The sequence below is a fragment of the Streptomyces sp. ATCC 21386 genome (assembly GCF_018728545.1).
Taxonomy (GTDB): Bacteria; Actinomycetota; Actinomycetes; order Streptomycetales; family Streptomycetaceae; genus Streptomyces.
On the sequence record NZ_JAAVVL010000001.1, the window covers coordinates 1369620 to 1597776 of the forward strand.

Annotated in this window: 205 protein-coding genes, 2 tRNA genes, 3 pseudogenes and 1 riboswitch (2 of these 211 only partly in view); of the genes and pseudogenes, 117 read left to right on the forward strand and 93 right to left on the reverse strand. The window is 70.4% G+C overall.

The window, feature by feature from the left end; genetic code table 11:
- The 3 genes in view from GWK25_RS06010 to GWK25_RS06020 are tightly spaced (at most 50 nt apart) and all read right to left on the reverse strand, a layout consistent with a single transcriptional unit that may run on beyond the window.
- Nucleotides 1–504 carry the start of a fumarate reductase/succinate dehydrogenase flavoprotein subunit gene (locus tag GWK25_RS06010; RefSeq protein ID WP_215448821.1) on the reverse strand. The gene continues 1446 nt to the left of window position 1, outside the view, so the window shows 504 of its 1950 coding nt (coding positions 1–504); it begins with the start codon at nt 502–504; its stop codon lies beyond the left edge, outside the window.
- Nucleotides 504–1340 carry a hypothetical protein gene (locus GWK25_RS06015; protein ID WP_215448822.1) on the reverse strand — a complete coding sequence of 279 codons (837 nt, stop codon included), beginning with the start codon at nt 1338–1340 and terminating at the stop codon, nt 504–506. Before GWK25_RS06015 ends, GWK25_RS06010 begins: the two co-directional genes overlap by 1 nt.
- A 50-nt stretch (nt 1341–1390) precedes the next feature.
- Nucleotides 1391–1681, reverse strand: coding sequence for a hypothetical protein (locus tag GWK25_RS06020; protein ID WP_215448823.1), 291 nt, complete (start codon nt 1679–1681; stop codon nt 1391–1393).
- Nucleotides 1682–2169: 488 nt separating this feature from the next.
- Between GWK25_RS06020 and GWK25_RS06025 the strand changes: the two genes are divergently transcribed.
- The 7 genes from GWK25_RS06025 (at nt 2170) to GWK25_RS06055 (ending at nt 13553) form a co-directional block, all read left to right on the forward strand.
- On the forward strand, nt 2170–4539 hold the full coding sequence (locus GWK25_RS06025) for an ABC transporter family substrate-binding protein (RefSeq protein WP_215448824.1): 2370 nt from the start codon (nt 2170–2172) through the stop codon (nt 4537–4539).
- A 255-nt stretch (nt 4540–4794) separates the two neighbouring features.
- Complete coding sequence (gene typA, locus GWK25_RS06030; protein WP_215448825.1) at nt 4795–6702, forward strand: translational GTPase TypA; 1908 nt, start codon at nt 4795–4797, stop codon at nt 6700–6702.
- A gap of 588 nt (nt 6703–7290) precedes the next feature.
- Entirely contained in the window at nt 7291–8331 is a 1041-nt protein-coding gene (locus tag GWK25_RS06035; RefSeq protein WP_215448826.1) for an ABC transporter permease, read from the forward strand.
- Between the two features lie 103 nt (nt 8332–8434).
- Nucleotides 8435–10237, forward strand: coding sequence for an ABC transporter substrate-binding protein (locus tag GWK25_RS06040; RefSeq protein WP_215448827.1), 1803 nt, complete (start codon nt 8435–8437; stop codon nt 10235–10237).
- Between the two features lie 109 nt (nt 10238–10346).
- Nucleotides 10347–11324 (forward strand): ABC transporter permease, encoded by a 978-nt coding sequence (locus GWK25_RS06045; protein ID WP_215448828.1) that lies wholly within the window; start codon nt 10347–10349, stop codon nt 11322–11324.
- 10 nt (nt 11325–11334) lie between these two features.
- Entirely contained in the window at nt 11335–12396 is a 1062-nt protein-coding gene (locus tag GWK25_RS06050) for an ABC transporter ATP-binding protein (RefSeq protein ID WP_215448829.1), read from the forward strand.
- A gap of 14 nt (nt 12397–12410) precedes the next feature.
- The gene (locus GWK25_RS06055) at nt 12411–13553 is read left to right on the forward strand and encodes an ABC transporter ATP-binding protein (RefSeq protein ID WP_215448830.1); all 1143 of its coding nucleotides are present in this window, start codon (nt 12411–12413) and stop codon (nt 13551–13553) included.
- A 178-nt stretch (nt 13554–13731) separates the two neighbouring features.
- On the opposite strand, the gene GWK25_RS06060 is transcribed toward GWK25_RS06055, so the two are convergent.
- Nucleotides 13732–14289, reverse strand: coding sequence for a hypothetical protein (locus GWK25_RS06060; RefSeq protein ID WP_215448831.1), 558 nt, complete (start codon nt 14287–14289; stop codon nt 13732–13734).
- 571 nt (nt 14290–14860) lie between these two features.
- On the reverse strand, nt 14861–14989 hold the full coding sequence (locus GWK25_RS44210; protein WP_286014513.1) for a hypothetical protein: 129 nt from the start codon (nt 14987–14989) through the stop codon (nt 14861–14863).
- A 160-nt stretch (nt 14990–15149) separates the two neighbouring features.
- Between GWK25_RS44210 and GWK25_RS06065 the strand changes: the two genes are divergently transcribed.
- Entirely contained in the window at nt 15150–15287 is a 138-nt protein-coding gene (locus GWK25_RS06065) for a hypothetical protein (protein WP_215448832.1), read from the forward strand.
- 349 nt (nt 15288–15636) lie between these two features.
- Nucleotides 15637–15999: a VOC family protein gene (locus tag GWK25_RS06070; RefSeq protein ID WP_215457230.1), complete on the forward strand. Its 363-nt coding sequence runs from the start codon at nt 15637–15639 to the stop codon at nt 15997–15999.
- 26 nt (nt 16000–16025) lie between these two features.
- On the opposite strand, the gene GWK25_RS06075 is transcribed toward GWK25_RS06070, so the two are convergent.
- Together GWK25_RS06075 and GWK25_RS06080 are read right to left on the reverse strand one after the other, a co-directional pair.
- Nucleotides 16026–16610, reverse strand: coding sequence for a Uma2 family endonuclease (locus tag GWK25_RS06075; RefSeq protein ID WP_215448833.1), 585 nt, complete (start codon nt 16608–16610; stop codon nt 16026–16028).
- Nucleotides 16611–16672: 62 nt separating this feature from the next.
- Nucleotides 16673–17098, reverse strand: coding sequence for an ATP-binding protein (locus tag GWK25_RS06080; protein WP_215448834.1), 426 nt, complete (start codon nt 17096–17098; stop codon nt 16673–16675).
- Between the two features lie 131 nt (nt 17099–17229).
- Between GWK25_RS06080 and GWK25_RS06085 the strand changes: the two genes are divergently transcribed.
- The 7 genes from GWK25_RS06085 to GWK25_RS06115 all read left to right on the forward strand — a co-directional run bounded on the left by GWK25_RS06085 (nt 17230) and on the right by GWK25_RS06115 (nt 24415).
- Nucleotides 17230–18114, forward strand: coding sequence for a helix-turn-helix transcriptional regulator (locus GWK25_RS06085; RefSeq protein ID WP_215448835.1), 885 nt, complete (start codon nt 17230–17232; stop codon nt 18112–18114).
- 27 nt (nt 18115–18141) lie between these two features.
- Complete coding sequence (locus tag GWK25_RS06090) at nt 18142–18351, forward strand: DUF397 domain-containing protein (RefSeq protein WP_215448836.1); 210 nt, start codon at nt 18142–18144, stop codon at nt 18349–18351.
- 419 nt (nt 18352–18770) lie between these two features.
- Entirely contained in the window at nt 18771–20417 is a 1647-nt protein-coding gene (locus tag GWK25_RS06095; protein WP_215448837.1) for an ABC transporter substrate-binding protein, read from the forward strand.
- 6 nt (nt 20418–20423) lie between these two features.
- Nucleotides 20424–21347, forward strand: a complete 924-nt coding sequence (locus tag GWK25_RS06100; RefSeq protein WP_184899092.1) for an ABC transporter permease — start codon at nt 20424–20426, stop codon at nt 21345–21347.
- Nucleotides 21340–22353, forward strand: coding sequence for an ABC transporter permease (locus GWK25_RS06105; protein WP_215448838.1), 1014 nt, complete (start codon nt 21340–21342; stop codon nt 22351–22353). The genes GWK25_RS06100 and GWK25_RS06105 overlap by 8 nt, the downstream gene beginning before the upstream one ends.
- A 9-nt stretch (nt 22354–22362) precedes the next feature.
- Nucleotides 22363–23373, forward strand: a complete 1011-nt coding sequence (locus tag GWK25_RS06110; protein ID WP_215448839.1) for an ABC transporter ATP-binding protein — start codon at nt 22363–22365, stop codon at nt 23371–23373.
- The gene (locus tag GWK25_RS06115) at nt 23339–24415 is read left to right on the forward strand and encodes an ABC transporter ATP-binding protein (RefSeq protein ID WP_215448840.1); all 1077 of its coding nucleotides are present in this window, start codon (nt 23339–23341) and stop codon (nt 24413–24415) included. Before GWK25_RS06110 ends, GWK25_RS06115 begins: the two co-directional genes overlap by 35 nt.
- 166 nt (nt 24416–24581) lie before the next feature.
- Here GWK25_RS06115 and GWK25_RS06120 read toward each other — a convergent pair whose 3' ends face one another.
- Nucleotides 24582–26699 carry a S9 family peptidase gene (locus GWK25_RS06120; RefSeq protein ID WP_215448841.1) on the reverse strand — a complete coding sequence of 706 codons (2118 nt, stop codon included), beginning with the start codon at nt 26697–26699 and terminating at the stop codon, nt 24582–24584.
- 224 nt (nt 26700–26923) lie between these two features.
- Between GWK25_RS06120 and GWK25_RS06125 the strand changes: the two genes are divergently transcribed.
- From GWK25_RS06125 to GWK25_RS06160, 8 genes are all read left to right on the forward strand, one after another.
- A complete protein-coding gene (locus GWK25_RS06125; protein ID WP_005480627.1) occupies nt 26924–27118 on the forward strand; it encodes a hypothetical protein in 195 nt (64 codons plus the stop codon).
- A gap of 125 nt (nt 27119–27243) precedes the next feature.
- Entirely contained in the window at nt 27244–28251 is a 1008-nt protein-coding gene (mshB, locus tag GWK25_RS06130; protein WP_215448842.1) for an N-acetyl-1-D-myo-inositol-2-amino-2-deoxy-alpha-D-glucopyranoside deacetylase, read from the forward strand.
- 64 nt (nt 28252–28315) lie between these two features.
- Nucleotides 28316–28747 carry a DUF6113 family protein gene (locus tag GWK25_RS06135; RefSeq protein ID WP_215448843.1) on the forward strand — a complete coding sequence of 144 codons (432 nt, stop codon included), beginning with the start codon at nt 28316–28318 and terminating at the stop codon, nt 28745–28747.
- 250 nt (nt 28748–28997) lie between these two features.
- Nucleotides 28998–31046 (forward strand): hypothetical protein, encoded by a 2049-nt coding sequence (locus GWK25_RS06140; protein ID WP_251828737.1) that lies wholly within the window; start codon nt 28998–29000, stop codon nt 31044–31046.
- Nucleotides 31047–31210: 164 nt separating this feature from the next.
- Nucleotides 31211–32164, forward strand: coding sequence for an ABC transporter ATP-binding protein (locus tag GWK25_RS06145; protein WP_251828738.1), 954 nt, complete (start codon nt 31211–31213; stop codon nt 32162–32164).
- Nucleotides 32161–32901: an ABC transporter permease gene (locus tag GWK25_RS06150; RefSeq protein WP_215448846.1), complete on the forward strand. Its 741-nt coding sequence runs from the start codon at nt 32161–32163 to the stop codon at nt 32899–32901. The genes GWK25_RS06145 and GWK25_RS06150 overlap by 4 nt, the downstream gene beginning before the upstream one ends.
- A complete protein-coding gene (locus tag GWK25_RS06155) occupies nt 32898–34073 on the forward strand; it encodes a histidine kinase (RefSeq protein WP_215448847.1) in 1176 nt (391 codons plus the stop codon). The genes GWK25_RS06150 and GWK25_RS06155 overlap by 4 nt, the downstream gene beginning before the upstream one ends.
- The gene (locus GWK25_RS06160) at nt 34070–34684 is read left to right on the forward strand and encodes a response regulator transcription factor (RefSeq protein WP_215448848.1); all 615 of its coding nucleotides are present in this window, start codon (nt 34070–34072) and stop codon (nt 34682–34684) included. Before GWK25_RS06155 ends, GWK25_RS06160 begins: the two co-directional genes overlap by 4 nt.
- A gap of 132 nt (nt 34685–34816) precedes the next feature.
- Here the strand turns inward: GWK25_RS06160 and GWK25_RS06165 are convergent, their stop codons facing one another.
- Complete coding sequence (locus GWK25_RS06165; RefSeq protein ID WP_374105850.1) at nt 34817–35668, reverse strand: transglutaminase-like domain-containing protein; 852 nt, start codon at nt 35666–35668, stop codon at nt 34817–34819.
- 17 nt (nt 35669–35685) lie between these two features.
- Entirely contained in the window at nt 35686–36750 is a 1065-nt protein-coding gene (locus tag GWK25_RS06170; protein ID WP_215448850.1) for a GNAT family N-acetyltransferase, read from the reverse strand.
- 140 nt (nt 36751–36890) lie between these two features.
- Here GWK25_RS06170 and fdxA point away from each other — a divergent pair, with 140 nt between their 5' ends.
- Complete coding sequence (gene fdxA, locus GWK25_RS06175) at nt 36891–37208, forward strand: ferredoxin (RefSeq protein ID WP_005480604.1); 318 nt, start codon at nt 36891–36893, stop codon at nt 37206–37208.
- A 131-nt stretch (nt 37209–37339) separates the two neighbouring features.
- Nucleotides 37340–38440, forward strand: a complete 1101-nt coding sequence (locus GWK25_RS06180) for a bifunctional succinyldiaminopimelate transaminase/glutamate-prephenate aminotransferase (protein ID WP_215448851.1) — start codon at nt 37340–37342, stop codon at nt 38438–38440.
- A 59-nt stretch (nt 38441–38499) separates the two neighbouring features.
- On the opposite strand, the gene GWK25_RS06185 is transcribed toward GWK25_RS06180, so the two are convergent.
- Complete coding sequence (locus GWK25_RS06185) at nt 38500–38913, reverse strand: hypothetical protein (RefSeq protein WP_045559111.1); 414 nt, start codon at nt 38911–38913, stop codon at nt 38500–38502.
- 312 nt (nt 38914–39225) lie between these two features.
- A complete protein-coding gene (locus tag GWK25_RS06190) occupies nt 39226–40185 on the reverse strand; it encodes a heavy metal transporter (RefSeq protein WP_251828740.1) in 960 nt (319 codons plus the stop codon).
- A 220-nt stretch (nt 40186–40405) separates the two neighbouring features.
- Here GWK25_RS06190 and dapE point away from each other — a divergent pair, with 220 nt between their 5' ends.
- Nucleotides 40406–41485, forward strand: a complete 1080-nt coding sequence (gene dapE / locus GWK25_RS06195) for a succinyl-diaminopimelate desuccinylase (RefSeq protein ID WP_215448853.1) — start codon at nt 40406–40408, stop codon at nt 41483–41485.
- A gap of 106 nt (nt 41486–41591) precedes the next feature.
- Nucleotides 41592–42353 carry a TIGR00730 family Rossman fold protein gene (locus GWK25_RS06200; RefSeq protein WP_184899116.1) on the forward strand — a complete coding sequence of 254 codons (762 nt, stop codon included), beginning with the start codon at nt 41592–41594 and terminating at the stop codon, nt 42351–42353.
- Nucleotides 42354–42500: 147 nt separating this feature from the next.
- Here GWK25_RS06200 and folP read toward each other — a convergent pair whose 3' ends face one another.
- Nucleotides 42501–43361 carry a dihydropteroate synthase gene (folP, locus tag GWK25_RS06205; RefSeq protein ID WP_215448854.1) on the reverse strand — a complete coding sequence of 287 codons (861 nt, stop codon included), beginning with the start codon at nt 43359–43361 and terminating at the stop codon, nt 42501–42503.
- Nucleotides 43362–43480: 119 nt separating this feature from the next.
- Between folP and GWK25_RS06210 the strand changes: the two genes are divergently transcribed.
- Together GWK25_RS06210 and GWK25_RS06215 are read left to right on the forward strand one after the other, a co-directional pair.
- Nucleotides 43481–43831, forward strand: a complete 351-nt coding sequence (locus GWK25_RS06210) for a DivIVA domain-containing protein (RefSeq protein ID WP_184899120.1) — start codon at nt 43481–43483, stop codon at nt 43829–43831.
- Nucleotides 43828–44433, forward strand: coding sequence for a DNA-3-methyladenine glycosylase I (locus GWK25_RS06215; RefSeq protein ID WP_308404182.1), 606 nt, complete (start codon nt 43828–43830; stop codon nt 44431–44433). Before GWK25_RS06210 ends, GWK25_RS06215 begins: the two co-directional genes overlap by 4 nt.
- A 42-nt stretch (nt 44434–44475) precedes the next feature.
- On the opposite strand, the gene GWK25_RS06220 is transcribed toward GWK25_RS06215, so the two are convergent.
- A complete protein-coding gene (locus GWK25_RS06220) occupies nt 44476–45267 on the reverse strand; it encodes an enoyl-CoA hydratase/isomerase family protein (protein WP_215448855.1) in 792 nt (263 codons plus the stop codon).
- A 375-nt stretch (nt 45268–45642) separates the two neighbouring features.
- Between GWK25_RS06220 and GWK25_RS06225 the strand changes: the two genes are divergently transcribed.
- Complete coding sequence (locus GWK25_RS06225; protein ID WP_003966491.1) at nt 45643–45810, forward strand: DUF3117 domain-containing protein; 168 nt, start codon at nt 45643–45645, stop codon at nt 45808–45810.
- A gap of 111 nt (nt 45811–45921) precedes the next feature.
- On the opposite strand, the gene GWK25_RS06230 is transcribed toward GWK25_RS06225, so the two are convergent.
- Nucleotides 45922–46623 (reverse strand): O-methyltransferase, encoded by a 702-nt coding sequence (locus tag GWK25_RS06230; protein WP_308010964.1) that lies wholly within the window; start codon nt 46621–46623, stop codon nt 45922–45924.
- Nucleotides 46624–46892: 269 nt separating this feature from the next.
- Here GWK25_RS06230 and sigE point away from each other — a divergent pair, with 269 nt between their 5' ends.
- The 5 genes from sigE (at nt 46893) to GWK25_RS06255 (ending at nt 52967) form a co-directional block, all read left to right on the forward strand.
- A complete protein-coding gene (gene sigE, locus GWK25_RS06235) occupies nt 46893–47609 on the forward strand; it encodes an RNA polymerase sigma factor SigE (RefSeq protein WP_215457232.1) in 717 nt (238 codons plus the stop codon).
- Nucleotides 47606–48826: an anti-sigma factor gene (locus GWK25_RS06240; RefSeq protein ID WP_215448856.1), complete on the forward strand. Its 1221-nt coding sequence runs from the start codon at nt 47606–47608 to the stop codon at nt 48824–48826. The genes sigE and GWK25_RS06240 overlap by 4 nt, the downstream gene beginning before the upstream one ends.
- A gap of 691 nt (nt 48827–49517) precedes the next feature.
- A complete protein-coding gene (locus GWK25_RS06245; RefSeq protein ID WP_374200688.1) occupies nt 49518–51356 on the forward strand; it encodes a trypsin-like peptidase domain-containing protein in 1839 nt (612 codons plus the stop codon).
- A 243-nt stretch (nt 51357–51599) separates the two neighbouring features.
- Nucleotides 51600–52058, forward strand: coding sequence for a sec-independent translocase (locus tag GWK25_RS06250; protein ID WP_215448857.1), 459 nt, complete (start codon nt 51600–51602; stop codon nt 52056–52058).
- 237 nt (nt 52059–52295) lie between these two features.
- A complete protein-coding gene (locus GWK25_RS06255; protein WP_215448858.1) occupies nt 52296–52967 on the forward strand; it encodes a hypothetical protein in 672 nt (223 codons plus the stop codon).
- A 164-nt stretch (nt 52968–53131) separates the two neighbouring features.
- On the opposite strand, the gene GWK25_RS06260 is transcribed toward GWK25_RS06255, so the two are convergent.
- From GWK25_RS06260 to GWK25_RS06270, 3 genes are read right to left on the reverse strand one after another with little or no spacing between them, the layout of a single operon-like run.
- Entirely contained in the window at nt 53132–54265 is a 1134-nt protein-coding gene (locus GWK25_RS06260) for an Mrp/NBP35 family ATP-binding protein (RefSeq protein WP_215448859.1), read from the reverse strand.
- Between the two features lie 43 nt (nt 54266–54308).
- Nucleotides 54309–55040, reverse strand: coding sequence for a DUF1003 domain-containing protein (locus GWK25_RS06265; RefSeq protein ID WP_251828743.1), 732 nt, complete (start codon nt 55038–55040; stop codon nt 54309–54311).
- Nucleotides 55030–56331 (reverse strand): magnesium transporter MgtE N-terminal domain-containing protein, encoded by a 1302-nt coding sequence (locus GWK25_RS06270; protein ID WP_215448860.1) that lies wholly within the window; start codon nt 56329–56331, stop codon nt 55030–55032. Before GWK25_RS06270 ends, GWK25_RS06265 begins: the two co-directional genes overlap by 11 nt.
- Nucleotides 56332–56507: 176 nt before the next feature.
- Here GWK25_RS06270 and GWK25_RS06275 point away from each other — a divergent pair, with 176 nt between their 5' ends.
- Nucleotides 56508–57263 carry a hypothetical protein gene (locus GWK25_RS06275; RefSeq protein WP_215448861.1) on the forward strand — a complete coding sequence of 252 codons (756 nt, stop codon included), beginning with the start codon at nt 56508–56510 and terminating at the stop codon, nt 57261–57263.
- A 267-nt stretch (nt 57264–57530) separates the two neighbouring features.
- Here the strand turns inward: GWK25_RS06275 and GWK25_RS06280 are convergent, their stop codons facing one another.
- A complete protein-coding gene (locus tag GWK25_RS06280; protein WP_215448862.1) occupies nt 57531–58076 on the reverse strand; it encodes a hypothetical protein in 546 nt (181 codons plus the stop codon).
- Nucleotides 58077–58096: 20 nt separating this feature from the next.
- Nucleotides 58097–59221, reverse strand: a complete 1125-nt coding sequence (locus GWK25_RS06285) for a magnesium and cobalt transport protein CorA (protein WP_215448863.1) — start codon at nt 59219–59221, stop codon at nt 58097–58099.
- 534 nt (nt 59222–59755) lie between these two features.
- Here GWK25_RS06285 and GWK25_RS06290 point away from each other — a divergent pair.
- The 4 genes from GWK25_RS06290 to GWK25_RS06305 all read left to right on the forward strand — a co-directional run bounded on the left by GWK25_RS06290 (nt 59756) and on the right by GWK25_RS06305 (nt 63010).
- The gene (locus tag GWK25_RS06290; RefSeq protein WP_215448864.1) at nt 59756–60340 is read left to right on the forward strand and encodes a suppressor of fused domain protein; all 585 of its coding nucleotides are present in this window, start codon (nt 59756–59758) and stop codon (nt 60338–60340) included.
- 252 nt (nt 60341–60592) lie between these two features.
- A complete protein-coding gene (locus GWK25_RS06295; RefSeq protein WP_033525501.1) occupies nt 60593–61234 on the forward strand; it encodes a DUF6758 family protein in 642 nt (213 codons plus the stop codon).
- A 156-nt stretch (nt 61235–61390) separates the two neighbouring features.
- The gene (locus tag GWK25_RS06300; protein ID WP_215448865.1) at nt 61391–62248 is read left to right on the forward strand and encodes a PHP domain-containing protein; all 858 of its coding nucleotides are present in this window, start codon (nt 61391–61393) and stop codon (nt 62246–62248) included.
- A 156-nt stretch (nt 62249–62404) separates the two neighbouring features.
- Nucleotides 62405–63010, forward strand: coding sequence for a MarC family protein (locus GWK25_RS06305; RefSeq protein ID WP_215448866.1), 606 nt, complete (start codon nt 62405–62407; stop codon nt 63008–63010).
- 71 nt (nt 63011–63081) lie between these two features.
- On the opposite strand, the gene GWK25_RS06310 is transcribed toward GWK25_RS06305, so the two are convergent.
- Complete coding sequence (locus GWK25_RS06310; RefSeq protein ID WP_215448867.1) at nt 63082–63234, reverse strand: hypothetical protein; 153 nt, start codon at nt 63232–63234, stop codon at nt 63082–63084.
- A 236-nt stretch (nt 63235–63470) separates the two neighbouring features.
- Between GWK25_RS06310 and GWK25_RS06315 the strand changes: the two genes are divergently transcribed.
- Nucleotides 63471–64376: an NYN domain-containing protein gene (locus tag GWK25_RS06315; protein ID WP_215457235.1), complete on the forward strand. Its 906-nt coding sequence runs from the start codon at nt 63471–63473 to the stop codon at nt 64374–64376.
- 46 nt (nt 64377–64422) lie between these two features.
- On the opposite strand, the gene GWK25_RS06320 is transcribed toward GWK25_RS06315, so the two are convergent.
- Together GWK25_RS06320 and GWK25_RS06325 are read right to left on the reverse strand one after the other, a co-directional pair.
- Nucleotides 64423–65298 carry an alpha/beta fold hydrolase gene (locus GWK25_RS06320; RefSeq protein WP_215448868.1) on the reverse strand — a complete coding sequence of 292 codons (876 nt, stop codon included), beginning with the start codon at nt 65296–65298 and terminating at the stop codon, nt 64423–64425.
- A gap of 317 nt (nt 65299–65615) precedes the next feature.
- On the reverse strand, nt 65616–68099 hold the full coding sequence (locus GWK25_RS06325) for a DEAD/DEAH box helicase (RefSeq protein ID WP_251828746.1): 2484 nt from the start codon (nt 68097–68099) through the stop codon (nt 65616–65618).
- A gap of 505 nt (nt 68100–68604) precedes the next feature.
- On the opposite strand from GWK25_RS06325, the gene GWK25_RS06330 reads away from it, so the two are divergent.
- Nucleotides 68605–69381 carry a ferritin-like fold-containing protein gene (locus tag GWK25_RS06330; RefSeq protein WP_184899153.1) on the forward strand — a complete coding sequence of 259 codons (777 nt, stop codon included), beginning with the start codon at nt 68605–68607 and terminating at the stop codon, nt 69379–69381.
- 125 nt (nt 69382–69506) lie between these two features.
- On the opposite strand, the gene GWK25_RS06335 is transcribed toward GWK25_RS06330, so the two are convergent.
- The 4 genes from GWK25_RS06335 to GWK25_RS06350 form a co-directional block, all read right to left on the reverse strand.
- Nucleotides 69507–69779, reverse strand: a complete 273-nt coding sequence (locus GWK25_RS06335; protein WP_215448870.1) for a hypothetical protein — start codon at nt 69777–69779, stop codon at nt 69507–69509.
- A 206-nt stretch (nt 69780–69985) separates the two neighbouring features.
- Entirely contained in the window at nt 69986–70213 is a 228-nt protein-coding gene (locus GWK25_RS06340) for a DUF3107 domain-containing protein (RefSeq protein ID WP_009293559.1), read from the reverse strand.
- A 171-nt stretch (nt 70214–70384) separates the two neighbouring features.
- On the reverse strand, nt 70385–71026 hold the full coding sequence (locus tag GWK25_RS06345; RefSeq protein ID WP_152171547.1) for a TetR/AcrR family transcriptional regulator: 642 nt from the start codon (nt 71024–71026) through the stop codon (nt 70385–70387).
- A 200-nt stretch (nt 71027–71226) separates the two neighbouring features.
- Nucleotides 71227–71445: a hypothetical protein gene (locus tag GWK25_RS06350; RefSeq protein ID WP_215448871.1), complete on the reverse strand. Its 219-nt coding sequence runs from the start codon at nt 71443–71445 to the stop codon at nt 71227–71229.
- A gap of 481 nt (nt 71446–71926) precedes the next feature.
- Between GWK25_RS06350 and GWK25_RS06355 the strand changes: the two genes are divergently transcribed.
- From GWK25_RS06355 to moeZ, 7 genes are all read left to right on the forward strand, one after another.
- Complete coding sequence (locus tag GWK25_RS06355; RefSeq protein ID WP_215448872.1) at nt 71927–73147, forward strand: alpha/beta fold hydrolase; 1221 nt, start codon at nt 71927–71929, stop codon at nt 73145–73147.
- A gap of 8 nt (nt 73148–73155) precedes the next feature.
- Nucleotides 73156–74895 (forward strand): DUF3152 domain-containing protein, encoded by a 1740-nt coding sequence (locus GWK25_RS44690; RefSeq protein WP_215448873.1) that lies wholly within the window; start codon nt 73156–73158, stop codon nt 74893–74895.
- Between the two features lie 213 nt (nt 74896–75108).
- Nucleotides 75109–77394 carry a DUF3492 domain-containing protein gene (locus GWK25_RS06365; RefSeq protein WP_215448874.1) on the forward strand — a complete coding sequence of 762 codons (2286 nt, stop codon included), beginning with the start codon at nt 75109–75111 and terminating at the stop codon, nt 77392–77394.
- Nucleotides 77391–78647: a hypothetical protein gene (locus GWK25_RS06370; protein ID WP_251828747.1), complete on the forward strand. Its 1257-nt coding sequence runs from the start codon at nt 77391–77393 to the stop codon at nt 78645–78647. Before GWK25_RS06365 ends, GWK25_RS06370 begins: the two co-directional genes overlap by 4 nt.
- Before the next feature lie 197 nt (nt 78648–78844).
- Entirely contained in the window at nt 78845–79804 is a 960-nt protein-coding gene (locus tag GWK25_RS06375) for an NAD(P)-dependent oxidoreductase (RefSeq protein WP_215448875.1), read from the forward strand.
- The gene (locus GWK25_RS06380) at nt 79792–80541 is read left to right on the forward strand and encodes a spherulation-specific family 4 protein (RefSeq protein ID WP_215448876.1); all 750 of its coding nucleotides are present in this window, start codon (nt 79792–79794) and stop codon (nt 80539–80541) included. Before GWK25_RS06375 ends, GWK25_RS06380 begins: the two co-directional genes overlap by 13 nt.
- A 63-nt stretch (nt 80542–80604) precedes the next feature.
- On the forward strand, nt 80605–81783 hold the full coding sequence (gene moeZ / locus GWK25_RS06385) for an adenylyltransferase/sulfurtransferase MoeZ (RefSeq protein ID WP_215448877.1): 1179 nt from the start codon (nt 80605–80607) through the stop codon (nt 81781–81783).
- Between the two features lie 113 nt (nt 81784–81896).
- Here moeZ and GWK25_RS06390 read toward each other — a convergent pair whose 3' ends face one another.
- The 3 genes from GWK25_RS06390 to GWK25_RS06400 form a co-directional block, all read right to left on the reverse strand.
- Nucleotides 81897–83429 carry an alpha/beta hydrolase gene (locus GWK25_RS06390; protein ID WP_215448878.1) on the reverse strand — a complete coding sequence of 511 codons (1533 nt, stop codon included), beginning with the start codon at nt 83427–83429 and terminating at the stop codon, nt 81897–81899.
- Between the two features lie 119 nt (nt 83430–83548).
- A complete protein-coding gene (locus tag GWK25_RS06395) occupies nt 83549–85099 on the reverse strand; it encodes an alpha/beta hydrolase (protein ID WP_215448879.1) in 1551 nt (516 codons plus the stop codon).
- 129 nt (nt 85100–85228) lie between these two features.
- Complete coding sequence (locus GWK25_RS06400; protein WP_215448880.1) at nt 85229–88051, reverse strand: lysylphosphatidylglycerol synthase transmembrane domain-containing protein; 2823 nt, start codon at nt 88049–88051, stop codon at nt 85229–85231.
- A 185-nt stretch (nt 88052–88236) separates the two neighbouring features.
- On the opposite strand from GWK25_RS06400, the gene GWK25_RS06405 reads away from it, so the two are divergent.
- The 5 genes from GWK25_RS06405 to nudC all read left to right on the forward strand — a co-directional run bounded on the left by GWK25_RS06405 (nt 88237) and on the right by nudC (nt 98430).
- Nucleotides 88237–88602 (forward strand): MGMT family protein, encoded by a 366-nt coding sequence (locus tag GWK25_RS06405; protein ID WP_286014514.1) that lies wholly within the window; start codon nt 88237–88239, stop codon nt 88600–88602.
- Between the two features lie 311 nt (nt 88603–88913).
- Complete coding sequence (locus tag GWK25_RS06410) at nt 88914–92300, forward strand: ATP-dependent DNA helicase (RefSeq protein WP_215448882.1); 3387 nt, start codon at nt 88914–88916, stop codon at nt 92298–92300.
- A gap of 58 nt (nt 92301–92358) precedes the next feature.
- Complete coding sequence (locus GWK25_RS06415) at nt 92359–95964, forward strand: ATP-dependent DNA helicase (RefSeq protein ID WP_215448883.1); 3606 nt, start codon at nt 92359–92361, stop codon at nt 95962–95964.
- A gap of 10 nt (nt 95965–95974) precedes the next feature.
- Nucleotides 95975–97387, forward strand: coding sequence for a dipeptidase (locus GWK25_RS06420; protein WP_215448884.1), 1413 nt, complete (start codon nt 95975–95977; stop codon nt 97385–97387).
- A 95-nt stretch (nt 97388–97482) separates the two neighbouring features.
- Complete coding sequence (gene nudC / locus GWK25_RS06425) at nt 97483–98430, forward strand: NAD(+) diphosphatase (protein WP_215448885.1); 948 nt, start codon at nt 97483–97485, stop codon at nt 98428–98430.
- Nucleotides 98431–98443: 13 nt separating this feature from the next.
- Here nudC and GWK25_RS06430 read toward each other — a convergent pair whose 3' ends face one another.
- A complete protein-coding gene (locus tag GWK25_RS06430) occupies nt 98444–98686 on the reverse strand; it encodes a mycoredoxin (protein ID WP_215448886.1) in 243 nt (80 codons plus the stop codon).
- A 217-nt stretch (nt 98687–98903) separates the two neighbouring features.
- Here GWK25_RS06430 and GWK25_RS06435 point away from each other — a divergent pair, with 217 nt between their 5' ends.
- The 5 genes from GWK25_RS06435 to GWK25_RS06455 all read left to right on the forward strand — a co-directional run bounded on the left by GWK25_RS06435 (nt 98904) and on the right by GWK25_RS06455 (nt 102833).
- Nucleotides 98904–101129, forward strand: coding sequence for an ATP-dependent DNA helicase UvrD2 (locus GWK25_RS06435; protein ID WP_215448887.1), 2226 nt, complete (start codon nt 98904–98906; stop codon nt 101127–101129).
- 164 nt (nt 101130–101293) lie between these two features.
- Nucleotides 101294–101617 carry a hypothetical protein gene (locus GWK25_RS06440; RefSeq protein ID WP_045559069.1) on the forward strand — a complete coding sequence of 108 codons (324 nt, stop codon included), beginning with the start codon at nt 101294–101296 and terminating at the stop codon, nt 101615–101617.
- Between the two features lie 173 nt (nt 101618–101790).
- Nucleotides 101791–102159: a WhiB family transcriptional regulator gene (locus GWK25_RS06445; protein ID WP_005480495.1), complete on the forward strand. Its 369-nt coding sequence runs from the start codon at nt 101791–101793 to the stop codon at nt 102157–102159.
- A complete protein-coding gene (locus GWK25_RS06450; protein ID WP_045559068.1) occupies nt 102156–102479 on the forward strand; it encodes a hypothetical protein in 324 nt (107 codons plus the stop codon). Before GWK25_RS06445 ends, GWK25_RS06450 begins: the two co-directional genes overlap by 4 nt.
- 144 nt (nt 102480–102623) lie before the next feature.
- Nucleotides 102624–102833, forward strand: a complete 210-nt coding sequence (locus GWK25_RS06455; protein WP_184899189.1) for a hypothetical protein — start codon at nt 102624–102626, stop codon at nt 102831–102833.
- A 21-nt stretch (nt 102834–102854) separates the two neighbouring features.
- Here GWK25_RS06455 and GWK25_RS06460 read toward each other — a convergent pair whose 3' ends face one another.
- The gene (locus GWK25_RS06460; RefSeq protein WP_215448888.1) at nt 102855–104213 is read right to left on the reverse strand and encodes an AarF/ABC1/UbiB kinase family protein; all 1359 of its coding nucleotides are present in this window, start codon (nt 104211–104213) and stop codon (nt 102855–102857) included.
- Nucleotides 104206–105474, reverse strand: a complete 1269-nt coding sequence (locus GWK25_RS06465) for a TOMM precursor leader peptide-binding protein (protein ID WP_215448889.1) — start codon at nt 105472–105474, stop codon at nt 104206–104208. Before GWK25_RS06465 ends, GWK25_RS06460 begins: the two co-directional genes overlap by 8 nt.
- A gap of 217 nt (nt 105475–105691) precedes the next feature.
- Here GWK25_RS06465 and GWK25_RS06470 point away from each other — a divergent pair, with 217 nt between their 5' ends.
- From GWK25_RS06470 to GWK25_RS06485, 4 genes are all read left to right on the forward strand, one after another.
- A complete protein-coding gene (locus GWK25_RS06470) occupies nt 105692–106288 on the forward strand; it encodes a M48 family metallopeptidase (RefSeq protein WP_215448890.1) in 597 nt (198 codons plus the stop codon).
- A 253-nt stretch (nt 106289–106541) separates the two neighbouring features.
- On the forward strand, nt 106542–108146 hold the full coding sequence (locus GWK25_RS06475) for a TerD family protein (RefSeq protein ID WP_215448891.1): 1605 nt from the start codon (nt 106542–106544) through the stop codon (nt 108144–108146).
- 8 nt (nt 108147–108154) lie between these two features.
- Nucleotides 108155–108832 carry an AIM24 family protein gene (locus tag GWK25_RS06480; protein WP_215448892.1) on the forward strand — a complete coding sequence of 226 codons (678 nt, stop codon included), beginning with the start codon at nt 108155–108157 and terminating at the stop codon, nt 108830–108832.
- A 27-nt stretch (nt 108833–108859) separates the two neighbouring features.
- Nucleotides 108860–109612: an AIM24 family protein gene (locus GWK25_RS06485; protein WP_215448893.1), complete on the forward strand. Its 753-nt coding sequence runs from the start codon at nt 108860–108862 to the stop codon at nt 109610–109612.
- A 186-nt stretch (nt 109613–109798) separates the two neighbouring features.
- Here GWK25_RS06485 and GWK25_RS06490 read toward each other — a convergent pair whose 3' ends face one another.
- Nucleotides 109799–110314 carry an NUDIX hydrolase gene (locus tag GWK25_RS06490; protein ID WP_215448894.1) on the reverse strand — a complete coding sequence of 172 codons (516 nt, stop codon included), beginning with the start codon at nt 110312–110314 and terminating at the stop codon, nt 109799–109801.
- Entirely contained in the window at nt 110311–111729 is a 1419-nt protein-coding gene (locus GWK25_RS06495) for a zinc-dependent metalloprotease (RefSeq protein ID WP_215448895.1), read from the reverse strand. Before GWK25_RS06495 ends, GWK25_RS06490 begins: the two co-directional genes overlap by 4 nt.
- A 190-nt stretch (nt 111730–111919) precedes the next feature.
- On the opposite strand from GWK25_RS06495, the gene GWK25_RS06500 reads away from it, so the two are divergent.
- The 4 genes from GWK25_RS06500 (at nt 111920) to GWK25_RS06515 (ending at nt 115004) form a co-directional block, all read left to right on the forward strand.
- Complete coding sequence (locus GWK25_RS06500; protein WP_215448896.1) at nt 111920–113032, forward strand: SDR family oxidoreductase; 1113 nt, start codon at nt 111920–111922, stop codon at nt 113030–113032.
- A 46-nt stretch (nt 113033–113078) separates the two neighbouring features.
- Complete coding sequence (locus GWK25_RS06505) at nt 113079–113540, forward strand: molybdenum cofactor biosynthesis protein MoaE (RefSeq protein WP_215448897.1); 462 nt, start codon at nt 113079–113081, stop codon at nt 113538–113540.
- 103 nt (nt 113541–113643) lie between these two features.
- On the forward strand, nt 113644–113835 hold the full coding sequence (locus GWK25_RS06510) for a hypothetical protein (protein WP_215457968.1): 192 nt from the start codon (nt 113644–113646) through the stop codon (nt 113833–113835).
- Nucleotides 113836–113906: 71 nt separating this feature from the next.
- Nucleotides 113907–115004 (forward strand): PDZ domain-containing protein, encoded by a 1098-nt coding sequence (locus GWK25_RS06515; RefSeq protein WP_215448898.1) that lies wholly within the window; start codon nt 113907–113909, stop codon nt 115002–115004.
- 170 nt (nt 115005–115174) lie between these two features.
- Here the strand turns inward: GWK25_RS06515 and GWK25_RS06520 are convergent, their stop codons facing one another.
- Entirely contained in the window at nt 115175–115717 is a 543-nt protein-coding gene (locus GWK25_RS06520) for a PPA1309 family protein (RefSeq protein WP_251828751.1), read from the reverse strand.
- A gap of 163 nt (nt 115718–115880) precedes the next feature.
- Between GWK25_RS06520 and GWK25_RS06525 the strand changes: the two genes are divergently transcribed.
- The 5 genes from GWK25_RS06525 to GWK25_RS06545 all read left to right on the forward strand — a co-directional run bounded on the left by GWK25_RS06525 (nt 115881) and on the right by GWK25_RS06545 (nt 123315).
- The gene (locus tag GWK25_RS06525) at nt 115881–118814 is read left to right on the forward strand and encodes a UPF0182 family protein (protein ID WP_215457237.1); all 2934 of its coding nucleotides are present in this window, start codon (nt 115881–115883) and stop codon (nt 118812–118814) included.
- Nucleotides 118815–118858: 44 nt separating this feature from the next.
- Nucleotides 118859–118932: transfer RNA gene (locus GWK25_RS06530), tRNA-Met, on the forward strand.
- 171 nt (nt 118933–119103) lie between these two features.
- Complete coding sequence (locus GWK25_RS06535) at nt 119104–121098, forward strand: SEL1-like repeat protein (RefSeq protein WP_215448900.1); 1995 nt, start codon at nt 119104–119106, stop codon at nt 121096–121098.
- A gap of 303 nt (nt 121099–121401) precedes the next feature.
- A tRNA-Met gene (locus tag GWK25_RS06540) sits at nt 121402–121475 on the forward strand.
- 193 nt (nt 121476–121668) lie between these two features.
- The gene (locus GWK25_RS06545) at nt 121669–123315 is read left to right on the forward strand and encodes an IS1182 family transposase (RefSeq protein WP_215448706.1); all 1647 of its coding nucleotides are present in this window, start codon (nt 121669–121671) and stop codon (nt 123313–123315) included.
- A 68-nt stretch (nt 123316–123383) separates the two neighbouring features.
- Here GWK25_RS06545 and GWK25_RS06550 read toward each other — a convergent pair whose 3' ends face one another.
- The 3 genes from GWK25_RS06550 to hisN all read right to left on the reverse strand — a co-directional run bounded on the left by GWK25_RS06550 (nt 123384) and on the right by hisN (nt 125379).
- Nucleotides 123384–123800 (reverse strand): Fur family transcriptional regulator, encoded by a 417-nt coding sequence (locus GWK25_RS06550; protein ID WP_184899217.1) that lies wholly within the window; start codon nt 123798–123800, stop codon nt 123384–123386.
- A 234-nt stretch (nt 123801–124034) separates the two neighbouring features.
- Nucleotides 124035–124427 (reverse strand): cyclic nucleotide-binding/CBS domain-containing protein, encoded by a 393-nt coding sequence (locus GWK25_RS06555; RefSeq protein ID WP_215448901.1) that lies wholly within the window; start codon nt 124425–124427, stop codon nt 124035–124037.
- 151 nt (nt 124428–124578) lie between these two features.
- Nucleotides 124579–125379, reverse strand: coding sequence for a histidinol-phosphatase (hisN, locus tag GWK25_RS06560; protein ID WP_215448902.1), 801 nt, complete (start codon nt 125377–125379; stop codon nt 124579–124581).
- 249 nt (nt 125380–125628) lie between these two features.
- Here hisN and GWK25_RS06565 point away from each other — a divergent pair, with 249 nt between their 5' ends.
- Nucleotides 125629–126246, forward strand: coding sequence for a TetR/AcrR family transcriptional regulator (locus GWK25_RS06565; protein WP_215448903.1), 618 nt, complete (start codon nt 125629–125631; stop codon nt 126244–126246).
- A 54-nt stretch (nt 126247–126300) separates the two neighbouring features.
- Here GWK25_RS06565 and GWK25_RS06570 read toward each other — a convergent pair whose 3' ends face one another.
- The 4 genes from GWK25_RS06570 to GWK25_RS06585 form a co-directional block, all read right to left on the reverse strand.
- Entirely contained in the window at nt 126301–126624 is a 324-nt protein-coding gene (locus GWK25_RS06570; RefSeq protein WP_045559048.1) for a multidrug efflux SMR transporter, read from the reverse strand.
- A 141-nt stretch (nt 126625–126765) separates the two neighbouring features.
- Complete coding sequence (gene rsgA / locus GWK25_RS06575; RefSeq protein ID WP_215448904.1) at nt 126766–127779, reverse strand: ribosome small subunit-dependent GTPase A; 1014 nt, start codon at nt 127777–127779, stop codon at nt 126766–126768.
- Nucleotides 127780–127795: 16 nt separating this feature from the next.
- The gene (gene aroA / locus GWK25_RS06580; RefSeq protein ID WP_215448905.1) at nt 127796–129127 is read right to left on the reverse strand and encodes a 3-phosphoshikimate 1-carboxyvinyltransferase; all 1332 of its coding nucleotides are present in this window, start codon (nt 129125–129127) and stop codon (nt 127796–127798) included.
- Between the two features lie 159 nt (nt 129128–129286).
- Entirely contained in the window at nt 129287–130009 is a 723-nt protein-coding gene (locus tag GWK25_RS06585) for a M50 family metallopeptidase (protein ID WP_215448906.1), read from the reverse strand.
- Between the two features lie 105 nt (nt 130010–130114).
- On the opposite strand from GWK25_RS06585, the gene GWK25_RS06590 reads away from it, so the two are divergent.
- The 4 genes from GWK25_RS06590 to rsrA all read left to right on the forward strand — a co-directional run bounded on the left by GWK25_RS06590 (nt 130115) and on the right by rsrA (nt 132827).
- Nucleotides 130115–130930: an SOS response-associated peptidase gene (locus GWK25_RS06590; protein ID WP_215448907.1), complete on the forward strand. Its 816-nt coding sequence runs from the start codon at nt 130115–130117 to the stop codon at nt 130928–130930.
- Nucleotide 130931: 1 nt separating this feature from the next.
- Complete coding sequence (locus GWK25_RS06595) at nt 130932–131579, forward strand: alpha/beta family hydrolase (protein WP_215448908.1); 648 nt, start codon at nt 130932–130934, stop codon at nt 131577–131579.
- 268 nt (nt 131580–131847) lie between these two features.
- Complete coding sequence (gene sigR, locus GWK25_RS06600) at nt 131848–132519, forward strand: RNA polymerase sigma factor SigR (RefSeq protein ID WP_045559042.1); 672 nt, start codon at nt 131848–131850, stop codon at nt 132517–132519.
- Nucleotides 132516–132827: a mycothiol system anti-sigma-R factor gene (gene rsrA, locus GWK25_RS06605; RefSeq protein WP_215448909.1), complete on the forward strand. Its 312-nt coding sequence runs from the start codon at nt 132516–132518 to the stop codon at nt 132825–132827. Before sigR ends, rsrA begins: the two co-directional genes overlap by 4 nt.
- Nucleotides 132828–132914: 87 nt before the next feature.
- On the opposite strand, the gene GWK25_RS06610 is transcribed toward rsrA, so the two are convergent.
- Nucleotides 132915–133280 carry a hypothetical protein gene (locus GWK25_RS06610; protein ID WP_215448910.1) on the reverse strand — a complete coding sequence of 122 codons (366 nt, stop codon included), beginning with the start codon at nt 133278–133280 and terminating at the stop codon, nt 132915–132917.
- Nucleotides 133281–133475: 195 nt separating this feature from the next.
- Between GWK25_RS06610 and GWK25_RS06615 the strand changes: the two genes are divergently transcribed.
- The 7 genes and pseudogenes from GWK25_RS06615 (at nt 133476) to def (ending at nt 140472) form a co-directional block, all read left to right on the forward strand.
- The gene (locus GWK25_RS06615; protein WP_215457238.1) at nt 133476–133823 is read left to right on the forward strand and encodes a hypothetical protein; all 348 of its coding nucleotides are present in this window, start codon (nt 133476–133478) and stop codon (nt 133821–133823) included.
- Nucleotides 133820–134656, forward strand: coding sequence for a hypothetical protein (locus GWK25_RS06620; RefSeq protein ID WP_215448911.1), 837 nt, complete (start codon nt 133820–133822; stop codon nt 134654–134656). The genes GWK25_RS06615 and GWK25_RS06620 overlap by 4 nt, the downstream gene beginning before the upstream one ends.
- 635 nt (nt 134657–135291) lie before the next feature.
- Nucleotides 135292–135681: a roadblock/LC7 domain-containing protein gene (locus tag GWK25_RS06630; protein WP_215448913.1), complete on the forward strand. Its 390-nt coding sequence runs from the start codon at nt 135292–135294 to the stop codon at nt 135679–135681.
- Between the two features lie 203 nt (nt 135682–135884).
- Nucleotides 135885–137294 (forward strand): HD-GYP domain-containing protein, encoded by a 1410-nt coding sequence (locus tag GWK25_RS06635; RefSeq protein ID WP_215448914.1) that lies wholly within the window; start codon nt 135885–135887, stop codon nt 137292–137294.
- Nucleotides 137295–137308: 14 nt separating this feature from the next.
- Nucleotides 137309–138521, forward strand: a pseudogene (locus GWK25_RS06640) (HD-GYP domain-containing protein).
- A 127-nt stretch (nt 138522–138648) separates the two neighbouring features.
- Nucleotides 138649–139656 carry a hypothetical protein gene (locus GWK25_RS06645; RefSeq protein WP_184899242.1) on the forward strand — a complete coding sequence of 336 codons (1008 nt, stop codon included), beginning with the start codon at nt 138649–138651 and terminating at the stop codon, nt 139654–139656.
- A gap of 165 nt (nt 139657–139821) precedes the next feature.
- Nucleotides 139822–140472 (forward strand): peptide deformylase, encoded by a 651-nt coding sequence (gene def, locus GWK25_RS06650; protein WP_215448915.1) that lies wholly within the window; start codon nt 139822–139824, stop codon nt 140470–140472.
- A gap of 33 nt (nt 140473–140505) precedes the next feature.
- Here def and GWK25_RS06655 read toward each other — a convergent pair whose 3' ends face one another.
- On the reverse strand, nt 140506–141468 hold the full coding sequence (locus tag GWK25_RS06655) for a GlxA family transcriptional regulator (RefSeq protein WP_215448916.1): 963 nt from the start codon (nt 141466–141468) through the stop codon (nt 140506–140508).
- Nucleotides 141469–141561: 93 nt separating this feature from the next.
- Between GWK25_RS06655 and GWK25_RS06660 the strand changes: the two genes are divergently transcribed.
- Complete coding sequence (locus GWK25_RS06660) at nt 141562–141777, forward strand: hypothetical protein (protein ID WP_215457969.1); 216 nt, start codon at nt 141562–141564, stop codon at nt 141775–141777.
- A 139-nt stretch (nt 141778–141916) separates the two neighbouring features.
- Here the strand turns inward: GWK25_RS06660 and GWK25_RS06665 are convergent, their stop codons facing one another.
- The 7 genes from GWK25_RS06665 to GWK25_RS06695 all read right to left on the reverse strand — a co-directional run bounded on the left by GWK25_RS06665 (nt 141917) and on the right by GWK25_RS06695 (nt 150504).
- Nucleotides 141917–142927: a ribonucleotide-diphosphate reductase subunit beta gene (locus tag GWK25_RS06665; RefSeq protein ID WP_215448917.1), complete on the reverse strand. Its 1011-nt coding sequence runs from the start codon at nt 142925–142927 to the stop codon at nt 141917–141919.
- On the reverse strand, nt 142927–145392 hold the full coding sequence (locus GWK25_RS06670; RefSeq protein WP_215448918.1) for a ribonucleoside-diphosphate reductase subunit alpha: 2466 nt from the start codon (nt 145390–145392) through the stop codon (nt 142927–142929). Before GWK25_RS06670 ends, GWK25_RS06665 begins: the two co-directional genes overlap by 1 nt.
- 145 nt (nt 145393–145537) lie before the next feature.
- Nucleotides 145538–145627: riboswitch (cobalamin riboswitch) on the reverse strand.
- 88 nt (nt 145628–145715) lie between these two features.
- On the reverse strand, nt 145716–146222 hold the full coding sequence (locus tag GWK25_RS06675; protein WP_215448919.1) for a GNAT family N-acetyltransferase: 507 nt from the start codon (nt 146220–146222) through the stop codon (nt 145716–145718).
- 199 nt (nt 146223–146421) lie between these two features.
- On the reverse strand, nt 146422–147411 hold the full coding sequence (locus GWK25_RS06680) for a nucleoside hydrolase (protein ID WP_215448920.1): 990 nt from the start codon (nt 147409–147411) through the stop codon (nt 146422–146424).
- A gap of 174 nt (nt 147412–147585) precedes the next feature.
- The gene (gene mctP, locus GWK25_RS06685; protein WP_215448921.1) at nt 147586–149214 is read right to left on the reverse strand and encodes a monocarboxylate uptake permease MctP; all 1629 of its coding nucleotides are present in this window, start codon (nt 149212–149214) and stop codon (nt 147586–147588) included.
- Entirely contained in the window at nt 149211–149540 is a 330-nt protein-coding gene (locus GWK25_RS06690) for a DUF3311 domain-containing protein (RefSeq protein ID WP_215448922.1), read from the reverse strand. Before GWK25_RS06690 ends, mctP begins: the two co-directional genes overlap by 4 nt.
- A 199-nt stretch (nt 149541–149739) precedes the next feature.
- Nucleotides 149740–150504, reverse strand: coding sequence for a GntR family transcriptional regulator (locus GWK25_RS06695; protein ID WP_184899259.1), 765 nt, complete (start codon nt 150502–150504; stop codon nt 149740–149742).
- 368 nt (nt 150505–150872) lie between these two features.
- Here GWK25_RS06695 and GWK25_RS06700 point away from each other — a divergent pair, with 368 nt between their 5' ends.
- The 4 genes from GWK25_RS06700 (at nt 150873) to GWK25_RS06715 (ending at nt 155895) form a co-directional block, all read left to right on the forward strand.
- Nucleotides 150873–152153 carry an extracellular solute-binding protein gene (locus tag GWK25_RS06700; RefSeq protein WP_215448923.1) on the forward strand — a complete coding sequence of 427 codons (1281 nt, stop codon included), beginning with the start codon at nt 150873–150875 and terminating at the stop codon, nt 152151–152153.
- 293 nt (nt 152154–152446) lie between these two features.
- Nucleotides 152447–153439, forward strand: coding sequence for a carbohydrate ABC transporter permease (locus tag GWK25_RS06705; RefSeq protein WP_215448924.1), 993 nt, complete (start codon nt 152447–152449; stop codon nt 153437–153439).
- Entirely contained in the window at nt 153436–154308 is an 873-nt protein-coding gene (locus GWK25_RS06710; RefSeq protein WP_215448925.1) for a carbohydrate ABC transporter permease, read from the forward strand. Before GWK25_RS06705 ends, GWK25_RS06710 begins: the two co-directional genes overlap by 4 nt.
- Nucleotides 154309–154317: 9 nt before the next feature.
- On the forward strand, nt 154318–155895 hold the full coding sequence (locus GWK25_RS06715) for a glycoside hydrolase family 3 protein (RefSeq protein ID WP_215448926.1): 1578 nt from the start codon (nt 154318–154320) through the stop codon (nt 155893–155895).
- A gap of 199 nt (nt 155896–156094) precedes the next feature.
- On the opposite strand, the gene nagB is transcribed toward GWK25_RS06715, so the two are convergent.
- On the reverse strand, nt 156095–156880 hold the full coding sequence (nagB, locus tag GWK25_RS06720; protein ID WP_215448927.1) for a glucosamine-6-phosphate deaminase: 786 nt from the start codon (nt 156878–156880) through the stop codon (nt 156095–156097).
- A 592-nt stretch (nt 156881–157472) separates the two neighbouring features.
- Here nagB and GWK25_RS06725 point away from each other — a divergent pair.
- Nucleotides 157473–158939 carry a sensor histidine kinase gene (locus tag GWK25_RS06725; protein ID WP_184903667.1) on the forward strand — a complete coding sequence of 489 codons (1467 nt, stop codon included), beginning with the start codon at nt 157473–157475 and terminating at the stop codon, nt 158937–158939.
- Between the two features lie 259 nt (nt 158940–159198).
- Here the strand turns inward: GWK25_RS06725 and GWK25_RS06730 are convergent, their stop codons facing one another.
- Nucleotides 159199–159456 carry a WhiB family transcriptional regulator gene (locus GWK25_RS06730; protein WP_003992873.1) on the reverse strand — a complete coding sequence of 86 codons (258 nt, stop codon included), beginning with the start codon at nt 159454–159456 and terminating at the stop codon, nt 159199–159201.
- Between the two features lie 319 nt (nt 159457–159775).
- Entirely contained in the window at nt 159776–160747 is a 972-nt protein-coding gene (locus GWK25_RS06735) for a diacylglycerol kinase family protein (protein ID WP_215448928.1), read from the reverse strand.
- A 194-nt stretch (nt 160748–160941) separates the two neighbouring features.
- On the opposite strand from GWK25_RS06735, the gene GWK25_RS06740 reads away from it, so the two are divergent.
- The gene (locus GWK25_RS06740; protein WP_215448929.1) at nt 160942–161394 is read left to right on the forward strand and encodes a hypothetical protein; all 453 of its coding nucleotides are present in this window, start codon (nt 160942–160944) and stop codon (nt 161392–161394) included.
- Between the two features lie 458 nt (nt 161395–161852).
- Here GWK25_RS06740 and GWK25_RS06745 read toward each other — a convergent pair whose 3' ends face one another.
- The 3 genes from GWK25_RS06745 to GWK25_RS06755 form a co-directional block, all read right to left on the reverse strand.
- The gene (locus GWK25_RS06745; protein ID WP_215448930.1) at nt 161853–162998 is read right to left on the reverse strand and encodes a SigB/SigF/SigG family RNA polymerase sigma factor; all 1146 of its coding nucleotides are present in this window, start codon (nt 162996–162998) and stop codon (nt 161853–161855) included.
- Nucleotides 162995–163408, reverse strand: a complete 414-nt coding sequence (locus GWK25_RS06750; protein ID WP_033525425.1) for an anti-sigma regulatory factor — start codon at nt 163406–163408, stop codon at nt 162995–162997. Before GWK25_RS06750 ends, GWK25_RS06745 begins: the two co-directional genes overlap by 4 nt.
- Before the next feature lie 316 nt (nt 163409–163724).
- Nucleotides 163725–163985, reverse strand: a complete 261-nt coding sequence (locus GWK25_RS06755; protein ID WP_215448931.1) for a UBP-type zinc finger domain-containing protein — start codon at nt 163983–163985, stop codon at nt 163725–163727.
- A gap of 59 nt (nt 163986–164044) precedes the next feature.
- Between GWK25_RS06755 and GWK25_RS06760 the strand changes: the two genes are divergently transcribed.
- Complete coding sequence (locus GWK25_RS06760) at nt 164045–165640, forward strand: Na+/H+ antiporter (protein ID WP_215448932.1); 1596 nt, start codon at nt 164045–164047, stop codon at nt 165638–165640.
- On the opposite strand, the gene GWK25_RS06765 is transcribed toward GWK25_RS06760, so the two are convergent.
- Nucleotides 165637–166566 (reverse strand): 1-aminocyclopropane-1-carboxylate deaminase/D-cysteine desulfhydrase, encoded by a 930-nt coding sequence (locus GWK25_RS06765; protein ID WP_215448933.1) that lies wholly within the window; start codon nt 166564–166566, stop codon nt 165637–165639. The two genes, GWK25_RS06760 and GWK25_RS06765, sit on opposite strands and share 4 nt — an antisense overlap.
- A gap of 60 nt (nt 166567–166626) precedes the next feature.
- Complete coding sequence (locus GWK25_RS06770; protein WP_215448934.1) at nt 166627–167229, reverse strand: N-acetylmuramoyl-L-alanine amidase; 603 nt, start codon at nt 167227–167229, stop codon at nt 166627–166629.
- A gap of 300 nt (nt 167230–167529) precedes the next feature.
- Here GWK25_RS06770 and GWK25_RS06775 point away from each other — a divergent pair, with 300 nt between their 5' ends.
- The 5 genes and pseudogenes from GWK25_RS06775 (at nt 167530) to GWK25_RS06795 (ending at nt 171521) form a co-directional block, all read left to right on the forward strand.
- On the forward strand, nt 167530–168936 hold the full coding sequence (locus GWK25_RS06775) for a family 2B encapsulin nanocompartment shell protein (RefSeq protein WP_215448935.1): 1407 nt from the start codon (nt 167530–167532) through the stop codon (nt 168934–168936).
- Between the two features lie 111 nt (nt 168937–169047).
- Nucleotides 169048–170148 carry a family 2 encapsulin nanocompartment cargo protein polyprenyl transferase gene (locus GWK25_RS06780; RefSeq protein WP_215448936.1) on the forward strand — a complete coding sequence of 367 codons (1101 nt, stop codon included), beginning with the start codon at nt 169048–169050 and terminating at the stop codon, nt 170146–170148.
- Between the two features lie 251 nt (nt 170149–170399).
- Nucleotides 170400–170590, forward strand: a pseudogene (locus tag GWK25_RS06785) (dihydrofolate reductase); the annotation flags it as partial.
- A gap of 75 nt (nt 170591–170665) precedes the next feature.
- Nucleotides 170666–171016 (forward strand): hypothetical protein, encoded by a 351-nt coding sequence (locus GWK25_RS44215; RefSeq protein ID WP_215448937.1) that lies wholly within the window; start codon nt 170666–170668, stop codon nt 171014–171016.
- Between the two features lie 91 nt (nt 171017–171107).
- On the forward strand, nt 171108–171521 hold the full coding sequence (locus tag GWK25_RS06795; protein WP_215448938.1) for a YciI family protein: 414 nt from the start codon (nt 171108–171110) through the stop codon (nt 171519–171521).
- A gap of 14 nt (nt 171522–171535) precedes the next feature.
- On the opposite strand, the gene GWK25_RS06800 is transcribed toward GWK25_RS06795, so the two are convergent.
- The 3 genes from GWK25_RS06800 to GWK25_RS06810 all read right to left on the reverse strand — a co-directional run bounded on the left by GWK25_RS06800 (nt 171536) and on the right by GWK25_RS06810 (nt 174604).
- Nucleotides 171536–172273: a VOC family protein gene (locus GWK25_RS06800; protein ID WP_215457239.1), complete on the reverse strand. Its 738-nt coding sequence runs from the start codon at nt 172271–172273 to the stop codon at nt 171536–171538.
- A gap of 244 nt (nt 172274–172517) precedes the next feature.
- A complete protein-coding gene (locus GWK25_RS06805) occupies nt 172518–172970 on the reverse strand; it encodes a VOC family protein (protein ID WP_215448939.1) in 453 nt (150 codons plus the stop codon).
- A gap of 203 nt (nt 172971–173173) precedes the next feature.
- Entirely contained in the window at nt 173174–174604 is a 1431-nt protein-coding gene (locus tag GWK25_RS06810; protein WP_215448940.1) for a non-reducing end alpha-L-arabinofuranosidase family hydrolase, read from the reverse strand.
- A gap of 184 nt (nt 174605–174788) precedes the next feature.
- Here GWK25_RS06810 and GWK25_RS06815 point away from each other — a divergent pair.
- Nucleotides 174789–175031: pseudogene (locus GWK25_RS06815) on the forward strand (transposase); the annotation flags it as partial.
- 152 nt (nt 175032–175183) lie between these two features.
- On the opposite strand, the gene GWK25_RS06820 reads toward GWK25_RS06815, so the two are convergent.
- The 5 genes from GWK25_RS06820 to GWK25_RS06840 all read right to left on the reverse strand — a co-directional run bounded on the left by GWK25_RS06820 (nt 175184) and on the right by GWK25_RS06840 (nt 180177).
- Nucleotides 175184–175609 (reverse strand): helix-turn-helix transcriptional regulator, encoded by a 426-nt coding sequence (locus GWK25_RS06820; RefSeq protein WP_215448941.1) that lies wholly within the window; start codon nt 175607–175609, stop codon nt 175184–175186.
- A 79-nt stretch (nt 175610–175688) separates the two neighbouring features.
- Complete coding sequence (locus GWK25_RS06825) at nt 175689–176597, reverse strand: carbohydrate ABC transporter permease (RefSeq protein WP_215448942.1); 909 nt, start codon at nt 176595–176597, stop codon at nt 175689–175691.
- Between the two features lie 4 nt (nt 176598–176601).
- The gene (locus tag GWK25_RS06830; protein WP_215448943.1) at nt 176602–177588 is read right to left on the reverse strand and encodes a carbohydrate ABC transporter permease; all 987 of its coding nucleotides are present in this window, start codon (nt 177586–177588) and stop codon (nt 176602–176604) included.
- A gap of 107 nt (nt 177589–177695) precedes the next feature.
- The gene (locus tag GWK25_RS06835) at nt 177696–179051 is read right to left on the reverse strand and encodes a sugar ABC transporter substrate-binding protein (protein ID WP_215448944.1); all 1356 of its coding nucleotides are present in this window, start codon (nt 179049–179051) and stop codon (nt 177696–177698) included.
- A gap of 103 nt (nt 179052–179154) precedes the next feature.
- Complete coding sequence (locus GWK25_RS06840; protein ID WP_215448945.1) at nt 179155–180177, reverse strand: LacI family DNA-binding transcriptional regulator; 1023 nt, start codon at nt 180175–180177, stop codon at nt 179155–179157.
- A 184-nt stretch (nt 180178–180361) separates the two neighbouring features.
- Here GWK25_RS06840 and GWK25_RS06845 point away from each other — a divergent pair, with 184 nt between their 5' ends.
- From GWK25_RS06845 to GWK25_RS06860, 4 genes are all read left to right on the forward strand, one after another.
- Nucleotides 180362–181717, forward strand: coding sequence for a mucin-1 (locus GWK25_RS06845; RefSeq protein ID WP_215448946.1), 1356 nt, complete (start codon nt 180362–180364; stop codon nt 181715–181717).
- 285 nt (nt 181718–182002) lie between these two features.
- Nucleotides 182003–183124, forward strand: a complete 1122-nt coding sequence (locus GWK25_RS06850; protein ID WP_215448947.1) for a hypothetical protein — start codon at nt 182003–182005, stop codon at nt 183122–183124.
- Between the two features lie 517 nt (nt 183125–183641).
- Nucleotides 183642–188462 carry an ATP-binding protein gene (locus tag GWK25_RS06855; RefSeq protein WP_215448948.1) on the forward strand — a complete coding sequence of 1607 codons (4821 nt, stop codon included), beginning with the start codon at nt 183642–183644 and terminating at the stop codon, nt 188460–188462.
- Nucleotides 188463–188685: 223 nt separating this feature from the next.
- A complete protein-coding gene (locus GWK25_RS06860) occupies nt 188686–189066 on the forward strand; it encodes a hypothetical protein (protein WP_215448949.1) in 381 nt (126 codons plus the stop codon).
- Nucleotides 189067–189069: 3 nt separating this feature from the next.
- On the opposite strand, the gene GWK25_RS06865 is transcribed toward GWK25_RS06860, so the two are convergent.
- The 5 genes from GWK25_RS06865 to GWK25_RS06885 form a co-directional block, all read right to left on the reverse strand.
- Complete coding sequence (locus GWK25_RS06865) at nt 189070–189420, reverse strand: hypothetical protein (protein ID WP_215448950.1); 351 nt, start codon at nt 189418–189420, stop codon at nt 189070–189072.
- A gap of 112 nt (nt 189421–189532) precedes the next feature.
- On the reverse strand, nt 189533–189892 hold the full coding sequence (locus GWK25_RS06870) for an ASCH domain-containing protein (protein WP_215448951.1): 360 nt from the start codon (nt 189890–189892) through the stop codon (nt 189533–189535).
- Entirely contained in the window at nt 189889–191004 is a 1116-nt protein-coding gene (locus GWK25_RS06875) for a hypothetical protein (RefSeq protein ID WP_215448952.1), read from the reverse strand. The genes GWK25_RS06870 and GWK25_RS06875 overlap by 4 nt, the downstream gene beginning before the upstream one ends.
- Nucleotides 191005–191032: 28 nt before the next feature.
- A complete protein-coding gene (locus GWK25_RS06880) occupies nt 191033–191509 on the reverse strand; it encodes a hypothetical protein (protein WP_215448953.1) in 477 nt (158 codons plus the stop codon).
- Nucleotides 191503–191964, reverse strand: a complete 462-nt coding sequence (locus GWK25_RS06885; protein WP_215448954.1) for an ATP-binding protein — start codon at nt 191962–191964, stop codon at nt 191503–191505. The genes GWK25_RS06880 and GWK25_RS06885 overlap by 7 nt, the downstream gene beginning before the upstream one ends.
- A 104-nt stretch (nt 191965–192068) precedes the next feature.
- On the opposite strand from GWK25_RS06885, the gene GWK25_RS06890 reads away from it, so the two are divergent.
- Entirely contained in the window at nt 192069–193394 is a 1326-nt protein-coding gene (locus GWK25_RS06890; protein WP_215448955.1) for a helix-turn-helix transcriptional regulator, read from the forward strand.
- Nucleotides 193391–194209: a class I SAM-dependent methyltransferase gene (locus GWK25_RS06895; RefSeq protein ID WP_215448956.1), complete on the forward strand. Its 819-nt coding sequence runs from the start codon at nt 193391–193393 to the stop codon at nt 194207–194209. Before GWK25_RS06890 ends, GWK25_RS06895 begins: the two co-directional genes overlap by 4 nt.
- A gap of 12 nt (nt 194210–194221) precedes the next feature.
- Here the strand turns inward: GWK25_RS06895 and GWK25_RS06900 are convergent, their stop codons facing one another.
- The 4 genes from GWK25_RS06900 to GWK25_RS06915 form a co-directional block, all read right to left on the reverse strand.
- A complete protein-coding gene (locus tag GWK25_RS06900; RefSeq protein ID WP_215448957.1) occupies nt 194222–195913 on the reverse strand; it encodes a relaxase/mobilization nuclease domain-containing protein in 1692 nt (563 codons plus the stop codon).
- A complete protein-coding gene (locus tag GWK25_RS06905) occupies nt 195903–196643 on the reverse strand; it encodes a hypothetical protein (RefSeq protein ID WP_251828752.1) in 741 nt (246 codons plus the stop codon). Before GWK25_RS06905 ends, GWK25_RS06900 begins: the two co-directional genes overlap by 11 nt.
- A 183-nt stretch (nt 196644–196826) precedes the next feature.
- A complete protein-coding gene (locus tag GWK25_RS06910) occupies nt 196827–197999 on the reverse strand; it encodes a DUF3631 domain-containing protein (protein ID WP_215457240.1) in 1173 nt (390 codons plus the stop codon).
- A 574-nt stretch (nt 198000–198573) separates the two neighbouring features.
- Nucleotides 198574–198768: an AlpA family transcriptional regulator gene (locus GWK25_RS06915; RefSeq protein WP_215448959.1), complete on the reverse strand. Its 195-nt coding sequence runs from the start codon at nt 198766–198768 to the stop codon at nt 198574–198576.
- Between the two features lie 120 nt (nt 198769–198888).
- Here GWK25_RS06915 and GWK25_RS06920 point away from each other — a divergent pair, with 120 nt between their 5' ends.
- Complete coding sequence (locus GWK25_RS06920) at nt 198889–199392, forward strand: helix-turn-helix transcriptional regulator (RefSeq protein WP_215448960.1); 504 nt, start codon at nt 198889–198891, stop codon at nt 199390–199392.
- Nucleotides 199393–199413: 21 nt separating this feature from the next.
- Nucleotides 199414–200568, forward strand: a complete 1155-nt coding sequence (locus GWK25_RS06925; RefSeq protein ID WP_215448961.1) for a site-specific integrase — start codon at nt 199414–199416, stop codon at nt 200566–200568.
- 7 nt (nt 200569–200575) lie between these two features.
- On the opposite strand, the gene sodN is transcribed toward GWK25_RS06925, so the two are convergent.
- A complete protein-coding gene (gene sodN / locus GWK25_RS06930) occupies nt 200576–200971 on the reverse strand; it encodes a superoxide dismutase, Ni (protein ID WP_031140564.1) in 396 nt (131 codons plus the stop codon).
- 156 nt (nt 200972–201127) lie between these two features.
- On the opposite strand from sodN, the gene sodX reads away from it, so the two are divergent.
- A complete protein-coding gene (gene sodX / locus GWK25_RS06935; RefSeq protein ID WP_215448962.1) occupies nt 201128–201574 on the forward strand; it encodes a nickel-type superoxide dismutase maturation protease in 447 nt (148 codons plus the stop codon).
- Here the strand turns inward: sodX and GWK25_RS06940 are convergent.
- The gene (locus GWK25_RS06940) at nt 201478–202107 is read right to left on the reverse strand and encodes an ABATE domain-containing protein (RefSeq protein ID WP_215448963.1); all 630 of its coding nucleotides are present in this window, start codon (nt 202105–202107) and stop codon (nt 201478–201480) included. The two genes, sodX and GWK25_RS06940, sit on opposite strands and share 97 nt — an antisense overlap.
- A 134-nt stretch (nt 202108–202241) precedes the next feature.
- Here GWK25_RS06940 and GWK25_RS06945 point away from each other — a divergent pair, with 134 nt between their 5' ends.
- The gene (locus GWK25_RS06945) at nt 202242–203000 is read left to right on the forward strand and encodes a trans-aconitate 2-methyltransferase (protein WP_215448964.1); all 759 of its coding nucleotides are present in this window, start codon (nt 202242–202244) and stop codon (nt 202998–203000) included.
- 104 nt (nt 203001–203104) lie between these two features.
- On the opposite strand, the gene GWK25_RS06950 is transcribed toward GWK25_RS06945, so the two are convergent.
- The 5 genes from GWK25_RS06950 to GWK25_RS06970 form a co-directional block, all read right to left on the reverse strand.
- A complete protein-coding gene (locus tag GWK25_RS06950) occupies nt 203105–204853 on the reverse strand; it encodes a BTAD domain-containing putative transcriptional regulator (RefSeq protein ID WP_308404184.1) in 1749 nt (582 codons plus the stop codon).
- 276 nt (nt 204854–205129) lie between these two features.
- Entirely contained in the window at nt 205130–205786 is a 657-nt protein-coding gene (locus GWK25_RS06955; protein WP_215448966.1) for a hypothetical protein, read from the reverse strand.
- Nucleotides 205787–205911: 125 nt separating this feature from the next.
- On the reverse strand, nt 205912–206718 hold the full coding sequence (locus GWK25_RS06960; RefSeq protein WP_286014517.1) for an amino acid ABC transporter ATP-binding protein: 807 nt from the start codon (nt 206716–206718) through the stop codon (nt 205912–205914).
- Complete coding sequence (locus GWK25_RS06965) at nt 206715–207644, reverse strand: amino acid ABC transporter permease (protein WP_215448967.1); 930 nt, start codon at nt 207642–207644, stop codon at nt 206715–206717. Before GWK25_RS06965 ends, GWK25_RS06960 begins: the two co-directional genes overlap by 4 nt.
- Before the next feature lie 29 nt (nt 207645–207673).
- Nucleotides 207674–208633 (reverse strand): ABC transporter substrate-binding protein, encoded by a 960-nt coding sequence (locus GWK25_RS06970; RefSeq protein ID WP_215448968.1) that lies wholly within the window; start codon nt 208631–208633, stop codon nt 207674–207676.
- Nucleotides 208634–209244: 611 nt separating this feature from the next.
- Here GWK25_RS06970 and GWK25_RS06975 point away from each other — a divergent pair.
- From GWK25_RS06975 to GWK25_RS06990, 4 genes are all read left to right on the forward strand, one after another.
- A complete protein-coding gene (locus GWK25_RS06975; protein WP_184899317.1) occupies nt 209245–210486 on the forward strand; it encodes an NADP-dependent malic enzyme in 1242 nt (413 codons plus the stop codon).
- Between the two features lie 230 nt (nt 210487–210716).
- Entirely contained in the window at nt 210717–211682 is a 966-nt protein-coding gene (locus tag GWK25_RS06980; RefSeq protein ID WP_215448969.1) for a zinc-binding dehydrogenase, read from the forward strand.
- 99 nt (nt 211683–211781) lie between these two features.
- The gene (locus GWK25_RS06985) at nt 211782–211991 is read left to right on the forward strand and encodes a helix-turn-helix domain-containing protein (protein ID WP_013000766.1); all 210 of its coding nucleotides are present in this window, start codon (nt 211782–211784) and stop codon (nt 211989–211991) included.
- Nucleotides 211991–212602 (forward strand): Clp protease N-terminal domain-containing protein, encoded by a 612-nt coding sequence (locus GWK25_RS06990; RefSeq protein ID WP_215448970.1) that lies wholly within the window; start codon nt 211991–211993, stop codon nt 212600–212602. Before GWK25_RS06985 ends, GWK25_RS06990 begins: the two co-directional genes overlap by 1 nt.
- Before the next feature lie 43 nt (nt 212603–212645).
- On the opposite strand, the gene GWK25_RS06995 is transcribed toward GWK25_RS06990, so the two are convergent.
- Both GWK25_RS06995 and GWK25_RS07000 read right to left on the reverse strand, forming a co-directional pair.
- The gene (locus GWK25_RS06995; RefSeq protein WP_215448971.1) at nt 212646–213767 is read right to left on the reverse strand and encodes a PadR family transcriptional regulator; all 1122 of its coding nucleotides are present in this window, start codon (nt 213765–213767) and stop codon (nt 212646–212648) included.
- A gap of 1 nt (nt 213768) precedes the next feature.
- A complete protein-coding gene (locus GWK25_RS07000) occupies nt 213769–214680 on the reverse strand; it encodes a DUF4097 family beta strand repeat-containing protein (protein WP_215448972.1) in 912 nt (303 codons plus the stop codon).
- Between the two features lie 169 nt (nt 214681–214849).
- On the opposite strand from GWK25_RS07000, the gene GWK25_RS07005 reads away from it, so the two are divergent.
- Nucleotides 214850–215701 (forward strand): hypothetical protein, encoded by an 852-nt coding sequence (locus GWK25_RS07005; RefSeq protein WP_215448973.1) that lies wholly within the window; start codon nt 214850–214852, stop codon nt 215699–215701.
- Nucleotides 215702–215758: 57 nt separating this feature from the next.
- On the opposite strand, the gene GWK25_RS07010 is transcribed toward GWK25_RS07005, so the two are convergent.
- The 6 genes from GWK25_RS07010 to GWK25_RS07035 form a co-directional block, all read right to left on the reverse strand.
- Nucleotides 215759–215941 carry a DUF6104 family protein gene (locus tag GWK25_RS07010; protein WP_003961784.1) on the reverse strand — a complete coding sequence of 61 codons (183 nt, stop codon included), beginning with the start codon at nt 215939–215941 and terminating at the stop codon, nt 215759–215761.
- Between the two features lie 85 nt (nt 215942–216026).
- Entirely contained in the window at nt 216027–219821 is a 3795-nt protein-coding gene (locus GWK25_RS07015; protein WP_215448974.1) for a multifunctional oxoglutarate decarboxylase/oxoglutarate dehydrogenase thiamine pyrophosphate-binding subunit/dihydrolipoyllysine-residue succinyltransferase subunit, read from the reverse strand.
- 717 nt (nt 219822–220538) lie between these two features.
- Nucleotides 220539–221693, reverse strand: coding sequence for a cell wall metabolism sensor histidine kinase WalK (locus GWK25_RS07020; RefSeq protein WP_215448975.1), 1155 nt, complete (start codon nt 221691–221693; stop codon nt 220539–220541).
- Between the two features lie 75 nt (nt 221694–221768).
- Nucleotides 221769–222506 (reverse strand): response regulator transcription factor, encoded by a 738-nt coding sequence (locus GWK25_RS07025; RefSeq protein WP_184899333.1) that lies wholly within the window; start codon nt 222504–222506, stop codon nt 221769–221771.
- Nucleotides 222507–222637: 131 nt separating this feature from the next.
- Complete coding sequence (locus GWK25_RS07030) at nt 222638–223312, reverse strand: spermidine synthase (RefSeq protein ID WP_215448976.1); 675 nt, start codon at nt 223310–223312, stop codon at nt 222638–222640.
- A gap of 75 nt (nt 223313–223387) precedes the next feature.
- Entirely contained in the window at nt 223388–225160 is a 1773-nt protein-coding gene (locus GWK25_RS07035) for a glycoside hydrolase family 3 protein (RefSeq protein WP_215448977.1), read from the reverse strand.
- 336 nt (nt 225161–225496) lie between these two features.
- Between GWK25_RS07035 and GWK25_RS07040 the strand changes: the two genes are divergently transcribed.
- A complete protein-coding gene (locus GWK25_RS07040) occupies nt 225497–226423 on the forward strand; it encodes a rhomboid-like protein (protein ID WP_251828755.1) in 927 nt (308 codons plus the stop codon).
- Here the strand turns inward: GWK25_RS07040 and GWK25_RS07045 are convergent.
- A complete protein-coding gene (locus GWK25_RS07045; RefSeq protein WP_215448978.1) occupies nt 226364–227041 on the reverse strand; it encodes a GNAT family N-acetyltransferase in 678 nt (225 codons plus the stop codon). The two genes, GWK25_RS07040 and GWK25_RS07045, sit on opposite strands and share 60 nt — an antisense overlap.
- Nucleotides 227042–227169: 128 nt before the next feature.
- Here GWK25_RS07045 and GWK25_RS07050 point away from each other — a divergent pair, with 128 nt between their 5' ends.
- Together GWK25_RS07050 and lon are read left to right on the forward strand one after the other, a co-directional pair.
- Nucleotides 227170–227703, forward strand: a complete 534-nt coding sequence (locus GWK25_RS07050; RefSeq protein ID WP_215448979.1) for a GNAT family N-acetyltransferase — start codon at nt 227170–227172, stop codon at nt 227701–227703.
- A gap of 106 nt (nt 227704–227809) precedes the next feature.
- Nucleotides 227810–228157: the 5' portion of an endopeptidase La gene (lon, locus tag GWK25_RS07055; protein WP_215448980.1), read on the forward strand. 2055 nt of this gene lie beyond the right edge of the window; only the first 348 of its 2403 coding nucleotides appear in the window; the start codon lies at nt 227810–227812; the stop codon falls past the right edge of the window.

Below are 228157 nucleotides of genomic sequence, written 5' to 3' on the forward strand. Positions count from 1 at the left end.
GACCTTCAGCCGGGACTCGTAGTCGCCCGTCTCCCGGTGGTCCTCCTGCTGGAGGGCGACGATCTTCTGCTGGAGAGTGCGGATCAGCTCCAGGCCCGTACGGTCGCCGACGTGGGCGAGGCGCGGGTACTCGTGGCCGCCGAAGTTGCGCTGCGAGATCCGGCCGTCCTTCGTACGGTCGAAGAGGGCGCCCCAGGTCTCCAGCTCCCAGACCCGGTCGGGGGCCTCCATGGCATGCAGCTCGGCCATCCGCCACTGGTTGAGGAACTTGCCGCCGCGCATGGTGTCGCGGAAGTGGACCTGCCAGTTGTCACCGGAGTTGACGTTGCCCATGGCGGCGGCGATTCCGCCCTCGGCCATCACCGTGTGGGCCTTGCCGAACAGGGACTTGCAGATCACGGCCGTACGGGCGCCCCGCTCGCGGGCCTCGATCGCGGCGCGCAGTCCGGCGCCGCCGGCGCCGATCACGACGACGTCCCACTCCTGTCGCTCGACCACGGACATCAGAACAACCTCGGATCGTCGAAGGCGCCGGACGCGACCAGGTACACATAGAAGTCGGCGAGCGCCACGCTCACCAACGAGGCCCAGGCGAGCAGCATGTGACGGGCGTTCAGTCGGCCGACCCACTGCCACATCCGGTAGCGCACGGGATGCTTGGAGAAGTGCTTGAGCTTGCCGCCGACGATGTGCCGGCACGAGTGGCAGGAGAGGGTGTACGCCCAGATCAGCACGATGTTGACGAGGAACACGAGGGTGCCGAGGCCCATGTGGCCCCACTCGTAGTTCTCGTCACGGAAGGCCAGGACCGTGTCGTAGGTGAGGATGCCGGCGACCAGCAGGGCGGCGTAGAAGAAGTACCGGTGCAGGTTCTGCAGGATCAGCGGGAAGCGGGTCTCGCCCGAATACTTCTTGTGCGGCTCGGCCACGGCGCAGGCGGGCGGGGACGCCCAGAAGCCCCGGTAGTAGGCCTTGCGGTAATAGTAGCAGGTCAGGCGGAAGCCGAGCGGGAAGATCAGGATGATGATCGCCGGTGAGATGCCCCACCAGCCGCCGAAGATCTCCCAGTTGGGGCCGCCGTGCATGGGCTCGCAGCGTTCCGCCAGACAGGGTGAGTAGAACGGCGAGACGTACGGGGCCGCGTAGTAGTGCTCGTCCGCGAAGGCCCGCCAGGTCGAGTACACGATGAAGGCGAGCAGTCCGGCGGCCGTGGCGGCGGGGGCCAGCCACCAGCGGTCGGTGCGCAGGTGCGGGGCGGAGATCGCGGCGCGCGTACGGGTCCGCACGCCGCCGCGCTGTGGAAGGGGTTCTGTTTCCGGTGGTTCCGTACCAGTGGCCAACGGGGGACTCCCGGTCGGGTTGGTTGTCGGGGGTGGGCGGACGACGGCGGTCAGGGGGCGCGGCGGTCGCGGGAGCCGAGGCCCTCGTCGTCCGAGTCCGTCCACAGGGAGCTGTCGTACGGGGTGTCGGGGATGGTGACGAGGTCGGGGCGGCGCGGCTTCGCCAGGGAGGCGGCGGCGTCGCCGAGCAGCGCGATGCTCTCGCGCAGATGGTCGGCGTCGGTGCGGACGCGGCGTATCTCCAGGCCGCTGCCGCCGAGTTGCTGTTCCAGGCGGCGTACGGACCGGGTCAGTTCGTCCAGGCAGCGCCGGACCGACGTCAAGTCGTCGTGCACGGACATGACTTGCCCTCGCTTTCAGGGGGTGTGGGCCCCAAGGCGGCAACGTTCATGCGCCTGCGAGTGTCGCGCGTCACACCTGCCGGTGGGAAGCGGTTTGCGGTTTTCTTTTGCGCGGGTGGGGGTTGGCCGGGTGGGTGCGTTGTCGGGTGCGGGTGCGTTGGGCTTCTCGCGCAGTTCCCCGCGCCCCTGGAAACCCAGGCCCTGCGGGCCTGAGAAGCAAGGGGCGCAGCCACAGCTTTTCAGGGGCGCGGGGAACTGCGCGAGAAGCCCCACCGGGCCGCACCCGACCACGCACCCGTCCGGCCGCACCCCCGGAGGGCGACGCGGCCAAACGGGTGGGTTCCGGCACCCCCTCGTCGTGTCGGCGGCCCCGCGCCCGCGTCGTCCTCTTCAGTGGGCCGCATCCGTCTGATCAGCTCCATATACCGCCGAACGTGATCAGAGCCACCCCCGTCCCCGTACTCCCACCGCGGAGCGAGGAGGTCGCCATGACGCCGATTCCCCACGACCGCGTTCGACCGCGCGCCCCGCGCCGCTCCCTGGTGTTCCTCGCCGCCGGCGTGCTCACGATGCCCGTGCTGAGCGGATGCGGTGAGGAGGACCCGGCGGGCAGGCCGGTCGCCGAGCAGGACATCGCGCCCGCCGCACGGAACCTGGTCGCCGACGGCGGCACCCTGCGCTGGGCCGTGGACGCCGTACCGGAGACGTTGAACACGTTCCAGGCGGACGCCGACCCGGCCACCGCGCGGATCGCAGGCGCCGTACTGCCGTCGATGTACCGCCTGGACGCCAGCGGGCGCCCCGAGCTCAACTCCGACTACGTCGAGTCCGCCAAGGTCGTCGAACGCGAGCCCCGGCAGGTCGTCCTCTACAAACTGAACCAGCAGGCCGTGTGGAGCGACGGCCGGGAGATCGGCGCCGCCGACTTCGCCGCGCAGTGGCGTGCCCTGTCCGGCAAGGACTCCGCGTACTGGACGGCCCGGAACGCCGGGTACGAACGCATCGAGAAGATCGAACGCGGCGAGAACGACCTGGAGGTCCGGGTCACCTTCGCCCGTCCGTACGCCGACTGGAAGTCGCTGTTCTCCCCGCTGTACCCGAAGCAGGTGATGGGCACCCCGGACTCCTTCAACGACGGCGCCCGCAAGAAGCTCAAGGTCACCGCCGGTCCGTTCGTCCTGAAGGACATCGACCGCAAGGGCGGCGAGGTCACCCTCACCCGCAACCCCCGCTGGTGGGGCCGCACCGCCAAGCTCTCGACCCTGGTGCTGCGGGCCGTGCCGCGCGACGAGCGGGTCGAGGCGCTCGCCGGTGACAAGGTCGACATCGCCGAGGTCGACTCGGTCCAGGCCGAGCGGATCACGCTCGCCCACCGCGACAAGAAGGACACCGGGGCGGCCGGGCCGCTCGCGCAGCGCGCATCCGCGAAGGCGCTGCGCTCCTGGGCCATCGCGCACGGCTCGGACGAGAAGGCCGCCGAGGACGAGATCGGCGCCCGGAAGAAGCGGCGCCAGGCCCTCGCCGAGTACACCGCCCAGCAGTCCGCCCTGCGCGGCATCACCGTGCGCCGCTCCCTGGAACCCGCCTACACCCAGCTCGCCCTGAACGGTTCCGACGGCCCTCTCGCCGACGAGCGGGTCCGCCGCGCCGTGGCCCGCGCGATCGACCGGGAGAAGCTCGCCGAGCTCGTCCTGAAGCCGCTCGGGCTGCCCGCCGTCCCTGTCGGCAGCCACCTCGCCCTCGCCGGCCAGGCCGCCTACGCGGACAACAGCGGCGCTCTCGGCGGCCAGGACACCGACGAGGCGCGCGCCCTCCTCGCCGACGCCGGCTGGGAACAGGGCGGCCCCCTCGCGCCCGGCAAGAAGGCGGCCGGAGCGGAGGGCGAGCAGGAGCGCGGCTCCAAGGACTCCAAGCCCTCCAAGGACTCCGAGGACAGGGACGCCAAGGACACCAAGGACAAGGAGAGCAAGGACTCCCGGGACTCCAAGGGCTCCCAGGACTCGAAGGGCTCCCGGGACTCCGCGGACGAGAGCACCTACACCCTCGGCCAGGACGACAAGCCCTCCGACGCCGGCCTCGACGCCGACGTCGACGAGAAGGAGGGCGAGCGGGGCGCGAACCTCGCACAGGACGGCAAGCAGTTCAGGCCGGGCGGGGTGCCCGGCGCGTACGCGCCGCGCGGGACGCGTGCGCCCGCCGACGCCGCCCAGGGGCCCCTCGCCAAGAACGGCAAGCTGCTGACCCTGCGGTTCGTGCTGCCGTCGGGGCCGGGCACCGAGTCGCTGCGGGCCGTCGGCGAGCGGATCGCGGCGATGCTGGACCGCGTCGGGATCCGCACGGAGATCTCCAAGGTCGCCGACGAGAGCTACTTCAAGGACCACATCGCGAACGGGCAGTACGACCTCGCGCTGTACTCCTGGCCGACCTCCGCCTACCCCGCCACCGACGCCCGGCCGATCTACGCCAAGCCGGTGCCCGCCGCCGACGGCTCGCTGAACGTCGAGCAGAACTACACGCGCGTCGGCACCGACCGGGTCGACCAGCTCTTCGACCAGGCCGTGGCCAGCCTCGACGAGGCGAAGACGCGCTCCCTGATCCGCAAGGCGGACGCCCGCATCTGGGCCGCCGCCGGGTCCATCCCCCTCTACCAGCGGCCCCAGCTGGTCGCCGTCCGCACCGGACTCGCGAACGCGGGTGCCTTCGGCTTCCAGACTCCGTACTACGAGGACATGGGCTTCCTGAAGAAGGGCGCGAAGGGACCGGAGCGGCCCACGGACAAGCGGTCCGCCGGGCAGCAGTCCACCGGGCAGCAGTCCACCGAGCAGCAGTCCGCCGGGCAGCGGTCGGCGGACAGGTAGCGGATCGTCCCCGACGGGACCCGGCCGCCGCCCCGTACCGTACGGGGCGGCGGCCGACGTACGCGTGCCGGGCGGCCCGGGACCCGTCTGAGCTGCGGCTGAGCCGGTCCGAGCTGGGCCGGAGCGGCCCGGGGAGCCTCGGTGCCCGCGGCCCCGTACCATGGGGTGAGGCCGTGGCGTGTCCAGCCCGGCAGGGTCCGCGCGACACAGATGTCAGCGCAGGCCGTCCTCACACTCCGGGAGAAGCGCCTCACTATGGCCACGCGCCACGACATCCGCAACGTTGCCATCGTCGCCCACGTCGACCATGGCAAGACCACTCTGGTCGACGCCATGCTCAAGCAGGCCGGTGCCTTCGCCGCGCACGCCGCCGAGTCGCTCGACGACCGCATGATGGACTCGAACGACCTGGAGCGTGAGAAGGGCATCACGATCCTCGCCAAGAACACGGCGGTCAAGTACCACCCGAAGGATGGCGGCGACGTCATCACCATCAACATCATCGACACCCCCGGCCACGCCGACTTCGGCGGCGAGGTCGAGCGCGGTCTGTCGATGGTCGACGCGGTGGTCCTGCTCGTCGACGCCTCCGAGGGGCCGCTGCCGCAGACCCGCTTCGTGCTCCGCAAGGCGCTCCAGCAGCGCCTGCCCGTCATCCTGTGCATCAACAAGACGGACCGCGCGGACTCGCGCATCGACGAGGTCGTCAACGAGACCTACGACCTCTTCCTCGACCTCGACGCCGACGAGGACCAGATCGAGTTCCCCATCGTCTACGCGTGTGCGCGTGACGGTATCGCCTCGCTGACCAAGCCGGAGGACGGCACCGTCCCGGCCGACAGCAACAGCCTGGAGCCGTTCTTCTCCACGATCCTGTCGCACGTCCCGGCCCCGTCGTACGACGAGGAGGCCCCGCTCCAGGCGCACGTCACCAACCTGGACGCCGACAACTTCCTCGGCCGTATCGCGCTGCTCCGCGTCGAGCAGGGCGAGCTGCGCAAGGGCCAGACCGTCACGTGGATCAAGCGTGACGGCACGATGTCCAACGTGCGCATCACCGAGCTGCTGATGACCGAGGCGCTCACCCGCAAGCCCGCCGAGGTGGCCGGCCCGGGTGACATCTGCGCCGTCGCCGGTATCTCGGACATCATGATCGGCGAGACCCTCGCCGACCCCGAGAACCCGATCGCGCTGCCGCTGATCACGGTCGACGAGCCGGCGATCTCGATGACCATCGGCACGAACACCTCGCCGCTGGTCGGCCGTGGCGGCACGGGCAAGGGCGCGGACAACAAGGCCGCGGTCAAGGACCGCAAGGTGACCGCCCGTCAGGTCAAGGACCGCCTGGACCGCGAGCTGGTCGGTAACGTCTCCCTCCGTGTGCTCGACACCGAGCGCCCGGACGCCTGGGAGGTCCAGGGCCGTGGTGAGCTGGCGCTGGCCATCCTGGTGGAGCAGATGCGCCGTGAGGGCTTCGAGCTGACCATCGGCAAGCCCCAGGTCGTCACCAAGGAGGTCGACGGCAAGATCTACGAGCCCGTCGAGCGCATGACGATCGACGTGCCCGAGGAGCACATGGGCGCGGTCACGCAGCTCATGGGTGTCCGCAAGGGCCGGATGGACAACATGTCGAACCACGGCTCCGGCTGGGTGCGCATGGAGTTCGTCGTGCCGTCCCGCGGCCTCATCGGCTTCCGGACCGAGTTCCTGACGCAGACCCGCGGCACGGGCATCGGGCACTCCATCCACGAGGGCCACGAGCCCTGGTTCGGCGCGCTCCAGACCCGTAACAACGGCTCGCTGGTCGCCGACCGCGCCGGCGCCGTCACCGCGTTCGCGATGACGAATCTCCAGGAGCGCGGTGTGCTCTTCACGGAGCCCGGCACCGAGGTGTACGAGGGCATGATCGTCGGTGAGAACTCGCGCTCCGACGACATGGACGTGAACATCACCAAGGAGAAGAAGCTCACGAACATGCGGTCCTCCTCGGCCGACTCGTTCGAGGCGATCGTCCCGCCGCGCAAGCTCTCTCTGGAGCAGTCCCTGGAGTTCTGCCGCGACGACGAGTGTGTCGAGGTGACCCCGGAGGCCGTGCGCATTCGCAAGGTCAACCTGGACGCCCGCGAGCGCGCGCGTGCCGCGAGCCGCGCCAAGCACGGCTGACGGAGCACGGACCTGGTCCGGTCCCCGCTTCTGCGGGGACCGGACCAGCACGTGGGTTCCCAGGGCTCCTCCGAGAGACGCTACGCGTGTAGACTGACTCGACCGCACTGCACGCCCGCGCGCCGTCGAGCCATCTGTCGAAGCGTCAAGTCCCGGTTCCCCGACCTGTGATGGGTCGGGCTTCAGGTGTATCCGCATACAGGGGAGGTCCCATGGGGATGCTGGGGATTCCGGGGAGATTGCGAAGAGCGCGCAAGGGAGGCTGGACTTCCGGCCGGGATGCTTCGGTTGACTGGCTGTCGACTGTGCGGCGCTGTTCGGATATCGGTGTTCCAGCGATCAAGTTTCGGACATGTAAACAAAAATCGTTCCGCGTATGCCCGATTCACCGGGTTCTCGTCTCACCTGTCAAGCGCGACCAGGTGTCAATCTTTGCAATTTTTGCTCAAAATATGGACGGTAGGGAGATCCCTATGCCTTCCGCCCTTGACGCGCGTTGACCCGTTTGGCGAAAGTTCCCCCAAACCACAGAACCTGCCGGTATCTGTGCTGCGCTCAACTCTCCAACCCCCCGGGGGAAGAACAGACATGACCAGTCCAACCAAGGCCGAGGGCTCCGGGTCCGCGGTCGCCTTGGACCCCGAGCTCGAGATGGCCGCCGAGGTCGCCAAGGGTGAGAAGAAGCTTGAGGGTCGTTCCCCCGGGCAGTTGATGTGGCAACGGTTCAAGCGGGACCGTACTGGAGTCATCTCCGCGTGCGTAGTGATTTTCTTCTTCGTCATCGCCGCGCTCGCGCCGGTCATCTCGAGCCTGTACGGCAAGAACCCCTACACGCTGTACGCGCAGGAGCCCGACTACCCGTTCCTGCTGGACGACTTCGCCATGCCCACCGGTTCCTTCGGTGGCATGTCGGGTGACTTCTGGTTCGGCGTCGAGCCGAAGCTGGGCCGCGACGTGTTCACGATGCTGCTGTACGGCATGCGGACGTCGCTGTACATGGCCGTCATCGTCACCCTGTTCAGTGTGACGACCGGAGTCCTCATCGGCATGATCGGCGGCTACTTCGGTGGTCGTGTCGACTACTGGGTGGGCCGGATCACCGACTTCTTCCTCGGCTTCCCGTCGCAGCTCTTCTTCATCGCCTTCATGCCCGTCGTCACCGCGCTGTTCGTCGACCCGCGTGACGAGACGCCGACCTACCTGCGGGCCGTGGCCATCGTTCTGGTGATGTGGTTCCTCGGCTGGATGGGTCTCGCCCGTCTGGTGCGCAGCTCCGTTCTCTCCCTGCGCGAGCGCGAGTTCGTGGAGGCGGCGAAGGTGTCCGGGGCCTCGCCCTGGCGTATCGTCCGCAAGGAGATCCTGCCGAACATCGTCACCCCGATCCTGGTGCAGGGCACGTACATCCTGCCCAGCACGATCCTCTCCATCGCCTTCCTCTCGTTCGTAGGTGTCGGCTTCCCCGAGCCCACCCCCGACTGGGGCCGGATGTTCGCCGTCGGCGCCGACGTCTACGAGCAGGACCCGATGTTCATGTTCTTCCCAGGCGTGGCACTGGTCGTATTCGTGCTCTGCTTCAACCTTCTCGGCGACTCCGTCCGGGACGCATTCGACCCCAAGACCGGACGGTAATCGTCCATTGGTGGGTGGGGGGACTGCCGCCCCCGACCCGGGTTCTCCCGGGCCGTCAGGCAGTACTCGTGGACAACTATCGACAGGTAGGTGCATACGCATCATGAAGCCCATCAGAAACCGCACCGCGCGCGCCGCGGCCGTGGCGCTCGTGGCCGGCTCGCTGGCGCTCGCCGGCTGTTCGGACAACGGCAAGAGCAACGCGAAGGACAACTCCAAGTCCCAGGAAGACGCCGCCGAGCAGTCGAAGCCTGTCGCCTACGGCGACGCCGCCGCCTCCACCGGTCCGGCCGAAGAGGTCAAGGGCGCCAAGTCCGGCGGTGTCATCAATGTGTACGCGCAGTCCGACATGACCCACCTGGACCCGGGGCAGATCTACGTCTCCGACGCCGGTCAGATCGCCAACCTGCTCCACCGCGGTCTGACGAACTACCAGGAGGACGACAAGGGCAACCTGACGGTCGTCGGTGACATCGCCACCGACTCCGGCAAGTCCTCCGACGGCGGCAAGACCTGGACGTACACGCTCAAGGACGGCATCAAGGACGAGGACGGCAACGCCATCACCTCGGCCGATGTCCGTCACACCATCGAGCGCCAGTACTCCAAGGTCATCTTCGACGGCCCGACGTACATCCAGAGCTGGCTCTCGGGCTCCGACTACCGCAAGGCGCTGCCGGACGGCCCGTACAAGGGCAAGCACCTGCCGGACTCCGTCCTGGAGACCCCGGACGACAAGACGGTCGTCTTCCACTTCGACAAGCCGCGCCCGGACCTCCCGCAGGCCCTCGCCATGGCCGGCTACGCCATCGTGCCCGAGAAGCAGGACACGAAGGAGAAGTACGACAAGGCCCCGGCCGCGCTGGGCCCGTACAAGATCTCCGACTACAAGGCGGGCAAGTCGCTGACCCTGGTCAAGAACGACCAGTGGGACCCGAAGACGGACTCGGTGCGCCACCAGTACGTCGACGGCTACAACTTCACCACCACTATCAAGCAGGCCAGCCAGACCAAGCGCCTGATCGCCGACCAGGGCGACGCCAAGAACGCCATCCAGTTCACGGACTCCGTGGACCCGGCGCAGATGGCGACGGTCATCGGCAACGCGGAGACCAAGAAGCGCACCATCCAGGGCTACCAGCCCTACGTGTGGCAGCTGACCTTCAACCTCTCCAGCGACGCGGTGAAGGACAAGAAGATCCGCGACGCGATCACCTACGCGATCCCGTCCCAGGCCATGGTCCAGGCCGACGGTGGCCGCTACGGCGGTGAGATCGCCGGTGGTCTGATGGCGCCGACCCTGCCCGGTTACGACAAGGCGTACGACCCGTTCGGCAAGCTGAAGAAGCCCAACGGTGACCTGGACAAGGCCAAGGAGCTGCTGAAGGAGGCGGGCGTCAAGGAGGGCACCAAGCTCAGCTACGCCTACTCCAACACCCCGCGCGGCCAGGCCCAGCAGGTGATCATCAAGGACGCGCTGGCCAAGATCGGCTTCGACGTCCAGGCCAAGGAGATCGACCGGGCCAGCTTCTACGAGCAGATCGGCAAGCTGAAGAACCCGTACGACATCTACATGACTGGCTGGGGCCAGGACTGGTCCTCCCCGTCCACGGTCATCACCCCGGTCTACGACGGCAGCCTGATCGCCGACGGCGGTTCGAACTACTCGCACATCAAGGACGCCAAGGTCGACGCGCTGATCCAGAAGGCTCTGACCGAGGAGCCCGAGGCCGCGGCCAAGACGTGGGAAGAGGCTCACCACCGCATCGTGGAGGAGATCAACCCGGCCGCTCCGGTCTACTACTCGAAGCAGATCCAGCTCTTCGGATCGAACATCGGTGGTGCCCGGTACAGCACGGAGTCGAGCTACATCGACATCAACGACCTGTTCCTGAAGCAGCCGTAATCCGTCAGCCCGGCTGATCCGCGGGGGTGTGCGCCAGGCGGAGCGCACCCCCGCGGTCGGTTCCCCCTCCTCCGACCGCCGCGTTTTTCGAAGAGAGCATCCACCCGCCATGCTTCAGTTCCTCATCCGCAGGCTGATCGGCGCCGTCGTCATCATGTTCCTGATCGGCGCCTTCACGTTCTTCCTGTTCTATACGATCCCCCAAGACTTCGCGCAGCTGTCCTGTGGCAAGAACTGCTCCCCCGAGAACATCGCGGTCATCAGAGAGAATCTCGGCCTCGACAAGCCCATCACCACGCAGTTCTGGAACTTCATGGTGGGCATCGTGGCCGGCCGGGACTTCCCGATCGGGCACTGCTCCGCTCCCTGCCTGGGAGTCTCTTTCGACAGTGGTGAGTTCGTCTGGGACTCCATCGTCGACCGCTTCCCGCTGACGCTGTCGCTGACGCTCGGCGGCCTGGTGATCTTCCTTGTCTTCGGTCTCGGCACCGGTCTTATCGCGGCATGGAAGCGCGGCACCGCGCTGGACAAAGCCGTCAGCGGCGCGTCCATGCTGCTGAGCTCCTTCCAGATCTACTTCCTCGGCCCGATCGTGCTCGGCATCCTCGTCTACAGCACCGGCCTGATGGAGAGCCCTCAGTACGTCCCGATCACCGAGGACCCGGTCGGCTGGTTCGTCGGCTTGCTGATCCCCTGGGCGGTCATGGCCACGATCTTCACCGCTCAGTACACGCGTATGGCCCGCTCGACCATGATCGAGCAGCTCTCGGAGGAACACGTCCGCACGGCCCGGGCGAAGGGCATGAAGCAGCGGTACGTATTCTTCCGTTATGCCTGGCGTGGTTCACTCATTCCGATCGTCACCATCATCGGCATGGACCTGAGCGCACTGCTGTCGGGTGCTGTGGTCACGGAAATCACCTTCGACCTGGCAGGCGTCGGCCGTCTCGCGGTCAATTCCTCGCTGGACAAGGATCTGCCGCTCACGATGGGCGTCATGCTGGTCGGGGCGTTCTTCATCCTGATCCTCAACATCATCGTGGACGTCGCCTACGCCTACATCGACCCGCGCGTGCGCCTCAGCTAGGAGAAATACCGTGACCACTCTGACCAAGACCGAAGGCGAGAAGGCCCCGACCGGGCCGGAGGCCTTCCTCTCGGTCCGCGACCTGCGGGTGCGGTTCTCCACCGAGGACGGCATAGTCAAGGCCGTCGACGGGCTCTCCTTCGACGTCGAGCGCGGCAAGACGCTGGGCATCGTGGGTGAGTCGGGCTCCGGCAAGTCCGTGACCAACCTGACCGTCCTCGGTCTGCACAACCCCAAGAACACCACCGTCGAGGGCGAGATCATCCTCGACGGGAAGGAACTCGTCACTGCCAAGGAGAAGGAGCTGGAGCAGCTCCGCGGCAACAAGGTGGCGATGATCTTCCAGGACCCGCTGACGGCGCTCTCGCCGTATTACACAGTGGGCCGGCAGATCGCCGAGCCGTTCATGAAGCACACCGGCGCCTCCAAGAAGGAGGCCCGGCAGCGTGCGATCGAGATGCTGGCCAAGGTCGGCATCCCGCACCCGCAGACGCGCGTGGACGACTACCCGCACCAGTTCTCCGGCGGTATGCGCCAGCGCGCCATGATTGCCATGGCCCTGGTCTGCGACCCCGACCTGCTGATCGCGGACGAGCCGACCACCGCGCTCGACGTGACCGTCCAGGCGCAGATCCTCGACCTGCTCAAGGACCTGCAGCAGGAGTTCGGTTCCGCGATCATCTTCATCACCCACGACCTCGGCGTCATCTCCGACATGGCCGACGACCTGCTGGTGATGTACTCGGGCCGGGCCGTGGAGCGCGGCAGTGTCCGTGAGGTGCTGCGCAACCCCAAGCACCCTTACACCTGGGGTCTGCTCAGCTCGATGCCCCGCCTCGGCGGCGACACCGGGCGGGCACTCACTCCGATCCCGGGCTCCCCGCCCAGCCTGCTCAACCCGCCCACCGGCTGCCCGTTCCACCCGCGCTGCGCGTTCACCGGTGAGGTCACCGGCAACCGCTGCAGCACGGAGCGGCCGCCGCTCGGCGAGGGGCGTGCCTCTGCCTGCCACCTGACGGCGGACCAGAAGCAGTCCATCTTCATCGACAAGATCCAGCCCCGGCTGCGCTAGGGAGAACCGAGATCATGAGCGACAACCTCACCCTCCCCGCACAGCAGGGCTCCCAGGACACCGCGGCCGAGACGCTGCTCCGGGTCGAGGGGCTGACGAAGCACTTCCCCATCTACGGCGGCTTCCCGATCAAACGCAAGGTCGGTGCGGTCCAGGCCGTGGACGGCATCGACCTGACCGTCGGGGTCGGCGAGAGCGTCGGTCTGGTCGGTGAGTCCGGCTGTGGCAAGTCCACGACCGGACGGCTGATCACCCGGCTCCTGGAGCCCACCGGCGGGAAGATCACCTATAAGGACCAGGACATCACCCACGCCTCGCGCAGGCAGCTGGCGCCGGTGCGGTCCGAGATCCAGATGATCTTCCAGGACCCGTACTCCTCCCTCAACCCGCGGCAGACGGTCGGCACGATCATCAAGTCGCCGATGGAGGTCAACGGGATCAACCCCGAGGGCGGCCGGGAGAACAAGGTCCGTGAGCTCCTCGAACTGGTCGGTCTCAACCCCGAGCACTACAACCGCTTCCCGCACGAGTTCTCCGGCGGTCAGCGCCAGCGCATCGGCGTGGCTCGCGCGCTCGCGCTGAACCCGAAACTGATCGTCGCGGACGAGCCGGTCTCGGCGCTGGACGTGTCGATCCAGGCGCAGGTCGTCAACCTGCTGCAGAAGGTCCAGGACGAGCTGGGCATCGCGTTCCTGTTCATCGCGCACGACCTCGCCATCGTCCGGCACTTCTCGAAGCGCGTCGCGGTCATGTACCTCGGCAAGATCGTCGAGGTCGCGGACCGGGACTCGCTCTACAACCGGCCCCGCCACCCGTACACCCACGCGCTGCTCTCGGCGGTGCCCGAGGTCGCTATCGACGACGAGGTCGAGGTGAAGGAGCGGATCCGGCTCGCCGGTGACGTGCCCTCGCCGATCGCGCCGCCGTCCGGCTGCCGCTTCCGCACGCGCTGCTGGAAGGCCCAGGACAAGTGCGCCTCCGAGGAGCCGCCGCTGGTCCAGCTCTCCGGCAACCTGCCCGGCCATCTGACGGCCTGCCACTTCCCGGAGGACCCGACGACCGAGGCCCGCGCCGAGGACGTCGTGCTGGACCCGGGGTTGAAGGCGCTGGAGGACAGTGCGGCGGTCGAGTCCGAACCGGAGGTCACGAAGGACTGACCGACACCGAGAGACATGTGGGCCCGTCGCCGGGCGACCCCGAACTGTTGATTCGGGGGCTCGGCGGACGGGCCCACCTCATTCCTGGTCCGCTCAGGTGCCCTCGGTGAAGGTCCCGTGATCCCGCCGACTGAAGCGGCTCGCCAGGGTCCCCTCGAGGTCGCCTCTTCGCGGTCTGCTACACCTTCCTGTACTCAAGGCGCCAGAAGTCGTTGCTGCTGCGCTTGGTCGGCGCGATGATGGTCTTGTTCCACACGTGCTTGGTGGTCTTGCCCTTGCAGTTGGGCTTGTTGGTGGTGATGCTCTTGCCGACCCTGAACTTCTTGGCCTCGTGGTAGAGCCTCATACGGACCTGGTTCTTGCCCTTGACCTTCTTGGCCTTCATTTCGTAGTTCCAGCTCTTCGAACTGGACCACTCGCCGCCCACGGTCACACTGAACGACGTACTCGCCTTGGCGAAGATCACGCCGGCTTCGGCCTCGATACCGGCGGTACCGCTGACGCTCGCGGTCGCCGTGCTGCTCTTGTTGTAGCTGACCGTGACCTCTGAAGCGCTGCGCATGTCCATCCACGTGCTCTTCAGGTTCGTTCCCCTGTACACCGTGGACTTCTTGGAGATGGCGTACTTCCGCACCGGGTCCGGGGCGCACGCGGCGGAGGCGGGCGATCCGGTGACACCCACGAGACCGCCGGCCATGACGGCGGACGTGAGTGCGGAACTTACAAGTCTCTTCATGGAATTCCCGTCTGCAGGCCATGCCCTGGGGCGTGGCGAGCCTGAGCAACGAAAGATCTGAGTGAGGGCGCACGGGCCCGCTACCGGGTGGGCGATGCTGCCGCCTTCGCGGACTCTTTCGCTTTCCCGGCAGGAAGTTCGGATCCAGCGGCTGTGAACTTGCCGCTACCGAAGAGGGCTTTTGCTCACAGCCGTGACGGCTGTCATTCGATCGGCCGACTGGTGCGTCGCGGCACAAAACGCCGCGAAAATGGACTGTTCATCAGAACCCCCGTTCAGATGGTCAACACGCGTGCAGGCGACAGGGCTTGACCAGCCGTCGGGCCGTCCACGTGTTAGACAGAAGATTGGCGGGCGCACTGTCGAAAAGGCAAGTGCGGCGCGCCACGCCGAAGTTCTTGCCTCATTCATATGCCCTGTACGTGGATGAACAAAGTGGCCAAAAGGGAGGGAGGGGAAGCCCCAGCCGGAAGGCAAAGGACGGTTTACATCTCTTTGTTCCCTGCTGGTGAGACGTACGTCTCACCGATTTATCGGCCAAGTGTTTGCGCAATGCGGGAGGTTCGCATCCTCAATTTTTCCTCAAGTCGGCGTCGGTGACGGCTGTTGCAATGGCGATATGTGTCATCAGGACGTCGGCCGCCGTGCGGGGGCCGGGGTGATGGAACAAGAACTGGAAGGCGGCCGCGCCACGGTTCAAGCCGTCCTCCTCGACGTGGACGGCGCGCTGCTCGACACCGTGGTGCGCACGGCAGGGTGTGGCCGACCTGAGCGCGGGAGAGGGACTGGACCTCGAGGCTGTGTGGTGGGTCACGCAGGGGCGGCGACGGGCCGACATCTGAGGATGCCGGTCCCGGAGCGTGACCCGGTCGGCGAACACCGCGCTGGACCGGCTGATGGCCGCCGAGAAGCCCGGCTTCCGGGCCGTCGAAGGGGCCGCCGGGCCCTTCGTCACCTCCAGCCACGCCGAACCGACCGTCGCCCGAGGGGTACTTTGAGCGCCGCCGCGCGTCTGGGTGTCGATCCGCGTCGGTGCGTGGTCGTCGAGGACGCGTCGGCGAGCGTCGCGGCGAGGCTCGCGGCCGGCTGCGCGGTGTACGCGGTGATGTCCACGTACCGAGCCAGGGAACTCCTCGACGTGCACAGGTGTTTGGGGTCGCGGAGGGAGGCGGCGGAGGCTGTGCGTGCGGGCCGTGGGCGGAGCGGCCCGCCTCTGGTAGGAAACCTGTGACGGGTGACGGCCGGTGGCGAGTCCCTGGTCGCGCGTCACGGACGTCCCATCTCCACCTGCCTCCCAACCGCACACCCCCTCACGACGGAGACCCAGTTGAGCCTTACGCCCCCGCCATCCACAGCCTCACCTTCGACTGCACCGGCGACCCCTACTACGTCGCCCTCTTCTGGAGCGAGTTGCTCGGGCGGCCGTTGGTCGAGGATGACAAACCCGGTGACCCGGAGGCCCTGGTCGCGGATCCGGACGGAGGGCCGAGGCTGCTGTTCGTGCGGGTGCGCGAGACGAAGGCGGTCAAGAACCGGATCCACTTCGACCTCAGGCCCCGAGGCCGCAGCCGTGCCGAGGAGGTTGAGCGGGCCGTCGCGCTGGGCGCCCGCGTGATCGCCGACCACACCCGCCCCGATGGCGGCGGCTGGGTCCTCATGGCCGACCCCGAGGGCAACGAATTCTGCGTGGAGCGGGGCGAGTCGGGCTGATCCGCGCCCTCGGTGCGGGCCGTCCGTCAGGTTGAGCTGTCGCCCGCCCGGCCGTAACGGCGGAACGCGGCGGTCTCCACCGTCCAGGCGCCGAACGGCACCTTGTCGCCGAAGATGTACGGATCCTTGCGGGAGTACCGGCCCGCGCACGGGTCGGAATGCACCTCGATTGTGCCCGTGCGAGGGTCGACGATCATGTAGTGGGCGATTCCCATGGCGGGGTACTCGGTGAGCTTCTGGCCGTAGTCGTTGTCCGGGTTGGACGGTGAGACGATCTCGATGACGGCCAGCACCTGGGAGGCGTCGACGGCGAGACCTTCCTCGTCGAGTACGTCCTCGGGAATGACGATGGCATCCGGGCGCCGCATGCGGCCGAGCGCCGGGTGCTCGATCTCGGGGCCGTTCGCGCAGATGTAGCCGGGGTGTGAGGTGAGGAGTTGCTCGTCGAGTTGCTTACAGATGCGACGGACCGTGCCCTCGTGGCGCTTCGACGGGCACATCATGGCCAGTATCGGACCTGACGGGCCGATCTCGACGCGCCATGCTCCCTCAAGCTGCTCAGCGTGAGTCCCCAGTTCCTCCGCGATCGCGCGCATCTTGGCGTACTCCATGTCCCGAGAGTATCGAGCGGGCGTATGCGGCGCCTCCTGCCCGATCCTTTCCTCGGGCCCCCTCACGCCTCCCCCTTCGGCATCACGCTGAACCACACAGCCTTACCGTACGGGTCCTCCCGTACGCCCCACTCGTCCGCACACGCGTCGACGATCCCGAGTCCGCGCCCGGACTCGGCGTCGTCGCTCGGCCGCGGGGCCTCGCTTGAAGCGGGGGTTCCGGGCCCGTGGTCCCAGACCGAGACGGTGAGGGTCTCGGGGGTGCGTTCAACGTTCACGTAGGCGTCGGTGGGGGAGTGGCGGTACGCGTTGGTGACCAACTCGGAGGCGAGGAGTTCGACCGTGTCGGCCAGGCACCCGAGGCGGGTCGCGCGCAGCAGCGCGCGGAGGGCGGCTCTGACGACGGAGGCGGCACGCGGGTCGTGGGGGATGAGGAAGCCGTACGACCAGTGGGAATCGGGGAGTTCAGCGGTTTCGGGCGTGCGCATGTGGCAGCCTCCCATTGTGTGCCTGATGTGACTGAAGCCACACGTAAGGTAGCGATTATGGTTGCTATCTCTCAACCACTTCACGAAAGGGTGGTTGCTGGTTACTTCGCGGCAGAGACGAGGAGGGTGAATTGGGGCTCAGGGTCAACCCCACGTACCGACAGCGGAGGTTCGGATCGGAGGTTCGCGGAATCCGCGAGCGCGCCGGTTTCACGACCGCGCGTGCGGCCGAAGCGATGGGGATGAACGCCTCTCATGTCAGTACGGTCGAGGCGGGGAGGACGAGCTTGTCCGCCGAGAGGCTGCGCCGTCTCGCTGCAGCATCTGGTAGCGAAGACTCAACCTATGTGGAGGCCCTCGTAGGACTGGGGCAGGCATCGGGCAAGGGCTGGTGGACCGAGTACCGGGACCGGGTGCGCCCATCGCTGCTGGACCTGGCGGAGCTGGAAGACGTCGCCGTCGACATCATCTGTTACGAGCCGATGTTTGTGCCGGGGCTGCTGCAGACCAAGGCGTATGCTCACGCGATCCATCACGAGGGCTACGCGGACGCGACGCCTCAAGAGCACGACCTGGCCGTCGAATTCAGGATGCGACGCCAGGCTGTACTCGCGGGCGAGCGTCCACCGCGTCTCCACGCCGTCGTACACGAAGCGGCGTTGCATGCCTCGTTGGGTGACCCCCGCATCATGCGGGAACAGTTGCAGCGGCTGATCGAGGCCTCGCGTCTGCCGCATGTGACGGTGCAGATCCTCCCGTTCGACGGTCCGGTGCCCTTCGGGTCCTCGGTCACTCTCGTGGAGCCCGTTGTCCGTCCGCTCGGTACGGTGATCGTCGCGCACATCGAGAAGTCGCTGTACCTGGGCGATGGCGAGGCCATTGCCTGGTACACGGACCTCTTCGCTAGGCTGCGGGAAGCGGCGCTCCCTCCGGTGGACGCGGGCGTACCACCTGAGGGGCATGCGGCGAAGGACTCGCTGGGGTTGATCCAGCGGCTCCTGTATCCCCTGCTCTAGGGAGCACCCGGCCTCAGGAAGGCGCGCATGACCCAGCTCAGGTGGCAAAAGTCCAGCTACAGCGAGGGTGGCGCCGATACCTGCGTCGAAATAGCCGCCCCCATAACCAGCCGCCCCCACCTCCGTGAAAGCGCCACCCCCGAGACCGTCATAACCACCACACCTGCGGCCCTGCGCGCCTTCCTCGGCGGAGTCAAGGGCGGGGCCCTCGCCCGGGCCTCGCGTCGCACGGGCTGAAGCGGCCGGGCCGTCCCACGCCCCAACGGCGGCTCCCTGGGGGCGCGGCCCCACCCGTCGCCAAGTAGGCGCTCAGTCCCAGGGCGCGAGCACTGAACCCCATGTCGGGGCCGGTCCGAGTGGGACTCTGCGGACACTCGCGGCCAGACCCCTCCTCGGCCAGGGCAGGGGCCGGCAGTTGGGCGTGCAGACGTGGCCGCCCCCGCCCCCGCCCCAGCCCCCGACCGCGCCCCCGCCGTGCCCTCACCCCCGCCGCGCCGCGCCAGAGGTGGTGAGTGCGTGCATCCGGAGGGATGCGTTCCCCCGGACGGGCCGAGTGGCGTGCGCCATGGGTGATACCGGTCGATATTGACCGGTATCGGAACAGCGCACCCGCGCTGGCGCCAAGCGCGCACCCGCGCACTCACGAGGAGGCACCCATGCGTGGAGCCACGCACGCCCGATGGATCGCCGGCGCGGCGGCCGTGGCCCTCGCCGCGACCGCCTGTGGTGGCGGGGGCGACGACGGCGACGGCGGCAGCGGCAGCGGTGACGCCGGCGCGGTGCTCAGCTCCTCCTGGGGCGACCCGCAGAACCCGCTGGAGCCGGCCAACACCAACGAGGTGCAGGGCGGCAAGGTGCTGGACATGATCTTCCGCGGGTTGAAGCGGTACGACGCCAAGACCGGCGAGGCCAAGGACATGCTCGCCGAGAAGATCGAGACGACCGACTCGCAGAACTTCACCATCACCGTCAAGGACGGCTGGACCTTCCAGAACGGCGAGAAGGTCACCGCCAAGTCCTTCGTGGACGCCTGGAACTACGGGGCGAGCCTGAAGAACAACCAGAAGAACGCGTACTTCTTCGAGTACATCGAGGGCTACGACAAGACGCACCCCGACGACGGCAGCAAGCAGACCGCCGACACGCTCTCCGGGCTGAAGGTCACCGGCGAGAACACCTTCACCGTCAAGCTCACCCAGAAGTTCTCGACCTTCCCCGACACCCTCGGCTACAACGCGTACGCCCCGCTGCCGCAGTCGTTCTTCACCGACCACGACGCCTGGCTGGCCAAGCCCGTCGGCAACGGTCCGTACGCCGTCGACTCCTACACCAAGGGCTCCCAGCTGTCGGTGCGGAAGTGGGACGACTACCCGGGCGAGGACAAGGCGCAGAACGGCGGCGTGGACCTCAAGGTCTACACCGACAACAACACCGCCTACACCGACCTGATGGCCGGCAACCTCGATCTCGTCGACGACGTCCCCGCCGCCCAGCTGAAGAACGTCCAGGCCGACCTCGGCGACCGGTACATCAACACCCCGGCCGGCATCATCCAGACCCTGTCCTTCCCGTTCTACGACGAGCAGTGGAACAAAAAGGGCTCGGAGAAGGTCCGCGAGGGGCTGTCCCGGGCGATCGACCGCGAGCAGATCACCGACACCATCTTCCAGAAGACCCGCACCCCCGCCACCGACTGGACCTCACCCGTCCTCGGCGAGGAGGGCGGCTACAAGGAGGGCCTGTGCGGTGACGCCTGCGAGTACGACGCGGACGCGGCCAAGAAGCTGATCCAGGAGGGCGGCGGGCTCCCCGGCGGCCAGGTCAAGATCACGTACAACGCGGACACCGGCTCCCACAAGCAGTGGGTCGACGCCGTCTGCAACTCCATCAACAACGCCCTCGACAACGACAAGGCGTGCGTCGGCAACCCGGTCGGCACCTTCGCCGACTACCGCAACCAGATCACCCAGCGGAAGATGAGCGGTCCGTTCCGGGCCGGCTGGCAGATGGACTACCCGCTCATCCAGAACTTCCTGCAGCCGCTGTACTACACCAACGCCTCCTCCAACGACGGCAAGTGGACCAACGCGGAGTTCGACAAGCTGGTGGACGAGGCCAACGCCGAGTCGGACACGGCGAAGGCGGTGGAGACGTTCCAGAAGGCCGAGGAGGTCGTCCGGGACAACATGGCCGCGATCCCGCTCTGGTACCAGAACGGCAGCGCGGGCTACTCGGAGCGGCTCTCCGACGTCGCCCTGAACCCGTTCAGCGTGCCGGTGTACGACCAGATCAAGGTCAGCTGACCTCCCGTGGGACGGTACGTCGCCCGGCGCCTGCTGCAGATGATCCCGGTCTTCGTGGGCGCCACCCTCCTGATCTTCCTGATGGTGAACGTGATGGGCGACCCCATCGCGGGCCTCTGCGGCGACCGGGAGTGCGATCCGGCGACGGCCGCCCAGCTCAGACGGGAGTTCGGCCTCGACAAGCCCGTGGGGCAGCAGTACCTGACCTACATGGGCAACGTCTTCACCGGCGACTTCGGCACCGCGTTCAACGGGCAGGAGGTCACGGAGCTGATGGCCTCCGCCTTCCCCGTCACCATCCGGCTGACGATCGTCGCGATCCTGTTCGAGATCGTCATCGGCATCACCCTCGGTGTCGTCACCGGCCTGCGGCGCGGGCGGCCCGTCGACACCGGGGCGCTGGTGGTCACCCTGGTCGTCATCTCCGTCCCCACCTTCGTCACCGGTCTGCTGCTCCAACTGCTGCTGGGCGTCGAGTGGGGCTGGATCCGCCCGTCCGTCTCCTCCGAGGCGCCCTTCGACGAGCTGATCGTCCCCGGGCTCGTCCTCGCCTCCGTCTCCCTCGCGTACGTCACCCGCCTGACCCGGACGTCCATCGCCGAGAACGCCCGCGCCGACTACGTCCGCACCGCCGTCGCCAAGGGGCTGCCCCGGCACCGGGTGATCCGCAAGCACCTGCTGCGGAACTCCCTGATCCCCGTGGTCACCTTCATCGGCACCGACATCGGCGCGCTGATGGGCGGAGCCATCGTCACCGAGCGGATCTTCAACATCCACGGCGTCGGATACCAGCTCTACCAGGGCATCCTGCGCCAGAACACCCAGACCGTCGTCGGCTTCGTGACCGTCCTGGTCCTGGTGTTCCTCATCGCCAACCTGCTCGTCGACCTCCTCTACGCCGTACTCGACCCGAGGATCCGCTATGCCTGAGCCGCATCCGGAGGAGCCGCACGTCTCGGGCGGCCAGCGCGTCCCCGAGGGCGGGGCGATCGCCGCGACGGGTCAGGACGGCACCATGGACCTGGCCACCACCGAGGGGGAGACCTTGGAGAAGCGGCTCGGCAACGCCGACGCGGGCGGCCCGGCCGACAAGGCCCGCAGCCTCTGGTCCGACGCCTGGCGCGACCTGCGGCGCAACCCCGTCTTCATCATCTCGGCCCTGGTGATCCTCTTCCTGGTCGTCATCTCTCTCTGGCCGTCGCTGATCGCCTCCGGCAACCCCCTCAAGTGCGACCTCGCCAAGGCCCAGGAGGGCGCGCAACCCGGTCACCCGTTCGGGTACGACGGCCAGGGCTGCGACGTCTACACCCGTACCGTCTACGGCGCGCGGGTCTCCATCGCCGTCGGCGTCTGTGCCACGCTCGGCGTCGCGATCCTCGGGTCGGTGCTCGGCGGGCTCGCCGGGTTCTTCGGGGGCTTCCCGGACTCGATCCTGTCCCGGATCACCGACGTCTTCTTCGCGATCCCGGTGGTCCTCGGCGGTCTGGTGCTGCTCTCCGTGGTCACCAGCAACAGCATCTGGCCCGTGATCGGCTTCATGGTGCTGCTGGGCTGGCCGCAGATCTCCCGCATCGCCCGCGGCTCGGTCATCACCGCCAAACAGAACGACTACGTGCAGGCCGCCCGCGCCCTCGGTGCCTCCAACTCCCGCATGCTGCTGCGCCACATCACACCGAACGCGGTCGCCCCGGTCATCGTCGTGGCCACCATCGCCCTCGGCACGTACATTGCCCTGGAGGCGACCCTGTCGTACCTGGGCGTGGGCCTGAAACCGCCGAGCGTCTCCTGGGGCATCGACATCTCCGCCGCCTCCCCCTACATCCGCAACGCCCCGCATGCCCTGCTGTGGCCCTCCGGCGCCCTGGCGATCACCGTCCTCGCGTTCATCATGCTGGGCGACGCCGTACGCGACGCCCTCGACCCGAAGTTGAGGTGAGGTGCCGCCATGCTGCTCGAAGTGCGTGATCTGCACGTGGAGTTCCGCACCCGGGACGGGGTCGCCAAGGCCGTCAACGGGGTCGACTACGGCGTGGACGAGGGGCAGACCCTGGCCGTGCTGGGGGAGTCGGGCTCGGGGAAGTCGGTCACCGCGCAGGCGATCATGGGCATCCTCGACATGCCGCCCGGCAGGATCACCGGCGGCGAGATCCTCTTCAAGGGCCGGGACCTGCTGAAGCTCAAGGAGGACGAGCGCCGCAAGGTCCGGGGCGCCGAGATGGCGATGATCTTCCAGGACGCCCTGTCCTCCCTCAACCCCGTCCTCTCCGTCGGCGACCAGCTCGGCGAGATGTTCGTCGTGCACCGGGGCATGTCGAAGAAGGACGCCCGCGCCAAGGCCGTCGAGCTGATGGACCGGGTCCGCATCCCGGCCGCCAAGGAGCGCGTACGGGACTATCCGCACCAGTTCTCCGGCGGCATGCGCCAGCGCATCATGATCGCGATGGCGCTGGCCCTCGAACCCGCGCTGATCATCGCCGACGAACCGACGACCGCCCTGGACGTCACCGTCCAGGCCCAGGTCATGGACCTCCTCGCCGAACTCCGGCGGGAGCTGGACATGGGCCTGATCCTCATCACCCACGACCTCGGCGTCGTCGCGGACGTCGCCGACCGCATCGCCGTGATGTACGCGGGCCGGATCGTGGAGTCCGCGCCCGTCCACGACATCTACAAGGCCCCGGCCCACCCGTACACGCGCGGCCTGCTCGACTCGATCCCGCGCCTGGACCAGAAGGGCCAGGAGCTCTACGCCATCAAGGGCCTGCCGCCCAACCTCATGGACATCCCGCCCGGGTGCGCCTTCAACCCCCGCTGCCCGATGGCCCGCGACGTGTGCCGGACCGACGTACCCCCGCTGTACGACGTGGAGCCTGCGGACGGGATCCGGCTGAGCGCCTGCCACTTCTGGAGGGAGTGCCTCGATGACCACGACATCCACGACCGCCCCGCCGGCTGAGCCGATCCTGGAGGTCAGCGGCCTGGTCAAGCACTACCCGCTCACCGAGGGCATCCTCTTCAAGAAGCAGGTCGGCGCCGTGAAGGCGGTCGACGGCGTCGACTTCGCCCTCGGCCGGGGCGAGACCCTCGGCATCGTCGGCGAGTCCGGCTGCGGCAAGTCCACGGTCGCCAAGATGCTGGTCCACCTGGAGCGGCCGACCGCCGGGGCGATCCGCTACAAGGGCGAGGACATCACCAAGCTCTCCGGCCGGGCGCTCAAGACCGTCCGCCGCAACATCCAGATGGTCTTCCAGGACCCGTACACCTCCCTCAACCCCCGGATGACCGTGGGCGACATCATCGGGGAGCCGTACGACATCCACCCCGAGGTCGCGCCGAAGGGCGACCGCCGGCGCCGGGTGCAGGAGCTCCTCGACGTGGTCGGCCTCAACCCCGAGTACATCAACCGCTATCCGCACCAGTTCTCCGGCGGCCAGCGCCAGCGCATCGGCATCGCCCGGGGGCTGGCGCTGCGCCCCGAGATCATCGTCGCCGACGAGCCCGTCTCCGCCCTGGACGTCTCCGTCCAGGCCCAGGTCATCAACCTGCTGGACCGTCTCCAGGGCGAGTTCGGACTGAGTTACGTCTTCATCGCCCACGACCTGTCGATCGTGCGGCACATCTCCGACCGGGTCGGGGTGATGTACCTGGGGCGGATCGTGGAGATCGGCCGGGACGCCGAGATCTACGACCACCCGACGCATCCCTACACGCAGGCGCTGCTGTCCGCCGTGCCCGTCCCCGACCCCGAGGCCCGCGAGCACCGGGAACGGATCATCCTCTTCGGTGACGTGCCCTCCCCGACGAACATCCCGTCCGGATGCCGCTTCCGCACGCGGTGCTGGAAGGCCCAGGAGCGCTGTGCGCTGGAGGTGCCGCTGCTGGCGGTCCCCGCGGAGTTCCGGCTCACCACCGGCCCGGCCGCCCATGACTCGGCCTGCCATTTCGCGGAGGAGAAGCGTGTCGTACCGCCGGACGATCATGTGGATGGGGCGGAATAGGCGTACAAATGCGCACCAACCGCGTTAACACGCAGGCAACTTGACTGTCGTCGTTCCGATATACGGACGCGCGAATCTAAAACGCGTACGGCCGTGCGGGTGCCGTAAACGGGCCGGGGCTCGCCATGTAGCCCCGGCCCGTTGCCGTGCCCGACTCCGCTACCGCCTAGACGAGCCCCAGCGAACGCTTCAGGAAGTCGACCTGGAGCAACAGCAGGTTCTCGGCGACCTGTTCCTGCGGGGTCATGTGGGTGACGCCGGAGAGCGGCAGCACCTCGTGCGGGCGGCCGGCGGCGAGCAGCGCGGAGGACAGCCGCAGCGCGTGGGCGAAGACCACGTTGTCGTCGGCGGTGCCGTGCACGACCATCAGCGGGCGGTGCGGCTCGGCGGGCGAGGACAGACCCTCGTCCGTGATCAGGGAACTTCTCGCGTACGCCGCCGCGTTCTTGGCGGGATCGCCCAGGTACCGCTCGGTGTAGTGCGTGTCGTAGAGCCGCCAGTCGGTGACCGGGGCGCCCGCGATGCCGGCGTGGAAGACGTCCGGGCGACGCAGCACCGCGAGGGCCGCGAGCCAGCCGCCGTACGACCAGCCGCGGATCGCGACCCGGGAGAGGTCCAGCGGGTGGGACTTCGCCAGGTCGTGCAGCGCCTCCACCTGGTCGTCCAGGGAGAGGGTGAAGTCGCCGTCGATCTCCTTCTCCCAGGCGGGGGAGCGGCCGGGGGTCCCGCGTCCGTCGGCGACCACCACCGCGAAACCCTGGTCGGCGAACCACTGCGAGGTGAGGTGCGCGTTGTGTGCGGCGAGCACCCGGGGGCCGTGCGGACCGCCGTAGGGGTCCATGAGGACCGGTAGGGGTGTGACCCCGTCGTAGTCGCTCGGCATAAGCAGGGCGCACGGTACGCGGCGTGCGCCCCCCTGTGTGAACTGCACGCGCGGTGACATACCGGGATCTTCGGCATAAGACTCCACGGTCGCCACCGGCGTGCCGTCCCGCAGCACCTGCGCCCGGGCTCCGGCCCGCCCCGGAACGGCCGAGACGAGCACGGTCACGCCCCCGGCGCGCACCGCCGAGTGCACGCCGGGCTCCTGTGAGACGCGCTCCACGCCCAGCTCGTTCACGCGGTAGACGTGGATCTCGCCGATCTCCGGGTCCGCGGCCGCCTCACCCGCCGAGGCGGAGACCAGCACATCGGCGTCCGCGACGTCGAGCACCGCGCGGACCTGCAACTGCGGCCCCGTCAAAGGGCGTTCACCGACCGCGAGCACCCGCGCGCCGCCCTCGTCCGCGACACGCACGAGCCGGCCCGACGGACTCCACGCCGGCGCCCCGGGGAAAAGATCAAGCCAATGTGGATCTTCGTCGGCGTGCACCATCCGGGTCGCCCCCGTGTCCGGGTCCACGGCCAGGAACAGCTGGCTGCGCTGGTCCCGCGCCTGCACCAGGATCAGCGGCGCACCCGCCGCTGACCAGTGCACATGCGCCAGATAGGGGTAACGCGCCCGGTCCCACACGACCTCCGTGCGGGCCCCGGCGAGGTCGATCACGAAGAGCCGCACCTCCGCGTTGGCGGTCCCGGCCGCCGGGTACGCCACCTGCTGCGGGTCTTTTTCCGGCTGCGCGGGGTCCGAGATCCACCAGCGGCGCACCGGCGTGTCGTCCACACGCGCCACCAGCAGCCGGTCCGACTCCGGCGACCACCAGAAACCGCGTGAACGGCCCATCTCCTCGGCCGCGATGAACTCCGCCAGACCGTGAGTGACGTTCCCCGCCGCCTCCTCGGTGAGCGCCCGGTCCGCACCGCCCTCCGCCGCGACCACCCGCAGCGCGCCCCGGGCCACGTACGCGACGTACCGGCCGTCGGGCGAGGGGCGGGGGTCGATCACCGGCCCGGGCACGTCCAGTTCACGTGCCGTCCCGGCCCGCAGCTCGGCCACGAAAAGCCGCCCTGACAAGGCGAAAGAGGCCAACTCCACGGCCCCGTCGGTGGCGTAGGCGACGATCCCGGCGCCGCCCTCGCGCAGACGCTCACGGCGCGCGCGCTCTTCGGCGGACAACTCCTCCGAGGAGCCCGCGAGCAGCGCGCCCGGGTCGGCCGCCATGCGCTCACCACCGTCCCCGAGGTCCATCACCCACAGTTTGTTGGCCCGGTCGGTGCCGGACGAGGACCGCAGGAACACGACGCGGGAACCGTCCGGAGCGACGGAGAAAGCCCTCGGCGCGCCGAGGGAGAAACGTTGGGTCCGGGCGTGTCGGCGAGGGAAGGACTCGGGCTGGGTCGTCATGCTCCGACCATATTGGCCATGCGCCCCCTTGTGCGGCCGTGCGCCGACCGATGCGCGCGTATGGATAGTTATGATCACTACCGCTGGGTGGGTATGAACCTGCTGGCCGCTGTATGGATTTACAACTGCGTCACCCACGTCACCGGTTGACGACGCTCCCGCCGTCAGCCCTCGACAACTGCTTCGCTCCCCAGGTCCCAGGGAACTTTTGGAGGTGAGCCGCCGTGGCACTCTCGATTTCGGCGGTGGTGCTGCTGGCGATCATCGTCTTCATCCTGATCAAGAAGTCAGGGCTGAAGGCACCACACGCGATCATCTGCATCCTGCTCGGGTTCTATCTCGCCTCCTCGACCATCGCGCCGACGATCAGCGAGCTGACGACCAACATCGCGGGCATGATCGGCAGTATCAAGTTCTGACCTCCGGCCGCCGGGGGCCTCTCCCAGGGTCCGTCCCACCGGGCCCGCGACCCCCGCGGCCGACCGTTCCCGTGAATGCCCGCGCCCGGCACGGGCGCGAACCGGGGGCCTCGTAGGGTGGCCCCATGACGGATCTGCCCTCCTCCGGCCCTCGGCCGGGGGGACGCCCCTCCGGCGTCGCTCGCCGACTGCTCCTGGTGCACGCGCACCCGGACGACGAGTCGATCAACAACGGCGCGACCATGGCCAGGTACGCGGCCGAGGGCGCGCGCGTGACGCTGGTGACCTGCACCCTCGGCGAGGAGGGCGAGGTCATCCCGCCCGGCCTCGCCCACCTCGCGCCCGACCGCGACGACACCCTGGGCCCGCACCGGGTGGACGAGCTGGCCGAGGCCATGAAGAAGCTCGGCGTCACCGACCACCGCTTCCTCGGCGGCCCCGGCCGCTACCGCGACTCCGGGATGATGGGCGTCGAACAGAACGAACGCCCCGGCGCCTTCTGGTCCGCCGACGTCGACGAGGCCGCCGCCCACCTGGTCGAGGTCATCCGTGAGGTACGCCCCCAGGTCCTCGTCACCTACGACCCGAACGGCGGCTACGGCCACCCCGACCACATCCAGGCCCACCGCGTCGCCATGCGCGCCGCCGACCTGGCCCCCGACCCGGACTACCGCCCCGACCTGGGCGAGCCCTGGGAGATCGCCAAGGTCTACTGGAACCGGGTGCCGCGCGGGGTGCTCCTGGAGGGCTTCGACCGGCTCCGCCGCGATCTCGCCGAGCCCGGCCGGCTGCCGTTCGAGCGGGCCGCGAGCGTCACGGATGTGCCCGGAGTGGTGGACGACCACATCGTCACCACCGAGATCGACGGGACCGGCTTCGCGGACGCGAAGGCCGCCGCGATGCGCGCCCACGCCACGCAGATCGAGGTCGCCGAGCCGTACTTCGTGCTCTCCAACCGGCTGGCCCAGCCGCTGCTGACCACCGAGTACTACGAGTTGGTGCGGGGCGGACGCGAAGGCGGCGGCCGGGAGAGCGACTTGTTCGAGGGGATCCCCGGCATTTCACCCGAAGAGCGACAGACTTCCCCGGAACGGCAGACTTTCGGGAAACAGCAGAACGGAACGGCCCTGTGATGCGTACGCATGGGTATGACACAGCAGTGGTGCGCACGCACGGCCGCCGAGAGGAGGGCCGGCGATGACCGCGAAGGACCGGCCGACGGGCGGGCAAGGCAGCGCGCTCGCACAGCCGTTGACGTTCCCCCCGCTGGGACGGGCCGCCGCGCACCTGGGACTCTTCGTCCTGGGAGCCGTGGTCGGGGTGGCCGGCGGGCTGCTCCAAGCGGCCTGGTTCCCCGGGGGGTTGCTGCTCGCGCTGCTGGGCGCGGCCGGGCTGTTCCTGGGCGGCGCCCGGGCGACGGGCGGCCGGGCCGGGGCCGTTGCACCGGCCGCCGGCTGGATGATCTCCGTCGTCCTGCTGACGTCCACCCGGCCGGAGGGCGACTTCCTGTTCGGCGCGGGAGCGGGCTCGTATCTCTTCCTGCTCGGCGGCATGGCTGTGGCTGTGATGTGCGCCACCCTTGGGTGGGGACGGCAACCGACCGGGCCCGACGCCCGACTTGGGAAGTGACGTACCACTTCGCCGCAGTGCGCCGGTGCGGGTCCCGTGTGGGTTTCCCACGCGGTCGTGGGATACGCGCCGGAAGTGGCCAGTATGGTGGTGCGCGCCGCCGAGCTGCCCGCTGAGTTGAGGTCGTGACGGGCGGCGGAGCAAACCGGGAGAACCTGCCTTGAGTCGTGAAACTGACACTTCGTCCTCCGGGGCCAATGGGCGCGGCAGCACCGCGTACCCGTCGGGGACACCGCCGTACGGCACGCCCATGGCCACCGAGGCCGGTGCCCAAGCGGCCCGGTCCGCCGCGGGTGAGCGGCCGGACGGGCCCAAGACCGAGACCACGCTGACCACGCGGGTCCGGATCAACATCCCCGGCTCGCGCCCCATCCCGCCGGTCGTCGTCCGCAAGCCGGTCGGTGACGGCGACGGCTCGGCGGACGACACCGGGTCCGAGTCGGAGACCACCGGCACCACGGCCATGCCCGTGTTCACGGACACCCCTGCGCCCGCGCCGGAGCCGGCCGCACCCGCCGACGACAAACCCACCAGCGACTGGTTCGCGCCACGCAAGGGCGCCACCCCCGCCAAGGGCACGAACACCGGCGGCAGCAACGGCGCCGGGCTCTCCACCGGCTCGATCGGCGGTTCCGGCACGGGCACGCCCGCCCCCGGCGCCCCCGGGACGGGCGCCCGCCCCGGCGGTCCCGGCCCGATGGCCGGTGGACCCGCTGCCCAGCCCGGCGGCCCGCGTCCCGGCGCCGGCGCACGGCCCGGCGGGACGAACGGCGCCGGACTCCCGGGCGCCACCGGCGGCCAGCCGGTCGCTCCCGGCCACGGCGGCGGCACCGGCTCCTTCGACGTCTCGGCCGCGCTGGCCGGCACCAAGCCCGAGCGCGACGACCTGCCGTACTTCTCGGACAACGGCGGCCGCCCCGGCCCGGCGGGCCCCACCGGCGGCCCCGTCACCGGCGACAGCCCGCTCGGCCCGCCGCCCGGCCAGGGCGGTCCCGGCGGCCCCGGTTACCAGGGCAACCCCTTCGGCGGTCCCGACGCCGACTTCTCCGCGCCCGGCTCCTACGCCCGCCCCGGCGGCGGCATCAGCGACGACACCGCGGTCCTCACCCCGCAGCGGCCCGCCCCCGAACCGGGCACCCCGGGCTACGGCGGTTCCGGCCCGCTCGTCGACAACCCCTCCGGCCACACCCTGACCAGCGGCATCCCGGTCGTGCCCCCCGGCACCCAGGGCACGCCGTTCGGCGCGGGCGGCCCCGACGGCGCGGTGCAGCACACCCCGCCGAAGCTGCCCGACCCCGGCCCGCAGCAGAAGTCCGGCCCGGCGAAGAACACCAAGTCCGCCAAGCCGGCCAAGAAGAAGGGCCGCAGCAAGCTCGGCCTGCTCGTCGGCGGAGTGATCGTCCTCGGCGGCGGTGTCTACGGCGCCGGTCTGCTGATGAACCACTCCGACGTCCCCAAGGGCACCACCGTCCTCGGCGTCGACATCGGCGGCGGCACCCGTGACGAGGCCGTCAACAAGCTGGACGCGGCCTTCGGCAAGAGCACGAACGAGGCGCTGAAGCTCTCGGTCGACGGCGAGACCGTCTCCCTCAAGCCCGACCAGGCCGGACTCCAGTTCGACAAGCAGGCCACGGTCAGCGCCGCCGCCGTCAGCGACTACAACCCGGTCTCCGTGATCGGCGCGCTCTTCGGCCAGGAACGGGTCGTCGAGCCGGTCATGCCCGTCGACGAGGAGAAGCTGGAGGCCGCCCTGCGGCGCGCCGCAGGCAGCTCCGGCTCGGCGAGCGACGGCACCGTCAAGTACGAGGCCGGCAAGGCCGTCGCGGTGTACGGCAAGGCCGGCAAGGGCATCGACGTCGACGACTCCACCGAGGCCGTCGAGGAGGCCTACCGCACCCAGGTCGAGACCGGCAAGCCAGCGACGGTGCAGCTCCCGACCACCACCAAGGAGCCGTCGGTCGACAAGGCCGAGGTCGACCGGTTCATGAAGGAGTTCGCGGAGCCTGCCATGTCGGGCACCGTGACCGTCCAGACCGACGCCGCGCACAGCGTCCCGCTGAGCCCGGAGAACTCCCTCTGGAAGTTCCTCACCGTCAAGGCCGTCGACGGCAAGCTCGTCGACTCCTACGACGAGAAGGCCCTCAAGGAGCTCTACGGCGGCACCTTCGACGACGTCCTCATCACCCGCGGCAACGGCGAGAAGACCCCCGTCACCGTGCAGGACGTCTACGGCGCCCTCCGCCAGGCCCTGAAGAGCACGACCGACCGCACGGCCGTCATCGAGACGAACCCGAGCTAGCGGCACCCGGCGAGCGCCGCTGAGCGGATCGCACGGCACGACGAGGGGGCACCCGGTACATCCGGGTGCCCCCTCGTCACGGCTGCGGGTATGACTTCTGTCATCCCGGGGCGAGGACGACCGACACTGCCGCCCGCACCCCCCGCGCGCCCACGATGGTGCCCATGACGACGACCACGACGACGAGCACGACGACCACGGCGGCGGCTCCCCACTCCGCGGTGGTGAGGTTCGACCGCGTGACGAAGGCGTACGGCGACGTCCGGGCTGTGGACGGCCTGACGCTCGCCCTGCACCCGGGGGAGACCGTGGCCCTGCTGGGCCCGAACGGGGCCGGCAAGTCCACCACCCTCGACCTGCTGCTCGGCCTCAAGAGCCCCGACAGTGGCACCCTCGACCTCTTCGGCACCGGCCCGCGCGAGGCGATCACCGCCGGACGCGTGGGCGCCATGCTGCAGAGCGGCGGCCTGATGGACGAGGTCACGGTCGCCGAACTGGTCCGGCTCGCCTGCGCGCTGCACCCCAGGCCGTACCCGGTCTCCGAGGTCCTCGCCCGTGCCGGTGTCACCCAGATCGCCGACCGCAAGGTCCACAAGCTCTCCGGCGGCCAGGTCCAGCGGGTCCGCTTCGCGCTCGCCACGGCCGGCGACAGCGACCTGATCGTCCTGGACGAGCCCACCACCGGCATGGACGTCACCGCCCGCCAGGCCTTCTGGGTCACCATGCGCGAACAGGCCGCCCGGGGCCGTACCGTCCTCTTCGCCACCCACCACCTCGAAGAGGCCGACGCCATCGCCGACCGCGTGCTCGTCCTGCACCGGGGCCGGCTGCTGGCCGACGGCACGGCGGCCGAGATCAAGGCCAGGGCGGGCGCCCGCAGCGTCTCCTTCGACCTGCCCGACGGCCCGCCCGACGAGGCACGGCTGCGGAGCCTGCCCTTCCTGACCACGCTGGACGTCTCCGGCCGTACCATCCGCATCCAGTCCACCGACGCCGACGCGACCGTCCGCGCCCTCTACGGGCTCGGCCTCCACCCCCGCAACCTCGAAGTCACCGGCCTCGGCCTGGAGCAGGCCTTCGTCGCGATCACCGCCGCCGAGGAGGCGAGGTCGAAGTGAACAGCCTCATCAAGCTGGAACTCGTCCGCGCCCTGCGCAACCGCAAGGCGATGTTCTTCACGGTGCTCTACCCCTCGCTGCTGTTCCTGCTCATCGCGGGCAGCGCCGGCAGTACCGACGAACTCGGCGACACCGGTCTGACCCTGCCGACCTACATGATGGTCTCCATGGCCTCCTTCGGCGCCCTGACGGCCGTCCTCATGGGCAACAGCGAACGCATCGCCAAGGAACGCGAGGACGGCTGGGTACGGCAGTTGCGGCTCACCACGCTGCCGGGGCGCGGCTATGTCCTCGCGAAGACCGCGAGCGCGGCCGTGGTCAGCCTGCCGTCCATCGTGATCGTCTTCGTGGTGGCGGCCGTGGTGAAGGACGTACGCCTGGACGCCTGGCACTGGTTCGCCCTCACCGGCGGGATCTGGGCCGGCAGCCTGGTCTTCGCCGCGCTCGGAGTCGCCCTCGGCTACCTCGCCACCGGTGACGCGGTCCGCCCGATCACGATGATCGTCTACTTCGGCCTGTCGATGCTCGGCGGCCTGTGGATGCCGACGACGACGTTCCCCGAGTGGCTGCAGAACATCTCGAAGTGGGTGCCCACCCACGCGTACGCCTCCCTCGGCCAGGCCATCGAACAGAGCCGGACCCCGCACACCAGGGACCTCGTCATCCTGGCCGTCTCCTTCGCCCTGTTCACGGGCGGCGCGGCCTGGCTCTACCGGAAGGACACGCTGAAGGCGTGAGTGGCGTCGGCATCGGGCAGCGCCCGCAGAACCGCAGACAGCGGGCGATCAAGTTCCTCTGGACCGGGATCTGGCTCGCCTATTTGAGCGCCCCCGTCAGCGACCTGCTGCACGGGGGCCACAGCGACGGGGTCGTCGTCCTCGGCTGGATCGGCCTGGTCGCCTTCGTCACCTGGTACTTCGTCCTGGTCTTCCGCACCGGCCGCCGCGACACCACCCCGATGGTGCTCGGCGCGCTCGCCGTCCTCGCCGCCCAGTCCTCGCTCCTCGCCCTCAGCCTCGGCCGCGAGTGGCTCGTCCTCTTCGTCTATGTGTCGGTCGCGTCCGGCGCGGCCCTCCCGCCGCGGCTCGCCCGCTTCACGATCCCGGCGGTGTCGGCCCTGCTCACCGGCATCGCCCTCGCCGTGCCGGGCGGCGATGCCTACCTCACCTCCCTGCTCCTGCCGGCCCTCCTCGGCGGCTTCGCCATGACCGGCGTACGCGAACTCGTCCGCACGACGCAGGAACTGCGCGAGGCCAGGGCCACGGTCGCCCAGCTCGCCGCGAACGAGGAGCGCCTGCGCCTCGCCCGTGACCTGCACGACCTTCTCGGCCACTCCCTCTCCCTGATCACGCTCAAGAGCGAGCTGGCGGGCCGGATGCTCCCCGCCCACCCCGACCGCGCCGCCCAACAGGTCGCCGACATCGAACAGGTCAGCCGCCAGGCCCTGGTCGACGTCCGCGAGGCCGTCACCGGCTACCGGCGCCCCCGACTCGGCGCGGAACTCGCGGGCGCCCGGGACGCGTTGACGGCGGCCGGCATCACCGCCGAACTGCCCTCCGATCCCGACCTCACCGACGTGCCCGAGGAGAGCGAGTCCGCCCTCGCCTGGGCCCTGCGCGAGTCCGTCACCAACGTCGTACGGCACAGCGGCGCCCGCCGCTGCACGGTGGACCTGGTCGGCCGCCAGACCCTCGACGGCCCGATGCTCGAACTGACCGTGGACGACGACGGACGGGGCGCGCCGGGCGGCACCCCCGGCGAGGGCACGGGCAGCGGCCTGGCGGGCCTCTCCGAACGGTTGGCGAAGGTGGGCGGAACCCTGGAGGCAGGCCGCTCCCGGCACGGTTTCCGCCTGGTGGCCCGGGCCCCCGCCGCACCCTGTGGCCCGGACGTAGGATCCGGCGCATGACCCGCACGATCAAGGTCCTGCTGGCGGAGGACCAGTCCATGGTCCGCGAGGCCCTGGCCGCCCTGCTCGGCCTGGAGGACGACATCGAGGTCGTGGCCCAGGTGGCCCGCGGCGACGAGGTCCTGGCCGCCGTCCGCGCCCACGACGTCGACGTGGCACTCCTCGACATCGAGATGCCGGGCGCGACGGGCATCGAGGCGGCCGCCGAGGTCCACCGGGCGCTCCCGGCGGTGAAGCTGGTCGTCCTCACCACCTTCGGCCGCCCCGGCTACCTCCGCGGCGCGATGGAGGCCGGCGCCGACGCCTTCCTGGTCAAGGACGCCCCCGCCGCCCAGCTCGCATCCGCCGTCCGCCGAGTCCTCGCGGGCGAGCGCGTCATCGACCCGACGCTCGCGGCGACGGCCCTGGCCGAGGGCGCGAACCCCCTCACCGACCGTGAGCGCGAGGTCCTGCGGGCGGCGTCCGACGGCTCGACGAACGCGGAACTGGCCGAGGCCCTCCACCTCTCGCAGGGCACGGTCCGCAACTACCTGTCGACGGCGATCCACAAACTGGCGGTGAGAAACAGGACGGAGGCGGTCAGGACGGCGCGGGAGAAGGGCTGGTTGTGACCGCCGACGTCTGCGGCGGGCCAGGGGGCGCGGGGAACTGCGCGACCAGCCACGACGCATCCGCACCCGCCGACGCACCACCACCCCATGGGCAAGAGGCGCCCACAGTCCCTCCGATGCCCGAGAACGCCCTCAGTTCAACCGAGCCCGAGCGGCCTCCGCCTGCCTCCGCATCTTCTCCGCGGCCCCGGCATCCACCCCGGCCACCACCTCGGCGTACTCCTCCAACGCGGCGGCGCCCCGCACGAACTCCCCACGCTGCACCAGCAACCGCGCCCACTCGTACCGCAACCGCCCCGGATGCGAGGGCATGGCCAGCGACAGCTCCAGCGCCCACAACGCCACATCCGTCCGCTCGGGCCGGGCCGCCGCCCACGCCCGCACGTTGTTGAGGACCCGCACCACCACGTCCAGCGGATCGGCGGGGCTCAGCATCGCGGGGTCCAGCGGAGCCCCCGTCGCCCCGGCCACCAGCAACTCCGCGTCGCTCCCGCTCAGCACCCGCCCCCCGTCGAACGGATCGGCGAGCACCTGCTCCTCCTGCGGCCCGAACCCCACCACGAAGTGACCCGGCAGCGCGACCCCGTACACGGGCGCACCCGCCCGCCGGGCCACCTCCATCCACACCACGGACAACAGGATCGGCAACCCCCGGCGCCGTTCGAGCACCTGGTGCAGCAGCGAGGACTCCAGCCGCTGGTAGTCCCCGGCGGACCCACGGAACCCACAGCGCTCGCCGAGCAGTTCGGCCGCCGCGACCGCCCACGCACGCGGCGCGCCCGGCCGGTACGGCATCAGCCCGGCCAGCCGGTCGAGCTCGATCTCGGCGGCGTCGACGCCCGCGTCGTCAAGTGCCCCGTCGCCCGCGGCGCCCACCAGCAGACACAGCAGGGCCAGGTCGGGCCGCTCGGCCCGCGCCTCCTGCGCGAACCGCCGCCGCACCTCGGCCGCCCGCTCCGGCTCCGGGGGAAAGGGCGCCGGCACGGCCGGGTGATGCCCGCTCACGACGATCCACCCGGAGCGAAACCGGAGCCGGAGCCCGCACCGGAGCCGGAGCCCCCACCGCTGCCGGTGTCCGCGGGCTCCCGGTAGTGGTGGTACGCGTGATGCGCCGCGAACCCCATCCCCCCGTACAGCGCCCGCGCCCCCGCGTTGTCCGTCTCCACCTGGAGCCACCCGGCCGAGGCGCCCTCGTCCAGCGCCCGCTGTGCCAGCGCGGCCATCACGGTCGTGGCGAGCCCCCGCCGCCGCCGGGCGGGATCGACCTCGACGGCCGCGAAACCGGCCCACCGCCCGTCCACGACGCACCGCCCGATGGCGGCGGGCCCCGCGCCCTCCTCGCCCGGCACGGTTGCGAACCACACCGACGGCCCGCTCCCGAGCACCTTCAGCGCGACCTCACCGAGCCCCTTGCGCTGGTAGCGGCCGAGCCACGCCTCGTCCGCCGTGCGCGACAGCTCGACCCCGGCCCACTCCCGGTCCGCGACCGACGCGAGCGAGCCGATCCACAGCTCGGCGCTCACCTCACGGACCCAGCCGCGGTCCGCCACCTCCGCGCACAGCAGCTCCTGCGTGCCCTCGGCGCCCGTGGCGAGCTGTATGAAGGCGGGCAGCCCGCGGGCCGCGTACCAGCCGCGTACGGCCGTCAGGGCGTCGTCCAGGGGCAATCCGGGGTCGCCCAGGGGCAACACCGAGTTGGCGCGTCGGGTGAAGCCGGAGGCGGCCCGCAGCTCCCAGTCGCCGAGCCGCTCCCGTTCGACCGGCTGCCAGGCCCGGGCGGCGACCCGCGCCAGCTCCTCGTACGTGGCGGCGGGCCCGCGCCGGCGGGCCGGTGCGGCGGGTACGACCTTCCCCGCGACCAGCGACGACTCCTCGATCCGGGCCCGCTCCCCGTTCCGGCGGGTGATCAACAGGACACCGTCGTCCCATGATGTGAGAACACCAACCGTGTCAGTGAATTTCCCAGCCCCGGCGACAGCGTCGTCGACGCACCGCACCGATACGCGTTTGCCCACGTCAGCAGCGGAGACTCGGATCTCGAGCCGTCCACCGGCAGAGATTTCCACAGGTCTGTCCACCCCTCCTGTTCGGATCATGCCCAGGAACGGAGATACTAGGTGCGGGCATCGACGACGCCGCGCTCCCGCGCGCCAGGCGGCGGAGCCTGAGGAGGCCCGCCAGCGCCCTATCGAGGAGGAACGACAGCGTGACCTACGTCATCGCGCAGCCTTGTGTCGACGTCAAGGACAAGGCGTGCATCGAGGAGTGCCCGGTCGACTGCATCTACGAGGGTCAGCGGTCCCTCTACATCCACCCGGATGAATGCGTCGACTGCGGTGCCTGCGAGCCGGTGTGCCCGGTCGAGGCGATCTTCTACGAGGACGACACCCCGGAGGAGTGGAAGGACTACTACAAGGCGAACGTCGAGTTCTTCGACGAGCTCGGCTCGCCCGGCGGTGCCAGCAAGCTCGGTCTGATCGAGCGCGACCACCCCTTCGTCGCCGCACTCCCGCCGCAGGCCTGAGAGCGACGCCGCGGACCCCGGGGTGACGCCCCGGCGGCCCGCGTCCGCGCCGCCCCGGTCCCGTACGGCCCGATCACCATGATCGCCGTACGGGACCGGGGCGTTCGCCACGAGAAAGTGAGCCAGATCCCGTGTCCGCAGTCAGCGACCGCCTTCCCGCCTTCCCCTGGGACAAGCTGGAGCCGTACAAGGCGACGGCCGCCGCGCACCCCGGCGGCATCGTCGACCTCTCCGTCGGCACCCCCGTCGACCCGGTGCCCGACCTGATCCAGAAAGCGCTGGTCGCGGCGGCGGACTCGCCGGGCTACCCGACCGTCTGGGGCACCGTCGAACTGCGCGACGCGATCACGGGCTGGCTGGAGCGCCGTCTCGGCGCCCGCGACGTCACCCACCGCCACGTCCTGCCGATCGTCGGCTCCAAGGAACTGGTGGCCTGGCTCCCCACCCAGCTGGGCCTCGGCCCCGGTGACCGGGTCGCGTACCCGCGCCTGGCCTACCCGACGTACGAGGTGGGCGCCCGGCTCGCCCGCGCGCACCACGAGGTCTACGACGACCCCACGACCCTGGAGCCGGCCGGCCTGAAGCTCCTCTGGCTGAACTCGCCGTCCAACCCCACGGGCAGGGTCCTCGCCAAGGACGAGCTCACCCGGATCGTGGCGTGGGCCCGCTCGCACGGCATCCTGATCTTCTCCGACGAGTGCTACCTGGAGCTGGGCTGGGACGCCGACCCGGTCTCCGTCCTCCACCCGGACGTCAACGGCGGCTCGTACGAGGGCATCGTCGCCGTCCACTCCCTCTCCAAGCGCTCCAACCTGGCGGGCTACCGCGCGGCCTTCCTCGCCGGCGACCCGGACGTCCTCGGCCCGCTCCTGCAGATCCGCAAGCACGGCGGCATGATGACCGCGGCCCCCACCCAGGCCGCTGTGGTCGCGGCCCTCGGGGACGACGCCCACGTCCAGGAGCAGCGCGCCCGCTACGCGGCCCGCCGCACGGCCCTGCGCGACGCCCTCGTCGCCCACGGCTTCCGCATCGAACACAGCGAGGCCAGCCTCTACCTGTGGGCCACCCGGGACGAGTCCTGCTGGACCACGGTCGCGAGCCTCGCCGACCTCGGCATCCTCGTGGCCCCCGGCGACTTCTACGGCCCGGCCGGCGACCACCACGTCCGTGTGGCCTTCACGGCGACGGACGAGCGGGTGGCGACGGCGGTGGAACGCCTGACCAAGGCGTAGGACACACGACGTCGAAGGGGCCCGGGGAGTCTCCCCGGGCCCCTTCGACGTACGGCAGGTCAGCCCAGCGGGCTCTTGGCCGGCAGCTGCCCCGTCGGCAGCCCGCCCTTCGTCGCCGTCTTGGTCGTGTCACCCAGTACGGTGCCGGCGGATCCCGCGGCCTCACCGGCGGCCTTCTGCGCGACGGGGGTCGTCGTCTTGACGGTCTTCCCGCCGGTCTTGCTCACGGTCGGCAGGGTCTGCTTGGACGCCTTGGTGCCGGCGTCGCTCGCGACTCCGGTGACGTTCTGCGTCGCGCCGTCCACGGTGCTACCCGCGTTCGCCCCGTCCACGGCGGACAGGCCGCCGAGGTTCGGGGTGGCCGGGAGTTCGGGCGCCGCGCTCGCGGAGCCGGCCGCACCGACCACGGAGGCCGCTCCCGCTGCGGTCAGCAGCGCGGCACGGGCGATCCGGCGGGTCAGGGGGAGGGACATGGTGCTCCTTTGACGGAAGAGAACGTTGAAGTGTCCGACCGCGCCCGGGAGTTGACCGTTCCGGGCTCGGACGCAGTGACTACCGCTCGAAGTCCCCGAAGGTTGCGGCGCCCCGACGTAAAGAAATGGCAATGCGTCGCATGATCAAATGGGGATCCAGTCGGACAAACGCCACCTGTGTCGGCCGTCTGCTGAATCCTTACGGCCCTGTGTTCCCAACGCATTCCGCGCGCCAGGGGTGAGCCGGAGAAATCCCGCGCACCCCGTCCACCCGACGCGCCGCGCCTACCCCGCACGGGTGAGCCGTGCGGCCTACTGTCCAGTGACGATTCGGACCTCGGTGGCGGAGCCGGCCGCACCGCCCGCCACGCCCCGGGCCTTGCGCCACGCCCCGGCCCGGCCCTCCGCGACCCATTCGCGCCCCGCGTAGGAGACGCGCTCGACCCCGAGCCGGGAGGAGTTGGCCACGGCCCAGTGCGCCAGCTCCCAGCCGCGCTGCCGGATCCGGTCGGTGTTCCCGGCGGTTCCGGCGTTCCCGGCGTCCGTGAGGGGGATGGTCACGGTCCCGACGGCGGGGGAGACGCTCGGACTCGGCGCCGTGCTCGCCTCGGCCGATGCGCCGCCCTCGGAGCTCACCACCGCCGCGGCCGACTCGAACGACTCGTCCCCGAAGTCCCGCGCGAGCGCGCTGCGCACGGCGTCCGGGCCGCCCGTGTAGGCGGTGCCGGTGCCGGTCGTGTCCCGGCGCCCCTCGCAGGTCAGCGTGGCCGCCGACCGCCCGGTCAGCGCGGCGGCGAGCAGCGCGGCGTCGGGCTCGTGCTTGGCGTACGCCTCCGGGTAGCCGCTGCGCTGCACGCGCTGGGCGGCCACGGTCAGCGGCAGCCGCTCGTAGTCGTCGACCTTGACGAGGTGCTCGTAGAACTCACCCGCCGCGTACACCGGGTCCTGGATCTGCTGCTCGGTGCCCCAGCCCTGCGACGGGCGCTGCTGGAAGAGGCCGAGCGAGTCCCGGTCGCCGTGCGCGATGTTGCGCAGGCTCGACTCCTGCAGCGCGGTCGCCAGCGCGATCGTCACGGCCCGCTCGGGCAGCTCGCGCGAGGTGCCGACCGCCGAGATCGTCGCGGCGTTGGCCGCCTGCTCGGGCGTGAACTCGTACGACGCCCCGTCGTCCGTCCCGGACACGACCACGCACCGGGGTGTCCCGTTCCCCCCGGTCAGATACTGCACGGTGAGATACGCCCCGATCGCGGTGAGCACGACGAAGGCCGCCATGAACTGCAGCACGCGACGGCCGCGACGGCGGGGACGGGGACCTGGGGGGAAGGGGTACGGCTCCGACACGCGGTCCAAGGTACTGGACGGTAATGGCACTCGTGCAGGAGTTGTGAACAGTGATGTGAACAGAGGTGCGGAAGTGACTGGAACCACGCGCCGGGCGGCCCGGACCATGTGCCCGGCGGCCCGGATCCGGCGGCGCGTTAGGGTCGGGGACATGGCCGAGACCCCGATTGACCTCACGCTGGACGCCGCGCGGCTGACCGCGCAGCTCGTCGACTTCCCCTCCGAGAGCGGCACCGAGAAGCCCCTCGCGGACGCGATCGAGACCGCCCTGCGCGCCCTGCCGCACCTCACGGTCGACCGGTACGGCAACAACGTCGTCGCCCGCACGAACCTGGGCCGCGCCGAGCGCGTGATCCTGGCCGGCCACATCGACACCGTGCCCATCGCGGACAACGTCCCCTCCCGCCTCGACGAGGACGGCGTCCTGTGGGGCTGCGGCACCTGCGACATGAAGTCCGGCGTCGCGGTCCAGCTGCGCATCGCCGCCACGGTCCCGGCCCCCAACCGCGACCTGACGTTCGTCTTCTACGACAACGAGGAGGTCGCCGCGGACCTCAACGGTCTGAAGCACGTCTCCGAGGCCCACCCCGAGTGGCTGGCGGGGGATTTCGCGGTCCTCCTGGAGCCCACCGACGGCGAGGTCGAGGGCGGCTGTCAGGGCACCCTGCGGGTCCTGCTGACGACCAAGGGCGAGCGCGCCCACTCCGCCCGCGGCTGGATGGGCTCCAACGCCATCCACGCGGCGGCCCCGATCCTGGCGAGGCTGGCGGCGTACGAGCCCCGCTACCCGGTGATCGACGGCCTGGAGTACCGCGAGGGCCTCAACGCGGTCGGCATCTCCGGCGGCGTCGCCGGCAACGTCATCCCCGACGCGTGCGTGGTCACCGTCAACTTCCGCTACGCGCCCGACCGTACGGAGGAGGAGGCCATCGCCCACGTCCGCGAGGTCTTCGCCGACTGCGGGGTCGAGGAGTTCACCGTCGACGACCACAGCCCCGGCGCGCTGCCCGGCCTGTCCCACCCGGCTGCCGCGGCGTTCATCGAGGCCGTCGGCGGCACCGCCCAGCCCAAGTACGGCTGGACGGACGTCTCCCGCTTCAGCGCCCTCGGCGTCCCGGCCGTCAACTACGGCCCCGGCAACCCCCACTTGGCGCACCGGCGGGACGAGCGCGTACAGACGGCGAAGATCCTGACCGGCGAGGAGCGCCTGAGGTCCTGGCTGACGGCGTGACGTGTCCGGCGCGGCGGATCGCGTGGCGGACACGCTGACGTCCCCCGTCCGTAACCCGTATGGATCTACGCTGAGGTGAACCACCAGCACGGCGGAGGGAGCGGACATGGCGACCGGCAACCCCGAGGGCAAGAAGCAGCCACCCGAGGAGCAGCGGCTGGGACCGGTGCTGCGCAGGCGAGGCCAGGTCCAGGCGAGCACGACGGACCAGCGGCTGCTGGACGCGGGCGGCCCCTCGGACTGGGTCCACACCGACCCCTGGCGGGTCCTGCGCATCCAGTCCGAGTTCATCGAGGGCTTCGGCACGCTCGCCGAACTCCCGCCCGCGATCAGTGTCTTCGGCTCCGCCCGCACGCCCGCCGACTCCCCGGAGTACGAGGCGGGCGTCCGGCTCGGCCGGGGCCTGGTGGAGGCCGGCTTCGCCGTCATCACCGGCGGTGGCCCGGGCGCGATGGAGGCGGCCAACAAGGGCGCCCTCGAAGCGGGCGGCACCTCCGTCGGCCTCGGCATCGAGCTCCCCTTCGAGCAGGGCCTCAACCCCTACGTCGACATCGGCCTCAACTTCCGCTACTTCTTCGTCCGGAAGATGATGTTCGTCAAGTACGCCCAGGGCTTCGTCGTCCTCCCCGGCGGCCTCGGCACCCTCGACGAACTCTTCGAGGCCCTCACCCTCGTCCAGACCCAGAAGGTCACCCGCTTCCCCATCGTCCTCTTCGGCGAGTCCTACTGGAGCGGCCTGGTCGACTGGCTGACCAACACCCTCATCGCCCAGGGCAAGGCGGCGGAAAAGGACCTGACCCTCTTCCACGTGACGGACGACGTGGACGAGGCGGTGGCCCTGGTCTCGAAGGAGGCGGGACACCCATAAGGGGCGCGGGGAACTGCGCGCCTAAGGGGCGCGGGGAACTGCGCGAACGGGGTCCGGGGCGGAGCCCCGAATCTCTGACGGGGGCCGAAGGGGGCGCGCAGCCCCCTGAAGGACGGGAAGGGTAGGGGCGGCGGGGGCGAAAAAGATCTAGGCGAGCCCCCGCCGCGCAACCGCAGGCTCCCGCCACCCGGCGATCGCCCCCACCATCTCCACCACCTGGCGAGTCTCAGCCACCTCATGCACCCGATACACCTGAGCCCCCAACCACGCCGACACGGCCGTCGTCGCCAACGTCCCCACCACCCGCTCCTTCACCGGCTTGTCCAACGTCTCCCCCACGAAGTCCTTGTTGGACAGCGACACCAGCACCGGCCACCCCGTGGCGACCATCTCCCCCAGCCGCCGAGTCGCCTCCAGACCGTGCCGCGTGTTCTTCCCGAAGTCGTGCCCCGGATCGATCAGCACGGACTCCCGGGGCACCCCCAAGGCCACCGCCCGCTCCGCCAGCCCCACGGTCACCCGCAACACGTCGGCCATCACGTCGTCGTACTCGACCCGGTGCGGCCGGGTACGCGGCTGAGCCCCACCCGCGTGCGTACACACCAGCCCCACCCGATACCGCGCCGCGACCTCCGCGAGCCGGGGGTCGACCCCGCCCCACGCGTCGTTGAGCAGATCGGCCCCGGCCTCGCACACGGCCTCACCGACCTCGTGCCGCCAGGTGTCGACGCTGATGATCACGCCGGGGAACCGCCGCCGCACCTCCGCGACGAACCCCACGGTCCGCCGCGCCTCCTCCGCCGCGGTCACCTCCTCCCCGGGCCCGGCCTTCACCCCGCCGATGTCGATGACGGCCGCGCCGTCGGCGACCGCCTGCTCCACGCGCGCGAGCGCCGGCTCGTCACGGAAGGTGGCCCCCTGGTCGTAGAAGGAGTCCGGCGTCCGGTTCACGATCGCCATGATCACCGGCTCGTGCGGGCCGAATTCCCGCTTGCCCAGCCTGAGCATCCGCTGTGACCTCTCCCAGTACGTTCCGTCGATCGTCGGCCTTGCCCGACCGCCTGCGACCCTAACTGTCAGACTCGCATGGCACGATCGGAGCCGAACACACTCGAGGGGACCCAGCGATGTTCATGTTCTTGTTCCTGGTCGTCGCGCTCGCCGTCGTGGTCGCCGCGGTGACGCTCGCCGTGGTCGGCGGCGGCGACAACGCGGTGCTGCCGGAGGCCGAGGGCGAGCGGCTCCAGGACCCGCTGCCGGCGGACCGCCCGGTCAACCGCGCCGACGTCGAGGCGCTCCGCTTCCCGGTCGCCGTCCGCGGCTACCGCATGGTGGACGTGGACGACGCCCTCGGCCGCCTCAGCGCCGAGATCGCCGAGCGGGACGCCCGGATCGCCGACCTGGAGTCCGCGCTCGCGGGCGCCCGCGCGGCGACCGCGACCTCGCTGCACAAGCCGGAGGAGGGCGACCACCGGTGAGCGACGGCACCGCCCTGCCCGGCTCCGACGGCGCCCCGCGCTGCCCCTGGGCCCTGTCCACCGAGGACTACGTCGCCTACCACGACCAGGAGTGGGGCCGCCCGGTCCACGGCGACGACGCGCTGTACGAGCGGCTCTGCCTGGAGGCCTTCCAGTCCGGCCTCTCCTGGATCACCATCCTCCGCCGCCGCGAGGGCTTCCGTGCCGCCTTCGCCGACTTCAAGATCGCCTCGGTAGCCCTGTTCACCGAGGCCGACCAGGAGCGTCTCCTCGCCGACGCCGGCATCATCCGCAACCGCGCCAAGATCGAGGCGACGATCGCCAACGCCCGCGAGCTGTCCACCTGGACCTCCGGCGAGCTGGACGAGCTGATCTGGTCCCACGCCCCCGACCCGGCGACCCGCCCCGCCCCGCGAACCCTCGCCGACGTCCCGGCGGTCACCCCCGAGTCCACGGCCCTGTCCAAGTCCCTGAAGAAACGAGGCATCCGCTTCGTGGGCCCGACGACGGCATACGCCCTGATGCAGGCGTGCGGCCTGGTGAACGACCACTTGGCGACATGCGTGGCGAGGAGCGCACCTCTTCAGGGGCGCGAAATGTGACACCTGCGGCTCCGGCGCCGGACCCGCACTCCTCACGAACCGTCACCGACCCAGATACTTGGGCTCCTCCTTGTTGACGAAGGCCCGCACGGCGATCTGGTGGTCCTCCGAGGCCCCCGCCCGCGTCTGGAGCTCGTCCTCCTTCTCCAGCGTCTCGGCCAGCGAGTGGGTGAACCCGTACGCCACCGCCTCCTTGATCGCCGCGTATGCCACGGTCGGCCCCCCTGCCAGCATCCGCGCGACCTCCTCGGCGGCGGCGTGCAGCGAGGCCGCCGGAACGATCCGGTTCGCGATCCCCAGCTCGTACGCCTCCCGCGCCTTGATGCTGCGCGGGAACAGCAGCAGATCGGCGGCACGGCCGGGGCCGATCACCCGCGGCAGGGTCCACGAGACCCCGGAGTCGGCCGTGAGCGCCACCCCGGCGAAGGACGTGTTGAACGAGGCCGTCTCGGCGACCACCCGGTAGTCCGCCGCGAGTGCGAACCCCAGACCGGCCCCGGCCGCGACACCGTTCACCCCGGCCACCACGGGCTTCGCCATGCTCGTGAGCGCCTTCACCACGGGGTTGTAGTGCTCCTTGACCGTGCTCATGACCTCCCCCGAGCCCTCGACCAGCAGCCCGATGTGCTCCTTGAGGTCCTGGCCCACACAGAACGCCCGCTCCCCGGCCGCAGTCAGCAGCACCGCCCGCACCGCGTCGTCCCCGGCGGCCTCCTCCACGGCCTCCCGCAGCGCGACCTTCGTCGCGATGTTCAGCGCGTTCATCGCCTCGGGGCGGTTCAGCGTGATCTTCGCGAGTCCGTCGTGCACCTCGTAGAGCACGGTGTCGGCCATGGTGTTTCCCCTCCGGTGTCGCGGCAGGTGACGTACTGGTCGGTACGCCCTCGTCACAGCACAGCATGGCGGAGTTCACGGGCGGTGGCCGGGCCCGGACGTGTGACCTGCGTCAAAGAATCACCAATGGGCGAGCGCCCACCCGTGACCGTGCGGTGGCGCAGTATCGCAGTCACACCGCCGAATTGGGTGGTTTTGCTCGCGCGCGTTGCCCAAGCGATGCCGACCGATGTTGGTCATCGGGTCGTGAGATGCGGGATAATGGCCTGGAAGCAATGTGTTCGATGCCGGTGTCGCGTGTCCTCAGGTGGGCCCGCGCCTGCCCTCCCGGGCCGTCGGCTTGGCGATGAGCTGGTTTCAGGAAGGGGTACGAGCATGGCGGCCATGAAGCCGCGGACGGGCGATGGCCCGCTCGAGGTGACCAAGGAGGGGCGGGGCATCGTCATGCGCGTTCCGCTCGAAGGCGGCGGTCGGCTCGTCGTCGAGCTGACCCCTGACGAGGCCGACGCCCTCGGTGATGCCCTCAAGAAGGTCGTCGGCTGACGCGCGTAGCGACCATACCCTTTCAGTCGCCCCGGCACCGCCTCTCGGCGGTGCCGGGGCGCTGTCGTACCGGGGGAGTGCTCGGGGGTCGGCCGGGTTGTGGGGAGCCGCTCAGCGCTTGACCGCGCACAGCAGGCCGTCGCCCACCGGGAGCAGGGACGGCACGAGTTCGGAGCTCTCCCGGACCGTGCGCAACAGCTCCCGCAGGCGTATGACCTCGGTGGGCTGCGGATTGGAGTCCACCGTCCGGCCACTGGCGAAGACACCCTCGAACGCCACCAGGCCACCGGGCCTGAGCAGACGCAACGATTCAGCGAGGTAGTCGAGGCTCTCCAGCCGGTCGCCGTCGCAGAAGACCAGGTCGTACCCGGAGTCCGCGAGCCGGGGCAGCACGTCCAGGGCGTGCCCCGGGATGAAGCGCGCGCGGTTGCTGGCGAAGCCTGACGCGCGGAACGCCTGCCGGGCGAACTGCTGGTGCTCCGGCTCCGGATCCACGGTGGTCAGCACCCCGTCGGGCCGCATGCCGTGCAGCAGATGGATCCCGGAGACACCGGTCCCGGTACCGATCTCCGCCACGGCCTTCGCGTCCACGGTGGCGGCGAGCACCCGCAGCGCGGCGCCCGTGCCGGGCGACACCGAGCGCAGCCCTGCCTCCCGGGCCCGTTCCCGGGCCCAGCGCAGCGCGTCGTCCTCGGCGACAAAGGCGTCGGCGAACGCCCAGCTCGTCAGCCGGTTGCCGGTAATGACCCTCTCCTTATGTCCCCGTGGTTGCCTGGGCGTGACTGTATCCGTTGCCGTCGGGAACCTGCTGATGGGACCGGTCGTTTAAAGGGATGAGTGAGTGACGGGGGCCGGACGGGGGGCACGGGATGGATCGATCCGACGAGCAGGGGCGCACATCGACGCGGCTGCTGACCAAGCCCGACGGGCCGCGTCAGCCGGACGAGCCACAGCGGCGCACAGCAATTTCTTATAAAACCGCTTATCCGGAGCTAACGGGCGAGGTGGCTATGGTAGGGGCTCCACTGGACACCACCAGAGCCGACAGGGGAGGTGCGGCTGCGCCTGTGGATCGGGGAGGAGTGCTGCGGCGCTTTCTCGGATCGGCAGGTAGGCCGAAATCCGTGAACGACACCGCTGACCACAGCCACGCCGACGCTCCCGCCTCGGGCGGAGCACAGACCGCGACCTTCACCACGGACGCGCACGCACAGGCGTGGACTCCGCCCACCTGGGAGGAGATCGTCAGCACCCACAGCGGCCGCGTGTACCGGCTCGCCTACCGTCTGACCGGCAACCAGCACGACGCCGAGGATCTCACCCAGGAGGTCTTCGTCCGCGTCTTCCGCTCCCTTTCGACCTACACGCCCGGCACCTTCGAGGGCTGGCTGCACCGCATCACCACCAACCTCTTCCTGGACATGGTCCGGCGCAAGCAGCGCATCCGCTTCGACGCCCTCGGGGACGACGCGGCCGAGCGCCTGCCCAGCCGCGAACCCACCCCGCAGCAGATCTTCAACGACGCGCACTTCGACGCCGACGTCCAGCAGGCCCTCGACACCCTGGCACCCGAGTTCCGCGCCGCCGTCGTCCTCTGCGACATCGAAGGACTGTCGTACGAGGAGATCGCCGCGACCCTCGGCGTCAAGCTCGGCACGGTCCGCTCCCGGATCCACCGCGGCCGCTCCCAGCTCCGCAAAGCCCTCGCGCACCGCTCCCCGGAGGCCCGGGCCGAGCAGCGCCGCGGGTTCGCGGTGCCCCGGGTGGCCGTGCTGGGAGGAGGGGGCGCGACCGCGTGAGTGGATCCCGTCCTACGCCTGCCGAGCAGCACCTGGGAGACCGTCTCTCCGCCCTGGTCGACGGAGAGCTCGGTCATGAGGCGCGAGACCGCGTCCTGGCACATCTCGCCACCTGCGCGAAGTGCAAATCGGAGGCGGACGAACAGCGCCGCCTGAAGAACGTCTTCGCGGAGGCCGCTCCGCCGCCTCCCTCCGAGAGCTTCCTCGCCCGTCTCCAGATGCTGCCCGCGGGCGGCGACGGCGACGGTGGCTCACCGCTGTCCGGCGGCTTCGGCGGAAGACTCGGAGGTACGGCCGGTGGCCGGGGCCTGCCCGGCGACCCCTCCGACTCCCGGGACTTCGCCGGCTTCGGGGTCTTCGGCTCGGGAGAGTCCTTCGGGTACGTCCCGTCGGGACCACACGGCGGCGCGCTGACGCCGTCGGAAGGCCGCGGACTGCTCGGCGGCGGCCGAGGAGCGTCCGGCGGCCGTGGGCTCCTCGGTGACCTCGGCTTCCTGAGCGGCCGCGGCTTCCTCGGCGACCGGGGGGCCCTGGGCGACCGTGGCTTCATGGGTGGCGGACGCGGCCTCTCAGGCGGCGCGGACGACCGCCCGGGCCGCGCGGAGAGAACCGGCGGCGACAGGGACGGCGGAAGCGACGGAAAGGGCACGGGCGACCGTGGCTTTCGCATCCACGACGTGAGCCGGCAGGAGGCCGAGCGTTCGGCCTCACGCGGCATGCGGTTCGCCTTCGTGGCGGCGGGCGCGGTGTCGCTGGCCGCGATCGCCCTCGGCGGCGTGACCAACGGGATGCCCGTCGAGACGGCCGACGCCCGCGGCGCCTCCGGCACCGGCAGCAATGTCACCCCGTTGCGGACGCAGGCCTCCGGCACGGTTCCGACGCCCGAGGCACAGCGCCGCCGGGGCACCGTCGGGCCGCTCCTCGGACAGGGCCAGCAGTCCCTGGGGCAGGTGCCCGTCGCCCCGACGGAGATCTCCGCGCCCCTGCTGCCCGGCGTCCCCGCTCCGGCCGGCCAGGACCGCCGGTCCGTACACCCGCTGACCGCACCCGTGTTGGCCGGTGCCGCCGTCATGTCACCGCTCATACGTCCGCTCACCGCCGCGCCGCCCTTGCAGCTGACCGACTGGTCGCCGGCCCCCGAACTGACGGGTCCTGGCCTGCTGACGGCCCCCGACACCACCTCGTCCCCCACACCCACCTCGCCCGTCCTCCGCTGACCCCGAGTTCTGCGCACCGGCCCGCGAACCTGGTTGAATCCAGAGTGGGCCGTGCCCGCTCGGGCCGGTTCCGGCCCGCGGCGCTCGGTGAACGGTGGGCGGCGGGCCGGTCCTTGGGACAGGCCCTAGGTGTGGGGAGAACATGAACGAGGGGAAGCCCACGAAGGCGAAGTGGTGGAGCCGCCCCCGAGCGCACGGCGCGGGGGCCGAGACGGCGGGGGACCACATCGGGCCGACGGCGAACGCGGCTCGGGAGGAAAACCCCGAGGGCGACTTCGAGTTGGAACGCCCAGTGACGGCGGTGACGGCAACGGCCGTCGTCGGGCCCGACGCCCGGACCGAGGCCGAGGCCGAGGCCGATTCCGACTTCGAACTGGCCCGTCCGGCGGTCGAGACCCCGCTCGGTGCCGCCCCCACGTCGACCGCGCTCGCCTCCGGTGACACGGACGGCGACTTCGAACTGGAACGACCGACCGGGACGGGCGTGGGGCGCGACGCGGAGGCCGGCGCGGTGAGCGACGCGGAGGCCGGCACGAACTCGCCGAACGGGCGGGGCGGTCCGGTGGCCGAGCCCGGCGGTGCGTCGGTCGAGGCCGACCGCACCGGCGGTGCCGTGGCCGATGCCGGTGCCGCGAGTACGGCCTCCGACACCCCCGGGTCCTCTGCCGCGGCCGCCTCCGCGACCACGGTCGTGGGCGTCACCGTCGGCGCCGACGCCCGGCCGTCGGGTGAGCAAGGTGCCCTGAGCGCCCCTGACGCGCCCTCTGAGCGCCCCAAACCGCTGCACGCCCCGGATCCCTACGGCACCCCGCCGTACGGCGAGCCTGGCCCCTGGGCGCCCGCTCCGCCGGTCCAGCACCCGGCGACGGCTCCCGCTTCCGCGACGGCTCCCGCTTCCGCGACGGCTCCCGCTTCCGCGACGGCTCCCGCTTCCGCGACGGCATCCGCCCCCACCTCGGACGTCCGGCCGACGCCACCGGCCCACGGCACCGCCGTACCGGCGACCGCTCCGCAGTCGACGCCGGCGGCACCGCAGGCCGCGGCGGCCTCGTACGCGGAGGCGCCCGCGCCGGTCGCAGCCGCTCCCGTCCCGGACGTGGCCCAGTCGGCCGCGACGCCCTTCCCCGACAGCTCCCCGCCTCCCGGGGCCTCCTACGCGTATCCCTCCCAGCCGGGCCCGCCGCCCTTCGGCGACCCGGCGCGGACGGTGCCGCCTCCCTACGCGGGCGGGGCTCAAGCCGCGCAGCCTTCGCACGGAGCCGGAGGCCAGCACCCCCCGGGCGCCTACGCCGATCCCGCGAAGTCGCCGCAGGCCGCGCCGCACAGCTCGCGTGGGCCCTGGCAGAACTACGACCCGTGGGCAGGGTCGGGGTCGCTGCAGCAGAACGGGGCCCCGGTGGACGACGTCGCGCGGCGGCGCAGGCGCAGGGGCAGGACGCTGCTGGTCGGGGCCCTGCTGATCGCCGTCGTGGCCGGTGGTGTCGGCGGAGTCGTCGGCGCGTACCTGGAGCGCAACGGCGGGGTCGGGGCGATCGAGCTGCCGCAGACCAGCGACGGGGTGACGGGCCGGGCGCCCGACAGCGTCGCCGGGATCGCCGCCAGCGCGCTGCCCAGCGTCGTGACCCTGCACGTGAGCGGGGAGAGCGCACAGGGCACCGGCACCGGCTTCGTCCTGGACGAACGCGGTCACATCCTCACCAACAATCACGTCGTCGACCCCGCCGGAGCCGACGGCGACATATCGGTGACCTTCAGCGGCGGCGAGACCGCCAAGGCCACCATCGTCGGCCGGGACACCGGCTACGACCTGGCCGTGGTCAGGGTCTCCGGCGTCAGCGGGCTCAAGCCGCTGCCCCTCGGCAACTCGGAGGAGGTCCGGGTCGGCGACCCGGTCGTCGCCATCGGCGCCCCCTTCGACCTGGCCAACACCGTCACCTCCGGCATCATCAGCGCCAAGGAGCGGCCCATCACGGCCGGCGGCGAGAGCGGGAACGTCAGCGATGTGTCGTACGTGGACGCGCTGCAGACCGACGCGCCGATAAACCCCGGCAACTCCGGAGGCCCGCTCCTCGACGGCAAGGCCCGCGTGATCGGCATCAACAGCGCCATCCGCTCCGCCGGCAGCGGCTCCGAGTCGGACGGCGGGCAGGCCGGTTCCATCGGCCTGGGCTTCGCGATACCCATCAACCAGGGCAAGCGCGTCGCCGAAGAGCTGATCAACACCGGCAAGGCCACGCATCCGGTGATCGGGGTCACCCTCGACATGGACTACTCGGGTGACGGCGCCCGTATCGGTGACGGGGGCGACGGCGGTGGTTCGGGGGTGACCTCGGGCGGTCCCGCCGACCGGGCGGGGATGCGCTCGGGCGACGTCATCACCGAGGTCGACGGCCAGCGTGTCCACTCCGGTGACGAACTGATCGTCAAGGTCCGCGCCCACCGGCCCGGCGACCGTCTGGAGCTCACGCTGCTGCGGGACGGCAGGGAGCGGACGGTCACCCTCACCCTCGGCTCGTCCGGCGGCGACTGACGCCTCGCGGCGGTCATGACGTCCGCGCCGGGGCGGGGCTCACTGACAGCAACTTCACACGAGGGGCCCCGCACCCTCTCCCGTCAGGCAAACAGCTGGGAAAACCCGTCGTTCGGGCGTGGTCGCAGGCCGCCCGAAGGTACCGGATCGACGGCATCGCCGGGTACCGTGGATCCGGCCCGGACCACGGAAGACCTGCCGAGGCCCGCGGATCGGGACCGAGGACATCGCAAGGAGCTTCAGGTGTTCAATGACATAGGTGCGCTCGAGGTGGTGACGCTCGTCGTCCTCGCCGTGCTCGTCTTCGGACCGGACAAGCTCCCGAAGGTGATCCAGGACGTCACGCGGACCATCCGCAAGATCCGCGAGTTCTCGGACAGCGCCAAGGCGGACATCCGCAACGAACTCGGGCCGGAGTTCAAGGACTTCGAGTTCGAGGACCTCAACCCCAAGACGTTCATCCGCAAGCAGCTGGACAACGACGAACTGGGGCTGAAGGAGATCCGCAACGGCTTCGACCTGAAGAAGGAGATGGCCGAGCTCACGGACGCGGTCCACGGCCGCGAGGCGGAGTCCTCCTCGTCCGCGTCCTCCGCGGACTCCTCCGGTGCTGTTTCCGCAGGTGCGACCGGCGGCTCCGTCGACATGACGAAGAAGCGCGAGATCGAAGAGCGTCCGCCGTACGACATGGACGCCACCTGAGCCGTACGCCGGTGTGCCGCCGCGCTCCCCTACGTGATGCGATTCATACCGTCACGCCCCCTCGTACGGCCTTGAACCCGCCAGTACGCCGTCCTACGCGCCGGGCGCTTTCCCTGCTGCTCGGAGAGCTGTGGCTATGCTGCCCAGTTGTTGTGCGGACCGTACGAAGAGCGAGCGACGACGCCCGAGGGGGGCGGGCCGCTCCGGTCCGTCGAGAGCGAGGAGGCGTCCGGGCACATGGAGACGACGAGTCGGGTAGGCGCGCAGGCGTCGGTCGCGGAGGGCGGACAACAGCTCTCCTCCGGCCGACGCGCGGTCGACGGCTACCTGCTGGCGCCCTTCCCTTGGTACGGCCTCGACGAGGCCTTCACGGGACCGCGCTGGCTGATGCAGGTCGGAACGTCGGCGGAAGGAGCCGTCGAACACGGTTCGATCGGCCACGGTGACGAGCCCTCGGTGCGCAACGAGTACACCGCCGGTTCGGACGACGAGGTCAAGGAGCGGTTCGCGGTCGTGGTGACCGTCGCGGAGAACCCCTCACGCAGGAGCGCCGACGGTACGGGGCTGCTGGAGGCCACGTCGGTCTCCTCGGCGGCCTGGCTCGCGGGCGTGGGGCTGTTGTCCTTCACCTGGCCCGGCCAGTTGGACCACTCCCTGCGGGACGACTGGCTGGACCAGCAGACCGAGGCCGCGTGGGTGTTGGCCGACGATCTCGCCGGGCCCGACTGGTCGACCCTGTCCCTGCCGGTGGACGGGGTGCCGACGCCGTTCCACTACCGCGAGTCCGAGTTCGGGTGGGTGCTCGCGGGGTCGACCTCGCAAGGGGTGCACGTGGGGGCGTACGGGCGGGGGATGAGCGCGTACGGTCTCGGCTTCGCCGGGATCAAGGACATCGAGGCGTACGCGTAGCTTCGAGGGGCACCGCTGGGTTGTGCTGCGGTGCCCCCTCGACGCCGCTGGGGCTCAGATGGTTCGGGGAGTGCGGGTGCGTCGTGGCTTGTCGCGCAGTTCCCCGCGCCCCTTCAGGTGCGGCCCCTGGCTCCGGCAGGCGCCCAGGAAGCCTTGGAACCGGCCTAGAACTTGTTCCTCGGGGTGATTCCCAGGCTCATGCCCGACAGGCCCCTCTGGCGGCCGCCCAGCTTGCCCGCGATCGCTCGCAGGGCCGAGCCCGCGGGGGAGTCGGGGTCGGTCAGGACCACCGGCTTGCCGTCGTCGCCGCCCTCGCGGAGGCGGACGTCGATGGGGATGGAGCCGAGGACCGGGACCGTGGCGCCGGTGGTGCGGGTGAGGCCGTCGGCGACGGTCTGGCCGCCGCCCGTGCCGAACACGTCGACCATCTCGTCGCAGTGCGGGCAGGGCAGGCCCGACATGTTCTCGATGACGCCGACGATCTTCTGGTGGGTCTGCACGGCGATGGAGCCGGCGCGCTCGGCGACCTCGGCCGCCGCCTGCTGCGGGGTCGTCACGACGATGATCTCGGCGTTCGGGACCAGCTGCGCCACCGAGATGGCGATGTCGCCCGTGCCCGGCGGGAGGTCGAGGAGGAGCACGTCCAGGTCGCCCCAGTACACGTCCGCGAGGAACTGCTGGAGGGCGCGGTGGAGCATCGGGCCACGCCAGACCACGGGGGTGTTGCCCGGGGTGAACATGCCGATCGAGATGACCTTCACGCCGTTCGCGGACGGCGGCATGATCATGTTCTCGACCTGGGTGGGACTGCCGTCGGCACCCAGCATGCGGGGCACGGAGTGGCCGTAGATGTCCGCGTCGACGACACCGACCTTGAGGCCGTCGGCCGCCATGGCCGTCGCCAGGTTCACCGTCACCGAGGACTTGCCGACGCCGCCCTTGCCGGAGGCGACGGCGTACACGCGCGTCAGCGAGCCCGGCTTGGCGAAGGGGACCTCGCGCTCGGCCTGGCCGCCGCGCAGCGCGCCCGCCAGTTCCTTGCGCTGTTCGTCGCTCATCACATCGAGTTCGACGTCGACGCGTGTGACGCCCTCGACCTGTGCGACCGCCTCGGTCACGCGCTGGGTGATCGTGTCGCGCATGGGGCAGCCGGAGACCGTCAGGTACACGGCGACCGCGACCGCTCCGTCCTCGCCGATCTCGACCGACTTGACCATCCCGAGTTCGGTGATGGGGCGGTTGATCTCGGGGTCGTTCACCGTCGACAGTGCTTCGCGCACCGCGTCTACCGTAGCCATGAAGACGATGGTACGGCGCGGCACGGGGCCCCTGGGAGCCCTGTCAGCGGTCGCCCATGTCACGTCCGCGGGGGTGTTCCGGCGGGAATACCGTCCGGTTCGCACGCGGGCCCTCACCGTCGTGCTCGTGCAGCTCCCTGACCAGGTCGTGGAGCTCCGAGCGCAGCCAGTCGCGGGTGGCGACCTCGCCGAGGCCGATGCGCAGTGCGGCGATCTCCCTGGTCAGGTACTCGGTGTCGGCGATCGACCGCTCGTTCTGCTTGCGGTCCTGTTCGAGGTTGACGCGGTCGCGGTCGTCCTGACGGTTCTGCGCGAGCAGGATCAGCGGGGCCGCGTAGGAGGCCTGGAGGGAGAGCATCAGGGTGAGGAAGATGAAGGGGTAGTTGTCGAACCGCAGGTCGCGCGGGGCGGAGACGTTCCAGACCACCCACAGGATGATGACGACAGTCATCCAGACGATGAACCGTCCGGTGCCCAGGAACCGTGCGATCCGCTCCGACAGCCGTCCGAAGGCCTCCGGGTCCCACTCCGGCAGGAACCTGGCCCGGCGGCGCAGCGGCTGGTCGAGACGCGTACGGGGGCGCGCGGTGGCCCCGGAGGGCGTGCGCTCCCTCAGGGGCCCCCCGGAGTGCGCCGTCCGCTCCCGTTGTCCCGCGCCGGAGTGCGCCCGCTCGCGCCCCGCGTGCCGGCCGTCCCGTCCGTCCCGCCCCTCATGGCCTCCGGGGCGCCCGTCCCGCCGCTCCCGTCCCTCGCGCCCGTCCCGGTCAGGAGCCATCGTCGGCCCCCTGCTCGTCCCCGTCGCCGTCGTCCTCGTACAGGTGGAACTCCGTCTCCCGCCAGTCCTCGGGAAGCATGTGGTCCAGTACGTCGTCGACGGTCACCGCGCCCAGCAACGAACCGCTCTCGTCGACCACGGGGGCCGCCACCATGTCGTACGTCGCGAAGAACCCGGCGACGGCGCGCAGCGCGGCCTCCGGGTCCAGCGGCTGGAGATCGTCGTCGAGGAGCGAACTGACCAGGGTGTACGGCGGATCCCGCAGCAGCCGCTGGAAGTGGACCGTGCCGAGGTACTTGCCGGTGGGGGTCTCGTCCGGCGGCCGGCACACGTACACCTGGGCGGCGAGCGCGGGGGAGAGGTCGGCGTTGCGGACCCTCGCGAGCGCGTCGGCGACGGTCGCGTCCGGGCGCAGCACGATCGGCTCCGTGGTCATCAGACCGCCGGCGGTCTTCTCCTCGTACGCCATGAGCCGCCGCACGTCCGCCGCGTCGTCCGGCTGCATCAGGGTCAGCAGTCGTTCCTGCTCCTCCTCCGGGAGTTCGGCGAGGAGGTCGGCGGCGTCGTCCGGGTCCATGGCCTCCAGGACGTCGGCCGCGCGCTCCTCCTTGAGCTTGCCGAGGATCTCGATCTGGTCGTCCTCGGGCAGTTCTTCCAGGACGTCGGCGAGCCGGTCGTCGTCGAGGGCGGCGGCCACCTCGGCCCGGCGTTTGGGGGAGAGGTGGTGCAGCACGTTCGCCAGGTCGGCCGGGCGGAGCTGTTCGAAGGTCGCGAGGAGGTTCTCGGCGCCCTGCCCGTGCTCCTCCAGGGAGAAGCCGGTGACCGCCGACCACTCCACGGTCACGGTCTCACCTTTGTGCCGGCGGAACGCCCCGCCCTTGCCCTTGCGGACGAAGACCCGGTCGATCTCCCAGTCCCGGCGGGCCGGCAGCTGCTGCACGGAGATGTCGAGGACCGTCACCTCCTCGCCGGTCTCGACGAGGGTCACTCGCCGGTCCAGCAGTTCCCCGATGACGAGGCGCTCGGTGGGGCGCTGCTCGAAGCGGCGCACGTTCAGCACGCCGGTGGTGATGACCTGGCCCGACTCGATGCCGGTCACCCGGGTCATGGGCAGGAAGATCCGGCGCCGGGTGGACAGTTCGACGACCAGGCCGAGCAGGCGCGGGGGCTTGCGGCCCACCCGCAAGATGGCCACCAGATCCCGGACGCGGCCCACCTGGTCGCCGTTCGGGTCGAAGACGGCGACGCCGGAGAGGTGGGAGACGAAGATCCGGGCCGCCACCGCCGCCATGAGCCGCCCCTTTCCTTCCCGTCGAGAGGGGAATGTCCGCCGAGGACGGCTTCAGGCTAGCCCGTCCCGATCGGATATGCCCTGGTGAGCGGTGCGGACGGACTGGCTCCGTGGTGGGTCGGGAGCCCCGGTACTCTGCGGTACGCCTGGACTCCCCACGAAGAGGTGCATCGCCTGTGACTGTGATTCCCCGTACCCGAAGGGCCGCACTGGTGAGCGCCGTCTGCACCCTGGTGGTCGGGGGGCTGGGGCTCACGGGGTGCAGCGAGGACCCCAACGAGGGCACCAACGGGGTCGGCAGGCTGGAGCCGGCGAAGATCCAGAGCAAGACCAAGGCGGCGGCCACGGCGGCGGACACGGTCCGGCTGTCCGGGGCCGTGGTGAGCAACGGCAGAACCTACAAGCTGGACATGCGCCTGAAGGAGGACGGCGGCACGGGTTCGGTGACGTCCGAGGGCTCCACGTTCCGGCTGCTGAAGGTGGGCGAGCACCTCTTCCTCAAGGCCGACGCGGACTTCTGGGACCACCAGGACTCCGGTGAGCACGGTGGCGAGGGGGACTCCGAGACGGCCGCCGCGGACAAGCTGGACGGCATGTATGTGAAGGTGCCGACCGGTGACCCCGCCTACAAGCGGTTCAGCGGCTTCACCGACAAGGACGTCCTCCTCAACAGCCTGCTCACCCTGCACGGCACGCTGTCCACCGAGGGTCACCACGAGCAGTCCGGCACCCGCACCATCCGCATCACCGGTGACAAGGGCTCCGGCGGGACTCTCGATGTCTCCCTCGAAGGCACCCCCTACCCCCTCCGCCTCGTCCGCGCCGGCGACGCCGGCACCATCCTCCTCACCGACTGGGGCAAGGACTTCACCCTGGAGGAACCGGACGAAAAGTCGGTGGTCGACTACGGCAAACAACTGCCGACGTCATAGCGGCGGACGGGACGGCCTGCCGGGGCGTGCCGCGCGGGCTCCGCGGGGCGTGCCGCGCGGCCTCCGGTGGGCGCGCGGCGGGGCGAGCGGTGGTCTCGCGGCGAGGCGGGCGGTGTCGCGCGGAGCGGGGGTGTACCTCGCGGGTGGTGTGGGCGGGGGCGAGCCGCAGGGCTGGGGCGCGCCGCGTTCTTCGCGCCTGGCCGCCGTCCAGGGGATGCGCCGCCTCTCGCCGGTGCCGAGCGGGGCGCGCCCCGGGCAGGGCCGGGCTCAGCGGTCGCGTCTGCGGCGGCCGAAGAGCAGGCGTGGGACCGCGGCCGGAATCGGCTGTCGTGTGGTCGCCGGTGTGGTCACCGGTGGCTGCGCCAGGTCACCGTCGGGCAGGGGCAGGGTCGCCCCCGTCGGCTCCAGGCGCACCACCCGGCACTCGCGGGCCCAACGGGCCGGCATGGCCTCGCCGTCGGGGGCGTTGAGGCGTTTGCCCTTGAGCTCGGCCACGGCGGACGCCCACGCGGGAGAGTCCGGGGCCAGTTCGACGACGTCCGCCGCCCAGCTGACCAACCGCCCGCCCTTGTCCTTGCTGCGCACGGTCACCACGGCCGACCCCCCGTCGGCCAGCCCGGGCAACGGCTGCTCACCCGGTCCGTCGCCCACCACACACGCCGCACCCTCGTGCCAGACGTGCCACAACGCCCGGGACACCTCACCACCCCGGACCCAGATCAGCCCGGACTTCTTGGTGGCCTCTTCGACGAGGGCCTGTTCGAGCAGCGCGTCGGAGGTCGGCGCATCGGCGGGGAGCGAACCGGCTGTCATGGGGGCAGCCTAACCGTGCCTCACAGCCACCCGTTGCGCTTCAGCGTCCGGTGGATGCCGAGGCAGAGCGCGACCGTGACCCCGAGGACCACCGGGTAGCCGTACTTCCAGTGCGTCTCCGGCATGTAGTCGAAGTTCATGCCGTACACACCGCACACCATCGTCGGCACGGCGATGATGGCCGCCCAGGACGTGATCTTGCGCATGTCCTCGTTCTGCGCGACGGAGGCCTGCGCCAGGTTCGCCTGGAGGATCGAGTTGAGCAGCTCGTCGAAGCCGACGACCTGTTCCTGGACCCGGGCGAGGTGGTCGGCCACGTCACGGAAGTACTTCTGGATGTCCGGGTCGATCAGCCGCATCGGCCGCTCGCTCAGCAGCTGCATGGGCCGCACCAGAGGCAGCACCGCGCGCTTGAACTCCATGACCTCGCGCTTGAGTTGGTAGATCCGGCCGGCGTCGGTGCCCCGGGGGGTGCCTTTGCGCCCGGGGGAGAACACCTCCGTCTCCACCTCGTCGATGTCGTCCTGCACGGCGTCCGCGACCGCCACGTACCCGTCGACGACATGGTCGGCGATGGCGTGCAGCACGGCCGACGGCCCCTTGGCCAGCAACTCCGGGTCGTCCTGCAGCCGGTGACGCAGCGCCCGCAACGAACCCTGCCCGCCGTGCCGCACCGTGATGAAGAAGTCCCGCCCGGTGAAGCACATGACCTCGCCGGACTCCACGACCTCGCTGGTGGCGGTGAGTTCGTCGTGCTCGATGTAGTGGATGGTCTTGAAGACGGTGAAGAGGGTGTCGTCGTACCGCTCCAGCTTGGGCCGCTGGTGCGCGTGCACCGCGTCCTCCACGGCCAGCGGGTGCAGCCCGAACTCGGCCGCGATACCGGAGAATTCGGCCTCCGACGGCTCGTGCAGGCCGATCCAGACGAAGCCGCCGTCACGGCGGACCTGACGGATCGCCTCGTGCGGTGTCAGGTTGCGCTCGAACGAGACGCGCGCGCCGTCGCGGTACACGGCGCAGTCCACGACGGCCGTGGCGGCCTCCGCCGGGCGCGTGGCGTCGTACACCCCGCCGTCCTTGCGCAGCGACAGCCGCGAGGGACGGGACGGGCGGACCGCGGCACGCAGGTTGTGGATCATCGACATGAGCTGGCTCCTTCGCAACGAAAGGCCGCCGACGACGGTTGGAACTACCCGGAATGGGGACGTTTTGACTGCGGATGTTTGGCACGTCCACAAAGCGGGGAGCACCGCACCGTCGCGGTGACAGCTTCGCTTGATTCAGATCAAGACGGGAAAGAAGTGCTCTTCCGATGCGCGACGACCGGCGAGCGGCACGAAGCGAGTGAGGCGATAGCCGAGGGAGCGAGAACTACGGCTACGGCCGGAGCTACGGAACTCGAACAGCGGAAGAGCGGGTGGTACTGCCAGGTCGACTTCGGTCCATCGCAGCCCCACCTCCTCCGGCCGGTCCCTCGTAAGGGACGTTCCATACCCCGTCCGGGGTTCCCCGTAGGGGAGTCAGTCTTCTCGGTACGGGACGCGAAGGCGTGAGAAGCCTTGAGAGCGAGGCTTCTGCGTGCTGCCCGCGTGCTGTCCCGACCGGCGGCCAAGACTAACAGTCGGCTGAAGTGTCAAGGCGCCTGTTTGCCGGTTCCTGACGAGTTCTATGCTCGGCTCATGGCTGATGTTCTTCCGTTGGTGGAGGCCCGTTTGCGCACCGCGCTGGGCGAACCGGACGCGCGCGCCGCGGTCACCTTCCTCGGCACGGACCGCATCGAGGTGCTCCGTTTCACCGACGGCGACATCGTCCGCTACGCCACGCTCGGCATGTCCGCCCAGCCGATGGCCGACCCCACCGCGGCCCTCGCCGACCCCGTCAAGGGCCCCCGCGCCGAACTCGTCCTCTCCGTGCGGCGCGGCGTCGCCGACACCGACAAGGTGCTGCGCCCGCTCGCCGTCCTCGCCGCGTCTCCGCAGGTGGAGGGCGTGGTCGTGGCCCCCGGCGCGTCCCTCGACGTGGGTGATCCGCTCTGGCCCGGCGCCCCCTTCACCTCCGTGCTCGTCGCCGAGTCCGGCGGCCTGGTCGAGGACCTCGAGCTCGACGCCCCCGCCGACCCCGTACGGTTCCTGCCCCTCCTGCCGATGACCGCCAACGAGGCCGCCTGGAAGCGGGTGCACGGCGCCGAGGCCCTCCAGGAGCGCTGGCTCACCCAGGGAACCGACCTCCGTGACCCGGTGCGCAAGTCCGTCTCCCTGGGCTGAACGGCCGCCCGACGCGGCTTCCCCGTGTGACGGACGGCACGCCATACGTGACCGGTGGTCGCTCGGCAGGTGGCTGAAAACCACCGCTTCCCTTGGCGGCGTGGGTAGTTGATTCCGTTGGTCGGTCCGACGGGCCGGCAGGTGGCCGCGGACCGGCGTTCGTGCGCGGAACGTGCGCGGAATGTGACGCGCACACGCCGGACGGGTGATCGTCCTTGACGCGAGGAAGCACGGGGAGGACCGTTGGGCCCTATGAGGGGCGAACCCAGTTGCCCGAAGTGTGGTGGCCGGGTCAGGGCTCCCGGCCTCTTTGCCGACTCCTGGCAGTGCGCCGCGCACGGGACGGTGCACCCGCTGCAGCCCGTGATCCCGCCCAGCGTCGAGGCCCTCAGCGTCGTGGTGCACCGTGCCAAGGTGCCGGTCTGGATGCCCTGGCCGCTGCCGGTGGGCTGGCTCTTCACGGGTGCCGCCTTCGCGGGGGACGACCGCAGCGGCGGACGCGCCACAGCCGTGGCCTGCTCCGGTCCCGGACCGCTCGGCGGTGTCGGGGAGCTCGTCCTCATCGCGGAGGAGCTCGGCGTCGGCCTCGGTGCGCGGTACGCGGGCATCGACGGTCCCGATCCCGGTCCGTATCTGAGTGTCGAGAAACCACCCCAGGCGAAAGTGCTGGCCGCCGGACGGCCGACACCGCTGTGGCACGTCACCGGCACGCCGGACGACCGCGCGGTCTTCGCGGGCGAGGCGCTCGGGCTGTGGCTGTGGGCGATCGTGTGGCCCGAACAGACGGGACTGCTGATGTACGACGAACTCGTCCTGACGGATCTGCGGGACGCGGGCGCGGAGGTGGAACTCCTGCCGTGCGGAGCCCTCTCCCCACGCATCCTGGAGCCGTAGGGGCGCCTGATGGGGAGGGGCGGGGCAGAGAAGTCGGGCCGCCCCGGCGCCACCCCTGTAGGGGTCACTACCCGCTTTCGGGTGTGACAGGGCTAGCCCGAAAGGGCGTTATCCTTGAGCGTCCGCTTCCCTTCCCCGCGCCCTGGAGTCCGAGTCGTGCGTATCGATCTGCACTGCCACTCCACGGCCTCCGACGGTACGGACACCCCCGCTGAGCTGGTACGGAAGGCGGGCGCTGCCGGTCTGGACGTCGTCGCGCTGACCGACCACGACACCACGCGCGGGCACGCCGAGGCGATCGCCGCGCTGCCCGAAGGGCTCACCCTGGTCACCGGCGCCGAGCTGTCGTGCCGACTGGACGGCGTCAGCATGCACATGCTGGCCTACCTGTTCGATCCCGAGGAGCCCGATCTGCTCGCCGAGCGCGAGCTGGTCCGGGACGACCGGGTCCCGCGTGCCCGCGGGATGGTCGCCAAGCTGAACGAGCTGGGCGTGCCGGTGACCTGGGACCAGGTCGCCCGGATCGCCGCCGGCGGTTCCGTGGGACGGCCCCACGTGGCCACCGCGCTCGTCGAACTCGGCGTCGTGGCGACCGTGAGCGACGCCTTCACGGAGCAGTGGCTCGCCGACGGCGGCCGCGCCTACGTCGAGAAGCACGAGACGGACCCCTTCGAGGCGATCCGGCTGATCAAGGGCGCCGGCGGTGTCGCCGTCTTCGCCCACCCCGCCGCCGTCAAACGAGGTCGGACCGTGCCGGAGTCCGCCATCGCCGAGCTCGCCGCCGCCGGACTCGACGGCATCGAGGTCGACCACATGGAGCACGACCCGGCGACCCGGGCACGGCTGCGCGGCCTGGCGAAGGAGCTGGGGCTGCTCGCCACCGGTTCCTCGGACTACCACGGCAGCCGCAAGACCTGCGTGCTCGGCGAGTATACGACCGACCCCGAGGTGTACGGCGAGATCACGCGGCGGGCCACCGGAGCGTTCCCCGTCCCGGGGACCGGCGGGAACTAGCCGGTCCCTCGCTCGTGCGGCACCTGGACGCCAGGTGCCCGCGCCTCACCTCTTCCGCCGTGCCGAACGTTTGCCCCCAGTGGGTGAGCGGCGCGGTCGCCGATGCCTGCCAAGGCCACCCCTCGTTCGTCCTCCTCCTTCCCGCAAGGCACACCCGTGTTCGATCTCGCCGTATTCGGCTCCCTCTTCCTCACTCTCTTCGTGATCATGGATCCCCCCGGGATCACACCGATCTTCCTCGGTCTCACCGCCGGGCGGCCCGCCCGAACCCAGAAGCGGATGGCCCTCCAGGCCGTCTGTGTGGCCGGTGGCGTGATCGCCGTCTTCGGGTTGCTGGGGCACCAGATCCTGGACTATCTGCATGTCTCCGTGCCGGCGCTGATGATCGCGGGCGGGCTGCTGCTTCTGCTGATCGCGCTCGATCTGCTCACTGGCAAGACGGACGAACCGAAGCAGACCAAGGACGTCAACGTCGCGCTCGTGCCGCTGGGGATGCCGCTGCTGGCCGGACCGGGTGCGATCGTCTCGGTGATCCTTGCGGTGCAGAAGGCGGACGGCCTGGCCGGTCAGATGTCCGTGTGGGCCGCGATCCTGGCGATCCACATCGTGCTGTGGCTCACGATGCGGTACTCGCTGCTGATCATCCGGGTCATCAAGGACGGTGGTGTGGTCCTCGTGACCCGCCTCGCCGGCATGATGCTCTCCGCGATCGCCGTGCAGCAGATCATCAACGGCGTCACCCAGGTCGTACAGGCTTCCTAGTGGTCGGCCCAATAGAGCGCCCCGTACGGCATGTGCCGTACGGGGCGCTGAAGTGTGAACGGATCCGCGTCCTACGAGGCGGTCACGTCGGCCGGTCGGATCCAGAGTCGCTGCCCGATGGCGGCGGCGTGCTGCACGATCCGGTTGACGGAGGCGGCGTCCACGACGGTGCTGTCCACGGGCGTGCCGCTGACATCGTCGAGTCGCAGAATTTCGAAGCGCAAGGGCTTCTCCCTTCGTCTGGTCATCCTCCTGAGGAGAACTACTGGTGGTGGCTCGCGGGTCGTCGGTGCCCGTGTTCCATCAGGAGTCAACAGTATGCGTGTTACGAACATTCCCTACGCTAAGGAAATTTTTCGAGAAGCTAATTACTAACCGGTAAGTGGTCTGGTGGTGTGTCTACCAGGAAGCAAGAAGACTGATAGGGACCGGTTGTGTTCGCAGCGTGACCGCCGGGACAATGGCAGTGATGAACGACGACCTCACGGCGCTCGGCGCCCGCATCGACCGTACGAACGAGCTGCTGCACCGCATGCTCGCCGAGGTGGCGAAGACACCCTCGACACACGCGATCTTCGTCGATGCCGGGTACCTGTACGCGGCCGTGGGCCGGCTCGTCGCGGGGACGGAGGACCGGCGGTCCTTCGATCTGGACGCGGAAGGGCTCATCGACGCGCTGATCGACAAGGCGCGCACGATCTTCGCGGACAGCCGGCTGCTGCGGGTCTACTGGTACGACGGGGCGCGCCGCCGCATCCATACGGCGGAACAGCAGTCGATCGCCGAGCTGCCCGACGTGAAGGTCCGGCTCGGGAATCTGAACGCGAACAACCAGCAGAAGGGTGTCGACTCCCTGATCCGCACCGACCTGGAATCACTCGCCCGGCACCGCGCGATCAGCGACGCGGCCCTCCTCGGCGGCGACGAGGACCTGGTCTCGGCGGTCGAGGCCGCGCAGGGGTACGGGGCGCGGGTCCACCTCTGGGGAATCGAGGCGCCCGAGGGCCGCAACCAGGCCGAGCCGCTGCTCTGGGAGGTGGACAGTCAGCGGACCTTCGACCTCGACTTCTTCAAGCCGTACGTGTCGCGGCGGGCCGCATCCACCTTCGACGCACCCACCGGGGCCCGCCCCAGCCGTGAGGACGTCCGCTTCGTCGGCGCTCAGATCGCCGCGAAGTGGCTCGCCTCCCGGGGCCGGGAGGCCTTGCAGGAGCTGCTGCACGGCCACCCGTACCTCCCCGGCTCCGTCGACCAGGACCTGCTCGTCGAGGCGGAGGGCCTGCTCCAGTATTCGCTGCGAGGGCAGGCGGACCTGAGACGGGCGCTGCGAGACGGCTTCTGGGAGCACCTGCGGGCGCAGTACTGAGAAGTCGGGCTGCCCCGGACGGACGGCCCGGCGGTCCGGCCGGTGCTCAGCTGGTGATCCGGTCCCAGAAACCGCTGAGGGCGTCGGCCGTGGCCTTCGGCTGGTCGGTGTTGGGGGAGTGCTCGGCGCCGCGGACGACGGTGCGGTGGGCGCGCAGCCGTACGGCCATGTCGTCGAGGACCGGGATCGGCCAGGTGTCGTCGCGTTCACCGGAGAGGACGTGCTTGGGCATGTTCACGGCGGCGAGTTCGGCGACCCGGTCGGGTTCCGCGCAGAGTTGCCGTCCCGTGGCGATGAGCTGGGCGGGTTTGGTGGCGAGCCAGCGGCGGCGCAGATCGGCGCGGTCGTCCAGCCCCGCGTCGAGGGCGCCCGTGTCGGCCTCCTCGGGCTCGGGTGCCTCCATCGCCTGGATGGCGTCCCACACCTGCGCCATGTCCATCACGGCCAGGGCGTCCCGCAACAGCTTCACGCGCTCCTGCTGGCCGACCGAGATCCGGGCGGGGCCCGAGGCCATCAGGGTGAGCGAGGCGAAGGGGGAGGAGTCCATCAGCACGGCGGCACGGGAGATCTGCCCGCCGAGCGAGTGACCGACGAGATGCAGTCGGCCGCCGTCGCTCACGGCCCGCGCCTGGGCGAGCAGGTCCTTGGCCAACTCCACCTGCGCGTACGGTGCTTCGTCGACCTCGGCTCCCGGGCTCTCGTACTGCCCGCGCCCGTCCACGGCGACCGTGCGGTACCCGGCCGCCGCCAGGGGCTCATGCAGCGCGATGAAGTCCTCCTTGCTCCCCGTGAACCCCGGCACGAGCAACACGCTCCCCTTCACCGCCACGCCCGCCTCGATCACGGCGAACTCCCCACGGGGAGTACGCAGACGGTGGGCGCGGGCGCCGGGGGGCGGGGTGAAGGAGGGGGGACGGCTCATGGGGGGAGCGTAACGGTCCACCAGGGCGCGGCGGGGTTGGGTTGGGCGCGTGGTCGAGCGCGGGTGGGTGGGGGCTGCTCGCGCAGTTCCCCGCGCCTCTGAGGGATTCGGGCCCTGCGGGCCTGGGGCGCAGCCCCCGCTTTTCAGGGGCGCGGGGAACTGCGCGACCAGCCCCCACCGGACGTCTGGGGGGCAAAGGGGCGCAGCCCCTTGGCGGGAGGGACGGGCAGGGGCGGCGAGGGCGAGAAACCCCCTGGAACGGCCGAAGGCCCGGCCCCCCTCAGGGGAACCGGACCTTCACACGAGACAAGACGGCCTCAGCCCTCCGTGCCCTCCACCGCGGCCACAGCCTTCCGCGTGCGTCGCCGCGGAGCGGGAGCCTCGGCCCCCGCCTCCTCGGCAGCAGCCGAAGCCACCGCCTTCCGCGTGCGACGCGGCTTGGTCGCCTGCTCCTCCGTCGGCTGCGCGGGAACCGCCCCCTCAGCCGTCGCCACGGTCTTGCGGGTGCGGCGGCGCGGCTTGGTCACGGCCTCGGCGGTGTCCACGGCGGCCTCGGCGGCGCTGTCCGCCGCCTCGACGACCGGCTCGGCGGTCTTGCGGGTCCGTCGGCGGGGCTTGGCCGGTGCCTCCTCGGCGGCGGCTTCCTCGCTCACGACCTCGGCGGGCGCGGCGACCTTGCGCGTACGGCGGCGCGGCTTGGTCACCGCCTCGGCGGCCGGCTCGACGCCGTCCGCCCCCTCGGCCGTGTCGACCGCGGCATCGGCGGCAGGAGCCACGACGGCGGCCGCCGCCTTGCGGGTCCGACGACGGGGCGCCGCGGCCGGAGCCTCGACCACCGCCTCCTCGGCGACAGCCTCGACCACGCTCTCGGCAGCCTCCGCCACGGTCTTGCGGGTGCGGCGGCGCGGCTTGGTCACGGCCTCGGCGGTGTCCACGGCGGCCTCGGCGGCGCTGTCCGCCGCCTCGACGACCGGCTCGGCGGTCTTGCGGGTCCGTCGGCGGGGCTTGGCCGGTGCCTCCTCGGCGGCGGCTTCCTCGCTCACGACCTCGGCGGGCGCGGCGACCTTGCGCGTACGGCGGCGCGGCTTGGTCACCGCCTCGGCGGCCGGCTCGACGACCGGCTCCGGCTCCACGACGGCCGTGCCCTCAGCCGTGTCCAGCGACGCCTCCGCGCCGGGCGCGGCCTCGGCCACCGGAGTGGCGGCTGCCTCCACCGACTTGCGCGTACGACGGCGGCGCGGCTTGGGAGCCTCCTCCACCGACTCGGCGGGCGCGCCCGCGACGGTGTCGACCACGGCCTCCGCCGACTCGGCCGGCGCGCTCTCGACGGTTTCGATCACGGCCTCGGCAGCGGGGTTCACCCCGGCACGCGTGCGGCGGCGACGGCGCGGCGTTCGAGGCTCGGACGCACCGTCGTCGCTGTCCGGCGTCCGCGTGGCCGACGGCTCGGTGACCGCGGCGGCCTCCGGGGACGCCCCGTCGACGGTGGCACCACCACGCGTGCGACGGCGGCGGCGCGGCGTACGCGCCGGGCGCTCCCGCTCCCGCTCACGGTCGGCGGACGACGGGCCGGAGGAGCGGCCGGCGCGACCGCGCGGACCACGCCCGCCCGGCTCGCCCAGGTCCTCCAGCTCCTCCGCGTCCAGTCCGGCGCGGGTGCGCTCGGAACGCGGGAGGACACCCTTCGTGCCCGCGGGGATGCTCAGTTCCTCGAAGAGGTGCGGGGACGTGGAGTACGTCTCCGGCGGGTCGTTGAACCCGAGGTCCAGCGCCTTGTTGATGAGCTGCCAGCGCGGGATGTCGTCCCAGTCGACGAGGGTGATCGCGATGCCCTTGGCGCCCGCGCGGCCCGTACGGCCGATGCGGTGCAGGTACGTCTTCTCGTCCTCGGGGGACTGGTAGTTGATGACGTGGGTGACACCCTCGACGTCGATGCCGCGCGCGGCGACGTCGGTGCAGACGAGGACGTCCACCTTGCCGTTGCGGAAGGCGCGCAGCGCCTGCTCGCGGGCGCCCTGGCCGAGGTCGCCGTGGACCGCGCCGGAGGCGAAGCCCCGCTGCTTGAGCTGGTCGGCGAGATCGGCGGCCGTGCGCTTGGTGCGGCAGAAGACCATGGCCAGTCCCCGGCCGTCGGCCTGCAGTATGCGCGCGACCAGTTCGGGCTTGTCCATGTTGTGCGCGCGGTAGATGTGCTGCGAGGTGTTGCGGACCGTCGCGCCCTCGTCGTCCGGGGCCGTGGCACGGATGTGCGTCGGCTGGGACATGTACCGGCGGGCGAGGCCGATGACCGCGCCCGGCATGGTCGCCGAGAACAGCATGGTCTGGCGGCGGGCCGGCAGCATGTTGATGATCTTCTCGACGTCGGGCAGGAAGCCCAGGTCGAGCATCTCGTCGGCCTCGTCGAGGACCAGGCACTTGACGTTCTTGAGGTTCAGCTTCTTCTGGCCCGCGAGGTCGAGGAGGCGCCCCGGAGTGCCGATGACGACGTCGACGCCCTTCTTGAGGGCCTCGACCTGGGGCTCGTACGCGCGGCCGCCGTAGATCGCGGTGACGCGGACGTTGCGCACCTTGCCGGCGGTCAGCAGGTCGTTGGTGACCTGGGTGCACAGCTCGCGCGTGGGGACGACGACGAGCGCCTGCGGCGAGTCGACGAGGTCCTCGGGCTTGGCGCGGCCGGCCTCGACGTCGGCGGGGACGACGACGCGCTCGAGGAGGGGAAGACCGAAGCCCAGCGTCTTGCCGGTGCCGGTCTTGGCCTGGCCGATGACGTCGGTGCCGGAGAGGGCGACCGGGAGCGTCATCTCCTGGATGGGGAAGGGGTTGATGATACCGACGGCCTCAAGGGCCTCGGCCGTCTCGGGAAAGATGCCGAGATCTCGGAAAGTCGTAGTCAGGGTGCTGCCTCTTCTGTGTACGCGGTGTGAGGCGAGCGCGGGGGTCGTGTCGGACCGTGCCGGGGACGTCGGCCACCGCACGGCGGGCCGTGTGGCACGGGACCTCTGCCGACGCTCTAGCGCTCATACCGCTGAGGGGTTCCCTCCGGACGCCGTACGCGGAGTGCCGTACGGAAAAAGGAGGGCTGTCGGGTCGGAGCCGATCGGGCCACCGACCGGGCATCCTCATGCGTGCGGCCTGTCGAGGCACCGTCGAACTACGTTGCGGTACCAGCAGGCGCATTACCACCATACCTCGGAATCGCGCATATGCGATGGCCGATTTGGTCACGTAGTCGTCGTCACACTGAATGGCGCATGGAATGGCGCACGGAATGACCGGGCCCTTCCGCCTTGCGCGGAGCGGGCTATTGTGCGCTGCATGACCACGTCTGACAAGCCTGAGAACGCCAGCGGCGGCGAGTCCGCCGACGCCGCCGACACCACGGAGGTCACCGGGATCGCCGCCCAGGACTGGGAGCGCGCCTCCGCCGACCCGCAGTACCGCGCCGCGGTGGTGGACCTGCTGGGCGCGCTGGCGTACGGGGAGCTGGCGGCGTTCGAACGGCTCGCGGAGGACGCGAAGCTGGCGCCGACCCTCGTCGACAAGGCGGAGCTGGCGAAGATGGCGGCGGCCGAGTTCCACCACTTCGAGAGGCTCGCCGGCCGCCTCACCGAGATCGGGGAGGAGCCGACGCGTGCCATGGAGCCGTTCGTCGACGCGCTCGACGGCTTCCACAAGCAGACCGCGCCCTCGGACTGGCTGGAGGGGCTCGTCAAGGCCTACGTCGGCGACTCGATCGCCAGTGACTTCTACCGGGAGGTCGCCGCGCACCTCGACTCGGACACGCGCTCGCTCGTGCTCGCGGTGCTCGACGACACGGGGCACGCCGGTTTCGCCGTGGAGAAGGTGCGGGCGGCGATCGACGAGGACCCGCGGGTGGGCGGTCGACTGGCGCTGTGGGCGCGGAGGTTGATGGGGGAGGCGCTGTCGCAGTCGCAGCGGGTGGTGGCCGACCGGGACGCCCTGTCCACGATGCTCGTGGGCGGCGTGGCCGACGGGTTCGATCTCGCCGAGGTGGGGCGGATGTTCTCGCGGATCACCGAGGCGCACACCAAGCGGATGGCCGCGCTGGGCCTGGCCGCGTAAGGGCCTGGCCGCCGTGGGCCTAGCCGCCGTGGGGCGAGCTGTCGTCCGGCGGGTGCGGGTGCTTCGTGGCTGGTCGCGCAGTTCCCCGCGCCCCCGGACGGGGCTTGGCCCCTAGCGGTGGCTCCTCACGCCGTCGCCGAGCTGCTGTGTCGAAAGCGCTCCGTCGGGCGGAGCAGCAGGGAGAGGGAGGCCGCCGCGACGACCAGGGCGCCGGTGAGGACCAGCAGGTAGTTGGCCGAGCCGAGCGCCGTGTGCGTCAGGAAGGCGCCGAAGAGACCGCCCGCGGTGCCCGTCGGCAGGACCAGGGCGCGGGACGGCAGACGGTGCGGCAGACGGTAGACGGCGGCGCAGGCGAGGGCGAAGCCGAGAAGTGCGGATCCGAGTGCTTCCAAGAACATGATCGGGTTCCCTCCCGCACGGCCTGGCCTGGGCAAATCGGTCGTAGCCGGTACTACCCGCGAGGCATGGGACGCAATCATCGTCCGTGGACGAGATGTGGCCGGCCTGTGCGGCGCGCCCCGTGGTGGCCATGGTGCGCGGGCGTGCGGAGGGGCCCGGTGGTTTCACACCACCGGGCCCCTCCGTACGCCTCTTGTGCTGGTGACTACAGCGCGCTGAAGCCCACCTTGCGGACGGTCGGCTCGCCGATGTCGACGTAAGCGAGACGGTCGGCCGGGATCAGCACCTTGCGGCCGTGCTCGTCCGTGAGGCTCAGCAGCGCCGACTTGCCGGCCAGCGCCTCGGCAACCGCACGCTCGACCTCCTCGGCACTCTGACCGCTCTCCAGAACGATCTCGCGGGGCGCGTGCTGCACGCCGATCTTGACCTCCACGGCTATGTCCCTCCGACGGTCAGTGAAATGCGCGGGCTTCCGCGCCGTACGCAGCACACATTAGCCCGGTGAGGGGACGTACACGCTCCGCCTGAGAACGCCAGGAGCGAACAGGGGGCGGGAACAAATACCCGGACCAGGTGTGTGCGGCCCGCCCGCCGGCCCGTGGGGTCAGTGCTGGTCGATGCCGTGCAGGGGGAAGCCCGCGATGCCGCGCCAGGCCAGCGAGGCCAGCAGCTGGACCGCCTGCTCGCGCGGGACACTGCGGTCGCTGTGCAGCCAGGACCGCGCCACCACCTGGGAGAGGCCGCCCAGACCCGAGGCGAGAAGCATCGACTCCGCGCGGGAGAGACCGGTGTCCTCCGCGATGACGTCGCAGATGGCCTCGGCGCACTCGTTGGTGACCTTGTCGACGCGCTCGCGCACGGCGGGCTCGTTCGTCAGGTCGGACTCGAAGACCAGCCGGAACGCGCCGCCCTCGTCCTCGACGTACGCGAAATAGGCGTCCATCGTCGCCCGGACCCGCTGCTTGTTGTCCGTCGTCGACGCCAGCGCGCCACGCACGGCCTGGATCAGCGACTCGCAGTGCTGGTCCAGCAGGGCCAGGTAGAGGTCGAGCTTGCCGGGGAAGTGCTGGTAGAGCACCGGCTTGCTGACTCCGGCGCGCTCGGCGATGTCGTCCATCGCGGCCGAGTGATAGCCCTGGGCCACGAAGACTTCCTGGGCAGCGCCCAGCAACTGGTTCCGTCGGGCTCGGCGCGGCAGGCGTGTGCCCCGCGGGCGCGCCGCCTCTGTCTGCTCGATGGCTGTCACGCCGCCTCCCAAGATCGTCCACATGCGGTGTGCGCCGCGCCGCCATCGTACTTTTCGGTAACCCGGCTGTGCGCGGTGCGAGCGCAGAATTTCACGGACCGGACAGCCGGGAAAGTGCCGCCAACCACGTCAAACAGGGACAGGGCGGGCAGAAGGAAGCCCTTTCTCGTCACCGGTCGTCGTCCCTGGTGGGGGCCGGGTTACCGGTAGTCGTCCTCGTCCAGGGAGACCACGCGGGCCTGTTCCGCCAGATCGGCCTCGTTGGCCGCGTCCGGGTCGACGTCGGTCAGCGGGTCGTCCCGGTGCTGGGCGATGTCGGTGTGCTGCTCGGCGGCATCGGCCTCGGGGGCCTCCACATCGTCGAACTCCACGTCGTCCTCCTCGACGAAGGTGTCGGGATCGGTCGGGTCTACGGCCATCGTGGGTTCCCCTTCCTGCTGCTGCCCTGGTGCCGCCGGAACGTCCCGACGACGGCGGGGGCCACGTACGGGTGCCCTCATCGCGAGACCGGATGCGCTGTCACGGGCCTGCCTTGCGGCGGCTCGCGAGCCTGGTCGTCCGTGCTGCCCGCGGGCCTGTTCGTGAGAGCGCTTGCGAGCCCGTCCCCGGGCACGCTCCGAGCAGTTCGCGAGCGCGTTTGCGAGCACGTCTCCGAGCCTAGGAGACAGGTCATCGCGGCGCTACGCGGTCGATCCGGTGTGGTCCGGTGCGATGGGGTTCGGGGTGGCGAGCCCGCTTTTGATCCGGGGGCGAGTCCTCCGTCGGTCGGCGGTGAGCCGACCTTCGGGTCGGCGGCGAGTGCTGCACGCCCGGTACCCCGTGAGAAGTGGCTGATTTGCGGTGCGTTCTGTGACGGCGAACACATGAGTCACTACGTGATCGTCTCGTAACATTGCCCGCATGTCTTCGACCGAGCTGCCGTCCCTGCTGACCGCCACCGCGTCGCCGAAGGCGAGTGCCGTGCGCGTGGCACCCGGCGAGCGGCTGAGGTCGGTCCGGTTGCCGGGGATCACGTTGTCGGTGCGGTCGAGACCGCCCGCGCGCGAGGGACTGCCGCCCGCCCTGTACGTGCACGGCCTCGGCGGCTCCTCGCAGAACTGGTCCGCGCTGATGCCACTGCTCGACGGGCTCGTCGACAGCGAGGCGCTCGATCTGCCCGGCTTCGGTGACTCGCCGCCGCCGGACGACGGCAACTACTCCGTCACGGGACACGCCCGCGCGGTCATCCGTTACGTCGACTCCGCGGGGCGCGGCCCCGTGCACCTCTTCGGCAACTCCCTCGGCGGCGCGATCGCGACCCGCGTCGCCGCCCTGCGCCCCGATCTGGTGCGCACCCTGACGCTCGTCTCGCCTGCCCTGCCGGAGCTCCGCGTGCAGCGGACCGCCGTCCCGACGGCGCTGCTCGCGCTGCCGGGCATGTCGGCGCTCTTCACCCGCTTCACCAAGGGCTGGAGCGCCGAGCAGCGCGTACGGGGCGTCACCGCGCTCTGCTACGGCGACCCGGGCCGGGTCACGGAGGAGGGCTTCCGCAATGCCGTGGAGGAGATGGAGCGGCGCCTCCAGCTGCCTTACATGTGGGACGCGTTGACGCGTTCGGCCCGAGGGCTCGTGGACGCCTACACTCTGGGCGGTCAGCACTCGCTCTGGCGCCAGGCGGAGCGAGTCCTCGCCCCGACCCTCCTCGTCTACGGCCGACGCGACCAGCTCGTCGGCTACCGCATGGCCCAGCGCGCGGCCCGCTCCTTCCGCGACTCCCGCCTGGTCTCCCTGCCGGACGCGGGGCACGTGGCGATGATGGAGTACCCGGAGGCGGTGGCCGCCGCGTTCCGTGAGCTGCTCGCGGATGCGGGTCGGTCGCGGGGCGGGGCGGATGTGGAGCCGGTGGATGAGGAACCATCGGGTTCGGAGCCGGTGGGTTCTGATCTGGTGGGTGCCTCGCCGGCGGGTTCGACGTCGGTGGGTTCGTCACCGGCGGGTTCGTCACCGGTGGGTTCGTCTTCTGGGGCGGTCGGTGTTTCGGGTGAGGGTGGTTCGGTGAGTGGCGGTGGCTCGGTCGGAGCCGACGACGGTGACGCGGTCGCCGAAGGGCCGCCCAAGGGCTCGCCCGGCGGGGGGAGCTGAGGCGCGGCGTGGGACGGCACAGCCGCAAGGGGCGGGCGCCGAAAGGCGACACAAGTGATGTCGACATAAGGACGGCCGGGACGGCGAGGTCCGCCGGGCCGGGCGACCGCGCGGCGGCGGCTCCGCGAGCCCTCGGCGCGGAGGAGGCCCGAGGCGTGCGGGCCCGGGGTTCGGGCGGACCGGATGCCTCGGGCACCGGTGGTGCCTCGCCCTCGGCGGCGCATGCGGTTCCGCAGTCGCCGGGGGGTGCTCCGTCGCCCCGCGGATATGCCGGGGGCCCGGGGTACGGGTACGACACAACATCGGGGCAAGGGCTCCCCGGGCCGGGGCTACCGGGTCAGGCGAGGCCTGGGTTCGGTGGTGGGCCCGGGCAGCAGGGGGTGCGTTTCGCCGACGGCACGCCCGCGCACGGTTTTCCCCGCCTCCCCGACGGCACGCCCGCGCACGGTTTCCCGCGTCTTGCGGACGGTGCCCAGGACGGCGGTCGTCCGTCGAGTCGTGGGGAGCACCCTCAGCAGCGTGAAGCGGGTGGGGGTTGGGGCCACTTGGGTGGTGGTCGGCGGGGACCGGGTGCCGGACGCGGCGTGGCGCAGGGGTCGCCCGCGGGGGCTCCGTATGGTGGGCCGGGCGAGGCGTCACCCCATGGCGCCCCGTACGGCGTGCCTCCGGAGAGTTCGGGCCGTCGTATCCCCATTCCCCGGCAGCGGCAGGAGACCATGCCCCCCGGTGGCCCCCGCCAGGCTTATCTGGACGCCTTCGACGAGGTCGACGACGTCTTCGCACCCGGCCGGACCCATCGTGGCGCGCCGGGTGCCGACGACGACGGCCGGGCCGAGACGGTTCTGGAGGAGCAACCGCCGCGCGGGCGGTCGCCGCAGGAGCAGCCGCACGAGCGGCCGCCGGGCGATGGGACCGAGGCCGCAGGGGCCTCGAAGGGCGGCAAGGGGCGTGCGTTCACCGGGATCGCGGCGGCCGCGGTCACCACCGTGCTCGTGGTCGTCGTGGGTGGACAGTTGGCCGTCGGGGAGGACGACACCGTCACTCGGCAGCCGCAGGCCGCCGACGCCGGCCAGCGTGCGGTGCGTGACGCCTCGCGCAGCGACAACCGGCCCACCCCCTCCCTTTCTCCCAGCCCGACCGCGACCCCGCTGTCGTACGACCAGAAGATGGACCAGAAGTACCCGCTCGCCGCGGACCTGGAGGGCGGCGGAAAGTTCGAGGCGGTCAGGGGCTTCGACAAGGCGCCGGGAACGGGACAGAAGTACCGCTACCGGGTCGACGTCGAGAAGGGGCTCGGACTGGAAGCGGAGCTGTTCGCCGAGGCCGTCCAGAAGACCCTGAACGACGAACGCAGTTGGGCCCGCGGCGGCGGCCGCACGTTCGAGCGGATCTCCTCGGGCGCCCCCGACTTCGTGATCACGCTCGCGAGCCCCGGTACCACCGCGATCTGGTGCGCCAAGTCGGGCCTCGACACCACCGTGGACAACGTGTCCTGCGACTCGGCCGCCACCGAGCGCGTGATGATCAACGCGTACCGCTGGGCCCAGGGCGCTGAGACGTACGGCGACGAGATGCACGCGTACCGGCAGATGTTGATCAACCACGAGATCGGACACCGTCTCGGCTACGGCCATGAGACCTGCGACAAGGACGGCGAACTCGCGCCGGTCATGCAGCAGCAGAGCAAGTTCCTGACCTTCGGCGGGATCACGTGCAAGGCCAATCCCTGGCCCTACCCGGGAAGTTGACGGGACACCCCCCCGTTGATCGACGCGGAGTGACCGGGTGATCCCTTAGCGCGACAAAACGCGTCCCGCTAGTGAAAGTTACGACCGTTCACCCCTTTTGGTGGCGCGATGGACAACCGTCCGTCGCGCCACCGCCTTGTCCGCATACGTTCGTCCCGCTGCGGGCCGCCGGGCGAACGGCGGCTCCTCAAACGGGAGATCGGGGGTGCACGCGTGCGCATCGGACTGCTTACGGAGGGTGGCTATCCGTATGTGAGCGGTGACGCCAGGCTCTGGTGCGACCGACTCGTACGTGGGCTGGAGCGACACGAGTTCGACGTCTACGCGCTCAGCCGGAGCGAGCGGCAGGAGGACGAGGGCTGGATCCCGTTGCCACCACAGGTCCGCCGGGTCCGCACGGCACCGCTGTGGACGGCCGAGGACGACGGGATCGTCCACGGCCGACGCGCGCGAAGGCGCTTCGCCGAGGCGTACGGGGAGCTGGTGGCGGCTGTCTGTTCGGGGGAAGCCGGCGGTGCGGGCGGGATCAGCTCAGCGGGCGGGATCGGCGGTGTGACCGGGACGGTCCTCGAAGGGGCGCTCGCGAAGGGTTTCGACGGTCCGGCCGTGGATGGTTTCGATGGTGCGGCCGGTACTGAGGCGGACCGTTTCGGCAACGCGCTGTACGGGCTTGCGGAACTGGCCCGGGACGAGGGCGGACTCGTCGGCGCGCTGCGTTCCGAGGCCGCCGTCCGCACGCTGGAGCGCGCCTGTCGCGCGCCGGGCGCACTGCGAGGGGCGCGCGAGGCTCGTGTACCGGATCTGCTGACGGTCGCCGCGCATCTCGAACGCGCCCTGCGCCCCCTCTCGCTCGACTGGTACGAGGACGACGGGCTCGGCGCCGTCGACCTGTGCCATGCGGCGGCGGGCGGGTCGGCCGCGCTGCCCGGGCTGTTGGCCCGGCACTTCCACGGGGTGCCGCTCCTGGTCACCGAGTACGGCGTGCCGCTACGGGCGCACTACCTCGGGGCCTCGGGTGAGGCGCCGGTACGCGCACTCCTCGCGGCCTTCCACCGGCGGCTGACCGCGGAGGTGTACCGGCGTGCCGCCTGTCTGACCCCCGGCAACACCCATGCCCGCCGCTGGCAGGAGCGCTGCGGCGCCGATCGAGCCAAGATCCGTACGGTCTACCCCGGCATGGACGCCGCCCGCTTCGCCGAGGTGGGCGAGTCGCCGGAGTGCGCGGACCCGCACACGCTGGTGTGGGTGGGCCGCATCGAACCCGCCAAGGATCTGATCTCGCTGCTGCACGCCTTCACCGAGGTCCGGCGGGCGGAACCGAGGGCGCGGCTCAGGATCGTCGGAGCGGCCTCGGGGGCCGAGGCCACCTCGTATCTGGACCACTGCAAGGCCCTTGCCGCGCAGCTCTTCCCCGACGAGGCGGACGGTGTCCACGCGGTCGGTGACAACCCCGTCTCCTTCGAGGAGGTCGGCGACCCGGCCGTCCCCGACCTTGCCGAGGCCTACGCCGCCGGGGCGGTGGTCGTGCTGTCGAGTGTGGTCGAGGGCTTCCCGATCAGTCTGGTCGAGGCCATGTTCTGCGGTCGGCCCACGGTCTCCACCGACGTGGGGGCCGTCGTGGAGGTCATCGGCGGCACCGGGCTGGTCGTCCCCCCGCGTAATCCGCGGGCGCTCGCCGAAGCGTGCGTGGCGCTCCTGCGTGAACCCGGGCGCCGTGCGCGCCTGGGCGCGGCCGCCCGCGCCCGTGCTCTCGAACTCTTCACGGTGGAGCAGAACGTCGCGGCATTTCGTGGCATCTACCTGGAGATCGTCTCCCACGCCCCCGTGCACAGGATCGTCCTCGACGACACCGGTGAACCACTGCCCTTTGGGTCCCCTGCCGAGTCCCACGTCCCCGGCCGCTGGACCGAGCCCCGCCCGGGGGCGGGTGGCGTCGGGGTCACGGGGGTTGCCGGGGTCGCGGGAGTTGTCGGGATCGCGGGGGGTGCCGGAGCGGCGGGGATCTCCGCCGCCGCGGCGGCAGGCGCCGGTAGGGCGGGGCCGGGCCGGGGTGCCGTCGGACGGCCACGGTGGGCGGTTGGCTCGCCCGTGCGTGCTACGACGCCGGGCCGGGACGCTCTGTCCGGGCGGGCCGGGGCGTCCGGGCGGGACGGGGCGTCTGGGCGGAGCCGGGTGACGGGGCCGGACGCGGCGTTGGTGGCGGGCGGGACTTCGGCTGCAGGGACCACGGCCGCAGCGGCGGCCACGGCCTCGGCTGCGACCACGGAGCCGGCAGCGGTCACTGAGCCGACGGCGGTCACGGGTTCGGCTTCGGCGGCGAGCACCGCCTCGGCCGAGTCCATGGCTTCGACCCCGCGCACGACTCAGACGGCTGCGGTCGCGGCTGCGGCAGTGGAGGCCACGGTCTCGGCGCGGGCTGTCGAGAGGCCTTCGGCTGCCACCGCCGAGGATCCGGTTCCCACCGGGGAGCCGGTGCCCGCGGGGGAGGGGGCACGATGAGCGAGTTGCGGCTGGACGGACTGGATGGGCTGGACGGGCTGGATGGGTGCGATGTGAAGCTCCCGCCGGAGGCCATGACGTCGGGCGCCCCCTTGGCCTCGCGGGACCTCATCGCCCCGCCCGGTCCTGCGCTCAGGGTGGACGACGACGGCCATGCCCCACCCGAGGCCGCACACCGGTCCGCTCCCCGGCGCGGCGCCGTGGACCCCGTGAAGGCCCTGATGCACCGGCACCGGGAACTCTGCGAGCGGGCGGTCGATCCCTTGGAGATCGCCGCCGGGCTGGAGGCCCACGGGGTGACCGACCGAACGGCCGCCCGCTTCCGGCACCGCGACGTGTTCTCGCTCGCCGAGGAGATGTACGCACGGGTGTCGCGCGACGAGGAGGAATCCACGGAGCGCCAGCCGGTGCCGAGCGCGCCCGGCGCACGCCGTGGCTGGGCCGTGTTCGCCCTCTTGCCGGGCGCCCTGTGTGCGGCGGGCGTCGCCGGAGTGCGGCTCACCGACGGCCAACCACGTCTCATGGCCGCGGCCCTCGGCGCCCTCGCGGTGGCGCTCGGCCTCCGTGCGGCACTCGACCGGGGTCCACTGCGCGCACCGTCCGGCAGCGCGGGCCGTACCCGTACCTGGACGTGCTGGCTCATCGCCTACGCCCTCCTCGGCGACGGCCTGCTCACCGCCGGTCTCGCAGGCGGGCCCCACGGCCTCTGGTCCCTGGCCGTCGCCCCCGTACTGGCGCTCGCCCTGTCCTGCGCTCCCGCCGTCTGGTGCGCCCACCTCCTCTCCGCGCGGGCCCGCCGCAAACTCCGCACCAGCCGCGGCCTCGCAGATTTCGCCGAGTCCATGAAGCCTCTGATCCTCGGCGTGTCCGCACTCCACCTCGGTGCCCTGGCCGCCCTGCTGGCGCTGTGCGGGGCGGTCCTGAACGCGCCCACCGGACATGCGGGCGCCGCCGCCCTCGGGGCGCTGCTTCTGCTCGCGCGTCTCCTCATCGCGCACGGCTTCTCCCGGGCCCCGGTGGTCGCCCTCCGCGCAGCCGCGCTGGCCGAGGCGGCCGCGCTGGGCACGGTCTTCGCGAGCCGCCTGCCCGGCTGCTCCTTCCTGGCCGCCCCCGTCGAGACGATCGCCCGCGCCTGGGGTCCCGAGGCCGTACCCGCGCTCGTGTGCGGCGCCGCCGCGCTCACCCTGCTCGTGCACGCCACCCGCACGCTCACCCGGGCCTCCGCCCACGCCCTGCCCCCCGGGGCGACCTGACCCCCTCGGGCTTCGCACCACGGCCTCACACCGCCACGCGAAGTCCGAGCCCGATCGACGCACGGGACTTCCGTCCCGGACGTCCCCTCCCGCGAGGCCGACACCGCGGGCCACCTCAGCACCTACGGCACCACCCCATAAGGAGAACGCCAGATGATCACCTCCCGAACCGGAGAGCCCGCCCCGGGAGCCGCCCGATGAGGGTCCTGCTGATCGGAGCCAACGGATACCTCGGCCGCTTCGTCGCCGAACGTCTGCTCGCCGACCCGGCCGTCCAACTCACCGCGCTCGGCCGCGGCGACGACGCCGACGTACGGTTCGACCTCGCCACCGGCAGCCCCGGCGCGCTCACCCGCTTCCTGGACGCCGTCCACCCCGGAGTGGTCGTCAACTGCGCCGGCGCCACCCGGGGAGGCGCCCGCGAACTCACCCGGCACAACACCGTCGCCGTCGCCACCGTCTGCGAGGCTCTGCGCCGCAGCGGCTGCGGGGCACGTCTGGTGCAGCTCGGCTGCGGTGCGGAGTACGGGCCCAGCCAGCCCGGGTCCTCCACCGCCGAGGACGCCGTGCCCCGCCCCGGCGGCCCGTACGGTGTGAGCAAGCTCGCCGCCACCGAACTCGTCCTCGGCTCCGGCCTCGACGCCGTGGTCCTGCGTGTCTTCTCACCCGCCGGCCCCGGCACACCCGCCGGCTCCCCGCTCGGCCGTCTCGCCGAAGCCATGCGCCGCGCCATGCAGTCCGGCGACGGCGAACTCAAACTCGGCGGCCTCGGCGTCCAGCGGGACTTCGTCGACGTACGCGATGTCGCCCGCGCCGTCCACGCCGCCTCGCTCTCCGCCGCCCAGGGCGTGATCAACATCGGCTCGGGCCGCGCCGTGCGCCTCCGGGACGCCGCGGCCGTCCTCGCCCGCGTCGCCGGCTACGGGGGAGCCCTCCACGAACTGGACGCCCCGCCCAATCCCCTCAGGTCGACCATCGGCCACCCCCGCCCCGAACCCGACCACGCCGCCCCCGTCTCCTACCCCTATCCGGACGGCTGCGGCAGCTGGCAGCAGGCCGATGTGCGCACTGCCCGCGACCGGCTCGGCTGGCGGCCCCGCATCAACCTGGAGGAGTCCCTCGCCGACATCTGGATGGAGGCGGCATGCCGTATCTGACCCCCGCCCCGTCGGGCATCGCCCGCACCGGCTTAAGTCAGGGCATCGGCGTCCCCGGCTATGCCCACCCCCTCGTCGCTCCACTGGAATGGGGCGAGCTCACCCGCCCCGGCATCCCCTTGCACTGGGTCGCCCTCGACGTCTCCGACGGCCCCGGCACCCGCCCCGACCGGCACTGCCTGGAGGCCGCCGGACGGTTGCGGAACGCGGGGGTCCAGGTCCTCGGCCGGGTGGACATGACCTTCGGAGCGCGTGCCTTCGCCGAGATCGCCGCCGACGCCCGCCGCTATCTCGACTGGTACCTCGTCGACGGCTTCCTCCTGGACCGCTGTCCCACCGAGCGCGGCTCCCTCGCCGAGACCGGCCGCGCGGTCACCACACTCCGTGCCCTCCTCGGCGGCGGCCACGTCGTCCTCGGCCATGGAACCCATCCGTATCCCGGGTATGTCGAGATCGCCGACCAACTGGTGACCTTCTCCGGCCCCTGGAGCGACTACCGGTGGTCGCAGGTGGCCGAATGGACCGCCGACCATCCCCCCGAGCGCTTCTGCCACTTCGTCCACGGCGTTCCGCGCGGTCACCTGGACGAGGCACTGCGGATCGCCCGCTGGCAGGGCGCCGCCACGATCTACTTCACGGACCGCACCGACCGCTACGGGAGGATCGACCCCTGGGAGACGATGCCCGGCTACTGGGACGACATCGTCTCGCTGGTTGGAACGGGTGTCTCGGAATGAAAAAGGGCGTGGCAGTGTTACGGGGAGAACAACTGTAGTGATTGACCGACCAACGGAGTCCCCGTGTCGCTGCCACCCCTGGTCGAGCCCGCTTCCGAGCTCACCGTAGACGAGGTCCGCAGGTACTCCCGCCACCTGATCATCCCCGACGTCGGGATGGACGGGCAGAAGCGGCTGAAGAACGCCAAGGTGCTCTGTGTGGGCGCCGGCGGCCTGGGCTCGCCGGCGCTGATGTACCTGGCCGCGGCGGGCGTCGGGACGCTCGGCATCGTGGAGTTCGACGAGGTCGACGAGTCGAACCTGCAGCGCCAGATCATCCACAGCCAGGCCGACATCGGCCGTTCCAAGGCCGAGTCCGCCCGTGACTCCGTCCTCGGCATCAACCCGTACGTGAACGTGATCCTCCACGAAGAGCGGCTCGAGGCCGAGAACGTGATGGACATCTTCAGCCAGTACGACCTGATCGTCGACGGCACTGACAACTTCGCGACCCGTTACCTGGTCAACGACGCGGCCGTGCTGCTGAACAAGCCGTACGTCTGGGGTTCGATCTACCGCTTCGACGGCCAGGCCTCCGTCTTCTGGTCCGAGCACGGTCCCTGCTACCGCTGCCTCTACCCGGAGCCCCCGCCGCCGGGCATGGTCCCCTCCTGCGCCGAGGGCGGCGTCCTCGGCGTGCTGTGCGCCTCGATCGGTTCCATCCAGGTCACCGAGGCCATCAAGGTCCTCACCGGCACGGGCGAGCCGCTGGTCGGCCGCCTGATGATCTACGACGCCCTGGAGATGCAGTACCGCCAGGTCAAGGTCCGCAAGGACCCCAACTGTGCCGTCTGCGGCGAGAACCCCACCGTCACCGAGCTCATCGACTACGAGGCCTTCTGCGGCGTCGTCTCCGAGGAGGCCCAGGAGGCGGCCGCCGGTTCGACGATCACTCCCAAGCAGCTCAAGGAGTGGATCGACGACGGTGAGAACATCGAGATCATCGACGTCCGCGAGATCAACGAGTACGAGATCGTCTCCATCCCGGGCGCCAAGCTGATCCCGAAGAACGAGTTCCTCATGGGCACCGCCCTGGAGGCCCTCCCGCAGGACAAGAAGATCGTCCTGCACTGCAAGACGGGTGTCCGCAGTGCGGAAGTCCTCGCGGTCCTGAAGTCGGCGGGCTTCGCCGACGCGGTCCACGTCGGCGGTGGCGTGATCGGCTGGGTCAACCAGATCGAGCCCAGCAAGCCGGTCTACTAGCCGAGCAGGCCGGTTCACCGGGCGAACGCCTTCCAGAGAGGGGCTCGGCACCAAGGGTGCCGGGCCCCTCCGCGCTGCCCACCGGACCGCCGCGGGCCGGTGGGCGCACCGGTCTACCCGCAGACCTTGCCGTCCTTGGGCACCCTGCCGTCCAGCAGATACGCGTTCACCGTCGAGTCGACACAGCCGCTGCCGCTGCCGTACGCGCCATGACCCTCGCCCTTCCAGGTGAGCATCACACCGACGCCCTCGCCCAGCTCCCCGGCCATCTTCCGCGCGCCCTCGTAGGGTGTCGCCGGATCCCCGGTGTTGCCCACCACGAGGACGGGGTCGGCTCCGGGGGCGCTCACCTCCGGTGAGTCCGTGAGACCGGGTACCGGCCAGTCGTGGCACCAGCCCGCCGTGTCCCAGCCCAGGAACTCGCCGAACACGGGAGAGATCTCCCGGAACTCGGGCAGCAGCTTCTTCGTCTCCTCCGGAGTCGGCCGCTGCTTCTGGTCCAAGCACGATATGACCCGTTGGGAGTGGGTCGTCGTGCCGTAGTGGCCCGACGGGTCCCGCTCGTTGTACCCGTCGGCCAGCGCCAGCAGTTCGGTGCCGTCGCCGTCCTCCGCGGCGTCGAGTGCGCTGGTCAGTGTGGGCCAGCTCTGCTCGCTGTAGAGCGGCAGGACGATCCCGGTGGTCGCCAGCGTCTGGGTGAGCTCGCGGCCGGACGTCGTCGCCAGCGGTTCGGCGTCGATGCGCTCCAGCAGCTTCTCGATCCTCCGGGTGCCAGCCTCGGGGGCCTGGCCCGTGGACCTCAGATAGTTGTCGAGGGCGCGCTGGAAGCCCAGGGCCTGGTTCTTCGCGTGCCCCACCGTGTCGGCGGTCGGGTCGACCACCGCGTCCAGGACCAGGCGTCCCACTTTCCCGGGGAACAGATGGGCGTAGACGCCGCCGAGTTCGGTGCCGTAGGAGATGCCGAAGTAGTGCATCTTCTCGTCGCCGAGGACCTGGCGTATGAGGTCCATGTCGCGGGCGGTCTCGGTGGTCGAGACGTGCGACAGCAGTGCGCCCGCGGCCTTCTCGCAGCCCGCCCCGAAGTCGGCCGCGTCCTCGAAGAAAGCGGTCTCCTCGGTCGTGTCGTCCGGTGTGGCGTCCACCGACTCGCTCGCCTGGATCTCCTTGTCGCCGCGGCAGCGCACCCCCTCGCTCCGGGCCACCCCACGCGGGTCCCAGCTCACCAGGTCGTACCGCTTGTGCAGTTCGCTCGCCACCCCGGCGTAAGACGGGAGCATGGAGACACCTGAGCCGCCCGGGCCACCGAAGTTGAACAGGAGGGAGCCGACCCGCTCGTCGGCGTCGCCGGTCGCCCTGCTGCGGATCAGCGCGAGCCCGATCTTCGCGCCGTCCGGTTCGGCGTAGTCCAGCGGTACCTTCAGCGTCGCGCACTGCCAGTCGTCGCCCGGCGCTGGCTCTTCCGACGTCGCCTCGCAGCGCCCCCAGTCGAGTTCCTTCGGCGCCGACGCGGACGCCGGTGTGGATGCGGATGCGGAGGCCTTGCCGTCCTCCTTCTCGTCGTCGGATCCGTCGTCCGTGCCGCCGCTGCAGCCTGCGACCAGCAGCACGGCTGCGGCCAGGGCCACCCCCCGTGGAAAACGCGCCATGAGCACTTCCCCCCTCTCGCTCCACCGTCCGACGGCTGTCCCGAATGACGGTCATGCCATGGTATGCGGACCACCGGGGATGCCGAGCTGGCCTGTGGATAACGTTCTGACCTGCATGTTCACGAGCAGACGGTGCCGTTTTTCGGCACCTTCCCCCTCAGCAGGTAGCCGTCCACGGCCGTCTGGACGCAGGCATTGCCGCTGCCGTACGCGCCATGACCCTGTCCTCGGTACGTCAGCCCCACTCCGACCCCCGGCCCGAGCGCCTCGACCATCCTGCGCGCACCCTCGTACGGGGTGGCCGGGTCGCCCGTGTTGCCGATCACAAGGATCGGCGCCGAGCCCCGGGCCCTCACATCGGGGTGGTCGGCCGCGCCGGCGACCGCCCAGTCGGTGCAGGTGAGCAGGGACCAGGCGAGCCACTCACCGAAGACGGGCGAGGTCGCCCGGAACTCGGCCAGTCTCGTCTCCACGTCCTCGGTGGTGTAGCGCGGCTTGTCGTCCGCGCAGTTGATGGAGACGTTCGCCGCGGAGAGGTTGCTGTACTCGCCGTTCTCGCTTCGCCCGTTCAACGAGTCGGACAGCAGCATCAGCACCTGGCCGTCCCCGTCGTACGCCTGTTCCAGACCCGCTGTCAGGTACTGCCAGAGATCCTGGGAGTAGAGAGCCTGGGCGATGCCGTTCCGCGCCTCGGTCTCGGTCAGGTCGCGCGGAAAGACCCCGGGGATCGGCTTTCTGTCGAGGTCGTCGAGCAGCTTGACGATCCGGTTCTCGACGTCCTGCTCGGTGTCGCCCACCGGGCAGTCCGCCACCTGGGAGACACAGTCCCGGGCGTAGTTGTCGAGCGCCCGCTGGAAGCCCTTGGCCTGTCCGAGCGAGCCCTGCTCCGCGGTCTGGGTCGGGTCGACGACAGCGTCGAACACGGCACGTCCGACGTTCTCGGGGAACAGGTGCGCGTAGACGCCGCCGAGTTCGGTGCCGTACGAGAAGCCGAAGTAGTGGAGCTTGTCGTCGCCGAGGACCTGGCGCATGAGGTCCATGTCACGGGCCGCGTCCGTGGTGGGGACGTGCGGGAGGGTCCTGCCGGAGTTCTCCTCACAGGCGGAGTTGAACGTCTTGGTGCTGTCGAGGAAGTCCGTCCGCTCGGACGCGTCGTCCGGTGTCATGTCCTGCTGGAAGTATTCGTCGAGTGCCTCGTCGTCCTCGCACTGGACGCCGGCGCTGCGTCCGACGCCACGCGGGTCGAAGCTCACCAGGTCGTAGCGGGTACGCAGTTTCGCGTAGTCCTCGCCGAACGAGGGGAGCGTCTTGACCCCCGAGAGGCCGGGGCCGCCGAAGTTGAAGACGAGCGAGCCGATGCGCTGATTCCCGGAGCCGCTGGACCGGGCCCGGATCAGTGCGATGCCGATGGTGTCGCCGTCGGGCTCGTCCCAGTCGAGAGGCGCTTTCATGGTGGCGCACTGCCAGCCGTCCCCGTCCGGCAGCGGTGGGGGCGCGGTGCCACCGCCCTGGGACGCCGACGGCGCCTCGCAGGTCTTCCAGCTCAGCTTCTGCTTCGTCAGGTCCCTGTCGTCCCCCGGAGCGGCATCGCCGCAGCCCGCCGCCGTCACGGACAGCAGGACGGCGATGGCGGTCACGGCGACGGCACGCGGTCGGGGTGCGAGGGGCATGCCACCCATCCTGGTGGCGCCCCGAGCGATGCGCTCGGGGCGCGGGCCGTGCGAGTGAGCTGAGGGGCGCCGTCCACGCGCGCGTGGACGGCGTGCGGCGGGCGAGACGCCCACGCGAGTAGGCGCCCTCTAGAGCGCGCCCTTGCGTGACAGCTGGTTGAAGGCCAGCCATCCCGGCAGCACGGGCAGCCACAGGGTCAGCAGACGGAAGAGCAGCACGGCCGGCGCGGCGACCTCCTTGGGGAGGCCGACGGCGATCAGACCGACCGTCAGGGTGGCCTCGACGGCACCCACACCGCCCGGGGTCGGGGCCGCCGAACCGAGCGCGTTGCCCGCGAGGAAGACGACCGCGACGCTGGCGATGCTGATCGACACGTCCTCGTTGCCGAACGCGCGGATCGAGGCGTCCAGGCACATCACGAAGCAGCCCGTGAGGAGCAGCATGCCGCCGATGCCGGTGACCAGCTTCTGCGGCCGCTGCAGCACGTCGAGCATGCGCGGCACGACACCGGCGAAGAGCGACCGCACGCGCGTGACGACGAACTTGCGCAGGAACGGGATGGACGTCACCACCAGCACGAGCACCGCCACCGTCAGCAGGCCCGCGATGACGGTGCGGGACGGCGACAGGGACGGCGTCTTCTCGGTACCGGTCAGATAGCCGAAGGCCAGCAGCATCAGGATGTGGCAGCCGAGTCCGAAGAGCTGCGACGCGCCGACGCTCGCCACCGCGAGCCCCGGCCGCACCCCCGCCCGCTGCAGGAAGCGCGTGTTGAGTGCCACACCGCCCACCGCGGCCGGCGCCACGATCTTCACGAACGATCCGGCGACCTGTGCCCCGATGGTCCGCAGGAACGGCACCCGCTCAGGCACGAAGCCCAGCAGGCTCATCGCCGCCGCGACATAGCTCAGCGCGGAGAAGAACACCGCGGCGGCGACCCAGCCCCACTCGGCGTTCTCGATGAGCGGCCCGAACTCGATGTGGGTGAGCTGGGTCAGCAGGAAGTACGCGCCGATCGCACCGGCGATGAGACTGATCAGCGTGCGCGGCTTGACCCGCTCGAGCCGGGCCGGTTCGACCGGTGCCTGGGGCCTGATCAGCAGCACCTGGTGGCGGATCTGGGTGAGCAGGTCCTCCTCGCGGGCCTCCTCCAGGGCCTCGTCGATCGCTCGCTTCTCGGCACGCTGCTCGGCCCGTACGGCCTTCTTGTCGGCTTTGCCCGGCTCGGCGGCCCTGCTGTGCTCCTCCGCGCGGGCCTGCTTGGCGAGGTGGGACGCCTCCAGGACCGCCTCGCGCTCGCGTTCGGAGCGCTCCCGGGCGAGTCTGCGCAGCGTCGCGCGCGTGGAGCGCGACAGGGCGATGGGCTGGAGCATCGGCAGACAGTCGGCCACGGCGTCGGGGCCGAGCACGCTGACCGCCGACGCCACCGCGCGTTCCGCGCCCACCCGCAGACCCAGAGTCGTCAGCAGCTGGGAGACGTCCATGCGGAGCACCAGATCGCCCGCCGCGATCTCGCCGACGCGCAGATCGGTGAGGATCACCGTGCCGGAACGATCCACCAGAATCGCGTCACCGACGAGCCTGCGGTGCGCGATCCGCCGCGACTGCAGTGCTTTCACCTGGTGCCAGGTGTCCGACATCAGCTCGTCGGTGACCTCGTCGTCCGCCAGGGAGTCCAGCGTGCGTCCGCCGGTGTGCTCGTAGACAAGCATCACGGCGTCCGGTCCGAGCTCGGAGGTGGCGATCAGCTTCGGCGCGTTGGCGCCGGCCGCGATGGCCGCGTACGCGAGGAGGGCCTCCTGCTCCAGCGCCTGGCGCAGCGACTGCAGGCTGCGGCGGGTGGTGATGCCGCGCAGCGTCAGACGCCGCCAGACGCGGTAGAAGAAGCCCTGGGCCTGCTGCTCCCGGTCCACGACGGTGACGTCCAGGGGCGGGCCGTCCTCCAGCGTCACGAAGTACCGGCGGCCCCGGTCCCCGCCCTCCGCCGTCTCCGGGATCTCCTCACGGGCCGCGCTCACGGGCTTGAAGCCGACCCGCCTGAGGCCGGCCATCAGCGTCCGGCCGGTCGGGCGGACGTTGGGGGAGCCGACCGCATACAGCGTTCCGTAGGCGACGGTCCAGCCGATCAGCACCGTCAGGATGATCGAGAACGGTGTGGTGTAGCCCGTGACCAGCATCGAGAAGGCGTCCAGCAGGAGCACGATCCACAGCACGGCCCGCCATCGGGGTCTGCGTGACATGCCGACGGCGGTCATGTACGCGATGACCGGCGCGAGGTAGCCGTGCACGGGGTCCGTGAGCGCGTGGATGTCGCCGGGGGAGGGCTGGGTGAGCGCCTCCTGGATCGAGTCCGGGGCGGCCCTGGCGACCCACAGGTCGGTCGCCAGCGTCACTCCGTGCGCCAGCACCGCCGCGAGCACGCCGTCGGCGATGCGCAGCCCGTCCCGCTTGATCAGCCGTTCGATCGCGAACGCGACCGGTACGAGCAGGATCGCGATGCTCGATCCCAGGCCGGCGAGCTTGATCAGAAGATCGGGCGCCTGTCCCGTGCCCTTGTTGATGTCCTGTTCGAGTCCGGAGGTGGTGCCGTGGGCGAACGCGGCGATCCCCAGCAGGACGATGACGCCGAGGATGCCCACCGACAGCCGCATGAGGTCGGAGGGACGGTGTACGCGCGCGGGGAGCAGTGGTTCGTCGCCCTCGACCTCCTCGGCGTGTGCCTCGTCGAGGTCGTTCTCGTCCTGCCTGTCCCGCAGCTTCTCGTCCACGTTCCCGTGCTCGTCCTCGTGCGCCGAGGGGGACTTCTTCTCGAAGGAGGGCGAGGAGGTGGTGCCGGAGGCCTTCTCCGAGACGTCGTCGGTGCCCTCGGCGCCGCCCTCCGAGGCGTTCGGGCGCGACGAGGCGCCAGAGCTGCCCGACGCGTCATCGGGATGCACGCTCTGCTGCTTCATCGTCTCTTCTTGGTCTCGTATCACCGGTCACCGCCCGCACGATGGTGGCATGCCAGGTGGGCACACAGGGGCATCAGGGTGCAATGCGGGGGCGCACAGTCTGCCCGAAGACCGCCCCCGGAGCGAGGGACGCACGCCTTGGCCACCACGTCCCATTGTCGGTGGGGTGGGGCAGGATGGGGCGGATGAGCGAGGAGAGCCTTCCGGCGGACGCCCTGCCGGAGTACGCGGAGCGGGTCCTCGAGGTCGCCGACCTGATCCCGCCGGGGCGGGTCATGACATACGGGGACGTCGCCGAATGGCTGGGGGAGGGCGGCCCGCGCCAGGTGGGCCGCGTCATGGCCCTCTACGGGGGTGCGGTGCCCTGGTGGCGGGTCGTTCGCGCCGACGGCGTCCTGCTGCCCGGCCATGAACGGAGAGCCCTGGACCACTACCGTGCGGAGGCGACTCCCCTGCGCGAGGCGAGCCGAGCCACCGAGGGCCATGTCCCGCGCGTCGACATGAGACGGGCGCGCTGGGACGGCGGTGGAGGCGCGGAGGGTCACACCTGACAGCTTCCGCCATCCGAAGGACCTCGGTGCGACCCCTGGCCCGTACGGGCGACGCGTGGCACGTCGGTGCCATGGCGTACGTTCGTGGGGCGTGGGACGCGTGTGCCGTGCGGGTCGGGAGGGCTTAAGGGGAAGCCCTGCTTCCGCACCACCCGTCGGCGTAGCGTCGGCTGCGCGTGTCCCTCTCACCCCCCGGCCACCCTCCCCGCCGAGCGGCACGCCGCACACCCGATTCCCGACCACCACCCCTCGACACCGGCGCACCGCGTCGACAGTGACACCCCGCACACCCACCAGGACCGGCGAACCACGTGAGCTCCTCTTTCTCCACCAGGCGCCTGTCGCACACCCAGGTGCGACAGGGGAGCCGTGGCGCTTACCGACTGGTGCGTACCCCACCGGCCCGGACGGACCCCCCTCGTCTGGACGCCGAGCAGCGCGGCGTGGTTGACCACGAGCGCGGGCCCCTGCTCGTTCTCGCAGGTCCGGGCACCGGCAAGACGACCACGCTCGTCGAGTCGGTGGCGGCCCGCATCGCCCGTGGGGGCGACCCGGCGCGCGTGCTGGTGCTGACCTTCAGCCGCAAGGCCGCCGTGGAACTGCGCGACCGCATGGCGCTGCGCATGGGCGCCGCGCGCGCCCCTCAGGCCACCACCTTTCACTCCTTCTGCTACGCGCTGGTCCGCGCCCACCAGGACAGCGACCTGTTCGTCGAGCCGCTGCGGCTGCTGTCCGGTCCGGAGCAGGACGTGGCGGTCCGTGAACTCCTCGCGGGGCAGCCCGACCTTGAACGCCTCGGGCTCGCGCACGTGCGCTGGCCGGACGAACTGCGCGCCTGCCTGACCACGCGAGGCTTCGCCGACGAGGTCCGCGCGGTCCTCGCCCGCAGCCGCGAACTGGGCCTGGCCCCCGACGACCTGCGTGCCTTCGCCGCGCGCATAGGCCGCCCGGACTGGCTCGCGGCCTCCGCCTTCCTCGCCGAGTACCTGGACGTCCTCGACCTCCAGGGCGTGCTCGACTACGCGGAACTGGTCCATCGCGCGGTGCTCCTGGCCGGACGCCCCGACGTCGCCCGGCGGCTGTCCGCCCAGTACGACGCGGTCTACGTCGACGAGTACCAGGACACGGACCCCGCGCAGGTACGGCTGCTGCGGACCCTCGCCGGAGGCGGCCGCACCCTGGTCGCCTTCGGCGATCCCGACCAGTCGATCTACACCTTCCGGGGCGCCGACGTGAACGGCATCCTGGAGTTCCCGCAGGCCTTCCCGCGCGCGGACGGCCACCAGGCCCCGGTCGCGGTCCTGAAGAACTCCCGCCGCTCGGGAGCGAACCTGCTCGGCGCCACGCGCCTGCTCACCCAGCGCATGCCGCTCACCCGCCTCCCCGCCGAGAAGGTACGCGCCCACCGCGAGCTGAGGCCCGTACGGGACGGAGGGCGCGTCGAGGTCTACACGTACCCGACGCCGGGCACGGAACTGGACAACATCGCGGACGTCCTCCGCCGGGCTCATCTGGAGGACGGCGTCCCCTGGAGCGAGATGGCCGTCCTGGTGCGTGCCGGCGCCCGCACGATCCCGTCGATCCGGCGCACCCTCACCGCCGCGGGCGTCCCCCTGGAGACCGACGGCGACGACCTGCCCCTGCGCCACGAACCTGCCGTACAGCCGCTGCTGACGGCGTTGCGGGCGGTCGCGCGGGCGGAGCTGGGGGAGACGACGGCCGTGACGGGCTCGGCAGCGGAAGCCGACGAGTCACCCGACGTGCCCGACCCCGCTGATCCGTCCGGGGCGTCCCACCCGTCCGACGTGCAGCACTGCTGGCTCGACACCGAAACCGCGCTCGACCTCCTCGCCTCCCCCTTGGCGGGTATGGACACCGCCGATCTGCGGCGCCTGGGCCGCGCGTTGCGCGAGGAGGAGCGAGCCGGCGGCAACCCCGTACCGCCGCCGTCGGACGAACTGCTGGCACGCGCGCTGGCCGAGCCGGAACGGCTGGTGGCGCACGATCCGGCGTACGCGAGGGGCGCGCAGCGCCTCGGCGCGCTGCTGCGAAAGGCCCGTGAAGGCCTCGCGGGCGGCGGGACGGTCGAGGAGGCGCTGTGGGAGCTGTGGGACGGCACGCCCTGGCCCAGGCGGCTGGAGCGCGCCGCCCGGCGTGGTGGCACGGCCGGACGCAACGCGGACCGTGACCTGGACGCCGTCTGTGCGCTGTTCGCCACGGCGGCACGCGCGGAGGAGCGCACCGGCGGCCTGGGCGCCCTCAACTTCCTGGCGGAGATCGAGGCCGAGGACATCGCCGCCGACACGCTGACCGGGCGGGCCGTCCGCCCCGCCGCCGTACGCCTGATGACCGCGCACCGCGCCAAGGGCCTGCAGTGGCGCCTGGTCGTCGTCGCGGGTGTCCAGGAAGGGCTGTGGCCGGACCTGCGCCGTCGCGGTTCGCTGCTGGAGGCCGACCGCATCGGGCGCGACGGTCTCGCCGAACCGCTCACGCCGGGCGCCCTTCTCGCAGAGGAACGCCGTCTGTTCTACGTGGCCGCCACGCGCGCGCGTGAACGCCTCGTCGTCACCGCTGTGAAAGCCCCCGCCGACGACGGCGACCAGCCCTCCCGCTTCCTCACCGAACTGGGGGTCGAGCCGAAGGACGTCACCGGCCGTCCCCGCCGCCCGCTGTCCGTGGCCGCCCTCGTCGCCGAGCTGCGCGCCACCACGGTGGACCCACGGGTGTCCGAGACCCTCCGCGAGGCGGCCGCCCTGCGGCTGGCCCGTCTGGCCGCGCTGAGCGACGAGGACGGCCGTCCGCTCGTGCCGTCGGCGCATCCCCACCGCTGGTGGGGCATGTTCGAGCCGACCGAGAGCAAGGTGCCGCTCAGGAACCGTGACCAGCCCGTCGTGCTGTCCGGAAGCGCCCTCGACCAGCTCGCCAACACCTGCGCCCTGCAGTGGTTCCTGGGCCGTGAGGTGAAGGCCGACGCGCCCGCGACCGCCGCCCAGGGTTTCGGCAACGTCATCCACGTGCTCGCCGACGAGGTCGCCTCCGGGCGTACCCCGGCCGACCTCGACGTCCTCATGGAGCGCCTCGACTCCGTATGGAACGCGCTCGCCTTCGACGCGCCCTGGAAGTCGGACCAGGAGAAGCAGCACGCGCGCGTGGCGCTCGAACGCTTCCTGCAGTGGCATGTCATGGACCGAGCGGGGCGGGCCCCGGTGGCCAGCGAGCACGACTTCGACGTCACCCTCGAGGCGGGCGACTACGAAGTGCGCATCCGGGGCTCCATGGACCGTGTCGAGACCGACACCGAGGGCCGTGCCTACGTCGTCGACTTCAAGACCGGCAAGCAGTCCGTGAGTTCCGCCGAGGTGAGCCGCCACCCCCAGCTCGCCGTGTACCAGCTCGCGGTCCGCGAGGGGGCTGTCGACGAGCCCTTCGGCGGCGTGCGTCCCGAACCGGGCGGTGCCGAACTCGTCCAGCTGCGCCAGGGCGCCGCCAAGAAGAACGGTGGCGAGAGCCTCCCCAAGGTGCAGGCGCAGGGCCCCGTCGAGGGTGCGGAAGGGGAGTGGGTGGCGGATCTCCTGGCGACCGCCGCGGGCAAGGTTCTGGACGAGCGTTTCTCCCCGACCGCCGGACAACACTGTGCACACTGCGCTTTCCGGGCATCGTGCAGCGCCCGCCCCGAAGGCCGTCACGTGGTCGAGTGACCGTGCCCGCTCGGCGGCCCGACGGCCGCTGTCAGTGGTCGGCGCTAGCCTCTCTGGAATGTCCGCCCGTATCAGCGATCCCGAGCAGCTCAAGGAGCTCCTCGGCATCCCGTTCACCCCGGAGCAGACGGCCTGCGTCGTCGCGCCGCCCGCGCCGCAGGTGATCGTGGCGGGTGCCGGGTCGGGCAAGACCACCGTGATGGCCGCGCGCGTAGTGTGGCTGGTCGGCACCGGACAGGTCGCCCCCGAACAGGTGCTGGGCCTGACGTTCACGAACAAGGCCGCGGGAGAACTCGCCGAGCGCGTACGCAAGGCACTGGTCAAAGCGGGCATCACCGACCCGGACGTGATCGACCCGGACAACCCGCCGGGCGAGCCGGTCATCTCCACGTACCACGCCTTCGCGGGTCGCCTGCTGACCGACCACGGCCTGCGCATCGGCCTGGAACCCACCTCCCGGCTCCTCGCCGACGCCACCCGCTACCAGCTCGCCGCGCGCGTGCTCAGGGAGTCCCCGGGCCCGTACCCGGCCCTGACCCGCTCCTTCCCCGACCTGGTCAGCGACCTGCTGACCCTCGATTCCGAACTCGCCGAGCACCTCGTACGACCCGAGGACCTGCGCGCGTACGACGCCGACCTGCTGCGTGAACTGGAGCATGTCAAGCTCACCAACGCGGATCTGCGCAAGGTCCCCGAGGCGGCCGCGGCGCGACGCGAACTCACCGAACTGGTCGGCCGCTACCGCGCGGCCAAGCGCGAGCGGGACCTCCTCGACTTCGGCGACCAGATCGCCCTGTCCGCCGGCCTCGCCCGACTCCCCGAGGTGGGGCGCATCCTGCGGGACGAGTTCCGCGTGGTCCTGCTCGACGAGTACCAGGACACCTCGGTCGCCCAGCGCGTCCTGCTGTCAGGTCTGTTCGGGGGCGGCACCGGCCATCCCGTGACGGCCGTGGGCGACCCCTGCCAGGCGATCTACGGCTGGCGCGGCGCCTCCGTCGCCAACCTCGACGACTTCCCCGAGCACTTCGCCCACCCCGACGGCAGCCCCGCGACCCGCCAGTCGCTCAGCGAGAACCGCCGCAGCGGCGGCCGTCTGCTCGACCTCGCCAACGGTCTCGCGGAGCCCCTGCGGGCCATGCACGCGGGCGTGGAGGCCCTCCGGCCCGCCCCCGGCGCCGAACGCGACGGTGTGGTCCGCTGCGCCCTGCTGAACACGCACGCCGAGGAACTGGACTGGCTCGCCGACACCATCGCCCACCTGGTGCGCACCGGCAAGGAACCCGGCGAGATCGCGGTCCTGTGCCGCACCGCCACCGACTTCGCCGAGATCCAGGGCGCGCTCGTCGCCCGGGACATCCCGGTCGAGGTCGTCGGCCTCTCCGGACTGCTCCACCTCCCCGAGGTCGCCGACCTCGTCGCGGTCTGCGAGGTCCTCCAGGACCCCGGTGCCAACGCCTCCCTCGTCCGCCTCCTCACCGGCCCGCGCTGGCGGATCGGACCCCGCGACCTCGCCCTCCTCGGGCGCCGGGCCAGGCTGCTCGTGTCCCACGCGCGCGTGGACGGCGACGCCGACCCGGACCGCCGACTCGCCGCGGCCGTCGAGGGCGTCGACCCGTCCGAGGTGATCTCGCTGGCGGACGCCCTGGACACCTTCCTGGAACTCCCCCTCGAAGCCGAGGCGGAGGACGACGGCCTGCCGTTCTCGACGGACGCGCGCGTCCGGTTCGCCCGGCTCGCCGCCGAACTGCGCGACCTGCGCCGTTCGCTCGCCGACCCGCTCATGGACGTCCTCCACCGGGTCCTCGCCGTCACCGGCCTGGAGGTGGAACTCTCCGCCTCCCCCCACGCGCTCGCCGCCCGCCGCCGCGAGACCCTGTCCAACTTCCTGGACATCGCCGCCTCCTTCGCCGCCAACAGCGCCGGAGAGGCCTCCCTCCTCGCCTTCCTCGGCTTCCTGCGCACGGCCGCCCAGTACGAGAAGGGCCTCGACAACGCCCTGCCGGGGGGAGAGAACACCGTCAAGGTCCTCACCGCCCACAAGTCCAAGGGCCTGGAATGGGACGTCGTCGCCGTACCCGGTCTGGTCACCGGCACCTTCCCCAGCACCCAGGGCCGGGAGAAGTGGACCGCCCAGGGCAAGGTCCTGCCGCACGAGCTGCGCGGCGACGCCGACACCCTCCCGGACGTCGAGGCATGGGACTCGCGCGGCCTGAAGGCATTCCAAGAGGCCATGAAGGACCACCAGCACACCGAGGAACTCCGCCTCGGCTACGTGACGTTCACCCGCCCCCGCTCCCTGCTCCTCGGCTCCGGCCACTGGTGGGGCCCGTCCCAGAAGCGCCCCCGCGGGCCGTCCGACTTCCTCAAGGCCCTGTACGACCACTGTGCCGCCGGGCACGGCGAGATCGAGGCATGGGCCGACGAGCCGGAGGAGGACGCCGAGAACCCCGCTCTGCACGCGACGGCGGCCGATCACGCCTGGCCGCTCCCGCTCGACGACGCGGCTCTGATGCGCCGCAGGGCGGCGGCCCGGACCGTCCTGGCCCACCTGGACCGCGCGGCTACCCACGAGGACACGCATCCGGGGGCCGCAGAGGAGGACTTCCCGGACGAACCGCCCATCGACGCGGACGCTGACCCCTTCATCGACGGGGACTACGCGTCCCTCATCGACGAGGACGACGCCCCCTTCATCGACGAGGACACCGACGACTGGGACTCCTGGTCGTCGGACCGTCCCGCACAGGGCCCGCACGCGCGCGTGGGCACCGCGCAGAGCCCCCACGCGCGCGTGGACCGTCCCGCGCCGCACGGGCGCACGCCCGCCGTGCCGCACGCCCGCAGGCATCCCGGCGCGTCCGGGCTCACGCCGGAGGAGGCCCGCACCGTCGCCTCGTGGGACCGCGACCTGGACGCCCTCACCGGGGAACTCGTGCGAGCGCGCGCGAAGGTCACCGACGTACCCCTGCCGCCGTCGCTGACCACCTCGCAGCTGATGCGTCTCGCCGCCGATCCGGACGGCTTCGCGCAGGAACTCGCCCGCCCCATGCCGCGCCCCCCGCAGCCCGCGGCCCGGCGCGGCACCCGTTTCCACGCCTGGCTGGAGGCCCGTTTCGAAGAGCTGAGGCTGCCCATGCTGGAGCCCGACGAACTGCCCGGCAGCGAGGCCGAGATCGCGGACGAACTGGACCTGGAGGCCCTCAAGGAGGCATTCGAACGCACGCCGTACGCGCACCGCACCCCGCACCGGGTCGAGGCCCCCTTCCAGATCGACATCGCCGGCCGGGTCGTGCGCGGCCGCATCGACGCCGTCTACCGGGCGGACCACGGGGACGGGACGACGATGTACGAGATCGTCGACTGGAAGACCAGCCGCACCCGCGCCGCCGACCCGCTCCAGCTCGCCGTCTACCGGCTGGCCTGGGCCGAGCAGCAGGGCGTGCCCCTGGAGTCAGTCGACGCCGCCTTCCTGTACGTCCGCACCGGAGCCGTCGTCCGGCCGGCCAACCTCCCCGGCCGGGACGCACTGGAAAGAATGCTCCTGGAGGAATCCGGTACCGAAGAGGGACCGGATTCGGCCACGGAGGGACCGGAGCCGTCGGCGGACGGACCGGAGGCGTTCACGGACGAACCGCCGGACGAGCATGCCGCCGCGGGCCGATAGGCTCGGGAGCATGAGCCAGTCCGTTGACAGCGACGTCAGCGTCGTCCGTACGTACATCGAGAACCACCGTGCCGCCTTCCTCGACGACCTCGTGGAGTGGCTGCGCATCCCGTCGGTCTCGGCCCAGCCCGAACACGCGACGGACGTACGGCGCAGCGCCGAGTGGCTGGCCGCCAAGCTCCGGGAGACCGGCTTCCCGACGGCGGAGGTCTGGGAGACGGCGGGAGCGCCCGCGGTCTTCGCGGAATGGCCCTCCACGGACGCCGACGCACCCACGGTGCTGGTCTACGGCCACCACGACGTGCAGCCCGCGGCGCGCGAGGACGGCTGGGACACCGAGCCGTTCGACCCCGTGATCCGTGGGAACCGGCTCCACGCGCGCGGGGCGGCCGACGACAAGGGGCAGGTGTTCTTCCACACACTCGGTGTCCGCGCCCACCTCGCCGCCACCGGCCGCACCGCCCCCGCCGTCCACCTGAAGATGCTGATCGAGGGCGAGGAGGAATCCGGCTCCCCGCACTTCCGCGCCCTCGTCGAGGCCCGGGCCGAACGGCTCGCCGCCGACGCGGTGGTCGTCTCCGACACCGGAATGTGGGCCGAGGACACCCCCACCGTCTGCACCGGCATGCGCGGCCTCGCCGAGTGCGAGATCCGGCTGTACGGCCCCGACCAGGACATCCACTCCGGCTCCTTCGGCGGCGCCGTACCGAACCCGGCCACCGAGATCGCCCGTCTCGTCGCCGCCCTGCACGACGAGCACGCGCGGGTGGCGATCCCCGGGTTCTACGACGGCGTCGTCGAACTCACCCACCGCGAGCGTGAACTCTTCGCCGAACTGCCCTTCGACGAGGAACGATGGCTGCACACGGCCAGGTCGACCGCGGCGCACGGTGAGGCCGGTCACACCACCCTGGAACGCATCTGGGCCCGCCCGACCGCCGAGGTCAACGGCATCGGCGGCGGCTATCAGGGCGCCGGAAGCAAGACGATCATCCCGTCCTCGGCCATGGCGAAGCTGTCCTTCCGCCTGGTGGCCGGTCAGGACCCCGACCACATCGAGAAGGCGGTCACCGCCTGGGCCGCCGAACGCATCCCCGCCGGGATCCGGCACGAGATCACGTTCACCGGCTCCACCCGCCCCTGCCTGACGCCCCTGGACCACCCTGCCCTGCGGGCGGTCGTACGGGCCATGGGCCGTGCGTTCCAGCAGCCCGTCCGCCACACGCGCGAGGGCGGCTCCGGCCCGGCCGCCGACCTCCAGGAAGTCCTCGGCGCCCCCGTCCTCTTCCTGGGCATCTCCGTCCCCTCCGACGGCTGGCACGCCCCCAACGAGAAGGTCGAACTCGATCTGCTCCTCAAGGGCGTCGAGACCAGCGCGTACCTCTGGGGCGAGCTGGCCGAAAGCACCCACGAGGCACACTGAAGAGACCCGACCGCCCCGGCACGCCCAGCCCACCGCACGCCCCGCCGAACCGCCCCGCCCCATCAACCGTTTCACCGGGGGAGTTGGAAGCACCCGTGACCACCTGGACCGACCACACCGCCGACCGACCCATCGCGCTCACCGCCCCCAGCGGCATCGACCGGGCCGCCTACCACCGGCTCGACGAGGCCTGGCTCGCGGCGGCCTGGAGCCACCCCACGACCCGCTGCTTCGTGGTCTCCGGCGGTCAGGTCCTCATAGACGAGACCGCGGACGGCGCCACCGAACTCGTCATGACGCCCTCCTTCGAGGCCCCGCTCACCGAGGCGCACCGCTACTTCCTGGGGACCGACGCCGACGGTGTGAGCTATTTCGCACTCCAGAAGGACGCGCTCCCCGGCCGCATGGACCAGTCGGCACGCCCGGCCGGGCTGCGGGAGGCGGGCATGCTGCTGTCGCCCCGTGACACGGGCCTCATGGTGCACGCGGTCGGCCTGGAGAACTGGCAGCGGACCCACCGCTTCTGCTCCCGCTGCGGCGAGCGCACCGTCATCGCGGCGGCCGGACACATCCGGCGCTGCCCCGCCTGCGGCGCCGAGCACTACCCGCGCACCGACCCGGCGGTGATCATGGCGGTCACGGACGACGAGGACCGCATCCTGCTCGGCCGCCAGGTCCACTGGCCCGAGGGGCGGTTCTCCACCCTCGCGGGCTTCGTGGAGCCCGGTGAGTCCATCGAGCAGTCCGTGCGGCGCGAGGTCCAGGAAGAGGTCGGCATCACGGTCGGTCACGTCGAGTACGTCGCCAGCCAGCCCTGGCCCTTCCCCTCCAGCCTCATGCTGGGATTCATGGCCCGGGCCACCTCGACCACCGTCGATGTCGACGGCGACGAGATCCACGAGGCCCGCTGGTTCTCCCGCGAAGAACTGCGGGCCGCGTTCGAGTCCGGGGAGGTCGTGTCTCCCTACGGCATCTCGATCGCGGCCCGACTGATCGAACTCTGGTACGGCAAGCCCCTGCCCACACGAGGTCACACGGGCTGAAGCCGGTCCGTGGTTACACGCCGATCTTCTGCTTGACCTGCGCCAGCGAAGGGTTCGTGAGCGTCGAGCCGTCCGGGAAGAGGACGGTGGGCACCGTCTGGTTCCCGCCGTTCGCCTTCTCCACGAACGCGGCGGACTCCGGGTCGTGCTCGATGTTGATCTCGTTGTACGTGATGCCCTCGCGGTCCATCTGGCTCTTCAGCCGACGGCAGTAGCCGCACCACGTGGTGCTGTACATCGTCACAGTGCCCGACATGTCCCTGGCGCTCCTTCACGGTCTGGGGGGTGCGTGGTAGCAGTGAGTGGAACGTACGCGACAGGCCCGCCATTCCCCCACTCGGGTGGCGTCCACCACCGCTGCACCCGCGTCGGCACACCGGAACACAGCGGCGCCTGCCGCATTAGTACGACTCCGAGAGCTTGCCTGTGGACAACTTGCTCAGCCGTCTCCGGCGACCTGGCAGCATGGCCATGTGACACCAGCAACGCATTCCACCCTCTTCCCGCAGGTCCCCGACTCGGCCGACGCGGTGCTCGAAGGGCTCGACCCCGAGCAGCGCGCGGTGGCCACCGCCCTGCACGGTCCGGTGTGCGTGCTGGCCGGCGCCGGTACGGGCAAGACCAGGGCGATCACCCACCGCATCGCCTACGGAGTGCGGGCCGGCATGCTCCAGCCCGCCAGCGTGCTCGCCGTCACCTTCACCAACCGCGCCGCAGGAGAGATGCGCGGCCGGCTCCGCCAGCTCGGCGCCGCCGGTGTCCAGGCCCGGACGTTCCACTCTGCCGCACTGCGCCAACTCCAGTACTTCTGGCCGAAAGCAGTCGGCGGCGGCATGCCGCGCATCGTCGACCGCAAGATCCAGCTCGTCGCGGACGCCGCAGCCGCCTGCCGCATCCGTCTCGATCGCAACGAACTACGCGACGCGGCCGCCGAGATCGAGTGGTCGAAGGTCACCCGCACCGTCCCCGCCGACTACGTCGCCGCGACCGCCAAGCACGGCCGCGAAGCCCCCCGCGACCCCGCCGAGATCGCCCAGATCTACGCCACGTACGAGGACCTGAAGCGCGAACGGGCCGTCATCGACTTCGAGGACGTCCTCCTGCTCACGGTCGGTATCCTCCAGGACCGCCACGACATCGCCGAGCAGGTCCGCTCCCAGTACCAGCACTTCGTGGTCGACGAGTACCAGGACGTCAGCCCTCTCCAGCAGCGCCTGCTGGAACTGTGGCTCGGCGACCGGGACGACCTGTGCGTCGTGGGCGACGCCAGCCAGACGATCTATTCGTTCACCGGCGCAACTCCCGACCATCTACTCGACTTCCGCCACCGCCACCCCGGGGCCACCGTCGTCAAACTCGTCCGCGACTACCGCTCCACCCCACAGGTGGTCCACCTCGCCAACGGCCTGCTCTCCCAGGCCCGCGGCCGGGCCGCCGACCACCGCCTCGAACTGATCTCCCAGCGACCCCCGGGCCCCGAGCCCCGGTACACCGAGTATGCGGACGAGCCCGCCGAGGCCGAGGGAGCAGCCCGCCGCATCCGTGACCTCATCGCCTCCGGAGTCCCCGCCAGCGAGATCGCCGTCCTGTTCCGCACGAACTCCCAGTCCGAGACCTACGAACAGGCTCTCGCGGACGCCGGAGTGCCTTATCAGCTGCGCGGCGCGGAACGATTCTTCGACCGCCCCGAGGTACGCAAGGCGGGGGCCGCGCTGAGGGCGGCCGCGCGCTTCGGCGGCAACGACACGCTCCTCGAGGACGCCGTCGACCTCCCCTCACAGGTACGGGCCGTGCTGTCCGGCGAGGGCTGGACCGGCGAACCACCGGCGGGCTCCGGAGCGGTCAGGGAACGCTGGGAGTCACTGGCGGCCCTGGTGAACCTGGCCCATGACTTCGCCGCCGCCAAGCCCGACGCCACACTCGGCGACCTGGTCAAGGAGCTCGACGAACGGGCGGGCGCCCAGCACGCCCCGACCGTCCAGGGCGTCACCCTCGCCTCGCTGCACTCCGCCAAGGGCCTGGAGTGGGACGTCGTCTTCCTCGTCGGGGTCGCCGAGGGCATGATGCCGATCACCTACGCGAGGACGGACGAACAGATCGAGGAGGAGCGACGGCTCCTTTACGTGGGCGTCACCCGCGCACGCGAACACCTCTCCGTCTCCTGGGCCCTGTCCCGCTCGCCCGGCAGCCGTCCCAACCGCCGCCCCAGCAGATTCCTCAACGGCCTGCGCCCCGGATCGACCGCTACAGCGGGAAGGACCGGCACGGGCGGCTCCGGGGGCGTCGAACCGGGCTCCCCGGGAGGCCGGACGGGCGACCTCGGGGGCGGTGCCGCCGCGGCGACGGCGCCACGCCGCACCAGCCGGACCCCGGCCCGCTGCCGGGTCTGCGGGCGCACCCTGCGGGACGCCGGCGAGATGAAGCTGATGCGCTGCGAGGACTGCCCCTCCGACATGGACGAGGGCCTCTACGAGCGCCTGCGCGAATGGCGCGCGGTCCAGGCGCAGCGCAGCGGCCAACCCGACTTCTGTGTCTTCACGGACCGGACTCTGATGGCGATCGCGGAAGCGGGGCCGAGCACTCCGGTTGAACTCGGTCGCATCCCCGGCGTCCGCGCCCGCAAGCTGCAGCGCTACGGCGCCGATGTTCTCGACATCTGTGCAGGTCGGGAGCCTGGGTACGAGGACGAGAACGACTGATACGAACTCGTCGAAAAAATAGTTTGCGCATGCCCCAGCAATCCCCATAGGTTCTTAGGCACGAGAGCAGCGGCCTTCTCGAAGGCCCTGGTTTCGTGATGTACTTCATATCCGTCGGATCGGTTCACACCGGTTCCCATAGACGCCGAGAGGAGGCGAGTCCAGTGATCAGCATCAACACCAGCTACATCAGCACGGTCAAAATGACCGATCGCTCGGCCGTCTCCCTGTGCATGCTCGGTGTCTCGAACCTGGGTACCGGTCTGTCCGCCATCAGTGGCGGCCGTCCGGCGTCCTCCGTGTCTCTGGCGGGTCTCCCCGTCCGTGAGCGCAATGAGCGACCGACCAAGGCACTGGAAGCAGCAGTAGAGGCACAGGCCCAGGCCTATGCCTTCGCGGCGGCCGGTGCCGGATTCCGGAAGCAGACGACGCAGCACCACCTGATGTGGGCCTTCCGTGGGCCTGAACCCTGGAGTGATCCAGCCTGATCGACGATCAGGCCGGCGCCTTCAGGGCCGCGGAACCCCATCCGGGATCCGCGGCCCTTCTGTTTGTCCCTGACCAGGGACTACAGAGCGAAGGGGCCTCGGGACAAGAAAAGAACCCGGTACCAGCCGCCACCGGCCAACAGGCCGGAACGACCAGACGAGGAAGACGAACCGTGCAACTCGAAGCGCACGCCCCGTCCGTACCGCCTTCCGAAACGATCCCCCCGCCCGGCCTCACGGAGGACTCCACCTTGACCCCGCTCACCGCGCTCACCGCGCTCGACGACGCCATCGAGAACCTCGGCGTACCCGTCCCCTGCCGTTCCTACGACCCGGAGGTCTTCTTCGCCGAGTCGCCGGCCGATGTCGAGTACGCCAAGTCCCTCTGCCGCACCTGCCCGCTGATGGAGGCCTGCCTCGCGGGCGCCAAGGAGCGGCGTGAGCCCTGGGGCGTCTGGGGTGGCGAGCTCTTCGTCCAGGGTGTCGTCGTGGCCCGCAAGCGGCCTCGTGGTCGCCCGCGCAAGAACCCGGTCACGGCATGAACATCACCGGAACGATCGACCGCCCCCTCACGCACGACCCCAAGAAGCAGGCCCCGATGAAGCCGTCCACGAGCGAGCCCGCCGGCTCCGCGACACCTGATTTCACCACCACCGGTGCGAACGCCTCGCGCCAGAACAGGACCCGAGAGATGCATCTCATGCCAGAAGCCCTGGCTCGTGCGCATATGCACGAGCGCCTGCACCAGGCTGAGCAGGAACGCCGGGCCATGCGCCTGGCGGTCGCTCAGCGGATGCAGCGCCGGGCCGAGCGCGCCTCGCTGCGCGCCCGCCGTGCGCTCGCCATGGCGGTCATGCAGTAGTCGCCACACGGCGACCGGCATGACCCGGCCTGGACAGGCACATCACCACCAGTAGTGGCTCCCCGCGGGGGCCGGTCCGAAGGGACCGGCCCCCGCGGTGCGTTGTGCCCACGCATCCGCCGAGGGCGGCGATATCGTCGCCGAGTGACGAGTCTTTCCGGGGACAGTGACCAGGGCGGCCCCGCCGCGGAACCCCAGACCCTCGTGTGCGCCCGCTGCGGCACCACCGCCGACGCCCCTCGACCTCTGTGGATCTGTTCCGTGGAGAACGGGGCAAGGCGCTACTTCTGCGAGACCTGCGCCAGGGAGAACCTGCGTGCGATCGAAGGCAGGTTGGACTCGGCCTGGTGGTGAACCCGCCCTCGACCGGACCGGTTACGCCTCCGCGGCCGACTCGCCCTCGCCTTCCTCCTCGGGCAGGAAACCCGGCAGCCACTCCTCCAGCTCGTCGCGCATACGGACCGTCGCGCCGAGCTGGCACAGGACGCCGATGGTGCTCAGGGTCACCCGGTGGATGAGGAGGTAGGACGGGGGCAGATTCAGCTGCTTGCCCAACTGGTGGGCGGGGGAGCGCGGGTCGGCGATCCGAGCGGCCTGGCTGCGCATCCAGCCGCGGGCGAAGGTGAACTCGTCCGCCCGGACCGGTTCGATGATGGGGTGCAGATAGTCGAGGACGGCGTCCGGGTCCAGCTCTATCGACTCCTTCACGAAGCCTTCCGTGCAGAGCATCTCGTAGACCGCCTCGGCCTCGCCGTCGATGGTCAGCCGCAGGGCCTCGCCGATCGGGGCCGGCAGGCCACCCGGCAGTCGGTCCACCGTGCCGAAGTCGAGGACGCCCAGGCGCCATCCACTCTTCTCGTCCGGCAGCAGGCGGAAGTTCCCCGGGTGCGGGTCGGCGTGCAGGAGGCCGGTGCGGGCCGGACCTGAGAAGAGGAAGCGGGTCAGCAGCTGGCCCGCCCGGTCGCGCTGCTCCTGAGTGCCGTCGGTGATCACCTCGGACAGAGGGGTGCCCTCCATCCATTCGGTCACCAGCACCTGCTCGCACTGGTGCACCACTGCCGGGACCACCACGTCCGGGTCGTCCTCGAACTCCTCCGCGTGCGCCTGCTGGGCCTGGGCCTCCAGGCCGTAGTCGAGCTCTTCGGAGACACGGTCCCGCAGTTCCGCGATGAGCGGCTTGATGTCCATGCCGGGGATCAACGGGCCCAGCAGACGCGCGAACCGGCTCAGTTGACCGAGGTCGGAGAGGAGAGCCTCGCCGGCGCCCGGGTACTGCACCTTGACGGCGACCTCTCGGCCGTCGTGCCACACCGCTCGGTGCACCTGGCCGATGGAGGCCGCGGCGGCCGGCTTGTCCTCGAACTCCAGGAAAAGCTCCTGCCAGTCCGCGCCGATGCGCTCCTCCAGCACGGCGTGCACCGTGCGGGTCGGCATCGGTGGTGCCGCGTCCTGGAGCTTCGTCAGAGCCGCGCGGTAGGGGCCCGCGACCTCCTCGGGAAGTGCCGACTCGAAGACGGACAGGGCCTGCCCGAACTTCATCGCCCCGCCCTTCAGCTCGCCCAGGACCTTGAACAGCTGCTCCGCCGTGCGCTGCTGGAGTTCACGGCCCACGAGCTCCGCCGACTCGCCGACGATTCGCTTGCCGAGTCCCCAGGTGGCCCGGCCTGCGATGCCGAGCGGAAGCGCGGCGAGCTTGGCGGTCCGGGTGACCGCCTTCCGGGGAAGATCAGACATGCGCCCTCCAACTCCCAGCAGGCCGTGCCGCGTGTGCCTTGCGGGACAACCTCGTTGACCGCTGATGCCCCGCCATTGTCTCGTGCGCTTCCCCCTCCTTTGCGGTGTGTTCCCCGTTACCTTTCCCGGCGGCACCGTTTTCAGCGGCTTTGCAGGAACATGCGGGGTGCGGCCACAGCGGACGCGGGTGCCAGTCCAACCCCGGTACCGAGACCTCCCAGCGGGCGCCCACGCTGGACGGAGTCCGCCCGTCCAGGAAGGCGAGCGCGTGCGCCGCGGCCAGTGCGGCGACGGTCGTGGCCAGGGCGAGGTCGCACGCCTCCAGTTGGTGCGGACGTCCGGACCGCCACTGTGCGACCAGCCGCGGCCACGTCTCGTCGCGATCGGTGCGGCTCTGTTCCAGGCAACCCGCGCAACCCGTCTCACCGGGCAGGACCAGAGGGCCGACCACGCCCGTCCCCTCGACCACACCCGCGTAGAGGTGGGGCGTACCCGAGGAGACGAGCGGCTCGGCGGCCATGGGCCTGGGAGCGTGGACATCGGCGCCGTCCCGTGGGGCGAGGATCACCAGCGAGAACCCGGACTCCTCGCGGAGACGGTTCGCCGTCCGCTCTCCGGCCGACGGAGTGGAAGGAGGCCGGGAGCCGCGGCGACGCCGTGGCGGACGATCGGGCGCCGCGTGCCGGGCGGCCCGGCGGGCCGCCGTGTCCCTGCGTTCGCCGATCGATTCGGCGGACAGCCCGCCCGGGGCGACGTCGCACGGCTCCACCCGGCCGACGTCGCGGACGTCGACCTCGCCGACCCCCGCACCCGACAACAGGGAGGCGAGCACCGATCCCACCCGCCCCGCACCCCGCACCTGCACTCTCAGTGATCGGCGCGCGGCCAGACGACCCATGGCGTCGCCCGGCTCGGAGGTGATCAGAGAGAGCGTGGCGGCGTCGGGCCGCAGCCGGTCCAGGACGTCCGGTTTGGCGCGCAGGTCGTCAGCGGCCGGGCCGCCGCCCGTCGCGTCGTCCAGCAGGCCGGACCGGGACAAGCGCTCCACCAAGCAGTCCACATGCCCGTCCGGCAGACCCATGCGGCGTCCCTCGTCGCGCAGGAGCGGCAACCCTCGTGTGCCGTCGAGCAGAGCGAGGAAACTGCCCGTCGTCGTGTCCATCGGGCCCAGCACCATGGCGTGCGCCGGTGCCAGACCGAACTGCACGGTGTTGAGATCCCGCCAGCCGCGCCGGAGCGCGGGCTTCACCATCGGATGCATGATCGGCCCCCGTAGCCAGAGATCGGTTCCGTCCGCCGGCGGTGCGAGTGCCTGGTCCGCCGACGAATGCCAGCATGCACGGACAGCGACGATGCCTGTCGAGAGTTGTCCACAGGCGACGGCATTCGTCGTACAAATCAGGCGCTCGGGGTGCGGATCGATATCGAACCGTCCCGGAGGCGGGACTTCCCCCATGTGCAGCGGGTAACGTCGGGGCGTGCCCGCCGACCCACTGCACCGCGCCGCAAAGCCACCGCGCAGCACGACGAGCCAGCCGCCGAGCGGCTCGGGGGCGAGCGCGATCGAGGTTCGCAGGAGCGCGCGACGGCGCAGAACGGTCTCCGCGTACCGCGAGGGCGATCGCACCGTCGTGCTCATCCCCGCACGGATGTCCGAGGCGGAGGAGCAGCGCTGGGTGACGGTCATGCTCGACAAGCTGGCCGCACAGGAGAGCAAGAGGCGCCTCGGTGACACCGAGCTGTCGGAGCGGGCCGCCCGGCTCTCGGACCAGTACTTCGGCGGTCGCGCCCGGCCCACCTCCGTGCGCTGGGTCACCAACCAGAACACCCGCTGGGGGTCGTGCACCCCGGCCGAGGGCAGCATCCGCCTCTCGCACCGGCTGCAGGGCATGCCGGAGTACGTCGTCGACTACGTCCTCCTGCATGAACTCGCACACCTGCTCGTACCAGGGCACGGCCCCCGCTTCTGGCAGCTGCTGGACGCCTATCCGCGCACCGAGCGTGCTCGGGGCTACCTCGAAGGGGTGGTCGCCGCCGACCGCCTCCCCCACCTGCCCGTCACACGGGACGAGTGACACCTCGCGCGGCTGTTCGCTGAGACACGGCCCGTGACCCGGGGCCCGAGGGCGCCGCACGGCGGGTGCCCCGAGCGGGGGTGTCCCGGAACACGCGCTTCACGCGCGCGTGTGCGTTTGTGGAACCGGTGACCGAAGTCGCGCTTTTGTACCGTCTCTGTACCGGCCTCGTACGCCCCAGGACTTTGCGGTTAGCCTGGCGCGACGCACTCGCAGGCGCACGCACTTTCGGGATGGGGGACGGTCGTTACGCATGGCCAGGGAATTCCAACGCGGCCACAAGGCCAAGATCAGTGACCTCACCGCGGGCACGGATCTGTATGTAGGCGTACAGATCTCCGCCCCCGGGCTGACCTTCGACATCAGTTGCTTCGGACTGGACGCCGACGAACGGCTCTCGGACGACCGTTACTTCGTCTTCTTCAACCAGCCGAAGACCCCCGAGGAGTCCATCCAGCTCCTGGGCGCCCAGTCGGGTGACACCGAGTCCTTCCGTGTCACCCTCGACAAGATCCCGCCGCAGATCCAGAAGCTGTCCTTCACGGCGACGATCGACGGCAACGGGCAGATGTCGCAGATCGCCCCCGGCTACGTCCGTATCGTCGCGGGCGGCGAGGAAGTGGCCAGGTATCCGTTCGACGGCTCGGAGTTCTCCACCGAGCGTGCCGTGATGCTGGGCGACTTCTATCTGAAGGACGTCTGGCGGTTCGCGGCCGTCGGGCAGGGCTTCGACGGCGGCCTCGACGCGCTGCTGAAGAACTTCGGCGGCGAGGTCGCCGAGGAGGAGCCCGCCGCACCGCAGCAGCCGCAGGCCGACGCCGCGCCCGGGTTCGCCCCGCCCGCGTTCGGCGCCCCCGTGGCTCCGGCCGCCCCGGCGCCCACACAGCCGTTCGCGCCGCCGGCGCCCTCGCCCTCCGTGCACGCTGCTCCCACGATCGCCGCGCCCCTGCACACGCCGCCCGGCGGCACCGTGCCGCCCCCGGCCGCACCGCCGCAGGGTGGGCCGTTCACCCCGCCCGGCGCCCCGCCGCAGGGTGGGCCCTTCACGCCTCCCGGTGCCGCGCCGCAGGGCGGCCCCTTCACCCCGCCGGGTGCGGCTCCGCAAGGCGGCCCGTTCACGCCCCCGGGCGCCCCGGGTGCCTTCCCGGGCCAGGCACAGCCTTTCGGCGGCGGGACACAGCTCGCGCCGGTGCCGCCGGAGGCAGGGCTGCGAGTCGTTCTGACGAAGTACTCCGAGGCCCCCGTCGGGGACCGCTGGACCGAGCAGAACCCGCAGCTGGTGCGAGCGACGCTCACCAAGGGCGCCAACATCCTCGCCAAGCAGGGCAGCATGGTCGCCTACCAGGGCGACATCGACTTCGCCCACAAGGGTTCCGGCCTGCTCGGCAAGTTGACGGGCCAGCTCACCGGCCAGGGCATGGCCCTGATGCGGTGTTCCGGGGACGGTGAGGTGTTCCTCGCCGACGAGGCCAGCCGGCTCTTCGTCATCCGACTGGAGAACGAGCAGCTCTACACCAGCGCCCGTGGCGTCCTCGCCTTCGACGAGTCCCTGGACACCGAGATCCGCCGTATCGAGGGCGCGGGCCTCCCCGGCGGCGGCCTGTTCAGCATGCTCTTCTCCGGTACGGGCGCGGTCGTCGTCAAGACGCGCGGTGTTCCCGTCGTGCTGCCCGTCGGACCGGCCACCTACGTCGACGGCAACGCCGTCATCGCCTGGTCCGCCGGCGCACAGGCCGTCACCACGACCTCGCTCAGGCTGCGCCGCTCCGGATACGCCCGGCAGACGCAGGAGGCCGTCAACCTCCAGTTCCGCGGCGCTCCCGGCAACTTCGTCGTCGTCCAGCCCTTCGAGGTGTGAGGCAGAGCATGGACCTTCAGACACTCAACGCGCACCGCTCCGCCTCCACCGGCGTCCGTATGAGCGTGCACAGCTCCAAGACGCTCAAGGTCACCATGGTCACCGGCCAGGACCTCCTGGCCAAGGCCGGCTCGATGATCGCGTACGACGGCTACGTGCAGTTCGACGGCCCGCCCGCCACGCTGCGGCGCAGCGCGGAGGAGATGGTCACCGGCGAGGGCGGCAAGCTCATGCTCTGCCGCGGCGACGGGGACCTGTACCTCGCCGACTACGGCGGCGATGTCCTCGTCCTCCACCTGAACAACGAGGCGCTGTCGGTCAACGGCCCGACCCTGCTGGCCTGCGACGCCTCCCTCCAGCTCTCCATCGAGCCGGTCAAGGGCCTCGCCAAGCTCTCCGGCTCGGGCCTCACCAACCTCGTGATCCGGGGCACCGGATGGGTCGCCCTGGTCAGCCGGGGCGTGCCGATCTCCCTCGACTGCGCCGAACGGGAGACCTACGTCGACCCGGACGCGCTGATCGCCTGGACCGACGGCCTCGACATGAAGGCCCGTCGCACCATCAAGGCCGGTGCGCTCATCGGCCGGGGCAGCGGGGAGGCCTTCCAGATCGGGTTCAAGGGGCGGGGCTTCGTGGTCGTCCAGCCCAGCGAGGACACCGGCGACCGTTTCAAGATCCGTGGCTGACCGGCGCTGAGAGGAGAACAGCACACCATGCACAGCACACTCTTCGCGCACATCCCGGTGAACCACACCGAGCGCTACACACTGCAGAACCCGCAACTGCTCAAGACCGACCTCACCATCGGCAGCAGTCCCGTCCTGGCTCGTCAGGGCGCCATGGTCGCGTTCGAGGGGCAGGTCGACTTCGACAGCCAGTACCGCAACCGCAGCTGGCGCAATGCCGAGCGGATGACCGGTGAGCGGCTCGAACTCATGCGCTGCAAGGGCAACGGGGTCGTGTATCTCGCCAACTTCGCGCAGTACCTGCACATCATGGAGGTCGGCCGCGGCATCACCGTCGACTCCTCCGCCGTCCTGGCGTTCGACGGCTCGCTGAACGTCGGCATCGTCGCCGTGGACAGCGCCGTCGAGGTGGCCTCGGCGGGCGCGTACAACCTGGAGCTGTCCGGTGGCGGCAAGGTCGTCCTGATGACCTCGGGAGAGCCGCTCGCGCTGGAGGTGACGCCCGAGAAGAACATCTGTGTCGACTCGGACGCCGTCATCGCCTGGTCCACCTCGCTGCGCACACAGCTCCAGGCGCCGACCTCCACGTCCGCCGTGTGGCGCCGCAGGGGATCCACCGGTGAGGGCTGGGAGATGCACTTCGGCGGCCACGGGCACGTCCTGGTGCAGCCGAGCGAGCTGCTTCCGCCGCAGCACCTGCGGACGTCCGGAGTTCTCGGACAGTTCGGCATGGGCGCGGGCGGACTGAGCGGCAACTCCCTCGGGGGCAGCCGCAACTGAGCGAAGCGCCGATGGACGGATGCGCCGTGCCCTTGAGGGAACGGGCGCCGCTGTGATCGGGCGGATGTGTAAGGGGCGTTCCGCCTTGCGGGCGCCCCTTACCGCGTTCGTGCCCCCGGCAGGGGCATGCCCACCGCCCAGCGGCATCATGCCGTCAGGCCGCCCCCGCCACGCGAAAGAGCGAGGTCAGAGGCGCGCCCGCGTGGCCTCCAGCAGGCGGACGACCGAATCGTCGGCCACGGTCGGGACCTCGTCGTAGGCGAACCAGCGCAGGTCGAGGGACTCGTCGCTGATCGCTTCCACCGCGTCGGCCGGGGCGAGGGCCGCGTACTGGACGTCCAGATGCCAGGCGCACGGGGTGTGATGGCGGTCCAGGCGGACCGGGCCGCCCGGCAGGAGCGTCAGGCCGGCGATGCCGGACTCCTCCGTGGCCTCACGGAGCGCGGAGTCCGCGAGGGAGGTGTCCCCCGGCTCGCAGTGGCCGCCCATCTGGAGCCACATGCGCAGCTTCCTGTGGAGGGTGAGCAGCACCCGGCCGCGCTCGGGGTCGATCACCAGGCCGCTCGCCGTGATGTGTCCGGCGCCGCACGCCTTCCACATGCCGTCCGGGTGGGCCGCGAGGTGGTCGAGGTACGCCTGGCGCAGCTCGGCTTGGTCCTCGTAGCTCTTCAGTACGAGGACCGCGTCGTCGTGCAGACTCACTCGGTGTCGTCGTCCTTCTTCTTGAGGTCGGGCTTCTCGGTGGAACCGCCCCCGGCGGCCTCGCCGAGCATCTTGTCCAGCTCGGAGAAGTCCATCTGCTCGCGGTGGACGAAGCCGTCCGGGTCGTCCAGGTCGGAGGCGGTGGGCAGCATGTCGGGGTGGGCCCACAGGGCGTCGCGGCCGTCGACACCGCGCGCGTCCGTGAGGGACGCCCACAGGCGGGAGGCGTCGCGCAGGCGGCGGGGGCGCAGCTCCAGACCGATCAGCGTGGCGAAGGTCTGCTCGGCCGGACCACCGGTGGCACGGCGGCGGCGCAGGGTCTCCCGCAGGGCGTCCGCGGACGACAGGCGCGGCTTCGCGGCGGCGTGCACCACCGCGTCCACCCAGCCCTCCACCAGCGCCAGGGCGGTCTCCAGACGGGCCAGAGCCGCCTTCTGCGCCGGGGTGTCCTCCGGCTGGAACATGCCCTGCTGGAGCGCCTGCTGCAGCTCCTCGGGGTTCTGCGGGTCGAACTGCCCGACCACGTCCTCCAGCTTGGCCGTGTCGACCTTGATCCCGCGCGCATAGCCCTCGACGGCGCCGAACAGGTGCGAGCGCAGCCACGGCACGTGCGCGAAGAGACGCTGGTGGGCGGCCTCGCGCAGGGCCAGATAGAGCCGCACCTCGTCCTTGCCGACGCCCAGGTCCTTGCCGAACGCCTCCACGTTCAGCGGCAGCAGCGCGGCCTTGCCGGCCGGTCCGAGCGGCAGGCCGACGTCGGTGGATCCGACGACCTCGCCCGCGAGCACGCCCACGGCCTGCCCGATCTGCTGGCCGAACATGGCGCCGCCCATCGACTTCATCATGCCGATCAGCGGGCCGGCCATGGCCTGCATCTCCTCGGGCAGGATGTCGCCCATGGCGCCGCCGACCCGCTCGGCCACCGGGTCGACCAGCTCCTTCCAGGCGGGCAGGGTCGCCTCCACCCACTCCGCGCGGCTCCACGCCACGGCGGAGCCGGCGCCGGACGGCAGGGACGTCGCGTCGTCCAGCCAGAGATCGGCCAGGCGGACGGCCTCCTCGACGGCGGTGCGCTCGGCGGGGCCGACGCTCTCGTCCTTCGTGCCGTCGGCGGTCCCCTGGGAGACCGTCTGGCGGGCGATCTGCTTGGCCATGTCCCAGTTCACCGGGCCGCCCTCGTACGAGAGCATCTGGCCCAGCTGCTGGAAGGCGGCGCCCAGGTCGGTGGGGTTCATGGAACCGAACATCGCGGCGAACGGATTGTCGGCGCCGGGGCCGCCGGCCCCGGGGAACCCGAAACCGAACGGGTTGGCCGGGCCCTGACCACCACCGCTCTGCTGGTCCTTCTTCTTGCCCTCGTCGCCGTCGTCCGGCTCCTCCGGCGGAAGGCCGAATCCGAATGGGGTGTCACTCACGGGATTCCTCGGCTGATAGGGCCATCGGGTTTCTCCGACGGCACGGCTGCCCGAACACCACCCAGCGTAGACACCACGGCGGGTTAAGGCCTCGGTGCTCCGCCGACCGAAGGCCTGCGGCAGGATGGATGCCACCTGGTACGCACGCGTCACCCGCGTTCGTACTGAAGACAACCGCTGGAGACGCCCGGTGAGTTCCCCAGATCCGCAGGTTCGCGCAGCGCGAAACCACTCAACCAGTCCCGCCGTGCGCGGGCCCGTCGTCGCGGTCACCGGTGCCGCGTCCGGCGTAGGAGCGCTGCTCACCGAGCGGCTCGCCGAGTCCGACGAGATCCGGCAGGTCATCGCCATCGATGAGCGGCGCGGCGAGTGCGCGTCCGCCCAGTGGCACATCCTCGACGTGCGGGACCCGGCGATCGCCGAGAAGCTGCGCGGGGCCGACGTGGTGGTGCACCTGGCCGTCGACCTCGACCTGGGCACCGACTCGGCGGCCCGCAGCGCGTACAACGTGCGCGGCACGCAGACCGTGCTCACGGCGGCGGCCGCGGCCGGGGTGCACCGCGTCGTGTTGTGCACGTCGGCGATGGTCTACGGGGCGCTGCCCGACAACGAGCTGCCGCTCTCGGAGGACGCCGAGCTGCGGGCGACCGCCGAGGCCACGGGGGTCGGCGACCTGCTGGAGATCGAGCGGCTCGCGCGCCGGGCGCCGCGCGCCCATCCTGGCCTCAATGTCACCGTGGTGCGTCCCGCGACCCTGGTCGGCGGGACGGACACGGCGCTGACCAGGTATTTCGAGTCGCCGCGGCTGCTGGTGGTGGCGGGGTCGCGACCGGCCTGGCAGTTCTGTCACGTCGAGGACCTCTGCGGGGCGCTGGAGTACGCCGTGCTGGAGAAGGTCGACGGGGAGCTCGCCGTCGGGTGCGAGGGGTGGCTGGAGCAGGAGGAGGTCGAGGAGCTCAGCGGGATCCGGCGCATGGAGCTGCCGTCCGCGGTTGCGCTCGGGGCCGCCGCCCGGCTGCACCGGATCGGGCTCACGCCGTCACCGGCGGGGGACCTGGCGTACACGATGTACCCGTGGGTGGTGAGCGGGAGCCGGTTGCACGACGCCGGGTGGCGGCCGCTGTGGACGAACGAGGAAGTGCTCGCGGAGCTGCTGGAGGAGGTCGCCGGGCGGCACACCGTGGCCGGACGACGGCTGGGGCGGAAGGACGCGACGGCCGCGGGTGCCGCCGGTGCGACGGTCGCGCTGCTGGGTACGGCGGCGCTGGTGCGGCGGGCGCGGAAGGCCCGGGGCAGACGTTGACGGGTGCTCCGGCCGGTCCGGGGCGCGGGTGAGGCACGATGGGGGTATGGCTGTGAATGATGATCACCCTGGTGAGCGGGGGGCCGCGGAGCCCATCAAGCTGATCGCGATCCGGGAGGCGGCGCTCTCCCTCGACGAGGTGTTCCGGGCGGTCGGGGACGACGCGGCCGGGGGGACCGCGCTGTTCGTGGGGACCGTGCGGAACCACGACGGCGGGGCCGATGTCGACGAGCTCGGCTATTCGTGCCACCCGACGGCCGAGGCCGAGATGCGGCGGATCGCGGAGAAGGTCGTCGCCGACTACCCCGTGCGGGCGCTCGCGGCCGTGCACCGGGTGGGGAATCTGAAAGTCGGGGACCTGGCCGTGGTCGTCGCCGTGTCCTGTCCGCATCGGGGCGAGGCCTTCGAGGCGTGCCGCAGGCTGATCGACGACCTGAAGCACGAGGTGCCCATCTGGAAGCACCAGCGGTTCTCCGACGGCACCGATGAATGGGTCGGAGCTTGTTGATGGCGTGACCGCGATCGCCCATGCGCGTTCCGGTTGCGTAACCCGGCCCCCGGCGAGAGCGTTGACGGGACGGACGGATAATCTGCTGATCAGTCAGTTGTGGTTGCTTCATAGGGGTTGGGAGGCCGGCATGGCGGCGCTCGCCTGGTTGCTGATTCCACTGGTGGCCGCGATCGGTGCCGGACTGTGGGGTGGCTGGGCCAGCCGGAACCGCAGGAGCATCGAGGACGGCACCGAGCTCGCGGGATACTCGCGCTTCCGCGAGGCCATGGAGCGGTCCCACACCGGCGGCTAGTGCCCACATCGGCCGCCCCGGACGGACGGCCCCGACGGTGCACTGACAGGCCTGTCCCGTACTGTCGTTCCATGCCACGCCGCACCGCGACGATGCTCGCCTCCACCCTGATGCTGATCGCGCTCCTGTGCGCGGGAGTGATCATTCCCGTGCCGTATTCGGAGATGTCGCCGGGGCCGACGGTGAACACGCTCGGGAAGCACGGCGGCGAGCCGGTGCTGCAGATCTCAGGACGCAAGACGTACGCGACGACGGGTCACCTGAACATGACCACGGTCCGTGTGACCAGCGCCGACTACAGGATGAACCTCGTCGAGGCCGTGTACGGCTGGCTGGCACACGACAACAAGGTCGTCCCGCACGACACGCTCTACCCCGACGGCAAGACCGAGGAGCAGTCGACCCAGGAGAACGCCGAGGAGTTCAGCCAGTCGCAGGAGAGCGCGAAGGTCGCCGCCCTGAAGGAGCTGGACATCCCGGTGAAGTCCTGGGTGATCGTCTCCACCGTCCTCAAGGACTCACCGGCCGAGGGCAAACTGCACGCCGGTGACGTGATCAAGTCCGTCGACGGCACGGCGGTCAAGGCGCCCGAGGACGTCGCGAAGCTGGTCACCGAACACAAGCCCGGCGAGGACGTGGACTTCGTCATCGTGCCCGCGAAGGCGCAGGCCGCCGCCGAGAAGGCGAACAGGACGGCGACCGAGACCGAGAAGGTCACGATCACCACGGCCAAGTCCGACGACACGGGCGCGGAGCGGGCGATCGTCGGGATCTCCGCCGGGACCGACCACACCTTTCCGTTCACCATCGACATCAAGCTCGCGGACGTCGGCGGCCCGAGCGCCGGACTGATGTTCGCCCTCGGTATCTACGACAAGCTGACCCCGGGCAACCTCACGGGCGGCAAGTTCGTGGCCGGCACCGGCACGATCGACGACGAGGGCAAGGTCGGCCCCATCGGCGGCATCGAGATGAAGACGGTCGGCGCGCGTGACAAGGGCGCCGAGTACTTCCTGACGCCCAAGGACAACTGCGCCGCGGCCGCCAAGGACACCCCCGACGGACTCACCCTCGTCAAGGTCGACACCATCGAGGACGCCCTCGGGGCCCTCAAGGACATCCGCTCCGGCGACACGGCCGACCTGCCGAAGTGCAGCACCAAGGGCTGACAGGAGCGAGGTGACGGCGCACGCGCGCGTGGGGGCGCCCTCCGGCTCGGAGGGCGCCCCACAGTCGTAGATCGGATCGTCGTAGATCCGAGTGCCGTGGACCCGACCCGTCGTGGATCCGATCGTCTCGGACCCGGTCGTCGTGGGCCCGAGGGTGGTGCGGTCGGGGATCAGTCCACGAAGGTCGCGGACAGGGCCTCCGCCAGGCCCGGGACCAGTTCGGGGCCGGTGAGGACCTCCGTGGGGGTGTCCTTCTCGCGCAGGCGCAGGGCCGAGTCGCGGGAGCCGTCGCGCAGGACGGCGACCGTCATCCGGACCTCCTGGCGGTCGGGGTGGGAGGCCACCCACTTGGTGAGCCGGGCCCCGTCCAGGTCCTCCGGGACGGATGCCTCGGCGGACGGCGGCAGCATCAGACGCTCCACGGTCAGGGCGCAGCCGACCACCGCGTCGGGCCAGGCGATGGTGCCGAGGAACTCGTCCAGCGCCTTGCCGGCGGGGATCTCGTCCTGCTCGATCGGGGTGAGACCGGAGGCCTCGGACGCTTCCTGCAGACCGAGCTGGTCCGCGAGCGCGGGTTCCTGGGCCCGCAGACGCGCGGTATCCACGAGGGCGAAGAGGCGAGCGGGCTGGTCCCAGCCGAGGCCCGAGGCGTACTCGTCGATCTCGAGCACGGCCCGGGTGAGGGGGTTCGCTGCCATGGGAGTGTTGGACATGGTCACAATCCTGCCTCGTTCGTTCCCGGAAGCGGGAACCGAGTAAAGCGTGAGTAAGTTGCATAGGTGAGGCCCCTGCGATCACGGGGCCCGCTGGAGGGTCCGTAGACGCGGGCCTGACGTATCGACAGCGAACTTCGAGGTGCGCACCTTGGCTTTCCAGATGCCGGACCGCGGCGGAGGCCCGACGGGGCCGCGGATCAGAGTGGGCCGACCGTCCCGACGTGTCCGGACCCTGCTCATGACGCTGGGCGTCCTAGCCGTCCTCGGCATGGCGTTCGTCATGTTCGCGGGGTTCTGGACGGACTGGCTCTGGTACCGGTCGGTGAAGTACTCCTCCGTCTTCACCACCACGCTGTGGACGAAGATCGGGCTCTTCTTCGTCTTCGGGCTGCTGATGTCGGCCTCGGTCGGCTTCAACATCTGGCTGGCGCACCGGCTGCGGCCGCCGCTGAGCGCGATGTCGATGGAGCAGCAGAGCCTCGACAGGTACCGGATGGGCATCGCGCCCTACAAGAAGTGGCTGCTCCTCGGGATCACCTCCCTGGTCGGCCTCATCGCCGGTGCCTCCGCCTCCGGGCAGTGGCGCACCTGGCTGATGTGGGTGAACGGGGTGCCCTTCGGGCAGAAGGACCCCCAGTTCGACCTGGACGTGGCCTTCTACGCCTTCGACCTGCCCTGGTACCGCTTCCTGCTCGGTTTCGGCTTCGCCGCCGCCGTGCTCTCGGTGATCGCCGCAGCGCTCACGCACTACCTCTACGGCGGCCTCAGGGTCACCTCGCCGGGAGCGCGTGCCACCGCCGCGGCCACCGGGCACCTGTCGGTGCTCCTCGGCATCTTCGTCGCGCTGAAGGCGGTCGCCTACTGGCTCGACCGCTACGGGCTCGCGGTGAAGTCCAGCGACTTCAAGGCCACGGGCAACTGGACCGGCCTGCGGTACGTCGACGCGAACGCGTACCTGCCGGCCAAGACGATCCTGTTCTGCATCGCCGTGATCTGCGCGCTGCTGTTCTTCGCCACCATCTGGCGGCGCACCTGGCAGCTGCCGGTCATCGGCTTCGGTCTGATGGTCCTCTCCGCGATCCTCATCGGCGGGCTGTACCCGGCCATCGTGCAGAAGTTCCAGGTCCAGCCGAACGAGCAGGCCAAGGAAGCGCCGTACGTCGAGAAGAACCTGGCGGCGACCCGGCAGGCCTACGGCATCGACGGGACCGATGTCCAGGAGTACTCGGGTGTGAGCGACACCACGGACAAGGCCAAGCTCCGCAAGGACGCCGACACCACGGCCAGCATCCGCATGCTCGACCCGAACATCGTCTCGCCGACGTTCCAGCAGCTCCAGCAGATGAGGAACTACTACGCGTTCCCCACGAACCTGGACGTCGACCGGTACAGCAATGAGGACGGCGCGGAGCAGGACACGGTCATCGGCCTGCGCGAGCTGAACCTCGCCGGCATCCCGAAGAACAACTGGATCAACGACCACTTCCGTTACACGCACGGGTACGGCGTGGTCGCCGCCAAGGGCACCGAGGCCACCTCCGGAGGCCGCCCGGTCTTCACCGAGTCCGACCTGCCGTCCAAGGGCGACCTCGGCGAGTACCAGCAGCGGGTCTACTACGGCGAGAAGACCACCCAGTACTCGATCGTCGGCGGTCCCCAGAAGGAGATCGACTACTCCGACGACAGCGGTGAGAAGACCACCAGCTACAAGGGCGGCAGCGGGGTCAACCTCTCCAGCCCCATCAACCGCGCCGCGTACGCGGTGGCGTTCAACGAACCGCAGATCCTCTACTCCGGTGCCATCGGCGAGGGTTCGCGGATCCTGTACAACCGCACGCCCAAGGAGCGCGTCGAGGCCGTCGCGCCGTGGCTGACCATCGACGGCGACGCCTACCCGGCCGTCGTCGACGGCAAGATCCAGTGGATCGTCGACGCGTACACCACCACCAACGGGTACCCGTACGCCTCCCGCACCACCCTGGGCGACACGACGGCCGACTCGCTGACGGCGGACAACAGCCAGCGCGCGGTGGTGGCCCAGCAGAACCAGGTCAACTACATCCGCAACTCGGTGAAGGCGACCGTCGACGCGTACACGGGTCAGGTCAAGCTCTACCAGTGGGACACCCAGGACCCGGTCCTGAAGACCTGGATGAAGGCGTTCCCGGGCACGGTGGAGTCGAAGGACGACATCTCCGACTCGCTGCTGGCCCATCTGCGGTACCCGCAGGACCTGTTCAAGGTGCAGCGCGAGCTGCTCACCCGCTACCACGTGAAGGACGCCGAGACGTTCCTCAGCGGCAGCGAGGTGTGGCAGGTCCCGGACGACCCGACCAACACCTCGGGCAACGCGGTGCCGCCGTACTACCTGAGCATGATGCTGCCGGGCCAGACGGAACAGGCGTTCTCGCTGACCACGACGCTCACGCCGAACGGCCGGGACAACCTCAGTGCCTTCGTGGCGGTCAACGCTGAAGCGGGCACCAAGGACTACGGCAAGATCAGAATTCTGAAACTGCCGACCAGCGAACCGATCGACGGGCCGAAACAGGTCCAGAGCCAGTTCAACTCCGAACAGGACATCGCCGAGACGATCAGCCTCCTCAAGAGAGGTGACTCGCAGGTCGAGTACGGCAACCTCCTGACGGTCCCGCTCGACGGCGGACTGCTCTACGTGGAACCCGTCTATGTGCGAGGCGGCGGGCTCAAGTACCCGTTGCTGCGCAAGGTGCTGGTCACCTACGGCGGCAACACGGCTTTCGAGGACACCCTCGACGCGGCGCTCAACAAGGTGTTCGAGACCGAGGGCGCGCCCACCGAGCCACCGCCGGAAGACCCCGACGAGGGCACCGACGAGCCGCCGACGTCGGGCGATCCGACGGTCCAACAGGCCCTGGAGGAAGCTCAGAAGGCGTTCGACGAGGGGCAGCAGGCCCTCAAGGACGGCGACTGGGAGGCCTACGGCCGGGCCCAACAGGACCTGGAGGACGCGCTGAAGCGGGCCGAGGACGCGCAGTCCAAGGCCGACGGGACCGGCGGCAGCGGCAGTGAAGACAGCGACCAGGGCGGCGACGGAGGCTCCGGAAGCGGCTGATTCAAGGTTCCGTCCCGCGCCGTGGTACGGTTGCAACGCAACGGCGCGGGGTGGAGCAGCTCGGTAGCTCGCTGGGCTCATAACCCAGAGGTCGCAGGTTCAAATCCTGTCCCCGCTACTGAAGTTGAAGGCCCGGATCCTCCAAAGGATCCGGGCCTTCGACGTGTTGGCGGGGGTACTCGGGAAATCTGTGTTTGACTTGTCGCTCTGTGGGCATGTCGACAAAACGCTGTAGTGACCTCAATGGCTGCGGTATACCAGGTGTACCCAGGTTGCAGGTGGTGCGACGATGGACGTTATGGGGGACAAGGCAACTCTGTTGGAGACAGGGCGGTTTGCGCAGCCTGCCGACATTGCGCTGCCTGCCGACTTCGTGCTGCCCGCCGAGTCCGCCTCGTCGGTCGAGTCCGCGGGGGTCGCGGACGAGGTCGAGACGGGCGACGCCGTCGAGGAGGCGCGTCAGCGGCTCGCCGCCGAAGCCGGCGACACCGAGGCGATGAGTGTCCTCGGCGCCATGCTCCTGCGCCGCGGCGACCTGGACGGAGCCGAGCCCTGTCTGCGGGCCGCCACCGCGGCCGGGGACCGGGCGGCCGCCAACAACCTGGGCGTCCTGCTGCACCAGCGCGGGTACGCCGACGAGGCCGCCGGCTGGTGGCGGGTCGCGGCCGTCGCCGGGTCCGCCGCCGCCGCGCACGCGCTCGGCCGGCACCACCGCGAGCGTGGGGACGAACCGGCCGCCGAGTACTGGCTGCGCCAGTCCGCCGAGCAGGGGCACGCGCTGGGCGCGTACGCGCTCGCCGACCTGCTGGAGCACCGCAGTGACGCCGCCGCCGAGCGGTGGATGAGAGTGGCCGCCGAGCGCGGACACCGCGAGGCCGCCTACAGGCTCGCGCGGACGCTCGACCAGCGCGCGGAGCAGGAGGAGCGCACCGCTGTGCGCGAAGGTCGGAAGATCGCGCGTGCGGCGCTCGAGATCGGGAGCGGCCCCCGCGAGGGCCGTGCCGCCGTGCGGGACGGCGGCGGGCAGGCCGTGGGCGCGGGGGAGCGCGGTACCGACAACGGTGTCGGGGCGAGCGCCGCCGAGGAGGCGGAGCAGTGGTACCGGCAGGCCGCCGCGCGCGGGCACCGGCGGGCCGCGCTGCATCTCGGGGCGATCCTGGAGCGGCGCGGGGAGCTGAAGGAGGCCGGCCGCTGGTACCTGACCTCCGCGAAGGACGGTGAGCCGCGTGCCGCGTGCGCGCTCGGGTTCCTGCTGCGGGACGCGGGCGACACGGAGAGCGCGGCCGTGTGGTGGCTGCGGGCCGCCCAGGACGGCAACGGCAACGCGGCGAACGCGCTGGGCGCGCTGCACGCCGAGCGCGGCGAGACGCAGACGGCCGAGCGCTGGTACCGGGCCGCGATGGACGCGGGGGACGTCAACGGCGCGTACAACCTCGGGCTGCTCTGCGCCGAGCAGGGGCGGACCGCGCAGGCCGAGCAGTGGTACCGGCGCGCCGCGTACGCCGGCCACCGGGAGGCGGCGAACGCACTGGCCATCCTGCTGCTCCAGGTCGGCGACGCGTCCGGTGCGGAGCCGTGGTTCTCCAAGGCCGCCGAGGCCGGGAGCGTCGACGCCGCCTTCAACCTGGGCATCCTGTTCGCCGGGCGGGGCGACGACGCAACGGCACTGGTCTGGTACGAGCGGGCCGCTGCCGCGGGGCACACCGAGGCGGCGCTGCAGGTCGCCATAGCGCGACTGCGGGACGGTGACGAGCGCGCCGCCGAGCGGCATCTGCGGTGCGCCGCCGGTGGAGGCAGCGCGGAGGCCGCGTACCGGCTGGCCGCCGTGCTCGACGCGCGCCGTCCGCCCGCGCCGGCGCACGAGCTGGGTGAGCCGGTGCGGGAGAAGAACGAGTGCGAGGAGTGGTACGAGCGGGCCGCGTCGCAGGGGCATCGGCGGGCGCAGGTGCGCGTCGGGATGCTGGCGGCCGGGCGGGGGGACGTGGTCGAGGCCGCGCGGTGGTACCGGGCCGCGGCGGAGTCGGGGTCGCGGAACGGCGCGTTCAATCTGGGGCTGCTGCTGGCCCGGGAGGGGAGTGAGCCCGAGGCCGCCGTGTGGTGGGCTCGGGCCGCCGACGCGGGGCACGGACGGGCGGCGTTGCGGCTCGCCCTCGTCTACGCGCGTCGGGGTGAGCTGGTGGAGGGGAAGCGGTGGGCCGACCGGGCCGTGGCGCTCGGGCCGGCCGAGGTGGCGGAGCGGGCGGCGCGGTTGCGGGACGCGTTGCGGGACGAGTTGTCGGCGTAGGGGACTCTGGGTCCGGCTGGGCGTGCCCGGGGGCTGCGAGGGTGCCCGGGGCGTGTGCTGGGCGGGCGGAGTCTCGCTCACCCGCGCTTGCGGGGTGCCGCTGCGCCCACCCGTGCCGCCCCAGCGGCACGACCGCCCGCAGCTGTGTCGGATCCGGGGTGCCGCTGCGCTCGCCCGTGTCGCCCCAGCGGCACGATTGCCCGCAGCTGTGTCGGGTCCGGGGTGCCGGTGCGCTCGGGTTTGGCCTGGTGGTTAATGGATTTGCTCTGGTCGGCGAGGGTGACGTAATGTTCTGTTCATCGACGCGGGGTGGAGCAGCTCGGTAGCTCGCTGGGCTCATAACCCAGAGGTCGCAGGTTCAAATCCTGTCCCCGCTACTGAAGGCCGATGGCCCGGAACCATGAGGTTCCGGGCCATCGGTGTTTTTCGTTCAGGTTCACTTTCAGGTGTCGAAGAAGAGCCCCGGCCGCTGTGCGGACGCTGTTGGTAAATCCGGGGGCCTGCGTGACGACGGCCTGCACGACCCCGTTGGGGTTGTGCAGGCCGTCGTCATGTTCGTGGGGTGGGTTCGTGTCGTTGCGTGGGGTGGATCTGGCGGAGATTCCGGAGGAGACCGCGCGGCTGGCGCGTGCGGTGTTTCCGAAGGGGTGTCTGGTGATGCGGGTTCGGGATGCGCTCGGGCCGGTCTTCGCCGATGCCGACTTCGAGGAGTTGTTCTCGGCGCGGGGGCGGCCGGTGGTCTCGCCGGCGCGGCTGGCGCTGGTGTCGGTGTTGCAGTTCGCCGAGGGTCTGACCGACCGGCAGGCTGCGCACGCGGTCCGTTCGCGTCTGGACTGGAAGTACGCCCTGTCGCTGGAGCTGGCCGACGTGGGGTTCGACTTCTCCGTGCTCAGCGAGTTCCGGGCCCGGCTGACCGAGTCGGATGCGGGCCGGGCGGTGTTCGACGCGGTGCTGACGGCCGCCGGGGAGGCCGGGCTGGTCAAGGCGGGTAACCGGCAGCGCACGGACGCCACCCATGTACTGGCCGTGACCAGGGATCTGAGCCGGCTGGAGTTCGTGGTCGAGACACTGCGGGCGGCTTTGAACCAGATCGCCGAGGCGGCCGGGGACTGGCTGATGGGGTTGGCTGCGCCGGAGTGGTTCGACCGGTACTCGGCGCGTCCGGAGGACAGCCGTTTCCCGTCCCGGTGGGCCGCCCGGATCGAGCACGGCGACCAGTGCGGGGCCGACGGCACGGTGCTGCTGGAAGCGGTCTGGTCGACATCGGCACCGCCCGGCCTGCAGCGTCTTCCCGCGGTGGAGTTCCTCCGCCAGACCTGGGTGCAGCAGTTTCACCGCGTCGACGGCACCGTGCGCTGGCGGGAGCCGAAGAACACCCCGCCCGGCCTGATCCGCTTACGCACCCCGCACGAGCCCGGGGCCAGGACCGGAGCGAAGCGCGATCTGGCCTGGTCCGGATACAAGGTCCACCTCAGCGAGACCTGCGAGCCCGACGCCCCGCACCTGATCACCCACATCCACACCACCCCGGCACCGGTGACCGACAACGCCGTGCTGGAGGACATCCACACCGCCCTTGCCGACCGCCAACTGGTGCCGGACGAACACCTGCTGGACGCCGGATACGTCGACGCCGAGCAGATCCACCACGCCCGCCGCGATCACAGCATCACCCTCGTCGGACCGGTCGGGAAGAACACCATCCGGCAACAGGCAACCGGCGACGTCTTCGACAGCACGCGCTTCACCGTCGACTGGGAGCAACGCCAGGCCGTCTGCCCCGGCGGCCACACCAGCGTCCAGTGGAGAGACGCCCAGAGCCACCGCGGCACCCCGGTCACCCGCGTCCGCTTCGCCGAACGCCACTGCACCCCCTGTGAACTGCGGACTTCCTGCACCACCGCCGAAACCGGCCGCAATCTGACCCTGCGCCCCAAAGCCGAACACGAGATCCTCCAGCAGGCCCGCACCGAGCAGGACACCCACCACTGGCGCCGCCGCTACGGACACCGCGCCGGCGTCGAGGGCACCATCTCCCAAGGCGTCCAGGCATTCGGCCTGCGCAGATCCCGCTACCGCGGCCTCGCCAAAACCCGGCTGCAACACCACTTCACCGGCGCCGCCATCAACCTCGCCCGCATCGATGCCTGGCTCACCGGCAGACCGCTCGCCCGCACCCGCACCTCACCCTTCGCAGCACTCCGCCCCGCTGAATGAGATCCAGCGGGGCGGATTTACCAACAGCGTCCGCTGTGCGGCCGGGGCTTCGTCGTGCGGGAGGGGTGCTACGCCTGGGTGCAGTTCGGGCAGACGCCTCGGTAGGTGACCTCCACGTCCGAGACGGTGAAGCCGAAGCGCTCGGAGGAGGGGAGGTCCGCCAGGGGGTTGCCGGTCGGGTGCACGTCACGGATCGTGCCGCACCGGGCGCAGACCAGGTGGTGGTGCGGACGGTGCGCGTTCGGGTCGTACCGCTTGGCGCGCCGGTCCGTGGCGACCTCGAGCACCTCGCCGAGGGAGACCAGCTCACCGAGGGTGTTGTAGACGGTCGCCCGGGAAATCTCGGGCAGCTTGGCGACAGCGCGTGCGTGCACCTCGTCGGCTGTCAGATGGACGTGTTCGCCGTCGAGGACCTCGGCCACGACACGCCGCTGCGCGGTCATACGCCATCCGCGTCCGCGCAGCCGCTCCAGAAGGTCACTCATACCGGTCAGCGTAACAGCAAGCGGAAACAGTTCCCGAACGGGTGTGAATTTGGAGCTTGGCTTGACTTAGATTTTGTCCAATGTAGGATCTGGCATCGATCGACGAAGCTTCGGCAAGCGCCCGGAGGTCGCCGTCCAGGCCTTGTGCGGCCGAACGGGGTTGGACCGCTTGTCGTTGGGGCGGGCCGGGGTCTCGTAGGAGACTCCCGGCCCGTTCGTGCGTCAGGGGCGTGGCTACGCCGGTGCGGGCTGTCGGGCGGGCGCCCAGCAGCGGATGATGTCGCGTACCGAGACGATGCCGATGGGGGCGCCCTCGTCGAGGACGATCAGATGGCGGAAGCCGCCGTGGGCCATCGCGCGGGCCGCTTCCTCCAGGGTCCAGGACGGCGTGGCGAACACGACGTCGGTGGTGGTGTGGGCGTGGGCGCGCTCGGTGTCGGGGCTCTGGCCCAGGCCCACGGAGACGAGGACGTCGCGTTCGGTCAGGATGCCGAGTCCGCCGGCGTCCGGGTCGAGGACCACGGCCGCGCCGATCCGGCGAGCCGCCATCAGGGCGGCGGCCTGTCGGAGGGTGTGATCGGGGCCGATGGTGAGGACCACTGTGCTCATGGCGTCGCGGACGAGCATGGAGTTCAGCCACCTCCTAGGGAATCCGGGAACGCTTTGTTCAAGGATTCACAAGTTCACAAGTGGGGGGACTCTCAATGTGGCAGGTAAAGCAGAGGTCAACAAGAGGGCGTGCGTGGTCAGTTCGGGGCGCCCTGGATCATTCCGGGGCTCAGTAGCGCTCGTTCAGATAGCCCAGGAGCTCGTCGTGGAGGAGGCCGTTCGAGGCCGCCGCGTTGCCGCTGTGCGGGCCGGGGCGGCCGTCGAGGCCGGTGAAGCTGCCGCCCGCCTCGGTGACGATGATGGCGTTGGCGGCCATGTCCCACAGGGACAGCTCGGGTTCGGCGCAGATGTCCACGCAGCCCTCGGCGACCATCATGTACGGCCAGAAATCGCCGTACGCGCGGGTGCGCCACACCTCGCGGGTCAGGTCCAGGAAGCCGTTGAGGTGGCCGCGCTCCTCCCAGCCGCTGAGGGAGGAGTACGCGAAGGAGGCGTCCGAGAGGTCGGCGACGCGGGAGACGTGCAGGCGGGAGGCCGAACTCAGGCTGCGGCCGGTGAACGCGCCGTGGCCCTTGGCGGCCCACCAGCGGCGGCCGAGCGCGGGGGCGGAGACCACGCCGACGACGGGCTGGTAGCCGCCCTCGGCAGCCTCCATGAGGGAGATCAGGGTGGCCCAGACGGGGACGCCCCGGACGTAGTTCTTGGTGCCGTCGATCGGGTCGATCACCCAGCGGCGCGGGCCGGTGCCCTCGACGCCGTACTCCTCTCCGAGGATGGCGTCGCGGGGGCGGGCGCGCTGGAGTTGGCCGCGGACGAGTTCCTCGGCGGCCTTGTCGGCCTCGCTCACCGGAGTCATGTCCGGCTTCGTCTCGACCTTGAGGTCGAGGGCCTTGAAGCGGGACATCGTGGTCGCGTCGGCGGCGTCCGCGAGGACGTGGGCGAGGCGGAGGTCGTCGAGGTAATCGGCCATGTGGCGAACGGTATCCGCCGAGGTCGGTGCGGGGCTACAGGGGTCAAGGGTCGGACCGGCGGAGGCGGCGGTACGTATGGGGTTCGCCGCCGTGGGCACATGAGTGGGGGCTGTCGCCGCGTGCGGAGGATCGTGCCGCGCACGTTGGCCGGTGTGCGCCCCTGGGGGGTGCCGTGAACCCTTGACAGCGACTTGATGCGCGTCAAATCTGAGGGCCAGAGCCGCCCGCTCGCATTCAGGGAGGCGATGATGCCTGCAGCGCGGGAATCCTTGTTGGACGCCGCTTACACGGCGCTGGTGCGTCGGCCGTGGTCCGCCGTGCGCATGGTGGACGTGGCTGCGGTGGCCGGAGTGTCACGTCAGACGCTGTACAACGAGTTCGGCAGCAAGGACGGGCTCGCCAGGGCCCTGGTCCGCAGGGAAGCGGACGGCTATCTGGCGGGCGTCGAGCGGGCGCTGGCCACCCCCGCGGACTCGCGGGACCGGTTGGCCGCGACCGCCGAGTGGACCGTGGCGGCCTCCCGCAACAACGCGCTGATTCGCGCCATGCTCACCGGCTGCTGGAGCGAGCGGCTGCCGTCACCGACGCTCGCGGCGGTGCGCTCGTCCTCCGCGGTGCCCGCGCAGCGCCGCGCGGACGGCCCGCTGCCCGCGCCCGCCGACTTCGTGGCCCTGGTGCGGGAGCGGGCCGTGGTCGCGCTGTCCGCGCCGGGCGCCCCCAAGGCGGACCAGGCGGAGCTGGCCAGGTCCTGTGAACTCGCGGTGCGGCTCGCTCTCTCGTGCGTGGCGGCGCCCCCGCTCGACGGCGGAGTCACGGACCTCGTGCGGACGGCGCTGCCACGACAGCTCAGCCGGACCCCCGGCTAGGTGTCGACCGGGGGGTGGGGCTGAACCCATGGGCCGGACTGCCGGTGGGCCGGACTAGTGGGCCGAGCCCGAGAGTTGGAGTCCCACGACCCCCACGATCACCAGGCTGATCGAGACGATCTTCAAGGTCGACACGATGTCACCAAGGAAGATCATCCCGTAGATCGCGGTGCCGGCCGCGCCGATGCCCGTCCAGACGGCGTAGGCCGGGCCGACGTCGAGCTTCTTGAGGGAGAGGGTCAGCAGGCCGAAGCTGCCGAGGGCGAAGACGCAGAAGGCGACCGTGGGCCAGAGTCTGGTGAAGCCGTGCGAGAGTTTCAGACAGACGGCGAATCCGGTCTCCAGAAGCCCCGCCACGACCACCAGCAGCCACGCCATGTCTCGTCCTCCCGTGTGCCCACGTTCCGTGACCGCTTCGTCTGTTCTCGGCTGATCTCGTCTGGTCTGGGTCCGACTCGGTGCGATTATGCACTTACCGGGTGGACGGGGGCGCAAACAACGCGGAGGTCAGTGCGGAGGTCAGTCGCCTTCCCGCCGTTCGCGTGTCGAGAGCAGCCTGCGCAGGGAGTAGAGCCGCGCCGGGTCCGCGTGCCCGTCCGCCACCCACTGGTCCAGCGCGCAGTCCTGCTCGTCGTGGCTGCACGCGCGCGGGCAGCCCTCCGTGCCCGGCACGAGGTCCGGGAAGGCGTTGATCACCCGGGACGGATCGATGTGCGCGAGCCCGAAGGAACGCACGCCGGGGGTGTCCACGACCCAGCCACCGTCCGAGTCCGCGAGGGGGAGGGCGAGGGCGGAGGTCGTGGTGTGCCGGCCGCGTCCGGTCACCGCGTTGACATGACCCGTGGTGCGGCGCCGGTCCTCCGGGACGAGGGCGTTCACCAGGGTCGTCTTGCCGACGCCCGAGTGGCCGACGAACGCCGTGACCTTCCCTGAGAGGTGTTCGCGCACGCGGTCGGCGGCGCCGCCCGTCTCCAGCTCCTCGCGGCTCGTCACGACGTACGGGATGTCGATGTCGCCGTAGAGCTCGAGGAGTTTGTCCGGGGAGGCCAGGTCCGACTTCGTGAGGACCAGGAGCGGGTCCAGGCCGCCGTCGTAGGCCGCCACCAGGCAGCGGTCGATGAGACGGGGGCGGGGCTCGGGGTCGGCGAGGGCGGTGACGATGGCGAGCTGGTCGGCGTTGGCGACGACGACGCGTTCGTACGGGTCGTCGTCGTCGGCCGTGCGGCGTAGGACCGACGTGCGGCCGGCGATGCGGACGATCCGGGCGAGGGTGTCCTTCTTGCCGGAGAGGTCGCCCACGAGGGCCACCGTGTCGCCGACGACCGCGGCCTTGCGTCCCAGTTCGCGGGCCTTCATCGCGAGGACGACGCGGTCCTCGACGAGACAGGTCAGCCGGCCCCGGTCGACCGTGAGGACCATGCCCTCGGCGGCGTCCTCGTGCTTGGGGCGGATGTTCGTCCGGGGACGGTTGCCCTTGCGGTTCGGGCGGCTGCGGATGTCGTCCTCGTCGGTGTGCTTGCCGTAACGGCGCATGATCCCGGCCCGCCCGTCAGTTCTTCCCGAGCATCCCGGTCCACATGTCAGGGAAGTCCGGCAGCGTCTTGGCCGTCGTCGCCACGTTCTCGATCCGCACACCCTCCACGGCCAGGCCGATGATCGCGCCGGCGGTGGCCATGCGGTGGTCGTCGTAGGTGTGGAAGACACCGCCGTGCAACGGGCGCGGGCGGATGTGCAGACCGTCGGCGGTCTCGGTGACGTCGCCGCCGAGTTCGTTGATCTCCTTGGTGAGCGCGGCCAGGCGGTCCGTCTCGTGGAGGCGGAGGTGGGCGACGCCACGCAGCGTGGAGGGGGAGTCGGCCAGGGCGGCGACCGCCGCGATGCCCGGGGTCAGCTCGCCCACCTCGCTCAGGTCCACGTCGATGCCGTGGATCGCACCCGAACCGGTGAACACCAGTCCGTACTCGGTCAGTTCGCAGGTGCCGCCCATCTCCGTGAAGATCTCGCGAAGCTGGTCACCGGGCTGGGTGGTGCGCGTGGGCCAGTCGGGCACGACGATCTTGCCTCCGGTCACCAGGGCCGCCGCCAGGAACGGCTGCGCGTTGGAGAGGTCCGGCTCGATCGTGAGGTCACGGCCCAGCAGGGCGCCCGGCGTGACCCGCCAGACGTTGGGCTCGCCGCCCGACTCCGGGGTGTCCACCTGGGCGCCCACCGAGCGCAGCATGTCGACGGTCATCCGGATGTGGGGGAGCGAGGGGAGGGTCGCGCCGGTGTGGCGGACCTCTACGCCCTGGTTGAAGCGCGGGGCGGAGAGCAGGAGGGCGCTCACGAACTGCGAGGACGAGGACGCGTCGATCGCCACCGGGCCGCCGTCCAGGGCGCCGCTGCCGTGGACCGTCAGGGGGAGCGCGCCCCGGCCGTCGTCGTCGATCCGGGCGCCGAGGACGCGCAGGGCGTCGATCACGCCGTTCAGCGGGCGCTCGTAGGAGCGGGGGTCGCCGTCGAAGCGGACGGGGCCGTCCGCCAGGGCCGCAACCGGCGGCAGGAAGCGCATGACCGTGCCCGCGTTGCCGACGTCGACCGTGGCCGGGCCGTGCAGGCCGGTGGGCAGGACGCGCCAGGCCTCGCCGGAGCCGCCCGCGCCGGAGGAGCTGGAGGAGACGGTCTCCTCGATGCCGACGCCCATCGCGCGCAGGGCGGCCGCCATCAGGAGGGTGTCGCGGGAACGGAGGGGGCGGCGCAACCAGCCGGGTTCGCTCGCGAGGGCGGCGAGGACGAGGGCGCGGTTGGTGACCGACTTGGACCCCGGGACGTGGACCGTCGCGTCGACGGCTCCGCTCGCGGTGGGGGCGGGCCAGAGGGCGGGCTGTGCGTTCAGGGCCATGCGGCCACTTTAGTAGGGGTTCGCCGAAGGGGGCGCCTGGTGATCGCCGTGGGCAGCCGCGGGTCCGGTGGGGGCTGATCGCGCCCACGCGGCGGAGCCGCACATCGATACGCCCCGCGCCCCTGTGACGCCCCCCTGCGGGGCTGCATCACAGCGCTGTCACAGCCCCAGCAGCCACCTTCCGCCGCCCATCAGCGCGCACAGCGACACCACGTGGAACATCACCAGCCACACCGTCGCCGGGAGATGGGTCAGCCGGGAGAGCTGGTCCGCGTCGGAGTCGCCGGCTCCTCCCCGGCGGCGCTTGGCCTGGAGCTCGAAGGCCGGGCGTACGCCTCCCAGCAGCAGGAACCAGACCACCGCGTAGGCGAAGGCGGCCTGGACCTGGGGGCCCGCCAGCCAGGAGACGACGACGAAGGTGCCGCCGGTGAGAAGGACGGTCAGGGCGCCGTACGCGTTGCGGATCATGACCAGCATGGCGACCAGCAGGAGCGTGGCGAGCCAGAGGAGCAGGGTGATGCGGCCGGAGCCGAGGAGGGCGGCGCCGCCGAGGCCGAGGAGCGGGGGAGCGGTGTAGCCGGCGGCGGCGGTGAGGATCATGCCGAGGCCGGTGGGCTTGCCGCGGCTGACCGTGAGGCCGCTGGTGTCGGAGTGCAGCCGGATGCCGGTGAGGGTGCGACCGGTGAGCAGCGCGATCAGTCCGTGGCCGCCCTCGTGCGCGATGGTGATGGCGTTGCGCGAGAGCCGCCAGACGCCGTGCGGGACGATCGCCGCGAGCGCGGCGACCCCGGTGGCTATGACGACCCACAGGTCCGGGTCGGGCTGGGTACCGAAGACCTCGTCCCACAGGCTGGCCAGCGAGGTGGCTGCGGTGCTTTCCATGTTCTGCGGTGGCTCCCTCGGGTCGTTGTCGAACGGCGTCCACGCCTGGCGCCGTTCGCGGGGGGTGGTGGTCGGGTGACGGGTGGGCCTGGCAGTGTGGCACTTATGTGCGGACGGTATGCGTCGAGTCGTAGGCCCGAGGATCTCGCAGGAATCTTTGAGATCGAGAAGTGGGAGCCGGAGGAGCGCCTGGAGCCGGATTACAACGTGGCTCCCACCAAGGAGGTCTACGCGGTTCTCGACCGCCCTCTGAAGGACGCCGACGACAAGCGGCCGGTTCGCCAGCTGCGGAAGCTGAAGTGGGGGCTGGTGCCCTCCTGGTCCAAGAACCCCGAGGGCGCCGCACGGATGATCAACGCCCGCGCCGAGACCGTGCACGAGAAGCCGTCGTACCGCCGTGCGTTCGCCACCCGGCGCTGCATCCTGCCCGCCGACGGCTACTTCGAGTGGGTCACCGGCAAGGGGGAGCGGGAGCTGGAGGTCGAGGGGAAGAAGAAGCGGCCGCGCAAGCAGCCGTACTTCGTGCTCCCGGCGGACGGTTCCGTCTTCGCGATGGCCGGGCTGTACGAGTTCTGGCGGGACAGGACGCTGCCGGACGACCATCCGGGGGCCTGGTGGGCGACCTGCTCGGTGATCACGACGGAGGCCGAGACGACCCCGCTGGCGGTGGCCCCCGCGGACGGCCCGCACGCGCTGGCCGAGATCCACCCCCGGATGCCGCTGATGCTGACGCCGGACCGGTGGGACGGCTGGCTCGACCCGGCCCGCACCGACCTCGACGACCTGCGCGGGCTGCTCGAACCGCCGCCCGCCGGGCTGATGCGCGCCTACCCCGTCTCCACTGCCGTCAGCAACGTCCGCAACAACGGGCCGGAGCTGCTGAAGGAGCTGGAGGGGCCCGAGGAGGGCACACTCTTCTGACGTGACCGAGATCGAGGCAGCAGCGACGGAAGAGATCGACACCGAGGCCGGCACGGGCCGTGTCAGCTGGTACGAGGCCGAGGCGCCGGAACGCGTCCTCGCCGTCGGCCACGGCGCCGGCGGTGGCATCGAGGCCCGCGATCTGCGGGCCCTCGCCGCCGTGCTCCCCGCACACGGGGTGACCGTGGCCCTGGTGGAGCAGCCGTGGCGGGTCGCCGGGAAGAAGCTCGCGCCCGCGCCGAAGACGCTGGACGTGGGCTGGCGCGGGCTGTGGCCCGCGCTGGCGAAACCGGGACTTCCGGTGATCGCGGGAGGCCGGAGCGCCGGCGCGCGGGTGGCCTGCCGGACGGCGGCCGAGCTGGGCGCGGCGGCCGTACTGGCGCTGAGCTTTCCGCTGCATCCGCCGGGCAGGCCGGAGAAGTCCCGCGCCGAGGAGCTGCTGGGGGCCGGGGTGCCCACCCTCGTGGTCCAGGGCGGCAACGATCCGTTCGGGAGGCCGGAGGAGTTCCCGGAGGGCGGGTACGGGCTCGTGGAGGTGCCGTACGGCGATCACGGGTTCACGGTGCCGAAGCGGGCGCCCCTCGGGCAGGACGAGGCGCTGACGGTGATCACCGAGGGCGTCGTGGAGTGGATCGCGTCACTGCGATGACCCGTTCCGGTGGCGGGGGGAATGCGGAGCGGCGGCCCTTGGTTGTGCGGATCAGACAGCGCGAAAGACCGTGCTGACCGCCGTACGAGAGGAAGTCCGCCGCATGGGTTCGACCTATTGCCCGAGCCGCAGCAGCCGCGCTGACCTGGACTGGACGGTGCTGCACGCGGCCAAGAGCGGCCCTGTTCGGGCGGCGGCGGGCATGGATCGTCGTCTATCCTCCGATTCTGGTGGTACCGGTTTCGGTACCGCACAGACGCTGGAGGAGGTGGGTCCGGTCACTGGGACCGACGCAGGGACCGAACGGGGCCAGGCGGAGCAGCCCGAGGGCACCGAGACCGCCGCGGAGCGCAGCGCCCGGTTCGAGCGGGACGCTCTGGAATTCCTCGATCAGATGTACTCGGCCGCACTGCGCATGACGCGCAACCCGGCCGATGCCGAGGACCTGGTGCAGGAGACGTACGCGAAGGCGTACGCGTCCTTCCACCAGTTCCGTGAGGGCACCAACCTGAAGGCCTGGCTGTACCGCATCCTCACGAACACCTTCATCAACTCGTACCGCAAGAAGCAGCGCGAACCCCAGCGCAGCGCGGCCGAGGAGATCGAGGACTGGCAGCTGGCGCGCGCCGAGTCGCACATGTCGACCGGGCTGCGCTCCGCCGAGTCGCAGGCGCTCGACCACCTGCCCGACTCGGACGTGAAGGCGGCGCTGCAGGCGATTCCCGAGGAGTTCCGCATCGCCGTCTATCTCGCCGATGTCGAGGGCTTTGCGTACAAGGAGATCGCCGACATCATGGGGACACCCATCGGTACGGTGATGTCCCGGCTGCACCGGGGTCGCCGTCAACTGCGCGGCATGCTCGAGGACTACGCCCGTGACCGTGGGCTGGTTCCGGCCGGCGCCGGGGAGTCGAACGAAGCGAAAGGCTCGGGCTCATGAGCTGCGGAGAGCCGCATGAGACGGATTGCAGCGAAATCCTCGATCATCTCTACGAGTTCCTCGACCGGGAGATGCCCGACGCCGACTGCACCAAGTTCGAGCACCACTTCGAGGAGTGCTCGCCCTGCCTGGAGAAGTACGGGCTCGAACAGGCCGTCAAGAAGCTGGTGAAGCGCTGCTGTGGGCAGGACGACGTGCCCACCGATCTGCGGGCCAAGGTCATGGGCAGGATCGATCTGATCCGATCGGGACAGACCGTTCCCGAACATGATGTGACGGCGTCGCCGGTCACACCGCAGGAGGGCTGACCTTCTGCTGAGCCCGTTTCGGGGACGGCCGCCCGGCCGTCCCCGAAACGGGCTCAGTCATGTGCGGGGTGCGGTGGTGGAACGGGCTCAGACCTCCAGGCCGCTCTCGATGCGCTTCAGGCCGTGCCGTGCCAGGGCCAGGTTGCTGCGGGAGCGATCCAGCGCGAGGTAGAGGAAGAGCGAACCCTTGCTGCTGGTCAGGGGGCGGATCAGGTGGTACTGCCGGCTCAGAGTGATCAGGATGTCCTCGATCACGTCGTCCATGTCGAGGGACGCCAGAGTGCGCATCTTGGCGCGCACCACCTCGGTGTTGCCGGCCGCCGCGAGTTCCAGGTCGAGGTGCTGCCCGCCGCCGAGGGCGCCGAGTGACATCCCGCTCTCGTAGTCGACCAGAGCGACACCGACCGCGCCGTCGATGGCCATGGCTTCCTTGAGTGCGGTCTCGATGTTCATATTGCTGCCCCAATTCCTCAGTGCTGCTGACCGGTCACTGTCCGGCCAACTACGATCGACACGAGTGACCCACCGGTCACAAACGCCAACTTTCCCGTGTGTTACGAAAGTTGGCGTTCAAAGTACTGTGCGGCGCGTCAACGTGGAGGGCGAATGGGGGGACTTGAGGAGATGAAGCCCGCGCTCCAGGTTTCCCTGGACCGGCTTCTCGACTCTCCCGGCGTCACCGGCCTCGCCCTGATCGACGCGGTCACGGGACTCACCTACGCCGTCGCGGGCGACGCGGCCCAGGTCGGGACGGGGGCGGAGTGCTCGGATCTCGCCACCCTCATCTCCGACCGGCTCGGCGAGGCCGGTGCCGGGGCCGGGGGCGAGTTGGAGAGCGTGGTCGTGACCAGCAGACGACGCCAACACGTGCTGCTCTCCGTGGACCGGACGGCCGGCGATCCGCTGCTGCTCGCGGCCGGCCTCGACCGTGACCTGGCGAACATGGCTCTGGCGCTGCGCAGCCTCGGTGACCGGGTGCGCGAGGTGCTGGCGTGAAGACTCCCTCGGCACGCAACGTCCCCGCACTGCTGCAGGCACTGCACCAGGAGGGCTACACCGGCACGGTACGGGTCTCCGGCTCCCCCGGTGGCACGATTCACCTGCGGGACGGACTGATCGGAGCGATCGAGACACCGGGCGCGCCGACCGCGACGTCCACGCTGCTCGCCTCGGGCCGGATCGACGACGACGCCTGGCTCGCGGCCCGCGCCGCCGAGCCCGACGCGGACCGGCTCGCCCCCCATCTGATCGGCGCCGGCCTGATCGGCGCGGCCGAACTGGAGGTCGTCTGCACGGCGGCCGTGTTCGACGGGGCCTTCGCGATGGCACTCAGCCCGCCAGGCGGCTGGGAGCTGACCGAACGCCAACCCACCCTCCTCGCCCGGCCCGGCGTCGAGCCGCGGCCGCTGGCCGAGGAGACCACCCGCCGTATGGCGCTGCTGGCCCGGCTGTGGGGCCCCGCGGGAGAACTTGCCCGGGTCCGGCCCCGACCGGTCGGCCGCCACGGCACCCCGGAGTCCGACGGTCGGCTGAACCGACGTCACCAGGACCTCGTCGAGACCGCCAACGGCCGCCGTACCCCACGGGACATGGCCTTCGCCCGGGGGCGCGGACTCTACGCGGTCATGCTGGACCTCGTCCGGCTTCAGGCGCGCCGGGCCGTCCACTGGGAGAGCGGGCCGGACCCCGACCGCCGACCCAGCACCGCCCCCCGGGTCCTCCAGGGGCAGTCGGCACCGGACGAACCGTCACCCAGAGCCGGTCCCCTGCCCAGACGCAGGCCCGGTGGAGGCTCTCCCACCGGAGGCCTCGGAGCGAAGGGCGGGTAGTGAGCCCCCACAGAGACCCGGCCCGCAAACGCCGCATACGCAGCAAGGCCGCCCGCCTCCGACGGCGTCAGGTGCCGAGAGCACCCACGGACGACCGTCCGGTCCCATCCGCCGAAACCCCACCGCACGCCGCGTCCGTCCCCACGAACCCAGTACGACCGCCGTCCACCGAGCCCGGTGCCGGCGCGGCCGAACGGCCACGGTCACCAGGCGCTGGTGACGGCACGGCCGTACGGTCACCGTCCGGTGCGACGGCGGATGGACCGTCGCCGCCCGCCGACAACGACGTCCGGGCCGCAGAACGGCCGTCGGGCGCCGTACCCGGTGATGTCGCCGCGAAGCCGCCGTTACCCGTGCGGGGCGCGGCGCGTCCTTCCGACGACGCCGCGGACGGCACGCCGGACAGCCCGGCCGTCCCGTCCCCGATCCCGCCCATGTCCCTGCTGTCGGCCGAGGAACTGCTCGCCGACCAACCCTCCGTAGAAATGCTGCGGCGTGTCCGCCGCGGGCTGCGGGCTCTCCCCGAGCCCGACCGGCACCTGCCCGAATAGCGGGCGTCGGGAAAGCCCGCCCGCACCCCCTGCCGCTCGGACCGCACACCCACCGCAGACGTATGGACCAAGGAGCACGTGCCCATGACCCCACACGCATCGACCGAATCGCTGACCGGCATCCTGGCTTCGCTGCGTGACCGGGTGATGGGCGTCGCCGAGAGCGTCCTGTCCACCGTCGACGGGCTCCTCGTCGTCGCCGACGTCGACAAGGTCCACCCCGAGTCCGTCGCCGCCCTCGCCGCCGCCACCCTCGGTGTCAGCCGTCGGATGGCCGACCAGTCCGGTGTCGGGGCCCTTCGCGAGGTGGTCGTCCGGTGCGGCGCGGGGCACGTCATCGTCGTCGCCGTGGGCGAACGCACCCTGCTGACCGTCATGGGCGACGACGGCCTCGACCTCGCCGCCTTCCAACGCGAGTCCCCGGCGACCGTCGAACAGTTGAGCAAGGCGCTCGCGGCGGATGTGGCGCACTGAGACGAACGACGAGACACGGCGCGGCCGTCGACCCGGACGGCGAAGAGACATGACGGTGCCGTCGACCGGGGCCGTCGGCGTGGGGGCGGCGCTTTCACTCGAAGGGGTTAATCCGGCCGTCGTGGCGCGAGGGATTCACCCGTAGCCGTCCCCTCCCGTTCCGGCCCGTCCTAGGCTCCGGAGCCTGAACTCGGGAGGGTGCCATGGGGTCGGTGACGGCATGGGCCCGTGTGTACGTCGCCTGTGTCGTCCTCGGGGCCGTGGTCTGTCTCGCGCCCCTGCCGGGCGGCCACGTCCCGTGGGGGGCTGTGGCCCTGCTCGCCGCGCTGTACGCCGCGTGCGAGCAGATCACCCGCTGCCCCTTCATGGGTCACCGTGCCCCCAAGGGCATGGGCACCTTCTTCCCCGTCCTCCTCGCCGGGGCCTTTCTGCTGCCGGTGCCCGCCGCCGCGCTCGTGGCCGTGCCGGGGGCCTTGCTCTCCCGGGTCGAACAGCGGCCGCGGTCACTGCGCCGGATCTGGCGGGCGGGCCGGCTGGTGCTTGCGGTGGGGGCCGCGTCGCACACGCACGCGGCGCTCGGCGGTCCGGACGCGCTCGCCGGCCCCGACTTCCCGTACGCGCTGCTGCCCGCCGGGGCCGCGGCCGTGGTGTTCTGCGCGGTGCTCACGCTGCTCGACGGCGGGATCCTGGCGCTCGCCGAGCGAGTACCGGCGCGCGTCGCCTGGCGGGGGCTCTTCTGGCGGTCGCTGGCCCCCGTCGTCGTGCACGGGCTCGCCGGGCTGATGATGGCCGTGCTGTGGCGCAGCCCGCACGGGCCCGTCGCCGCGCTGCTCGTGCTGCTGCCGATGTACGTGTCCTGCTGGGTGTTCGCGCAGTACCACCGGGAGCGGGCGGCGCACCGGGCGACCGTCCGCGCGCTCGTCCAGGCCGTCGACATCAAGGACGGCTACACGCGCGGGCACAGCGAGCGGGTCGGGCAGGCGTCCCTGCTGATCGCGCGGGAGCTCGGCATGGACGACGAACGGGCCGAGGTCCTCCGGTTCGCGGGGATCCTGCACGACGTGGGGAAGCTCGGAGTGCCCACGCGGTTGCTGCGCAAGGACGGTCCGCTGACGCCCGAGGAACGGCGGATCGTCGAACTGCATCCCGAGTACGGCCACGAGATGGTGCGCGGGATCTCCTTCCTCGGGGAGGCCCGGGCGGCGGTGCTGCACCATCACGAGCGGCTGGACGGGAGCGGGTATCCCTACGGGCTGGTCGGCGGCCAGATCCCCGAGTTCGCCCGGGTCGTCGCGGTCGCCGACGCCTTCGACGCCATGACCTCCACCCGCTCCTACCGCCGGGCACGCCCCGTCGACGCCGCCCTCGCCGAGCTGCGGCGATGTGCGGGCGCCCAGTTCGACCCCGTCATGGTGACGGCACTGACCCGCGCCCTCGCCCGCCACGGCTGGGCCCCGACCGTCACGGCCGACCCCGGCGGGAACGTCCCACCCGCCGCGAACATCCCGTTCGGCGGGACGCGCGGCGAGCCGGGGACGGGCCCGGAACGGCGCGAAGCCGGGTTCGGACGCGGAAGTGGGGCGCGTGGTGGCGATGGGGGGCGCGTGCCGTGACCCTGCTCGTCGGTCTGCGCTGTCTCGCCGGGCTGCTCGCTCTCCTGGCCCTCGGCCATACCCTCTGGCGCGGTCTCGACGATCCCGGTGTCGCCCTCGCGTTCGCGGTGCTCGTGGGCGTGGGGGAGCTGTCGCGGTGGCGTGGGGCGGAAGGGCGTGATGTGGCGCCGCTCGGAGCGGCCGGGGCACTGGCCTACGCGCTGCTGGGGGAGAACGGCGGGCGGCCGACGGGACACGGGGTGCTCCAGATCGTCGCCGTCGTCGTCGCAGCCGCGCTGCTGGGGTGTGTGCCGTACGTGGTCAAGGGGTGCCGGTCGACCCTCGACCACCTCACCCGGCGCGTCCTCACCGTCGCCTTCGCCGCCCTCTGCTTTCCAGCCGCTGCACCACCGGGGCCTGCCCGCGCAGTGGAGCGGCCCCTCCCACGCCCTGCTCCTCGTCGCGCTGCTCGTCCTGACCGCGCTGTGCGACGCCGTGCTCGTGGCCGCCATGGCACACGCGCGGACCCGGTGGCCCTACGGCCCGCTGCTGAGGGACGAACTGCGGACGCTGCCCGGAACAGGGTCGGCGGTGTGTGCGACGGGGGCCGTCATGGCCCTGGCGACCGGTGTCGTCGGGCTGTGGGCGCTGCCGGTGTTCTCGTTGCCGCTGCTCCTCACCCAGCTGTCGTCGCGGCGGTACGCCCACGTCCGGGCCACCTACCGGCAGACCATTGCCTCCCTGGCCCGCGCCACGGAGATCGCCGGGTACACCCCCGCCGGGCACGCGCGGAGGGTGGCCCTGCTGAGCCGTGAGGTGGGCCGTGAGCTGGGACTCGGCGAGTCCCAGCTCACCGTCGTCGAGTTCGCCGCCCTGATGCACGACATCGGCCAGCTGAGCCTCGTCGACCCCGTACCGGCCGGAGCCACCGCCGGGCTCCCGGTGGCCGAGCAGCGCCGGATCGCGCTGCTGGGCGGCGCCGTCGTGCGGCAGACCGGGGTGGACGCCGAGGTCGCCGTGGTGGTGGAGCGCCAGGCGGATCCGTACCGTGAGCAGCCGGTCGGCGCGCGCATCGTGCGGGCCGTGAACGCATACGAGGAGAAGGTCCGGGAAGCAGGGCCGGAGGGGCCGCTCCGGGCGCTGGAGGAATTGCGGCTGGGCACGGCCCGGGACTATCACCCGGAGGTGGTGGAGTCGCTCGCGCGGGTACTGTCGAGAGACTGTCTGACCTTGCCCGCGGTGGGGTAACCCATGGGTAATGAGCGCCTCTCCATCCGGTCGTGGTTGGATGCGAGGGAGAGGGTGTACCGGGGGCGACGGCCAGCCCACTCCGACGGAACTGGCAGGCGGGAACCGTAACTGGCAGGCGGGAATCGTGAGGATCTTCGGCAAGGGACGGCATCGGCCCTCCGCCTCCTGGCGGCAGGCCACCGATCGTGCGTTCACGCTGATCGGCGACGGTCGGTACGAGGACGCGGGGGCGCTGTTGACACGTGCCGCGGACCTGGAGCCGTGGCTGTCCGAGTCCTGGTTCAACCTCGCCCTCCTGCACAAGTTCCGGCACGACTGGGAACAGGCGAGAGCGGCCGGACTGCGGGCCGTCGCACTGCTCGACCGCGAGACCGGCGCGCCCGACTGGTGGAACGTGGGCATCGCCGCGACCGCCCTCCAGGACTGGCCGCTGGCCCGCAGGGCGTGGCAGGCGTACGGGTTGCGGGTGCCCGGCGGGGCGGCCAGGCCGAAGCCCGGTGGCGGACCCGGCGATTCCGGGGAACCGGTGGGCATGGACCTCGGCAGCGCGGCCGTACGGCTCTCGCCCGAGGGCGAGGCCGAGGTCGTGTGGGGGCGGCGGCTCGACCCCGCCCGGATCGAGGTGCTCTCCATCCCGTTGCCGTCGTCCGGGCGGCGCTGGGGCGAGGTCGTCCTGCACGACGGCGTGCCGCACGGGGAGCGGACCACCGCCGCGGGGCACGCGTATCCGGTGTTCGACGAGATCGAGTTGTGGGCGCCGTCCCCCGTGCCGACCTGGGTGGTGCTGCTGGAGGCCGCGACCGAGGCGGACCGGGACGCCCTGGAGCGGCTCGCGGCGGACGCGGGGTTCGCGGCGGAGGACTGGTCGTCGTCGGTGCGGTTGCTGTGCCGGCTGTGCTCGGAGTCACGGATGCCGTCCGACGAGGGCAACGGGGAGCATCTCGATCCGCACGATCACAGCGAGCCGGGGCATCCCGGGCCGCTGGGACACGTGACGGACGGGCAGTTGTGGGCGCCGGAGCGGGAGTGCGGGGTGGCCGCGCCGGCTTCGCTGGTTCGGGGGTTGCTGGACGGGTGGGTGGCCGACAGTCCGGATTCCCGTGACTGGCGGGATCTGGAAGAGGTTTGTTAGGGGGCGCGCGGTTCGTTCTCGGCCGCGGTTCGGTGGGGCTTCTCACGCAGTTCCCCGTGCCCCTGACGGGCGCTCTTGACGGGGCGCCCTCCTGCGGGGCGCGGTCCCCGTACCCTGTATCAGCAACTTCATCGCTTGTTGTTTTGAGGAAGGCGTACGTCTGTCATGGCCCAGCAGGACACCGATCAGCAGCACGTGGGCGTGCTCCCCGTCGATGACGAGGGGTTCGTCATCGACACGGAGGACTGCGAGGAGCGCGAGCAGGCGTACCGCGAGCGTGGCACGTCGTTGCCGATCACCGTGGTCGGGAACCCGGTGCTGCACAAGGAGTGCAAGGACGTCACGGAGTTCGGCGACGAGCTGGCCAAGCTGGTGGACGACATGTTCGCCAGCCAGCGCACGGCGGAGGGCGTGGGTCTGGCCGCGAACCAGGTCGGTGTCGATCTGAAGGTCTTCGTGTACGACTGCCCCGATGACGAGGGCAAGCGTCACACCGGTGTCATCTGCAACCCGAAGCTGGTCGAACTCCCCGCCGAGAAGCGCCGGTTGGACGACAGCAACGAGGGCTGTCTGTCCGTGCCGACGGCGTACATGCCGCTCGCCCGCCCCGACTACGCCGAGGTGACCGGGCAGGACGAGAAGGGCAACCCGATCAAGGTGCGCGGCACCGGCTACTTCGCGCGCTGCCTCCAGCACGAGACCGACCACCTGTACGGCTACCTCTACATCGACCGGCTCTCCAAGCGCGACCGCAAGGACGCCCTGCGGCAGATGGCCGAGAACGAGCCCCGTTACCCCGTGGTCGCCAACGACTGAGCCGACTCGCCCCGCCCGCAGGCGCGCCCGCCCTCAGGCGACCTCCGGCCCCCGGAACGTGCGGCGGTAGGCCTGCGGGGTCGTGTTCAGCGACCGGACGAACTGATGACGCAGGGCGGCGGCGGTGCCGAAGCCGGTGCGCCAGGCGATGGCGTCCACCGTCTCGTCCGTCGCCTCCAGCAACCGCTGGGCCAGCAGCACCCGTTGGCGCAGGATCCAGCGGTACGGGGTGGTCCCGGTCTCCTGCTGGAAGCGGCGGGCGAAGGTGCGCGGGGACATGTGCGCGCGGGCGGCGAGCTGCTCGACGGTGACCTCCTCGTCGAGGTGCTGCTCCATCCACACGAGGACCTCGCCGACCGTGTCGCACTGCGAGCGCGGCAGCGGCCGCTCGATGTACTGGGCCTGGCCGCCGTCGCGGTGCGGTGGCACCACCATCCGTCGGGCGATCTTGTTCGCGACCTCCGGCCCCTGCTCCTTGCGGACGATGTGCAGACAGGCGTCGATACCGGACGCCGTGCCCGCCGAGGTGATCACCGGGTCCGCGTCGACGTACAGCACGTCCGGCTCGACCACCGCACGCGGATACTGCCGGGACAGCTCCTCGGCGTGCCGCCAGTGGACCGCGCACGGCCGCCCGTCCAGCAGTCCGGCCGCGCCGAGCACGAAGACGCCCGAGCACACGCTCAGCACCCGGGCGCCCCGGTCCGCGGCCCGGCGCAGCGCGTCCAGCAGGTCGGCCGGGTAGATCCGGTGCACATAGCTCTCGCCCGCCGGGACGACCACCAGGTCGGCCTCTTCGAGCCGGTCCAGTCCGTACGGGGTGGAGATGGTGAAGCCCGCGTGCGTCCGCAGGGTGGGACCCTCCGCCGACGCGACCGCGAAGTCGTACACCGGCAGGCCCTCGTCGCTGCGGTCGAGGCCGAAGACCTCGCACACGACTCCCAGTTCGAAGGGATGCACGCCGTCCATGAGGATGGCGGCCACGTTCTTCAGCATGCTGCCAGTGTGCCCCGGAAGTGGCAGGAATTCGAGGGGGTGCGGCAGTCCTGCCACTGTTTGTCAGGAGCGTTCGGCGCGACAGTAGTGTCCATGGATGCGACACAGCTGCAAGGACTCATCGGAACACTGGCCGTCCTCGGACTGCTCGCCCTGGTCGTGCTGCCCGCGATCATCGGCGTCGTGCACGACCGGCGCATCGACCGCCAGCTCCAGCGGGCGTCGCAGGACCGGCGGGCGTCGCAGGAGAGGCCGGCGACGCAGGAAAGGCAGGTGGCGGCGTCGCACCGCGTCGCCCGCCCCGCCTGATCGCCGTTGTCAGGCATGCGGCGCCCCATGGCCACGGCCCCACGCCCCGAGGCGGCGGCCCCTCCGGCATCTCCCCGGCACGACGACGACCGCGAAGGTCACGTCGGCCGGGGACGCCATCACCCCGAAGGAGCTCGGCTCAGAAGTCCTCGTCCAGGTCGACGGTGCCCTCCACCGCGACCTGGTACGCGGACGGACGCCGCTCGAAGAAGTTGGTGAGCTCCTGGACGCCCTGCAACTCCATGAAGGAGAAGGGGTTCTCCGAGCCGTACACCGGGGCGAAGCCGAGGCGCGTGAGGCGCTGGTCGGCCACGCATTCCAGGTACTGCCGCATCGACTCGGTGTTCATGCCCGGGAGTCCGTCACCGCACAGGTCGCGCCCGAACTGCAGCTCGGCCTCGACCGCTTCCCTCAGCATGTCCGTGACCTGCTGCTGGAGCTCTTCGTCGAAGAGCTCCGGCTCCTCCTTGCGGACGGTGTCCACCACCTCGAAGGCGAAGGACATGTGCATCGTCTCGTCGCGGAACACCCAGTTGGTGCCGGTGGCCAGACCGTGCAGCAGACCCCGGCTGCGGAACCAGTAGACGTACGCGAAGGCGCCGTAGAAGAACAGGCCCTCGATGCACGCCGCGAAGCAGATCAGGTTGAGCAGGAAACGGCGGCGGTCCGCCTGGGACTCCAGCCGGTCCAGCTTCTCGACCGAGTCCATCCACCGGAAGCAGAACTCCGCCTTCTCCCGGATGGAGGGGATGTTCTCCACCGCCGCGAAGGCGGCCGCCCGGTCCTCCGGGTCGGGGAGGTAGGTGTCCAGGAGCGTCAGATAGAACTGGACGTGCACGGCCTCCTCGAAGAGCTGGCGGCTCAGATAGAGCCGCGCCTCGGGGGAGTTGATGTGCTTGTAGAGGGTCAGCACGAGGTTGTTCGCCACGATCGAGTCGCCCGTCGCGAAGAACGCGACCAGACGGCCGATGAGGTGCTGCTCGGCGGGGGAGAGCTTCGCGAGGTCGGCGACGTCCGAGTGGAGGTCGACCTCCTCGACGGTCCAGGTGTTCTTGATCGCGTCCCGGTAGCGCTCGTAGAAGTCCGGGTAGCGCATCGGGCGGAGAGTCAGCTCGAAGCCGGGGTCGAGGAGATTCTGGTTGCTGGGCATCACTGGCAGGCCTCGCAGGACTCGGGGTTCTCAAGGGAGCAGGCGACGGCATCCGGATCGGCCGACTGCTGGACGGGGATGGTGTTCTCTGGCCGGTTCGGCGTCTGCGCCTGGCCCTGACCCTGGCCTTGGCCCTGCGCGGCGCGGGCGATGCGGGTCGCCGGGCGGGAACGCAGGTAGTACGTGGTCTTCAGGCCCGACTTCCACGCGTACGCGTACATCGAGGAGAGCTTGCCGATGGTCGGCGTCTCCAGGAACAGGTTGAGCGACTGGGACTGGTCCAGGTACGGGGTGCGGGCGGCGGCCATGTCGATCAGACCGCGCTGCGGGATCTCCCAGGCCGTGCGGTACAGCGCCCGTACGTCGGCCGGGATCCAGGCGAAGTCCTGCACCGAGCCGTTGGACTCGCGCAGCGCCTCACGGGTGCGGGCGTCCCAGACGCCCAGCTCCTTCAGGTCCTTCACCAGATACGAGTTGACCTGGAGGAACTCCCCGGACAGCGTCTCGCGCTTGAACAGGTTGGACACCTGCGGCTCGATGCACTCGTACACACCGGCGATCGAGGCGATGGTGGCCGTCGGCGCGATGGCGAGGAGCAGGGAGTTGCGCAGGCCCGTCGTCGCGACGCGCTCACGCAGGGCCGCCCAGCGCTCCGGCCAGGTGGTCTCGACACCGTAGTGGTCGGGGTGCAGCACGCCGCGCGCCGTACGGGTCTTCTCCCAGGCCGGCAGCGGACCGGACCGCTCGGCGAGGTCGGCCGAGGCCTCGTACGCGGCGAGCATGACGCGCTCGGCGATCCGCGTCGACAGGGCCTTCGCCTCGGGGGAGTCGAAGGGCAGCCGCAGCTGGAAGAAGACGTCCTGGAGGCCCATCGCGCCGAGTCCGACCGGACGCCACTTCGCGTTGGAGCGGCCCGCCTGCTCGGTCGGGTAGAAGTTGATGTCGACCACGCGGTCGAGGAAGGTGACGGCGGTCCGGACGGTCGCGTCCAGCCGCGCCCAGTCCATGTCGCCCGCCGCCGGGTCGACGAAGGCGCCCAGGTTCACCGAACCCAGGTTGCAGACCGCCGTCTCCCCGTCGTTCGTGACCTCCAGGATCTCCGTGCAGAGGTTGGAGGAGTGGACGACATGGCCCGGCTCGGCCGTCTGGTTCGCCGTGCGGTTGGCCGCGTCCTTGAAGGTCATCCAGCCGTTGCCGGTCTGCGCGAGGGTGCGCATCATCCGGCCGTACAGGTCACGGGCCGCGATGGTCTTCTTCGCCAGGCCGTCCGCCTCCGCCTTGCGGTACGCGGCCTCGAACTCCTCGCCCCACAGGTCGACCAGCTCGGGTACGTCGGAGGGGGAGAACAGCGACCACTGCTCGTCGGCGTTCACCCGGCGCATGAACTCGTCCGGGATCCAGTGCGCCAGGTTCAGGTTGTGCGTACGCCGGGCGTCCTCGCCCGTGTTGTCGCGCAGCTCCAGGAACTCCTCGATGTCGGCGTGCCAGGTCTCCAGGTAGACCGCGGCCGCGCCCTTGCGCCGGCCGCCCTGGTTCACGGCGGCGACCGAGGCGTCCAGGGTCTTCAGGAACGGCACGATGCCGTTGGAGTGTCCGTTGGTGCCCCGGATCAGCGAACCGCGCGCGCGGACGCGGGAGTACGACAGGCCGATGCCGCCGGCGTGCTTCGAGAGGCGGGCCACCTGGTGGTAGCGGTCGTAGATGGAGTCCAGCTCGTCCAGCGGGGAGTCGAGGAGGTAGCAGGACGACATCTGGGGGTGTCGCGTACCGGAGTTGAAGAGCGTGGGCGAGGAGGGGAGGTAGTCGAGGCGGCTCATGAGCCCGTAGAGCGCGGCGACCTCGTCCAGGGCGCGCAGGCCCGCCTCCTGATCGGCTCCCGTGTCCTCGGCGAGACCGGCGGCGACCCGCAGCATGAAGTGCTGCGGTGTCTCGACGACCTTGCGGGTCAGCGGGTGCCGGAGCAGGTAGCGGCTGTGCAGGGTGCGCAGACCGAAGTAGCCGAAGCGGTCGTCCCCGGCCGGGTCGATCAGGGCGTCGAGACGCTCGGCGTGGGCGCGGACGAACTCGGCCGTGCGGTCGGCGACGAGGCCCTCCCGGTGGCCCACGGCGATGGACTCGGTGAACGTCGTGACACCCTGCGAGGCCGCCTCGGCACGGATGCCGATGGCCAGCAGCCGGGCCGCCAGCTTCGAGTAGGCGGGGTCCTCGGCGATGAGGCCCGCGGCCGCCTCCGTGGCCAGCTCACGCAGCTCCGCGACCATCTCGGGGGCGGAGACACGCACCGACCGGCCGCGCAGCGCGGCGGCGGCGACCCGGTCGGGGTCGGCGTCGGGGAGGTCGGCGGTCAGCTCGGTCAGGGTCCGCAGCAATGCGGCACCAGGGCCGTCGGACTCCGCCGCCGGGTCGGCTGGAACCGGCTCGGCCGCGGCGATGTCCGACACCGGATCGGCTGGCGCGATGGTCACGTGGGGCTCTCCCTCGCTCGGCTGGGGGCCCTGCGGAGGGCAGGCGGCAGCACACGAGCGCACGGGGGCGTCGCGTCCACCGGCCCATTCCACGAGGCCCGGACGTCAGGGCACCCGGACCGGACGGCCGGGCGCACTGTCGGCAGGTGTTCGGACTGAACAGGCGTGCGCGCATGGGGATGTGCGCGCGCCCGTACACCGTTGCGGGACAGCTCCGGATTCACACCGGATTCCCCTGCGGCGACAGCGAGCATGAGCATACATCTAGTGCCGGGGCGCGGTGTCACCCCCACATGTTGTGTCGCCTTCGGCTTCGGGGGGTGTCAGAGCGTCAACTCGTAGGTGATCAGAGTGACGTCGAGGTGGTCGGGCAGGGGGTTCCAGTCGCGCTCCGGTGTGCGGGTGAAGCCCAGGCGTTCGTAGATGCGATGGGCTGCGCGCATGCCGCGTTGGGTCGACAGCACGAGGCGCACACAGCCCTCCACGGTGCGGGCGCGCTCCACGCAGGCCCGCACGAGCGCCTCGCCGGCACCGCGCCCGCGGGCTTCCGGGGAGACCGCGAGCATCCGTATCTCGGCCTCTCCCGCGCGGGCGATGTCGGCCATGGGGCCGCCCGTGGGAACGAAGGTCGCTCCGCCCAGCACCCGCCCGTCCACGACCGCCACGAGCACGTCGGCCTCGGCGGCCCGCTTCGCCACGTCCCGCAGCTCGTCGAGGTACTGGTCGCTCTGCCCGAAGTCCAGCAGGCCGTCGCCGAGGTAGGCCTGGGCGGTGATCTCGCCGAGTGCGGCGTACTCGGCGGGAGCGGCCGTCCTGATCGTGATGTCCATGCGTCGCAGTGTGCACGAGCGACGGATCGGCGAGGCGGCGGTTGTCCACAGGGAACGCCGTCGGTCGGACAATCGGACCGCACAACTCCTGCCGGACCGCACGGGTCACCGGGCCGCACGGGTCCCGCCGGGCCGTTCGGGACCGTGCAGGTCGCGTCGGGCTGCTCGGGCTCTCCGGTGGAGATCGTGCCCGGTCGCGTCAGGCAGTCGCCGGCCACCGGGGCAGCGTCGTCACGAAGTCCGCGGTGAAGTCACGGGTGCCCGGTCCCAGCGTGACCCGGCCGGTGGCCCGCAGGCGGGCCGTCAGCGCGGGGGACTCGGAGTAGTAGACGCGCCGGGCGGCGGTCGGCACGAACACGGTCTGGCCGCGCGTGAGTTCGCTCGCGCACTCCACGACGACGGCCCCGTCCGCGGCCTCGACGAACGCCTCGTCGCTGCAGACGCCGACGGCCAGCGGATCGTGCAGGGGGCAGGTGCCGTCCCCGCCGTGGCGGGTGTAGGCGGCCATGTAGGTGCGCATCAGCCGGGCGGCGAGGGCCGTGCCGGGGCCCGCGGCCTCCAGCGCGGCGAGGTTCTCCGGGCGGAACAGCCAGCGGTGCGAGGCGTCCAGGTCGACCATGGTGAACGGGATCCCCGAGGAGAGCACGATCTCGGCGGCCTCCGGGTCGGCCCAGATGTTGAACTCGGCGACCGGGGTGAAGTTGCCCGGGACCTGCGCGGCGCCGCCCATGAACACGAACTTGCGGACGCGGTGGGCGAAGTGCGGGTCCTCCAGCAGGGCGATGGCCACGTTGGTGAGGGGACCGGTTGCGCACACCGTCAGCTCGCCCTCGTACTCCCTCGACAGGCGGAGCAGGGCCTGGGCGGAGGACTCCGTGGGGTGCGGGGCCGTGGAGTCGGGGAGGGTCTCGTCGCCGAGGCCGGCGCGGCCGTGGAAGGCGGAGGCCTCGCGGTAGGGGAGGCGGGAGAGGGGGCGGCCGGCGCCTCTGTGTACCGGGACGTGGCCGTCGATGCGCAGGGCTCGGGCGAGGGCTCGGGCGTTGGCGTAGGTCGCCTCGGCGGGGAGGTTTCCGCCTGCCGAGGTGTATGCCTTGAGGTCCCAGAGGTCTGTTCCCAGGAGGTACTGGAGGGCCACGGCGTCGTCGATGCCGGGGTCGCTGTCCAGGACGATCGGGGGGCGAGCGGTCACTGTGCCAGCGTAGCGGGGTGTTCCTCGCCCCCGCCGCCCTTAGCCTTCCCATCCTCAAGGGGCTGCGCCCTTTTGACCCCCACACTTCCGTCCGGTGGGGGTTCTCGCGCAGTTCCCCGCGCCCCTGAAAAAAGCGGGGCTGCGCCCCTGCCTTTTTTCAGGGGCGCAGCCTGGCTAGTGGCTCGTTCCCGCCGTCGCCGGGGGCAGTTCCACCTGGACTCCCGGGTCGCCGGCGTCTGCCGTGTAGTCCTGGGGGCGGGTCTCGTCGATGCCCTCGGGAGCCTTCGCGGCGCGCAGGACGAAGGTGAGGACCACCGTGACCACGATGTTGAGAATGAAGGCCGTCAGACCGATGTAGCCGATCTCGCCGATGCCGGGGATCTCGGCGGACGAGCCGCCGAAGTGCTTCTGGGTCGGTGAGGCCACGCCGTACGCGGCGATCGTCCCGTACAGCATGCCGACCGCCCAGCCTGCGATGAGGGCCCAGCGGTGGAACCAGCGGGTGAAGAGACCGCCGACGAGGGCCGGGAAGGTCTGGAGGATCCAGATGCCGCCCAGGAGCTGGAAGTTGATGGCGACCGTCTTGTCCATGGTCAGGACGAAGGCCAGCGCACCCACCTTCACCAGCAGGGACACCAGCTTGGAGACCTTCGTCTCCTGCGCGGGCGTGGCGTCCGGCTTGATGAAGTCCTTGTAGATGTTGCGGGTGAAGAGGTTCGCCGCCGCGATGGACATGATCGCCGCGGGCACCAGGGCGCCGATGCCGATGGCGGCGAAGGCCACGCCCGCGAACCAGTCCGGGAACATCGTCTCGAACAGCTGCGGGATCGCCAGCTGGCCGTTCTGCACCTGGACGCCGGCCGCGATCGCCATGAAGCCCAGCAGTGCCAGCAGGCCCAGCATCAGGGAGTACAGCGGCAGGATCGTGGTGTTGCGGCGGATGACCTCGCGGCTCTTGGACGACAGCGTCGCCGTGATCGAGTGCGGGTACATGAAGAGCGCCAGCGCCGAGCCGAGGGCCAGCGTCGCGTACGTCCACTGGTTGGCGTCGCCCGGGACGAGCGCGCCACGCGGCTTGTCCGTCGCCGGGTTGGTCTGGCTGTAGGCCTCGCCCGCCTTGGCGAAGATGTCGTCGAAGCCGCCGAGCTTGATCGGGATGTAGATGATCGCCACCGCGATGACGATGTAGATCAGGGTGTCCTTCACGAACGCGATCAGCGCGGGGGCCCGGAGTCCGGAGGAGTAGGTGTAGGCCGCCAGGACACCGAACGCGATCAGCAGGGGCAGGTCCTTGATGAACCAGTTGGTGTTCTCACCGCCGCCCACGCCCATCACGTCCAGGACGGCCTGGATACCGACGAGCTGGAGGGCGATGTACGGCATCGTCGCGAGGATGCCGGTCAGCGCGACCGCCAGCGACAGGCCCTTCGAGCCGAAGCGGCCGCGGACGAAGTCCGAGGTCGTCACGTAGCCGTGCTTGTGGGAGACCGACCACAGGCGGGGCAGGAACGTGAAGATCAGCGGATAGACCAGGATCGTGTAGGGCACCGCGAAGAAACCGGCCGCCCCCGCCGCGTAGATCGCCGCCGGCACGGCGACGAAGGTGTACGCGGTGTAGAGGTCGCCGCCCAGCAGGAACCAGGTGATCCAGGTGCCGAACGACCGGCCCCCGAGGCCCCATTCGTCGAGGCTGTGCTCGTTCTCGGCCTTGCGCCAGCGCGCGGCCAGGAAGCCCATGACCGTGACGGCCAGGAAGAAGAAGATGAAGACGGCGAGTGCCACGCCGTTGACGCCGTCCTTCACTTCGAGACACCCCCGTCCTGGGACTCCTGCGACTCCTGGGACTTCGGGGACCGCTGCGACTCGCCGGCTTTCCGGGCGCGCTGGTCACGCTGCCACAGGGCGTACGCGGTGGCGGTGAGCGCGGTGGAGATGAGCACCCAGGCCATCTGGTACCAGTAGAAGAAGGGGATGCCGATGAACACCGGGTCCGTCTTGGCGTACGAGCCGACCCAGAGCATCGCGACGAACGGGGTGAGCAGGCACAGCGCGATGACCACCCTGACAGGTGTCACCGTCGGCGGGCCCGCTTCGGGTGCTGGTGGTCTCACTTCAGACGCTTCTGACATGTCCCGGTTCCGTCCCCTCGCCGATCACCACTGGGTCACCTTTGATCCCCTGCGCAACGCGCAGGAAATGTAAGGGACGGCTTTCGTCGTACGGAACCCCCTGTCCGGATATCGGATGCGGAGGTTCTGTGTTCAAGCCGGTGGTTCACCAGGGGTGCGACAGTGGCGGAGTTCCGGGAGGGCCGGGTGCCGAACGGGCTCAGTCCTGCGGCCGCTTGAGGCGGGCCACGAACTTGTACCGGTCGCCCCGGTACACCGAGCGCACCCACTCCACCGGCTGTCCGTCCTTGTCCAGCGAGTGCCGGGAGAGCATCAGCATCGGCAGACCGACGTCGGTGCCCAGCAGGCCGGCCTCGCGCGGCGTGGCCAGCGAGGTCTCGATGGTCTCCTCGGCCTCGGCGAGATGGACGTCGTACACCTCGGCGAGCGCGGTGTAGAGGGAGGTGTACTTCACCAGCGACCTGCGCAGCGCCGGGAATCGCTTGGCGCTCAGATGGGTCGTCTCGATCGCCATCGGCTCGCCGTTCGCCATGCGCAGCCGCTCGATGCGCAGCACCCGGCCGCCGGCGGTGATGTCGAGCTGTCCCGCGAGCGTGTCGTCCGCGGTGATGTAGCCGATGTCCAGCAGCTGCGACGTGGGTTCGAGCCCTTGGGCGCGCATGTCCTCGGTGTAGGAGGTGAGTTGCAGTGCCTGGGAGACCTTCGGCTTGGCCACGAAAGTGCCCTTGCCCTGGATGCGCTCCAGCCGCCCCTCGACCACCAGCTCCTGCAGCGCCTGGCGCACGGTCGTGCGCGAGGTGTCGAACTCGGCGGCGAGGGTGCGCTCGGGCGGTACCGGGGTGCCGGGTGGAAGCGTCTCGGTCATGTCGAGCAGGTGCTTCTTGAGGCGGTAGTACTTGGGCACGCGTGCGGTACGGACGGCCGCCCCGTTCTCGTTCTCCGCACTGCTGACGTCGGTGCTCATGCTCCGCCTTCCCGGCTCCTCGTGGCGTGATCCCTCTGTATACCTCTGCGCGCCTCGCTGGTCTAGTCCACGGAAGGGCCTCCGGTGGTCCTCCCGGAGAAGGTGCAGTGGTCTACCCGAAGAGTGTGGCTCAGTCGCGCGGTTTTCGCTGGCTTATTACATAAAGGTTCCTGCATATGTAGGTCGCATAACGGCTGGTGGGAGGGGGTTCGAGCACCCTTGACACGGCGAATGGTCTGAGCCAAGCTCCGGCGTACTGGTCTACACCATTGGTCCAGGTCCTGGCCCCATGGGCGGTACGTCTGTCACCGCGGGGAGCAGGGGGGTTTGTGGCATCCCTGAGCAATGGCATCCCTGAGGAGGGTGGCGTGAAGAGGAAGCTGACGACCGCGATCTGTGTCGCGGGCATGATGGTCTCCATCGCGGCGTGCGGGGGCGGCGAGGACAAGAGCTCCGACACGGGGGCGGACACCAAGGAGCTGACGGTCTGGCTCACGGTCGACGCGCAGAACAACTGGCCGGAACTGGTCAAGGCGGCCGACGCGGCGGTCGAGAAGAAGCACCCCGGCATCACGATCACGCACGAGTACTACGGCTGGCCCGACAAGAACGCCAAGCTCGACGCCGTCCTCGCCACCGACAAGGCCCCCGACGTGGTCGAGATGGGCAACACGGAGATGCTCGCCTACATGGTCAAGGGCGCCTTCGCCCCCCTCGACCCGGCGAAGTTCGACAACTCCGAAGCCTGGCTGGACGGCCTCAAGGCCTCCGTCACCTACGAGGGCAAGACCTACGGCGTCCCGTACTACGCCGGTGGCCGCGTCGCCAACTGGCGGGGGGACGTCTTCGCCGCCGCGGGCGTCAAGACCCCGCCGAAGACGTACGACGAGCTCACCGCCGCCCTCGACAAGGTCCAGAAGAAGCAGGGCGACAAGTTCAGCGCCTGGTACCAGCCCACCCGCGACTGGTACGCGGCCATGTCCTTCGTCTACGACGCCGGCGGCTCCATAGCCGTCGAGTCCGGCGGCAAGTGGAAGGCCAACCTCTCTTCCCCGGAGTCCATCAAGGGCCTGAACGAGTTCAAGGACGTCGTCGACACATACATGCACGGCGACAAGACCAAGGACGAGTCCGACCGCTACATCGTCTACGGCCAGGGCAAGTCCGGCATGATCTTCGCCCCCGCCTGGGAGGGCGCGACCGCCGCGGCCAAGGAGAACGACAAGACCGGCAAGCTCGCCGGCAACGTCGAGAACTTCGTGATGCCCGGCCCGTCCGGCAAGAACCTGCCCGTCTTCCTCGGCGGCAGCGACCTCGCCGTCCCGGTGAAGTCCGACGCGCAGACCGTCGCCGCCGAGTGGATCAACGCCTTCACCGGCCCCGCCGGTCAGAAGGGGCTGATGGAGAAGGGCAACCTGCCCAACAACAAGACCGACCTCGCCACGCTGAAGGACGACCCGGCGACGGCGGTCCCGGCCACCGCGGCCGAGTCCAACTGGTTCGTGCCGATGGCACCGGGCTGGGGCCAGGTCGAGAAGGCGCAGATCCTCCAGACGATGCTGCAGTCCATCGGCACCGGCAAGAAGTCGGTCGAGGAGGCTGCGAAGGCCGCCGACGCCGAGATCGACAAGGTCATCAACAACGAGTGAGGTGACCTGCCGGTCGGGCCTGGCCATGGTGGCCGGGCCCGACCGGGGGGTGCCGCGTCGGCTCGACCGGTGGGCGCTCCGGGCCCGGCCCGGTGAGTGCCACAGGCCCGACCGGTGGGGGACATCGGTCGGTGCCCGCCGAAGACATCGGTTCGGCCGGTGGGTGATCTACGAAAGTGCCGCGATGAGGTGTCGGGTTCGGTGCCGGTGCGTCGTGGCTGGTCGCGCAGTTCCTCGCGCCCTTCCAGGGGCGCCCGCTGCCGGCCCCTCCTTCATCTGCTTAGGAGTGCGCGATGAGTGCCGCAGACACGACCGCCCCAGCGAAGGTGCCGCCCGTGCGGCCGGGGCCACCGCCCCCGCCGGCGGCGCCGGAACGGCCGACCGGGAAGCGGACCTCCGGCGGGGCCGCCGTCCCCTGGGCCCTGCTCGCCCCCTGTCTGCTGATCCTCGCCGTCGTCCTCGGCTACCCGCTCGTCCGGCTGGTCACCCTGTCCTTCCAGGAGTTCGGCCAGTCCCAGCTCTGGGGGTTCAAGCCGGCGGAGTCGGTCGGCTTCGACAACTTCGCCAAGGTGCTGGGCGACAGCGAGTTCTGGGCGGTCGTCGTCCGGACCATCGTCTTCGCCGCCGCCTGCGTCGTCCTCACGATGGTCATCGGCATGGCGATCGCCCTGCTGCTCCAGCGGGTATCCGGCTGGGTGAAGACGCTCATCAACATCGCGCTCGTGGCGAGTTGGGGCATGCCGATCATCGTGGCCACCACCGTCTTCAAGTGGCTCTTCGACTCCGACTACGGCGTCTTCAACGCGCTCCTCAGCAAGCTTCCCGGCGTCGACATGATCGGCCACAACTGGTTCGCCAGTGGACCCGAGGGCCTGGCCGTCATCACGCTGCTCGTGGTGTGGGGCGCGGTGCCGTTCGTCGTCATCACCCTGAGCGCCGGACTCACCCAGGTCCCCAAGGAGTTGGAGGAGGCCGCCCGTCTCGACGGCGCCGGCGCCTGGGGCGTCTTCCGCTACGTCACCCTGCCCATCCTCAAGCCCATCATCGTGATGCTCACGACCCTCTCCGTCATCTGGGACATGGGCGTCTTCCCGCAGGTCTTCGTGATGCGCAACGGCCATCCGGAGGCCGAGTTCCAGTTGCTCACGACCTACTCGTACGACAAGGCGTTCGTGGTCAACGACTACGCGCAGGGCTCGGCGATCGCCCTGCTCACCGTGCTGCTGCTGCTCGGCGTGATCGGCGTCTACATGCGCCAGATGCTGAAGATCGGAGAAGTCGAATGAGCACCGCCACCGTCTCCGGTCCCCGGAAGAACACGAAGAGCCGCTCCGGCCCCCGGAAGTCCAGGCTCGGCTGGAACCTCCTCGGACTGTGCGTCTTCGTCACGGCCGGCTTCCCCGTCTACTGGATGCTGAACACGGCGTTCAAACCGGCGAAGGACGCCATCGACCCGGACCCGAGCCTGCTGCCGACCGCGTTGACCCTCTCCAACTTCAGCCGGGCACTGAGCATCGCCGACTTCTGGGGCCCGGTCGGCCGCAGCCTCGTCGTGTCCCTGACGGTGGTCGTGATCGGCATCGTCGTCGGCATGCTGGCCGCCCTGGCCATCTCCCGTTTCGCCTTCCGCGGCCGCAAGGTCGTCATCGTCGGCATCCTGGCGGTGCAGATGGTCCCGCTGGTCGCCATGATCATTCCGGTCTTCCTGCTCCTGAACGACCTCGGTCAGTACGACCGCCTGACCGGTCTGATCATCACCTATCTGACCTTCATCCTCCCGTTCACCGTGTGGACGCTGCGCGGCTTCATCGTCAACATCCCCCGCGAACTGGAGGAGGCGGCCATGGTCGACGGCTGCTCCCGCACCACCGCATTCATCCGCGTGGTGTTCCCGCTGCTCGCCCCGGGCATGGTGGCGACCTCCGTCTACGGCTTCATCCAGGCGTGGAACGAGTATCTGTACGCCCTGATGCTGATGAGCCAGCAGAACCAGACCGCGACCGTCTGGCTGGGCAACTTCACCACCAAGCACGGCACCGAATACGCCCCGATGATGGCCGGCTCCACCCTGATGGCCGTGCCGATCGTCGTCCTCTTCCTCCTCGTCCAGCGAAAGATGGCCGCGGGCCTCACCGCGGGCGCCGTGAAGGGATAACCGACCCTGATGACGACATTCGCCACCGGATCGCCCGGTTCCTCGTCCGGACAGGACGGACTCGCCCGGGACGCCCTGACGGTCCTCCAGCCCGGCTTCACGGGCACCACCGCCCCCGACTGGCTGCTGCGCCGCCTCGGCGAGGGCCTGGCCTCCGTCGGTCTCTTCGGCCGCAACATCGTCTCGCCCGGACAACTCGCCGCCCTGACCGCGCAGCTGCGTGCCGAGCACGAGGACGTCCTGGTCGCGATCGACGAGGAGGGCGGCGACGTCACCCGCCTGGAGGTCCGCACCGGGTCCTCCTTCCCGGGCAACCACGCCCTGGGCGCGGTCGACGACACCGACCTCACCCGGCAGGTCGCCTTCGCCCTGGGCCGCCGGCTGGCGCAGTGCGGCGTCAACTTCAACTGGGCGCCGTCGGCCGACGTGAACGCCAACCCGTCCAACCCCGTCATCGGGGTCCGCTCCTTCGGCGCCGACCCCGGCCTGGTCGCCCGTCACACGGCCGCCTATGTCGGCGGCCTGCAGGCCGCGGGCGTCGCCGCCTGCACCAAGCACTTCCCGGGCCACGGCGACACCGCCGTCGACTCCCATCTCTCGCTGCCCCGCATCGACGCGGACCGCTCGCTGGTGGACACCCGGGACCTGGCCCCCTTCCGGGCCGCCATCGCCGCCGGGTCGCGCGCCATGATGAGCGCCCACATCCTGGTCCCGGTCCTGGACCCCGACCTTCCGGCAACGTTGTCCCGCTCCGTCCTCACCGGCCTCCTCCGTGACGAGCTGGGCTACGACGGCCTCATCGTCACCGACGGCATGGAGATGCGGGCCATCTCCGGCACCTACGGCATCGAACACGGCAGTGTCCTCGCGCTCGCCGCCGGCGCCGACGCCATCTGTGTCGGCGGCGGCCTCGCTGACGAGGAGACCGTCCTCCGCCTCCGCGACGCCCTCGTCACCGCCGTCCGCACCGGCGAGCTGGCCGAGGAACGCCTGGCGGACGCGGCGAACCGGGTCCGGGCTCTGGCGCGCTGGACGAGAGAGGCCGTCGGAGGAGCGGAAGACGTCGACGGCACGTCGCCCGAGCCCCTCGGGCGGGCGGGCCGCGCCGGGGGCGCCGACGGGGGCATCGGTCTCGTGGCCGCCCGCCGCGCCCTGACGACGACGTTCAGGGAGCCCTACGCCCCGCCCACCCGGCCCGTCTACGTCGCGGCCTTCACCCCGGTGGCGAACATCGCCGTGGGCGACGAGACCCCCTGGGGCGTCGGCGCGGAACTGGCCCGCCTCCTCCCCGGCACCGAGACGGGGACCTTCGCCGGCGACAGCGCCGGTGCCTCGGCCCTGGCGGTCGCGGGCACCCGCCGGATCGTCGCCGTCGTCCGCGACGAACACCGCCACCCCTGGATGACCGCCGCCCTGGACATCCTCCTCACCACCCGCCCCGACACCATCGTGGTCGAGATGGGCGTCCCCCAGTCCCGGCCCCGAGCCGCCGTCCACATCGCCACCCACGGCGCGGCGAGGGTCTGCGGCAGGGCGGCGGCGGAGATCATCGCGGGCGTGCGCCAGAGCGGGGACATCGTGCCCTAGGGGCGGGACACCGTGCCTTGGCGGGACATACCGGCGCGCGCCCCACTCGCCCATACAGACACGCGCCCCACTCGCCACCGGGAAACACGCGCCCCCACCCGTCCCTTGGCAAACACGTGCCCTCACCCGGCCCGGGAAACACACCGGCGCCACAGCCCTCCTCCCCGGGCTGTGGCGCCTACGTGTCTGCCTGGCCGCCCTAGATCCCCTGCCAGTCCGGCTTGTTGTCGTACGTGTGCCGGAAGTAGTCCGCGAGCTTCAGCTTCGACGCGGCACCCTCGTCCACCACGACGGTCGCGTGGCGGTGGAGCTGCAGCGCCGACGCGGGGCACACCGCCGCCACCGGGCCCTCCACGGTCGCCGCGACGGCGTCCGCCTTGCCCTCGCCCGTGGCGAGCAGCACCAGGTGCCGGGCCTCCAGGATCGTGCCGATGCCCTGGGTGATGACGTGGTGCGGCACCTGCTGGATGTCGCCGTCGAAGAACCGCGCGTTGTCGATCCGGGTCTGCTCGGTGAGGGTCTTGATCCTCGTCCGGGACGCGAGCGACGAGCACGGTTCGTTGAACCCGATGTGCCCGTCGGTACCTATGCCGAGCACCTGCAGGTCCACACCGCCCGCCTCGGCCAGCGCCCTGTCGTACGCCTCGCTGGCCCCCGCCACGTCCTCGGCGGTGCCGTCGGGCCCCATGAACGCGTCCATGCCGAGCCCCAGCGGCTCCAGCACCTCCCGCCGCAGCACCGAGCGGTAGGACTCGGGGTGCTCGGCCGGCAGCCCCACGTACTCGTCGAGCTGGGCCACCCGTGCCCGTGAGACGTCCACGGAGCCCGAACGCACCTTCCGCGCCAGCGCCTCGTAGATGGGCAGCGGGGTCGACCCCGTGGCCACCCCGAGCAACGCGTCGGGCTTCCGCCGGAGCAACTCCGCCATCGCCTCGGCTATGAGCTCGCCACCCGCCTTGGCATCCGGAACGATGACAACTTCCACGCTGGCCTGCCGATCTGGAACGTAGGACTCAAGAGGACTCGACCGGGAAACCGCGGGTCAAGCATCTTGTATGTGGTGTAGACCAATCTAGCAGGGGTGGCCCCCTCGCCACAGGGGCCGAGCGTGAGGCCGGTCACCGGCCCGGGGGCGGCGTTCCGGCCCACCCCGGGGCCGAAGCGGGCTACTCTGCAAAGTGGACCGTCCGCGGATGTCGGGCAAGGGAACAACAACAAACATCCGCCAACGCATGGACACACGCAGTGGTCTAGTCAACAATGCGTGGTAGAGCATGTGATCGATCAGCGGCCCGCCGTCGGCGATCGCACGTGACGACAAGCCTCCGTCTTCCCCGCACAGGAAGGCGGACCGAGGACCCGGCGCTCTCTGCCCTGACTGCTCCGGATCCTCATCCTTCGGCCGACCGGGACCGCACACCCCACGGCCGATGTTGCTCCGGGCTGCGGTGCCGGGAGGGTTGAGGGTCCCTCTCAGGCGCCGCGGCCCGCGGGTGTTCCCGGGCCCGTACCGGCCACTCCACCAGCCGTTTCCGGTCATCTCCGTACCGCCAGGTACGCTCGCACACGTGCCCTCCATGAACGAACTCGTCCGCCAGCACACCGCCCTCAGCGACTCCGACCTGGAGTGGCTGCACCTGCTGGTGTCGGAGTGGCAGTTGCTGTCCGACCTCTCCTTCGCCGACCTGGTCCTCTGGGTCCCCACGCGTGACGGCACCCGTTATGTCTCCGTGGCCCAGATGCGCCCCAACACCGGCCCCACCTCGTACCAGGACGACATGGTCGGCCACCTGGTCCCGCGCGGCCGGAGGCCCCTGCTCGACGCCGCGCACGACGAGGGCCGGATCGTCCGTGAGGGCGACCCGGAGTGGCGCGAGGAGGTGCCCGTACGGGTCGAGTCCATCCCCGTGCGCAGGGAGGGGCGCGTCCTCGGCGTCATCGCGCGCAACACGAACCTGCTGACCGTGCGGACCCCGAGCCGCCTGGAACTGACCTATCTCCAGAGCGCCTCCGACCTGGCCCAGATGATCGCCGCGGGCGCGTTCCCGTTCCCCGACCAGCAGGTCGACATGGACGCCTCGCCGCGCGTCGGCGACGGGCTGATCAGGCTCGACGCCGACGGGATCGTCCAGTACGCCTCCCCGAACGCCCTCTCCGCCTACCACCGCCTCGGCCTCGCCGCCGACCTGGTGGGCTGCCACCTCGGCCGTACGACGGCCGAACTCGCGCCCTCCCGGGGCCCGGTCGACGAGGCGCTCGCCAAGCTGGCGAGCGGGTGGGCGCCGCGCGAGTTCGAGATCGAGTCCAGTGACGGGGTGATCCAGTTCCGTGCGATCCCCCTCAAGCCCAAGGGCCCGCGCATCGGTTCGCTGGTGCTGCTGCGGGACGTGACCGAACTGCGGCGCCGCGAGCGCGAGTTGATCACCAAGGACGCGACCATCCGGGAGATCCACCACCGGGTGAAGAACAACCTCCAGACCGTGGCCGCCCTGTTGCGTCTCCAGGCCCGGCGCATCGAGTCCGAGCGCGGCCGGGAGGCCCTCGAAGAGGCCGTACGACGGGTCGGGTCGATCGCGATCGTGCATGAGACGCTGTCCCAGAATCTGGACGAGCGGGTGGAGTTCGACGAGATCGCCGACCGGGTGCTCGCGATGGTCGCCGAGATCTCACCGGGCAAGGTCGCCGGCCGGCGCACCGGGCGGTTCGGCATCCTGGACGCGGAGGTCGCCACTCCGCTGTCCATGGTCCTCACCGAGATCCTGCAGAACGCCCTCGAGCACGGTTTCCGCGAGGGCGACACCGGCACGGTCGAGGTCTCGGCCGTCCGGGGCGGCACCTCCAAGGAGGCCCGGCTGCTCGTCACGGTCCAGGACGACGGCGTCGGCCTGCCCGAGGGCTTCGACCCGCACCGCTCGGGCAACCTCGGCCTGCAGATCGTACGGACCCTGGTGGAGGGGGAGTTGGGCGGCACCTTCGACATGGTGCCGGCGCCGGAGCGGGGCACCCAGGTGATCCTGGACATCCCGGTGCGCGCCCAGAAGTAGCGGGCGTACGGCGGCCGTACCGGCCGGGACACCACGGTCGTCGGATCGGGGCACCACGGTCGTCGTACCCGTACCCGTACCCGTACCCGTACTCATATCCGTACCCGAAACAGCACCGAGCCCCGGACCATCATGTGGTCCGGGGCTCGGGCTCGTGGCTGATTAAGCGCACCGGGGGCACTGCGCGCTGCGGCTCGGGGGCGGGAGATGCGCACTCGCTGTGCGCGCCGCCAAGCTCAGGCTATTGCTGGGTGGGATATCAGGCGGATGCCTGACGGGCCCGGTTGCGGGCGGCGCGGCGCTTCATGGCGCGGCGCTCGTCCTCGCTGAGACCACCCCAGACGCCGGAGTCCTGGCCGGACTCAAGCGCCCACTGCAGACACTGCTCGATAACCGGGCAGCGACGGCAGACAGCCTTGGCTTCCTCGATCTGCAGCAGCGCAGGACCGGTGTTGCCGATGGGGAAGAAGAGCTCGGGGTCTTCCTCGCGGCAAACGGCGTTGTGACGCCAGTCCATGGCTGCTACCTCTCCTTGGTATTACATGCACGTTAGCTTGTGAATGTGAACGCTTTCACGAATCCCTCAACAAGTGAAGGGCCGATCACCAGACGGACTGGTGTGGTCCTGTGGATTGAGGAGGGGTTCTGGCGCTTGCTTGAGCCGGTGTTGCGGGCTGTCCCGAGCGCCACGTAGAGACTCGCAAACCTCAGCGGCGGATACAACCCCTTCCGGAAAGTTTTTTTTGATTCCTCGGTGTCGACTGTGTCACAGCCGTACTTCCATGGGGTGGATCCTGGCCTAAACGTTCGAGTGGAAGGACTTTTGCCCGTTCCGCTCACACAATCACACGCAGTGCACGGCGTACGCCTGTGAACGTCACGCTCGTTCGCAGTCCGAGGTGGTCGCCGTCCATCTGGAGGGGGAGGGGCACCTTCGAATGCAAGGTGAAGTCGGTCAAGTCGTGCAGGGTGGTGGCGTGCTTGCCCTGGGGTCCCCGCTCGGGGGACGAAGTGAGCAACTGTGTGCCATATCGGGCGAGCGCGGGCGTCGACATGCGGCTGAGACCGAGCACGTCGAGACCTTTATCGAACGAGGCCTTAGGCGACGCGTACACCGGGCGATTGCCCAGAAACGTCCACGGGGACGTGTTGCAGACTATGGACAGCACAAGATCGGAAATCGGGTCCTCGCCGGCCCGCTCCACAGTGATCGTGCCGAGTCTGCGATGGGGCTCTTCCAGAAACTGCCGGAAAGCCTGACGCAGGTAAAGGGCGTGTGTGGATTTCCGTCCGCGTTCCCGCTGTTGCTCGACCCGGCCGATCACACCCGCGTCGAATCCGAAGCCGGCGCAGAAGGTGAACCAGCGGGACGGGACCGCCTCGTCCTCCGTGCCCGGGGTGCCGGAGGCCATGCCCAGGCCGACCGTGCGCTCCCGGCTCTCGCGCAGCGCGTCGAGCAGGACGCCGGTCGCCTCCACGGCGTCGTTGGGCAGGCCCAGGGCGCGGGCGAAGACATTGGTGGAGCCGCCGGGGACCACGGCGAGACGGGGCAGGCGGTCGGGGTCGGGGCCGTGGTGCAGCAGGCCGTTGACGACCTCGTTGACCGTGCCGTCGCCGCCGAGCGCCACGACCAGTTCTATGTCGCCCTTGCCCTCCGCGGCCTGGCGGGCGAGGTCCCGGGCGTGCCCCCGGTACTCGGTGGTCACCGCCTCCAGCTTCATCTCGCTCGCGAGCGCGTGGATCAGCACATCGCGCGTACGTGCGCTTGTGGTGGTTGCCGCCGGATTGACCACGAGAAGTGCACGCATGAGTTGCAGGGTACCTACTGGGTGGTACCCGGCCCATACCGAGGTGCGGATCAAGGGGGAGATCAGGTAGTGACGATGAGCACGTGGGGGCGCGCGAACGCGGTGCACGTGCCGGAAACCGGGCCGGGCACCGGGGCTCAGCCGCCGGGCACCGGGGGCTCAGCGGGCCACGGGGCGAGGGCTACCCTTCAGGGGTGAGCCCTGAGCAGACCCCCACGCCGGACACCTCCGACGCCGAGCCCCGCCCCGGGCGGCTGACCGCCGCGGCGGCGCTGGCCGCGCTGGAGGGGGTCGCCCTGCTGGTGGGCGGCGGGGCCATGCTCGTCGTCGGCCTCACCGGTGACGCGGACGACCTGACCACCGGCGTCACCGGCGGCCTCACCCTGATCGCGCTGGCCCTGCTGCCGCTGATCGCCGCGCGCGGGCTGCTGCTGCGGCGGAGCTGGAGCCGGGGGCCCGCCGTCATCACCCAGATCATGGCGCTGCCGGTGGCCTACAACCTGCTGCAGGCCGACAGCGTGGCGATCCCGGCGGGCATCGCGCTGGCGGTGGTCGCCGTGGCCGCGCTGGTCCTCCTGATCAACCCCGCCACGACCCGGGCCCTCGACATCCAGGGCCCGGGCCGCACCCAGCAGCCGAAGCCCTAGCGGGCAGCCGGACGCAGAGCGACGGCTCCGGGTGCGCTGACGGCCTTCATCGCCGCCGCGAGGGCCCTTCGGCAGGTCGGAGCCGACCGCGCGCGTTCGCCGAGACCGCGGCTACCTGGAGGGCGTCCGCCCCGGGACGGAGTGGGCGGATGGGCGGTCGGCAGCTGATCGTGGCCCACGGGCAGCCGCCGGGCCTCCGGCGTCCGCCCGAGTCGGCGCCCGTGCTCGGACCCGGCGTGCGGTCGCGGAGGCGCAGCCGCCGGTGCCCGTGTGCCGGTGGAGGGCATCGCCCCGACCGGCCGGCCGCCGGGGACGTGTCGTTTGTCGCGGCGGGCGTGCCGTGCGGGTGTGGTCGAGGGGGTGTGCCCGGGTCGCGCGCCGGCGCGACCGTCGCTTCGTCCCCCTCCTCCTCGACCTCCGCGGCTCTCTTCTCTCCGCTCCCGCCGGGACTCTCGTCGCTACTCCTCGACGAGCAGCTTCTCCCGCAGTTGCGCCAGGGTGCGCGCCAGCAGTCGGGAGACGTGCATCTGGGAGATGCCGACCTCCTGGGCGATCTGCGACTGGGTCATGTTGCCGAAGAACCGCAGCAGCAGGATGCGCTTCTCGCGCGGCGGGAGGTCCTCCAGCAGCGGCTTCAGGGACTCCCGGTACTCGACGCCCTCCAGCGCCTCGTCCTCCGCGCCGAGGGTGTCCGCGACCGCCGGGGACTCGTCGTCGGTGTCGGGGACGTCCAGGGAGAGCGTGGAGTACGCGTTGGCCGACTCCAGGCCCTCCAGCACCTCCTCCTCGGAGATGGCCAGCTTCTCGGCCAGCTCGTGCACCGTCGGCGAGCGCCCGTGCTGCTGCGACAGCTCGGCCGTGGCCGTGGTCAGCGCGAGCCGCAGCTCCTGGAGCCGACGCGGCACCCGCACCGCCCAGCCCTTGTCGCGGAAGTGCCGCTTGATCTCACCGACGACCGTCGGGGTCGCGTACGTGGAGAACTCCACACCGCGGTCCGGGTCGAAGCGGTCCACGGACTTGATCAGGCCGATGGTGGCGACCTGGGTCAGGTCGTCCAGCGGCTCGCCGCGGTTGCGGAACCGGCGTGCGAGGTGCTCCACGAGCGGCAGGTGCATCCGGACGAGCCGGTTGCGCAGCTCCGCATACTCGGCGCTGCCGTCCGGCAGGGCGCGCAGCTCCACGAACAGGGCGCGCGCCCCGCTGCGGTCCTGAGGGTCGTGCTGTGCGTTCCGCACGCTCTGCGCGCTCGCCTCGTCGTGTCGCTCGTGCTCGCTCATAGTCCCGCCCGCCGTCACCGTTCCCCCAGCTCTCGACCGTGCTCGAGCGGGGGAGGCCCCAGTCCGCCCTCGTGAGGACGTGGTGCTCCGTAGGGCACCTTCCGGATCCCGTTGCCCGTCGGAGGACGCCTCGTCGTCGGACGGCTCCGCCCACCGAGAGGCTCCCGCCGCCGAGGACTCGTCCTCCGGGTGCGGCCGGGCCTGCTCGGGGATGCCGTCGACGCCGTCCGTCAGATGCGCCGGTCCACTCGGACCGCCGTCGTCCTCAGCGGGCAGTTCCCGTGTGCCGCGTTCTTCGTCCCGCACCGGCCCGTCCCCGTTCCTCACGCCGGCCCGGGTCCCGCGCCGCGCTGTTTGTAGAGGCTGATCGAAACGGTTTTGTCGTCGGCCACCGCGGAAGAGACCTTGCCCGCCAGGGCCGACAGCACGGTCCAGGCGAAGGTGTCGCGCGAGGGGGCGTGGCCGTCGGTGGTGGGGGCCGAGACCGTGACCTCCAGCGAATCGTCGACCAGACGGAAGACACAGCTGAGCACCGAGCCGGGCACGGCCTGCTGAAGCAGGATCGCGCAGGCCTCGTCGACCGCGATGCGCAGGTCCTCGATCTCGTCGAGGGTGAAGTCCAAACGGGCCGCGAGGCCGGCCGTCGCCGTACGCAGCACCGACAGGTAGGCACCCGCGGCCGGCAGCCGGACTTCCACGAAGTCCTGGGTCCCGGGCTCGCCTGCGATCTGGGACACCCTCACCTCCAAGGTGGTACAAGCTTCTTCGGGGGCCGAGGGTCGCCCCCCGGGGTAACGCGCTACGTGGTTCAGCGGTGACGCTATCGCGCTACCGAGCGCCGTGTCCTCGGGGTCCTGAGGACCCCACCCCATGCTGTCACTCATAGTAAGCCTATGAATACGCTCGGTGGCTAGAGGTCTGCGGGCCTCAAATAGGAAGAGCACGCGCCGGATTGACGTACCCAGGCGCCGGACCGCCGAACCGTGTCACACGAGTACGTCGACGTGTCACGGGGCGACATGGTTCCGTCGTACGACGTCTGGGTCGTCTTCGTCAAACGAGTACATGGTCCACGAAGCACCAGCGCCAGCTCTCGCCGGCCTCGAACGTACGCATGATGGGATGGCCGCTCTCCTTGTGGTGCGCGGTGGCGTGGCGCATCGGCGAGGAGTCGCAGCAACCCACGTGTCCGCACGCCAGGCACATCCGCAGCTGCACCGGGTGGCTCCCGGCGGCCAGGCACTCCGGGCAGGTGTCGCTCAGGGGATCGGGCTCGGGGTGCGGCAGCGCGTCCGTGTGCGTGCACTGTTTCATGATTGCCAGGTTACGACGGGCGCGCGGAACATCGCGCGGAAACGAAGGCGGCGGAAGCGATGCACTTTTTGCCCTTGCTGTTGCTGGTCGCAGGGAGTGCGACGGTCGCCGGTGCCGCCCGGCGCACGCCGGTGCCCGCCCCGCTGCTGCTGGTCGCGGCGGGGCTCGCGGTGTCGTACCTGCCCGGGGTGCCGCACTACGAACTCGACCCCGAGATCGTCCTGCCGCTGATCCTGCCCCCGCTGCTGTACACGGCCGCCGGCGACAGCTCCTACCTGGACCTGCGGGCCCAACTGCGACCCGTGGCCCTGCTGTCGGTCGGTTACGTCCTCTTCGCGACCCTCGCCGTGGGCTGGGCCGCCTACATGATCGTGCCGGGGATGCCGCTGACCGCCGCGCTGGTGCTCGGCGCGGTGGTGGCGCCGCCGGACGCGGTCGCGGCGACGGCGGTCGCCCGGCGGGTGGGTCTGCCGTCGCGGATCACCACGATCCTGCAGGGCGAGTCCCTGGTGAACGACGCGACCGCGATCACCGCCTACCGGGTGGCCCTCGCGGCCACCCTCGGCGAGGGCGCGAGCTGGACCGGCGGGATCGTGGAGTTCCTGGTGGCGGCGGTGGGCGGTGTCGCGGTGGGCCTGCTGCTGATGGTGCCGATCCACTGGCTGCGCACCCACCTCAAGGAAGCGCTGCTCCAGAACACCCTCTCCCTGCTCATCCCCTTCGTCGCCTACGGGCTCGCCGAGTGGGTGCACGCCTCCGGGGTGCTCGCCGTGGTCGTCGTCGGCCTGTACCTCGGCTACCGCAACTGGCAGGTCGACTTCGCCACCCGCCTCCAGGAGGAGGCCGTCTGGAAGATGGTCGCCTTCCTCCTGGAATCAGCCGTTTTCGCCCTCATCGGACTCCAACTCCCGGTCGTCCTCGAAGGTTTGGGCGAGTACGAGGGGGGCCGCGCGACGTGGTACGCCGTGGCCGTCTTCCTCGTGGTCGTGGTGTCCCGGTTCGTGTGGGTCTATCCGGCCACCTTCCTGCCGCGCATGCTGTCGCGGCGCATCCGGGAGCGGGAGGACGACCCCACCTGGAAAGGGCCGTTCGTCATCGCCTGGGCCGGCATGCGGGGCGTCGTCTCGCTGGCCATCGCCTTCTCGATCCCGCTCACCGTGAACGGCGGGGACGACTTCCCCGAGCGGAACCTGATCCTCTTCCTGACCTTCACGACGGTCATCGGGACCCTGGTCATCCAGGGACTGACCCTGCCGCCGCTGATCCGTTTCCTGAAGCTGCCGGGGCGCGACCAGCAGGCCGAGACCCTCGCCGAGGCCAACGCCCAGGCCCAGGCGTCCCGGGTGGCCGAGGCCCGGCTTGACGAACTCCTCGCGGACGAGAGCAACGAACTGCCGCCCCCGCTGGTCGACCGCCTCCGCACCGTCCTGGAGCGGCGCCGCAACGCCGTCTGGGAGCGGCTCGGCGCCGTGAACCCGGTGACCGGGGAGAGCGTCGACGACACCTACAGCCGTCTGTCCCGCGAGATGATCGGCGCCGAACGCGAGGTCTTCGTCAAGCTGCGGGACGGCAGGTACATCGACGACGAGATGCTGCGCACCCTGCTGCGCAGGCTGGACCTGGAGGAGGCGGCCGTCTACCGGGAGGCCTCCTAGGCCGAGGGCTCAGGGAACGGGCGGCCGGTGATCACCGCGGCGACCGTCGTCCCGCGCGGGAAGGCGCCCTCCGCCGCCAGGGCGACGAGTCCGTAGAGCAACTTGGCGACATAGAGACGTTCCACCGGGAGGCGGTGGCGCGTCTCGAAGTCGTCCGCGAAGGCGTCCAGTTCGGGTGAGGTCCGCGCGTAACCGCCGAAGTGGAAGCGGTCGTCGAGATTCCACTCGCCGCGCGGTCCACCGAACGCCCTGTGCTGAAGCTGTCGTATCTCCTCGGCGAGGAAGCCGCCCTTGAGAACCGGAATGCCGAGGGCACGCTGGTCGGGGGCCAGTCCCGCGGCCAGTCCGGCGAGCGTGCCGCCGGTGCCGCAGGCGAGGGCCACGACGTCGGCCCGGCCGCGCAGCTCCGCGCCGAGGTCCTGGCAGCCCTGGACGGCGAGGGGGTTGCTGCCGCCCTCGGGGACCACGTACGCGCCGTCGGCGTCGGCAGCGCGGAGGACGGCGGACAGGGTGGCCGGGTCGGACTTGTGGCGATACGTCGACCTGTCGACGAAGTGCAGCCGCATGCCGTCCGCCGTGCAGCGGGCCAGGGAAGCGTTGAGGGGGCGGTCGGCCAGCTCCTGGCCGCGGACCACGCCGACGGTGGGCAGGCCCAGCAGGTGACCCGCGGCGGCGGTGGCACGCAGATGGTTGGAGTAGGCGCCGCCGAAGGTGAGCAGCGGGCGGCCCGCCGCCGCGCGCAGGTTCGGGGCCAGCTTGCGCCACTTGTTGCCGACGAGCCGCGGATGGATCAGGTCGTCGCGCTTGAGCAGCAGCCGGAGGCCGTGGCGGGCGAAGCGCTCGTCCTCGACCTCCTGGAGGGGTGACGGCAGCCTGGGGTTCAGGACGGTGGTGGGGTCGTCGGGGGCGGAGGGCTGGCCGGTCACGTGCCCATTGTCGGACACATGACCGGTGGGTGTCGGACGCGCCCGCCGCCGGGCCCTGATTCAGACGGTCCCGGATTTCAGACGGTCCCGGACGCGTTCTCTCATGCCGGCCATGGTGAAGCCCCGCGGGTCGACCTTCCCGGGCTGCCATTCGAGGTGCCCGATGACGGACCGCTGGTTCCAGCCGTGGTGACGGCAGACGGCGGCCGAGACCCGCTCGATGGCCTCGAGCTGCGCCGCCGGCCAGGGGTCCTGGCCGTCGCCGAGGTTCTCGCACTCGAAGCCGTAGAAATGGCGGTTGCCGTCCGTGTTGGCCTCGTTGTCCGCGGGCAGCGGCCGCTCGGCGATCACGGCCCGCAGCACGTCGTCGTCGCCCAGGCCGGCGTGGTTGGCCCGGCCGTAGCCGACGAGGTGCACCCGGCCGTCCTTGGTGATCACGCCGTGGCACAGCGGGCCCGGCAGCCCCTCGTACCCGTTGCGGCAGATACGGACGGTGCGTTCGCTCCCGGAGGTGACGGTGTGGTGGATCATCACGCCGTGGACGGGCCCCCAGGGGCCCACATGGTTGCGGTTGTGATGTTCCCAGTCGCCGACCTCGACGACCCGGACGCCCTCGTTCTTCAGGACGGTGAGAAACCTGCTCGCGGACATGGGTGGGGCCATGGCCGACTCCTTCGTGCGTGCGACGGCCGCTGGTCGTGACCGCCTCGTACGCGGTGTGTACCCCAACTCGCGGTGCGAGCGAGGCAATACGAGAGGGCGCGCGGATGGATCCGGTCAGATTCGGCCGGAGCTCGTACGAGGGTGCGAGTGGTCGACAGAAACAGCGGGCATGCCCAGTCTGCGAAGATCCATTCCCGCTCTTTCGGGTAATAGCACCGGCACGCTCCGTGATGCAAGGCTGGATCGCGAGATCGGTGACCGCGATCAGTGCTGTCAGTGCATACCCGGAGGGGAAACCGCATGTCGGTAGGCGAAGAGGTTCGCTCGCAGCAGGACAGGCCGCAGCAGAGTCTCGGCACGGCCGCTGCCCGGAACCTGGCCACCACCACGAAGTCCACGCCCCAGATGCAGGAGATCAGCTCGCGCTGGCTGCTGCGCACCCTGCCGTGGGTGAACGTGCAGGGCGGCACGTACCGGGTGAACAGGCGGCTCACCTACGCGGTCGGCGACGGCCGCGTCACTTTTGTGAAGACCGGCGACCAGGTCGCCGTCATCCCCGCGGAGCTCGGCGAACTGCCGGCCCTGCGGAGCTACGAGGACATCGACGTACTGGGCGAGCTGGCCCAGCGGTGCGAGCAGCGGGAGTTCGCGCCCGGCGACGTCCTGGCCGAATTCGGCAGCCAGGCGGACGAGGTGTTCCTGCTCGCGCACGGCAAGGTCGAGAAGATCGGCACCGGCCCCTACGGCGACGACGCGGTCCTCGGCGTACTGGCCGACGGCGCCTACTTCGGTGAGCAGGCACTGCTCGACCCCGACGCGATCTGGGAGTACACGGCCCGCGCGGTCACCGCGTGCACGGTGCTCGTCCTGCCGCGCCAGGCCGTCGAGCAACTCGCCGAGCGCGCCGAGACGCTCAGCGAGCACCTGCAGGAACAGCGCTCGATCCCGTCGCAGCGCACCAACAAGTACGGCGAGAAGGAGATCGACCTCGCCGCCGGCCACAGCGGTGAGCCGGACATCCCGCACACCTTCGTCGACTACGAGGCCGCGCCGCGCGAGTACGAACTCAGCGTCGCCCAGACCGTCCTGCGCATCCACACCCGCGTGGCCGACCTCTACAACCAGCCGATGAACCAGACCGAGCAGCAGATCAGGCTCACGGTCGAGGCGTTGAAGGAGCGCCAGGAGCACGAGCTCATCAACAACCGGGAGTTCGGCCTCCTGCACAACTGCGAGTACGACCAGCGGCTCCAGCCGCACGACGGCGTGCCCAGCCCGGACGACCTGGACGAGCTGCTCTGCCGCCGCCGGGGCACCAAACTGCTGCTCGCCCACCCGCGTGCGATCTCCGCGTTCGGTCGCGAGCTGAACAAGCGCGGACTGGTCCCGGAGACCGTCGACATGGCCGGCAACCGCATCCCCACCTGGCGCGGAGTGCCGATCTACCCGTGCAACAAGATCCCGGTGACCGAGGCCCGGACCACGTCGATCATCGCCATGCGTACCGGCGAGGAGGACCAGGGTGTCATCGGTCTGCGGGCCGCGAGCATCCCCGACGAGATCGAGCCCAGCCTGTCCGTGCGGTTCATGGGCATCAACGAGCAGGCGATCATCAAGTACCTCGTGACGGCCTACTACTCGGCCGCGGTCCTGGTCCCCGACGCGCTCGGCGTACTGGAGAACGTCGAGATCGGCCGCTGGCGGTGACCCTGTCCGAACGGACGCCGTGCCCCCGCCCCATCGGGCGGGGGCACCTCGCGAGCACACGCCCGCGCACTGCGGAACCGCCGCCCTCCGCGGCCCCTTCCGGGCGACCCCATGGGTGAATCCGTGACGGAGGCGAAGCGGAGCCCCGCCGGTGCCGGCGGGTCGGCCCACCGGGTGGGCGCGGCGAGCGGAGCTGAGGGACACGAGGCGGCGGGGATCCTGGAACAGGCGCGGCTGTCGGTCGATCCCGAACTGCGCCGGGCCATCGGGTCCTTACCGGGTTCGATGCGTCGCGTCGCCCGCTACCACTTCGGCTGGGAGGACGCGGACGGCACCCCGGTCACGGGGAACGCGGGCAAGGCGATACGCCCGGCGCTGGTCCTGGCCGCCGTCGCCGCCCTCGGCGGGCGCGAGTCCACCGCCGTGCGGGCCGCCGCCGCGGTGGAGCTGGTGCACAACTTCACGCTGCTGCACGACGACGTGATGGACCGGGACGCCACGCGCAGACACCGGGCCACCGCGTGGACCGTGTTCGGGATTCCGGACGCGATCCTGGCCGGGGACGCGCTCCAGGCCCTGGCCCAGCAACTGCTCGCCCAGGACCCGCATCCGGCGTCGACCGCGGCCGCCGCCCGGCTCGCGGCCTGTGTCGTCGAACTCTGCGCCGGCCAGCACACCGACACCGAGCTGGAGGGGCGCCCGCCGGGGGAGGTCACTCTCGACGAGGTGCTCGTCATGGCCGAGGCGAAGACGGGCGCGCTGCTCGGCTGTGCCTGTGCGGTGGGCGCGTTGTACGCGGGCGCCGGTGAGGAGGACGTCGAGGCCCTGGACGCGTTCGGACGGGAGGCCGGACTGGCCTTCCAGCTCATCGACGACGTGATCGGCATCTGGGGCGACCCGAGCCACACCGGCAAGCCGGCCGGAGCGGACCTCATGGTCCGCAAGAAGTCCCTGCCGGTGGTCGCCGCCCTCGCCTCAGGCACCCCCGAGGCTCTCGAACTCGCCGAGCTGTACGGACTGCCGTACAGGGAGGGGGACCTGGAGCGCACGGCGTCGGCCGTGGAGCGGGCTGGTGGGCGCGACTGGGCGCAGGTCCAGGCCGCCGACCGTATGGCCAGGGCCATGCACCAACTCTCCCGCGCGATCCCTGACCCGGAGTCGGCCGGGGGCCTGCTCGCACTGGCCGAATTCGTGACGCGCCGCAGCAGCTGAGGCGGGCCGAGGGGCGGTCGATGCTCCGGAGACGTCGTCTCGTGCCGTGCGGACCTGACCCCGCGCGGTGCCGGCGTCTTCGGGTGGTCGGCGGGTCCCGCACATCCCCACGGTGTGCGGGGCCCGCCGGGTTTTCGAGGCTCCGTCGCTCGGGTGCTTCCGGCTCGGGGGCTTCGTGGTTTCGTCGCGCGATTCACCGTGCCCTACGGATCCGGGACGATCGTCTCCACGACGCGCTCCATCAGGCCCTCCCGTACGCCCATCTGCGCGAGTACGTGGCCTCACGCACGCTGAAGGAGTCGCCCGACCCGAATGTCGAGATCATCTCCGACGACCTGGTCCGATGTTCGGCTCCGGATTCGCCCTCACCGAGTTCACGCTCGACGACGTGCGCGGGTTCGACAACGGGGTGGTCGTACGGAAGTACAGCAGGAAGCGCTGAGCGCGGCGCCGAGCGCCGGAGATTGCCGGGTTACGGCGGGGAGCGCGCCGACCCCGTCGGCCATACCCTGAGGGCATGGGCATCGACGAGCATGTCTGCCCGGTCTGCGGACAGCCGGTGGCCACGGTCGTACGGCGGCACAAGACGCTGGGCGCGTGGGTACCCGTGTGGGGTCCGGGTCCGTGCAGGAACCCTGAGTGTGCGGCGTACGTCGACGAGGCCGTGGAGGCCGCGGAGGCCGCCGCTGAGAAGCCCCGGGCGGTGGCCCGGCGGACGCACGGCAGCCATGGCGCGCATGGCGGTCACAGTGGTCGGGCCGATCAGGCCGGTCGTACGGCGCATCCCGGCGAAGCCGAGGCGGTGGCCGAGCCGGCCGAGGAGGCGGCCCCGGCCCCGGCCGAGGACCGGACCGAGGAGAAAGCCTGACCGGGGACGCCCCACCTGACCGGGGACGGCCCCACCTGGCTGGGCTCGGCCCCAGGCTCCCGGCCCGCGCGACGGACGAAGGAGCGGACACATGAAGTTCCTGATGATGGTCCTCGGTACGCAGGCTGACTACGAGGGCATGCGGGGCCAGGCCTCCGCGCACTCCCCGGCCTGGACGCCGGAGCAGTTGCGGGCCATGTACGCCTACATGAGCGCGATCAACGACGACCTCACCGAGACCGGGGAGATGATCGACGGGCAGGGGCTGGCCGAGCCGGCGAGCACCCGGTTCGTCACGGCGGACGTCGACGGCAAACCGGTGGTCACGGACGGCCCGTACCCGGACACCGCCGAACTGCTCGCCGGCTACTGGCTGCTGGACTGTGCCGACCTGGACCGGGTCACGGAGATCGCGGCCCGCGTCGCCCAGTGCCCCGGCCCGGAGGGGCTCAAGGAGTACCCGGTGGTCATCCGCCCGGTGCTGGAGGGCGCGGAGGACATCTGAGCCGACGGGCTGTCTCACCCGACCGCCGGAGGCAGCCCGCCCGTCTCCGGGGACCGGCCCGTCAGGCAGTACGTGCCGCCCGCCGGATCACGCATCACCGTCCAGTGGAGCTGACGGGACACGCAGGTGGCGCCGAGGGATTCATGGTGCGCACGGGTGGCGTCGATGTCGGCGCAGGCGAGGTCGAGGTGGGCGGAGGCCGGGCGCGGGGCGTCGAGTCGCTGGAGGAGGATGCGCAGGGGCAGGCCGGCCGGCGGGCGCAGTACATGGAACTCCGGGCGGGAACCCGGGTGGGAGTCCCACCCCGTCAGGCCCGCCCAGAACGCGGTTTCGCCCGCGAAGGCTGCCGGCGGCACGTCGAGGCACACCTGGTCCAGCCGGCTCCCGTCCACCACGGGCGGCCGCTCGGCCTCTCCGTGCCACGGCACCACGCAGAAGAGCTGCCCGGCGGGTGAGCGCACCACCGCCCAGCCGTCGTGCGGGGCGACCACCTCGGCCCCGAGCCGGACCGCCCGGCCGACGAGCGCGGGGACGTCCTCGACCACGAGATCCAGGTGAGCGCCGCCGCCCGACTCGACCCCCTGCGCCTTCACACAGGCGTCGCCGGTCTCGGGCAGCAAGGTGACGAACTCGCCCTGATCGCCCCGGGGCGCGGACAGCCGCGTCGCCGTGACCGCCGTCCAGAAGGCGCAGGCCCGCTCGAACACGGCCATCGGCCGGTCGACGAAGGCGTACGTCCACCGGATCTGCACCCCTGTCTCGCCCTCCCCGCCCACCGAGCCGCCGCCCGAGGCGTCGCCCGAGACAGCGCCCCCGTCGCCCCCGTCGCCTCCGCCGTGACCGCCGTCCGTGCCGTTCCCGCTCACTCCACCCACAGCGCCGCTCCCTGTCGTACGGTCCAGCCCCACGGCTGGACGACTCGTACGCTCCCTCGCCGTCCCGCTCCACGCAACGCGGTTTCCGTGTGCCGGGGGCGCACGCTCCGCACCCGGCTGGTCAGTCCCGGCGCTGCATGAAGCGCAGCATGTTGCCCGCGGGATCGCGGAACGCGCAGTCGCGGACGCCGTACGGCTGGTCCGTGGGGGCCTGGAGGACGTCGGCACCGGAGGCCTCGACGCGGCTGTAGAGGGCGTCGCAGTCGGTGGTGGTGAAGTTGACGCCGCGCAGGACACCCTTGGCCAGGAGGTTGGCGATGGTCTCGCGGTCGGCGGGGGAGATGTCGGGGTCGGCGGCGGGCGGCTCCAGGACGATCTCGACGTCCGGTTGGAGCGGGGAGCCCACGGTCACCCAGCGCATGCCCTCGAAGCCCACGTCGCCGCGGACCTCCATGCCCAGGACGTCGCGGTAGAAGGCGAGCGCCTTGTCGTGGTCGTCGACGGCGAGGAAGCACTGGGCGAGCTTCACGTCCGGGGCCGGGAGGCGCGCGGCGTTCGGATCGTTCGTAGTCATGCCCTCACGCTAGGCCGTGCCCGCGGTGTCCCGCCCGCGGGAGCGCGAGCGGCATCGCCGGTGCCGGTCGTCCCGTACTGCAACGCGGCCGAAGGAGAGCGCCGGAACGACGGGATGACCGCCGGCGCCCGTCGGCCGCCGAAGGGGAGGAACCCCGGCCGACGTGCGGCCGGGGTTCCTCCAGGCGGTGTGTATCAGGCGGGTCAGCGCTGCAGGGTGAGGACACCCGGCCGGTACGGCCACTTCAGGTATTCGGTGCCGCTCGGGGTGGTGCCCCTGCCCTGGTAGAGGAACTGCAGGTTGCAGGGGTCGATGGTCTTGGTCTGGTCGGGGTTGTTGCGGACCAGGTCACCGTGGCTGATGTCGTTGGTCCAGGTGGCACCACTGTTGGCCTTGCCCGCGAAGGGGCTGCTCTCGGTGCCGGCCTGCACGGTCCACGGACCGTTCAGGCTGGAGGCGGTGTACGAGCGGAAGTAGCGCCCGTTCACGCCCCGCGCCTCGACGATCATGAGGTACTGGTTCTGGCCCTGGACCTTGTAGACCTCCGGCGCCTCGAACACCTTGTCCACGGTGTCGCTGATGACCGTCGTGTACGACGAGCCGAAGCTGCCCGGGAAGTTCGCGAGCGGCATGGTCGACTTGTAGATCTTGCCGTTGTCGCCGGCGAAGAACATGTGCATGTTCTGGTCGTCGGCGATCAGGGTCTGGTCGAGCGCGCCCACGGAGCTCTCGGAAGTGGGGAGCTCACCGGTGAACATCGGCTGCGGCGCGGACCAGCTGTTGGGGTTGGTGGGGTCGGTCGACGTGCGGTAGTTGAACTTCCAGCCGCCGGCCCACTGGGAGGCCAGCACCCAGATGTTCTTGGTCGAGAGGTAGAACAGCGTGGGCGCCACCGCGCCCTGGCTCATGCCGGTCTGAGGGGCCGTCGCCATGTCCGACCAGTTCGTGAAGGGGCCGAAGCCCATCGAACGCCAGCCGCTGTCGTTGGCGTACGTCCCGTAGACCAGGTGCTTGCCCTGGTACGTCACGGTGGTGAAGTCCTTCAGCGAGTACCACCCGTTCGCCGGCTGCGCCAGCGCGCCGGTCGAGGTCCACCTGTACGTCGACGGAAGGGAACACGTGGTGCCCGAGGCGGACAGGCCGGTCCACTTCTGGTTGCTGCCGCCGTTGCAGGTCGCGATCTCCACCGCGGTGCTGTTGGCGGTACCGGCACCCACGACGCTCAGGCACAGCCCGGACTCCACGCCGACGACCGTACCGTCGGTGTTCACCCGCCACTGCTGGTTCGCACCGCCGTTGCAGTCCCAGATCACCGGCCGGGTCCCGGGCGTGGTGGCGTGGCCCGGGACGTCCAGGCACTTGTTGCCGTACACGGTCAGCTGGTTGCTGTCCGTCAGCGTCCACTGCTGGTTGGTCCCGCCCCAGCAGTCATAGATCTGGGTGGCGGTGCCGTTGGTCTGGCTGGCGCCCGGCACGTCGAGACACCGGCCGGAACCGGTGCCACGCAGGGCGCCGCTGGTGGCGGCCTGGGCGGCCGGGCTGGCGACCAGCAGCGCCGCTAGCGAGACCATGGTCGCGGTCGCGGCGGCCATGACCGCGGACGGACGTCTGCGGCTGAAGCCGAGTCTGTGCATGGGGACCTCGTGTTTCTGAGTGCGCGGCTCTGCCGGCTCCTCGGAGGCTGTACGTGGGGTGGTGCGGCGCGACCTCGCATATGTTCGCTATATCGAACGTAGGTCGAAGTATCGAGCAAGTGGATAATAAAGATCCGGCCACCCGCGTCAATACTTCTCACAGAAATCACGAGCCGGAAAAGGCGTGGAACACCTCGGCGACCGCGAAGCCGTCCTGATCGTCGACGACACCGGCTTTCTGAAGAAGGGCATCCGCTCGGCCGGGGTGCAAAGGCAGTACGCGGGCACCGCGGGACGCACGGGGAACTGCCGGACCGGTGTGTTCCTCGCCTACGCCACCGACCGCGGACGCACACTGACCGACCGGCGGCTGTATCTGCCCACCTCCTGGACGGACGACCGGGAGCCGGACCGCGAAGCAGGAATGCGGCCCGGACGGCTGCCAAGTCCGCCGCTACCCCAGCCGGCACCGCCACATGACCCTGGCCATGGCCGCCCACGCCTGCCTCACCGACCTGCGGGCCCGCCAACTGGACACGGAGAAAGCACTCAGAACAAGCACCGTTGCAGTACGCAGTACTAGGGCACCTCGTCGGGTTCCGTCATGCGGACGCGGTGTCGGGACGGCCGGGTCAGGCGCTTCGCCACACAGGCGGGGACGGTCGCGCCCTCCTCGTGCGAGCGGGCCCGGTACGCGCTCGGTGTCTCGCCGACCAGCTCCGTGAAGCGGGAGCTGAAGGAACCCAGTGACGTACAGCCCACGGCCATGCACACCTCCGTCACCGTGAGGTCGCCGCGGCGCAGCAGCGCCTTGGCGCGCTCTATCCGGCGGGTCATGAGATAGCCGTAGGGAGTCTCGCCGTACGCCGTGCGGAAGCTGCGCTGGAAGTGTCCGGGAGACATCAGCGCGGTGCGGGCGAGCGTGGTCACGTCCAGCGGCTCGGCGTACTCGCGGTCCATGCGGTCCCGCGCCCGCCGCAGCCGCACCAGATCGTCCCGGTCCATGCCCACAGCATCGCACCGGGCACTGACAACGGGACACGCCCGGGACGTCGGGGCACGCCCGCCCGGGGCGGGCGGAGGCTCAGCCCTTCACCGCCGAGCTGGCCACCCCCTGGACGAACCACCGCTGGAAGAAGGCGAAGACGATCAGTACCGGCAGGACGAGCAGGACGCCGAAGGCGAGGATCTGGCCCCAGTCCGGCGGCTGCTGCCCCTGGAAGACGCTCATCTCCAGCGGCAGCGGACGTACCGAGGGGTCGGAGACCATCAGCACCGGCCACAGGAACGACCCCCACTGGGTGAGGAAGGTCAGGATGGCGACCGAGGCGAAGGCCGGTTTCGACATCGGGACGATGATCGCGAAGAAGGTGCGCCAGGGGCCGGCGCCGTCCAGCCGGGCCGCCTCCTCGATGCTCGGCGGGATCGAGCGGAAGAACGTGTGGAACTGGTAGACCGAGAAGGCGTTGGCGACGAACGGCAGCGCCTGGATGAAGAGCGTGTTCCGCTGGTCGTTGAACATGTAGAACAGCGGCACGGCCACCGATTCGAACGGCACCAGCATCAGCAGCAGGACCAGGGTGAAGACGGCCTCCCGGCCCCGCCACCGCAGCCGCGAGAGGCCGTACGCCGCCATCGAGTTGACGAAGAGACCGCCGGTCACCACCACGAACGCCAGCAGCAGCGAGACACCCATGAACTGCCAGAAGTAGCCCGTGCTCTCGGAGTTCAGGCTGTCCAGGACGGCGGAGTAGTTGTCGAAGGACAGATGGGTGGGGAGGAAGCCGGACAGCCCGTTCAACACCTCGTCGGACGGCTTGAGGCTGCCGAGGAGGAGGTAGAGGACGGGCAGCGCGAAGACGAACGCCAGGACGGAGAGGACGGCGTAGTCGAGGAAGCGGCGCAGCGGCCCGCGGGACGGACCGGCACCCGTGCTCGTACCCGTGGCGGTACCCGTACCCGTGCTGACGGTCGGACTCATGGTCGTACTCATCTGCTCAGTCCTCGTTGTCGGGCCGGACGACGCGGCGCTGGATCAGGGTCAGGGCGACGACGATCAGGAAGAACACGACGGTGATCGCGGAGGCCTGACCGATGTTGTTCTGGTCGAACGCGGTCGTGACGGCCTGGTACATCACCGTGCGGGCCGCGTCCTCGTCGAGCCCGCCGCCCTTGACCAGGACGTACACCTGGTCGAAGACGCGGAAGGACAGCACCGAGGTGAGCATCACCACGAAGACGAGGGTGGAGCGGATGCCCGGCAGGGTGACGTGCCGGAACTGCTGCCAGCGCGAGGCCCGGTCCAGCTGGGCGGCCTCGTAGAGCTCGCCCGGAATCTGCTGGAGCCCGGCGAGCAGGATGACCATCTGGAAGCCGACGCCCTGCCAGACGGAGAGCACGATGATCGAGGCCATCGCGGTCAGGCCGTCGCCGAGCCAGTCGAACGCGCCCCAGTTGCCGAAACTCACCGCGTCCAGTGCCGAGTTGAGCATGCCCTGGTCGCTGCGGGCGAGGATCAGCCGCCAGATCACCGCGACCAGCGCCATCGGGAAGACGACCGGCATGAAGAAGACCGACCGGAAGATGCCGATGGCCTTCAGCTTGCGGTTCAGCAGGATCGCCAGGCCCAGCGCGAGGCCGGTCTGGAGGGGGACGACGACCACGGCGAAGGTCAGGTTGTTGAGCAGGGCCCGCAGGAACGGACCGGAGAGGTCGGGGTCGGTGAACAGCCGGCGGTACTGCTCGACCCCGAAGAAGGTGGGTTCCAGCGGGGAGCCGAGGCGCACGTTGTAGAAGGAGAGCACGACGGCGTAGCAGAACGGGATGCCGACGAAGGCGATGAGTCCGGCGACGGCGGGGGCGGACATCAGCAGCCCGTGCAGCCATGCGCGGTCGCGGCGTGACGGCCGCCGGGCCGTTGCGCCGGGGGATGGGGCCTGCTGCCGGCCTGTGGCCGCCGCGGGCGTGGGTTCCACGGTTTTCACGGAGGGGTCCTCTTCCCGAAAGGGGCGGACGGACACGGGTGGGCGTCCGCCCCGGCCGATGGGTTCGGCTGGACCGATGGGTCCGGTGCGGGCTGCTGTACGCGTTGCTACGGGATCTCGTAACCGGCGTTGTCCGAGAAGTCCCGGTCGATGGCGCGGGCGGCCTTCGACAGGGCTTCCTTCGGGTCGGCGCCGCCGTAGATCGAGCTCACGGCCTCGCTGAACTTCGAGGTCACCACGGGGTATCCGGCGGTCACCGGCCGGGTGACGGCGACACACGACTTGCTGATGTCCCTGTCTCCGCACGGCTTGGCGAGCTGGTCGGCGAAGAGCTGGAGCGGGCCGCCCTGCCGGTAGAGCGGGCTCGCGGCGAGCGCGGACTTCGTGGCCGGCGGCGCGCCGTTGGCCTTCGTCATCGCGCCGACGTTGGTGTCGTCGAGCAGGAAGTCCAGGAAGGTGCCCGCGGCCTTGGCGTTCTTGCTGTTCGCGCCGACACCCCAGGCCCACGAGCCCTGGCCGGTCTTCGGGCCGTCGCCGAAGTCGGGCAGCGGCAGCACGACCAGGTCGTCACCGAGCGCCTCGCTGTAGGCGGGGTACATCCAGTGCCCGACCCAGCTCAGGGCGACGCGGCCCTTGGCGAAGGCGTTGCTGTCGGTGTTGGGGTCCGTGGTGGCCTTCCAGGACTGGAAGGTCTTCATGGCCGACACGACCTCGGGGGTGTCGAGGGCGCCCGCCGCCTTGCCGTCCTTGAGCAGGGAGCCGCCGGCCGACCAGACGATCGGGGCGAATCCGTAGGTCCCCCACTCGGTGGCGTAGCCGTTGCCCTCCTGGAGGTCGAGGACCTTGCCGTCGGAGTCCTTCGCCTTGAGCGCCTTGAGAGCGGCGTCGAACTCCTTCGCGGTCCAGGCGTCGTCCAGGCCCTTCGGGTACGTGACCCCGGCCGCGTCCAGCAGCTTCTTGCTGCCGTACATACCGAGTCCGGAGTCGAACATGCCCAGGCCGTAGTGCTTGCCGTCGACCTCGCCCTGTGCCTTGGAGGCGTCCGTGGCGTTGTCGAGGGTCTTGGCGGAGATGTGCTCGTCGAGCGGGGCGAGCTTCTTGTTGTAGACGAAGTTCGCCATCGTCGGGCCGTCGAACTCCAGGACGTCCGGCAGTTCGGCGGCGTCCGTCGCGGTGATCGTCTTGGTGTAGTCCTTCTCCGGTATCAGCTTCAGCTCGACCTTGACCTTCTTCTGCGAGGAGTTGAACGACTTCACCGCGTTCTGCAAGGCCTCCGACTCACTCTTCTGGCCCTGGTGGGCCCAGACGCTGATGGTCCCCTCGCCGCTGCCGGCCTCGGCGGACGTGTCGCCCCCGCCGCCCCCGCCACAGGCGGCCAGTGCCGCCAGGGGCAGGGCCAGGGCCAGTCCCGTACGGGCGGTGCGGCGAAACCTCTTGCCGGTCGAGCGGGTGGTCGGGTTCATGGTGTGTGCCTCCGTGCGGGGTGAGGGTGCGAGGTGCGAGGTGCGGGGGGGGGCGTTCGGGTGGCAGGGTGCCGAGCTCGACGGAATGGGGGCGTACGGGAAGTCACTGGGGTCCGCGCGGACGCGGGGGCGCCGTGGTCTCGCGCAGGACGAGCCGGATGGGCATCTCCACCCGGCCGGGCGGCTGTTCGACGTCCGGCTCGTCCAGTTGCCGCAGCAGCAGCCGGGCGGCCTCCGCGCCCTGCCCGGCGACCGGCTGGGCGACCGTGGTCAGTCCGACCACGTCGGCGAGTTCGTGATCGTCGAAGCCGACCACGGACACGTCGTCCGGCACCCGCAGCCGATGCCGTCTGAGCGCGCGCAACGCGCCCATCGCCATCTCGTCGGACTGGGCGAACACGGCGGTCGGCGGCCGGGACGCGGCCAGCAGTTCGGTCATCGCCCGCTCGCCGCCGTCCACCGTGTAGTCGCCGTCCGCCACCAGCGCCGGGTCGTGCTCGATCCCGGCCTCGGCGAGGACGTGCAGATAGGCGGCGCGACGGTCGACCGGGGTGGTCCAGTGCAGCGGCCCGCTGGCCCCGGAGATCATGCCGATCCGGCGGTGGCCGAGGTTCACAAGATGCCGCACGGCGCTCTCCGCGCCCGCCCGGTCGTCGATGCCGACCACCGTGAAGCCGGGCCGGGCGCCCCCGACGGTGGAGGCCAGCGGCACCCCGAGGGAGCGCAGCGCGGCGGACTCGTCCTCGTCCGGGATGAGCAGGGACAGCACCGCGTCGACCCGCTTGCGCACCGGCAGTTTGGTGAAGAACCGCTTGCGCGCCTCGGTCGAGCCCAGGTTGTAGAGCAGTACGTCGTACCCGGCGGCGCTGAACACCTGCTCGGCGGCGTCCAGCACGGTGCCGAAGAACCAGCGGCCGATGTACGGGGCGACGACCCCGATCGTGTACGTGCGCCCGCTGGCGAGGCTGGACGCCGAACGGGACGCGGTGTAGCCGAGCTGTGCGGCGACGGCCGCGATCTGGGCGCGCACCTCGTCCGAGACGCCCGGCCTGCCCCGCAGCGCGCGGGACACGGTGGACGCCGAGACGCCGGCGGCGCGGGCGACATCGGTGATGCTGACCGTCACGGCGGATTTCTCCCGTCGGGTTCACGTCGATGTGTGGCTGGGGGGTGACGTGACCGTAAACCCGGCCTCCTTGTTGCGCAAGCGTTTGCGTTCAGTTTTACTTGCGCTGATTCTCAATCGACATCTCTATGAACGATGGTCAGCGCACGCGTTTGGGCGCTGCGAGCCGACAGGACTGCTGCGCATGCGATACGCCCCGCCGGGCCTCTGCGTGAACGACTTCGCCCTGCTCCGCGAGGACGACGGCACCTACACGGTGCTCCATCTCCAGGGGCCCTGGACCGCCGAGTTCGACCATCTGCGGATGGAGACGTCCTACGGCCGGGCCACCTCGGTCGACCTGGTCGGCTGGCGGCCCGAGGGCACCGCCTTCGGAAACGGTCTGCCCGGCCGCTTCGACCAGCAGGCGGTGTGGACGATGCACCCCGTGCGCCACGGCACCGGAAGCGCGATGTTCTACACGGGGGTGAGCGGGCTGACCCCCGAGGGCTGGCCCCTGCAGTCCGTCGGCCTCGCGCTCTCCGACCGCACGGACGGCACGGGCTGGCGGCGCCACGGCACGGGACCGGTCGTCGAGGCCGACCCCCGCTGGTACCGCACCGCCGACCGGATGGGCTGGCGCGACCCCTTCGTCGTACGCGACGACGAGGGCGACGGCTGGGTCATGGTGATCTGCGCGGCCGACGCCTCGCTCCCGGTCGAGGTCAGCGGCTGCGTGGCCTGGGCCACCTCCCCGGACCTCGAACACTGGACGGTCCACCCGCCGTTGATCTCCCCGGGCGATGTGGACGAGTTGGAGTGCCCGGTCCTGGAACGCCTCGACGACGGGACCTGGCTCCTCCTGGGCTCGATCGGCTCGACGCGCGGTTTCGACGCGTGGACGGCGCCCCGCCTGCGCGGCCCCTGGACCCGGCGCGGCCAACTCGGCCCCACGGGGGCGTACGCCCCCCGCGTCATCGCCGCCCCCGACGGCTCCCGCGTCGTGCTGCACACGACCCCCCGCCGGGTCGGTCTCACCGACGCCGGCGACACCTGCCGGGGCATGCTCGCCCAGCCCAAATCCCTGGTCGTGGGGGCGGACGCGGCCCCGCACCTGGCCTGGTGGCCGGGCCTGGACGCCTGGCTCGGCGACCCGACGACCGCCCCCGCACTCCACGCGGTCGGCGACATCGCCCTCTCCGGCCGCCCTGTCGAGGTCGCCCTGCGCACCAACCCGGCCGACGCCTCCCGCCCGGCCCTCACCGTCACCTGCGACGGCAAGAACCTCCGCGTCACGGGCCCGGCCGGCGTCCTGTTCGCCGAGACGGTCCTGCGTGAACCCCCCACGTCACTGCGCGTCCTGACCGTCGGCGAGTACGTCGAGGTCTACGCCGACGGCGTCTTCGCCCTGACCGCTCTCTGCTACTCCGGTCGCCCCGCCCCCTGGACGGCGACGACCGACGGCCACGCCACCGCCGTCCCCGTCCGCCCCCTCCGCCTCCCCGACCCCGACCGCGACGACGCGTCGGCGATCTGGCCAGGGCCCGACCCGACCCCCTGACTCGGGCCGGACGAACGGCCGTCGGACCCGTACGGGCCCCGAACACGACCGCACCCGGCCCGTCACACCGTCGTTCGGGACGGCGGTATGCGGACCGGGTGCGGACGAGAGAGGCCGGGTCAGGCCTTCTTGGTCTCCTAGTAATGGGCCAGGTTGGTGACCTGCGGGGATGTTTACTGTGGGGTGCTGACCTGGCCTTTTGCTGATGGCTGGCGATGGGGTGCGACGGTCATGAGTGGGTGTCTTGCGGACTGGGTGCGGACTAGTGCTGCAACAGTGCTTGCCGTGACTGCTGGCCAGTTCGGTCGGGCGGTCTGGTTACGGGGAGACATTGCTGATGTCAGATTGTGGGCGCGTGAATACCTGCACGGTGGCCCGGCGACGCGACTCCCCATGAAGGAAAACGCTTTTCCCTGGTCGGCGCCTTCTGGCAGGGTGTGGCGCGTGACAGGCGAGGGCGATGCCAGCAGTGACGACGAGGCGTGGGCGATGGAATTCATCGACCGGCTGAACCGAGGCACACAGGAGGCGCATGAGCGTCGCGACGCGCTCGCGGTAGCGGTCGACGAAATAGCGCACGGATTCACGCAGTTGGGCCTCAAGCCTTGGAAAATGAGGCGAAAGAGCCCGGCGCGAGAGGACATGAAGGCCCCCGATGTCCTGCTCGGTGACCGCGCCGAATCAGTCGCAACAATTCTCAGGTATGAATCAGCGGTCAACATCCTTAGCGCCGCCGATCAGCTTCGGGGCTTCGCCGTCCTGCTTCGCGCAGAGGCATCGCTCATGGGCGCGGTCTCGGTCGCGCGCGGCATCTTCGAGGCGTGCCTGTGGGCCACAGCGGTAATCGACCCGACCATCACCACTGACGAGCGTCTGCAACGCGCCCTGACGCGTCGCCTCGCACGACTCTCGGCAGGTATCCGTCTCAAGAACATGCTCGGCGACGGCGTCAATGATGCCGACCAGTTCATCGAAATCGACGGCGACGTCGATGACCAGCACGGGTCCAACCGTGATCCTGCGAAGGACATCGACGACATCGTGAGTTACGCCAAGGACCGGGGCTGGCCCGTGAAGAAGAGCCGCCGCGCCTCCGAGATCACGCCCCTTTCGATTGACTGGCTCAGCGAGAATCTTGAGCGCCGAATCGGCCTCGAGGGGTACGCCTGGACGAGCGGGTCGTCGATGGCGCACGGAGAGCATGCCCCCGACACGGCATCGTGGGTTGAGCTGTCCCAAGATCTCGGTACGGCTCCGGCGTGGTTGATCCAATTGTGGTCGACCGGCGCTTGGGCGGGACCGCGTCTCTTCCTTGCAACGCTCGCCAACTACACAGGGAGGGTGAGCCTAGGCCGCGAGTATCAGCGATTCGAGGGGTTGTTCTGGAACACGGGCGGTAAGAGCTAGGGGCTTGCAGATCATTTGCACGAACCGCTCATGCACCACGTCCGGCCCACGCGCCCACAACCTGACGTCAGCAAGGGCTCCATCCATAACCAGACCAACGACCGAACTGTCCAGCACTCAGAACAGACACCGTTGCGGTACTAGGCAGGGATTGATGCGGCATATCGCTGCACGGTTGACGACGCACCGCTACGGTGAGCCGTACGGCCGCTGATAGCACGATGCCACCGAGGAACATATGGACGAGTCTGTTGCACCGGATGCTGCTCGGCTCGGGGGTGAGACGGCATCTGGACCCGCTGCTGCTCCCGGGGATGCGACCGCCGGAGGCGACATCGCTGCAGCCGGTGAAACTGAGCGAGGATCGAGCACCTATGCGACCGGCGGTGGTGGCGTTTCGTTCGCGCACCGCGTCGCGGCTGTCTATCTCGCTGGCATGTTGACTGGCGCACGACGGGCGGAGGTATCTGAGCTGCCGGTCCGGAGGGTGTCGTTCCAAACAGGTCCGGCGCACCCGGTGGACGATCTACTGATCGAATGCGGCGATGCGGCAGCCGAGGTCATCCTTGCCGTGGCATGTCGAGCAACGCCGAACTTCGTCCAGAGCCATGGTGACACGGTGAAGCTCGTCGGGTCGCTGCTCGCCGAGGTCGAGAGGTTCGACGCCGACACTCACCAGGTCGCCGTCGCGACCGCCGGTCGGTCCGATCAGTGGGACCAGCTTGAAACGCTCTGCGGCATCGCGCGTGCTCACGCCGACCCGGAGTCGTTCCAAGCGTCCATGGAGGTCGATCGCCGCTGGTCCAAGCCGGTGCGTAAGCGTCATGAGCATTTTCTGGAGATGGTCGCGAAGGTCGTCGAAGACGACGCAACGCAGGAAGAGATCCTGCGGCTGGAGTGGCGGCTGCTCGGCCGGCTGCACATCCTCGGTTTTGCGGTTCAGAGCCCGGACGAAGACGACCGCACAGCGGTCGCGACGTCGCTGGACAGCGTGGCCTCGGCCGCCGCCGACGGGGTGGTGGTCCGGGACCGTCTCGAGGTCGAGGCAACCCGCTATGACGCGACTGGCGCTGTGGTGGACCTCAAGGTGCTCCGCCGTGACATTCACGTGGTCTTGGACTCGGCTGCGACTCGAAGTCGACACGCGTGGTCGGTGCTTGCGGAGCAACGCAAGTTGGCCGTCGCCGGTGTGCGGGCCACTATCGGTGATGAGTCGTCCGGAGGGCCGGTCGAGATCTCGTTCGCCAACCGCCGCGAACGACTCGCTGATGCCCTGCGCGAGGCCGGTACCCGTGCTTCGGCTTTGTTGGTATCTGGCGAGTCGGGCATCGGTAAGAGTGCGCTGACTTTGTCGGCCGTTGCAGAGTTGGAAGCCGCAGCCCCCGCCGGGTTCCAGGGCGTGGTGGTGAACTTCCGTGGCATGCCGCAGTCGAGTTTGGAGCTGCGAGCTGCGCTCGGGGTTTCGCTGGAGGACGTGCTCGCGGAGGCATCGGCACCTTCTCGAGTCCTGGTCATCGACGCGGCTGATGCTGCTCTGGAACGGTCTGCTGGCCTGTTGAGTGACCTGGTGCTGGCTGCGGCTGCGGCAGGTGTTGGGCTCGTTGCGGTGACATCTGACGTGGCATTGGGTTTCGTGCGGGAGCAGGTGGAGCTGGGGTTCCCGAAGTCCATTTCGTCGTTTGAGATGCGGCCGTTGGGCGATGAGGACATCTCCGTCGTCTCAAGCCACTTTCCGCTTTTGCGTACGGTCCTGCGAGATCTGCCCGTGAACTCGCTGCTGAGAAGGCCCGTTGTACTGGACCTTCTGGCTCGGACCGGGGCGGAGCCAGATAGCTCACTGGGTGAGTGGGAGTGCCTTGATCTGGTGTGGAGCAGGGTTGTACGGGGCGATGGGCGGCCCGGTGTCGGCTCGGCGGAGGCACGCGAACAGACACTGCTCGCGGTAGCCGCAGAGACTATGAAGCTGCCCGAAGACCGTCGACCTGGCGCACGCGTTGATGCCGCAGCGGTCGACGCGCTGCGTCGGGATCATCTGCTCGCGCCACCGAGCCGGTATCGGAACCAGCCGGACTTTGCACATGACGAGGTCCGGCGGTACGCGACCGCCATCCTGCTTGTCCGTGGTCAGAGCCCCATCGAGTTGCTGCAGGCAGCGGGAGCACCGCGGTGGGCACTGTCGGCCGCCACTCTTGCGTGCGAGGGCCTACTGAAAGCACCGGACGCTCGCCCTGTCCGGAAGTTCATCGAACTGCGCTCGCAATTCGAGGCGTTCGCCGCAGCACGCGGACCCCGGTGGACTGACGTTCCGGTGGAGGCGGTTCTGGAGACGCCATTCGCGTACCAATGCCTGAAGTCAGCGTGCACGGATCAGTCGGTCGGCCTGGTGCTCGGCGACGTGGTTCGAGTTGTTCAGCAGCGGTATAAGGTCAACGGGCTGGTCGACCGTCTAGTCACGAACCCCGTTGTGCAGTTCCTCCTGGATGACGAAAAGCCGTGGGACGTGTCAAAGGAGTCGTTCGAACTGCTCGCGGACTGGCTGCAAGCCCTGTCCCTGGTGGACGTTCCTGCTGGCAACGAACTACGAATCCGACTTCGGGACCGCCTTCTTGCCTACTGGAATTCGTTCCCTCGACGGAAGACCAGCGGGGACACGCCGTCAGGGTGGATGGCGCAGCGTCGGCGACGCCGACGTGAGCTGGATTACCACCTGACGAAGGAGGCGTTCGTCGAAACGTTGGCTCTGCTCGGTCCGGACATCGATGATGCCGTCGAAAGGTGTCTTCGAGTCATTGCGGAAGATGCGCCAGCGTTCCTGGCTCCGGCTGCGGATTCGCCGTTGAGCGCCCGAGCCTTGGCGCAGAAGGACCCGGAGCTATTGGCGACGTTGATGGCGGCCTACTACATCGACGACGAGCCAAGTTGGCACCGGGATGAGGGTGTCCGGAGGCATCAGGGTCGGTGGATCGGGGTCGGACCACCGTTCTTTCAGTATTACTTCGGCGGGTTCTGGCAACTGTTCCAGACAGCACCGTTGCCGACCTCGGTGCGGATTTTGAACAGCGTTTTGAACAGTGGTGCGCGGGCACGCGTAGCGACGCTGTCGCGGCCTAGTCCGCCTTACGCGTTGACTGATCCCTTTGATGACGGGGACGAGGGCGGTGAAAGTGAGGCAGAGAACGGAGAGGTTGAAGACCGCGGTGCGGTTCTGAACCTGGACGGTACTGCTCGCTTGTACGTCGGCGACAGCCACGTGTGGAGCTGGTACCGGGGCACGTCGGTGGGCCCATACTCGGCTATGAGCGCACTCCAGGCGATGGAACGTCTTGCCGACGGGTGGTTGAGCCAGGGTGCGTCACCGAGGGCGGTTGTCGAGGCCCTCTTGAACGGCTGCGAGAACCTGGCGGTTCCAGGGATGCTATTCGGTCTGCTGGTGCGTCACATTGAGAAGGTCGGCACCGAGCTCGACCTTTTTCTCGCCGAACCTGTCGTATGGGAGTTGGAGTTTGGCCGCAGGACGAGTGAGTACGTAGGGCTGCGTGCAGCAACCGAGGGGCTCGCAAACCTTGAACGTCGCCAGTGGACACCGCGTGAGGTAGCCATGTGGCTGATGGTGCACGGCGGGCAGGAGCGTGCCCAGGCTTTGAAGAAGGTTGCCGACAAGCTTGTCGAGAACGGCGACCGGCTGAGCATTAGCCAGGAGTGTACGAAGAACTGGGCTGCCAGCCTGGACCCGGAGCAATATCGAGTTAAGCAGCATGGCGATAAGGTCTACATCGAGGTCGAATCACCGCTTGAGCTGCAAGCCGTGCAAGAAGCGCACGCGGCTCACCAGGAGGTCGTGCAGACTAGCCTGCGCCTGCAGAATCGGTACTGGGGCTCGGCCAAGCATGGCGCCGAGTACGTGCTGCCCTCGTCGGAGGAGATTGCTGCGGACCTGGCGGCAGGACGTGCCTTGGTCGAAGCCGATGAAGACCTGATGGCGAATCGGCCTGTGGACGCCGTTGCCCATGTCGTTAGAGCAGCGGTCGAACGAGCCGCCGCTGGTGATATGGAGGCGCTGGGCAACGAAGAGCAGTTCGTGACTGAGTTCGTCATCGGCATCGCATTGTTGTTCCGGGAGGCCGAGGATCAACGTCACGAGGATCAGTTCTTCGATCTTGGTGCCGATCGAGCCGTGGCGCAAGCCTTGCCGGCGTTTCTCACACCCGCACTGGCAGCGCCGCTGGAAGCGGCTGGCGTCTCGACCGAAAATGTTGCCGAGGCTGGTCTTGCGATGGCAGGCAAGGCGTCCTTGGAGACTCGGCTGTACCTGGCGCGTGGATGCGATGTCGTCTGGAGGTCTCCATGCCACCTCGACCCTTGCACCCACCGGATCACGTTGAACTGGTTGCTTGAGACTGCCCGTGGCGCAGAAATCGGTCCGTGGGACCGGCATGGTCAGCGACGGCCGAATGTCCTGATTGCCGGCGACGTTGCCGAACGCCTCCAGGCGCTATCGGGTGACTCCGTTGACATCGCGGTTCTAGATGCAGCCATTCGTGGACTCGGGGCAGCCGCGTCGACGGGCCACTGTTGCACCGACAACGCAGCCGCGCTCCTCGCCGCCTTTCTCGACGTCGAGCGACGCGCCATGGTTGCGCATGAGAAACAGGGCTGGACCGCGGACGACCGCGGGACACACAGCCTGGTCGCTGCACGGGCTCTACTCGAAGGCTTCGCGAAGGACGGTGATGCCGGGCCGGTGCTCGAACACCTCGACGTCCTTCGCGTAGATGCAGGGCTGATGTTGAATTTTCTCCACGGTCTTGCCGCGACAGGTGCAGAGAACGAGCGCTTGGCTGAAGCTGCCCGAGGTGTCTGGCCGTCGTTGCTGCGCCATGCCATTGGCTACCTGAGTGACGACTCAAGCCCTTACCGTGACCATTCTTGGGGCGACTGGGCTGCCGCTGCCCTGCTGCCGGACCCTCTTCCATGGACGCAGGGCTTGTATAACGAGGTCGTTGGCGAACCCATCGACTGGGTCCGCGCTGAGGACCTTGTGGAGTCGCTCGACGATTGGCTGCCGGCAGCTCGCGGGGAGGCCAAGTGTGTCGACGCGCTCATCGGCATTCTGCGGAAGCTCTCGGAGGAAGTGCAGGTAATCCGTGGCGTGCATTGGGTTTCCGACCTCTGCATTCAAGATGGACGTGTCACGGTCAAGCAGTCGTGGCTCTCGAACAGCTGGCTCAAGGAAATTCGCAGGACGGCCGAGGAACTCGGCGAATTGGACGAGTGGCAGATGCTCGTCGACTCTTTGGTCGTCGCCGGAAATGAGGGGCTGGCGCCTTACAGCAGGTGATGCCTCAGGGGCTGCACGACGTCTTCTGAGACTTCCGGAAAGCGGCATTGTCGGTTCGCCGATGGGGACTCTGTCCTTACGGGTATGGAATTTCGTGGGCTGGGCGCAGGACACTACGACGACCTGTGGACCGAGGACCCCTGGCCCGACGAGTACGACTTGGCAGTCTGGCCGGTACCCCGGCCCCCTGCGGGGGCGGGGTACTTCTCGTATGCTCCGACGCATGCGACGCACCTTCATACTGCTCGCCCTCGCCGCTCTCGCTCTGGTCGGCTGCACCACCGAGGAGGACAAAGCCGCGAGGTACTGGGACGGGTACCGGTTCGGCGAGCAGACGGCGACGGACTACGCGAAGCGCGTCCTCGACACCCACCTCACGTACTGCGAGACCGGCGGGGAGGTGGCCGCTCGGCAGGACATGTGCACCCGCCCCGGCGGCCCCGACACCCGGTACCCCGCCTCCGTGGGACAACGGGAGTGCGCAGACGCGCTCCCTAGCGGCCTGGACGGCGACGAGCGCGACGCATGGAACAAGGGTTGCATCACCGGCATGGCTCTCGGTGCGCCGGACGTCGTGATGTACGGGGCCGATCCTCAGAAGTGAGCCTCAGGACAGTCTTGTTGGCGGGCCGGATCGGGCGCCGACCGGCTGCGGCAGGGCGTCTCCTGTCGGCTCTTCTTGCCAGGCGTTCCCGAGACGTTCGTCCATTTCAGCCGTCAGTTCAATCAGCCGCGCGTACAGCGCCTGTTCTTGCTCGGAGAGGTTTCCGGACTTCATCCTTGCCAACAACTCTTCCGTGGCATCGGACAGGACCTCCCGGCAGGTCTGAGCCGCCTCGTTGAAGCCGCGACCGTACACACTGAAGTAGCAGGCGCGTGCGCTCTCCTCGACCCCCTCCTTAGCCCCCTCTCTTACCGCGTGGCCGAGCTTGTGCAAGATCTGCTTGCCCCTCGACATGCTGCCCCTCCCCTTCCTCGTACTCGACACCGAGTTGCTGAAGGTACCGCCCGGCTAGCCCAGTTGGCGATCACGACCGCTTGCGCTGCCTCCCACCTTGCGAAAGCCCGAGCTAATGATCAGCGGTACGTTCGATTTCGATGGCCAGAGCCCCCAGGGCTTCCTTCTTGGGCGGGTAGATGGCTCGGATGTTGTTGAGCTGCTGTTCGCGAGTAGCGGTTGAATTGATGTTGGCCGGTCCTTCGCTGTCGAGCAGGGCCTCGAAATTGGCGTATTCGGTCACCCGCTTGACGTTCACCTTGCAGATTTCGTCCGTGCCCTTGACGCGGAAGCGGATGATGTCGCCTGCGCCGAGATCGGTGAGGTGCGGGTATTTCACCCGCACCTCGATGGTCTTGGTGCCTGCTGCGACGAGGTCGAAGTACTGGCGGTAGAGGTTGAGTTCGTAGACGCGGGCGGTGGTGTCGGTCATGGGGCGGGAACGCTCCTGGTGGCTGGTGCGGTCATCATGCGGCCGATCTCGGCGGCCGAGTACGCGCGGAAGAAGTGGCGGGGGTCGGACAGCAAGGTATCGGTCATGGCCAGCAGTTGCTCGGAGTACTCCACGACGGTGCCGGGCCACTGTCGGGTGTCGAGCATCCAGTCGTCCGCACCCATGGGCAGGGCTGCGCGGCCCTCGCGGATCAGCGACTTGGACAGCTTGGCGCCGGTGTCGGTGACGACCTGCGGGCAGAACAGGCGGGCAGGCATCTGGGCGCGGGTGAGGCCGACCGCTTGGAGGGCTTCGTCGACCAGGTGGGAGCCGAAGACCCAGTCGCCGCCCTTGACCATGACGTGCAGCGTGCCGTGGGGGTTGGACACGGAGAGTTCCTTGACCGCATTGCGGTACAGGGTGGCCAGGTCGAGGTAGGCGCCTCCGGTTGGGGTGATGGTTGCCTGGTAGGGGCCGTGGTGGAGGCATACGGCAGCGACTTGCGCGGTCTCGCGGTCGGTGAGGTGGACGCGGGTGCGTTCGGCGTGTTTCTCGGCCCAGCCGCAGTCGGGGTGAGGGCAGGGGACGCGCAGGTGTGGTGTGCCGGTGGAGGGGGCGAGCCACCAGCGGGCGGCGTCGAGGCGGGGCAGGAGGCGGAGCCATGTGCGGCGGAAGTGCTCGCCGGCCTGCTGCTGGCTGTAGGTCTCGATCCGGTGAGGGATGCCCAGGAACCGAGAGAGCGCGGTGAACAGGGGTTGGTAGAGGGCGTTGACGAGGTCCGTCAGGGCCTCGTGGCCGAGGGCCTGGGCGTAGGCGCGTTGGTATCGGTGACCGCTGACCGGGTCGGTGGTCAGTTCGTAGGGGGCGTTGTCGAGAGCGCTGAACAGGACCTCGGTGGGGATGCCGAAGCGGTCCCGCAGGCGGGCGGCCATGGCGAAGGCCAGGGACTGCACGAGGGAGGTGCCGATGTGCGGGGCGCCGTTGATCTGGGTGCCGACGACCAGCACGATCCGCTCGGGTGTGGTGGCCAGGATGCGTGGGGTCAGGACGTCCTCGGCATGGTGGAGGGCGTTCGCCAGGACGGTGTTCGGTGAGACGGGATGGGTCGTCACGGGATGTCCCCCTGGGGTGGGTTGGGGTTCATTCGGTTCGGGTGTGACCGAAGAGGAGGCGCTGGCGGAACGTGGCGCTGTCCAGGTAGGTGTCGATCTCCGCAGGGGTGGCGCTGCGGGAGAGTGGGTCGAGGCCGAGGACGATGGCCGCCGGGGTTCCTTGGCCGAGCAGCAGAGTCCAAGGGCGGCCGGTGGGGATGCGTTTGCGGTAGGGGGTGCCGTCGAAGCGCAGGGCCACTTCAGCCGGGGCGATCAGACGTAGGCGTGGCCCGATGTCCGGCGGGGGTGTGGTGGCGGGGCCGAGGTGTAGAGCTTCGGCAACGGTGCGCATGCGTTGCTCGATGACGGCCGGCGTCTCGTAGCAGCTGCGGGGCGGTTGGGGCACCAGAAGGAGGCAGCACAGAGTGGCGCCGGTCGGAGTGGTGTCCAACCACGTGGTGGTGGCCAGGGAGGCGATCAGACCGGCGGAAGGCGCGAAGGACGCGGTGCGGGCAGGCGTCAACATGTGGGCACCGCGCTGTGGTGAAAGGCGGCCCAGACGCACTTGCCGGGGCCCTGGCGCTTCTCCACGCCCCAGTGGTCGGCGACGGCAGAGACCAGCAGGAGGCCGCGGCCGTCGTCGGTGGTGCTCCGTGGCTCCTGCTTGGTGGGTGTGCCGTTGCCGCTGTCGTGCACCTCGATGCGCAGCACGGTGGCGTGCAGTTCGACTCGTACGAGGACCTGACCGCCTGCAGGAGCTCCGTGCAGGACGGCGTTGGTGGCGAGTTCGGAGGTGCACAGCCGGATGTCGTCGAGGCGTTCGGTCCGGCCCCAATGGGTAAGGGTCTCGGCGACGAAGGAGCGGGCGGCGCCTGGGGTGGTCCGGCGTCGGTCGAAGAGCATCGATTCGTGCTCGACGGCGCCGTCGAGGGCTTGTTCCGGTGCGAGGGTGTCCGGCTCGCCGGGCAGTGTGCTGGGCATGGCCAACAGCCAACCGCCGTCGCTCGTTTGAGTCGGGAGCCAGCGTGGGGGCCAGGCGGGGGGCCACTATGGGGGCCAGAGTTCGCATGCTCCTGGGAGATGGGATGGGCGACACGGGGATCGGCACGTTGCTCATCCGGCTGCGCACTGGGCGTGGCTGGACCCAGCAGCAGGTGGCCGACGAATACAACGCCCTGGAGGGGCGGGCCGCCAAGACCGGTAAGGAGATTGGGCGTTACGAGCGCGAGGCGCGCATCCCGGTTCCATACACCCGCAGGTATCTGGCGCAGGTGTTCGGCGTCGACATCGGAGTGCTCGACCGTGCTGTGGCGGTCAGCAAGGGCTTCCAAGGTGGAGACAAGGCTGCGGAGACCGTTCTGCCGCAGCCTGTGGTGCCTTCGCGATCAGGTGCTATGTCGGCGGCGGACGCGGTGATGTCGGCGGACTTCGCCCGGTTCATTGCGCAGCGCAACGCAGATGAGTTCGTCGTCGAGCAGTTGGAGGCCGATGTTGCTCGGCTCGCTCGCGCCTACGTCAGCCATCCGCTGATGGAGCTGTACATCGAGATCAAGCGGCTGCGGGACGGGGCGTTCGAGCTGCTGCGCGGGCGCCAGCATCCCCGGCAGACTGCTGACCTGTACGTCGCGGCCTCACGGTTGTGCGGGCTGTCCGCGCACGTCTGCTTGGACCTGGGCGACTACGACTCCGCTGCCACTCACGCTCGTACCGCTCGGGCGTGTGCAGAGGCAGCCGGGCACGAGGGGATGCTGGCCTGGGTACGGGCCGTGGAGTCCCTGATCGCCTACTGGACCGGGCGGTACGAGCAGGCGGCGCGGCTGGCGCAGGCCGGCCGCCACCACCGGGCTCCCGGCAGCATCGGAGCCCGGTTGGCGAGCCTGGAGGCGCGTGCGCTGGCCATAGCCGGAGACCGGGTGGGTGCGGTGGCCGCCCTTGCGGATGCCGAGCGCTCCCGTGAGGCAATGCCCGGCCATGACGAGGTGCCGGGCATCTTCGCCTTCCCGGCCGCCAAGCAGTTCGCGTACGCGGGCACGAGCCACTTGGCCGTGGGCGGGAGGGAGCATGTCCAGCAGGCCATCGTCAGCGCGGACAGTGCGATCAGGCTCTACCGCAGTGCCGAGGACGATGATCAGTCGGTCGGCGACCTGCTCGCCGCCCATGTCGATCTCGCCCGCGGTCACCTGCTCCTGGGCGACATGGAGGGCACCGAGGCGATGCTCGGATTCGTCCTCGACTCCCCGCCCGAGCGCATGTCGGCCAGCATCGTGCGTCGACTCACCGCTCTGGGCCGGGAGCTGGGAGGGCCGCAGTACGGTGGAGCCGCGCACGCCGCGCACCTAAGCGAACGACTCCAGCACACGGCCGTCCTCGCGGCCTCACCCGCCGCCCACCCACCGGAGCTGTCGACGTGACCGAACGGTCTGCCGCACACGACGCCGCTGTCACCGACCGGAGCCGCCTTGCCGGAAGCGCCTACAACGGTGACCGGGACCTGGCTGCCCGCCAGTCGCTCTACCAGTGGCAGACACCCCGATACGACCTGCCTGGCATCGTCGCCGAACAGCTGAGCGGCGTACGCGGGCGTGTAGTCGATGTCGGCTGCGGCAACGGTAAGTTCATCCAGCGGCTTCGCGACGATCGGCCCGAGCTGGCCCTGCTCGGACTGGACATCGCCCCCGGCATCCTCGCCAGCGTGCCCGGCCCGGTCGCCGTGGCGGATGCCACCCGCCTGCCTTTGGCCACGGCGAGCATCGACGCGGCTCTGGCGCTGCACATGCTCTACCACGTCCCGGACATCCCGCAGGCGGTCAGGGAGTTGTCCCGTGTCGTGGCTCGTGACGGGGCGGTGATCGTCTCCACCAACAGCGACCGGGACAAGGTCGAACTCGACGACCTGTGGCAGCGGGCTGCGGGCGACGTCCTCGGTACCGGACGCGGTCCGGCCCGTATCTCGCTCAGCGCTCGCTTCTCCCTGGAGAAGGCCCCGGCCTTCCTGGGCGAGGAGTTCGGCCGCGTGGAGACGATCGAACTGCCCGGCACCATCACGGTCCAGGACCCCGAGCCGGTCATCGCGCACATGGCCTCTTACCGGGCTTGGGCGGACCAGCACGACGTGCCTTTCGAGGCCACGATCGAGCGGGCCCGTGCGATCCTCGTCGATCACATTGCCCGGCATGGGGCCTTCGAGGTCACGTGCCTGGGCGGCATCCTCATCTGCCGTCGCTGACAGCCGACTTGGCTATCGCCGTCGGCCGCGTTCCGTAAGCCGTTCGCTCGCCGGCGTGGGTGTGGTCTGTGGTGCGGGCGTCACGGGTGCGGTCATTCGGGTGCTCAGCCTGCGAGCCGCCTGAGCACGCCTGTTCGACTGCATGGCGATGCGCCAATTGAGGACCTCGGCGGGGCGATCGGCGGTGTCGAGTTCTCGGCGCGCGGCGACTTCGGCCAAGAGGCGTCGGGGGTTGTGGCCGGCGGTCTCGGCGCGGGCGAGGGTCGTGGTCAGGGCCGGCCAGGCGGGATCGGCGAGGACGCGGTCGGCGTGGTCGGGGAGGACTGCACGCAGATCCTGCTCGAAGCGGCTGACGGTTGTGGCGCGCGGTGCGCGACGGGCGAGATCCGCCAAGAGCGGCTGGGCGGCCTGCTGGTAACCGGCCTGCAGGTGGCGGAAGGCTTCTTCGGCCGCTGCGGCTTGCTGCTCGTGGCCGCGCTGCTCATGCCACTTGGCGGCCGCGCGCGCCACGTGGAGCGCAGCGAAGATCAGGGCGATGGCGAGTCCGCCCGGATCGTGTGTGGCGTAGGCGAGTTCCTTGGCGGCTTCCCGTAGGGCGGTGGCGGCCTGGTGATCGGCTCGGATCGCCGAGCGGCGGGCCCGGTTGAACGCCTTTGCCGCGGCTTGCAGTTCGGCCCGGTGTCCGCCCTTGGTGGCGAGGGCCAGGTTGTGGAGGGCGTCGCCGAAAGCATCCAGATGTCCCAGGGCCATGGCGTCGTTGCCCGAGTCGAGGGCGGTGTGGGCGTCGCGGACGGCGGTCTCGGCGCGGTGCCACGGTTCGGCTGGGTCTACCGCCTGCTCGGGGCGGTCGGCCAGATCCTGGGTGGGAAGGCGTTCGCAGAGGCGGTTGTAGGACAGGTCGGGAGCGAGCCGTGAGCCGCCATACCAGACCGGCTCACCTTGGGTGGTGTCGCTGGGAGCAGCCAGGCTGTAGCCGGTCACCTCGCCGGTCTCGGGGCCTATGCGCGGCCTGACCTGGATGCCGAGGGAGCGCAGCACGGTGAAGTACTCGTCGATGCTGCGTACGGCGGCGGCGACCGCGTACGCCTGCTCGCGCAGCCACTCCCGCGCGGTCTCATCCCGGCCCTGGCGTTCCGCCTTCGCCCGCTCGGCGCCGGTCGGGGTACGCGGGGCGGTGAGGTCGCCGGACTTCAGGCGGCGCAGCCCGAACTCGGCCTCGATCTTTCGGCATTCGCGCTGTGCCCGCCAGCCGTCCCGGTTCGTACGGGGGCGGCGGCCGTCGGCTCGAACGCTGGTGGCCATGACGTGGATGTGGTCGTCGGCGTGCCGGACCGCGATCCAGCGGCACGCCTTGTCGTCTCCCTCGGGGGCGATGCCCGTGGCGGCTACGACGCGGCGGGCAACCTCGGCCCACTCAGCGTCGGTGAGGTAGCGGTCGCCGGGCGCGGTGCGCACCGGGCAGTGCCACACATGCTGCGGTGGCTGCTTTCCGCCGAGTTCCCGGGTGCGCAGGTCGACGTGATGGTCCAGGCGTCGGGCGAGCTGGGTGTAGGTGGCGGAGGGGTCGCGGCCGGGGTCGGGGACGCCGGCCAAGTCCCAGGCGGCCACGATGTGGGGGTCGGTGTGTTCGTCGCGTCGCCCCTTGCCGAAGAGGTAGTTGATCAGGCCGAGGGTGCTGGAGCCGGTGGAGACGTCAGGCACCATGACCGGCTCCTTCCGCCAGGAGCTGGTCCATCAGTGCGTAACTGGCCTGGGCGGCCTGCTCAATGCGGTCGAGGACGGCTTCGGCGCGCTCGGGTATCGCGCCGGAGTGGATGGCTGCCGTGACCTGGTTGAGGTTGGTGCCGATCCGGTTCAGCGCCTTGGTGTGCGCTTCGACGGCCTCCACCAGCGGGCGGATGGGGTCGTCCTCTGGGCTGCCGACCATGCCCGCCTTGCCGAGCGCGACGGCGAGGGCGGCGTCGCCGACGAAGCCGGCGAACTTTTGGTGGCGCCGCCTGGCCTCGGCGTCGATGAGACGGACCGCGGACGGTGTGAAGCGGATCTTCTTCTCCTGGTCGCGCTTCTCGATGGTGCGCTTGCGGTTCATCCGCGCGGGCAGCGCGGGAGCGTCGGGTTCACGCCACGAGGGCTGCTCGACGGCGGCGGGCGGTCGACGGGCAGACGGCTCGACATGTGGGGTGACGGAGTCGGTGACGGGCTGCTCGGCACTGTCGGCGGCAGACGCGGTGCGGGGCTCGTTCGCCCCCTCCTCAGGCTCGGGCGCCCGCTGGCGCCCGGCCCCCTCTCCCGCCGCCACCCCAGGGGCGGAGGCAAGCGCGGACGAAGCCCCGTTAGGGGCTCGTTCGCTCCAGCTTGCTGCTGTTCGTCGGTCCCGGTTGAACCAACCCCAGCGGCGGGGAGAAGAGGGGTTCGTGTCGTTCGCAGTGTCCATGTTGGTGCTCCGGTGCAGCGAGGGATGGGGCTGTGTCACGTCCGTCGCATCCGTCGCACGCCTGGTCAGCACAGGTACGGACACGCGGGCAGGTACGGAGAACTCCGTCCCGGCGAGAGAGTCCGTCCCCGCGCTGACCTGCGCGGGGACGGATGCGACGCAGTGATACGGACCCCGGTGGGATCAGAGAGCGCGCTTGAGTCCGGCGGTGCCACCGGGCGGGCCGACAGGCAGCGTCCTCGCCGGGGAGGCGGGCAGCCTGCCCTGCGCTACGCGAGCAGGAAAAGCGCCGTGTTCGGACGCGGGCGCCGCCTCGACGAGGTCGGGGCAGTTGCGGGCCCAGGCGTCCAGGAAGCGGTTGCGCATGTACGCCTTGGCCTGCCTGCCCTTGTCGAACCGGTAGTTGGCCGGGCTGATGTTGAAGTCCCGCAGCAGGTTGCTCAGGTGGTAGGCGTTCAGCCCTTTGGTGCCGTGCTCCGCCCACGGGGCCTCAGCGTCCTGGAGCAGCGCGGCGACCAGATCCTGGGTGGACAGGGCCTCGGGGTTCTCCGCCTGCGCGAAGATGCGGTGGATGTCGCGCAGGAGCCGCGTCTTCAGGCTGCTCTGCTCGTCCTGGGCCGCCTCGTGGCGGGTCATGGCCAGGCAGGCGGCACGAGCCTGGGCGGGCCACTGGCCGCCGGCCAGGTCGGCGATGATGACCAGCGGCTCCCAGGTGTCTGCGGCCCGGTCCTCCACCGGCATGTGCGGCACCATGCGGGCTGCCCGCCCGCGCAGCGGACCCAGCCATGCGGTCAGCCGGTCACGTAGCGCGTTGAGTTCTCGCACCGAATACCGGGAGCGGAAAGGGGTGACCCTTTCGCCCGGCTTGCGCTTCTGCATCCGCAGAACGACCGCCCGGTCCATGACCGTGTCCGGCAGGTCGCCGATCCCCGCGATGGCGGCCATGGCGAAGGTGGGGAACGGGGTCGGCTTGTGATCCGGACCGGAGATCCGCCAGGCGGGCCGGTTGCGCTGGTGGCCGGCATTCAGCAGGCCGCGCAAGATCTCACTGTCACCGCTCGCCTTGGGGCCGAAGATGGTGTCCGCCTCGTCCACCAACATGGTGGGCGGGTTCTTGCCTATGATCCGGAAGATTACCGCCGGAGAGGTGTTCACCGTCATCATCGGCTGGTGCACGGTCTCGTGGAGGACGTCCAGAACCCGGGACTTGCCGCACCCCTTCGTCGGGCTCACCACCGCCAGACGCGGCGCGTGCTGCAGAGCCGTCTGGATGTGCGTGGCCGCCACCCACAGGGTGACCGCGGTCAGCGCCTCCTCGCTGGGCAGCACCACGTACTTGCCGATCGCTGCCCGCAATTCGTCCAGCAGCGCGACCCCGTCAGCAGCTACCTGCGCCCGCGCGCCTTCATGGACTCCGTTGCCTGCCTTGCCATCGCCGAGTGCGATCTCGTGCTGTTCGGCCTCCACGGGACCGTCGGTCCCCGGTGAGAGACGAGGACCGACGCCCCGGTCCCCATTGCGGTCCCCTGGTGCAACTCCGGCGTCTCGGGGACCGGTCCCCGTTGTCACGCTGCTGGCCTGCACGTTTCCAGCGGATGTGGATATGGGGACCGCGACTGGCGGTGACAGGGGACCGGGTGCGTCGCGGGGACGGTCCCCCAACACCGCATCAGCGGAGTCCTGATCCCGGCGGCGCCAGGGGGTGCCCCCGCCGGGGACCGCTGTCGTGGGCCAGGCGGCGGGGGATGTGTTCGTCGTGGTGGGGGACATAGAGTCCTCCATAGACGTTCCTCTCCGGTGAGGGGCAGGACGGGCAACGTCCCGCCCCTCACCAGCTCGTACGTTCAGGGATGGGCGATCGGCAGGGGAATCTCCGGCCCTCGGCGTTGGCGCGCCGGGGGCCGTTTCTGTGTCCGGAGCCTCCGGCGGCTCAAGAGGCCAGACCCCACTCGTCTCGACCCTCGATCAGCGCCCGCTCGTAGCGCAGCAGCTCGGCCTCGGGGTACAGCACGCGCTTGCCGATCTTGATGCCGCGCGGGCCCTTCTCGATCTGGCGCCAGTAGCGGACGCTGCTCTCCGCTGTGCGGTAGCGCTCGGCGACCTCGGCGGTGGTCAGGTATCGCATGCATTCCCAATCGACTAGGTAGCAATCCGGTCTGCATAATTTGTACTCGACGATCGCCGGTTAACCAAATCGGCAAGCATGTGTTTCAATTGGGAAAGTGATGGTCGTGATGGAGGTCCGATGACAGGCGACAAGATCGACGGCGGTGAGGTGCCGCTGCTCTACAGCGAAGGCAACATCGCCGCGCGGGTGGCGCTGGAGCGCGAGGTCAGGGGGTGGAGCACGACCGAGTTGGCAGATCGGGTGTCCAAGGCCGGCGTCAAGATGAACCAGACCGCGGTCTGGCGCATCGAGAACGGCACCCCGCGCCGCCGCATCAACGTCGACGAAGCCCTCGCCTTCGCCCGCGTCTTCGAACTGCCCCTCGAAGAGTTGATGTCCCCGCCGTTGGAAGGGCTGGATCTCGACAGCAGACGGCTCGTCCAGGAAGCCGTCGAGGCGTACTACGAGACACGCGACGCCGAAGACCGACTGCACCACGCAGTCGTCGGCATCGCCGAGCACATCCAGGCCCACCCCGACAGCTCACGGGCCATCCACGAGCAGTGCCTTCGCCTCATGGGCGATGAGCGCGACGCCCGCACCCTCACCGAGCACATCGAGGGCGGCGGCTACCACCGATAACCAACCCAAGGAAGAAGCCACTTGGCGAACATCCAGAAGCGCCCCAACGGCAAGTGGCGGGCCCGCTACCGCGACCTCGACGGCAAGGAGCACGCCCGCCACTTCGACCGCAAGCTCGACGCTCAGCGCTGGATCGACGAGGTCACGGCCAGCATTGTGACCGGCCAGTACGTCGACCCACAGGCCGGACGGATCACGTTCGAGACGTACTCGAAGAAGTGGGAGGAGTCGCTCATCGCAAGCGAGGCGGGCGAGCGGATCACCGACAACGCGCTCCGGCTCCACCTCGTCCCGGCGCTCGGCTCCCGCGCGATGGCGGCGATACGCCGCAACGACCTCCAGGTGCTCTTCAAGAGCCTGTCCGAGCTGCTCGGCCCCGGCAGTGTGCGCAACATCTACGACGTCCTCGTACGCCTCATGACGGCGGCCGTGGAGGACAAGGTCATCGCGTCCAGCCCCTGCCGCCGGATCACCCTTCCGCCTATGCAGGACGAGGAGGTCACCCCGCCCACGGTCGCGCAGGTCGAGGCCATGGCCCGCGTAATGCCGCCGTACATCCGCGCGGCGATCGTCACGCTCGCCGGATCAGGCTTGCGAATAGGCGAGTTGCTCGGCCTCAAGGTGTCGGACGTCGACTTCAAGGCCGGCACTGTTCGCGTCGAGCGCCAGCGCCTCCAGTCCGGGAAGATCGGCCCACCGAAGACCGCCAAGTCCCGGCGCACCGTCCCGGTCGGTGAGGTGGTCACCGACGCCCTCCTCGCACACCTCGCCGCACGCCCCTCCAAGGAGTGGCTGTTCACGATGGAGGAGGGAGAGCCGCTCAACTACCGCCGCTGGAAGACGGAGTGGAACTGCGCCCGCAGGACACTCCAAGCAGCGGAGAACGAGGCGGCCGAGCGCGAGGGCCGCAAGCCCGTCGAGCTGCCACGCATGGTGACCCACGACCTGCGCCACTTCTACGCCTCCGCCCTCATCGCCGGCGGGGCGAGCGTCAAGCAGGTTCAGCTGGTCCTCGGCCACGCGTCCGCCGTCATCACGCTGCGGATCTACGCACACCTGTGGCCGGGCGAAGAAGACCGCACCCGGACCGTCATGGACGCCGTGCTCGGCGGCATGCGGACCGGGTGCGGACCGGTTGACCAGACGACCAAGGAAATCGCAGGTCAAATGGCGTGATCAAAGATCAAGCCTTCTTGGTCTCCCAGAAGATCTTGTCGATCTGGGCGATGTAGTCCAGAGCCTTCTGGCCCGTCGCCGGGTCGGTCGAGCCCTTGGCGGCCGAGAGAGCCTTGAGGGTGTCGTTGACCAGCTGGTGCAGCTCCGGGTACTTCTCGAAGTGCGGGGGCTTGAAGTAGTCGCTCCAGAGCACGGAAACGTGGTGCTTCGCGAGCTCGGCGCGCTGCTCCTTGATGACCGTGGCACGCGCCTGGAAGTGCGGGTCGTCGTTGGCGGCCATCTTCTCCTGCACGGCCTTCACCGACTCCGCCTCGATGCGGGCCTGGGCCGGGTCGTACACACCGCAGGGCAGGTCGCAGTGGGCGCTGACCTTGACCTTGGGGGCAAACAGGCGGGAAAGCATGGAGCATTCCTTCCTCGTGATCGTCTTCTCAGGTGGGACATTACTCCCTGCGAGAGAGGTTTTCGCGAGTGCCCCCATGGGCTTAGGACAAAAGTCCGGGGTCAGACTGGGACTGGTGGAGCACCGGAGAGGAACGGACCGGGGAGGTGCCGGGTGATGCCGGAGCCGTCGCAGGAGAGCGGGCCGGGAAGTGAGCGGGGCAGGGCCCTCCTGCCCTTCGGGGTGGCCGAGGTCACGGGGCCCTCCATGGTTCCGACCCTGCGCCACGGGGACCAGTTGCTCGTCCACTACGGGGCCCGCCTGCGGGTCGGTGACGTCCTCGTGCTGCGCCATCCCTTCCAGCAGGATCTGCTCGTCGTGAAGCGGATCGCCGAGCGGCGCGACGGCGGTTGGTGGGTGCTCGGGGACAACGCCTACGCGGGCGGGGACAGCACCGACTACGGGGTCGTCCCCGACGAACTGGTCCTGGGGAAGGTCCGGTTCCGCTACCGGCCCAGGTCCGAGAGTCAGCGGTCGCCGCTCACGCTCGCCCGCTGGGCGTTCTCGGCTGCCCGGCCCGTGTTCGGCGACCGGTCCGCCTCCAGACGTTTGCGGGCCCGGTAGGCCGCCACGTTGGCGCGGGTCGCGCAGCGGTCCGAGCAGTAGCGCCGGGAGCGGTTGGTCGAGGTGTCGAGGTAGGCGTTGCGGCACGGCGCCGCCTCGCACAGCCCGAGCCGGTCCACGCCGTACTCGGTGAGGTGGAAGGCCAGGCCCATCGCGGCGATGGCGGCATAGCCCGCGGTCGCGTTGGACGGGTGGTCCGCCAGGTGCATGTGCCACAGCGGGCGGCCGTCGTCGTCCCGGAAGTCGTGCCCCGAGATCTGCGGGCTCACCGGGAATTCGAGCAGCAGCGAGTTCAGCAGGTCCACGGCGAGGGTCTCGTCGCCGTCGTTCGCGGCCTCGAAGACCGAGCGCAGCCGGGCCCGCACCGACCGGAACCGGGTGACATCGGCGTCCGTCGCCCGCCGGGCCGCCTGCCGGCTGGGCCCGAAGAGATCGCGGACGGCCTCGACCGAGGTGAGCGTGTCCTTGCCCCGGGCCGGCTCCTCGGTGTTGACGAGGCGTACGGCGTAGTCCGAGTAATGGGCCAGTTCCACTTGTAGTCCTTACGGGGGCGCTCTAATGTCGGGGATCGGGTCAGGTAATGGCTGCTCGTGCTTACAGGGTATTACGCATTCGACGTGACAGCCGGAAGAAGCGGTACAAGCGGTACACCGAGGAAGGGGACCTCATGACCACCACGGCCGGAACCGACTGGCAGGCCTGGCAGGAGAGCTGGGACCGGCAGCAGGAGCTGTATCTGCCGGACCGTGAGGAGCGGTTCCGGGTGATGCTCGACATGGTGGAGGCCTTCGCCGGCCCCGAGCCCCGCGTCCTCGACCTCGCCTGCGGTACGGGTTCCATCACGTCCAGGCTGCTCGCGCGGTTCCCGAAGGCCGTCAGCACCGGCGTGGACCTCGACCCGGCCCTCCTCACCATCGCCGAGGGCACGTTCGAGGGCGACCGGCGGGTCACCTTCGTCACCGCCGACCTCACCGACCCCGACTGGACGGCCCGGCTGCCCTGCGACGCGTACGACGCCGTCCTGACGGCCACAGCCCTGCACTGGCTGCACAGCGAACCCCTCGCCGCCCTCTACGGTCAGGTCGCGGCACTCCTCCGCGACGGCGGTGTCTTCATGAACGCGGACCACATGATCGACGAGTCGACGCCCCGGATCAACGCGGCGGAGCGCGCGCACCGGCACGCGGGTATGGAACGAGCCACCGCGGCCGGCGTCGTCGACTGGGCCGCATGGTGGCAGCTCGCCGCCGAGGACCCCGTGCTCGCCGCGCCGACGGCCCGCCGTTTCGAGATCTACGGCGAGCACGCCGACGGTGACTTCCAGAGCGTCGACTGGCACGCCCGGGTCCTGCGCGAGCGAGGCTTCGCCGAGGCCCGCGCGGTGTGGTGCTCGCCCGCCGACTCGATGGTGCTGGCGGTGAAGTAGGGCCGCCCGGCTCACGGGGATGAACGCGGTGAGGGATGCCGTACCGCCCCGGTCGCGTTTCGCGCGCCCCTGGACGCGCGGAACGCGGAATCGGGCGGAGAGCGCTACCCGACGGCTGTCGACTCGCGCTCATACGCGCTCATCTGCGTGATGAACGCACGAATCGGTGTCAAAAGCCGGAATCTGCGGCCGTCCGGCGTATCGAATGTCTGGACGAAAGACTGCTCGACGAGCGTGGCCAGTACGTGAAGCACCTCACCGGGGTGGAGTCCGCCGACGGCGGTTGTCTCCAGCTCGGTCAGGCTGAACTCCTCTTGCCACTCGGCCAGATGCCGCAACAGCCGTCGCTCCGACGCATCAAGGCGGTCGTATGCCCACGTGAAGGCGGAGGTGAGTGTCTCGTGCCGCTCGGATGCGGCGAGGTCCGGGGCCAGCAGGCAGGCCAGACCCGTGTCGAGACGTTCGGCGAGGTCGGGGAGGGCGAGCACGCGCAGCCGTGCAGCGGCCAGTTCAATGGCCAGCGGTAGCCCGTCGAGGCATCGGCAGATGCTCGCCACCAGCGCCCGGGACTCGGCGTCGTCACGGAATCCGGGGGTCGCCTGTGCGGCCCTCCGGACGAACAGCCGGGTGGCGGCAGTTCTTTCGTCCGTCACCGGCGTAGGCAGTGGGCCCAGCGGCCACGTCACCTCCCCACTGATGCGCAGCGGCGCCTGCGAGGTCGCAAGCACGGAAGTGCCGGGCTGGGAGAGCAGGCGGCGGGCATGAGCGGCAGGGCCAGGCAGGTGCTCGCAGTTGTCCAGAACGACGAGGGTGCGCCGTCCGGACGCAGCGTCGGGTGGCTCGTCGAGGTTGGTCATCGGTCCCGTCTCGCCGGGGCCGATGACGGTCACTCCGTTCGTGAAGTGGGCGCCCATCATTTCCGCGGTGGCCAGGGCGAGCGTTGACTTGCCGCATCCGCCAGGGCCGGTGACGGTCACCAGGCCGTCATGCATCAGGAATCCGGCGAGTTCGGCCTTCTCCCGGTGGCGGCCGACAACGGTGATGTGCGCTCGTGGGCCACGCCACCTGGTCTGTGGGGGCGCTGGGGCCACGGGCTGCGGGGTCGTGGCGCCGCAGTCCGCCGCAGCCGCCTCGATGAGCTGGCGGTGCAGGGCCCGCAGCTCTGTGCAGGGGCCGATGCCGAGCTCACTGTCGAGGAGGGCGTACAGCTCCTGGTACGTTTCCAGTGCCTCTCTGCCACGCCCACAGCGGTGCAGGGCTACCATCAGCCGACCCCACCGGCGCTCACGAAACGGTTCGGCCTGCACCAACTGTCTGAACTCCGCGACGACATCGGTGGTCTCATCCGTGTCGAGCCGCGCGTCCATCAACTCGTCCTCCGCCGACAGGCGAAGCTCCCGCAGGCCGATGCTCTCGTCGTGCAGGGGCTTGGTCAGTTCCAGATTCTCCAGGACGTCACCCCGCCACAGGTGCAGTGCCCCTGTGAAGAGGCGCACTGCCTCCTTCGGACGGCCGGTGCGCCCGGCGGTGCGAGCCTCGGCAACGAACTGCTCGAAGAGGTTCGCGTCCAGATCGTTCGTTTCGACCTGGACGCGGTAACCGTCGCCTGTCGTCGTCAGTACCGCGTCGCCCAGTTGCCTGCGCAGCGTCGAGATGTAGGCGTGGAGATTGGCCCGGGCGGATGGTGGGGGGCCGTCCTGCCACAGTGCGGTGGTCAACTCGTTTGTCGAGACGGTACGGCCGTTGCGCAGCAGCAGCATGGCCAGCAGGAGACGGGGCTTGCGTCGGCGCAGCGCCAACGGTTGCCCTCCCTCCGTGCAAATGCGGAGTGGTCCGAGTACGCCAAATCGCAATGTGCACCCCCGTGTTCAGCGATCATCCATGGCTGGATATTAGATGATCGCTTCCAACGGGTAAGTGGACGCAGGAGTTCAGTGAGTGGTGGACGACGGCTCGGCGAGCAGGGATTCCGCGCGTCGGTTCTGCCTAGGTCGGTGCGCAGTCGTCGGGCCTCGTCGGCCGGGCAGAGCTGGACGCAGTACGGTCGCGCTGGTGTCCAGGTCGTTCGTCACACAACGACCTGGACACCGGCGTTCACGTCTCTATCAGCACGTCTGGGAACAGACCGTCTACTTGAAGACCTTCACACAGATGCTCAGCGTCTTGCTCATCGAGTCGTCGTAGTTCCTGATGACCGCGGTGGCGGTCACATCGGCCCTGAGACAGATGCTCTTCTTGCCCTTGTAGGGAGCGGCGTCCATGCCCTGCGGCTTGAACGTGGCGGGGCGACCCGTGTTGAACTGGTAGTACTTCGAGTTGTCGTTCGAGAACGAGGAAGCCCGCTTGGCCACCTTGATACGGCCGCACTTCTTGGTCGGCGTGACACCGACGGCAAAGGGAGCGCTGACTGTGATGGCCGTCGAGGTCTCGCATCCGTAGTCGTAGATCCGCTGGGACATCTTCGCGGCCGTCAGCTTGCGAGGCGCCCCGTTGGCACGACAGTTGCCCTTGACGATCATTTCCATCTGGGGCTTCTTCAGGCGGATCTGGTCGATCCACATGTCCTTGCGGTCGGTCGTGGGCTGTTTGCGCCACCAGCGGTACTCCATCGTGCCGCTGATGTTGACTGTGACGCATCGGTCCAGAGGTGTCGACCAGGTCGAGAACCCGCCGCCGTACGGCGCGCTCGACCAGTGCTTGGTGACCGCGCCCGCCTCGGTGTTCAGGCCGACGACCATGGTCAGGGCCAGCGGTACGACGGCCAGTAGCCTCGTCTTCGTCTTCATATGGTGCTCCCCGTGGGCGAGGGCAGCGGCTCGTCGCCGCCCAACGGCAGCGACGATCGTCCCGGACGCCATGCACCCCGCTACACAGAGACGCGTGCGGGGTGCGTGGAAGCGTGTCCTCCGGGTCAGAGCACCTTGGAGAGGAACGACTTGGTGCGGTCATGCTGGGGGTTCGTCAGAACATCGCGCGGATGGCCGGACTCGACCACCACGCCGTCGTCCATGAAGACCAGCGAGTCGCCGACCTCGCGGGCGAAGCCCATCTCGTGCGTGACCACGATCATGGTCATGCCGTCCTCGGCGAGGTCCCGCATCACGTCGAGGACCTCACCGACCAGCTCCGGGTCGAGAGCAGAGGTCGGCTCGTCGAAGAGCATCAGTTTCGGTTCCATGGCCAGTGCCCGCGCGATCGCCACGCGCTGCTGCTGGCCACCCGAGAGCTGGGCGGGGTAGTGGTTCTTGCGGTCCCCGAGGCCCACGCGGTCAAGGAGCCGTTCTGCGCGCTCCCGGGCCACGGCCTTGGTCTCGTGCTTGACCTGGACCGGTGCCTCCATGACGTTCTCCAGCGCCGTCATGTGCGGGAACAGGTTGAAGCGCTGGAACACCATACCGATGTCCCGTCGCTGCGCGGCGACCTCGCGTTCCTTCAGTTCGTAGAGCTTGTCGCCCTTCTGCCGGTAACCGACCAGTTCGCCGTCGACCCACAGCCGGCCGGCGTTGATCTTCTCCAGGTGGTTGATGCACCGTAGGAAGGTGGACTTGCCCGAGCCGGACGGGCCGATCAGGCAGAACACCTCGCGCGGGTTCACCTCCAGGTCGATGCCCTTGAGGATGTGCGCCAGGCCGAAGGACTTGTGCACGCTCTCGGCCAGGACCATCGGCGGGCCGCCCGTGCCCGCCCCGATGCCCATGCTCTTGTCGAGACTGCTCATCGGGCCACCTCCGGCCGCTTGAACGAACCGAACTGACGGAGGTTCCTTCTCAGCCGCTGCAGAGGGGTCGGCGGCAGGTTACGGGTCGACCCCCGCGCGTAACGGCGCTCCAGGTAGTACTGACCGACACTGAACACACTGGTCAGGATCAGGTACCAGATCGATGCGACAAAGTACATCTCCACCACGGCGAGCGAGGTGCTGGAGATGTCCTGGGACCGCTTGATGAGTTCATTGAACTGCACCGCGTAGGCCAGCGATGAAGTTTTCAACATGTTGATGAACTCGTTGCCCGTAGGCGGCACGATGACCCGCATCGCCTGCGGAAGGACCACGCGCCGGAGGGTCTTGCCCCGCGTCATGCCCAGGGCATGCGACGCCTCCGTCTGTCCCTCGTCGACCGACTGGATGCCCGCCCGGACGATCTCCGACATGTACGCGGCCTCGTTGAGGCCGAGACCGAGCAGCGCCGCCAGGAACGGCGTCATCACGTCGTTCATCTCGTCCTTGTAGAACCCCAGGTTGAGGATGGGGAACACGAGGGCGATGTTGTACCAGAGCAAGAGCTGCACCAGTACCGGAGTGCCGCGGAAGAACCAGACGTAGAGCCAGGCCACGGTACTCGTGACCGGGTTCGAGGACATCCTCATCACCGCGAGGATCACGCCCAGGACAAGGCCGAGAACCATGGCGAGCACGGAGATGTACAGGGTGTACCAGACGCCGGACAGGATGGTCCCGTCCGTGACGTACTCCGGGATGATGTCGTAGTTGATGTCCGCGTTAGAGAACGCGAGCCCGATCAGCACCAGGATCGCGAGGACGACGGCACCGGCCACCCAGCGCCCGTAATGGCGAACCGGGATGGCCTTGATCTGTTCCGGCGGCAGCTCCGGCACCGGAGTCTTGTCGACAGTGTCAGTCACAGTGACTGCCCTTCAATGATGCGCGAGGTTCAGGAGCCGCCGTTGATCTTCGCCTCGGTCACGGCACCGTCGGTGACGTTCCACTTCTCAAGGATCTTCTGGTACTCGCCGTTCTCGATGATGGCGCTCATGGCTGCCTGGATGGCGTCGCGAAGCTCGGTGTTGTCCTTGCTCACACCGATGCCGTACGGGCCGGCCTCGATCTGCTCCCCGACGACCTCGAAGTCGTCGCCGTTGCCCGAGGTCTTCGCGTTGTAGGCCGCGACCGGGAAGTCATTGAGGTCGGCGACGGAAGCACCCTGCTTGAGGCGCAGCAGAGCCTCGGGGTCGGTGTCGAAGGTCTGCAGCTTGATGGCCTTCTTGCCGTCCTTGACGCACTTCTTGCTCTGTTCCTTTGCGATGCCCTCGGAGGTGGTGCCCACCTGCAGCGCCACGACCTGGCCGCACAGGTCGTCCAGGGACTTGATGCCCTTCGGGTTGCCCTTCTGGACCAGGATCGACGTACCGGCGGTGAAGTAGTCGACGAAGTCGATGCCGTTGCCGACCTTCTTGCCGGTGTCCGAGTCGATGCCCTCCTGGCGGTCCTTCGTGTCGTTCATCGCTGACATGACCACGTGGAACCGCTCGGCCTGAAGGCCCACGATGAGCTGCGCGAACTTGCCGTTCAGGAACTCGAACTTCACGCCAAGCTGCTTGCCCAGCGCCTCGGCGATGTCCGGGTCGATGCCTACGGCCTTGCCGTCCTTCATGTACTCGACCGGCGGGTACGCGATGTCGGAGCCCACCTTGACGACACCGGCCTTGCGGATGTCCGCGGGGAGCTTGTCGGCGAGCGGCGCGGAGGCCGTCGCGGTGCTGTCGGAGCTGGTGTCCTTCTCCGTCTGGTCACCGCAGGCGGTGAGCAGCAGGGCGCCCGCGACCGCGATCGCTCCGACCGCGGCTGTACGGGAACGCAGGCCGGTCGTACGACGGGTGGTGCTTGCGGTCATGGTGGGTTCCTCCGGCGGGGGTGGTGTGGAGTTGCCGACAGGTCGACGATTAACACGCGTCTTCGAGTGTGGCGACCTCGTGTGATTACGGCATCTTGCCATTCGGGCATGTGCAATCAGATGACCAGCCATGTCAAAATCGGATAACGGGTGACCCCCCGAATGACCTACGAACCGCCGTGGACCGCGTGATCACACCGGACCATGTGCGGGATTCCCCTCTTCCGACCGGAAGATCTTCGGTGCATCTCAGGATGCGGTCGACCGCGAACTCCGCACACGTGGCCGTACGGTACTTGTCATGATGTGGCCCCACTTGTCCTGTCATCCGTCGATGAGTCGAGCCAACCATGATCGTCTTCAATTGACCTTCGAGTTGTGACCTTCACGGTATGAAGTCGTATGGACTCGTCGTCGGCGCCGTCCGTCCGGTAAGAAGGTTCCTTACACCCCTCATCCGGGGCCCAGGGCGCGTGTGCGGCGCGCCCGTCGCGTCTGAGCCCGCAGGCGTCGCCGTACGTATCGGTCGGCCTGGGCCTTACGCGGTGCCCGCCCGCCTCCGAACCGGGAGCGGTCACCCTCAAACCATGCAGACCTAAGGGGTACACACAGTGGCAGCGGAGATTGTCAATCCTCGCACCGACAACGGCGACGGCAGTACGGGCCAGGAAGGCGGCGGGGAGCCCCTCAATTCCCTCGACTCCTTCGACCCGGCGTTCGCCCTGCACCGTGGCGGCAAGATGGCCGTGCAGGCCACCGTGCCGATCCGGGACAAGGACGACCTGTCCCTCGCCTACACGCCCGGTGTCGCGCGGGTGTGCACCGCCATCGCCGAGCAGCCCGACCTGGTCAACGACTACACATGGAAGTCGTCGGTCGTCGCCGTCGTGACGGACGGTACGGCGGTCCTCGGCCTCGGCGACATCGGCCCCGAGGCGTCCCTCCCCGTCATGGAGGGCAAGGCGATCCTGTTCAAGCAGTTCGGCGGCGTCGACGCGGTGCCGATCGCGCTCGCCTGCACGGACGTCGACGAGATCATCGAGACCGTCGTCCGCCTCGCCCCCTCCTTCGGTGGCGTGAACCTGGAGGACATCTCCGCGCCCCGCTGCTTCGAGATCGAGAAGCGGCTCCAGGAGCGGCTGGACATCCCGGTCTTCCACGACGACCAGCACGGTACGGCGGTCGTGACGCTGGCGGCCCTGCGCAACGCCGCCCGGCTGACCGGCCGAGGGCTCGGCGACCTGCGCGCCGTGATCTCGGGCGCGGGCGCGGCGGGCGTGGCCATCGCCAAGATGCTGCTGGAGGCCGGTCTCGGCGACGTCGCGGTCGCCGACCGCAAGGGCATCGTCTCCGTGGACCGTGAGGACCTCACGCCGGTCAAGCGGGAGCTCGCCGAGCTCACCAACCGGGCCGGTCTGTCGGGCTCCCTGGAGGACGCCCTCGCGGGCGCGGACGTCTTCATCGGCGTCTCCGGCGGGACGGTCCCGGAGGAGGCGGTGGCCTCGATGGCCGAGAACGCGTTCGTCTTCGCCATGGCCAACCCCAACCCCGAGGTGCACCCGGACGTCGCCCACAAGTACGCGGCGGTCGTCGCGACCGGGCGCTCCGACTACCCGAACCAGATCAACAACGTCCTCGCCTTCCCGGGGATCTTCGCGGGGGCCCTTCAGGTGCGGGCCTCGCGGATCACCGAGGGGATGAAGATCGCGGCGGCCGAGGCGTTGGCGTCGGTGGTCGGGGACGATCTCGCGGCGGACTACGTCATTCCGTCGCCGTTCGACGAGCGGGTCGCTCCGGCGGTCACCGCGGCGGTCGCGGCGGCGGCTCGGGCGGAGGGTGTGGCTCGGCGCTAGCCGGCTTCGGGGTGGCGGCGGTGTTTCCTCGCCCCCGCCGCCCCTACCCGTCCCGTCCCGTCCCTCAAGGGGCTGCGCCCCTATGACCCCCAAACGTCTCTCGGTGGGGGCTGGCCGCACCCGCCATACGTCCTGGCGTCCCGAGTTCGCAACGCTGAGGTCGGGGACGGGACGCGTGTCACAGTGGTCCGTGGTTCCATCGCTGTCGGCATCCCCCTATGGTCAGGCGCATGTTCGCTGCCTATGCCGCCCGCATCGACCGTGACCAACCGCTCGACGGACTGGAGTTGGGCGACCGGCCCGCGCCGGAATCGAGGCCCGGCTGGACGACCGTCAAGGTGAAGGCCGCCTCCCTGAACCACCACGACCTGTGGTCCCTGCGCGGGGTCGGCCTCGCGGAGGACAAGCTGCCCATGATCCTCGGCTGTGACGCCGCCGGCGTCGACGAGGACGGCAACGAGGTCGTCCTGCACTCCGTGATCGGCCAGTCCGGCCACGGCGTCGGCCCGGACGAACCCCGCTCGATCCTCACCGAGCGCTACCAGGGCACCTTCGCCGAACTCGTCTCCGTCCCCACCTGGAACGTCCTCCCCAAGCCCGCCGAACTCTCCTTCGAAGAGGCCGCCTGTCTGCCCACCGCGTGGTTGACGGCGTACCGCATGCTCTTCACCAACGCCGGTGTACGCCCCGGGGACTCCGTTCTCGTGCAGGGCGCCGGCGGCGGTGTCGCCACCGCCGCGATCGTGCTCGGCAAGGCGGCGGGCCTGCGGGTCTTCGCCACCAGCCGGGACGAGGCCAAGCGGAAGAGGGCCCTGGAGCTCGGCGCCGTGGAGGCGCTGGAGTCGGGGGCTCGGCTCCCGCACCGCGTGGACGCGGTCATCGAGACCGTCGGCGCCGCCACCTGGTCCCACTCGGTGAAGTCCCTGCGCCCCGGCGGCAGCCTCGTCATCTCGGGCGCCACCAGCGGTGACCGGCCCTCCCACGCCGAGCTGACCCGTATCTTCTTCCTCGAACTCAAGGTCGTCGGCTCCACCATGGGAACCAAGGACGAGCTGGAGGACCTGCTCTCCTTCTGCGCCGCGACCGGCGTCCGCCCCGTCATCGACGAGGTGCTGCCCCTGGACCGCGCCCGCGAGGGCTTCGAACGTCTGGCGGCCGGCGACCAGTTCGGCAAGATCGTGCTCACCAACCCCTGACGAGTCTCGGCATCGCGACGGCCGGCCCGGTTCTCCGGGCCGGCCGTCGTCATGTCAACCAGGGTTGACGCCGGGGGTTTGTCAATGTAGGTTGACATCATGACCGAAGCAACGGATCTTGCCGAGCGCGCGGGCGATCGGGACCCTCGGGTCGGACTGCGGGCCGTCGCCGCGCTGCGCCGGCTGCTGGAGCAGCTGGAGTCGGTGCAGGTGCGCAGCGCGCGCCATCAGGGCTGGTCGTGGCAGGAGATCGCCGCGGAACTCGGAGTCAGCAGGCAGGCCGTCCACAAGAAGTACGGGAGGCATTGATGTTCGAGCGGTTCACGAAGGATGCCCGGGCCGTGGTCCTGGGCGCGGTCGACCATGCGGAACGTGCCCGTGCGGGGGAGGTGACCGAGGAGCATCTGCTGCTCTCCCTGCTGGACCGGAAGGCCAGCCGCGCCTCGTTCGCCCTGGCCGCGCTCGGGCTGGCCGCGGGTGAACGCCGGGACTCCGTGGAGCGGGCGCTCGCCGAGGCCCGGCGCCGGGGCGGCCTCTCCCGCGCGGACACGGACGCGCTCGCCGGTCTCGGCATCGACCTCTCGCAGATCGTCTCCCGGGTCGAAGAGGCCCACGGGGTGGGAGCGTTGGAGTCGGGCGGCGGGGGACGGCGGCGCCGTCGGCCTTCGGGGCACCGTCCCTTCACCCGCGGCGCCAAGGACGTCCTGACCCGGTCCCTCCGCACCGCCCACGCCCACCGGGACCTCCCCCACGCTCGAATTCGCTCGCGCGGGGGGACCCTCATCATCGGAGACGAACACCTGCTGCTCGCGCTCACCACCCGCCCCGGCGTTCCGGCCGAGGTTCTCGCGGACCACGGGGTGACGTACGAGGCGCTGGAGCGGGTGCTCTACGGGGCGGGCGAGGCCAAGGCGGGGTGAGCGCAGCTCTCCGCGCGCCCGGGGCTGCGCCCCTGCCCTCCCCCTATCCCTTCGGTGCTCGCAGGGTTGCCCCGATGTGCGCCGCCGCTGTCGACAGGTGGCGGCGGGCGTCGCGGAGTTGGTCCTCCGTCACGCCGTGGTCGCGGGCCGCGTCGCGGATGTCGTCGCGGAAGCGGTCCAGGAGGCGGTCGAGGTCGCGGGACGGATCGCCGGTGGGCGTCTCGTGCACCCACGCGGGCTCGTAGTCGGCCGGGAAGTCCTCGGGAGTGGTCGAGTACTCGGGCGCCTCGCCGCCGGTGGTGGTCCCGGCCCCGGTGCCCTTGGGCGAGGTCGGCTCCGTCCCCGCACCGCGCTCCGGGCCGGCCGTGCCGGGGGCGGGCTCCGCGCCCGTCCGTCCGAAGCCGAAGTCCTTGCCGAACTCCTTGGCGAAGTCCTCCCCGAACTCGCCGAACTCCTTGACCAGTTCTGTCAGGCCCTCGCGCACGCCCGTCGGCCAGTCGCCCCGCGTGAAGTGGTCCTGGACATGGTCCTGGACGCGCTTGGCGATGCGCTGCAACTCCTCCTGTGCCTGGGTGCGGGCGCGCTCCTGGGCCTCCTTGGCCTGACGACGGGCGCGCTGGGCCTCCTCCCGGGCCCGTCGGCTCTCGTCCTTCGCCCGGCGGGCCTGCTCCTTCCACTCCTGCTTGGCGCGGCGCATCTCCTCCTTCGCGGCCCGCCAGGACGCGTTGTCGGCGTACTCCCCGGACTCCGCGGCTGAACCGCCCTCCCCGCCCCCCTTGCGAGCCCCGGAGGCCGCCGCCCTCATCTCACGGCGCAGGTCGCCCGCGGCGCCCCGGACATCAGCTCTGATCTCGGCGGCCAGCTCTGCGACCGACTCGCGGATCTCCAGCTCCAGATCGGCCAACTCTCCACTCCGGTCGGCCAGTTCGGCCCGGCCCGCGTCGGTGATCGCGTACACCTTGCGGCCGCCCTCGGTGGTGTGGGTGACCAGGCCCTCCGCTTCCAGCTTCGCCAGGCGGGGGTAGACGGTGCCGGCCGAGGGCGCGTACAGGCCCTGGAAGCGTTCCTCCAGGAGTCGGATCACCTCGTAGCCGTGGCGCGGCGCCTCGTCCAGCAGCTTCAGCAAGTACAGCCGCAGGCGGCCGTGGGCGAAGACGGGAGGCATGTCAGAGCACCTTCTTGTCGGTCGTGCGAGGGGTCGTGCCGCCGGTCGTGTCAGCGGTCGGGCCGGCAGAGTCGGGGGAGTCGAGATCGTCCCACGGTCCGTCCTCCGCCGGTGGCCTGCGGAGGAGGGCGATGGAGCCGGAGACGGTCGTGGCCTTGAGGCGGCCGGTGCCCGTGCCGAGGCGGCCGGTGACCTTGTGGGCGCCCCAGAGGCCGCTGACGCGGAGGTCGTCGAAGGCGCTGGAGATGGTGCCGCTGGCGGTGTTGGCCTCCACCTCGGCGTCGGCCGGGTGGGGGAGGCGGATGGCGATCTCGCCGGAGACGCTGGTGAGGCCGATGTCGGCGGGGCCGCCCGCGGGGTCGAGGTCGAGGATGATCGCGCCGCTCACCGACTCGGCCTTCACGCTGGGGCAGGAGCCCTCTATGACGGTCAGGTCCCCGGAGACGGAACTGAGCCGTAGTTCGCCGGTGAGGGCCTGCGCCTCCACGCTTCCCGAGACCGTCGTGGTGCGCACCGGCCCCGACAAGCCGACCAGTGTCGTGTCACCCGAGACGCCCCTCACCTCCGTACGCCCGCCCAGACCGGACACGACAGCCGTGGCACCCAGCACGCCGACCTCGACCCGGGTGCCCGTCGGGACGGCGAGCGACACCAGGGCGGTGCGACGCCGGACCTTGCGGTCGAGCCACGTCAGGAAACCCTTCCCGGGCAGGTCGGCGTAGGCCACGGTCAGGGTGCCGTCCTTCTGGGTGACCGTGAGCGGTGGGCCCTCGATGTCGGAGACCTCCAGGCGGGCGGAACCCTCGTCGGTGCCCATGACGTTCACCGTTCCGTTGACGACGCGTACGTGCAGTGCCGTCACCGGCTCGTCGAACGTGAGCTTGCGCGGCTCGGCGACGGACCACTCGGACATGGTGCTGACCTCCTCGACGGACCCCGACTCAACGGCGGAGGACCCAGACAAAGACGCGCACTATCGCGTCTCATGCAATTCACGATATATCGCGGTGAGGGAAAGTCAAGGCACCCGTTCTGGTGAACCCGCAGGGATATACCTGGGCAAATCGGCCTAGCGTGGAGGCATGTCGACGGAACGCTCCCAGGGATCCCGTGGCCCCCGGCCCGCCCCCGCCCCCGGTGCGCTGCTGCTCTGCCGGGCGGATCCCGACGCCGTCGCCCCCGTCGCCCAGCTGCTGCGCGAACGCATGCTGCTCGTCCCCGCCGGTCCGGAGTGGACCGCGCTCGTGCCGGAGGGAAAACCCTGGTCGCACGGTGGCGAACTGGTGGACCGGGTTCTCACCGGCTGGGCGACGGCCCTCGCCGTCGGCGTCCCGTGGCCCGTATTGGCCCTGTGGTGGGACGCGGACCGCGGTGGCTACACCCTCGCCGCCGGATTCCGCCGCACCGTCGGCTACGTGTGGCTCGCCAACGGCACCCCGGCCGGTGAGGGCGAGGCGATGCGCACCTTCGCCGCCCGCCTGGGCCTGGACCCGGTCCTGGACGCACAGGCGCTGGACCGGCTCACCGAGCCCGACCCGGCCGCCGACGCCCGCGCCCGCCTGCTGGGTCTGCTCGCCGTCCTCGCCCGCGCCGGAGTGTCACTCCCCGCGGGCCTCACCCCGGGAGAACCCGCCGACCGGCTCCATGAGGTCGCCCGGGTCCAGCCCGGTGTCCAGCGCATCGAGTGGACGGGCTGGCGCGGGGCCGTCCGCACGGAACTGGACGCCCTCGAACGCGGGCGCCTGGGCCCGTGGCTGCCCTGGGCGGGCACCTCCAGAGCGCGCGCCCTGGCCACCGCCCAGCTCCTCGCGGGCCTCCCGCTCACCGGCTGGGGCCTGCACCGCCGCAGCCCCGGCTGGCTCGTCGCCGGCGGTCTCCTGATCGCCCACGGCGCCCTCGGCCTGCTCTACGACCTGGCCCACCCGCGCGACTGAGGCCCGCCACCCCGCCGGCAGGGACGGCCACTCGTCCGCTCCTGTCGGAGGGGGCGGCTACTCGTCCTCGTCCTCGTCGTCCAGCCGTGCCAGCCACGTGGCCAGCCGCTCCACGGGCACCTCGAAGTCCGGATTCAGGTCCACGAACGTCCGCAGCTGCTCGGCGAGCCACTCGAACGTGACCTCCTCCTCGCCGCGCCGCTTCTCCAGTTCCTCGATGCCACGGTCCGTGAAGTACATGGGTCAAGGATAAGTGCGGGAAACGGCCCGGGCCGCACCCCCTGCGGAGGGGGTGCGGCCCGGTGGCGTGCGGGCCTCGGGAGCTTTACGCCTCGAAGACCTCACGCACCAACTGCTCCTGCTCGGCCTGGTGGCGCTTGGCCGAGCCGACCGCCGGGGACGAGCCGTGCGGGCGGGAGATGCGGCGGAGCCGCTCTCCGTGGGGGACGTCCGCGCCGACCGCGAGGTCGAGGTGGTCGATCAGGTTGAGGGCGATGAAGGGCCACGCACCCTGGTTCGCCGGCTCCTCCTGGGCCCACAGGTACTTCTCGGCGTTCGGGTACTTGTTGACCTCCGCCTGGACCTCGGCCCCGGGGAGGGGGTAGAGGCGCTCGATGCGGATGATCGCCGTGTCCGTGACGCCGCGCTTCTGACGCTCGGCCTCCAGGTCGTAGTAGACCTTGCCGGCGCAGAAGACGACCTTCTTGACCGCGTTCGGGTCGACCGAGCTGTCGCCGATGACCGGGCGGAACCCGCCGCTCGTGAACTCCTCCGCCTTCGACGCGGCGGCCTTCAGACGCAGCATCGACTTCGGGGTGAAGACGACCAGCGGCTTGTGGTGCGGGTTGTGCACCTGCCAGCGCAGAAGGTGGAAGTAGTTCGACGGCAGGGTCGGCATGGCGACCGTCATGTTGTTCTGCGCGCACATCTGGAGGAAGCGCTCCGGGCGGGCGGACGAGTGGTCCGGGCCCTGGCCCTCGTAGCCGTGCGGGAGGAGCAGGGTGACGCCGGACGTCTGGCCCCACTTCTGCTCCGCCGACGAGATGAACTCGTCCACGACCGTCTGGGCGCCGTTGACGAAGTCGCCGAACTGCGCCTCCCACATCACCAGGGACTCGGGGCGGGCCAGCGAGTAGCCGTACTCGAAGCCCATCGCCGCGTACTCGGAGAGCAGGGAGTTGTAGACGTTCAGTCGCGCCTGGTCCTCGGAGAGGTACATCAGCGGCGTGAACTCCTCGCCCGTCTCACGGTCGATGATCACCGCGTGACGCTGGCCGAAGGTGCCGCGCTGCGAGTCCTGACCGGCCAGGCGGACCGGGGTGCCCTCCAGGAGGAGGGAGCCGACCGCGAGGGTCTCGCCCATGCCCCAGTCGATGGTGCCGTCCTCGACCATGGCCGCCCGGCGCTGCAGCTGCGGCAGCAGACGCGGGTGGGCGGTGATGTGGTCCGGGACGTTGACCTGGGACTCGGCGATCCGCTTGACGGTCTCCGCCGTGATCGCGGTGTTCACCGCGACCGGGAAGCCGTCCTGCGGGTCGTGGGACTCGGCGGACGCCGACTGGGAGGTGGCCTCACGGACCTCCGTGAAGACCTTCTCCAGCTGGCCCTGGTAGTCCTGCAGCGCCTGCTCGGCCTCTTCCAGGGTGATGTCGCCGCGACCGATCAGGGACTCGGTGTAGAGCTTGCGCACCGAGCGCTTCTTGTCGATCAGGTCGTACATCAGCGGCTGGGTGAAGGCCGGGTTGTCCGACTCGTTGTGACCGCGGCGGCGGTAGCAGATGAGGTCGATCACGACGTCCTTGTTGAACGCCTGGCGGAACTCGAAGGCGAGGCGGGCCACGCGGACGACGGCCTCGGGGTCGTCGCCGTTCACGTGGAAGATCGGGGCCTCGATCATGCGGGCCACGTCGGTCGCGTACATCGAGGAGCGCGACGACTCGGGAGCCGCCGTGAAGCCGACCTGGTTGTTGATGACGATGTGGACCGTGCCGCCCGTGCGGTAGCCGCGCAGCTGCGACATGTTCAGGGTCTCGGCCACCACGCCCTGGCCCGCGAAGGCCGCGTCGCCGTGCAGGGCCACCGGCAGGACCGTGAAGTCCGTGCCGCCCTTGTTGATGATGTCCTGCTTGGCGCGGGCGACGCCCTCCAGGACCGGGTCCACCGCCTCCAGGTGCGAGGGGTTCGCGACCAGGGAGACCTTGATCTGCTCGCCGTCCAGGCCCGTGAAGGTGCCCTCGGCGCCCAGGTGGTACTTCACGTCGCCGGAGCCGTGCATCGACTTCGGGTCGAGGTTGCCCTCGAACTCGCGGAAGATCTGCGCGTACGACTTGCCGACGATGTTCGCGAGGACGTTCAGCCGGCCGCGGTGGGCCATGCCGATGACGACCTCGTCGAGACGGGACTCCGCCGCCGAGTCGATGACCGCGTCCAGCAGCGGGATGACCGATTCGCCGCCCTCAAGCGAGAAGCGCTTCTGGCCGACGTACTTGGTCTGCAGGAAGGTCTCGAAGGCCTCCGCCGCGTTCAGCCGGCGCAGGATGCGCAGCTGCTCCTCGCGCTCCGGCTTGGTGTGCGGACGCTCGATGCGGTCCTGGATCCAGCGCCGCTGCTTCGGGTCCTGAATGTGCATGAACTCGATGCCGGTCGTACGGCAGTACGAGTCGCGCAGGACGCCGAGGATGTCGCGGAGCTTCATCAGGGACTTGCCCGAGAAGCCGCCGACCGCGAACTCGCGCTCCAGGTCCCACAGGGTGAGCCCGTGCTCGGTGATGTCCAGGTCGGGGTGCTTGCGCTGGCGGTACTCCAGCGGGTCGGTGTCGGCCATGACGTGGCCGCGGACCCGGTAGGAGTGGATCAGTTCGAAGACGCGCGCGGCCTTGGTGACGTCGTCGTCGTGCGAGGCGTCGATGTCCTTGAGCCAGCGGACCGGCTCGTAGGGGATGCGCAGGGCCTCGAAGATGTCGTCGTAGAAGCCGCCCTCGCCGAGGAGGAAGTTGGCGACGATCCGCAGGAACTCGCCGGAGGCGGCGCCCTGGATGACCCGGTGGTCGTACGTCGAGGTCAGGGTCATGACCTTCGAGATACCGAGCTTGTTGAGGGTGTCCTGGGACGTGCCCTGGAACTCGGCCGGGTAGTCCATGGAACCGACGCCCATGATGACCGACTGGCCGGGCATCAGGCGCGGGACCGAGTGGACGGTGCCGAGGCCGCCGGGGTTGGTCAGGGAGACCGTGACACCGGTGAAGTCGTCCATCGTCAGCTTGCCGTCACGGGCGCGGCGGACGATGTCCTCGTAGGCCTGCCAGAACTCGAAGAAGTTCAGCGTCTCGGCCTTCTTGATGCCCGCGACGACCAGCTGGCGGTCGCCGTTGGGCTTCACCAGGTCGATGGCGAGGCCGAAGTTGACGTGCGGCGGCTTGACGAGGGTGGGCTTCCCGTCCTTCTCCGCGTAGTGCCAGTTCATCGACGGCATCGTCTTGATGGCCTGCACCATCGCGTAGCCGATCAGGTGCGTGAAGGAGATCTTCCCGCCCCGGGCGCGCTTCAGGTGGTTGTTGATGACGATGCGGTTGTCGAACAGCAGCTTCACCGGGACCGCGCGCACGGACGTGGCCGTGGGCAGCTCCAGGGAGGCGTTCATGTTCTTCGCGACGGCGGCGGCGGGGCCGCGCAGCGTGATCAGCTCCGGGCCCTCGGCGGCGGCAGCGGCGGGCGCGGCCTGCTTCGCGGGGGCGGCGGCCTTCGGCTTCGCCGGCGCGGGCGCGGCGGCCGCGGGCTTCGCGGGGACCGGGGCTGCTGCCGCGGGCTTCGGAGCGGCCGGAGCGGGGGTGGCCGGGGCGGCGGGTGCGGCCTGGGCCGGGGCGGCGGGGGCCGCGGGTGTGGTGGTCGCTGCGGGCCCCGTGGCCGCAGAGCTCGCCGGAGCCGGGGCGGCAGCCGCGCCTGGCTTGTAGTCGGCGAAGAAGTCCCACCAGGCTCGGTCTACCGAATTCGGGTCCTGGAGGTACTGCTGATAGATCTCGTCGACGAGCCACTCGTTCGGACCGAAGGCCGCGGCGGGGTTCTTACCCGCTTGGTCTGCGTCGGTCGAGATGCTCGAGTTACTGGGGGACTGTGGCGACACGGCGGCAACCGCCCTCTTCCGCTTCACAAGGTGATGGACAGCGGGAATCAAGGCTACGCCCCTGTGGCCGCGAAGGTCAGGCCGAGTCCGCTCTTCGTCGCGTAAGTCACATTGGAATGCGTGTTTCGGGGGTGGAAATGGCGGGAAACAAGCGTGGTTCCGGTCTGGAACGGGTGTGGGGGCCATGGGTTGGGCATGCGTCGGGTGGGGCCTGCGGGGATGCGCACGCGGCCCTCTGCTCGAACGCACCTGATCACACGTGTCCGGCTGGGCGGATCTGCCATGGATCTTGTGGCTCCGGTTCGAACTTTACGTCAACTTGGGAGAGAAGTAAGCCCCGGGAGGATGAGCGAAATCTGGCAAGGGTGGGGGGATTCAGCCAGGTGCAATGTGGGTATCGGCGGATTTTTCCGCCCCCGCCGCCCCTACCCGTCCCATCCTGTCCCTGGGGGCTGAGCCCCCAGACCCCCTGGGTGGGTGAGGGGATGGGGGCGGTGGGGCGGCGGGGATGCGTTGTCGGGTGCGGGTCCGGTGGGGCTTTTCGCGCAGTTCCCCGCGCCCCTGGAAGCCTTCGGCTTCCGGGGCGGTTCTCCGTGACCCTGGAGCCTGCGGGCTCTCGGGGCGCGGAGTGTGGTGAGCTGCGAGCCTGCGGTTCGTGGGGCCGGGTCTCGGCGGTCGCTGGCCGCCACCACTGTGAGCAACCTGCGGGTCGTACGCCTAGACGCTCGCCGCGCCCTGGGGCTTCGGGGGGAGGCCGGGGAGGATCACCTGGATTCGGCAGCCCTTGGGCGACTCCGCCACTCCGATGCGGCCGCCGTGGAGGTCGACCGCCCAGCGGGCGATCGCCAGGCCCAGGCCTGTGCCGCCGTCGCTGCCGGGGCCGTGGGGGGAGCTGACGGCGCCCCGGTTGAAGCGTTCGAAGACGCGGTGCCACTCGGATTCGGGGATGCCGGGGCCCTCGTCCAGGACCTCCAGGTCGAGGGAGTCCGGGGTCGGCCCCCGGCGGGCCTTCACCGTCACGCGGCCGTGCGCCGGGCTGTGCTTGACCGCGTTGTCGATGAGATTCGCCACGACCTGGTGGATGCGCTCCGGGTCGGCGTTCGCGGTGAGCTCCGGCGGGTGCACGTCCAGGTGCAGGTGCACGTCCGTACGCGTGTGCTTGCCCGAGTCCGAGGCGACGCCACCACGGGCCGAGGAGACCATCTGGGCCTCCTTCAGGACACCCGAGAGGTACGGCCAGACCTCGAAGCGTCGGCGGCGCAGCGGGACCACGCCGTTGTCCAGGCGGGACAGGTCCAGGAGGGTCTCCACGAGGCGACCCAGGCGCTCCGTCTGCTTCAGGGCCGTGCGCATCGTCTCCGGGTCGGCCTGGGTGACGCCGTCGACGATGTTCTCCAGGACCGCGCGCAGGCCGGCGATGGGCGTACGGAGTTCGTGGGAGACGTTCGCCACGAGTTCCTTGCGCTGGCGGTCCTGGGCCTCCAGCTCGTCCGCCATGAGATTGATCGTGTGGGCGAGGTCGCCCAGCTCGTCCCGGCGGTTCTCGCTGACCCGGCGGGTGTAGTCGCCGCGCGAGATGGACCGGGCGACCGCGTTCATCTCGTCCAGCGGCGCCGTGAGCGAATGCGCCACGAACTGCGTTATCAGGAGCGTGGCGATCATCGAGAACACCGTGATGAAGCGGAGCTCCGTCTTGGTGTGCACCGCGATCATCGACAGACCGGTGGTGATCAGGACCGAGATGACGACGAGCGCGCCCAGCTTCGTCTTGATCGAGAAGGGGCGCACCCCGCCGAGCGGGCCCGCGCCCTTCCGCGACTGCGCGCCACCGAGCCCCCGGTTCCGGGACCTCGGGTCACCGACTCCGCTCATCACGCCACCAGCCCCTTGTGCCTACGTGCCTGCGTGCCTACGTGTGCCCTGCGCACACGGAACGGCGGGCACGGGTCAGGGAGTCGGGGTCTCCAGGGCGTACCCCACACCGTGCACCGTGCGGATCCGCTCCGCGCCGATCTTCCGCCGCAGCGCCTTGATGTGGCTGTCCACGGTCCGCGTCCCCGACGCGTCCGCCCAGTCCCACACCTCGGCGAGCAGCTGCTCGCGCGAGAGTACGGCACGCGGGGTGTTCGCGAGACACACGAGCAGGTCGAACTCGGTGGGCGTGAGGTGCACGTCCTCGCTGCGCACCCGCACACGGCGCTGCGCGTGATCGATCTCCAGCTCGCCGAGGCGCAGGATGCCCGAGCGCGGCGTGGTGGCGGCCAGCGCGGCCCGCTCCACCCGGCGCAGCAGGACGTGCACGCGTGCGGCCAGCTCCCGCATGGAGAACGGCTTGGTCATGTAGTCGTCGGCGCCGACGCCGAGCCCGACCAGCATGTCCGTCTCGTCGTCCCGGGCGGTGAGCATCAGCACGGGGACGGGCCGTTGGGCCTGGACGCGCCTGCACACCTCCAGGCCGTCGAAGCCGGGCAGCATGATGTCGAGGATCAGCAGGTCGGGCTGCCAGGCCTCCGCGGTGTCCACCGCGGCCGGTCCGTCGGACGCCGTCTGGACGACGAAACCCTCGGCGCGCAGGCGGGCCGCGATGGCGTCGACGATCGTCGCGTCGTCCTCGACCACGAGGACCCGGCGCTGCGCGCCCGGCGTCGCCGTGGTGTTGCTGTGGGTGGTGTGTGTCTGCTCCATCGCCCGCCCCTGTGTTGCTTTCCGGAATCCGTGGGGTGATCCCTTGACTACGCATGGCTGCGCATGACTGCGATTGACGCTTGAATGATCGGCGTCAGGCAAGCAGGGTACGGGCAGTCACCGCACCGGGGCTATCCAGGTCGGACCGCGAGGTGCACCACGTCCGGAACTCCTCGGGCAACCGGGATCTCTTCGGTACGCACCTGTTGGAACCCGGCATTCCCCAAGGTTTCCTCGAATTCCGCAGATGGCCGCGCCGACCACACGGCAAGGACCCCACCTGGTCTCAACACCCGTGCGCAGCTTGCCAGTCCGTTCGGCGAGTAGAGGCTGTCGTTGCTCTCGGAGACGGTCCAGTCGGGCCCGTTGTCGATGTCCAGGCAGAGCGCGTCGAACGTGGCGGATGTCTCATCGAGGTACTTGACGAGATCGGCTTCCACGATCTCCGTACGGGGATCCGCGAGTGCCCCGGCGGACACCTCGGACAGCGGGCCGGAGCGGTGCCATGCGATGACGGAGGGTTCGCGTTCGACAACTGTGATCGGCCCCCAGCGTGGATCCGCGGCGGCGTGGGCGAGCGAGAAGCCGACGCCCAGACCGCCGATGAGCACACTTGGCCGAGAACGATCCGTCATCGCGGCGAAAGCGGCGTCGACCAGCAGCCGCTCCGAGCGGCCGTCCGAAGTGTCCATCAGGAAGCACCCGTTGGCGATGATCTGCAACAGCTCTCCGTGCCGTCGCAGCACGACCTCGCCGTAGGGGCCCTCGTGACGGTCGATGACTACGGGTTCGTCGGTGATGGGCATCCGCCCATCCTTACGTGCTCCCCGTGCCGGGGCAGCCGAATTACGACAGCCCGGCGACGGCGGGTGGGCCGGCTGTCAGAGCGTCAGGCCGTGGCCGTACGGGAAGAGCGGGGGCTCGGTGTCGGCGGGGGCCTCCTGGTGGGAGGGCCCGACGGTTGTCAGGTAGCGCGGTAGTTCGAAAGGCAGCCGGCCCTCCGCGCGGGCCCGGCCGAAGGCCACGTCGAGCAGGGCCGTGTCCGAGGCCCCGTAGTCGGCGACGAGCGCGGCGGCCTTCGCGGCGATCTCCGGGAGCGCGGTGGGCCGTTCCAGGTTGACGCAGACCAGGGTGGGCACCGCCGCCAGCAACGCGAGGGTCTCCTTCAGCCGCTCCTCGTACGGCGTGCGCAGCCGCAGCACGGCCACGTCGGCGTGGGCCGGGTCGGCCACGACGTTGCCGTACAGGGACGCCGTCTGCGCGCCCACTCCTTCGACGTACAGGTTCGGGCGGTCGGTGAGCGGGAGGAGGGAGCGGTTGGTCAGGACGGTGAGCGAGCGGCGCTGGGCGGCCTCGCCGAGGGCGGTGAACTCGCCGGCGCCGACGGTCTCCTCGGCGCGGTCCGGGTCCACGTACCGCCTCTCGAAGAGGCCGAGGACGAACTTCTCCCGCAGGAGGCGGCGGACGGAGGCGTCGATCCGTTCCTCGGGGATCCGGCCGGACCGGACCAGTTCGACGATCGTCTCCGGGCACTCGTCGCCGTGTTCGCCGCCGAACTGGTCGGCGCCCGCATCCAGGGCCTTGGCCGCGCGTTCGGCGACGGTGAGGTGTCCGACGCCCCAGGCGCGGGTGCGGTGCGGGTCGCCGTCGGCGGGGGCGTCGGTGAGCAGGCCCGGGTCGGTGCGGACGGCGCCGTCGTGGACGAGGCCGTCGTGGACGAGGCCGTCGAGGACCAGGCCGTCGAGAACGAGGCCGTCGAAGCCGTGGCGCTCGCGCGGCAGGCCGGTCAGGGCGTCCCGGTCCAGGCCGAAGCTGATCTCCGCAGAGCCGTCCACACGGGTCCGCCCGCCGTGGTGCGGCATCATCTGCGAGCACCCGGTCTCGACGACGGCCCGGGCGGGCGCGATGCGGTGGTCGTGCGTGCCGCCGGGACGAACCCGATCCCCGCCGTGCGCGAAGTGCGGTTCCCCGCCGTTCTGTTGAGCGTCGGCGGGGCAGTACGTGACCACCGCGGCGACCGAGCGCGGGCCGAGCCGGGGGCCCTGGAGGCCGCGCACATACGCCCTGAACAGCGCGCTCGTGACGTCGGCGGGTGAGCCGCGGTGGTTCGGCCGGTGGGGCCGGCCGGCCCGGCGGGGCCCGGTGGCGAGGCCCATCCGGGGGTGCAGGGCCACGCGGAGGCCGAGGGCGAGGTACTCGCGGCGGACGGTGTCGCCGAACTTCTCCACCAGCTCCGGTTCGCCGATCGCCGCCAGGCCCAGGGGGTCGGGCCAGGCCGAGAAGGCAGCGGCGCCGAAGGGGGCACCCGCCCTGTCGGTGAACGAGTGGCGCGGGCCGGTGGACAGGGTGACCGGGATGCCCAGTCGGGTGTCGGCCGCGAGGGCCTGGAGGCGGTTGACCCATTCCGCCGTCGCCCGCGTCCCGTGCCGGCCGACGAGGTGGAAGTGGGTCAGATGGCCGTCCGTGACCAGTTCCGTGGTGCCCTGCCGGAGGGACGGTTCGTCGCCGGCCTCGGCGAGTGTCCCGTCGCTGTTCATCGGCAGCGTCGTGTGGAAGAGCTGACCAGCCTTCTCCGCGAGGGTCATCCGGGCCAGCAGGTCCTCCACCCGCTCCTCGACGGGGCGGCTCGGGTCACGGTACGGGGCTGTGGACATCCGGAGTTCCTTGTACGGGTGGCGGTGTCGTCGCGCAGGCCCTTTCAGGGAATCAGCGAAACCGGGCGCGGACCAGATATGGATCAAGTGGCCACTCTCACGCGGCAGATGGCTTGAAAGAACGGGCGATTGACTCGTGTAACCGTCGGTTCGCGCGAGCGGGTCCGAGCCGTGCGGCGGCTGTGCGTTCTCGGCGCGGCTGCCCCGTGCTTCGCCCGGTGGGAGGGTTTCATGGCGCTGTCGGCTTGCTGTGAATCGCCCTTCCCGTGGCGGGGATCACAGACAAGGGCGTGCCGGGCCGTCGAAGGTGAGGCGAAACGGAAGGAGCGCCTCACCTTGGATGCCGCCGAGACTGTGGAGACCGCGGGGCCCGTCCTCGACGGCATTCCGCGGCAGCCGGGGGCGACACCCGGGCGAGAGCCGGTGGCGCACGTGGAGCCGGTGGCGCACGCGGTGGAATCCGAGGTGTGCGGACCGCCGTCCGAGGCGTACGTGGTGCGATCCGAGGCGTGCACGGTGGAACCCGGCGTGGAGCGCGGCGTAGAGCCCGGGACGCGCGCCGGGGCTGCGTCCGCCCAGAGTCGGCGCGCCCTGTTCCCGCGCCCCTGGCGGTTGCTCCCCACCCCTGTCCGCACGCCCTTCACCTTCTTCTACGCCACCCTCCTCGCACTGACCTCGCTGGTCGCCGAGCACGTCGATCCCGACCTGGTGCGCGCCCTGCACCAGGGCTCCAGTACGGACGTGGCGCATCTGGTCCACTCCCCGGTGCCGGTCCTGGTCGCGAGCGCGCTGTGGGTCGCGGGCGGGGTCGGCTCCGTGTACGTCTTCGCCTTCGTGCTGGTACTGACCGCGCTGGAGCGCCGCATCGGCGGGTGGCGCACGGCCGGTGTCTTCCTGCTGGGCCATGTCCTCGCCACCCTCGTGACGGAGGTCCCCGTGGGTCTCGCCGTCCTGGTCGGGCATCTCCCCGACAGCTCCCTCCACCGCCTCGACTACGGCATCAGCTTCGGGGTGGCGGCGAGCGCGGGCGCGTTGGCGGGCCTGCTGCCGCCTTGGCTGCGGTGGCCGCTCCTGCTGGGCTTCGGCGGCATGCTCCTGGACGACCTGCTCGCGTTCGCGGACCCGATGACCAACTGGGGGCATCTGCTGTCCCTGGCGATCGGAGTGGCGATGCGGCCGGTCGTACGGGAGTGGCACCGCCCGTCAGGGTCGGCCGGTGAACCTCGCGCTCGTCAGCGGGGCCGTCACCGTCCAGCCCAGTGACGCGTAGAGGGCTCGGCCGTCCGGTGTGCCGGCCAGCACCCCCGTCTCCGCGCCCTGTTCGAGGGCGGCCTGTGTGAGGGTGTCCATGACGAGGCTGCCGAGGCCGCGACGGCGGTGGGCCGGTGACGTCTCAATCTGGTCGGCGACCGCTGTAGCTCCGGTCGGGACGATCTGACCGCGGGCCGCCAGGGAACCGTCCGGTGCCGCGACCATCACCCGGGTCACGCCGCCGCGCGACCAGGTCCGCAGCCGGTAGCCGTCGGGCAGGGAGGCCGCCGGGGTCTCGCGGGGCCTCAGGCGTACGGTCATCAGGAAGCCGGGGTCGGGGTCGATCCACCACCCCTCGTCGAGCCAGGGGGCCACCGTCGACGCGTCCGCGAAGACCTTGAGCCAGGTGCCGGCCCCGGTGACGGCGTCGGCGATCTCGCGGACGGTCTTCTCCTCCACCTCCTCGTTCGTCGCCGAGAGGACGTGGCGGGTGACGTGGTGGGCCAGGCCCATGTCGACGGTGAAGCCCCAGGGCTCGACCACCGGGGGCGCCGCTCCCCGGGACACGACCCACCCGTCGACCCATGCCCGCACTGTTCCGTCCACCGATACCCCCGTGTCTGCAGTCATGGGCGAGATTGTAATGGTCATGATCAGGAGCGGGCTATTACCTCGCGGGGGTGCGGGCGTAGGGGCGGGAAGCCGTGCATCTCCTTGATCTCCTTGAACGCCGCCGGGCCTCTTGCTTGGCTGACCGCATGACTGATCTCGGACCCGTCGCCTGGCCGCCCGTCCCGATCCGGACCGAGAGGCTCGTGCTCCGTGAGTCCGAGGGCCGGGACCGTGCGGTGTTCGTCGAGTTGCACGCCTCGCCGGAGGTGCACACCTATCTCGGCGGGCCCCGGCCGCGGGACGAACTGGAGCGCGAGTTGCCCGCAGTGCCCGAGCGGTGGCCGGGGAGTTTCGTCGTCGAGCTCGACGGGGCGATGATCGGGCAGATCCTGCTCAGGAGGGCGCCCGGGCGCCTTCGCCCGGCAGTCGAGGGGAAGGTCGATCTCGGCTACCTGTTCCTGCCGGGGGTGTGGGGATTCGGGTATGCCGCCGAAGCGTGCGCGGCGGCACTCGACTGGCTCGACGGCTTCCTTCCCGGCGAGCCGGTGGTGCTCGCCACGCAGACCGCCAATGCCGCCTCGATGCGCCTCGCGGCGAAGCTGGGGTTCACCGAGGTGGAGCGATTCCGGGCCTGGGACGCCGAGCAGTGGCTCGGGCAGCGCGGGGGTCGCCCGGCGTGAGGCGGCTCGTGATCGCCCACAGCGAACGGACGTCCGCTCGGGGAACATTCCTCGGCTCATCTGCATTGAGTCGGCATAGCTCAACTTGACTGCCGAGGGAGAGATCATGGCATCGACGTCCGCACCGCTCACCCTGCCCGTGCTGCCGCTCGACGAAGAGGTCGTGCTGCCGGGAATGGTGGTGCCGCTGGACCTCAACGACACCGACGTACGAGCCGCGGTGGAGGCCGCCCAGGCGGCCGCGCGGGCCGAACCGGGGAAGCCGAAGGTGCTGCTGGTGCCGCGTATCGACGGCGCCTACGCGAGCATCGGCGTGCTCGGGACCGTCGAGCAGGTCGGACGGCTCGCGGACGGCGACCCCGGGGCGCTCATCCGGGCAGTGCGCCGGGTGCGGATCGGGGCCGGGACCACCGGGCCCGGCGCCGCCCTGTGGGTCGAGGGGACGCGGATCGAC

Coding starts and splice junctions, on each gene's coding strand:
- GWK25_RS06020 (WP_215448823.1), bottom strand. CDS start 1,681: ATGTCCGTGCACGACGACTTGACGTCGGTCCGGCGCTGCCTGGACGAA.
- GWK25_RS06025 (WP_215448824.1), top strand. CDS start 2,170: ATGACGCCGATTCCCCACGACCGCGTTCGACCGCGCGCCCCGCGCCGC.
- typA (WP_215448825.1), top strand. CDS start 4,795: ATGGCCACGCGCCACGACATCCGCAACGTTGCCATCGTCGCCCACGTC.
- GWK25_RS06035 (WP_215448826.1), top strand. CDS start 7,291: ATGACCAGTCCAACCAAGGCCGAGGGCTCCGGGTCCGCGGTCGCCTTG.
- GWK25_RS06040 (WP_215448827.1), top strand. CDS start 8,435: ATGAAGCCCATCAGAAACCGCACCGCGCGCGCCGCGGCCGTGGCGCTC.
- GWK25_RS06045 (WP_215448828.1), top strand. CDS start 10,347: ATGCTTCAGTTCCTCATCCGCAGGCTGATCGGCGCCGTCGTCATCATG.
- GWK25_RS06055 (WP_215448830.1), top strand. CDS start 12,411: ATGAGCGACAACCTCACCCTCCCCGCACAGCAGGGCTCCCAGGACACC.
- GWK25_RS06060 (WP_215448831.1), bottom strand. CDS start 14,289: ATGAAGAGACTTGTAAGTTCCGCACTCACGTCCGCCGTCATGGCCGGC.
- GWK25_RS06075 (WP_215448833.1), bottom strand. CDS start 16,610: ATGGAGTACGCCAAGATGCGCGCGATCGCGGAGGAACTGGGGACTCAC.
- GWK25_RS06080 (WP_215448834.1), bottom strand. CDS start 17,098: ATGCGCACGCCCGAAACCGCTGAACTCCCCGATTCCCACTGGTCGTAC.
- GWK25_RS06090 (WP_215448836.1), top strand. CDS start 18,142: ATGACCCAGCTCAGGTGGCAAAAGTCCAGCTACAGCGAGGGTGGCGCC.
- GWK25_RS06095 (WP_215448837.1), top strand. CDS start 18,771: ATGCGTGGAGCCACGCACGCCCGATGGATCGCCGGCGCGGCGGCCGTG.
- GWK25_RS06105 (WP_215448838.1), top strand. CDS start 21,340: ATGCCTGAGCCGCATCCGGAGGAGCCGCACGTCTCGGGCGGCCAGCGC.
- GWK25_RS06110 (WP_215448839.1), top strand. CDS start 22,363: ATGCTGCTCGAAGTGCGTGATCTGCACGTGGAGTTCCGCACCCGGGAC.
- GWK25_RS06115 (WP_215448840.1), top strand. CDS start 23,339: ATGACCACGACATCCACGACCGCCCCGCCGGCTGAGCCGATCCTGGAG.
- GWK25_RS06120 (WP_215448841.1), bottom strand. CDS start 26,699: ATGACGACCCAGCCCGAGTCCTTCCCTCGCCGACACGCCCGGACCCAA.
- mshB (WP_215448842.1), top strand. CDS start 27,244: ATGACGGATCTGCCCTCCTCCGGCCCTCGGCCGGGGGGACGCCCCTCC.
- GWK25_RS06135 (WP_215448843.1), top strand. CDS start 28,316: ATGACCGCGAAGGACCGGCCGACGGGCGGGCAAGGCAGCGCGCTCGCA.
- GWK25_RS06140 (WP_251828737.1), top strand. CDS start 28,998: ATGGCCACCGAGGCCGGTGCCCAAGCGGCCCGGTCCGCCGCGGGTGAG.
- GWK25_RS06145 (WP_251828738.1), top strand. CDS start 31,211: ATGACGACGACCACGACGACGAGCACGACGACCACGGCGGCGGCTCCC.
- GWK25_RS06160 (WP_215448848.1), top strand. CDS start 34,070: ATGACCCGCACGATCAAGGTCCTGCTGGCGGAGGACCAGTCCATGGTC.
- GWK25_RS06185 (WP_045559111.1), bottom strand. CDS start 38,913: ATGTCCCTCCCCCTGACCCGCCGGATCGCCCGTGCCGCGCTGCTGACC.
- GWK25_RS06190 (WP_251828740.1), bottom strand. CDS start 40,185: ATGGCGGCCTTCGTCGTGCTCACCGCGATCGGGGCGTATCTCACCGTG.
- dapE (WP_215448853.1), top strand. CDS start 40,406: ATGGCCGAGACCCCGATTGACCTCACGCTGGACGCCGCGCGGCTGACC.
- GWK25_RS06200 (WP_184899116.1), top strand. CDS start 41,592: ATGGCGACCGGCAACCCCGAGGGCAAGAAGCAGCCACCCGAGGAGCAG.
- folP (WP_215448854.1), bottom strand. CDS start 43,361: ATGCTCAGGCTGGGCAAGCGGGAATTCGGCCCGCACGAGCCGGTGATC.
- GWK25_RS06210 (WP_184899120.1), top strand. CDS start 43,481: ATGTTCATGTTCTTGTTCCTGGTCGTCGCGCTCGCCGTCGTGGTCGCC.
- GWK25_RS06220 (WP_215448855.1), bottom strand. CDS start 45,267: ATGGCCGACACCGTGCTCTACGAGGTGCACGACGGACTCGCGAAGATC.
- GWK25_RS06225 (WP_003966491.1), top strand. CDS start 45,643: ATGGCGGCCATGAAGCCGCGGACGGGCGATGGCCCGCTCGAGGTGACC.
- GWK25_RS06255 (WP_215448858.1), top strand. CDS start 52,296: ATGGAGACGACGAGTCGGGTAGGCGCGCAGGCGTCGGTCGCGGAGGGC.
- GWK25_RS06260 (WP_215448859.1), bottom strand. CDS start 54,265: ATGGCTACGGTAGACGCGGTGCGCGAAGCACTGTCGACGGTGAACGAC.
- GWK25_RS06265 (WP_251828743.1), bottom strand. CDS start 55,040: ATGGCTCCTGACCGGGACGGGCGCGAGGGACGGGAGCGGCGGGACGGG.
- GWK25_RS06270 (WP_215448860.1), bottom strand. CDS start 56,331: ATGGCGGCGGTGGCGGCCCGGATCTTCGTCTCCCACCTCTCCGGCGTC.
- GWK25_RS06280 (WP_215448862.1), bottom strand. CDS start 58,076: ATGACAGCCGGTTCGCTCCCCGCCGATGCGCCGACCTCCGACGCGCTG.
- GWK25_RS06285 (WP_215448863.1), bottom strand. CDS start 59,221: ATGTCGATGATCCACAACCTGCGTGCCGCGGTCCGCCCGTCCCGTCCC.
- GWK25_RS06290 (WP_215448864.1), top strand. CDS start 59,756: ATGGCTGATGTTCTTCCGTTGGTGGAGGCCCGTTTGCGCACCGCGCTG.
- GWK25_RS06295 (WP_033525501.1), top strand. CDS start 60,593: ATGAGGGGCGAACCCAGTTGCCCGAAGTGTGGTGGCCGGGTCAGGGCT.
- GWK25_RS06315 (WP_215457235.1), top strand. CDS start 63,471: ATGGCAGTGATGAACGACGACCTCACGGCGCTCGGCGCCCGCATCGAC.
- GWK25_RS06320 (WP_215448868.1), bottom strand. CDS start 65,298: ATGAGCCGTCCCCCCTCCTTCACCCCGCCCCCCGGCGCCCGCGCCCAC.
- GWK25_RS06325 (WP_251828746.1), bottom strand. CDS start 68,099: ATGACGCTCCCGGTCGCCCTCTCCGGCACCGACGTCATCGGCCAGGCC.
- GWK25_RS06335 (WP_215448870.1), bottom strand. CDS start 69,779: ATGTTCTTGGAAGCACTCGGATCCGCACTTCTCGGCTTCGCCCTCGCC.
- GWK25_RS06350 (WP_215448871.1), bottom strand. CDS start 71,445: ATGGCCGTAGACCCGACCGATCCCGACACCTTCGTCGAGGAGGACGAC.
- GWK25_RS06355 (WP_215448872.1), top strand. CDS start 71,927: ATGTCTTCGACCGAGCTGCCGTCCCTGCTGACCGCCACCGCGTCGCCG.
- GWK25_RS06370 (WP_251828747.1), top strand. CDS start 77,391: ATGAGCGAGTTGCGGCTGGACGGACTGGATGGGCTGGACGGGCTGGAT.
- GWK25_RS06375 (WP_215448875.1), top strand. CDS start 78,845: ATGAGGGTCCTGCTGATCGGAGCCAACGGATACCTCGGCCGCTTCGTC.
- GWK25_RS06380 (WP_215448876.1), top strand. CDS start 79,792: ATGCCGTATCTGACCCCCGCCCCGTCGGGCATCGCCCGCACCGGCTTA.
- GWK25_RS06390 (WP_215448878.1), bottom strand. CDS start 83,429: ATGGCGCGTTTTCCACGGGGGGTGGCCCTGGCCGCAGCCGTGCTGCTG.
- GWK25_RS06395 (WP_215448879.1), bottom strand. CDS start 85,099: ATGCCCCTCGCACCCCGACCGCGTGCCGTCGCCGTGACCGCCATCGCC.
- GWK25_RS06400 (WP_215448880.1), bottom strand. CDS start 88,051: ATGAAGCAGCAGAGCGTGCATCCCGATGACGCGTCGGGCAGCTCTGGC.
- GWK25_RS06405 (WP_286014514.1), top strand. CDS start 88,237: ATGAGCGAGGAGAGCCTTCCGGCGGACGCCCTGCCGGAGTACGCGGAG.
- GWK25_RS06415 (WP_215448883.1), top strand. CDS start 92,359: ATGTCCGCCCGTATCAGCGATCCCGAGCAGCTCAAGGAGCTCCTCGGC.
- GWK25_RS06420 (WP_215448884.1), top strand. CDS start 95,975: ATGAGCCAGTCCGTTGACAGCGACGTCAGCGTCGTCCGTACGTACATC.
- GWK25_RS06430 (WP_215448886.1), bottom strand. CDS start 98,686: ATGTCGGGCACTGTGACGATGTACAGCACCACGTGGTGCGGCTACTGC.
- GWK25_RS06450 (WP_045559068.1), top strand. CDS start 102,156: ATGAACATCACCGGAACGATCGACCGCCCCCTCACGCACGACCCCAAG.
- GWK25_RS06460 (WP_215448888.1), bottom strand. CDS start 104,213: ATGTCTGATCTTCCCCGGAAGGCGGTCACCCGGACCGCCAAGCTCGCC.
- GWK25_RS06465 (WP_215448889.1), bottom strand. CDS start 105,474: ATGCATCCGATGGTGAAGCCCGCGCTCCGGCGCGGCTGGCGGGATCTC.
- GWK25_RS06475 (WP_215448891.1), top strand. CDS start 106,542: ATGGCCAGGGAATTCCAACGCGGCCACAAGGCCAAGATCAGTGACCTC.
- GWK25_RS06480 (WP_215448892.1), top strand. CDS start 108,155: ATGGACCTTCAGACACTCAACGCGCACCGCTCCGCCTCCACCGGCGTC.
- GWK25_RS06485 (WP_215448893.1), top strand. CDS start 108,860: ATGCACAGCACACTCTTCGCGCACATCCCGGTGAACCACACCGAGCGC.
- GWK25_RS06505 (WP_215448897.1), top strand. CDS start 113,079: ATGGCTGTGAATGATGATCACCCTGGTGAGCGGGGGGCCGCGGAGCCC.
- GWK25_RS06515 (WP_215448898.1), top strand. CDS start 113,907: ATGCCACGCCGCACCGCGACGATGCTCGCCTCCACCCTGATGCTGATC.
- GWK25_RS06520 (WP_251828751.1), bottom strand. CDS start 115,717: ATGTCCAACACTCCCATGGCAGCGAACCCCCTCACCCGGGCCGTGCTC.
- GWK25_RS06525 (WP_215457237.1), top strand. CDS start 115,881: ATGCCGGACCGCGGCGGAGGCCCGACGGGGCCGCGGATCAGAGTGGGC.
- GWK25_RS06535 (WP_215448900.1), top strand. CDS start 119,104: ATGGACGTTATGGGGGACAAGGCAACTCTGTTGGAGACAGGGCGGTTT.
- GWK25_RS06550 (WP_184899217.1), bottom strand. CDS start 123,800: ATGAGTGACCTTCTGGAGCGGCTGCGCGGACGCGGATGGCGTATGACC.
- GWK25_RS06555 (WP_215448901.1), bottom strand. CDS start 124,427: ATGCTCGTCCGCGACGCCATGAGCACAGTGGTCCTCACCATCGGCCCC.
- hisN (WP_215448902.1), bottom strand. CDS start 125,379: ATGGCCGATTACCTCGACGACCTCCGCCTCGCCCACGTCCTCGCGGAC.
- GWK25_RS06565 (WP_215448903.1), top strand. CDS start 125,629: ATGCCTGCAGCGCGGGAATCCTTGTTGGACGCCGCTTACACGGCGCTG.
- GWK25_RS06570 (WP_045559048.1), bottom strand. CDS start 126,624: ATGGCGTGGCTGCTGGTGGTCGTGGCGGGGCTTCTGGAGACCGGATTC.
- rsgA (WP_215448904.1), bottom strand. CDS start 127,779: ATGCGCCGTTACGGCAAGCACACCGACGAGGACGACATCCGCAGCCGC.
- aroA (WP_215448905.1), bottom strand. CDS start 129,127: ATGGCCCTGAACGCACAGCCCGCCCTCTGGCCCGCCCCCACCGCGAGC.
- GWK25_RS06585 (WP_215448906.1), bottom strand. CDS start 130,009: ATGGAAAGCACCGCAGCCACCTCGCTGGCCAGCCTGTGGGACGAGGTC.
- GWK25_RS06590 (WP_215448907.1), top strand. CDS start 130,115: ATGTGCGGACGGTATGCGTCGAGTCGTAGGCCCGAGGATCTCGCAGGA.
- rsrA (WP_215448909.1), top strand. CDS start 132,516: ATGAGCTGCGGAGAGCCGCATGAGACGGATTGCAGCGAAATCCTCGAT.
- GWK25_RS06610 (WP_215448910.1), bottom strand. CDS start 133,280: ATGAACATCGAGACCGCACTCAAGGAAGCCATGGCCATCGACGGCGCG.
- GWK25_RS06630 (WP_215448913.1), top strand. CDS start 135,292: ATGACCCCACACGCATCGACCGAATCGCTGACCGGCATCCTGGCTTCG.
- GWK25_RS06635 (WP_215448914.1), top strand. CDS start 135,885: ATGGGGTCGGTGACGGCATGGGCCCGTGTGTACGTCGCCTGTGTCGTC.
- def (WP_215448915.1), top strand. CDS start 139,822: ATGGCCCAGCAGGACACCGATCAGCAGCACGTGGGCGTGCTCCCCGTC.
- GWK25_RS06655 (WP_215448916.1), bottom strand. CDS start 141,468: ATGCTGAAGAACGTGGCCGCCATCCTCATGGACGGCGTGCATCCCTTC.
- GWK25_RS06660 (WP_215457969.1), top strand. CDS start 141,562: ATGGATGCGACACAGCTGCAAGGACTCATCGGAACACTGGCCGTCCTC.
- GWK25_RS06665 (WP_215448917.1), bottom strand. CDS start 142,927: ATGCCCAGCAACCAGAATCTCCTCGACCCCGGCTTCGAGCTGACTCTC.
- GWK25_RS06675 (WP_215448919.1), bottom strand. CDS start 146,222: ATGGACATCACGATCAGGACGGCCGCTCCCGCCGAGTACGCCGCACTC.
- GWK25_RS06690 (WP_215448922.1), bottom strand. CDS start 149,540: ATGTCAGAAGCGTCTGAAGTGAGACCACCAGCACCCGAAGCGGGCCCG.
- GWK25_RS06695 (WP_184899259.1), bottom strand. CDS start 150,504: ATGAGCACCGACGTCAGCAGTGCGGAGAACGAGAACGGGGCGGCCGTC.
- GWK25_RS06705 (WP_215448924.1), top strand. CDS start 152,447: ATGAGTGCCGCAGACACGACCGCCCCAGCGAAGGTGCCGCCCGTGCGG.
- GWK25_RS06710 (WP_215448925.1), top strand. CDS start 153,436: ATGAGCACCGCCACCGTCTCCGGTCCCCGGAAGAACACGAAGAGCCGC.
- GWK25_RS06715 (WP_215448926.1), top strand. CDS start 154,318: ATGACGACATTCGCCACCGGATCGCCCGGTTCCTCGTCCGGACAGGAC.
- GWK25_RS06725 (WP_184903667.1), top strand. CDS start 157,473: ATGAACGAACTCGTCCGCCAGCACACCGCCCTCAGCGACTCCGACCTG.
- GWK25_RS06730 (WP_003992873.1), bottom strand. CDS start 159,456: ATGGACTGGCGTCACAACGCCGTTTGCCGCGAGGAAGACCCCGAGCTC.
- GWK25_RS06735 (WP_215448928.1), bottom strand. CDS start 160,747: ATGCGTGCACTTCTCGTGGTCAATCCGGCGGCAACCACCACAAGCGCA.
- GWK25_RS06755 (WP_215448931.1), bottom strand. CDS start 163,985: ATGAAACAGTGCACGCACACGGACGCGCTGCCGCACCCCGAGCCCGAT.
- GWK25_RS06760 (WP_215448932.1), top strand. CDS start 164,045: ATGCACTTTTTGCCCTTGCTGTTGCTGGTCGCAGGGAGTGCGACGGTC.
- GWK25_RS06770 (WP_215448934.1), bottom strand. CDS start 167,229: ATGGCCCCACCCATGTCCGCGAGCAGGTTTCTCACCGTCCTGAAGAAC.
- GWK25_RS06775 (WP_215448935.1), top strand. CDS start 167,530: ATGTCGGTAGGCGAAGAGGTTCGCTCGCAGCAGGACAGGCCGCAGCAG.
- GWK25_RS06780 (WP_215448936.1), top strand. CDS start 169,048: ATGGGTGAATCCGTGACGGAGGCGAAGCGGAGCCCCGCCGGTGCCGGC.
- GWK25_RS44215 (WP_215448937.1), top strand. CDS start 170,666: ATGGGCATCGACGAGCATGTCTGCCCGGTCTGCGGACAGCCGGTGGCC.
- GWK25_RS06795 (WP_215448938.1), top strand. CDS start 171,108: ATGAAGTTCCTGATGATGGTCCTCGGTACGCAGGCTGACTACGAGGGC.
- GWK25_RS06805 (WP_215448939.1), bottom strand. CDS start 172,970: ATGACTACGAACGATCCGAACGCCGCGCGCCTCCCGGCCCCGGACGTG.
- GWK25_RS06810 (WP_215448940.1), bottom strand. CDS start 174,604: ATGCACAGACTCGGCTTCAGCCGCAGACGTCCGTCCGCGGTCATGGCC.
- GWK25_RS06820 (WP_215448941.1), bottom strand. CDS start 175,609: ATGGACCGGGACGATCTGGTGCGGCTGCGGCGGGCGCGGGACCGCATG.
- GWK25_RS06825 (WP_215448942.1), bottom strand. CDS start 176,597: ATGAGTACGACCATGAGTCCGACCGTCAGCACGGGTACGGGTACCGCC.
- GWK25_RS06835 (WP_215448944.1), bottom strand. CDS start 179,051: ATGAACCCGACCACCCGCTCGACCGGCAAGAGGTTTCGCCGCACCGCC.
- GWK25_RS06845 (WP_215448946.1), top strand. CDS start 180,362: ATGCGATACGCCCCGCCGGGCCTCTGCGTGAACGACTTCGCCCTGCTC.
- GWK25_RS06860 (WP_215448949.1), top strand. CDS start 188,686: ATGCGACGCACCTTCATACTGCTCGCCCTCGCCGCTCTCGCTCTGGTC.
- GWK25_RS06865 (WP_215448950.1), bottom strand. CDS start 189,420: ATGTCGAGGGGCAAGCAGATCTTGCACAAGCTCGGCCACGCGGTAAGA.
- GWK25_RS06870 (WP_215448951.1), bottom strand. CDS start 189,892: ATGACCGACACCACCGCCCGCGTCTACGAACTCAACCTCTACCGCCAG.
- GWK25_RS06880 (WP_215448953.1), bottom strand. CDS start 191,509: ATGTTGACGCCTGCCCGCACCGCGTCCTTCGCGCCTTCCGCCGGTCTG.
- GWK25_RS06885 (WP_215448954.1), bottom strand. CDS start 191,964: ATGCCCAGCACACTGCCCGGCGAGCCGGACACCCTCGCACCGGAACAA.
- GWK25_RS06890 (WP_215448955.1), top strand. CDS start 192,069: ATGGGCGACACGGGGATCGGCACGTTGCTCATCCGGCTGCGCACTGGG.
- GWK25_RS06900 (WP_215448957.1), bottom strand. CDS start 195,913: ATGGTGCCTGACGTCTCCACCGGCTCCAGCACCCTCGGCCTGATCAAC.
- GWK25_RS06905 (WP_251828752.1), bottom strand. CDS start 196,643: ATGGACACTGCGAACGACACGAACCCCTCTTCTCCCCGCCGCTGGGGT.
- GWK25_RS06915 (WP_215448959.1), bottom strand. CDS start 198,768: ATGCGATACCTGACCACCGCCGAGGTCGCCGAGCGCTACCGCACAGCG.
- GWK25_RS06920 (WP_215448960.1), top strand. CDS start 198,889: ATGACAGGCGACAAGATCGACGGCGGTGAGGTGCCGCTGCTCTACAGC.
- sodN (WP_031140564.1), bottom strand. CDS start 200,971: ATGCTTTCCCGCCTGTTTGCCCCCAAGGTCAAGGTCAGCGCCCACTGC.
- sodX (WP_215448962.1), top strand. CDS start 201,128: ATGCCGGAGCCGTCGCAGGAGAGCGGGCCGGGAAGTGAGCGGGGCAGG.
- GWK25_RS06945 (WP_215448964.1), top strand. CDS start 202,242: ATGACCACCACGGCCGGAACCGACTGGCAGGCCTGGCAGGAGAGCTGG.
- GWK25_RS06955 (WP_215448966.1), bottom strand. CDS start 205,786: ATGAAGACGAAGACGAGGCTACTGGCCGTCGTACCGCTGGCCCTGACC.
- GWK25_RS06960 (WP_286014517.1), bottom strand. CDS start 206,718: ATGAGCAGTCTCGACAAGAGCATGGGCATCGGGGCGGGCACGGGCGGC.
- GWK25_RS06970 (WP_215448968.1), bottom strand. CDS start 208,633: ATGACCGCAAGCACCACCCGTCGTACGACCGGCCTGCGTTCCCGTACA.
- GWK25_RS06980 (WP_215448969.1), top strand. CDS start 210,717: ATGTTCGCTGCCTATGCCGCCCGCATCGACCGTGACCAACCGCTCGAC.
- GWK25_RS06985 (WP_013000766.1), top strand. CDS start 211,782: ATGACCGAAGCAACGGATCTTGCCGAGCGCGCGGGCGATCGGGACCCT.
- GWK25_RS06990 (WP_215448970.1), top strand. CDS start 211,991: ATGTTCGAGCGGTTCACGAAGGATGCCCGGGCCGTGGTCCTGGGCGCG.
- GWK25_RS06995 (WP_215448971.1), bottom strand. CDS start 213,767: ATGCCTCCCGTCTTCGCCCACGGCCGCCTGCGGCTGTACTTGCTGAAG.
- GWK25_RS07000 (WP_215448972.1), bottom strand. CDS start 214,680: ATGTCCGAGTGGTCCGTCGCCGAGCCGCGCAAGCTCACGTTCGACGAG.
- GWK25_RS07005 (WP_215448973.1), top strand. CDS start 214,850: ATGTCGACGGAACGCTCCCAGGGATCCCGTGGCCCCCGGCCCGCCCCC.
- GWK25_RS07010 (WP_003961784.1), bottom strand. CDS start 215,941: ATGTACTTCACGGACCGTGGCATCGAGGAACTGGAGAAGCGGCGCGGC.
- GWK25_RS07020 (WP_215448975.1), bottom strand. CDS start 221,693: ATGAGCGGAGTCGGTGACCCGAGGTCCCGGAACCGGGGGCTCGGTGGC.
- GWK25_RS07025 (WP_184899333.1), bottom strand. CDS start 222,506: ATGGAGCAGACACACACCACCCACAGCAACACCACGGCGACGCCGGGC.
- GWK25_RS07030 (WP_215448976.1), bottom strand. CDS start 223,312: ATGCCCATCACCGACGAACCCGTAGTCATCGACCGTCACGAGGGCCCC.
- GWK25_RS07035 (WP_215448977.1), bottom strand. CDS start 225,160: ATGTCCACAGCCCCGTACCGTGACCCGAGCCGCCCCGTCGAGGAGCGG.
- GWK25_RS07045 (WP_215448978.1), bottom strand. CDS start 227,041: ATGACTGCAGACACGGGGGTATCGGTGGACGGAACAGTGCGGGCATGG.
- GWK25_RS07050 (WP_215448979.1), top strand. CDS start 227,170: ATGACTGATCTCGGACCCGTCGCCTGGCCGCCCGTCCCGATCCGGACC.